The organism is Pantoea sp. SGAir0183, from assembly GCF_043545505.1.
Window position 1 is genome coordinate 1 of the sequence record NZ_CP028057.1, and the last position, 230,686, is coordinate 230,686.

General features: G+C 51.4%; 201 protein-coding genes, 9 pseudogenes and 2 riboswitches (1 of these 212 cut by a window edge). Of the genes and pseudogenes, 97 read left to right on the forward strand and 113 right to left on the reverse strand.

The window, feature by feature from the left end; all coding sequences use genetic code 11:
• The 3 genes and pseudogenes from C1N59_RS20590 to C1N59_RS20600 all read left to right on the forward strand — a co-directional run bounded on the left by C1N59_RS20590 (position 1) and on the right by C1N59_RS20600 (position 6,129).
• Positions 1-4,491 carry an AIDA repeat-containing protein gene (locus C1N59_RS20590; protein ID WP_394551147.1) on the forward strand — a complete coding sequence of 1,497 codons (4,491 nt, stop codon included), beginning with the start codon at positions 1-3 and terminating at the stop codon, positions 4,489-4,491.
• A 187-nt stretch (positions 4,492-4,678) separates the two neighbouring features.
• A pseudogene (locus tag C1N59_RS20595) lies at positions 4,679-5,420 on the forward strand (SDR family oxidoreductase).
• 25 nt (positions 5,421-5,445) lie between these two features.
• Complete coding sequence (locus C1N59_RS20600) at positions 5,446-6,129, forward strand: O-methyltransferase (protein ID WP_394551150.1); 684 nt, start codon at positions 5,446-5,448, stop codon at positions 6,127-6,129.
• A 183-nt stretch (positions 6,130-6,312) separates the two neighbouring features.
• On the opposite strand, the gene C1N59_RS20605 is transcribed toward C1N59_RS20600, so the two are convergent.
• Positions 6,313-6,723: an ASCH domain-containing protein gene (locus tag C1N59_RS20605; protein WP_394550020.1), complete on the reverse strand. Its 411-nt coding sequence runs from the start codon at positions 6,721-6,723 to the stop codon at positions 6,313-6,315.
• 310 nt (positions 6,724-7,033) lie between these two features.
• Between C1N59_RS20605 and C1N59_RS20610 the strand changes: the two genes are divergently transcribed.
• Both C1N59_RS20610 and C1N59_RS20615 read left to right on the forward strand, forming a co-directional pair.
• A complete protein-coding gene (locus tag C1N59_RS20610) occupies positions 7,034-7,396 on the forward strand; it encodes a hypothetical protein (RefSeq protein WP_394551152.1) in 363 nt (120 codons plus the stop codon).
• A gap of 48 nt (positions 7,397-7,444) precedes the next feature.
• Positions 7,445-7,711, forward strand: coding sequence for an EexN family lipoprotein (locus C1N59_RS20615; RefSeq protein WP_394550018.1), 267 nt, complete (start codon positions 7,445-7,447; stop codon positions 7,709-7,711).
• Positions 7,712-8,170: 459 nt separating this feature from the next.
• Here C1N59_RS20615 and C1N59_RS20620 read toward each other — a convergent pair whose 3' ends face one another.
• The 3 genes from C1N59_RS20620 to C1N59_RS20630 all read right to left on the reverse strand — a co-directional run bounded on the left by C1N59_RS20620 (position 8,171) and on the right by C1N59_RS20630 (position 11,962).
• Entirely contained in the window at positions 8,171-8,374 is a 204-nt protein-coding gene (locus tag C1N59_RS20620) for an EexN family lipoprotein (RefSeq protein WP_394550017.1), read from the reverse strand.
• 414 nt (positions 8,375-8,788) lie between these two features.
• The gene (locus tag C1N59_RS20625; RefSeq protein WP_394551154.1) at positions 8,789-10,441 is read right to left on the reverse strand and encodes a methyl-accepting chemotaxis protein; all 1,653 of its coding nucleotides are present in this window, start codon (positions 10,439-10,441) and stop codon (positions 8,789-8,791) included.
• 615 nt (positions 10,442-11,056) lie between these two features.
• Positions 11,057-11,962, reverse strand: a complete 906-nt coding sequence (locus tag C1N59_RS20630; RefSeq protein WP_028722792.1) for a LysR family transcriptional regulator — start codon at positions 11,960-11,962, stop codon at positions 11,057-11,059.
• 98 nt (positions 11,963-12,060) lie between these two features.
• Here C1N59_RS20630 and C1N59_RS20635 point away from each other — a divergent pair, with 98 nt between their 5' ends.
• From C1N59_RS20635 to arsH, 4 genes are read left to right on the forward strand one after another with little or no spacing between them, the layout of a single operon-like run.
• Positions 12,061-12,588: a GNAT family N-acetyltransferase gene (locus tag C1N59_RS20635; protein ID WP_058702411.1), complete on the forward strand. Its 528-nt coding sequence runs from the start codon at positions 12,061-12,063 to the stop codon at positions 12,586-12,588.
• The gene (locus C1N59_RS20640; protein ID WP_394551156.1) at positions 12,585-13,817 is read left to right on the forward strand and encodes an MFS transporter; all 1,233 of its coding nucleotides are present in this window, start codon (positions 12,585-12,587) and stop codon (positions 13,815-13,817) included. The genes C1N59_RS20635 and C1N59_RS20640 overlap by 4 nt, the downstream gene beginning before the upstream one ends.
• Before the next feature lie 42 nt (positions 13,818-13,859).
• Positions 13,860-14,192, forward strand: a complete 333-nt coding sequence (locus C1N59_RS20645) for an ArsR/SmtB family transcription factor (protein WP_375096460.1) — start codon at positions 13,860-13,862, stop codon at positions 14,190-14,192.
• 5 nt (positions 14,193-14,197) lie between these two features.
• Complete coding sequence (gene arsH / locus C1N59_RS20650; protein WP_394551159.1) at positions 14,198-14,911, forward strand: arsenical resistance protein ArsH; 714 nt, start codon at positions 14,198-14,200, stop codon at positions 14,909-14,911.
• Positions 14,912-14,977: 66 nt separating this feature from the next.
• Here arsH and arsC read toward each other — a convergent pair whose 3' ends face one another.
• The 5 genes from arsC to C1N59_RS20675 all read right to left on the reverse strand — a co-directional run bounded on the left by arsC (position 14,978) and on the right by C1N59_RS20675 (position 20,034).
• Positions 14,978-15,406: a glutaredoxin-dependent arsenate reductase gene (gene arsC, locus C1N59_RS20655; RefSeq protein WP_054634131.1), complete on the reverse strand. Its 429-nt coding sequence runs from the start codon at positions 15,404-15,406 to the stop codon at positions 14,978-14,980.
• Between the two features lie 43 nt (positions 15,407-15,449).
• Positions 15,450-16,739, reverse strand: a complete 1,290-nt coding sequence (locus tag C1N59_RS20660; RefSeq protein ID WP_394551161.1) for an arsenic transporter — start codon at positions 16,737-16,739, stop codon at positions 15,450-15,452.
• Between the two features lie 90 nt (positions 16,740-16,829).
• Positions 16,830-17,183 (reverse strand): metalloregulator ArsR/SmtB family transcription factor, encoded by a 354-nt coding sequence (locus C1N59_RS20665; protein WP_054634133.1) that lies wholly within the window; start codon positions 17,181-17,183, stop codon positions 16,830-16,832.
• Positions 17,184-17,383: 200 nt separating this feature from the next.
• Positions 17,384-18,277 carry a dihydrodipicolinate synthase family protein gene (locus C1N59_RS20670; protein ID WP_394551164.1) on the reverse strand — a complete coding sequence of 298 codons (894 nt, stop codon included), beginning with the start codon at positions 18,275-18,277 and terminating at the stop codon, positions 17,384-17,386.
• Positions 18,278-18,636: 359 nt separating this feature from the next.
• Positions 18,637-20,034: an amidohydrolase family protein gene (locus C1N59_RS20675; RefSeq protein ID WP_394551166.1), complete on the reverse strand. Its 1,398-nt coding sequence runs from the start codon at positions 20,032-20,034 to the stop codon at positions 18,637-18,639.
• Positions 20,035-20,165: 131 nt separating this feature from the next.
• On the opposite strand from C1N59_RS20675, the gene C1N59_RS20680 reads away from it, so the two are divergent.
• Positions 20,166-21,083 (forward strand): LysR family transcriptional regulator, encoded by a 918-nt coding sequence (locus tag C1N59_RS20680; protein ID WP_394551304.1) that lies wholly within the window; start codon positions 20,166-20,168, stop codon positions 21,081-21,083.
• Between the two features lie 229 nt (positions 21,084-21,312).
• Here C1N59_RS20680 and C1N59_RS20685 read toward each other — a convergent pair whose 3' ends face one another.
• On the reverse strand, positions 21,313-23,046 hold the full coding sequence (locus C1N59_RS20685; protein WP_394551168.1) for an SgrR family transcriptional regulator: 1,734 nt from the start codon (positions 23,044-23,046) through the stop codon (positions 21,313-21,315).
• Between the two features lie 70 nt (positions 23,047-23,116).
• Between C1N59_RS20685 and C1N59_RS20690 the strand changes: the two genes are divergently transcribed.
• Positions 23,117-24,139, forward strand: coding sequence for a Gfo/Idh/MocA family protein (locus C1N59_RS20690; RefSeq protein WP_394551170.1), 1,023 nt, complete (start codon positions 23,117-23,119; stop codon positions 24,137-24,139).
• A 19-nt stretch (positions 24,140-24,158) separates the two neighbouring features.
• Positions 24,159-25,121 (forward strand): Gfo/Idh/MocA family protein, encoded by a 963-nt coding sequence (locus tag C1N59_RS20695; protein WP_394551172.1) that lies wholly within the window; start codon positions 24,159-24,161, stop codon positions 25,119-25,121.
• Between the two features lie 28 nt (positions 25,122-25,149).
• On the opposite strand, the gene C1N59_RS20700 is transcribed toward C1N59_RS20695, so the two are convergent.
• On the reverse strand, positions 25,150-25,368 hold the full coding sequence (locus C1N59_RS20700; protein WP_394551174.1) for a hypothetical protein: 219 nt from the start codon (positions 25,366-25,368) through the stop codon (positions 25,150-25,152).
• A gap of 289 nt (positions 25,369-25,657) precedes the next feature.
• On the opposite strand from C1N59_RS20700, the gene C1N59_RS20705 reads away from it, so the two are divergent.
• A complete protein-coding gene (locus C1N59_RS20705) occupies positions 25,658-25,900 on the forward strand; it encodes a hypothetical protein (protein ID WP_164482846.1) in 243 nt (80 codons plus the stop codon).
• Positions 25,901-26,134: 234 nt separating this feature from the next.
• On the opposite strand, the gene C1N59_RS20710 is transcribed toward C1N59_RS20705, so the two are convergent.
• Both C1N59_RS20710 and C1N59_RS20715 read right to left on the reverse strand, forming a co-directional pair.
• Complete coding sequence (locus C1N59_RS20710; RefSeq protein WP_394551177.1) at positions 26,135-27,481, reverse strand: hypothetical protein; 1,347 nt, start codon at positions 27,479-27,481, stop codon at positions 26,135-26,137.
• Between the two features lie 60 nt (positions 27,482-27,541).
• Positions 27,542-28,858 carry a hypothetical protein gene (locus tag C1N59_RS20715; protein WP_394551179.1) on the reverse strand — a complete coding sequence of 439 codons (1,317 nt, stop codon included), beginning with the start codon at positions 28,856-28,858 and terminating at the stop codon, positions 27,542-27,544.
• An 847-nt stretch (positions 28,859-29,705) separates the two neighbouring features.
• Here C1N59_RS20715 and C1N59_RS20720 point away from each other — a divergent pair.
• The 5 genes and pseudogenes from C1N59_RS20720 to C1N59_RS20740 form a co-directional block, all read left to right on the forward strand.
• A pseudogene (locus tag C1N59_RS20720) lies at positions 29,706-29,880 on the forward strand (transposase); the annotation flags it as partial.
• 12 nt (positions 29,881-29,892) lie between these two features.
• Positions 29,893-30,083, forward strand: a pseudogene (locus tag C1N59_RS20725) (IS5/IS1182 family transposase); the annotation flags it as partial.
• A 110-nt stretch (positions 30,084-30,193) separates the two neighbouring features.
• On the forward strand, positions 30,194-30,631 hold the full coding sequence (locus C1N59_RS20730; protein WP_394551181.1) for a DcrB-related protein: 438 nt from the start codon (positions 30,194-30,196) through the stop codon (positions 30,629-30,631).
• A 17-nt stretch (positions 30,632-30,648) separates the two neighbouring features.
• The gene (locus tag C1N59_RS20735; RefSeq protein ID WP_394551183.1) at positions 30,649-34,848 is read left to right on the forward strand and encodes an RHS repeat-associated core domain-containing protein; all 4,200 of its coding nucleotides are present in this window, start codon (positions 30,649-30,651) and stop codon (positions 34,846-34,848) included.
• A gap of 19 nt (positions 34,849-34,867) precedes the next feature.
• Positions 34,868-35,389, forward strand: a complete 522-nt coding sequence (locus C1N59_RS20740; protein ID WP_394551185.1) for an SMI1/KNR4 family protein — start codon at positions 34,868-34,870, stop codon at positions 35,387-35,389.
• Between the two features lie 270 nt (positions 35,390-35,659).
• Here C1N59_RS20740 and C1N59_RS20745 read toward each other — a convergent pair whose 3' ends face one another.
• A complete protein-coding gene (locus tag C1N59_RS20745; RefSeq protein ID WP_394551187.1) occupies positions 35,660-36,100 on the reverse strand; it encodes a cell envelope integrity TolA C-terminal domain-containing protein in 441 nt (146 codons plus the stop codon).
• A 200-nt stretch (positions 36,101-36,300) separates the two neighbouring features.
• Positions 36,301-36,483 carry a hypothetical protein gene (locus C1N59_RS20750; RefSeq protein ID WP_394551189.1) on the reverse strand — a complete coding sequence of 61 codons (183 nt, stop codon included), beginning with the start codon at positions 36,481-36,483 and terminating at the stop codon, positions 36,301-36,303.
• 368 nt (positions 36,484-36,851) lie between these two features.
• Here C1N59_RS20750 and C1N59_RS20755 point away from each other — a divergent pair, with 368 nt between their 5' ends.
• Positions 36,852-37,055, forward strand: coding sequence for a hypothetical protein (locus C1N59_RS20755; RefSeq protein ID WP_394551306.1), 204 nt, complete (start codon positions 36,852-36,854; stop codon positions 37,053-37,055).
• 22 nt (positions 37,056-37,077) lie between these two features.
• Here the strand turns inward: C1N59_RS20755 and C1N59_RS20760 are convergent.
• Positions 37,078-37,179: pseudogene (locus tag C1N59_RS20760) on the reverse strand (transposase); the annotation flags it as partial.
• Positions 37,180-37,479: 300 nt separating this feature from the next.
• Between C1N59_RS20760 and C1N59_RS20765 the strand changes: the two are divergent.
• Complete coding sequence (locus C1N59_RS20765; protein ID WP_394551191.1) at positions 37,480-37,887, forward strand: hypothetical protein; 408 nt, start codon at positions 37,480-37,482, stop codon at positions 37,885-37,887.
• Between the two features lie 139 nt (positions 37,888-38,026).
• Here the strand turns inward: C1N59_RS20765 and C1N59_RS20770 are convergent, their stop codons facing one another.
• The 7 genes from C1N59_RS20770 to C1N59_RS20800 all read right to left on the reverse strand — a co-directional run bounded on the left by C1N59_RS20770 (position 38,027) and on the right by C1N59_RS20800 (position 46,238).
• On the reverse strand, positions 38,027-38,365 hold the full coding sequence (locus C1N59_RS20770; protein WP_394551193.1) for a type II toxin-antitoxin system RelE/ParE family toxin: 339 nt from the start codon (positions 38,363-38,365) through the stop codon (positions 38,027-38,029).
• Positions 38,366-38,379: 14 nt separating this feature from the next.
• Complete coding sequence (locus C1N59_RS20775; protein ID WP_104933866.1) at positions 38,380-38,649, reverse strand: hypothetical protein; 270 nt, start codon at positions 38,647-38,649, stop codon at positions 38,380-38,382.
• A gap of 586 nt (positions 38,650-39,235) precedes the next feature.
• On the reverse strand, positions 39,236-40,273 hold the full coding sequence (locus tag C1N59_RS20780) for a tyrosine-type recombinase/integrase (RefSeq protein ID WP_394551195.1): 1,038 nt from the start codon (positions 40,271-40,273) through the stop codon (positions 39,236-39,238).
• 455 nt (positions 40,274-40,728) lie between these two features.
• Positions 40,729-41,343, reverse strand: a complete 615-nt coding sequence (locus C1N59_RS20785; protein ID WP_394551197.1) for a Shedu anti-phage system protein SduA domain-containing protein — start codon at positions 41,341-41,343, stop codon at positions 40,729-40,731.
• Positions 41,344-41,733: 390 nt separating this feature from the next.
• The gene (locus C1N59_RS20790; protein ID WP_394551199.1) at positions 41,734-42,894 is read right to left on the reverse strand and encodes a phosphorylase family protein; all 1,161 of its coding nucleotides are present in this window, start codon (positions 42,892-42,894) and stop codon (positions 41,734-41,736) included.
• A gap of 1 nt (position 42,895) precedes the next feature.
• On the reverse strand, positions 42,896-43,336 hold the full coding sequence (locus tag C1N59_RS20795) for a response regulator (protein ID WP_394551201.1): 441 nt from the start codon (positions 43,334-43,336) through the stop codon (positions 42,896-42,898).
• A gap of 1 nt (position 43,337) precedes the next feature.
• A complete protein-coding gene (locus tag C1N59_RS20800; RefSeq protein WP_394551203.1) occupies positions 43,338-46,238 on the reverse strand; it encodes a hypothetical protein in 2,901 nt (966 codons plus the stop codon).
• 1,055 nt (positions 46,239-47,293) lie between these two features.
• Here C1N59_RS20800 and C1N59_RS20805 point away from each other — a divergent pair.
• On the forward strand, positions 47,294-47,494 hold the full coding sequence (locus C1N59_RS20805; RefSeq protein WP_394551205.1) for a hypothetical protein: 201 nt from the start codon (positions 47,294-47,296) through the stop codon (positions 47,492-47,494).
• 1,452 nt (positions 47,495-48,946) lie between these two features.
• Here the strand turns inward: C1N59_RS20805 and C1N59_RS20810 are convergent.
• From C1N59_RS20810 to C1N59_RS20825, 4 genes are all read right to left on the reverse strand, one after another.
• Positions 48,947-49,285 carry a TOPRIM nucleotidyl transferase/hydrolase domain-containing protein gene (locus C1N59_RS20810; RefSeq protein WP_394551207.1) on the reverse strand — a complete coding sequence of 113 codons (339 nt, stop codon included), beginning with the start codon at positions 49,283-49,285 and terminating at the stop codon, positions 48,947-48,949.
• Between the two features lie 1,346 nt (positions 49,286-50,631).
• The gene (locus C1N59_RS20815; RefSeq protein ID WP_394551209.1) at positions 50,632-51,618 is read right to left on the reverse strand and encodes a ParB/RepB/Spo0J family partition protein; all 987 of its coding nucleotides are present in this window, start codon (positions 51,616-51,618) and stop codon (positions 50,632-50,634) included.
• Positions 51,615-52,859 carry a ParA family protein gene (locus tag C1N59_RS20820; RefSeq protein WP_394551211.1) on the reverse strand — a complete coding sequence of 415 codons (1,245 nt, stop codon included), beginning with the start codon at positions 52,857-52,859 and terminating at the stop codon, positions 51,615-51,617. Before C1N59_RS20820 ends, C1N59_RS20815 begins: the two co-directional genes overlap by 4 nt.
• Positions 52,860-52,883: 24 nt before the next feature.
• A complete protein-coding gene (locus C1N59_RS20825) occupies positions 52,884-53,573 on the reverse strand; it encodes a hypothetical protein (RefSeq protein WP_394551213.1) in 690 nt (229 codons plus the stop codon).
• 645 nt (positions 53,574-54,218) lie between these two features.
• Between C1N59_RS20825 and C1N59_RS20830 the strand changes: the two genes are divergently transcribed.
• Positions 54,219-55,361: a lactonase family protein gene (locus C1N59_RS20830; protein WP_394551215.1), complete on the forward strand. Its 1,143-nt coding sequence runs from the start codon at positions 54,219-54,221 to the stop codon at positions 55,359-55,361.
• 22 nt (positions 55,362-55,383) lie between these two features.
• Here the strand turns inward: C1N59_RS20830 and C1N59_RS20835 are convergent, their stop codons facing one another.
• Both C1N59_RS20835 and C1N59_RS20840 read right to left on the reverse strand, forming a co-directional pair.
• Positions 55,384-55,647, reverse strand: a complete 264-nt coding sequence (locus C1N59_RS20835; protein WP_253274980.1) for a helix-turn-helix transcriptional regulator — start codon at positions 55,645-55,647, stop codon at positions 55,384-55,386.
• Between the two features lie 22 nt (positions 55,648-55,669).
• Complete coding sequence (locus C1N59_RS20840; RefSeq protein WP_394551218.1) at positions 55,670-56,302, reverse strand: AraC family transcriptional regulator; 633 nt, start codon at positions 56,300-56,302, stop codon at positions 55,670-55,672.
• A gap of 147 nt (positions 56,303-56,449) precedes the next feature.
• On the opposite strand from C1N59_RS20840, the gene C1N59_RS20845 reads away from it, so the two are divergent.
• Positions 56,450-57,160: an SDR family oxidoreductase gene (locus C1N59_RS20845; RefSeq protein ID WP_253274979.1), complete on the forward strand. Its 711-nt coding sequence runs from the start codon at positions 56,450-56,452 to the stop codon at positions 57,158-57,160.
• A 197-nt stretch (positions 57,161-57,357) separates the two neighbouring features.
• Here the strand turns inward: C1N59_RS20845 and uca are convergent, their stop codons facing one another.
• The 6 genes from uca to C1N59_RS20875 form a co-directional block, all read right to left on the reverse strand.
• The gene (gene uca / locus C1N59_RS20850; protein ID WP_394551220.1) at positions 57,358-60,960 is read right to left on the reverse strand and encodes an urea carboxylase; all 3,603 of its coding nucleotides are present in this window, start codon (positions 60,958-60,960) and stop codon (positions 57,358-57,360) included.
• A 111-nt stretch (positions 60,961-61,071) separates the two neighbouring features.
• Complete coding sequence (locus C1N59_RS20855; protein WP_039339340.1) at positions 61,072-61,707, reverse strand: urea amidolyase associated protein UAAP2; 636 nt, start codon at positions 61,705-61,707, stop codon at positions 61,072-61,074.
• A 10-nt stretch (positions 61,708-61,717) separates the two neighbouring features.
• Positions 61,718-62,446: an urea amidolyase associated protein UAAP1 gene (locus tag C1N59_RS20860; RefSeq protein ID WP_054634100.1), complete on the reverse strand. Its 729-nt coding sequence runs from the start codon at positions 62,444-62,446 to the stop codon at positions 61,718-61,720.
• A complete protein-coding gene (locus C1N59_RS20865; protein ID WP_054634099.1) occupies positions 62,443-63,225 on the reverse strand; it encodes an ABC transporter ATP-binding protein in 783 nt (260 codons plus the stop codon). The genes C1N59_RS20860 and C1N59_RS20865 overlap by 4 nt, the downstream gene beginning before the upstream one ends.
• Entirely contained in the window at positions 63,222-64,037 is an 816-nt protein-coding gene (locus C1N59_RS20870; RefSeq protein WP_394551223.1) for an ABC transporter permease, read from the reverse strand. The genes C1N59_RS20865 and C1N59_RS20870 overlap by 4 nt, the downstream gene beginning before the upstream one ends.
• 24 nt (positions 64,038-64,061) lie before the next feature.
• A complete protein-coding gene (locus tag C1N59_RS20875; RefSeq protein WP_033742261.1) occupies positions 64,062-65,120 on the reverse strand; it encodes a putative urea ABC transporter substrate-binding protein in 1,059 nt (352 codons plus the stop codon).
• A 55-nt stretch (positions 65,121-65,175) separates the two neighbouring features.
• A riboswitch (guanidine-I (ykkC/yxkD leader) is annotated at positions 65,176-65,274 on the reverse strand.
• A gap of 365 nt (positions 65,275-65,639) precedes the next feature.
• On the opposite strand from C1N59_RS20875, the gene C1N59_RS20880 reads away from it, so the two are divergent.
• Positions 65,640-66,299 carry a DUF1345 domain-containing protein gene (locus C1N59_RS20880; RefSeq protein WP_039339618.1) on the forward strand — a complete coding sequence of 220 codons (660 nt, stop codon included), beginning with the start codon at positions 65,640-65,642 and terminating at the stop codon, positions 66,297-66,299.
• 95 nt (positions 66,300-66,394) lie between these two features.
• On the opposite strand, the gene C1N59_RS20885 is transcribed toward C1N59_RS20880, so the two are convergent.
• A complete protein-coding gene (locus C1N59_RS20885; RefSeq protein WP_039339335.1) occupies positions 66,395-66,616 on the reverse strand; it encodes a hypothetical protein in 222 nt (73 codons plus the stop codon).
• 954 nt (positions 66,617-67,570) lie between these two features.
• On the opposite strand from C1N59_RS20885, the gene C1N59_RS20890 reads away from it, so the two are divergent.
• Entirely contained in the window at positions 67,571-67,927 is a 357-nt protein-coding gene (locus tag C1N59_RS20890; protein ID WP_164483355.1) for a cupin domain-containing protein, read from the forward strand.
• Positions 67,928-67,971: 44 nt separating this feature from the next.
• Here the strand turns inward: C1N59_RS20890 and C1N59_RS20895 are convergent, their stop codons facing one another.
• The 6 genes from C1N59_RS20895 to C1N59_RS20920 all read right to left on the reverse strand — a co-directional run bounded on the left by C1N59_RS20895 (position 67,972) and on the right by C1N59_RS20920 (position 72,072).
• Entirely contained in the window at positions 67,972-68,664 is a 693-nt protein-coding gene (locus C1N59_RS20895; RefSeq protein ID WP_006122091.1) for an aspartate/glutamate racemase, read from the reverse strand.
• Between the two features lie 95 nt (positions 68,665-68,759).
• Positions 68,760-69,995 carry a protein-disulfide reductase DsbD family protein gene (locus C1N59_RS20900; protein WP_394551226.1) on the reverse strand — a complete coding sequence of 412 codons (1,236 nt, stop codon included), beginning with the start codon at positions 69,993-69,995 and terminating at the stop codon, positions 68,760-68,762.
• A 23-nt stretch (positions 69,996-70,018) separates the two neighbouring features.
• Complete coding sequence (locus C1N59_RS20905; RefSeq protein ID WP_033742266.1) at positions 70,019-70,582, reverse strand: peroxiredoxin; 564 nt, start codon at positions 70,580-70,582, stop codon at positions 70,019-70,021.
• Between the two features lie 213 nt (positions 70,583-70,795).
• Positions 70,796-71,329, reverse strand: a complete 534-nt coding sequence (locus C1N59_RS20910) for a DUF4865 family protein (protein ID WP_033742267.1) — start codon at positions 71,327-71,329, stop codon at positions 70,796-70,798.
• An 11-nt stretch (positions 71,330-71,340) separates the two neighbouring features.
• Positions 71,341-71,748 (reverse strand): tautomerase family protein, encoded by a 408-nt coding sequence (locus C1N59_RS20915; RefSeq protein WP_277284808.1) that lies wholly within the window; start codon positions 71,746-71,748, stop codon positions 71,341-71,343.
• Positions 71,749-71,757: 9 nt separating this feature from the next.
• Positions 71,758-72,072: a carboxymuconolactone decarboxylase family protein gene (locus tag C1N59_RS20920; RefSeq protein ID WP_394551229.1), complete on the reverse strand. Its 315-nt coding sequence runs from the start codon at positions 72,070-72,072 to the stop codon at positions 71,758-71,760.
• A 103-nt stretch (positions 72,073-72,175) separates the two neighbouring features.
• Between C1N59_RS20920 and C1N59_RS20925 the strand changes: the two genes are divergently transcribed.
• Positions 72,176-73,051 (forward strand): LysR substrate-binding domain-containing protein, encoded by an 876-nt coding sequence (locus tag C1N59_RS20925; RefSeq protein WP_394551231.1) that lies wholly within the window; start codon positions 72,176-72,178, stop codon positions 73,049-73,051.
• A 388-nt stretch (positions 73,052-73,439) separates the two neighbouring features.
• Here C1N59_RS20925 and C1N59_RS20930 read toward each other — a convergent pair whose 3' ends face one another.
• The 5 genes from C1N59_RS20930 to C1N59_RS20950 are packed head-to-tail and all read right to left on the reverse strand — an operon-like array spanning position 73,440 to position 78,497.
• Positions 73,440-74,348, reverse strand: a complete 909-nt coding sequence (locus tag C1N59_RS20930) for a metallophosphoesterase (RefSeq protein WP_033742271.1) — start codon at positions 74,346-74,348, stop codon at positions 73,440-73,442.
• A 10-nt stretch (positions 74,349-74,358) separates the two neighbouring features.
• On the reverse strand, positions 74,359-75,177 hold the full coding sequence (locus C1N59_RS20935) for a carbohydrate ABC transporter permease (RefSeq protein WP_394551233.1): 819 nt from the start codon (positions 75,175-75,177) through the stop codon (positions 74,359-74,361).
• Entirely contained in the window at positions 75,174-76,091 is a 918-nt protein-coding gene (locus tag C1N59_RS20940) for a carbohydrate ABC transporter permease (RefSeq protein WP_394551235.1), read from the reverse strand. The genes C1N59_RS20935 and C1N59_RS20940 overlap by 4 nt, the downstream gene beginning before the upstream one ends.
• Positions 76,092-76,095: 4 nt before the next feature.
• On the reverse strand, positions 76,096-77,373 hold the full coding sequence (locus C1N59_RS20945; protein ID WP_394551237.1) for an ABC transporter substrate-binding protein: 1,278 nt from the start codon (positions 77,371-77,373) through the stop codon (positions 76,096-76,098).
• Positions 77,374-77,393: 20 nt separating this feature from the next.
• Positions 77,394-78,497 (reverse strand): ABC transporter ATP-binding protein, encoded by a 1,104-nt coding sequence (locus C1N59_RS20950; RefSeq protein ID WP_394551239.1) that lies wholly within the window; start codon positions 78,495-78,497, stop codon positions 77,394-77,396.
• A 320-nt stretch (positions 78,498-78,817) separates the two neighbouring features.
• On the opposite strand from C1N59_RS20950, the gene C1N59_RS20955 reads away from it, so the two are divergent.
• A complete protein-coding gene (locus C1N59_RS20955; RefSeq protein ID WP_054687887.1) occupies positions 78,818-79,558 on the forward strand; it encodes a nitroreductase family protein in 741 nt (246 codons plus the stop codon).
• Between the two features lie 50 nt (positions 79,559-79,608).
• Here C1N59_RS20955 and C1N59_RS20960 read toward each other — a convergent pair whose 3' ends face one another.
• The 5 genes and pseudogenes from C1N59_RS20960 to C1N59_RS20980 form a co-directional block, all read right to left on the reverse strand.
• Positions 79,609-81,153: a sensor domain-containing diguanylate cyclase gene (locus C1N59_RS20960; protein ID WP_394551241.1), complete on the reverse strand. Its 1,545-nt coding sequence runs from the start codon at positions 81,151-81,153 to the stop codon at positions 79,609-79,611.
• A gap of 249 nt (positions 81,154-81,402) precedes the next feature.
• The gene (locus tag C1N59_RS20965) at positions 81,403-82,761 is read right to left on the reverse strand and encodes a c-type cytochrome (RefSeq protein WP_394551243.1); all 1,359 of its coding nucleotides are present in this window, start codon (positions 82,759-82,761) and stop codon (positions 81,403-81,405) included.
• A complete protein-coding gene (locus C1N59_RS20970) occupies positions 82,754-84,358 on the reverse strand; it encodes a GMC family oxidoreductase (protein WP_394551245.1) in 1,605 nt (534 codons plus the stop codon). The genes C1N59_RS20965 and C1N59_RS20970 overlap by 8 nt, the downstream gene beginning before the upstream one ends.
• Before the next feature lie 24 nt (positions 84,359-84,382).
• The gene (locus tag C1N59_RS20975; RefSeq protein ID WP_394551293.1) at positions 84,383-84,886 is read right to left on the reverse strand and encodes a sugar dehydrogenase complex small subunit; all 504 of its coding nucleotides are present in this window, start codon (positions 84,884-84,886) and stop codon (positions 84,383-84,385) included.
• 429 nt (positions 84,887-85,315) lie between these two features.
• Positions 85,316-85,899 (reverse strand): annotated as a pseudogene (locus C1N59_RS20980) (ABC transporter six-transmembrane domain-containing protein); the annotation flags it as partial.
• 94 nt (positions 85,900-85,993) lie between these two features.
• Between C1N59_RS20980 and C1N59_RS20985 the strand changes: the two are divergent.
• The 4 genes from C1N59_RS20985 to C1N59_RS21000 all read left to right on the forward strand — a co-directional run bounded on the left by C1N59_RS20985 (position 85,994) and on the right by C1N59_RS21000 (position 90,378).
• Complete coding sequence (locus tag C1N59_RS20985; RefSeq protein ID WP_394551247.1) at positions 85,994-86,578, forward strand: TetR/AcrR family transcriptional regulator; 585 nt, start codon at positions 85,994-85,996, stop codon at positions 86,576-86,578.
• A gap of 463 nt (positions 86,579-87,041) precedes the next feature.
• Positions 87,042-88,424, forward strand: coding sequence for a diaminobutyrate--2-oxoglutarate transaminase (locus tag C1N59_RS20990; protein WP_039339318.1), 1,383 nt, complete (start codon positions 87,042-87,044; stop codon positions 88,422-88,424).
• 14 nt (positions 88,425-88,438) lie between these two features.
• Positions 88,439-89,905, forward strand: a complete 1,467-nt coding sequence (locus tag C1N59_RS20995) for a pyridoxal phosphate-dependent decarboxylase family protein (RefSeq protein ID WP_205952995.1) — start codon at positions 88,439-88,441, stop codon at positions 89,903-89,905.
• Positions 89,906-90,090: 185 nt separating this feature from the next.
• The gene (locus C1N59_RS21000) at positions 90,091-90,378 is read left to right on the forward strand and encodes a VF530 family protein (RefSeq protein WP_205951454.1); all 288 of its coding nucleotides are present in this window, start codon (positions 90,091-90,093) and stop codon (positions 90,376-90,378) included.
• A 74-nt stretch (positions 90,379-90,452) separates the two neighbouring features.
• Here the strand turns inward: C1N59_RS21000 and mqo are convergent, their stop codons facing one another.
• Positions 90,453-92,102 carry a malate dehydrogenase (quinone) gene (gene mqo, locus C1N59_RS21005; RefSeq protein WP_006122074.1) on the reverse strand — a complete coding sequence of 550 codons (1,650 nt, stop codon included), beginning with the start codon at positions 92,100-92,102 and terminating at the stop codon, positions 90,453-90,455.
• A 371-nt stretch (positions 92,103-92,473) separates the two neighbouring features.
• Positions 92,474-93,430 (reverse strand): Rpn family recombination-promoting nuclease/putative transposase, encoded by a 957-nt coding sequence (locus C1N59_RS21010; RefSeq protein WP_394551250.1) that lies wholly within the window; start codon positions 93,428-93,430, stop codon positions 92,474-92,476.
• Positions 93,431-93,717: 287 nt separating this feature from the next.
• Here C1N59_RS21010 and C1N59_RS21015 point away from each other — a divergent pair, with 287 nt between their 5' ends.
• The gene (locus C1N59_RS21015; RefSeq protein WP_394551252.1) at positions 93,718-95,307 is read left to right on the forward strand and encodes a sensor histidine kinase; all 1,590 of its coding nucleotides are present in this window, start codon (positions 93,718-93,720) and stop codon (positions 95,305-95,307) included.
• Positions 95,304-96,023 carry a two-component system response regulator DcuR gene (dcuR, locus tag C1N59_RS21020; protein WP_394551254.1) on the forward strand — a complete coding sequence of 240 codons (720 nt, stop codon included), beginning with the start codon at positions 95,304-95,306 and terminating at the stop codon, positions 96,021-96,023. The genes C1N59_RS21015 and dcuR overlap by 4 nt, the downstream gene beginning before the upstream one ends.
• Here the strand turns inward: dcuR and C1N59_RS21025 are convergent.
• Both C1N59_RS21025 and C1N59_RS21030 read right to left on the reverse strand, forming a co-directional pair.
• Complete coding sequence (locus C1N59_RS21025) at positions 95,929-96,984, reverse strand: FAD:protein FMN transferase (protein WP_394551256.1); 1,056 nt, start codon at positions 96,982-96,984, stop codon at positions 95,929-95,931. The two genes, dcuR and C1N59_RS21025, sit on opposite strands and share 95 nt — an antisense overlap.
• Before the next feature lie 67 nt (positions 96,985-97,051).
• Positions 97,052-99,829 carry a flavocytochrome c gene (locus C1N59_RS21030; RefSeq protein WP_394551258.1) on the reverse strand — a complete coding sequence of 926 codons (2,778 nt, stop codon included), beginning with the start codon at positions 99,827-99,829 and terminating at the stop codon, positions 97,052-97,054.
• Positions 99,830-100,414: 585 nt separating this feature from the next.
• Between C1N59_RS21030 and C1N59_RS21035 the strand changes: the two genes are divergently transcribed.
• Together C1N59_RS21035 and fumA are read left to right on the forward strand one after the other, a co-directional pair.
• Positions 100,415-101,926: a DASS family sodium-coupled anion symporter gene (locus tag C1N59_RS21035; RefSeq protein WP_039339314.1), complete on the forward strand. Its 1,512-nt coding sequence runs from the start codon at positions 100,415-100,417 to the stop codon at positions 101,924-101,926.
• 157 nt (positions 101,927-102,083) lie between these two features.
• On the forward strand, positions 102,084-103,730 hold the full coding sequence (gene fumA / locus C1N59_RS21040; protein WP_394551261.1) for a class I fumarate hydratase FumA: 1,647 nt from the start codon (positions 102,084-102,086) through the stop codon (positions 103,728-103,730).
• Positions 103,731-103,773: 43 nt separating this feature from the next.
• Here fumA and C1N59_RS21045 read toward each other — a convergent pair whose 3' ends face one another.
• Entirely contained in the window at positions 103,774-104,427 is a 654-nt protein-coding gene (locus C1N59_RS21045) for an SDR family oxidoreductase (RefSeq protein WP_006122066.1), read from the reverse strand.
• Between the two features lie 89 nt (positions 104,428-104,516).
• Entirely contained in the window at positions 104,517-105,584 is a 1,068-nt protein-coding gene (locus C1N59_RS21050) for an SDR family oxidoreductase (RefSeq protein ID WP_394551263.1), read from the reverse strand.
• 99 nt (positions 105,585-105,683) lie between these two features.
• On the opposite strand from C1N59_RS21050, the gene C1N59_RS21055 reads away from it, so the two are divergent.
• The 4 genes from C1N59_RS21055 (at position 105,684) to proP (ending at position 110,885) form a co-directional block, all read left to right on the forward strand.
• A complete protein-coding gene (locus C1N59_RS21055) occupies positions 105,684-106,586 on the forward strand; it encodes a LysR family transcriptional regulator (protein WP_006122064.1) in 903 nt (300 codons plus the stop codon).
• A gap of 245 nt (positions 106,587-106,831) precedes the next feature.
• Positions 106,832-107,656, forward strand: coding sequence for a CDP-diacylglycerol diphosphatase (locus C1N59_RS21060; protein ID WP_394551265.1), 825 nt, complete (start codon positions 106,832-106,834; stop codon positions 107,654-107,656).
• Positions 107,657-107,874: 218 nt separating this feature from the next.
• Positions 107,875-109,077 carry an MFS transporter gene (locus C1N59_RS21065; RefSeq protein WP_054687878.1) on the forward strand — a complete coding sequence of 401 codons (1,203 nt, stop codon included), beginning with the start codon at positions 107,875-107,877 and terminating at the stop codon, positions 109,075-109,077.
• A 332-nt stretch (positions 109,078-109,409) separates the two neighbouring features.
• Positions 109,410-110,885, forward strand: coding sequence for a glycine betaine/L-proline transporter ProP (gene proP, locus C1N59_RS21070; RefSeq protein WP_054687877.1), 1,476 nt, complete (start codon positions 109,410-109,412; stop codon positions 110,883-110,885).
• Between the two features lie 58 nt (positions 110,886-110,943).
• Here proP and C1N59_RS21075 read toward each other — a convergent pair whose 3' ends face one another.
• Positions 110,944-111,480 carry a YbhB/YbcL family Raf kinase inhibitor-like protein gene (locus tag C1N59_RS21075; protein WP_054687876.1) on the reverse strand — a complete coding sequence of 179 codons (537 nt, stop codon included), beginning with the start codon at positions 111,478-111,480 and terminating at the stop codon, positions 110,944-110,946.
• Between the two features lie 342 nt (positions 111,481-111,822).
• On the opposite strand from C1N59_RS21075, the gene C1N59_RS21080 reads away from it, so the two are divergent.
• Positions 111,823-111,996 (forward strand): GhoT/OrtT family toxin, encoded by a 174-nt coding sequence (locus C1N59_RS21080; RefSeq protein WP_006122059.1) that lies wholly within the window; start codon positions 111,823-111,825, stop codon positions 111,994-111,996.
• Between the two features lie 172 nt (positions 111,997-112,168).
• Here C1N59_RS21080 and clcA read toward each other — a convergent pair whose 3' ends face one another.
• Positions 112,169-113,563: a H(+)/Cl(-) exchange transporter ClcA gene (gene clcA / locus C1N59_RS21085; protein WP_394551268.1), complete on the reverse strand. Its 1,395-nt coding sequence runs from the start codon at positions 113,561-113,563 to the stop codon at positions 112,169-112,171.
• A gap of 246 nt (positions 113,564-113,809) precedes the next feature.
• Here clcA and glsB point away from each other — a divergent pair, with 246 nt between their 5' ends.
• On the forward strand, positions 113,810-114,730 hold the full coding sequence (gene glsB, locus C1N59_RS21090; RefSeq protein WP_054687875.1) for a glutaminase B: 921 nt from the start codon (positions 113,810-113,812) through the stop codon (positions 114,728-114,730).
• 1 nt (position 114,731) lies between these two features.
• Here glsB and C1N59_RS21095 read toward each other — a convergent pair.
• A pseudogene (locus C1N59_RS21095) lies at positions 114,732-115,672 on the reverse strand (D-2-hydroxyacid dehydrogenase).
• Positions 115,673-115,878: 206 nt separating this feature from the next.
• Between C1N59_RS21095 and C1N59_RS21100 the strand changes: the two are divergent.
• Both C1N59_RS21100 and C1N59_RS21105 read left to right on the forward strand, forming a co-directional pair.
• Complete coding sequence (locus tag C1N59_RS21100) at positions 115,879-116,304, forward strand: DUF2946 domain-containing protein (RefSeq protein WP_394551295.1); 426 nt, start codon at positions 115,879-115,881, stop codon at positions 116,302-116,304.
• A gap of 67 nt (positions 116,305-116,371) precedes the next feature.
• Entirely contained in the window at positions 116,372-118,099 is a 1,728-nt protein-coding gene (locus tag C1N59_RS21105; protein ID WP_394551270.1) for a DUF2534 family protein, read from the forward strand.
• Between the two features lie 60 nt (positions 118,100-118,159).
• Here the strand turns inward: C1N59_RS21105 and C1N59_RS21110 are convergent, their stop codons facing one another.
• Complete coding sequence (locus tag C1N59_RS21110) at positions 118,160-118,378, reverse strand: MerR family transcriptional regulator (RefSeq protein ID WP_033742609.1); 219 nt, start codon at positions 118,376-118,378, stop codon at positions 118,160-118,162.
• A 168-nt stretch (positions 118,379-118,546) separates the two neighbouring features.
• Here C1N59_RS21110 and C1N59_RS21115 point away from each other — a divergent pair, with 168 nt between their 5' ends.
• From C1N59_RS21115 to crtB, 6 genes are all read left to right on the forward strand, one after another.
• Positions 118,547-119,077 (forward strand): YtfJ family protein, encoded by a 531-nt coding sequence (locus C1N59_RS21115; protein WP_394551297.1) that lies wholly within the window; start codon positions 118,547-118,549, stop codon positions 119,075-119,077.
• Positions 119,078-119,323: 246 nt separating this feature from the next.
• Positions 119,324-120,235 (forward strand): polyprenyl synthetase family protein, encoded by a 912-nt coding sequence (locus tag C1N59_RS21120; RefSeq protein WP_394551272.1) that lies wholly within the window; start codon positions 119,324-119,326, stop codon positions 120,233-120,235.
• A 9-nt stretch (positions 120,236-120,244) separates the two neighbouring features.
• Positions 120,245-121,540, forward strand: a complete 1,296-nt coding sequence (locus C1N59_RS21125) for a glycosyltransferase (protein WP_394551275.1) — start codon at positions 120,245-120,247, stop codon at positions 121,538-121,540.
• Entirely contained in the window at positions 121,524-122,672 is a 1,149-nt protein-coding gene (gene crtY / locus C1N59_RS21130; protein ID WP_006122049.1) for a lycopene beta-cyclase CrtY, read from the forward strand. Before C1N59_RS21125 ends, crtY begins: the two co-directional genes overlap by 17 nt.
• 11 nt (positions 122,673-122,683) lie before the next feature.
• A complete protein-coding gene (locus tag C1N59_RS21135) occupies positions 122,684-124,162 on the forward strand; it encodes a phytoene desaturase (protein WP_006122048.1) in 1,479 nt (492 codons plus the stop codon).
• Positions 124,159-125,088: a 15-cis-phytoene synthase CrtB gene (crtB, locus tag C1N59_RS21140; protein ID WP_006122047.1), complete on the forward strand. Its 930-nt coding sequence runs from the start codon at positions 124,159-124,161 to the stop codon at positions 125,086-125,088. The genes C1N59_RS21135 and crtB overlap by 4 nt, the downstream gene beginning before the upstream one ends.
• On the opposite strand, the gene C1N59_RS21145 is transcribed toward crtB, so the two are convergent.
• The 3 genes from C1N59_RS21145 to C1N59_RS21155 all read right to left on the reverse strand — a co-directional run bounded on the left by C1N59_RS21145 (position 125,027) and on the right by C1N59_RS21155 (position 127,280).
• Positions 125,027-125,554, reverse strand: coding sequence for a sterol desaturase family protein (locus C1N59_RS21145; RefSeq protein ID WP_394551278.1), 528 nt, complete (start codon positions 125,552-125,554; stop codon positions 125,027-125,029). The two genes, crtB and C1N59_RS21145, sit on opposite strands and share 62 nt — an antisense overlap.
• A gap of 112 nt (positions 125,555-125,666) precedes the next feature.
• Positions 125,667-126,683, reverse strand: a complete 1,017-nt coding sequence (locus tag C1N59_RS21150; protein WP_006122045.1) for an NADPH-dependent aldehyde reductase Ahr — start codon at positions 126,681-126,683, stop codon at positions 125,667-125,669.
• A 12-nt stretch (positions 126,684-126,695) separates the two neighbouring features.
• Positions 126,696-127,280, reverse strand: coding sequence for a flavin reductase family protein (locus C1N59_RS21155; protein ID WP_058702484.1), 585 nt, complete (start codon positions 127,278-127,280; stop codon positions 126,696-126,698).
• A gap of 343 nt (positions 127,281-127,623) precedes the next feature.
• Between C1N59_RS21155 and C1N59_RS21160 the strand changes: the two genes are divergently transcribed.
• Both C1N59_RS21160 and C1N59_RS21165 read left to right on the forward strand, forming a co-directional pair.
• Entirely contained in the window at positions 127,624-128,175 is a 552-nt protein-coding gene (locus tag C1N59_RS21160; protein WP_054634072.1) for a DsbA family protein, read from the forward strand.
• A gap of 59 nt (positions 128,176-128,234) precedes the next feature.
• The gene (locus tag C1N59_RS21165) at positions 128,235-128,648 is read left to right on the forward strand and encodes an ASCH domain-containing protein (RefSeq protein ID WP_006122042.1); all 414 of its coding nucleotides are present in this window, start codon (positions 128,235-128,237) and stop codon (positions 128,646-128,648) included.
• A gap of 17 nt (positions 128,649-128,665) precedes the next feature.
• Here the strand turns inward: C1N59_RS21165 and C1N59_RS21170 are convergent.
• Positions 128,666-129,059, reverse strand: a pseudogene (locus C1N59_RS21170) (YybH family protein).
• Between the two features lie 65 nt (positions 129,060-129,124).
• Between C1N59_RS21170 and C1N59_RS21175 the strand changes: the two are divergent.
• The 3 genes from C1N59_RS21175 to C1N59_RS21185 are packed head-to-tail and all read left to right on the forward strand — an operon-like array spanning position 129,125 to position 130,678.
• A complete protein-coding gene (locus C1N59_RS21175; RefSeq protein ID WP_006122041.1) occupies positions 129,125-129,499 on the forward strand; it encodes a VOC family protein in 375 nt (124 codons plus the stop codon).
• Between the two features lie 52 nt (positions 129,500-129,551).
• Positions 129,552-130,154, forward strand: a complete 603-nt coding sequence (locus C1N59_RS21180; RefSeq protein ID WP_054634070.1) for a LysE family translocator — start codon at positions 129,552-129,554, stop codon at positions 130,152-130,154.
• A gap of 59 nt (positions 130,155-130,213) precedes the next feature.
• The gene (locus C1N59_RS21185) at positions 130,214-130,678 is read left to right on the forward strand and encodes a GNAT family N-acetyltransferase (RefSeq protein WP_006122039.1); all 465 of its coding nucleotides are present in this window, start codon (positions 130,214-130,216) and stop codon (positions 130,676-130,678) included.
• A gap of 22 nt (positions 130,679-130,700) precedes the next feature.
• Here C1N59_RS21185 and C1N59_RS21190 read toward each other — a convergent pair whose 3' ends face one another.
• From C1N59_RS21190 to C1N59_RS21215, 6 genes are all read right to left on the reverse strand, one after another.
• On the reverse strand, positions 130,701-131,663 hold the full coding sequence (locus tag C1N59_RS21190; RefSeq protein WP_394551281.1) for a HesA/MoeB/ThiF family protein: 963 nt from the start codon (positions 131,661-131,663) through the stop codon (positions 130,701-130,703).
• Positions 131,664-131,672: 9 nt separating this feature from the next.
• A complete protein-coding gene (locus C1N59_RS21195) occupies positions 131,673-132,431 on the reverse strand; it encodes a thiazole synthase (protein WP_054634068.1) in 759 nt (252 codons plus the stop codon).
• 2 nt (positions 132,432-132,433) lie between these two features.
• Positions 132,434-132,631, reverse strand: coding sequence for a sulfur carrier protein ThiS (thiS, locus tag C1N59_RS21200; RefSeq protein WP_006122036.1), 198 nt, complete (start codon positions 132,629-132,631; stop codon positions 132,434-132,436).
• On the reverse strand, positions 132,616-133,560 hold the full coding sequence (locus C1N59_RS21205) for an FAD-dependent oxidoreductase (RefSeq protein ID WP_054687864.1): 945 nt from the start codon (positions 133,558-133,560) through the stop codon (positions 132,616-132,618). The genes thiS and C1N59_RS21205 overlap by 16 nt, the downstream gene beginning before the upstream one ends.
• Positions 133,561-133,698: 138 nt before the next feature.
• A riboswitch (TPP riboswitch) is annotated at positions 133,699-133,818 on the reverse strand.
• Positions 133,819-133,895: 77 nt separating this feature from the next.
• Positions 133,896-134,216, reverse strand: a complete 321-nt coding sequence (locus tag C1N59_RS21210; protein ID WP_054634066.1) for an AzlD domain-containing protein — start codon at positions 134,214-134,216, stop codon at positions 133,896-133,898.
• Positions 134,213-134,878: an AzlC family ABC transporter permease gene (locus C1N59_RS21215; RefSeq protein WP_039339577.1), complete on the reverse strand. Its 666-nt coding sequence runs from the start codon at positions 134,876-134,878 to the stop codon at positions 134,213-134,215. Before C1N59_RS21215 ends, C1N59_RS21210 begins: the two co-directional genes overlap by 4 nt.
• 102 nt (positions 134,879-134,980) lie before the next feature.
• Here C1N59_RS21215 and C1N59_RS21220 point away from each other — a divergent pair, with 102 nt between their 5' ends.
• Positions 134,981-135,529, forward strand: coding sequence for a helix-turn-helix domain-containing protein (locus C1N59_RS21220; protein ID WP_033742317.1), 549 nt, complete (start codon positions 134,981-134,983; stop codon positions 135,527-135,529).
• A 12-nt stretch (positions 135,530-135,541) separates the two neighbouring features.
• Here C1N59_RS21220 and C1N59_RS21225 read toward each other — a convergent pair whose 3' ends face one another.
• The 4 genes from C1N59_RS21225 to C1N59_RS21240 are packed head-to-tail and all read right to left on the reverse strand — an operon-like array spanning position 135,542 to position 140,188.
• On the reverse strand, positions 135,542-136,954 hold the full coding sequence (locus tag C1N59_RS21225; RefSeq protein ID WP_394551284.1) for an ABC transporter ATP-binding protein: 1,413 nt from the start codon (positions 136,952-136,954) through the stop codon (positions 135,542-135,544).
• Positions 136,939-137,730, reverse strand: a complete 792-nt coding sequence (locus C1N59_RS21230; RefSeq protein WP_394551285.1) for an ABC transporter permease — start codon at positions 137,728-137,730, stop codon at positions 136,939-136,941. Before C1N59_RS21230 ends, C1N59_RS21225 begins: the two co-directional genes overlap by 16 nt.
• Positions 137,727-138,662, reverse strand: a complete 936-nt coding sequence (locus C1N59_RS21235; RefSeq protein WP_367144088.1) for an ABC transporter permease — start codon at positions 138,660-138,662, stop codon at positions 137,727-137,729. The genes C1N59_RS21230 and C1N59_RS21235 overlap by 4 nt, the downstream gene beginning before the upstream one ends.
• Positions 138,662-140,188 (reverse strand): ABC transporter substrate-binding protein, encoded by a 1,527-nt coding sequence (locus C1N59_RS21240; protein ID WP_394551288.1) that lies wholly within the window; start codon positions 140,186-140,188, stop codon positions 138,662-138,664. The genes C1N59_RS21235 and C1N59_RS21240 overlap by 1 nt, the downstream gene beginning before the upstream one ends.
• A gap of 220 nt (positions 140,189-140,408) precedes the next feature.
• On the opposite strand from C1N59_RS21240, the gene zigA reads away from it, so the two are divergent.
• Positions 140,409-141,641 carry a zinc metallochaperone GTPase ZigA gene (zigA, locus tag C1N59_RS21245; protein WP_054634061.1) on the forward strand — a complete coding sequence of 411 codons (1,233 nt, stop codon included), beginning with the start codon at positions 140,409-140,411 and terminating at the stop codon, positions 141,639-141,641.
• 127 nt (positions 141,642-141,768) lie between these two features.
• Here the strand turns inward: zigA and C1N59_RS21250 are convergent, their stop codons facing one another.
• The gene (locus C1N59_RS21250) at positions 141,769-143,139 is read right to left on the reverse strand and encodes an aldehyde dehydrogenase family protein (protein ID WP_394551290.1); all 1,371 of its coding nucleotides are present in this window, start codon (positions 143,137-143,139) and stop codon (positions 141,769-141,771) included.
• 460 nt (positions 143,140-143,599) lie between these two features.
• Between C1N59_RS21250 and C1N59_RS21255 the strand changes: the two genes are divergently transcribed.
• From C1N59_RS21255 to C1N59_RS21265, 3 genes are all read left to right on the forward strand, one after another.
• Complete coding sequence (locus tag C1N59_RS21255) at positions 143,600-144,529, forward strand: RepB family plasmid replication initiator protein (RefSeq protein ID WP_006122024.1); 930 nt, start codon at positions 143,600-143,602, stop codon at positions 144,527-144,529.
• A gap of 1,876 nt (positions 144,530-146,405) precedes the next feature.
• Positions 146,406-147,605 (forward strand): AAA family ATPase, encoded by a 1,200-nt coding sequence (locus tag C1N59_RS21260; protein ID WP_394551024.1) that lies wholly within the window; start codon positions 146,406-146,408, stop codon positions 147,603-147,605.
• Between the two features lie 7 nt (positions 147,606-147,612).
• Complete coding sequence (locus C1N59_RS21265) at positions 147,613-148,584, forward strand: ParB family protein (RefSeq protein WP_058702499.1); 972 nt, start codon at positions 147,613-147,615, stop codon at positions 148,582-148,584.
• A 2,486-nt stretch (positions 148,585-151,070) separates the two neighbouring features.
• On the opposite strand, the pseudogene C1N59_RS21270 reads toward C1N59_RS21265, so the two are convergent.
• Positions 151,071-151,442 (reverse strand): annotated as a pseudogene (locus tag C1N59_RS21270) (RidA family protein).
• Positions 151,443-151,464: 22 nt separating this feature from the next.
• Positions 151,465-151,797 carry a hypothetical protein gene (locus C1N59_RS21275; protein WP_394551026.1) on the reverse strand — a complete coding sequence of 111 codons (333 nt, stop codon included), beginning with the start codon at positions 151,795-151,797 and terminating at the stop codon, positions 151,465-151,467.
• A gap of 321 nt (positions 151,798-152,118) precedes the next feature.
• Between C1N59_RS21275 and C1N59_RS21280 the strand changes: the two genes are divergently transcribed.
• A complete protein-coding gene (locus C1N59_RS21280; protein WP_394551028.1) occupies positions 152,119-152,844 on the forward strand; it encodes a YoaK family protein in 726 nt (241 codons plus the stop codon).
• A gap of 598 nt (positions 152,845-153,442) precedes the next feature.
• On the opposite strand, the gene C1N59_RS21285 is transcribed toward C1N59_RS21280, so the two are convergent.
• The 4 genes from C1N59_RS21285 to C1N59_RS21300 form a co-directional block, all read right to left on the reverse strand.
• A complete protein-coding gene (locus C1N59_RS21285) occupies positions 153,443-153,697 on the reverse strand; it encodes a biofilm/acid-resistance regulator YmgB/AriR (protein ID WP_054634055.1) in 255 nt (84 codons plus the stop codon).
• 142 nt (positions 153,698-153,839) lie between these two features.
• A complete protein-coding gene (locus C1N59_RS21290; RefSeq protein WP_394551030.1) occupies positions 153,840-154,127 on the reverse strand; it encodes a hypothetical protein in 288 nt (95 codons plus the stop codon).
• 164 nt (positions 154,128-154,291) lie between these two features.
• The gene (gene ycgZ / locus C1N59_RS21295; RefSeq protein ID WP_033742343.1) at positions 154,292-154,537 is read right to left on the reverse strand and encodes a regulatory protein YcgZ; all 246 of its coding nucleotides are present in this window, start codon (positions 154,535-154,537) and stop codon (positions 154,292-154,294) included.
• Positions 154,538-154,764: 227 nt separating this feature from the next.
• Positions 154,765-155,073: a hypothetical protein gene (locus tag C1N59_RS21300; protein ID WP_240156271.1), complete on the reverse strand. Its 309-nt coding sequence runs from the start codon at positions 155,071-155,073 to the stop codon at positions 154,765-154,767.
• 352 nt (positions 155,074-155,425) lie between these two features.
• Between C1N59_RS21300 and C1N59_RS21305 the strand changes: the two genes are divergently transcribed.
• The 9 genes from C1N59_RS21305 to C1N59_RS21345 all read left to right on the forward strand — a co-directional run bounded on the left by C1N59_RS21305 (position 155,426) and on the right by C1N59_RS21345 (position 164,364).
• A complete protein-coding gene (locus C1N59_RS21305) occupies positions 155,426-156,283 on the forward strand; it encodes a metal ABC transporter substrate-binding protein (protein WP_269751013.1) in 858 nt (285 codons plus the stop codon).
• The gene (locus C1N59_RS21310) at positions 156,280-157,098 is read left to right on the forward strand and encodes a manganese/iron ABC transporter ATP-binding protein (protein WP_058708871.1); all 819 of its coding nucleotides are present in this window, start codon (positions 156,280-156,282) and stop codon (positions 157,096-157,098) included. Before C1N59_RS21305 ends, C1N59_RS21310 begins: the two co-directional genes overlap by 4 nt.
• On the forward strand, positions 157,095-157,943 hold the full coding sequence (gene sitC / locus C1N59_RS21315; RefSeq protein ID WP_054687852.1) for an iron/manganese ABC transporter permease subunit SitC: 849 nt from the start codon (positions 157,095-157,097) through the stop codon (positions 157,941-157,943). Before C1N59_RS21310 ends, sitC begins: the two co-directional genes overlap by 4 nt.
• 2 nt (positions 157,944-157,945) lie before the next feature.
• Complete coding sequence (locus tag C1N59_RS21320; protein ID WP_058702585.1) at positions 157,946-158,767, forward strand: metal ABC transporter permease; 822 nt, start codon at positions 157,946-157,948, stop codon at positions 158,765-158,767.
• Between the two features lie 223 nt (positions 158,768-158,990).
• Positions 158,991-159,479: a (2Fe-2S)-binding protein gene (locus C1N59_RS21325; protein ID WP_033742349.1), complete on the forward strand. Its 489-nt coding sequence runs from the start codon at positions 158,991-158,993 to the stop codon at positions 159,477-159,479.
• Positions 159,476-160,468: an FAD binding domain-containing protein gene (locus C1N59_RS21330; RefSeq protein WP_394551033.1), complete on the forward strand. Its 993-nt coding sequence runs from the start codon at positions 159,476-159,478 to the stop codon at positions 160,466-160,468. The genes C1N59_RS21325 and C1N59_RS21330 overlap by 4 nt, the downstream gene beginning before the upstream one ends.
• Entirely contained in the window at positions 160,465-162,804 is a 2,340-nt protein-coding gene (locus C1N59_RS21335) for a xanthine dehydrogenase family protein molybdopterin-binding subunit (RefSeq protein ID WP_394551035.1), read from the forward strand. The genes C1N59_RS21330 and C1N59_RS21335 overlap by 4 nt, the downstream gene beginning before the upstream one ends.
• Before the next feature lie 22 nt (positions 162,805-162,826).
• On the forward strand, positions 162,827-163,396 hold the full coding sequence (locus tag C1N59_RS21340) for a nucleotidyltransferase family protein (protein ID WP_289368371.1): 570 nt from the start codon (positions 162,827-162,829) through the stop codon (positions 163,394-163,396).
• Positions 163,393-164,364: an XdhC family protein gene (locus C1N59_RS21345; RefSeq protein ID WP_054634046.1), complete on the forward strand. Its 972-nt coding sequence runs from the start codon at positions 163,393-163,395 to the stop codon at positions 164,362-164,364. Before C1N59_RS21340 ends, C1N59_RS21345 begins: the two co-directional genes overlap by 4 nt.
• Before the next feature lie 48 nt (positions 164,365-164,412).
• On the opposite strand, the gene C1N59_RS21350 is transcribed toward C1N59_RS21345, so the two are convergent.
• Both C1N59_RS21350 and C1N59_RS21355 read right to left on the reverse strand, forming a co-directional pair.
• The gene (locus C1N59_RS21350; RefSeq protein WP_394551038.1) at positions 164,413-165,546 is read right to left on the reverse strand and encodes an ABC transporter substrate-binding protein; all 1,134 of its coding nucleotides are present in this window, start codon (positions 165,544-165,546) and stop codon (positions 164,413-164,415) included.
• Entirely contained in the window at positions 165,533-167,662 is a 2,130-nt protein-coding gene (locus tag C1N59_RS21355) for a TonB-dependent siderophore receptor (RefSeq protein ID WP_394551040.1), read from the reverse strand. The genes C1N59_RS21350 and C1N59_RS21355 overlap by 14 nt, the downstream gene beginning before the upstream one ends.
• A gap of 490 nt (positions 167,663-168,152) precedes the next feature.
• Between C1N59_RS21355 and C1N59_RS21360 the strand changes: the two genes are divergently transcribed.
• From C1N59_RS21360 to C1N59_RS21380, 5 genes are all read left to right on the forward strand, one after another.
• On the forward strand, positions 168,153-169,031 hold the full coding sequence (locus tag C1N59_RS21360) for a MurR/RpiR family transcriptional regulator (protein ID WP_394551042.1): 879 nt from the start codon (positions 168,153-168,155) through the stop codon (positions 169,029-169,031).
• A 297-nt stretch (positions 169,032-169,328) separates the two neighbouring features.
• Positions 169,329-171,302 carry an autotransporter outer membrane beta-barrel domain-containing protein gene (locus C1N59_RS21365; RefSeq protein ID WP_394551044.1) on the forward strand — a complete coding sequence of 658 codons (1,974 nt, stop codon included), beginning with the start codon at positions 169,329-169,331 and terminating at the stop codon, positions 171,300-171,302.
• 228 nt (positions 171,303-171,530) lie between these two features.
• Entirely contained in the window at positions 171,531-172,403 is an 873-nt protein-coding gene (gene rluF / locus C1N59_RS21370; protein WP_394551046.1) for a 23S rRNA pseudouridine(2604) synthase RluF, read from the forward strand.
• An 8-nt stretch (positions 172,404-172,411) separates the two neighbouring features.
• A complete protein-coding gene (locus C1N59_RS21375; RefSeq protein WP_394551048.1) occupies positions 172,412-172,933 on the forward strand; it encodes a GrpB family protein in 522 nt (173 codons plus the stop codon).
• Between the two features lie 226 nt (positions 172,934-173,159).
• On the forward strand, positions 173,160-173,831 hold the full coding sequence (locus tag C1N59_RS21380) for a hypothetical protein (RefSeq protein WP_394551050.1): 672 nt from the start codon (positions 173,160-173,162) through the stop codon (positions 173,829-173,831).
• A gap of 44 nt (positions 173,832-173,875) precedes the next feature.
• On the opposite strand, the gene C1N59_RS21385 is transcribed toward C1N59_RS21380, so the two are convergent.
• A complete protein-coding gene (locus tag C1N59_RS21385) occupies positions 173,876-175,648 on the reverse strand; it encodes an EAL domain-containing protein (protein ID WP_394551052.1) in 1,773 nt (590 codons plus the stop codon).
• Between the two features lie 670 nt (positions 175,649-176,318).
• Here C1N59_RS21385 and C1N59_RS21390 point away from each other — a divergent pair.
• A complete protein-coding gene (locus tag C1N59_RS21390; protein WP_054634040.1) occupies positions 176,319-177,512 on the forward strand; it encodes a diguanylate phosphodiesterase in 1,194 nt (397 codons plus the stop codon).
• A gap of 438 nt (positions 177,513-177,950) precedes the next feature.
• Entirely contained in the window at positions 177,951-178,721 is a 771-nt protein-coding gene (locus tag C1N59_RS21395; protein ID WP_033742616.1) for a DeoR/GlpR family DNA-binding transcription regulator, read from the forward strand.
• Between the two features lie 513 nt (positions 178,722-179,234).
• Here the strand turns inward: C1N59_RS21395 and C1N59_RS21400 are convergent.
• Positions 179,235-179,474, reverse strand: a complete 240-nt coding sequence (locus tag C1N59_RS21400) for a hypothetical protein (protein ID WP_394551054.1) — start codon at positions 179,472-179,474, stop codon at positions 179,235-179,237.
• Positions 179,475-180,296: 822 nt separating this feature from the next.
• Here C1N59_RS21400 and C1N59_RS21405 point away from each other — a divergent pair.
• Positions 180,297-182,063 carry a sensor domain-containing phosphodiesterase gene (locus tag C1N59_RS21405; protein ID WP_394551056.1) on the forward strand — a complete coding sequence of 589 codons (1,767 nt, stop codon included), beginning with the start codon at positions 180,297-180,299 and terminating at the stop codon, positions 182,061-182,063.
• A 94-nt stretch (positions 182,064-182,157) separates the two neighbouring features.
• On the opposite strand, the gene C1N59_RS21410 is transcribed toward C1N59_RS21405, so the two are convergent.
• Together C1N59_RS21410 and ascF are read right to left on the reverse strand one after the other, a co-directional pair.
• Positions 182,158-183,588, reverse strand: coding sequence for a 6-phospho-beta-glucosidase (locus C1N59_RS21410; RefSeq protein WP_394551058.1), 1,431 nt, complete (start codon positions 183,586-183,588; stop codon positions 182,158-182,160).
• Positions 183,589-183,617: 29 nt separating this feature from the next.
• The gene (gene ascF / locus C1N59_RS21415; protein ID WP_058702514.1) at positions 183,618-185,066 is read right to left on the reverse strand and encodes a PTS cellobiose/arbutin/salicin transporter subunit IIBC; all 1,449 of its coding nucleotides are present in this window, start codon (positions 185,064-185,066) and stop codon (positions 183,618-183,620) included.
• 315 nt (positions 185,067-185,381) lie between these two features.
• Here ascF and C1N59_RS21420 point away from each other — a divergent pair, with 315 nt between their 5' ends.
• On the forward strand, positions 185,382-186,389 hold the full coding sequence (locus tag C1N59_RS21420) for a LacI family DNA-binding transcriptional regulator (protein WP_394551060.1): 1,008 nt from the start codon (positions 185,382-185,384) through the stop codon (positions 186,387-186,389).
• A 15-nt stretch (positions 186,390-186,404) separates the two neighbouring features.
• On the opposite strand, the gene C1N59_RS21425 is transcribed toward C1N59_RS21420, so the two are convergent.
• Together C1N59_RS21425 and C1N59_RS21430 are read right to left on the reverse strand one after the other, a co-directional pair.
• Entirely contained in the window at positions 186,405-187,154 is a 750-nt protein-coding gene (locus C1N59_RS21425) for a DeoR family transcriptional regulator (protein ID WP_394551062.1), read from the reverse strand.
• Positions 187,155-187,212: 58 nt separating this feature from the next.
• Positions 187,213-188,475, reverse strand: a complete 1,263-nt coding sequence (locus C1N59_RS21430; RefSeq protein ID WP_394551064.1) for a YbiU family protein — start codon at positions 188,473-188,475, stop codon at positions 187,213-187,215.
• Between the two features lie 225 nt (positions 188,476-188,700).
• On the opposite strand from C1N59_RS21430, the gene C1N59_RS21435 reads away from it, so the two are divergent.
• Positions 188,701-189,522 carry a Cof-type HAD-IIB family hydrolase gene (locus C1N59_RS21435; RefSeq protein ID WP_033742381.1) on the forward strand — a complete coding sequence of 274 codons (822 nt, stop codon included), beginning with the start codon at positions 188,701-188,703 and terminating at the stop codon, positions 189,520-189,522.
• Between the two features lie 262 nt (positions 189,523-189,784).
• Here C1N59_RS21435 and C1N59_RS21440 read toward each other — a convergent pair whose 3' ends face one another.
• Positions 189,785-190,468 (reverse strand): RipA family octameric membrane protein, encoded by a 684-nt coding sequence (locus C1N59_RS21440; RefSeq protein ID WP_006121996.1) that lies wholly within the window; start codon positions 190,466-190,468, stop codon positions 189,785-189,787.
• A gap of 158 nt (positions 190,469-190,626) precedes the next feature.
• On the opposite strand from C1N59_RS21440, the gene C1N59_RS21445 reads away from it, so the two are divergent.
• Both C1N59_RS21445 and C1N59_RS21450 read left to right on the forward strand, forming a co-directional pair.
• Positions 190,627-190,938, forward strand: a complete 312-nt coding sequence (locus tag C1N59_RS21445; protein ID WP_367144106.1) for a hypothetical protein — start codon at positions 190,627-190,629, stop codon at positions 190,936-190,938.
• Between the two features lie 211 nt (positions 190,939-191,149).
• Complete coding sequence (locus tag C1N59_RS21450) at positions 191,150-192,211, forward strand: diguanylate cyclase (protein ID WP_367144107.1); 1,062 nt, start codon at positions 191,150-191,152, stop codon at positions 192,209-192,211.
• A gap of 63 nt (positions 192,212-192,274) precedes the next feature.
• Here the strand turns inward: C1N59_RS21450 and map are convergent, their stop codons facing one another.
• The 3 genes from map to C1N59_RS21465 all read right to left on the reverse strand — a co-directional run bounded on the left by map (position 192,275) and on the right by C1N59_RS21465 (position 194,426).
• Positions 192,275-193,060, reverse strand: coding sequence for a type I methionyl aminopeptidase (gene map, locus C1N59_RS21455; protein WP_006121994.1), 786 nt, complete (start codon positions 193,058-193,060; stop codon positions 192,275-192,277).
• Complete coding sequence (locus C1N59_RS21460; protein WP_367144108.1) at positions 193,060-193,302, reverse strand: ParD-like family protein; 243 nt, start codon at positions 193,300-193,302, stop codon at positions 193,060-193,062. The genes map and C1N59_RS21460 overlap by 1 nt, the downstream gene beginning before the upstream one ends.
• Positions 193,303-193,523: 221 nt before the next feature.
• Positions 193,524-194,426: a LysR family transcriptional regulator gene (locus C1N59_RS21465; protein WP_006121992.1), complete on the reverse strand. Its 903-nt coding sequence runs from the start codon at positions 194,424-194,426 to the stop codon at positions 193,524-193,526.
• A gap of 98 nt (positions 194,427-194,524) precedes the next feature.
• Here C1N59_RS21465 and C1N59_RS21470 point away from each other — a divergent pair, with 98 nt between their 5' ends.
• Positions 194,525-196,090, forward strand: coding sequence for an NADH-quinone oxidoreductase subunit L (locus C1N59_RS21470; RefSeq protein ID WP_394551067.1), 1,566 nt, complete (start codon positions 194,525-194,527; stop codon positions 196,088-196,090).
• Between the two features lie 29 nt (positions 196,091-196,119).
• Positions 196,120-198,660, forward strand: a complete 2,541-nt coding sequence (locus C1N59_RS21475; protein ID WP_394551069.1) for a YbcC family protein — start codon at positions 196,120-196,122, stop codon at positions 198,658-198,660.
• Positions 198,661-198,991: 331 nt separating this feature from the next.
• On the opposite strand, the gene C1N59_RS21480 is transcribed toward C1N59_RS21475, so the two are convergent.
• Entirely contained in the window at positions 198,992-199,192 is a 201-nt protein-coding gene (locus C1N59_RS21480; protein WP_367144111.1) for a hypothetical protein, read from the reverse strand.
• Positions 199,193-199,309: 117 nt separating this feature from the next.
• Here C1N59_RS21480 and C1N59_RS21485 point away from each other — a divergent pair, with 117 nt between their 5' ends.
• Positions 199,310-199,603, forward strand: a complete 294-nt coding sequence (locus C1N59_RS21485; RefSeq protein ID WP_033742399.1) for a hypothetical protein — start codon at positions 199,310-199,312, stop codon at positions 199,601-199,603.
• 655 nt (positions 199,604-200,258) lie between these two features.
• Positions 200,259-201,338: pseudogene (locus tag C1N59_RS21490) on the forward strand (tyrosine-type recombinase/integrase).
• Between the two features lie 60 nt (positions 201,339-201,398).
• Here C1N59_RS21490 and C1N59_RS21495 read toward each other — a convergent pair.
• On the reverse strand, positions 201,399-201,794 hold the full coding sequence (locus tag C1N59_RS21495; RefSeq protein ID WP_006121986.1) for an H-NS family histone-like protein: 396 nt from the start codon (positions 201,792-201,794) through the stop codon (positions 201,399-201,401).
• 1,775 nt (positions 201,795-203,569) lie between these two features.
• Between C1N59_RS21495 and C1N59_RS21500 the strand changes: the two genes are divergently transcribed.
• The 3 genes from C1N59_RS21500 to C1N59_RS21510 all read left to right on the forward strand — a co-directional run bounded on the left by C1N59_RS21500 (position 203,570) and on the right by C1N59_RS21510 (position 205,349).
• A complete protein-coding gene (locus C1N59_RS21500; RefSeq protein ID WP_033742402.1) occupies positions 203,570-204,130 on the forward strand; it encodes a non-canonical purine NTP pyrophosphatase in 561 nt (186 codons plus the stop codon).
• Positions 204,127-204,921 (forward strand): SIR2 family protein, encoded by a 795-nt coding sequence (locus C1N59_RS21505; protein ID WP_033742404.1) that lies wholly within the window; start codon positions 204,127-204,129, stop codon positions 204,919-204,921. The genes C1N59_RS21500 and C1N59_RS21505 overlap by 4 nt, the downstream gene beginning before the upstream one ends.
• Positions 204,922-205,034: 113 nt before the next feature.
• Entirely contained in the window at positions 205,035-205,349 is a 315-nt protein-coding gene (locus tag C1N59_RS21510; protein WP_205954587.1) for a YebG family protein, read from the forward strand.
• A 349-nt stretch (positions 205,350-205,698) separates the two neighbouring features.
• Here C1N59_RS21510 and C1N59_RS21515 read toward each other — a convergent pair whose 3' ends face one another.
• Positions 205,699-206,037 carry a cupin domain-containing protein gene (locus tag C1N59_RS21515; protein ID WP_058702524.1) on the reverse strand — a complete coding sequence of 113 codons (339 nt, stop codon included), beginning with the start codon at positions 206,035-206,037 and terminating at the stop codon, positions 205,699-205,701.
• Between the two features lie 156 nt (positions 206,038-206,193).
• On the opposite strand from C1N59_RS21515, the gene C1N59_RS21520 reads away from it, so the two are divergent.
• Positions 206,194-208,125: a methyl-accepting chemotaxis protein gene (locus C1N59_RS21520; protein ID WP_394551072.1), complete on the forward strand. Its 1,932-nt coding sequence runs from the start codon at positions 206,194-206,196 to the stop codon at positions 208,123-208,125.
• Positions 208,126-208,181: 56 nt separating this feature from the next.
• Here the strand turns inward: C1N59_RS21520 and C1N59_RS21525 are convergent, their stop codons facing one another.
• Both C1N59_RS21525 and C1N59_RS21530 read right to left on the reverse strand, forming a co-directional pair.
• On the reverse strand, positions 208,182-209,456 hold the full coding sequence (locus tag C1N59_RS21525; protein ID WP_054687846.1) for a Glu/Leu/Phe/Val family dehydrogenase: 1,275 nt from the start codon (positions 209,454-209,456) through the stop codon (positions 208,182-208,184).
• 495 nt (positions 209,457-209,951) lie between these two features.
• Positions 209,952-210,833, reverse strand: coding sequence for a LysR family transcriptional regulator (locus C1N59_RS21530; RefSeq protein WP_394551075.1), 882 nt, complete (start codon positions 210,831-210,833; stop codon positions 209,952-209,954).
• A gap of 104 nt (positions 210,834-210,937) precedes the next feature.
• Here C1N59_RS21530 and budA point away from each other — a divergent pair, with 104 nt between their 5' ends.
• The 4 genes from budA to C1N59_RS21550 all read left to right on the forward strand — a co-directional run bounded on the left by budA (position 210,938) and on the right by C1N59_RS21550 (position 214,809).
• Complete coding sequence (budA, locus tag C1N59_RS21535; protein WP_394551077.1) at positions 210,938-211,720, forward strand: acetolactate decarboxylase; 783 nt, start codon at positions 210,938-210,940, stop codon at positions 211,718-211,720.
• Between the two features lie 15 nt (positions 211,721-211,735).
• Entirely contained in the window at positions 211,736-213,415 is a 1,680-nt protein-coding gene (gene alsS / locus C1N59_RS21540) for an acetolactate synthase AlsS (RefSeq protein ID WP_394551079.1), read from the forward strand.
• 25 nt (positions 213,416-213,440) lie between these two features.
• The gene (locus tag C1N59_RS21545; RefSeq protein WP_033742618.1) at positions 213,441-214,214 is read left to right on the forward strand and encodes a (S)-acetoin forming diacetyl reductase; all 774 of its coding nucleotides are present in this window, start codon (positions 213,441-213,443) and stop codon (positions 214,212-214,214) included.
• Positions 214,215-214,392: 178 nt separating this feature from the next.
• Positions 214,393-214,809, forward strand: a complete 417-nt coding sequence (locus tag C1N59_RS21550; protein WP_006121976.1) for a hypothetical protein — start codon at positions 214,393-214,395, stop codon at positions 214,807-214,809.
• A gap of 215 nt (positions 214,810-215,024) precedes the next feature.
• Here the strand turns inward: C1N59_RS21550 and C1N59_RS21555 are convergent, their stop codons facing one another.
• Together C1N59_RS21555 and C1N59_RS21560 are read right to left on the reverse strand one after the other, a co-directional pair.
• Entirely contained in the window at positions 215,025-215,498 is a 474-nt protein-coding gene (locus tag C1N59_RS21555; RefSeq protein WP_394551081.1) for a nuclear transport factor 2 family protein, read from the reverse strand.
• 86 nt (positions 215,499-215,584) lie between these two features.
• On the reverse strand, positions 215,585-216,019 hold the full coding sequence (locus C1N59_RS21560; RefSeq protein ID WP_006121974.1) for a 6,7-dimethyl-8-ribityllumazine synthase: 435 nt from the start codon (positions 216,017-216,019) through the stop codon (positions 215,585-215,587).
• Between the two features lie 431 nt (positions 216,020-216,450).
• Here C1N59_RS21560 and C1N59_RS21565 point away from each other — a divergent pair, with 431 nt between their 5' ends.
• Positions 216,451-217,158 (forward strand): phage antirepressor KilAC domain-containing protein, encoded by a 708-nt coding sequence (locus C1N59_RS21565; RefSeq protein ID WP_006121973.1) that lies wholly within the window; start codon positions 216,451-216,453, stop codon positions 217,156-217,158.
• A 58-nt stretch (positions 217,159-217,216) separates the two neighbouring features.
• Here C1N59_RS21565 and C1N59_RS21570 read toward each other — a convergent pair whose 3' ends face one another.
• Positions 217,217-218,014 (reverse strand): MetQ/NlpA family ABC transporter substrate-binding protein, encoded by a 798-nt coding sequence (locus tag C1N59_RS21570; protein ID WP_033742422.1) that lies wholly within the window; start codon positions 218,012-218,014, stop codon positions 217,217-217,219.
• Between the two features lie 239 nt (positions 218,015-218,253).
• Between C1N59_RS21570 and C1N59_RS21575 the strand changes: the two genes are divergently transcribed.
• Positions 218,254-218,655, forward strand: a complete 402-nt coding sequence (locus tag C1N59_RS21575) for a cupin domain-containing protein (protein ID WP_394551083.1) — start codon at positions 218,254-218,256, stop codon at positions 218,653-218,655.
• Between the two features lie 130 nt (positions 218,656-218,785).
• Here the strand turns inward: C1N59_RS21575 and C1N59_RS21580 are convergent, their stop codons facing one another.
• The 6 genes from C1N59_RS21580 to C1N59_RS21605 all read right to left on the reverse strand — a co-directional run bounded on the left by C1N59_RS21580 (position 218,786) and on the right by C1N59_RS21605 (position 224,650).
• Positions 218,786-219,466: an SDR family NAD(P)-dependent oxidoreductase gene (locus C1N59_RS21580; protein WP_394551085.1), complete on the reverse strand. Its 681-nt coding sequence runs from the start codon at positions 219,464-219,466 to the stop codon at positions 218,786-218,788.
• 1 nt (position 219,467) lies between these two features.
• Positions 219,468-219,938, reverse strand: coding sequence for a YhcH/YjgK/YiaL family protein (locus C1N59_RS21585; protein WP_394551088.1), 471 nt, complete (start codon positions 219,936-219,938; stop codon positions 219,468-219,470).
• Positions 219,939-219,942: 4 nt separating this feature from the next.
• On the reverse strand, positions 219,943-221,100 hold the full coding sequence (locus C1N59_RS21590) for a sialidase family protein (RefSeq protein WP_394551090.1): 1,158 nt from the start codon (positions 221,098-221,100) through the stop codon (positions 219,943-219,945).
• A gap of 1 nt (position 221,101) precedes the next feature.
• Positions 221,102-222,523: a sodium:solute symporter family protein gene (locus tag C1N59_RS21595; RefSeq protein ID WP_039339478.1), complete on the reverse strand. Its 1,422-nt coding sequence runs from the start codon at positions 222,521-222,523 to the stop codon at positions 221,102-221,104.
• Between the two features lie 77 nt (positions 222,524-222,600).
• Positions 222,601-223,482, reverse strand: a complete 882-nt coding sequence (locus tag C1N59_RS21600; RefSeq protein WP_394551092.1) for a dihydrodipicolinate synthase family protein — start codon at positions 223,480-223,482, stop codon at positions 222,601-222,603.
• A gap of 22 nt (positions 223,483-223,504) precedes the next feature.
• Entirely contained in the window at positions 223,505-224,650 is a 1,146-nt protein-coding gene (locus C1N59_RS21605; RefSeq protein WP_394551094.1) for an iron-containing alcohol dehydrogenase, read from the reverse strand.
• A 501-nt stretch (positions 224,651-225,151) separates the two neighbouring features.
• On the opposite strand from C1N59_RS21605, the gene C1N59_RS21610 reads away from it, so the two are divergent.
• Both C1N59_RS21610 and C1N59_RS21615 read left to right on the forward strand, forming a co-directional pair.
• The gene (locus C1N59_RS21610; RefSeq protein WP_394551096.1) at positions 225,152-226,138 is read left to right on the forward strand and encodes a D-threonate 4-phosphate dehydrogenase; all 987 of its coding nucleotides are present in this window, start codon (positions 225,152-225,154) and stop codon (positions 226,136-226,138) included.
• 840 nt (positions 226,139-226,978) lie between these two features.
• Positions 226,979-228,451: a mannitol dehydrogenase family protein gene (locus C1N59_RS21615; protein ID WP_394551098.1), complete on the forward strand. Its 1,473-nt coding sequence runs from the start codon at positions 226,979-226,981 to the stop codon at positions 228,449-228,451.
• A 38-nt stretch (positions 228,452-228,489) separates the two neighbouring features.
• On the opposite strand, the gene C1N59_RS21620 is transcribed toward C1N59_RS21615, so the two are convergent.
• The 4 genes from C1N59_RS21620 to C1N59_RS21635 form a co-directional block, all read right to left on the reverse strand.
• Positions 228,490-229,524: an alpha/beta hydrolase fold domain-containing protein gene (locus C1N59_RS21620; RefSeq protein WP_394551100.1), complete on the reverse strand. Its 1,035-nt coding sequence runs from the start codon at positions 229,522-229,524 to the stop codon at positions 228,490-228,492.
• Positions 229,525-229,812: 288 nt separating this feature from the next.
• Positions 229,813-229,899, reverse strand: coding sequence for a magnesium transporter protection protein MgtU (gene mgtU / locus C1N59_RS21625; RefSeq protein WP_353247409.1), 87 nt, complete (start codon positions 229,897-229,899; stop codon positions 229,813-229,815).
• 9 nt (positions 229,900-229,908) lie between these two features.
• Entirely contained in the window at positions 229,909-230,004 is a 96-nt protein-coding gene (mgtR, locus tag C1N59_RS21630) for a protein MgtR (protein ID WP_110268492.1), read from the reverse strand.
• A gap of 594 nt (positions 230,005-230,598) precedes the next feature.
• Positions 230,599-230,686: the 3' end of a helix-turn-helix transcriptional regulator gene (locus C1N59_RS21635; RefSeq protein WP_394551102.1), read on the reverse strand. 797 nt of this gene lie beyond the right edge of the window; the window shows 88 of its 885 coding nt (coding positions 798-885); its start codon lies beyond the right edge, outside the window — the gene reads right to left on this strand; its stop codon occupies positions 230,599-230,601.

A 230,686-nucleotide genomic window follows, 5' to 3' on the forward strand; every position in this document is an offset into this window, starting at 1 on the left:
ATGAACAGAGCGTACCGGATAGTCTGGAGTGCAGCGCGCCAGGCGTGGATAGTGGCGTCAGAAAAGGCAGGCAGCGGCGGACGTCCGCCGCTGGCGGTGAAGAAGGTGGCGGGCGCTCTCCTGCTGCTGGGCGTGGCGGGCGCGGCGGCGGCGGCTACCTATAATGGCTCACAGGTTACCTATTATAACCCCCTCACGCTTAACTCAGGGGACACTGCCAACAGCGCCGTAGTATCAGGCGGGGGAACCCTCAATGTAAACAGCGGTGGGCTGGCGACCAGCAGTTATGTTGGTGGCTCCGCGTTTGTCGGCTATTACCTGCCAACGATCAGCGTCAACAACGGCGGTACTGTCACGGGCACAACAGTCGCATCGGGCGGTCATCTTTATGTGAGCAGCGGCGGCACGGCCACCAGTACCGCACTGAACTCTGGCGGCTTTCTCAACGTCGCCTCTGGTGGCACTGCCACCAGTATCAGCCAGGCCTCCGGCGGTGCACTTCAGGCGTATGCCGGTGCAACTCTCAGCGGCACAAATGCGCTCGGCGGATTCTCTGTCAGCAATGGCCAGGCGAACAGTCTGCTGCTGGAAAACGGCGGATTTCTGTATGTGCAAAGTGGTCAGTCTGCCGTCAGTACCACTGTACAGTCAGGCGGTGCGCTGCGGATTTATGACGGTGGCACCGCGACACAGGTGGCGCAGTCAGCTGGCGGAGCATTGCAGGCATGGACGGGCGCAACGGTAAGCGGCACCAACACGCTGGGCGGATTTTCTGTCAGCAGTGGCCTTGCCAGCAATGTCCTGCTGGAAAATGGTGGTTTTTTGTACGTGGAAAACGGCAACTCTGCGGTCAGCACAACAATCAGGACAGGCGGAACGCTGACTGTATACGACGGCGGCAGTGCGAGCAGTGTGTCGCAGTCGTCGGGCGGCGCACTGCAGGCCTACACGGGCGCGACTGTCAGCGGCACGAACGCACTCGGCAATTTCTCTGTCAGCAACGGAGTGGCCAGTAATCTGTTGCTCGAAAACGGCGGTTTTTTATATGTGCTGTCAGGTAACCATGCTTCGGGTACGACCGCTAACCAGGGCGGGATTGAGTACGTTGTCAACGGAGGCTCTGCTGTCAGCACCACTGTCAACTCTGGCGGCATTCTGGTCGTCTATGACGGCGGTTCTGCAGCTACAGTAGCGCAGTCTTCCGGTGGCGCACTCCAGACATATACGGGGGCAACCGTAAGCGGCACCAATGTTCTTGGCAGTTTCTCCGTGAGCGGCGGACAGGCAAACAGTCTGCTGCTGGAAAACGGCGGCAGACTGTTCGTGGAGACTGGCGGCAATGCCTCCGGCACCGTCATCAGGCAGAACGGCGTTCAGTACGTCAGCAGCGGGGGTTCTGCTGTAAGCACAGCCATTAACTCTGGCGGCATTCTGGTCGTCTATGACGGCGGCTCTGCCGCTGCCGTCGCGCAATCCTCCGGAGGCGCGTTGCAGACTTACACCGGCGCAACCGTAAGCGGCACCAACGTGCTCGGCGGTTTCTCGGTCAGTGGTGGTCATGCAAACAGCCTGCTGCTGGAAAACGGCGGCAGACTGTTTGTTGAAGCCGGCGGCTCCGCAGTCAGTACCACAATCAAAAGTGGTGGTTATGAACAGGTATACAGTGGCGGTACGACCAGTTCCGCTCTGGTTTCAGGAGGCCAGCAGTACATCATGTACGGCGGCACTGGTTACGGGGCAACAGTCAGCGGTTATGGTTACATTAACAACTACGGTTCAGTCATTTCTTCAGTAATCAACGGCGGAACGTTGTATGTCCAGAACGGTGGTGTCGCAAAATCGTCACTGGTGAATTCTGGCGGAACTGAATACGTCAATAATGGTGGTGTGACATCGTCGACAGCGGTAAACACAGGGGGATACCAGTATATTAATGCGGGAGGCACTGTATCTTCGACCACGCTGTCCGGAGGGGCTCAAACGGTATACGGTAATGCTACGTCAACCAGTGTCACTGCCGGCGGTACGCAGAACGTTTACAGTGGCGGAGCAGCATCCGGCACAAGTGTAAGCAGCAGCGGTATGGTTAACGTCATGAGTGGCGGTTCAGCACTGAGTACTGCGGTCAACACGGGCGGTATCATGAATGTGTTTTCAGGCAGCACGGTGACCTCCACCGTTGTTTCTGGCGGCACGCAGTATATTAATAATGGTGCCGTTGCGACGTGGACAACCGTTACCGACGCAGGATTTGCTGTGGTTAATAACGGTGGTTCGCTCACCAGTGCCAGCGTAAATTCAGGTGGTACGCTCAGTGTGAGCTCAGGCGGTTCAGCAACCGGTGCCTCAGCTAACTCAGGCGGTACTGTTGCTGTTGCTGACGGTGGTATCGTGTCAGGCCTGACTCAGGCGTCCGGTGCAGCGTTACAGGCCAGCACCCGTGCGGTAGTGAGTGGAACAAATGCGCGCGGTACCTTCTCGGTCAGTGGCGGTCAGGCAAAAAATGTGCTTCTGGAAAACGGTGGGTTGCTGACCGTGCAGTCCGGCGATTTTTCCAGCGGCACTGTTGTTAATGCCGGAGGTACTGAGAGCGTATTCGGCAAAGCGCTGGGCACGGTTGTTAATGCTGACGGAAAATTATCCGTATTAAGCGGCGGCACAGCCTTGCAGGCGACGATTAATAGCGGCGGTTCGCTGTCGGTCAGTAGCGGGGGGATTGCGTCAGGTACAACTGTTGCTACGGGAGGCCTGCTGAATATCGCCGACGGCGCCGTCCTGACCCTTGCAAATAACAGCTTTGTTAACGAAGGTGTCACTACTTATGACACCAGCACCAGTGCCATACTTAACACCAATCTCACCGGCAGCGGCCAGCTCACCAAGAACGGCACGGGCCTGCTGACGCTGGGTGGAACCCTCAGCCAGTCTCAGGTCAACCTCAACGCCGGCTCGCTGGTGATGGACGGGTTACAGGCTTTCACGAACATCATCGCCCAGGCCGGTACCACACTGTCGCTGATTAACAGCGCCACGCTGACCGGTATCATCGACCCCACAGACGTGAACATCGACAGCAGCAGTACCTGGAACATCACTGGCGACTCCCTGGTGGACACCCTGACCAACGCCGGCAGCATCGTGTTTGTGCCGTCGCAGGGGGCATTTACCCCGCATACCCTGACGGCAACCAATCTGATCGGCAACGGCGGCACCATCACCCTCAACACCGTAGCGGGCGACAGCAGTTCTCCGGTTGATAAAGTCATCATCGACGGCGGCCGGGCCTCAGGCAGAACGGGACTACGCGTGCTCAACCGCGGCGGTCTGGGGGCACAGACCACCGGCAACGGTATTGCGGTTATTCAGGCCGTTAACGGAGCCACCACGGATGCAGGCGCGTTCAGCATGACGCAGCCCCTGGCTGCCGGTGCCTACTCTTACAGTCTGTACCGCAACGCTGACCAGAGCTGGTACCTGACGTCTCAGCAGACCGCGCAGAGTGGTTCAGCCAGTAACGACACTGTTCCGGCCGGGCCGGTGAATTACCGTGACGGCATGTGGAGCTACGCGGCGATGCCGTCACTGTCGATGGACTATGACCGCCTGGTGGCGGGCTCGGCCGACACCCGCTTCCACTACGCGCCGGACAGCCGCGTCTGGGGCCGCGTGGCCGCCGGCCAGCTCCGCCATCCAGACAGCGGCAGCCTCACGGGCGGCAGCGTACCGGAAAGCAGCAGCGCCTACAGCTTCTTCCAGCTGGGCGGCGACCTGTGGCAGCTTGACGGCGCAGACGCCGACTGGCGCGCGGGCATCTTTGGTGCCACCGGCCTGATGCGCAGCGACGTGTGGCGTGACGGCGGCAGTGCGGACGCCGGCACGGACCGTGACACGGTCTACACCGGCGGCGCTTACGTGTCAGGCCGCAGCCATGCCGGTCTGCATATTGACGGCCTGCTGCAGGCGAGCCGCCACAACCTGAAGGCAGCCTCAAATGACGACACGCGCCTGTCAACCCACGGCACGGGCTGGCTGGCGTCGGCAGAAGTGGGGCAGGCCTTCTCCGTCAGTCCTGCTCTGGCACTGGAGCCGCAGTTTCAGTACACGGTGCAGGGCCTGAGCCTGAACGACGGCCAGGACGAGGCAGCCTCGCTGAGCTGGTCTGACAGCCGCCGGCAGTCGGTGCGCGCCGGTCTGAAGCTGGGCACGCCGCAGGACGCGAAGGCAACGCTGGCCTGGTGGGTGACACCGTCGGTGACACAGTCGTACGCCGGACACAGCGGATTTACGGCGTCCGCGCCGGGCGTGGCGGGCTCAGAGGCATCATTCCGGAATAACCTGTCGGGCACCAGCGTGGGCCTGAACGGAGGTGTGAACGCACGCATCCGTCAGAACGTGACGCTGGGCGTACAGGGCGGCTGGTCTGAGTCGCTGCACGGCGGCGAGGCAGGCGGCTACTACGGTCTGGTCAATCTCGGCGTGTCATTCCGGTAGGACGGCAAATAATAAGCCGGGCATCGTTGCCCGGCTTATTATCATGAGACTTAAGTTGCATGGTCCGCTCTGTGCCAGAAGCGGACCTTCAGGCAACAATGTCATCGTTGCATAATGAAACAGATGATGAATAGTATTTTTTTACGTAAGTTAAATGCTGATTCCAGAGACAAATAAGGCTGTAAGCTTGGGCAGATTTAAGGGTAAACGGATACTAATTACTGGAGGCACGAGTGGCATGGGGCTGGCAGGCGCTCAGCGTATTGTCACGGAAGGTGGCCATGTAGTCATAACCGGTCTTAATGAAGAAAGACTGGAACGTGCACGCAGTCTGCTTCCTGCAGCTTCGCTTATTCTGAAAAGCGATGCTGCAAGCGAAGCTGATATACATGGGCTTGGTGAGGCTATTAAAGACTGGGGTTCACTTGATGGATTATGGCTAAATGGCGGTTATGCTGAAGTAGGCTCCCCGGAATCTGTAACGGCAGATTCTTTTAATAGTATGATGAACGTTAATGTGCGAGGCCCAATGCTACAGCAGGCAGCCCTGTCCGAATCGCTCAATTCAGGCGCGTCCATTTTGGTAACTTCTTCCTCCTCTGTCTATGAAGGTGCGGCGATGACAAGTCTGTATGCAGCGACGAAAGGTGCCATTATCGCTATGGTCAAAAGCTGGGCATCAGCGCTGGCTGAACGCGGTATCCGCGCTAACACAATTGGTGCCGGGTCCGATTGAAACCAACTTCAGGCACTTTATGCCAGAAGAGTCACGTCAGCAGTTTGAAGATTTTGTGGTAAGACAGGTTCCTTTAGGCCGAGCCGGAACAGCAGAAGAGGCCGCTGCAGTTGCACTTTTCCTGCTGTCCGATGACGCATCCTATGTTACCGGCAGCCAGTATGCTGTAGATGGTGGGTTGGTTCATTACTGAAGTTTTTTAAGGAGAGTAAATTCATATGCGCATTCCGGATTATCCTTCACAAGATTCCGATAAATGGGCTCAGGTAGATGCCTGGTTTTCTGAAAAGCTAGCCCCTGAAGATTCAGATTTAAAATACGCTCTCGCTAATAACTCAGCTCAAGGTTTGCCGACACATGACGTATCCTCTTTGCAGGGAAAAATGCTGGCTATTTTCATGCAAATGTCACGTGCCGTTCGTGTTCTTGAAATAGGCACACTTGGGGGGTATAGCACCCTATGGATGGCCAAAGCTCTTCCACCCCATGGAAGCATAACGACAATTGAATTCAACGAGCATCATGCAGAAGTGGCCAGTCAGAACATCAATAAAGCGGGGCTGGCTGAGCGCGTCACGTTGCACAGGGGAGCTGCGCTTGAGGTCTTACCCACGCTTGATGCGCCTTTTGACCTGATTTTTATCGATGCCGATAAAGTGAATAACCCCCACTACCTTGAATGGGCTATCAGATTGTCGAAACTAGGTACTGTTATCGTAGCAGATAACACCGTGCGCGGTGGCAATGTTATCGAATCTGGTAGTGAAGATCCGAACGTTATAGGCCTGCGAAAATTTGTAGAAATGATTTCTGAGGATGAGCGCCTTGAAGCGACGGCAGTTCAGACTGTTGGTGAAAAGGGATGGGATGGTTTCGTTCTAGCTATAGTTAAAACCCAATGATGCTATTTATCATTCAGGAAAACGCACTTATCTCCAGTGTTTATTAACAATTTCTGAATGATAAACACAAAACATTCAATTCCTCACAAAGCGAACATTGTTTATTGCACATGTCCGCTTTGTGCCAGAAGCGGACATTGTAATAAATGATAAGGTTTGAAACGCCAGAGTATTAATTGAATCTTACAGCGACTCAACCACCTCAAATTCTTCTGTGATCAGTTCCATATCGTCAGAAAAATGTCCTACACCCGAGAAAAACCTCTTATGCTCTTGCTGCCAGTATTCAAGACTTAAATCGCCTTCACCTTCTTTGCGGGCAAACTCCTCAGTAACATCACAATAACGAACCAGTTTCATTGAAACCAGTCTGGTCACGCAGACCGGGACGTTCTCTCCATCAAGGATGATGTTATAGCTACCAATTTTCGGGGCAGGCTCTTCCTGCTGGTAAGAGATAAGAGAGCCGCAGGAGGCCGTTTTGATCCCTTTTTTAATCAGGTCAGCCAGATTGCTTGCCAGCTCTGGGCTGTCACCAAACTGCCAGGCAACTGCTCCTGGATACTTTGCTTTTAATACCTCAACTGTAGTCATTAACAGCCCTTTTATCGTCTATGAAAAATGTCATAAAGAGTTTTAACATATACTTTCCGGGCATTTAAAGAGATGCTATCACTCGGGTGCAGGGGTTCTCATCTGGCTCTGGGCGGACATCGGCCTACGTGTCAGTCCGCTTTGTGCTAAACGCGCACTTGTGATGGTAATTTTTTCCAGACAACATTTTTGCTACTTACGCGAATTCGGTAGCGCTCCTCTAAGACCGAACATATGACTTATCCGGAGGAGCGTTTTAGAATCGGCCAGGTACTGTATGTTGATGAGAAAATTATGAAAGCCCTGTCCATTGTACGGCCTGCCGGAACCCCAAATAGCAAACGGACTTAAAAGGCTGGAAATAAGGAAGTGGTTTCCTGACGTTCGAAGCGGGGAAAAGATATTACTGATTGAAAACGAAAACTTTCTTATGGAAGAGGGGCAGCAGGCGGTGCGGAAAGCAGTAGCCATCATCACATTGGGAGACATCAGAGAATTTAAACGTGAAGATGTCCTTGCCGCTTGCGCATCTTATTATGAAGAAGGTTGGTTAGCCCGGGAGATAAAAACCGTCCAGAAAATCGAGAACGCTTTCTCAATCCGGGCAGCCCGGAAGCTTTACGATGTGGATGATTCAGTGCTTACTTCCGCTCGCCTGATAAAGATTCGGTGAAACGCCTTTTCCACCGAACCGTGCAACCGGGCCAGTCAGAAGGCTATAATGTCTGTCGCAATCCATACGTTAAAGGAAGAAATGATGAAAACAGGACTGATTTCTATGAGCCTGCTGGCTGCCATACTGCTCACCGGCTGCGACGAGGGCGCAAAGAGCGAGGAATGGTATAAGGCTCACGACAACGAGCGTAAAGCGAAATATGAGGAATGCCGTAAAGACTCCAATCCGCGCGCCACTGAAGACTGCCGCAACGCAATTGATGCCGGTGTCCACGGAGGCCAATTTACAAAGAGCCCAGAAAAGGGCTGGTAAAACCAAATGAGCCGCCGCGAGGCGGTTTTTTTACGTCCTTTTTCAGAAATTAGGTATAAGGCCAATGTTACCGAATCACCCTGATGAAGCGTTGAATCCTATATACCGAACTATAACTGAATATACCAGATATACTGGTTAGACGGCCAAAGTCTGGACAGAGCGCGCCATTTTCCCTCGGCAACTTTCGGCAAGACTTCGGCAGCGGAGACATTAAACGAATGCGTTTTACCGCCAACAGAGTTTTTGCTTTGTAACAGACTTTAAAATGGTGACCTGTTCCCTTTGAATTAATACGCTGTTTCAGTGGCTATTCTTCATTTAGTGTTGGATAACTTCGAACGTCCGCTTTTGACAGACCTCTTTCATCATCAAAAAAATCAATGAGTGTCGATGAACCAGCCGTTCACCGCTTGCCTAAAAAGCATAAAAAAACCGCCTTGCGGCGGCTTGTGTATTTTACCATTTTTTATTGGGCCGCGCGAAGCGGGCGTTGCGGCAGTCATCGGTGTCACTCACTTTGATGTCTTTGCTGCATTCCGCCACCTTCGCGTCGCGCTCTTTTTCATGCGTTTTGTACCACTCAATGCTTTTTGCATCCGCGTCACAGCCGGTGAGCAGTATGGTAGCCAGCAGGCTCAGAGAAATCAGTCCCGTTTTCATCACATCTTCCTTTGAATGTTTGAAATGCTGATAAAATTATAGCTTACCAGCCAGTTTGCTTCACCAGACCGCACAATACTTTAGATAATTCATTAGCATAAGCGGTTTAAAATTTTAAGATTTTACTTACTCCTGAATGATCAAGTTCGTGAAATCAGTTACTAACACCATGCTATCAGATTGATAAATTTCAGGGTGTAATAGCCCTGTTTAAACCGGACACTTCACCAGTAAGACATAGTCATATAGCTATATTTCAGGAGTGTTCTGTAATGAAAATACGAATGTCCGCTTATCGCTCAAAGCGGACACTGTCTGATGAAGACCAGAAACTTGTTTCATAAACCAACACTGACGAGACTTACTGCAGGATTTTCACGTCGTACCGCGCCAGTCAGCAGCGCGGTACTCCGATCAGAAATGCTTCCAGCCTTCGTCCCTGTTCGTTACGCCAGTGCCTGTTTCCGGCGTACTGAATTTCTGCCCTACGGGTTCATAAGCCGCATTAACAGAAGACCTAATGACCTGATTACCCAGACTGAAAACGGATACGGCCTGGAGAAGCCGTTCGGCCTGATCTTTAAGGCTCGCAGCCGCTGAGGCAGATTCCTCGACCAGCGAGGCATTCTGTTGCGTGGTGCTGTCCATCTCCGTTACCGCAATGCCTACCTGTTCAATACCACGGGCCTGTTCGGCGCTTGAGGAGGTGATTTCCTCCACGGTGTCAGTCAGCTTTCCGACCGCAGAGAGGATGCCTGACATTGTTTCAGAAGCGTGTAACACCAGTTTGTTACCTTCTTCGACGCTGTGCGCATTTGCCTCAATAAGCTGACGTATTTCACCGGCAGCTGTTGCGCTGCGCTGCGCCAGAGACCTGACCTCACTGGCCACCACGGCAAAACCCCGGCCGTGTTCACCCGCCCTTGCTGCCTCAACCGCGGCGTTGAGCGCAAGGATATTCGTCTGGAATGCGATTCCGTCAATCACGGCGGTAATCTCGGCAATACGGCCGGAGCTTTCGCTGATGGTCTTCATGGTCCCGGTAATGGCGCCGGTGGCATCACTGCCTTTATTTGCCACATCGCGTACGCCCACTGCCAGTTGTCCCGCCTGCCGTGCGTTTTCCGCATTGTTCCTGACGGTCATACCCAGCTGCGTCATGGTTGCCGCTGTCTGCTCCAGCGCACTGGCCTGCTCTTCAGTTCGTTGTGAGAGGTCAGCGTTCCCCTGCGCAATCTGGTTGCTGGCCGATGCAACACTTTCCGCATTGCTTCTTACCTGGCTGACGGTGTTAATCAGCGAATCCTGCATGTCACGAATGGCTGACAGCAGTACCCCTGTCTCATCTTTATGACCAGCATGCACCGCGCCACTCAGGTCACCCAGGGCCACGCGGCGTGCAGCCTGAACAGCCTCCGTAAGCGGCCGCGTGATACTCCGGGTAATGAACAGTGCGGATATGGCAGCGAGCAGTACTGCAACAATACCTGCGGTAATGAGTATCATCAGTGCTGACGAACGGTCTGCGCGCGCCTGTGCAGCAGCGGTAATCATCCGCGCTTCCTGGTGGTCCTGCAGTTGTTTCAGGGAGGCCATGAATTCCCCCTGGCTCTGATAGCGCGGACCGAAAAGCAGCTGCGTGGCTTCGTCGTTCTTACCGTTTTTCGCGAGGGCCACAACTTCATCAAGGAAAGGTAAAAAGAGGTCTGCCCGGTCCGTGAGACGCTTAAAGATTTCCAGCCCTGTGGGTGAGCTCACCTGTTTCCGGAGCAGCTCGAGCAGGCTGTCAAGCTCATGCCTTTCGCTGCGGTAGTCGCTGATGGCTTTCTCTCTCTGAGACTCGTCCCTGAGGAGAATTGCATTGCGGGCGAGGCGACTCATGTCTGATGTGAGATAGCGCAGAGACTGGGAGGCGGAGGACTTACTGTAAAGGCTGCCTGAAATTTCATCGTTCGCACTGCCGAGCGAGTTAATCTTAAGGACGCCAATCAGCACCATGATAATCACAAGTAATGCCATAAAGCCGAAGGCCGCACTGAGTCTTATACCTATTTTTATATTATTCATAAAGGTTCCCTGATGTAGGGTATCAGCACTGATGTATTGAGGCGTCAGTGCTGATACAGAAGCTCTCCTGCGCTGCAGAAGGACGATGTAGCACATTTCCGCTTTTTATATGACGGAATTATTACTATCGGCAGCGATTAAAGAATGTTCATTCTGACTGTACCAGACCTGAAAGCCGGAGAGAGCGCATGGCTGTTTTGAGTTATCGTTAAACTGGGACGGGCTATTCACTGTGTTCAGCAACCGCCTCTGAGTTTTACGAATCCTTGGTCATCAACTTCCTGCCGTTCGCCGGGGTTGAAAGGATTACCTGAATTTCTTCTTTGCTGAAAGCCCGCATAAATACTCAGGGAATAGAGGGGGTAGGATAGGGCACGATCTATCTATGCGACGGTGACTGTATTAGGCGGGCGTACGGCGCCGTTCAACATTATTTGCGCCATCTTTTACTTTAAGCGCCGTTCACATGCTTCTTAAGCAGCATTTGAAAGTAGGAGATTGATTCAGAGCAAAAAGTCCGCTTTGTGCCAAAAGCGGACATTGGTAGCTGGTAAAAGCTGTAGTGATACTTCGCCGGAGAGAGTAGACCTGTCCGGTTTAGATATCGAAGAATATTTATCTGATTTCGTTTTTTGCAAAACTGCTGTTTAGGTTTTTCAGCACTTCATTGATACCTCTGCTTACAATCCGGTCTTCCCGCATGACTGTCCCGAGAGTCCGGTGAAGAGAGGGCGTCACAGAGTAAAGATCGAGCCCCGATCTTTCCTCAATGCATGCAACGGACATTCTGGGAACAATGCTGTAGCCAAGACCGGCACGGACCATTCTTTTAATAGCTTCGATACTGCCAAGCTCCATGACCGGGCAGGCAATATGTCCCGTCTCCCGGAACCACTGGTCAATCAGGGCGCGTGTCCCGCTTCCCGGTTCAAAGATAATCAGCGGCAGCGGCAGCAAAGCGCCCGGATTCCATATTTTCGCACTCGGCTCTGATGCATCCTTTTCCATGATGACAACAAACTCATCCGTACCCAGCGGGATGATGCTCAGGTTTTTACCTGCAGCTGGCAGAGTCACCAGGCCAATATCAATACGATTTTCCTCCACGCCCCGCACTATATCGGAAGTGTTACCTGTGCGTACGTCCACCTTCAGCAGGGGATGGGCCTGCCGCAGTTGCTGTAGTAAGGGGGGAAGTAAATGAATACAGGCCGTTGCGCCTGTGCCAACAGTAACAGTGCCGGTTATCTCATCAGAATGCTGGCACACCGATTCAACTGCTGTACTTACCACTGCATCAATTTTCATGCTGTGCTCAACGAGAGTCAGCCCGGCTGGCGTGGGCCTTACTCCCCGGCTGGTTCGCTCAATAAGCCGGACCTGAAGCGCCTGCTCCAGTTGTCTTATATGCAGGCTCACTGCCGGCTGCGACAGACCAAGTGCTTCAGCCGCTCCGGAGAAACTGCCCCGGCTGACGACCAGTCTGAAAGTAGCCAGGTGATCGAGGTTCAGGTTTGCCATGCCAAAATTTTCCTTATGCCGCTGATAAGTCCTGCTGCCTGTCTGAAATTATTCATTCCGGTTAGTCTCTGCTTATGACCGCAGAAGGAGCCGTAACGATGGAAATAACCGAAGCAGATGAACGACATATTCCTGCCATCCAGCAGATTTATGCTTATCACGTATTGCATGGCACCGCCACTTTTGAAACTGAACCGCCGGATCCGGCTGAAATGACAGCCCGCCTGAAAAAGGTGCGTGCAGCAGGACTGCCTTGGTTTGTGGCTGTTGAGGACGGCAATGTCCGCGGATACTGCTACCTGTCACTCTACCGGGAACGATGTGCCTACAGATTCACCCTGGAGAATTCTGTATATATTGCCCCCAACTTTCAGGGCCAGGGGATCGGAAAAAAGTTGTTATTGAGTGCGGTCACATGGGCAGAGGACCGTAGCTTTCGCCAGCTCGTGGCCGTAGTTGGAAACAGCGAAAATAGCGCCTCTCTTGCCCTGCATCGCGCGGCAGGCTTCAGCATTACAGGAACGCTCAGATCTGTGGGCTTCAAGCACGGACGCTGGCTTGATACGGTCATCATGCAGCGTACGCTCGGGCAGGGCGACGCCACATTTCCGGAGAGCACGGGTTGACTGACGAGCATCTGACAGGCCGCACCATTTTCTGCATTGGCATGACGCAGCTAATCAACTGGGGTATCACATTCTATATGCCGGGGGTCTTCGGGACCGCCATCATGTCGGAGACAGGCCGGTCACCAGTTGTGACATTCTCCGGGCTGACTATTGCCATGCTTGTTATGGGGCTTGTCTCGCCACTTACCGGCCCCCTTATAGCACGTACCGGCGGGCGTACGGTGATGATGGTGGGAACCTTCGTCATAGTCCTCGGTTGTTTTCTGATGGCTTTTACCCATTCAACAACATCGTGGGTTGCCGTTTGGCTCCTGATGGGAGCTGGCATGCGACTTGCCCTGTATGATGCCGCATTTGCGCTGCTTGTAGAAATTGCAGGCGCAGAGGCCCGCCGGGCAATCACCCTGGTCACACTGCTGGGTGGTCTCGCGTCAGTCGCGTTCTGGCCTGCTGGCGCTGCGCTACTGCACTTTACCGACTGGCGGCATGCCATTATCGTTTACGGCTGTGCAGGCATTGTCAGCCTGCTTTTTTTGACCACCGTTCCGGCAGGTTATCGGCGTCAACCTCCCGTTGCCGGGCAGCCCGCTCTTCAGGCGATCGGACCAGCAGAAGACCGGAAAGCCTTCATCAGCGGCCTGTGGTACGCCACGCTGATAGCGCTGATAAGCTTTGTTTCCACCGGCGTGTCCGCTCATTTTCCTCAGATACTGGCCGCTTATGGTATGCCCGCCGTAGCGGGTATGTTGTGGGGGGTGGGACAGGTGAGCGCCAGACTGCTGGACGTGGCTTCCGGTGCACGTACTTCAGCGATCCGTCTGAGCCTGTTTACCGGCATTATTCTGCCATTATGCTTTCTGGTTGGCCTTGCAGGGAATGTTACCCCGGTGGCTACAGCCATCTTTATTCTGAGTTACGGGGCTGTAAACGGACTGAGTACGGTCATTAAGGCCGTCCTGCCTCTTTTGCTGTTTGATCCGCAGCAGTATGCCCGTAAAACAGGCTTACTGCTGTCACCCGCTTTTTTGCTCGCGGCGCTCGCGCCGTCAGTTTACGCCATACTGCTGGAGCAATACGGCACACCCGGCACGCTGCTTTTATCTGCCATCCTTACCCTGTTCATCACGGCGATTTCCATAGTGATCTGGCGTCGTCATCCTTCCTCTGCTGGACCGAACCGGGATAAGGGCGAGCCATCCATTCCGGGGAAAAATATTCGACGCTGATTATATTTCTATTATTCTGGAAATATAGTTCAAGGAGGGCGTATGGATTTAAAAACAGCAGCAAATGCGCTTCGGGAGCTGGGGCACCCGACCCGTCTTAGCGTATACCGGGAGCTGGTGAGAGCGGGTCATGACGGCCTGCCAGTCGGTGTTCTGCAGAAGCGCCTCGGTATTCCGCCCTCCACGCTCAGTCATCATATTTCGGCGCTGATGTCCGCGGGCCTGATCAGCCAGGAACGGCAGAGCCGTACCTTGTTTTGCAGACCTTCCTATACGCAGCTTGAACAACTGATGGCCTTTCTTACAGAAGAATGCTGCGCAGGCAGTAGCTGCAGCCTGTCACCCGCGACGACTCACGAAGAGACCTCATTGTGAATGACATGAACGATACCCTGAAAAATGTTGATACTTCACTCCTGGACGTGCCGCTGACGGAAGATAAGCTGAGGGCTGCAGAAGTGGCGCACCCGCCCCGCATTCTGATGCTCTACGGCTCGCTGCGGGAACGATCTTATAGCCGGCTGACGACGGAAAAAGCCGCCCGGCTGCTGACGGCAATGGGTGCAGAGGTCAAAATTTTTAATCTGTCCGGTCTGCCACTGCCTGATGATGCCCCTGAAACGCATCCCAAAGTTGTGGAACTGCGTGAACTGGTTCTCTGGTCGGAAAGCATGATCTGGTGCTCCCCAGAGCGTCACGGCGCTATGACCGGCATCATGAAGGCGCAGATTGACTGGATACCGCTGACGTCAGGTGCGGTTCGCCCGTCGCAGGGAAAAACCCTGGCCGTCATGCAGGTCAGCGGCGGCTCGCAGTCTTTCAACGCAGTTAATCAGATGCGCATTCTGGGGCGCTGGATGCGTATGATTACTATCCCGAATCAGTCATCCGTGGCAAAAGCCTGGGCTGAATTTGATGAAGATGGTCGCATGAAGCCTTCGCCTTACTACGATCGCATCGTGGACGTAATGGAGGAGCTGATGAAGTTCACTCTGTTGACGCGCGGGCGCAGTGAGTACCTGACCGATCGCTACAGCGAAAGGAAAGAAAGTGCCGCGCAGCTCTCTGAGCGGGTTAATCAGCGCAGTATATGAAAAAAGCCGGCATCTGCCGGCTTCTGTTTTTGCGTCTCCCTTCCTGCCGGCAGCACACTGAAAAAATCAGTGGCTGATCCGGTTTCCGTGTTCATCAATGACTTTTTCGCCGTCCTCTTTCGTAAATGCTCCCTGCTGCGGGTCAGGCAGAATGTCCAGAACCGCTTCAGACGGACGACAGAGTCTTGTGCCGAGCGGCGTCACAACCACGGGGCGGTTGATGAGGATAGGGTGAGCCAGCATCGCATTCAGCAGTTCATCATCGTTGAACCGGTCTTCTGCCAGCTCCAGCTGCTCATACGGCTCTGTATTTTTGCGCAGCAGGGCGCGTGCGCTAATACCCATATCAGCTATCAGCTTTTTAAGCTCGTCGCGGGATGGTGGCATCTCCAGATACAAAATCACTGTTGGCTCCACGCCACTGTTACGGATAAGCGCCAGAGTATTACGGGACGTTCCGCAGGCCGGATTGTGATAAATAGTGATATCAGTCATAAACGGTACTCCGTTAAGGAGCTGCACAGACGCAGCCCCGGGGTTAAGGTTGAAAAGACAGGCGCAGGGCCAGCGCCCCCAGCGTCACAAAAAGTACCGGCAGGGTCATCACAATGCCCACGCGGAAGTAGTAGCCCCAGCTGATGGTGATGTTTTTCTGAGCCAGCACATGCAGCCACAGCAGTGTCGCCAGGCTGCCAATGGGTGTGATTTTCGGGCCGAGATCGCAGCCGATGATGTTGGCGTATACCATTGCCTCTTTAACCACGCCCAGAGCCGTGCTGCCGTCAATCGAAAGCGCGCCAATCAGCACGGTAGGCATGTTGTTCATTACGGAAGAGAGTGCCGCAGTCAGGAAGCCGGTGCCAAGTGTGGCGCCCCAGACGCCGTGCTCAGCAAAACGGTTCAAAGCAGCAGAGAGGTAATCTGTCAGGCCGGCGTTACGCAGGCCATATACCACGAGGTACATGCCCAGCGAGAAAATGACTATCTGCCAGGGCGCACCTTTCAGCACCTTGCGGGTGTCGATAACCTGTCCTTTTTGGGCAACCAGCCAGAGAACAAACGCCCCAACCGCTGCTACCAGGCTGACCGGTACTCCAAGGGGCTCAAGGCCGAAAAATCCGACCAGCAGCAGAAGTAAAATAAACCATCCAGCCCGAAAGGTGCGCATGTCGCGTATAGCTTCCGCTGGCGCTTTCAGCTTCGCCAGGTCATAGGTTGCCGGTATCTCTTTGCGGAAAAACAGATGCAGCATCACCAGGGTAGCCACCACGGAAGCAATATTCACCGGCACCATGACGGAAGCATACTCACTGAAGCCCAGCTTAAAGAAGTCCGCCGTGACGATGTTGACCAGGTTCGACACGATCAGCGGCAGGCTGGAAGTGTCCGCGATAAAGCCCGCAGCCATTACAAATGCCAGCGTGGCAGCCGGACTGAAGCCCAGCGCCAGGAGCATGGCAATAACGATTGGCGTCAGGATAAGCGCCGCGCCGTCATTGGCGAACAGCGATGCCACTGCCGCGCCCAGCAAAATAATATAGGTGAACAGCAGCCTTCCTCTGCCGCCTCCCCAGCGGGAAACATGGAGTGCTGCCCACTCAAAAAAGCCGGACTCATCTAACAGCAGGCTGATGATGATGACCGCGATAAACGTGGCCGTCGCATTCCAGACAATCTGCCATACCGCAGGAATATCACCGATATGCACCACGCCGGTCAGTAGCGCCAGAGCGGCCCCGATAACGGCACTCCAGCCAATACTCAGTCCTTTCGGCTGCCAGATAACCAGTACCAGCGTCAGAACAAAAATCGCACCCGCCAGAAACATATACTCTCCTTTGATACTGCACCTGTCAGACCTGGCGCAGAGAGCTTAAAGATACACATACGTTAAAACGCATATGAATAATTAAAAAATTTAAATGCAGATTGGCTTGCCGTTGGTGGTTACATTGTCCAGCTCAGCCTGCTGGCTGAGCTGCAGGATGTCATCCCGCTGGCACAGATAAGCCTGTTCAATTACAGCTGCCGCCCAAGCGGGCATATGAGGTGACAGCCGGTAATGAATCCACTTGCCATCACGCCTGTCGATAAGCAGACCGGCGTCCCGAAGTAATGCAAGATGACGAGAAATTTTGGGCTGAGATTCTCTGAGAGTAGATGTGAGTTCGCAGACGCAAAGTTCTCCCTTTTCCCGCAGCAACAGCACCAGACTGAGCCGTGTTTCGTCAGAAAGCGTTTTGAAAAGCTGTAGAGGATTGAGCTGAAGCATTAAAACTCCTGTTTAACAAACAGTGAGCAGTATCGCTAAGTAGGGGGTAGCGAGCAACTATACATTCGTTGAAACATATATATTTTTGGTGGTTTTTTATCTTGCAGGTCAGATATAGAGTACTTCGATAAATAAGTTGTAATCGTTCAAGGTCCGCTTTTCGCTCAAAGCGGACATCTTCCATACGTCCAAAGAAGCAATTAAGTAAGTTCAAGACTGGATATGACGTGCTTCAGCTCAGCAAACCTTTCACCCCGAATAGGCAATAGTGGACGAGGCAGGCAGTTTTCATCAGCCATTCCAAGAATACTGGCAGCAGCTGCGATGATTCTAAAACCACCACCGTACTGATGAAAAAGCTCCCAAAGTGGGCTGAGTCGTCCGTGATGTTCCCTTACTGCCGTGTGGTCACCCGCCACTGCCGCATCTGTTATTTTCTTTGCCACATCAGGGAAAAGACCACCAAATACAGAATACCAGACCTCACAGCCGGCTATAAGGCCGTTAGCAGCAGAGCTGTCACCACTGATGCCGATTGTCACGTCTGCAGGCAATATACCGCGTAGGTTCCTGACCCTGGAAGCGGCAGCTTCCATATCCGAAGGAACGGGCGGAATTTTGAGCGAATGTACGGCTGGCAGAGTTGCAATTTTACGGTGCAGGTTATCTGAGAAGGTAAAATGGGTTTTTCCAGGATTGTCATAGACGCAGAGGGGAACCGAGACATTGCGGGCTACCATTTCAAAGAGTTCGTATACTTCTTCTTCATATAGTGCCTGGTATGAAAGTGGAGGCAGGAGCAAAGCACTGGCGCCAGCTTCCTGCGCATCATCAGCCAGCCGTAACACTTCATCTGCGCTTACTGCTCCAACACACACCATTACTGGAATATTATCGGCATTGTCTACAGCCAGCCTGGCTATCTGCTCACGTTGTTCACGGGTCATATAGGCGTAACTACCTGTCGATCCAAGCACGCCGAGAGAATCGACTTTCGCATCTGTCAGTCTTCTCAGTATTCTCAGGAAGCTTTTCTCATCAGGAGAGCCTGATATAAACGGAGTGATTGGAAACGCGCTTAGACCTTTAAACATGACTTTTCCTCTTAAGTCTGACTTATAGCCTGATTGATAAACGACAAAGCTGTCACTGAGAAAGTTGCAGTAAGTCAGAGTCTACTTAAATCCCTTTTACAGTAATATTTCAGATTCATTGCGTCTGGCGAAGCAGATATTGTCTTAAGCCTCTGAATTACTTGTCGTCGATTAATACATAATTCCGCCAATAAAATCATCATACGGACCCGGACCACATTACTTGCTAAAACAGCATTAACCTGAGTTTTACGAACAGATATCAGATTACCTTAGAAGGGCTTAAGAACAACCTCAAACGTCCGTTCTTCGCTCAAAGCAGACGTTGCCTGAAACCGCAATCTTGCTGTTTGACTCTTTCAGTCAGCATTCACCAGCGGCAGGAATTTCTCAGAAAAGATGTCTGGCTCATAGCCTGCAGCTGCAAAAAGGTGTTCGCGTGATTTATCAACCGCCGTGCGAAGGCGCTTGCTGTCCACACCTAAAACCTTGCCGTTTCGCTTGACGATGCGCCCGCCAATCATGACGGTATCTATGTTGCTGCGTTCAGCAGCATGCACCACGGTCCCGAAAGCATTTCCGTTCGGATAGAGATTGAGGTCGCTGGCATTAATCAGCACCAGGTCAGCCTGCTTGCCTGGCGTCAGGCTGCCCACTTTATCCTGCATTCCGGCGCAGGCAGCACCATCGACGGTTGCCGACTTAAGCAGCTGCGCCGCCGGAAGCGTTTTAAGTGCATGTTCAGAATCACAGCATTGCTGCTGATGCATGCCCATCACGCGCTGCAGGTAAAACGCCACACGCATCTCCATAAACATGTCGGTGCTGTAGGACGTTTCATTATCAACGCTCAGGCCCGGGTTGATGCCATGACGCCGTGCAGCCTCAATGGCAAACATTCCGCTTTCAATGCCATAGTGGGAATCCGAGCGCGGGCAGACGTTTACCCGAACGCCGGCTTCCCGCAGAATTTCCCATCCCCGGTCAGACAGCGCGGTGCAGTGATTGAATATGTTGTCAGGGCCCAGCAGCCCCCGCTGATGCAGCGACTCAAGTTCAGACCCCATCTCAGCGCCGAAGAACTCAGTGACAATAGACAGCCCCAGCCTGCGGGCTTCGGCCCACAACTCCGGCTCCAGCTGGGCCATGACTGCGAGAGAGACCAGGCTTTCAGGATTGCTGGTGAAGTACTTTTCCTGCAGACGAAGCCAGTTTCCCGGCCAGTGCGCTTTATCCCATTCGCCCGCAACCGGCGCGCCGGAAGCATGAATGGCGCGAATGCCGCTATCAAGCAGTGCTTCAACGGCGGCATCGGAATGCGCTGCGGTCCGGCTGTTATGTGAGTTATCAATCATCGTGGTGATGCCCGCGTCAATAGCGCCAATCGCCGTCAGCAGGTTGCCGACATAGATATCGGCAGGACGGTAATATTTGGCGAACGAGAAGTGCGTGGCGTTACTGTAGTCTTCCAGGCAGGTAGCGTTCGGGTTAATACGGCGAAGCTGTCCTTCCCATGCGTGACGATGAGAATCGACCATTCCCGGGATGGCTATCATGTTGGTGGCATCAATGACATGTGCATCCGGCGCGTCGAGGTTCTGACCTACAGCGGTAATCGTTGAGCCGTTGATGAGAATATCACCGCGCTCAATGTTACCGACGGCTTCATCCATGCTCAGCACCATAGCGCCACAAATCAACGTAGCCTGTGAAGTGACATTCTGATTATTAATAATATTCCTGCTGTAACCGGTCATTAAATATGCCTCTTTCGTGATTATTACGGAAACACTACGACATGTCATTACCATGAAAAAGATGCTTAAAGCGTTTTCATAATTCATAATTCGCGAATAATCAGGTTAACTTTTTATCCCGGAACAGGATGATGGACAGAATTCAGGCTATGCAGGTTTTCACGCGGGTCGCTGAAGCTGGGAGTTTTGTGCGCGCGGCAGAAACACTGTCACTGCCTTCATCTACTGTCACCAGCACGATTAAAAATCTGGAAAAATATCTGCAGGTGCGCCTGTTTAACCGGACAACAAGACGGGTCAGCCTTACTCCTGAAGGCCTGCAGTATCTGGCGCAGTGCCGGGAGATCCTTTCGCTGATTGAACACAGTGAATCCAGCCTGACCGACTCTGTCAGGCGCCCTCAGGGGCGTCTGCGGGTTGATATGCCCGGAGGAATTGCCCATTTTATCCTCATGCCCAACCTGAAAGATTTTTGCCGGCTGTATCCGGATATTTATCTCATGATTGGCGTCAGCGACCGTCAGGTCGATCTTGTTAAGGAAGGCGTGGATTGCGTCATCCGGACCGGGGAATTAACTGACTCCACGCTGGTTGCCCGTCCGCTTGGCCGTTTTCGCTGGGTAACGTGCGCTTCTCCGGATTACCTGGAAGAGTACGGTATCCCTGAGACGCCAGAAGCATTGTCGCAGCATCGGGCTATCCATTACTTTCCGGGGTCAGGAAGACGCACTGATGAACTGCATTTTAAACGAGGCAAGGAAACGCTCTCTGTGCCGGTAGCGGGAAATGCAGCCGTTAACGAAACGGGACTCTATATGAGGCTGTGTCTTGAGGGTTTTGGGCTGGCGCAGCTTGCTGAGAATATCGTTTCGGAGAAGCTGCAACAGGGGACGCTGGTTGAGGTTCTTGCGGACTGGCAGCTACCGTCCGTGCCGGTGAACATACTTTACCCACATCAGCGTTTCCTCTCTCCTGCCGTGCGCGCTTTTGCTGACTTTGTCGCCGGGCTGTTCAGCGATGGTGTGAGGGGGAATGGGCCTTCACGGTAAAAGAATGCTCCGGTAGCAGTGTCAGCTCGTCCGCTTTGTGCCAGAAGCGGACGTTGCTAACTACTTCTTGTGTTGGCCGGTGAGTAGAGCCCAGAGCGGCGGCGAAAGGAAAACAAACGTTGAACAAACCGACACGCCTGCCTGACAGGCTGACCGATTTGAGGCCACGCATAGTAGCGTAATGAATTCTGCTAACTATCTTGTGGCGACTCATCAAGTCGCTATCCATTCAGGAGCAGTTACTGTCAGGGGAAATCCATGCCTCACTGAAGTCAAACCAGCCGTAAGCCGTCATGCGTAAATTGTTAACCTGACTGACCGAGCTTAGTTGGTAGCGGTAGTTGAACAACGGTGTCAGATAAGATCTCTGCATCAGCCACGAGAAGAGCTGCCGGATGATGGCATTGCGCGCCTCTGGCTCCGGCTCTGCCCGAGCATCACACAGCCTGGCCTGCGCGCAAGCCAGGTCACGTGGTGTAAGAAAGGCCTGCCAGCACGGATCCCTGTGTAGCCACATTTCGAGCGTCGCTTCCGCCGCATCGCCTATCAGGCAGTCACCCAGAAGGATGTCGGCGCTTTCCAGTTGCACCTGTCCCGTACTCTGACCAACTTCGTTAATCAGTAGCTCACACCCGTAAGAGCGGAGTTCTTCCGCCAGCTGCTCTGCCATCAGAGTCAGTTCAGGCTGTTTTCTGTAGAGCAGCTTCAGACGCGACGGAAGTGAGGCCTCACGCTCGGGGTTCATGAAATCGGGCCAGCCGGGAAGTAGCGCGCTGGTTTCCGTTATTAGATCATCCTCAACCTGCAGCCGTGAAATGATTCCGGAGCGGTGAACATACCCTTTAAGCCACTGAGCCTGCTCTTTTGTCAGCCACTTTCTTTTAAGGTTAATAGCCATGTAACAGCATCCCGCGCTGTTTTGTTTATCGACCGGCCTGTCAGGCAGCTGCTGTCTGGGCTTACCTACCATTACGTGAGATACCTGCGCCTGCATATCTGATGCCGGATCCTGCACCTGTAAATCGGCCCAGCATTCAATCTGTTCTATGTAAGGGTGACGAAGATGGTAAAACTGGTGCTTCTCAAGCCGGATAAACCGCTGGTTAAAAAATTCCACCCTGAAGGGGCCGGCACCCACATCAGCGTTATCCGGATGTGTCAGCAGACACTGTAATGTCGCCAGCCGGTAAGGCAGCCAGAAATCAGCGTCGGCCAGTCCGAAGCTGATACAAAAAGCACATGGTGACGTTATGGAGGTGACATTCCGGAAGTGAAATGCGCTGACGGGATGTTCACGGAGTTTCTGAAGTTGAGTGAGGATTTGTTCTGTTGTCACCGCACTGCCGTCATGCCAGTACAACCCGGCGTGCAACATGAAATCCCACTGACGTCCCTGATGGGAATGAGTCCAATGATGGGCCATATCCGGTCGGGGACAGTCATCACCAGTTTCAAATCGTGTGAGTCCGGCATGAATATTCCGGCAAAAATGCTCTTCCGTGCGTCCCGAGACCCTGAGCGGCTGCATCGTTGAGAGCGCCCGGTAAAAAGGGATGCGGAGAACTGGCTTACTGGCCTGCCACAGACCGCCAGCATGGGGTGCGAGCAATGCATGAAGCTGCTCTTCCTCGGGAAATGCAAGCCGCAGCGCCGCGAATGACATACCGGTTTCAAGCATGTCACGGATAATCTCTTTTTTTATTTCCCCCGGAGCCACAAGACATTGTAAGCGAGATTTATTGCCGCGCCCGGGTGAAGGTTTCCAGATGATCCAGCCTCTTTCGCGGAAGTGACTAATAAGCGTCCGCACATGCCTGTCGCTGCAGCTGAACAGCGAGGCCAACGTGTCAGCATTGACATAGCAGGGCTGTTCAAGGAGGCGTGCATATAATTTTTCATACTGCTTTAAACGATGAAGAATTCGCATTTTAAAAACCTGAACAGTCTTTTTTAAATTGTTCATGTATTTCGTCCCCTCCGCAAGCAGATACTGCGGCCAGTCCCACAGTTAACCTGCCCAATTGAGGAACAGCATGTCAAAGCTTCGCGTGGCCGTTATCGGCGTCGGCATTTATGGTTCGAATCATCTCCTGGCATACTCAGCTAACCCGAACGTGGACCTGGTAGCCGTCTGCGACTACCGGACCGACAGGCTGGACGCGGTAGCAGCCCGCTATCCGGTACAGACGTTTACCGATGTTGAAACCATGTTTCTCAGCGTTGAGATTGATGCGGTCTCGGTTGCAACGCCTGATGCATACCACCTTGACCCGGTAATGAAGGCTATTCTTCACGGGAAACACGTGCTTGTTGAAAAGCCGCTGGCGACCGTACCGGGTGATTCAGAAACTATTATTCATGCGGCTGAGCAAAACGGTGTGCGGGTTGCCGTGGATTACCATAAGCGGTGGGATCCGGCAGCCATCCATCTCAAAAATGAGCTCCACAAACAGGAAACCGGGCATCCCATCCGCGGCTATATGAGCATGGATGACGTCATTGATGTTCCCACAAAATGGTTTGACTGGGCTCACCACTCATCACCTGGTCATTTCCTGGGCACACACTGTTATGACCTCATTCGCTGGTACATGGAGTGCGAGGTAACGGAAGTTTACGCCAGAGGGTCGAAAGGCGTATTAAGCGGTCGTGGGATTGATACGTGGGACACCATTCAGGCATTTCTCACCTTTGAAAACGGCTGTCACTGGACGGTTGAAAATGCCTGGATTCTGCCGTCGGGTTTTCCTAAGGCGAACGACGGACGTACCCAAATCCTGACGGAACACGCGCTGCTGCGCGCGGATTCGCAGAATCGCGGCGTAGAATTTTTCACCTCGAGCAAGGGCATCACGCCAAACCCCTATTTCATCATTGACAATAACGGGCGCCCTTATGGTTTCGGAATCGAACCTATTAATGATTTCGTGGACTGCCTGATCCACAACAAGCCGTTCATCGCCACCGCGCAGGATGGTCTGCAAGCGGAAATTATCTCGGATGCTGTGCACCGCAGCCTTGAACTCAATCAGCCAGTGAAAATTAAACGACAGTAAACCAGGAGACAGGCATCTGATGAAAAAGAATTACGGCATTCTGAGTACGGCTTCGATTGTCCCGCGTTTCGTCAGCGCGGTTCGCGCCAGTGGTGACGGCACTGTCCTGGCAATTGCCTCCCGCTCAGCGGATAAAGCGAGAGAGAAAGCCGATCAGCTCGGCATTGAACGCGCTTGTGGTTCTTATCAGGAGCTCATGGACGATAAAGACGTGAATATCGTTTATATCGCCACCATTAACAGTGAACATTATGCTAACTGCCTGATGGCGCTCGAACACGGCAAGCATGTTATTTGCGAAAAACCTTTCGTGCTGAAAAGTCAGGAAGCGGAGCACCTCTTTGAGCTGGCCGCTGAACGTGGACTTTTCATCATGGAGGCCCAGAAGGTGGTGTTCCTTCCCGTGATGGACGCGATAAAGAACATCCTGCAGAGCGGCCGTCTTGGTCAGGTGCGTCTGGTAGACATGACCAGCTCCTGCGAGGCAACCTATAACAACTGGCTCGGTGTGCCTGAGGCCGGTGGGGGCAGCCTGTATGGAAACGCCAGCTATACCGTTCAGATGCTCACCTACCTGTTTGATGAAATGCCGCAGTACCGTGCGGGTACTGCCATTCGTTCACCGTCAGGCACAGACGCACAGTGTGTGATTAATCTGACCACTAAGGCCGGCGTCCTCATCATCAGCAAAATTTCCCAGCAGGTTAATGCCATTAACAAGGCATTCATCTATGCAGAGCAAGGTTATATTGAAATAGCAGACTACTGGAAAGCCAGACGGGCAACCGTGCATTATGCCAGCGGTGAAACAGAGGAGCTGCATTTCCCCTGCGATTACGAGCTTGTCTATGAAGTCCAGCATATTCATGACTGCCTTACAAAACACGCGCTTGTCAGCCCTGTGATGAGCCCTGCCATGACAATAAAGACGGTATCAATGCTGGAATCAATACATCAAGAGTGGTCAGATAAATTTCAATAAAAGGTCAAATATGCACTCAGTTCCGATGTCATTTTTGTAACGCAAAAATTGGAGCTGGCTGCCAGAAAGCTGCCTCGATAGGGATATAAAGATTACCGGCGGGCAGCATGCATGCTGCTGATACGGCATGTCTGACCGCCTTATTTACTGCATTTTTTGACCATAACAGCTTATCCCGAATCATGTAGTCAATTAAAAATTGTCCTGCACGCACCGCCGGGCTTTCACAGTCAGGCGGTCCAGGCATAGCTATCTTTCCAGTAACAACCGGGCATAAGGATGAGTTCGTTAAAAGGCTTCCGATAGCTTTCAGTGAACATGTCCGCTCTTCGCTCAAAGCGAACATGCATCTCAGTCAGCTTTGTGCCAGGAGCGGACGTTGGCGTGTTATGACGATTTCAGGATTACTCATAGAATGGCTTTGTAGTTGAGATTAACGTGATCGGAATATTATTCCGCTGTATCCTGACCAAATTGTTATTGATATCACTAACGCAAAATGTTTTGCGTCATTGAAAAGAAGGAATTCGTATAATATGTCTCAAATTAAATTTGAACTGAGTCTTGGAAGCGACATATTACGTGATGGCATGTTTCTGGAATTATCTGTCAGCGAGACATCTCCTTTACGGCAAATTGCTGAAGTTTTCTATTCGGATGTTACACACGAATTCTTTTTGACCTGCTACGAAGAGAATATCCCTCTGGAAGCAGTGGAAAAACTGATTTCGGAGGCGAGGATATCTCTCCCGCCAGTGAAGCAAGAACAATCCACATAGCACAGACCCCATATCAATTGTTCTTTTAAGGGCTGGAAGTACGACCTTTTGAGGTAAGTAAAGGTTGTCGAAGTAAATGCGAATTTTTAGAAATACTTGCAACTAATAGCCCGCACTGAGCGGGCTTGGTAGTGATATGCATTCAGCATGGGAGTTACGGCAAGTTACTTAGTGGCAGCTTGTGCTAAGGATGTAGTGCGGTGCCAAGACGCCTGTTCATAGGACTCATAGTTGTCACTCGAACACTGGCTCAACAGATGCGACCGCCAGCGTAACGTCCCGTCGTGAGGCATACCCGATCACACCGTCAAAAGGAAACCTCAGCATTGCTGTATAGGAATCACTGCAAATCCGCTCTACAAGCGCCTTAAATTCGGGGTGTTGCTCGGCACACGCTTGGAAGTCGAAATCGCCTGTATTGTTCTTGTAATTGAATCTCAACGCGTCACGCCATGATCTTTCCTTGTCTCCAAGCACCAGTTCTATACGTTCATCTTTGCGAATCCAGTGCCCGCTGTGAACCCTATGGAAATTTCCATCGCCTTTGAAGCGCTGGCAAAGATCGTTTCGGAGGGATCCGAAAATTCTCACCGAAAAATCCATACTGATGTCGCCCTGGAACATTATGGTGTTATTTGATCTGGTTGCTCTTGCCTCATAAGTAGTAACGGTGTGTGGCTCAGTTGCAAAGTCTTGGGTAATTGTTTGCCGAATGCCATCAGATACCGTATGCGATTGCGTATCTGAACCACCTTCCCGCATACTTTCTCCTTTCGACTGGTCAAAACTCAGTGACACAGCTGCAAACATAGCCCCTGAAGGCCCAATGTTACCAGTTTCGGAGAACCGCAAATCCCAATGTACGGTCTTATCCCAGTTCCGTGACAAAGTGGCTTCCGACGAAGTCTGTAGCGTATATTCGAGAGAAAGTGTTGTTCGCCCTGCTTGTCCTTGCTTACCTGCATCTATTTTGTAACTAGAGATAACCTCGGTGACTGGATCCGTCGACACGACCTCACGTTTTAGATCACTATTGGCACTGAACGATACGTTATCGAACGTAATCGCTGTTCTTTCGTGCCAGCGTGGATCATCTTCCTCCGATGAGTTAAATGGTGTAAAGCCCGGGCCCGTCACCTCATAAGGACCTCTTGAAGATTTGCTGCCCGTTTCGACATAAGTGTAATTCAGCCCCACATCATCCGGCCGATCTCTGTACTCCAAGTACCAGCCCCCCTCCGAGGCCTTAGATAAATCCATTGGCTCACCCTCGTTCAGATATTTGCTGGGCGGCGAACTTAACCAGGATGGTAGCCAAGATGGTTCTATGCCTATTTGGAAGTAAGAAAGGTCGTCATCGGAAGGTCCTCTGACGCTTTTAAAGCCCAGATAGTATGCGAGAAGAGCAATATCTCTAGTAACTGTTTTAAAGACAGCCAGCTTGAGATCTTCGATTGCAATAGGCTCGTGCAAACCGACTAATAGATCTGACGGCCGTTGCGAGGCTCGAGCAGCGTCATTCAATAGGCTCGAAGGAAAGGATAGTTCCGAACTCTCTTTTAACGCTATTTTTTCGCTCATATGCTAACGACGTCCGCCATATTCAATTTTAGGTCCTGGATTCCTGATGACATTATCCAATTATCGGCGTCCAGGCTTTACCGGGTCATGCAACACCGGTCCGATAGGATGTGGCTCCGTCCGACCGGGCTCGGAGGGTAAATGGGGATCGAGCCCTTTACTGTGGTCCGGCTGATGCACTCCATTCGGGTCTCTACCTGGGTCCGTGGGCCTAAAGAGAATTGGATCGGCATGCGGCCCATCTATGATGCCCTTCGGATCTAAACCGTGATCCTGACCAGCATCCCAGTCAATCTTTCGCCCCTCGTCTACAGCTGTAATCTGATCTTGGATCGATGCATAGTCTTTGTGTTCGGCCGTTCCATGCTCGTGCATTATCTGTTCCTGCTTCAGTTTCACCGCCTGCTCCAATGCCTCTTGGGACATCTGCATTCGTGTCAGTTCTTCTGCGGTCACTTGAAAATCTTGATAGCCGTACAACTGCGCAATCGCAGGTATGCGACCGAACATCTCTGACCACCCAAGCACAGACTGATTGACCAGCCGGAACCACGGCAGTCGTTTATTTAGCTCACGACTCACATCTAGACCGTGGGTTAGAAGGTACGCCTGTTCGCCGAATTGCTTCGAAAACGTTTCAAAGTTATTAATAAGAGTCACGCCGGTCGTAAACATCTGGTTAAAAAGAATGGGCCCGATGACGGAGTTCATGAGATCCCCGCCCGCCATCGGATGCTCTCCCTTATGCATCGTGACGAACGCCCCAAGCTCCGGGTGGCCGGGGACGTCCCTTTGCATCCAAGGTACAACGCCTCTAAGCACGTGCGCCCCCGTCGTAGCGGCCAACATTACCTGCCAAGTCTGGGGTTTTAGGGGCTCCTTTCCATCCATGAAACCACCTGAACCGACGTGTCCGAAATTTTCAACGATGGAATTGTGCCCAAGGATGAAGTACTTGCGGATCGGCACATTAGCCTTCACGTTGGTCCGGCATAGCCCTGGAATAAGATGAGCAAATTTAACCAGTGGATCGTCACCCGGCCCACCTTCAATATCCCTATCTACAATCAACCGAGAATCGAGAAACTCGTCCGGCACTTCACCTCGTGGACCCGGGTTCGAGTTCATGATAAACCGGAGTCCGTTCGGGCCAGCGAACATATTGCTGAGCTGCTCAGTTTTATGGAAGTAGGTTATGGTCATCAGGTTATGGCCGTTCGTCTCGCCATTAGCGTCCGTGGTGACGCCGCCCTGAAAGTAAAATACCCGTTGCTGTTCGTCGGGACTAAGACCTTTGAAATGCTCAGCATATGCGGTGACGGGGTCAGTAATCTGAGAATTAAGCACGGAACCAAAAACAATCGGATCCTTATTCATTTGCTCCCGGAAATACAGATCCTGAGAACTTCCCGAGTACAGCCCGCTACCGAATAACGCTTTATCGATGATCTCTAGGTGGGGGTTTGCATCACCACTGGCTTTAAGTGCATGTATCTCGAAACAGTTTCCGCGTATTTTTCCGGACTGGAACCACTTGCAAGAAGCTCTCGCATTACATCTTTACTCGGCAAAAGCCGCATCAGTTTCTCTAGCATCGCTTTCACTCCAATTGTGAAAAAGCCGCTTTGGCTTACTGTATCGAAATTAAGACGAATAGATAAGAAATATGTATTTATTTGATAACTCTTGGGGATCGTGCGACACATGCAATTTCGCACAAAATCGGTGTTCTTCAGTTCCTATCTACATTGCCACGTAGATTAGAATAGCTCTAGATTTTAGCCGTAGGCGCAATAGCTTACGGCTCTGCTATAGTTGGGTAAGGCGTAGCATGTAGCATAATACTCGCGGAGGATCTTCAGCGCGGCAATTATGATACTTACATCGGTCAATGTAATCGGAATCAGGACATATTAGTAACCTCTGAACCGCGAACCCGGTGACCCGAATAGTGCCCAACATGTGCCTTTTTGAATTTAATATTTTATCCAGTTCAAAAGATGTTTCCATAGCTTATCCTTTGTGCTCCCTTAAGCGCCACTAATAATTATCGGTTAAGATTTCGAGATCCTTAGGGCTCGCTGCGGAGAAATCCTTACCGCGAATAAGCGCTCTATTAAGATAACTTTTATATGAAAAAAAGGAGGTCCAGACACATCCTATTAGGCTTTGTACGAAAAATCAGAGTGAGTAAAATTGTCGCAATGACAGGCTGGATGGACGTATTGTGAAGCGTTACGAGCTTCCGGATAAACAATGGGAGCTAATCGCAGATATTCTTTAGACCGAGTAGAAGAGAGTGCAACTACGCAGTGATAAACGACTGATGCCCAATAGCATCTTCTGGTTCCTGTGCTCAGGTGCCTTCTGGCGTGACCTGCCAGAGCGGTTCGGTACCTCTGGCGCCTGAAGGGGGGCAAGGAGAGCAGGTAGATCATGCGCTCGGACGCAGCAGAGGTGTTCTGACCAACAAGATGCACATGGTTTGCGACGCCAATGGCGACCCCATGGGCTTTTTATTGTCTCCGGGTCAGGTCAGCGATGTTTCGAATGCCAAAGCACTTCTCAGGTTCGCATCCTTGGCAAGGGTGGCCGGCTACGCTAGAGCTGCCGATGGCTGTGTAATAGCCAACGTTTGAGATTTGAAGCGGTAGTCACTGACTGTGTCATGTGAGAAACTTGCCGCTTCTGAAAATGTGGTGGACCCTCTTAATGTCAGAAAAATCTTCGCTCAGCCTGTTTGCGGAAGGCGTTGTCAGCCTGCCTGACGGATATCAGGACCGTACCGTCAATGTATTCATGCGCCCGTCAGCCGGCACGCCCGCCTTTAATATTTCGCGCGACACCATGGACACCGGTGAAACCCTTCCTGGTTACGTCGACCGCCAGCTCGCATTGATGCAAAAACACCTCTCAGGGTGGAATCAGAGCGGGCGCAGCTCCGTGATGCTCGGAGAGGACCTTTTGCAGGGTGAACAGGTGAACGCCAGTTACAGACGGGAGGGTAAATCTGTCTGGCAGCAGCAGGCCGTCTTTAATACCCGGGATTCCCACATCCTGGTCTTCACGATGTCCTCGTCAGAGGAGCTGAACGACAGCGACAACAACCTCTTCAGCGAACTGCTCAGGAGTTTCCGTTTTCATAATTAACGATAAGGAATATTGTTATGTTTGAGGCTGCCCGCGTCGGTGATGACATTGGCCACTCAGGTGCTCTGGCCGGCATGATTGCCGGAACGATTGTCGGGGGGCTGATTGCTGCTGCAGGGGGGATTGCAGCAGGTGCCCTTTTTCTGGCAGGTCTGGGCGCCGCAACCCTTGGCGTGGGTGTCCTGCTGATTGGCGCCAGCCTCGCAGTCGGGTACCTTACCGGGGAACTTGCCACCGCCGCCCGCGATAAGTTTGCTGAAGACGGTGCGGCCAGCATGACAAAGAAAGGCACCATCACGACCGGCTCGGCCAACGTCTTTATCAATGGCAGACCTGCCGCCCTGGCTACCGGCAGCATGGTGATGTGTTCTGACGACGGCTCACAGCAAATGGCTGAAGGCTCATCCCGAGTCTATATCAACGGCCTGCCTGCAGCACGAACCGGCGACCACACCACCTGTGATGCCAGTGTCATGACGGGCGCGGATAACGTGATTATCGGTGGAGAAACTGAACAGACACTCCCGATTCAGCCTGAGGTACCGGAATGGCTGTATAAAGTCTCAGACCTCACCCTGTTTTTCGCCGGGTTCGTTGGCGGTGCAGGCGGCATTGCCGGCAAAGCCGGGGCCCTGGCGAAACTTTTCAGTAAGCTCCCGCGTCTTCTGAAGTTTGAGAAGGCGCTTTGCCGGGCAGAACAGGCCCTGGTTGCTTCCACAGCAGCCGGAATTATCGCCCGGCCGGTAGACATCATCAGTGGGCAGAAATTCCTGAATGGTGAGGACGAGCTCGACTTTACACTGCCGTCCCGTTTACCCGTTCGCTGGCAGCGCTACTGGCGCAGCGGTAACCCCTCAGACAGTGTGCTGGGCCGCGGCTGGAGTCTGTTCTGGGAGTCCAGTCTTCAGCGTTATGAAGACGGGCTGGTCTGGCGCGCGCCCACCGGAGACTGTGTTTCCTTTCCCCTGATACCGAAAGGCTTCCGGACGTTCTGCGGGGAAGAAAAACGCTGGCTGGAACACCACGACGATGACACCTGGTCAGTGTATGGCCTCAGCGGTGAACGCTGGTGCTATGCCGGGCTGAACGACAACGGACCGTCACTGTTAGAGCGGATAAGTGAACCCTGTGGCAACGACATTCTGTTTGAATGGAACGATAACCATACGCTTCATTCCCTGACCGACAGCGCGGGGCAGCGTATTGTCTGCCGCTATGACGGTAGCCGTCTGGCCGGCGCCTGGCTGGATGATGAGATCTGCCTGGTCAGTTACGCTTACGACGAAGAAAACCAGTTAAGCGCGGTAACAGGGCGGGGCGGCAACGTGCGCCGCCGCTTCCGCTGGCAGGACGGTCTCATGATCGCCCATGAAGACCGCAACGGCCTTCTCAGTGAATATCGCTGGCGGGAAATTAACGGCCTGCCGAGGGTTGTGGCGTTTCGCCACAGCGGTGGCGAGCAGCTGACACTGGAGTACGATTTTGAGAACGGCAGGCGCCGCGCGGTCCGGGACGACGGCGCAGAAGCCTGCTGGCTGATTGATGACGATGATAACGTTGCATCCTTTACGGACTATGACGGGCGCCAGACGGCTTTCGTTTACCGTTATGGCGAGCTCTGTGACGTCATACTGCCCGGAGGCGCTATCCGCCGCAGTAAATGGGACAGGTATGGCCGGCTTGAAGAGCAGACCGATCCGGCCGGCCGGCGGACCGGATACCACTGGTATCGCCTGACAGACAGAATAGCCCGCATTGTCTATCCTGATCAGACGTCGTCTCAGGGCATTTACGACCTGAAAAACCGGCTGTTATCCGAAACGGATGTCGCCGGAAGCACCACGACGTATGCGTATCCGGACGATGAGGAAACGCTGCCCGCGGCCATTACCGATGCAGCCGGCGGCGTGGTCCGTCTGAAATGGAACCGCCAGGGGCTTCTGACAGAGCGGACGGACTGCTCCGGAAGCATCACCCGTTTCAGCTATGACCGTTTCGGGCAACTCATCAGCAGTGAAGATGCAGAAGGCCACATCACGCGCCGTGAATGGAATGCGTGCGGGCAGCTGACTGCGGTCATCCACCCCGACGGCACTCAGGAGTCGCTGCGCTGGAACGAACACGGGCAGTTGTCAGCCTGGCGGGACCCGCTTGAAAGCGAGACGCGCTGGCAGTACAACGCGCTGGGTCTTCCGGTCAGCCTGACTGACCGGATCGGCCGTACCCGCCGCTGGCAATGGAGCCCCCGCGGTGACCTGCTGAGACTGGATAATGTCAACGGTGGGGAATACCGGTTCACCTACGACGCCGTGGGGCGCCCGCTTACTGAAACACGACCTGACGAAACCGTCTTGCGAATGGAATGGGATGCGCGGGGATTTCTTGCCGCGGTCGAGGAAAACGGAAGACCGGCTGCAGACGGAGGCATCGCGCGGCGACTGCAGAGTTACAGTTATGACGCCAGCGGCCTGCTGACCGGGCGCGCTCACCGTCATGCGGAGTACCGTTATTTACGTGACGTTAATGGCCAGCTCAGCCGCGCAATGCGCATTCCTACCGATGAAGGTACTGCGCTCGGCATTGAAAGGGATGAAATTGCGTTCACGCACAATGCTGCCGGACGCGTACTGAGTGAATCAGGCGTTAACGGTACGATCGGCTTCGAATGGGATGACCTGAATAATCTGACGGCACTGACTCTTCCCGGTGAGCAGCGCCTGTCATGGCTGCACTACGGCTCTGGCCATGTGAGTGCCGTCCGTTTCGGCCAGCAACTGGTTTCGGAGTTTACCCGCGACCGGCTGCACCGCGAAACGGCGCGGACGCAGGGAGTCCGTGAACAGGTCCGGCAGTACGACAGCCTTGGCAGGCGCACGCTGCAGCGCAGCGAACTGATAACGGGCATCACCCTGCCTGAGCAGGCTATCCTGACGCGACAGTACCGTTATACCGCGCGTGGCGACCTTGCCGGGGTCAGCGACACGCTGAGAGGGGAGGTTCATTACGGCCATGATGCCGAGGGCCGTCTGCAGAAGCACTACGAGTCGCGTCAGGGGCACAGTAGTACACATTTCAGCTACGACGCCGCAGACAATCTCACTGAAGAGGAAAGTGCCCTGCCGGTGACCAGCAACCGCCTGGAGCACTGGCAGAATCTGTTCATGAAATACGATTACTGGGGCAACCTGGTCAGCCGCCGCTCAGGTCTTTATGAGCAGCATTTCGTTTATGATGCAGAAAACCGGCTGATATCTGCGCGGGGACTCGGGCCCGAAGGGCGCTTTGAGGCGAACTATCACTACGATTCGCTGGGCAGGCGAACCCGTAAAACGGTTACGACCAGCCACGGAACCACGACTCTCCGTTTCCTGTGGCAGGGATACCGTCTGCTTCAGGAGATTGATGAAAGCGGCCAGTGCAGTACCTACATTTACGATCCCGTTGAAACCTGGAGTCCGCTGGCCCGTGTAGACCACCATCAGTATGAGGGATATGGCCAGATATACTGGTTCAGCACCGACATTAACGGTGCACCACTGGAGATGACTGACGAACGCGGGGATTTGCGTTGGAGCGGACATTACGGCAGCTTCGGTGAGGTTAATTACCAGACGGAAGGGTTTTTGCGTCAGGTGAAAAGCGCAACGCTGTCACACCAGCCAGTGCGCTACGCGGGTCAGTACTCTGACAGGGAAACAGGCCTGCACTACAACCTGTTCCGCTACTACGACCCACAGACCGGCCGGTTTACTGTACAGGATCCGATAGGGCTGAAGGGAGGATTGAATCTTTATCAGTATGCCCCGAATCCGCAGAGCTGGATAGACCCCCTGGGTCTTACCGGAAAACCGCTGAACTCACCAGATATGTCTAAATGGCTGGATAAAGGTGGCACGGTCTGGCAGGAAACAGACGGCAGGGCGTGGGTTTATCAGGACTGGGAAGGGAACGTCGTCCGTTACCCTGACGGTTACCCGGACTTTACCCCTTACGAAAGACAGAGCGTGGACGTTCCGGATTTGAAGGGCGACCACAGCAAGTCTCCGGGGGGTGACTTTGGCAAAGCGGATGCTCAGGCAAGCAAAGGCATGGCGAATTATGACGTGAATACCTGGCATCATCATGAAAATGGCGTCACAATGCAGGAAGTTCCAAAGAAAATACACCGCCGGTTCACACACAGGGGTGGTGTGTCTCATATCAAAGCTAACTGTTAACAGAGCTTAGGAGGCGCGGGTGGCTATTTTAACGGGTGCAGGGCTTGGTCAGTCAGATATCGATATGCTTGCCAAAAACTTTGCGGTTACTTTTCCTGATGATTACAGGGATTTTCTGGCGAAATATAACGGACTGAGAGTCGAGTCACCCGACTACTGTGACTTACCTTTTGATAAGGTTGATAACGGTTACGTATCGTTTGATGCTTTATTCGGTCACGATGTCAGCAACGAAAATTATGATATTTCCGTTATGAATGATGAGCTCCTTGATGAGCTTTCTTTCGTCGAGAATGCTGTCATTATCGGTATTGATCCGGGTGATAACGGTTATGTTCTGATTACGGAGGGTGAGCAATCCGGGGTTTATTACTGGGACCGGTCATGCCTGCACGTCGATGATGCAAAACAGGATTATGACATCGCAGGTGATGAGGATTCCCAGCACCTGTACTTGCTTGCCAGCACTTTCCAGCAGTTCTTTGACATATTGTCGGGGCTGACAATCCAGAAAGGAATGAGCGTTTCTACGGGCTTATAACCGCTCTTTGCCAGCACCGTCGTTCCTGTGCTAAAGGGATGCTGGCAGTGTAAGAGATGGACTATAAGAAGAGGTGAGGCAGGAAAGGCGTAAACGGTCTGTCTGGGTAAATTAAGCCAAGGGGAGTTCAAAGGCTCCATGCTTGGTGAACAGGATTTTGGTTTTACGTGGGCGGCCGCTGCCGCTGTTTGGTTTACTTTGTTCCATCGGTTCACCTCAATTTTCAGACATAAAAAACCCGCCGTAGCGGGTTGTCTTTTCTGGTTTAAATCAATTCGGCTCGAATCTCGACGCTACCTCGCCGCCGAGAACTTTTGGCATTTTGGGGAATATGCCAGCCTTGATCGTTTCTTTGATAACACCGATAACCGCTGAACAGAGTTCAGGATCGCCACCCTCAGATTTTATTAAAACAGGCATCTGCCCTTCGGGTTGCTTAATTCGTACATTGCAATACTTACCGGCGTAGGAATTGACGTCATAAAACTGAGACAAAACGGCGTTGGTATACTCACACAGCCACATATTAACTTCTTGCTTATCGCCCTCAAAATGGTTCTCGGATTCACACTTCTGTTTAATCTGCGCGATTCTCTCCGATGCGGGCGCCGAGGCTGGTAACGGTTTGTAGTTTGTTTGGCTGTGGTCTGATTGTGTCATTGCACAACCGGTCAACGCTATGACGAGAAAAACGCCAACTGATTTTTTCATTTTAATACCAGAGTAATGTTTTGCCAGTTATATCACAGCTGGTCAATAACTTACAGCCAGGAATAACGGCGGCGGTCTCATCAGATATTTTCAGGAAAACAGGTCGACTTAACATAATCTATGTTATACGCACTTTAATTATTACACCAAAGCGCTAATGTCGTACGCAGCAACTCACAGACGTCGCCTCTGAACTAATCTTAGGATCTCCTCAGGCTCAGGATGCAGACTTTATGTTGGTGACCATGACAGATAAAGATCTCTACCGGCTTGGCATCATTCAGCGCGTTCACGACCACACTCTGCTGCAGCGTGAAGCTGCGCGCCTTCTCTAACTCACCGTCCGTCAGATTCAGCTCGTTCTGCGGCGTTATCGTGAACACGGCGCGGCATCGGTGTATCAGAACGTCGCGGGCGTCCCGGCAACAACCGCATTCCTGACGATTTACGCTGCGCCGCTCTGCATCTGATCCGGCAACACTACGCCGATTTTGGTCCAACGCTGGCCACCGAGAAGCTTCTGGAACGACACGGCATTCCGGTTTCCGTTGAGACTGTCCTCAACTGGATGATTTCAGACGGACTATGGCGGCCTCACTCACGAAGACAGGTACACATCTATCAGCCGAGACACAGGCGCGACTGCCTCGGCGAACTGGTTCAGCTGGACGGCTCTCACTATGCCTAGTTTGAGGACCGCGCGCCGAAGTGCTGCCTTCTCGTGTACGTTGACGATGCGACCGGTCACCTTATGCACCTGCGCTTCTGTGACTCAGAGTCTGCGTTCGATTATATGACGGCAACGCGCGAGTACATTGATGTTCATGGTAAACCCGTCGCATTTTACAGCGACAAGGCCAGCGTGTTTCGCATTAACAACAAAAATGCGGTTGGCGGTGACGGCCAGACGCAGTTCGGGCGTGCGATGAACGAGCTCAACATCACGTGCATCTGAGCCAACACCAGTTCTGCCAAGGGTCACGAATGGCGTGCTTACGGCAGAGCTCACGGGCAGAAACCCTGGCTTCGGCCTCGCGTTGGATACTGATGATCTGTTCGTCGGAAAAACGCTTCTTCATGGAGATGTACTCATGTGGATTATAAAGACATTACTGACATCGCGATGTTTTAATCAACGGGGAGCAGGTCACGCAATCCCATAAAAAGATTAATGAATATTAATATCATGCCGATAATAAAAGAAAATTTTTTGGAGGTGGTATGTACATAAATAAAAAAAAGATGGGCTGTAAAAAAAATGAAAGCACAGCTATAATATTTTCATTGATTAGCTCCTTAATCATTTTCGCTGTAAGCAGCTCCTATAATCTTATTAATTCTTACGTAAACTCTGTTAGGAAAAAAATAATATTATTAAAATGATAGTAATCGAAGCACAAAGAAACTTAATTGCTATGGCACCATATAGCATTGAGGGAAGCAATCTATATCTTTACAAAGGAGAACGATGTAATTCCAACTTAGATATTAATAATGAGCAAATAAAGTTTATACTTCAACGAAGCAAAGATCTTCGTTATGATTTTTATAAAGCGTACATAGGTAACTTTATTAACCTAGACAGCAAGGATCTTGAATTTTTCATGATGTATTATACAAACCTTATAGCTTTTAAAAGATTCACAAGTGAAATTTCAGAAAATATCAATACTATCAAAAACTTTCAACTCTCAGAAGAGATTAAAAAAAATTTGTTGTTTGGTTATTGCTATGAAGTGTCAGACCCATTAAGTATTATAAATAATTATAAAAAAAATCTGCATTAATAATTTATTTCTTAAGCAGAGGGGTTTTGTACTGGCTGATCCGAATAACGGTGCCCTACTCGTCTAGACTTTGAAGGTGCTCCGCGAGCTTAAGCAATACAGGCTGGAAAAGCTAGCCCTAAAGTCCGGGCATTGAGTGTCACTTCAGAATGTTATATCGGTAAAGCATCTTGCCAAAATCCTGCTTCATACTGATGACAAGCAGTATGTGAATTGCGCTGCCGTCAAAATCATAAAGTACGCGGTACTCGCCATCCACATCCAGTCTTTCCCGCAACATCAGTCCCCTGTCAGACAGGTAAACGCTATAGCGGTATCTTTCCGGGTCCTGAACGATTTTTGTTACGGATTCCATCAGCAAATTATCCACCATGGTGGCCGCCTGTTGCGCCCCTACTGTCCCACTTTTATAAGACTCAATGTCTTTAAGGCACTGCTCTGCCAGAGGCGAGATTAAGACCTGATACTTCTGCGACACTTAACACCTCATATTCAGTTTCTGGCCGCACGTAATCTCCCCAGCACATCTTCAGGAGTCATGCCCTTGCCGTCAGTAATTTCTTTTTTCGCCTGCATGGCAAGCTTAAAAAGCGCGTTAATGTTTCTTTCCTGCTCCAGCTCTTTTAATTCAGCCTGTCTTTCAGCTGCGGTCTGGATGAACAGTTCAGCAACACCATTTTTGGTAACGTATACGCCGCCTTCGAACGTTCCTGCATTGCCGAGACTGTCTCGGGCAAGTTTCTGGGACATGGTTTGTGACATAGAGGGACCTCGCACACGATTAGCAGGACAAAATGTGCCCTTAAAATTTTAAAAAGCCTCAAAGAATTGCTCGGCTGAACGACACGGTGTACCACTGCTTGAAGTGGGCAACTGAGAGTATAATCTGAGTAGAACAATTGTGTACATATTTATCCACGGCTTTTGATTAAGCCCTGGGTGATGCCATGTGGAACGCCTGCAAAGCCATAAAGATGTATGCGGATTGCACGAATGGAGTAATAACAACGCAGGTAAGAAGATTAGGCAGGTTATGAAAGTTCACATCAGATTTTATCAGCTTCGGATTTGTGGCAGGTAACGGCACTGAGCTTACGGGAAATTTAATCTGCGATAAGCATGACTGGGGGAGATAATCAGAGCGCTCATTACCGGAACATTACCCACCTCCTCTCCGATTTTGCCTAAAAACAGGGGCACCAGGAGCAAGGCAGCCCTACTGACTGCGTCGCGATCGCGGGGATTTTTTGATATCAACTCAGGTGGATGCTATGTGGCGACATAAAGAATAAGCGAAAAAAAGCTTGAGGGTAAACTGTCACAGGGAAAAATTTTCCGTTTCAGCCTTTCACCTGCCCGTATGCGCATCCATAAAGTCAACCATCGCACCGGCATGAGCATCCACGTGCCGGATGTAGCGCATAACCGTTTCAGCCTTTTTCCAGGTTCCTTCCTGCATGATCTGTGCGGTACTGTATTTTTTTGTAGCCATATCGATAGCCGCTCCTACACGCGTACTGTGTCCTGACCACCCCCGGTAACGATTTTTGTTGGGCTTAACATCTCTTCCAGGCCCCCCCTCATGCCAGGCGCGGGCAAAAATATCTTCCAGAGCGCGGGTTGAAAGCGGCCTGTCGGTGTTAATCTGCGCACGGTTGGCACGGTGAACAGGAGAAAAGATAAAAGCATCAGGCTCATGGATAAGGCCCGATGCATAAAGCCATTCACTCAGCCGTTGTGAAGAAAGAGTACCCAGTCCCTTGATAAGCCCCCCGGTCATCACAATTGTTTTTGTCCAGCCGACATCCAGCACGACTCTGCCGTCTGCTGCGCGCGAAATGTCACGGACACGAAGTCGCCCCAGCTCGCTGACGCGTAACAGCGTTGCGTAAGCCACATGTAGAAAAGCGAGGTCGCGGAGTTGCTGAAGACGTGCTGAACCGGACCACACTGAATCCAGAGTAAGAAGATCAGACAGGCGAAACGGGACGGCCTGACCTGTGCGCTCACCAGACAATACAGCGGTCCGGTTAATTTTTTTCATCGCACGAAAAGCGACGGGTGAAGCACTGGGCGGAGTCAGGCCTGCGTTACGGTGTAACATACTGATAAGAGCCTGGTGCGTACCGATTGTTGAAGATGCACGTCCTTTTGCCTGCAGCCAGAAAAGGTAGTCGCGCAGGCAGCCAGGTGACATAGGCAGAAAAGTACGGCCATGCTCATTCGCCCAGGCGGAGCAGATCCGCATTACGCTGAGCAGCTGCCGCCATGTATTGTCAGAAAATGCCTCACGGTCCTGAACAAACGCCTGGAGCTGGGCCACTATGTCAGCCCGGGCTGGCAGTTGCATGTCGGATACGGGCCACTGTGGTCTGGAATTGTCCATTCTTGTCCCTGCCAGAGACAGCGCTACGTGAATTCTGAGAAAAAATGAGGGGGTAAGCCCTGCAGATTTCGCGTAGCGATGCCTGTTAATCTGCCCACCTGAGTCTGAGGGGCATGCCCTTCACGACCTCAGTTCAGGACTCAATAATACATCGATCCTCAAAAAGATCCCAGCTTCATATAAGTCCCATTATATGAAGTTATGGCTTTGGACAATTATATTTTCGGTTCAGGCATGGGTACACTGAAGCTACCTTACTTATATAAGGTAGAAACTTAACTGAAGGTGATTAAGTGATGTCTATTTTCCCGTACTGGGTTTCAGGGTTCTTAACAGGTAAAAAACCAGTATTTCTGTCGAGTACGTCCGGTTAAACCGTTTGACAAAGGCATTCGGCGTCGGGTTACCCGGATTGATAAAGCCCATTTAGTCGACCACTACATATGTAATCATAATTATTCGTCAGGAAACTCTTTCTTATGATAACTACGGTTGGAATAGTGCATAGTGGATAAATAACTTACATCACCATCCCGAGGAGGAATATGATTATCCATTTCACGAGCCCATCCGTCATAGGTTCGTACCTCTATAAATGGATTTGATAAGCCTTTTTGAGACCAACGCTCCTTTCTTCTGTTATTATCATTTAGTTCTGATTCTCTTCCGTAAATTAAAACACCTCTTGTGGCAAAAAAAGGCGGCAAAAGAAAATCAGGCCTTAAGGGCGCCAAAATATCCCGAAGAGTATTTTGATTTCTCGAAGTCCAGCCCAGCCAGTCTTCCACTTGTCCGTAGGCATGATTGAAGGCTTGTGTAAATGAATCATCTTGATTAAATATTAATTTAGAAGGTTTTTCTATCTCTATAAGGTACACATACGTAGGACCAGAACGAGGATTTACCCATGCAAAATCTGTCACGAAATCAACGCCTAATGGTAGTTTCGCGATTAATGCATTAGATAGTGCATATTTAGACCCTATGATCGAAGCTGGGTATCTTTCTAAAAAATCTTGCACAATACTTTCTTCAGGGTTAGTTTCGATTAGTTTATTCAAATTGTTCAAGATTAACTCCTTGTTTAATATGTATAAATTTTTTTGATTTTTTGCAGTCTTTCAACAGACATAAGAAGATTAAAGTTAATATCTATAAATCATATTCTGCTATCTGTCATTATTTAAAAAATTTACTCAGCTGAGGCTCTGCCGTCTTGACTTTACCCTTCTATTAGATACAAAGTCCAGTTAGTAAAGTTGGTATGCTACCCTTCAACTGATGCCGAGCCTCGCATCATTTTGTTTGCAATAAATGCTGAAAAATTGAACACCACAATAGCTTATAGAAAGCTGATACAAAACTAATCAAAAGTATTGAAATTAGCATAATTTCTAAATGCTAAATATAATTTTAGGAATGTCATTTACATGGCATACATAAAGTATGCCGTGAAATTATTAAAAGCAATGCTTGATTATTTCGTAAACAGCTTTTGCTGAAATAATGCAAGCAAGACGATGAAAGTCGTCACTTTTAAGTTCACCTCCATCATCGACAACGCATTTTGCAGAAAAGAAATCCACTTCGAACTCAGCAAGTCTTGCCGATTCATATACCGAAAAAGACTCCATTTCAAACGCTGTCATTTTTCTATGCTGTTTTTTTACTATCTCATTCATATTTTCGTCAGCAATGACGGCACTACCACTAGAAGCTGGAGCTAAAAGAGACATAGGAGAAATGCGGTCAATGCTTTCAGGAATCTCCGAGCGAGTTGGGTCTAATCCAGCCATTAATGCTTGTGAAAATGAAGCTGAGCTAATTAATTGCCTGATTTTTGCTCTCGTACTATTCTTAAGCTGAACACTATAGGGTTCAGGTTCAAATCCTTTTATACCCCATTTACCGAAATCGTGCTGATGGCATATTTCTGGAATGACAACATCATAAATATTAATCTTCTTTTCAATCCCGGCACATATGCCAGACATACAGATTAAGCTAGGTTTAAAATGTTCTAAAACTTTTGTTGAAATAATAGAAGCAGTAACCAATCCCATCCTGGGACAAGTGACAATAAGGCCTTTTTTACCATTGATTGTAAGTGTCTGGCAGTCTAAACCATGAATAAGCTCTGGGTTTCCAACGTCATACCCGGCATGTTTGAAGCCATCAGACTCCTTTGTTAAAGCACAAATGATTACAAAATCATAATTAGGAGCTGGAGTGTTTTGGATTATAAGATCAGTCAAAGCTGCTTTCCAGCCGGAAGTTTCAGTATAGGATAGTACAATGATCTTTTTAGAGTTTAAATTTTCAAATATGTCAATATTACTATACTGTGTTAGGGCGATGACAGTTGTATAAAGATTCGGGCTTTTAGGATCCATTGAGTCATCGACAAGCATCCTAGTTATATCAATTGTATCTTTTTCTCCCTTAGCCCGTGGAACAACTAAATCAGATATGATAAGATCAAACTTTCTAGAGTTAACAACCCTAAGATAGCTCTCCCAATCAATAACCTCAACAATTTGAGCATCCTTAAGTGTGCTTTCGATGCATGTTTTAATTTCTTTTAATTTTGATGGGATGTCTTCAAGAATTAATATGTTCATTTCATTTTAGCGCCATTTGTAGTTCTTTCTGCCAATTTTGAGACCCTTCATTATATTCTATGCAAGCTAAAACTTTACACCCTAATTGAATATCAATTTGTTCAACAGCCTCTTCTAGAGAGAAAAATTGACCACATAGTTCAAGATCTGGATATTGAGTGATTATTATGCAAGAATCTTTCCGGTTCATAAATTTTAATTCAAGTATAATGTCAAGTCCGCCAGTTAATAAAGATAAAGGCGAGCCACCTCCCGGTTCGATAGGGTGACTAGGAATAGCCATATCAACAAGTACATAGTTATACATAGAGTGGTTAACATAATCTATTCCTTCAGAAAGGCTTTCGCAAACATCTAATTCAGCAAAGGGATACAAGTCGATAAGGAATTTAACAATACTTTCAGATTTAAATCCATCATCTTCAATTAAAAGAATTTTCATATCAATGCTCCAATGAATACGAAACTGATATAGTAACTTGTCTATTTTCGCTTATTATCTTCTCTATTCTAAATTTAGAATCATTTCTTTGAAGATGGTATAGTTTCCTTATTCCACTTCTTTCCTCCGAAGATTGGGCATTATCAATATCAGACTCTGAAGTTATTTTTAGTCTCTCATTAACATTAATAACACTATCTTCTTCTTTCAAATCAGATGAAATGGTTACAACAACTTTAGATAACTTCTCATCGATTTCAAATTTCCTTGCTAAGTCTGATGATGGTTTTCCATGCTTAGCGGCATTATAAATCACAACATAAAATGCATCATAAAGTACGTGATAGGGACCACCAACTAACTCAATGTCATTTTCCTCATCAAATTTTGTATCTGCGTCGAATTGTGGGAATGTTTCTTTAACCTCAGCTACTACAGCTTTATAAAGCAAAGAAAGTGAGGCCTTTGGCGAAACACTTAGTGGACGTTTAAACCATCCATACATTGATGTTAATTTTTCATTAATTGTTGCTTGAACTTCACGAGCAAAATCCCGCGATATATTTTGCAATTGTGGCGTACAATACTTCATGTCTTCAAGCAAAACTGCATTTATTAGTTCACTTCTTTTTGATTTAAGGAATCTATTAACATTTTTTAAATCTACTTCTGCTAAACGCCAGCAAAATTCAAGTATTATTAGTATGGTATTATTAGTGTCCCTACTTTCCATAAAATCTTTAGCAATATAATTAGCACATGCGTAAACAATATCGTGCTTATTTAAATTTTTGAGATTTGGTTTTAATAAACCATCCCTCTTATTAACTGATTCAACGTGTAAGTTATCCTTTATGATTTTATCAATGCAGGATTCGTAACTTACTTTCCATTGATTCCATTTGGATTGTATCAACTGATCTCTCATTAAAGCTGGATATTCTTTCTCAATATTAACAACATTGTTAAATAAATGTCCACGAAAGGTCCCATGCCTTATCCTTCTTCCTAAATAAGAAGAAATACCAAAAATATTGTTATTGCAAAATGCAAAATAGCACTTCTCAATTATCATTATTAATTGTGGATCCTCTGCAACATCAGAAATTTCTACGTGCGTTATATTTGTCAACACAATATTTAGATTTTGAGCCTGTTCGTCTTTAACCCACTCTATAAATCTTGCACTATCAACATAAATTCTGTTGTCGTCTATTTCATTTCGAACACGATTAATTTGATGGTCTATTAAAAGCGTTCTTGCTCTATCTAGAAACGCTTTTCTACCAGTTTTTTCACCCATCCATTGATGTAATGCAGCACGTGTCTCTGTAATTTGAGGTGTTCGTTTAATTACATGCGATAGGCGAGCCAAGAAATCTTCAGAAAAGACTTCATAAGTGTATTCTGCTACTTCTTTAGATTTAGTATAAATTTGCTCAATAAAATTAACTATATTTGATGAAAACTTTTCAACGATAATTTTTTGAACAATTCTGCGCAAGTAAAAACCATCACCTTCATTTTTGCTTTTTTTAGCTATCAATAAATAATATATAATTTTTGATTCGTCACTATCGGTAAATTGCGCTGTTCTTATTAAATTTTGAATGTGAATTGTTTTGTCTAAATCTTTAGTTTGTCCCATCAGGAGATAAAGATTTTCTTCACTAAGATAGCAAAAACCTTCTTTACAGTGTACGAGGAAATTGAAAGCAGCTGTCCTAGTGACCATTCCCAAGATTTCAAGTTTCTTTAGATAGCTGTATTTATGTAACGTAAGGTTATCAGTTAGTAATTCATTGACTTCTTTGACGCTTATCCATTTCTTACATTTCTCAATATTTTTAGCATTATGCAAACACAATTTAGATTCGGGATCTTCATAAAAAAGATCTAAGAAAAATCGATATTCATTGAATGTATCTCCTTCCAGCCATGCACTTGAGTGTTTGTAGAATAAATATTCAAGATCCATTTCGGAAGAGTTATATTCTGTATAAAACTTTGCTACCATATTTATATCAATTGCATGAGTTTCAATTTCTTCGAATAATAATGTTAGAAAAGGATATTTTTTTTCTTTGACGTAATTCTTATTTATTTTTAAGAAAACAATAGCGTCTATTAGAGAAGACTGTAAACAACTTTGAAGCATGGAATTGAAATCGTAAGAATCAATTGAATGCGGGTGAAAAATAAACCTCGTTATATCCCTTGTGTATCTGTTATATTTTCCTTTATCAGTAATGTTCAGTACTGATTTTTTAAGTGCTAAATAATCCTGTTTTTCTTGATAACACTGAACTATTGAGTTAACAATTACATTGTTCGTTGTAATTCCTTTACCTCTCAAGAGGGAAGAAGAAGCTTCAAGCATTTCATTAGCAATATCTAAAGACTGAAGTAAAGCGCACTTTCTAATTAATAAATGACTACATCCAAATTCTTTTTTTATTTCAGATATGCACTCATCAGCCTTAATGTAATCTCGCTTTAAAATTCTAACATTTAATTCTTCAATTTTTTTCACCAAGCACACAAGCTTACGGTGGTTATTTCTAATGTTAATTTCTATAAGTTCAAGGCTTTTATTTATATCTATACTTTTCAGCCTAAAATATTCTTCTTTTACTTGCGGCAATGTTGGAAATAATCCTGGTATAATGCATTCATTACTAAAAGAAATTGCTCTTAAGGCATTTTCTATTCTTATTATTTCATTAGCCGAAGTGTGTTCTCTTATCTTCTCAAGAGATTGAATACTTTCTTTAGCCTCCATGCTAACTATTGATCTTACTTTATTTCTCATTTCAATTTTTAAGAACTTTAATTCTTTACTAATTGGATTTTTATTGTTATTCACATTAAGAGTGAAGTAGTTAGATAAATTATAAGCCACTGAATAACTCCCCATTAGAATTTGTAATTTTTATTAAACTTTGGATAGAAGTGTACTTAAAAGCGCTCAGTATTTTTAAATTGGACGTCTCTGTCGCTGCCATAACTCCTGACGACCCTGTCAGTAAACATAGTCATTCTTCTCTCTTTGCCGATGATTAGTGGCCTGCTTATAGTAGCGTAAATTTTTCTCATTTCGTAGTAGATTGTTAAGATTTATTTGAGTGAACGCATAAAAATTATTTCTCAGATTCAACTTTTCCGCTTTCTGCTATCATCAAAACCCGCGTCAAGGTACTGTTTAGGCCCGGACCACAAGTATGATATTCGATCACTATCTGCAGTCGCTTATACAAATAACAAAGCTCCTTTCAGGATCCACCCTCCTCGTCACCCAGTTGCTGATTTGTTCCGTTTTATGCAATTTCTCCTGAAATCAGAAAATTAAGTACCACCTCTTAGCGGATTTTACGGTAGCTTTCACCTTCTAGATTTTCGTCGAATACCAGCAAATTCTTTTCTCTGATTGAAATCATCACTTTATCAAGATATACAGCCCAGAGTGCTTGGACGCTCCACCCTGCCCACATTTTCAGTTTCTACATTCAAGACAGTGTGTTAGCGTCGCTGACTGCGGGCAAAACTGCGCCGGAGGCCTGCTGCCAACCAGGATATTCAGCATATACAGTAGAAAAGTCGTAAAATCTGCCTACTCTGAATCTACCACGGATCGATTTATTCTCGTCGAAAACACTTTACAAATGCGCGAAATACATTCCACTTATGCAGATAACGGAGATTAAAAATTTGGGCACTTTACCCCGCTAAATGACGCAGATTTCATACAGGGACGCCAGTGACCATAATATGAACAATCAGGTGCTTTACGCTATTTTGACTGCGAAAATGCTGTCGCGTTGCGAATTTGGCAGCCGCCTACGACCCTAACATGCCACGCTACCTCCTCGCTCCCAAGTTGCCGTGCTGCTGTTAAAGGGGACCGCTCTCCGCAAACTCCTGTTCATCGATACGCTATGAAACAAGTTGGCTCGCTCAATGAAATACTTCGCTGAGCAGGGGGATTTTGTGCTGGACGATCCGCTAAGCGCGACTCTGCCCGTCTCGCCGTTTGTGGTGCTCTGCACGCTTAAGCAGCGCAGGCTGGAGAATCTCCGGCAGGCGGAAGCGGAGATACGCGATAACACGCCGCGCCACTCACCGACCCGGTCTTCGTCCAACGACTCAGGGAATGGTTAGCGACCGCGCAGCCCGACACTGGTGCACGGATCTGGGATATCCTTAGCGAAGACACAGCCTGCAGTTGGATAAGTCAGGCAGTTGATGCAGCAATGCGTGACGGCGTCACGTTATCCATTCTACTGGTCACGCCCAATACATTTTGGGATTCGTTTGTGATACACCTTATTCAGCACCAGGTATCGCAGAAGGTAATTCAATCCCTTATGGCATAAGGATGCGATGTCGATCGAATTGTATACGCGGGTATTTGCGCTGTATGTGACGCCCCAGCGCAGCGTGCGATACACTATGAATGCCGATGAAGCTGGCCGGCTTTTAATGCGGTTATGATCAGTTGCGGGCGATTCCTACTGCCTGAATGACCTGAGAAGCTTTTCCGGCACAAACCAGACATTGCCGTAGTCGCGCGAGCAGGCGACATACAGCTTTTTTCTTATTGACGGCGGCAGGTCACTCAGACGGCTGCGGTTGATAAACGTCCAGTGCGTGCTGCCCAGCACAATGTAAACATCATTAAAGTTGTCGAGGCCTTTACTAGCCCCCAGTCCATTGAAAAACAGCCGTAGTAGCTGATGATGTTTACGTGTGATGTGGCGTTCGTAGTCCCGTCCCGCCTGAAATCGAATGTATGCTGAAACTAATCACCGACTCACAATAAGAAAATACCGGCGCTCCATATTTCAATTAAAAAATTGAAATTTTGACCTGCTAAGTCCTGTACTTCATCGATCAACAACACTTCAAAGAACCGTTCTAGCCGTGCGAGAATATCTGCCATCATTTTCCTTTACATTAGTAGTAGAGACAGACGCAGCGATAGACTCGCCCCGCCGCATCCTAAAAAAAGTAGTCGGTGCGAACGCGGTACCATGAGTATAGAAGCTGCAAAGCTGAGACCTCGAATCTGCATCTGCTGCAACAGGGGTGGCAGTAGAAACCATGAAGAAACTCGGACCATGTCATCACACGTATCCCGTCCGTGATGAAACCAAACGTTGAACGCCCCTATCATGCGTAATTCTTTATTTCGTGTGTGTGTCAGGAGCAAAGCCCGGCTGTATTCACGCAAACTGTCTGTGAGAAGAGTGGTTTTACCCGAACCCGCAACCGCAAAGACTACGCGTTTATCCTAGCAATCGCCTCTGATATATATGCAGGTGCAGCCATTCGAGTTTCCTCCTCCAGCAGCCGAAAAGCGGCCTCGGCTTTATTGGCAAGTATATATTCCTGGAAACTCAGACCACGCCGGGTACCGGCGAAAATCCGTTTAAACAGGTCAGTATTATCGAATTAAACACGAATCTCAAAGGTGGATCGTGAAGCATCTTCATCCCTTTGTACCCACCTATCCGGACTAGTCATGTCAGCAAAGCGCTCAACACAGTTCAGTTGACAGTCGCCATCATTGCCCCTCAGCGCAGCAACGCGATTGCCCAAAAGACGCGCCAGCTAAAGGTAACGGCGGAAACTTGTACCACAGATAGAGATGATGTGCACTCCAGCGTCTTCTGTCGTTCTGCCTGTAAGATCTCGGTAAAACGCGTCGGTTAGAATGAATTCGGTATCACTTTCAACCAGCATGATCCGCGGTGCCAGCTCGAATTCCAGCACATTATCATCCGGGGACTTCATGAAAAAACGTGCCGTATCTTCGAAGAGGTCCCGCAGGGCCATTGGCCGACTCTCTCCCAGCAAAATGGCTCTTCGAAGATCGAGACGCGATGAAATATGGCTGCTGTGCGTGGTCACAAAAAGCTGCATCTGCAGCTCGGGGGCCAACGTGTTCACGAGCTTTCTCATGTTCGTATGACTGAGGTGATTCTCAGATTCCTCTAACAAAAGGGCTTCAAGCTCTCTTTACTGTTCGCGCCAGCGCAGGGCAAACCCCCTTTTAATGAAGCACTGCCTGCCTTTGCCACGATTGTGAAAAGAAATACCGTGTTCCGTAATATCCAAATTGGCTTGGAGACACGAATGCGGGCCCGAACGGATAGCGTACTGGCAGGTTTCGAGACCCTCAATAATGGATAGTTGCTCTTCACGAAAAAGCTTTTCTGCTGATGCTGGGTATTCTTCAGCCTCTATCTTTCAGCCACCGGAACGTTAACGCTGAAGAGCGTGCGGGTATACCCCTGAGCGTAATGCATGCTTTCGATTCGGGCGCTGTCAAGCATCATATGATAAACGTACCGGCTGAAGCTGGCATAGGAGCGACCTGATAATGTTATGCATTTCAAAGAATAACATTCAAACGGGAAATTTGTAGAATCCTGTTTTAGAATGTACATTATGTCCTCACCATACTCATCCAGAATTGACGCAATATGCTTTCTCAGCCCGTCTTCCTTTCTCTGCATAAGATTAAGCCGTTCGTCAGATCAGGATTATTTGTATCGCTGAGGAAAACGTCTGCGATGAGTTCGGGCAGTAAATCGGTGCAACGTACATCGGCCTGAAACGCCAGTACAGCCTGACGGTAAATCAGTGATTCCACGCTTAGTGATTCGGCCCAGTGTCGGCTTCCACTCAGGGCAAGCCCCAGCGCAAGCAGAACAGAGCTTTTAACCGACTCATTGTCATCAATCAGCAGGTTTTTGCCATGCTGGAAACTTAGCTGGAGAAAGTGAAATTTCCTGAATTTCCTTTATAAAGTATGGGTAAACACGGGTACCCTTTCTAATGCAGATCAGTCAGAACGTTATTGTCAGGAACCAATTTCAATAGTGTGATGGTCAGCCAGATTTGATATCAACAGAAAGGGCGGAAGGAAATAAAGGAATAAATGAGACGCGCGCTTATATTCTGTTGTGAGGGAGATACATCCTGAACCGTATGATCCAGCCTGTATGCCTTAATTCAGCGAGAATACAAGCTTCTACAGCAACTCGGACGAGCTGGAATAGTATCCACATTCTAATGAACTTTTGCCTGATGATATTCCCGGTTCTGAACACTGACAGAAAGCCAACTAAATGTCGGCGTTAGTACACGAAAGACAAGAGGGAATTTCAAGCTGAAATAAAAAAAATTTAACCTTAAAATTCAGTTATTTAAAATAAAAAAACCCTGGGAACACTCAGTTCTTTTTATTACTGTTACTCACTTACAGGCGTATCTCCGTTAGGGACGTTTCACTAGTCGTTCACGGGTTTAGTAACCATGCGATCAATGACGCTCCGGACGGCGGCATCAAGCTCAGCCTGACAGGCAGCAGATAGACGGGAGAACTCGTATGTGACAAGACGTTTTTCAGCGTCCGTTTTTTTTCGGGCAAACTGCTTTTTATCAGTAAACTCCGCCAGCTTCTCCGTCACGATTTTTTTGGTGCCCGTTGTTTTACGAGGACCTTCACTTTCAGTACGAAAATAGCTGATTATCCGGTTTTTATAAGCGGGATCGGCAATATCATGAGAAACTTCCTCTTCCATCCGGCTGCGGACGCAACTAACTAAGGTGTCAGTTGTGATATGTCTTGCCCGTGCTTTATCCCTCACTTCCAGCAGTGCCCGGTAGTCACTGATGGAAAGCTCGCTGACAGAGGGAAAAACCGCAATAATTTCATCAGGCACAGCGGCAGCCTGAAAAGCCCGGGTCACCTTGGCGGCAGACAGTCCTTCTGCAGCGGCTATCTCTGACTGATTCATGTCTTCCGGATACATGAGTCTGAGACGTTTTCCGAGTTCACGCAGCGTATGCTCTTTTGCTGTCTGAATGTCCACGGCCAGTTGTCTGGCATCTGAGAGAGACAAGGCATCACGCGTCACCAGCACTTCAAATGCGGTGCCGTTGTAAATGCAGGCAGCACGACGTCGTGAACCATCCAGTATCTCTGTTCGACCATTGACCTCACGTCCGATGGCAGGAAAGAACTGCTGGAGCCGGATGGTCCGGGAAATATCACTGACCGATTCGCGCGTCAGAAATGCCTGGTCACGGCCGTTTACCGTGGCATCAACGAACGTCTGTGTTTCGATTTCGTCATGCAGTATCTTGGTCAGGACAAACCGGGCCTGAGCACCGGACTTGAGGGTAAACACACGCTCGCTGTCTGACTCGTTCATCATTTTTGAAAAACTGGAATTACCCAGTTGCCGGCCCAGCTTGACCATTTCCTTTTTCATTTCACACCTCTGATAAATTCAATCCTTTTAAATACGGCCTGAGTGAAACGCTCCGCCTCACGCTTCGCTTTTTTGAGCGCCTCGGCACTTCCCGGATAAGAACTGGGATCAGCACTCACAATGGTGTCGAAGCTTTCGCCGCAGCGTTCAAACCCGTCAAGCCTGGGCAATGTCGCGTCAAGAATGTAAGAGGTAAAAACATCACGGGCAAGGCCGTGTGTCATTTCATGATCCCGCTTCGAAGTCATTTTCGACATAAAGCCAATATTTCCCTTTATCCGCGGCGTGATGCCCTCTTCCTCAAGCTGCTCAATCATTTCAGGCAGCCGCGTGAGGTACTTAAGGGTAGAGTGAAAATCGACCTGTGCGGGCGGTGTGGGCGTCAGCAGCAGGTCACTCGCGGCGAGTGCATTCAGCATGAAGGCATCGAGGTGAGGACCCGTATCAATAAAGATGAAATCGTAATCAGCACCGACACGATCAATAATCGTCCGGCGCAACACTTCAGAGGGAAGCCTGTCAGGCAAATGTTCTCTGACGAGATCATTCCACTGACTTGCAATAAAACCATCGTCAATAGAAGCAGGAATGACATCAACACCGGGGATAATGGTGGGTTTAATGATGTCCTCTCTGAGCTGGCCCGCATCCAGAGCGTTAAGCATTGCCTGTGCAGCTGTTTCCATTATGGAACCAATGCTGTTTTCCTGGCTGAGAAACATGGTACTCGAGGCCTGAGGATCGAGATCCACAACCAGAATACGAAGATCGTGCTGAAGAAGATCCTGATGAACCCGCAGGCCATGCGCCAGAGTCACCGTACTGACGGTTTTTGATACCCCGCCTTTCAGGTTCACAACAAAAATAACAAAAGGCCCATCTCCCGCGCCGGCGTCTGCCTGTTCGTTATAGCGAGTCTGGGCCGCTGGCAATGGCGAACCGCCGCCGGGGTTATATGTATAATTAGCAGGCCCTAATAACCAATTATTAGGATTCGCTTCAACACCACTCAGAACCGTACCATCGGCTAAATGTATATTGCAACTTTGAGACCCGCCAGGAACCGGATCAACAATAGGATTACCATCCATATTCAATATGAAATGTGCCTCTACGACTGGATAACCTACACCGTGTTCATCGAAGCCTGAAACCGTAAAATTTGATGTAATACCTAATTTTTCCATATCCATATCCATATCCATATCCATATCCATATCCATATCCATATCCATATCCATATCCATATTCTTAAATTTTAATTTTTATTTTATGCCGCAGTAAGAGACAGGATAATAATTAAAGTCCCTATCAAATAAATCATATTCCACAGCGTAAAAAGAATGACCAATGCTAGATGTTTTCATGAGTATTGAAGGCATGCTAATTTCTCTAGCAATACCATAGAGCATGCTGTCATTCTTTTTTCTAGCAATCGAATACCAAGCTGTATACCATGAGCAAGAACGACTATTTTCTGTTAACATCGCCTCCCCACCTGAATCATAAAAAATATCATAATTACCCCCTTCGATTTCAGGATATGTTCTAAAACAATAGGCGAGTATTTGCTCCTGGTTTTTACCATAATGTTGTGCAGTACAATGTGATAGATTTTTATAAAATTTACCTCTAAGGGTATGGAATCCTTTATCGATGATTAAATTATCCCAACCTGAATATTGGTAAATCACGAGAATAGTAAATGAAAGGAAAATAAAAAATAAATAATTCCATCTTCTTTTTATTAAGATAAGAAATGAAATGAGTATATATACAGCAACACAAATAATTTTTAGGGGTGAGCTTAAATGGCCAAGAGCGCTGTATTTTGTAAAATCAGAATATATAAAAAGCACAGGAAGCATAGCGCATAAAAAAAATGAAAAAAAGGCTGACCGTGCTTTCAATCTTAATCCAAAATTACTGCTATCTTTTTCTTTAAAGATTACCATTTTAATCCTAAATGTTTACTTTATGATAGATTCTGACACTGGCATACTTGATGGAATGTTAGCGTCATTTGCGGTGCGCCAACAGACCAGAGAGACCTTTTTTATTTGCGGCCGGCAAGGTTATTCTATGTATACGGGAGAAAAGCCGGAAAACCGACCTAAAGCGAACTCGGATCGATTGATTCTCACCGAATACCTATACATATGCGCGGAAATACGTTCAACCACCGCGGGGACAGAGATTAAAAATTTGGGTACTTCCCCCCTCCTGTGACATCCCCCATCCCCAGCCAAAACATTTCCGCTTACTACCGGAAAAACACTCTCTGTATCCCATCAGAGCTTGCTGATAATTTATCCAGACTCTGGCTTTACATTCCCAATACAAACGCTTAACGGACACCTTCAGAAAACCGCAGCCAGGCATGCGTGCCACGCAGAGGCGCTTCTGACAGGCCGAAAAGCGACACGACAAAGTGGATGGATATTCTCCGCCACACTTTTCTGGCAATCGTTTCGACGTGAAGGCAAAGCGCGCATCACTGAAACGCTGCGTTCTGCCCTTTTACTCACGGCGCAGTCACTGCATTGACGAACGGGCAACCGTTATATTCGCTTAATGACACTGGTAAATAGGGAAAAATTATGAATAAAACGATTCTGACAGCAGCCGCCGTTGCAAGCGTTACGGCCTTTGTGCCGTTTATGGCTCAGGCATCTTACGCGTATGTGGGAACCTATAATCCTGATGGCGAAGGGGTTTATCGATTCACGATCAATGCGCAGGGTGAACTGTCGGGAAAAACGTTGGTGAGTCAACTGCCCAATCAGGCGCAGATGGTCGCGTCAGCCGATGGTAAACATCTCTATGTGGCCAGTGAGACCGAAAAAGGCAGCGTTACCGCTTATCAGATTGACCCGGACGGCTCGCTCACGGCATTAAATCAGGTTGACACCCAAGGTAAGGGGCCGGTTTATCTGTCTCTGACACCCGATCAGCGTTACCTGATGGTCGCCAATTATGTCAGCGGCAGTATCACAGTGTTTGCGGTGACGTCAGAGGGCAAGCTGAGTGAGGCTGTCGATCATCATCAGGACAGTGGCCCGGCAGGCGCAGGAAAACCCGCGGCGGCGCCCGAGGGCAGCTTTGCTATTAGCGATCACAACGGTCCGCATGCACATATGGTTGCCAGCGATCCTACGGGCCAGTTTGTGTACTCGACAGATCTGGGACTGGATCGCATTTACCAGTATCACCTGAATAAAGACGGTACGCTCACGCCCGGTAAACCCGCATGGATAAACGCCTCGTCAGCAGGAGCAGGCCCGCGCCATTTCGTCTTTAGCGCCGACGGTCGTGCGCTCTGGTTAGTCAATGAAGAAGCCTCGACGCTCACGCATTACCTTATTAATCCGCATACCGGTGCCTTGCAGGAAAAGGCCACGGTTTCTACGCTGCCTGCCGGTTATAAAGGCACCAGTTTTGCAGCCGGGTTAGTTATTGATAAGGCTGGGAAAAATCTTTACGTGGCCAACCGTCTGCATGACAGCATTGCGCACTTTGCGGTCAATGCTAACGGCACACTGACGCATAAGGATGATGTGTGGACGCGCGGTGATTACCCACGAACGCTGACGTTATCCCCCGATGGCAGCATGATTTACGTGATGAATCAGCGTAGCGATAACATCACCAGCTTCAGAGTGGACAAAGCGAGCGGTGCCATCACCTTTACCGGAAACTACGTTGCCGTAGGCGCGCCCTCTCAAATGGTTATTGTACCCTGATGCATTATTCGGGTGCGGTTCATCAAAGCGACCTCACCTGCTGAAACGCGCCTACCCCACGATGATCTCTGGCGTCCCGCGCGGGCGGGATGCCAAACAGACGACTATATTCACGGGTAAACTGCGTCAAACTGTCATAACCCACCGTCGACGCAACGGCAGCGACGTTACCGGGCTGACGAAAGAGCAGATTACGCGCCGCATAAAGCCGCAGATGCTTTTGATACTGCAACGGAGAAAATCCGGTGCTGGCTTTAAAACGACGATGAAATACCGAGATACTCATGTTGGTCATATGCGCAAGTTGTTCAATGCGCAAGTTGTTCAATGCGCACCGGCGAAGCATAGTGCGTTTTCAACCAGCTCACCGCACTGCGGATGGATGAAAAATAACCGCTTGTGTCAGCAGCCTGACGCAACAGCGCCCCCTGGGGGCCACGCAACAGGCGGTAAACAATTTCACGCTCCGTTAAGGGTGCCATCACAGCAATATCTTCGGGATGATGAATCAGACGCACCAGCCGCAACCAGGCATCCAGTAATGTTGCATCTGCATCCTCAACAGCAAACCCCGGTCCGTCCGGTGGTTCACTCACTGCGGGTGACACATGCAGTAATGCTCTTATCACGGCAAGATCGAATGTCAGGCGCACTGCCAGATAAGGCGCTGCGTCGCTGGCACCCACAATCTTACCGCTTGCTGGCAAATCGACAGACGAGATAAAGGCCTGCCCGGCAGTATAGCGAAAGAGACGCGATCCAATCTGCAGCTGCTTCTCACCCTGCAGGATCAGGCTAATAAAGGGCGGATAAATCTCAGGCGGAAGAGTAAAAGGTTGCGTGACCCGGTAGATGTCCAGTCGTGGGATGGCCGAACGCGCGTTTGCATCCACAGGCCAGTCCTGCACACTCTCGCGCAGGGCGTCTAATGCCGTTGTCATAAGCTCAGCCTTACGCAGAATTAAGCAGAAACAGGCAAATAATAAGCAGAATTCAGGCCGCGCGGCAATGATGTGCGCACTAAAATCAGTGCGGAGAGTGCCGCAACCGGAGCGAGAAAAGCGATGAATATTAAAGGGGCAGTAATCATGATAACCGGCGCATCGTCGGGCATTGGTGCAGCAACCGCCCGGGCGGCTGCACAATCTGGCGCGCAGGTGGTACTTATCGCGCGGCGTAAAGAACGCATTAGCGCGCTGGCGCAAACGTTGGGAAACGCCATAGCGATAGCCTGTGATGTGACGCGTCATGATGAGATTGCCAACGCCGTTCAGACCACGCTTAGCCATTTTGGGCGCGTTGACGCGTTAATCAACAATGCGGGGCAAGGGCTGCATGGTGCCATTGACACGATCGGCAGTGAGGACTTCATGGCACTGCTGGACGTAAATCTGGTTGCGCCACTCAGGATGATGCAGGCGGTCCTACCCGCGATGCGTCAGCAAGGACGCGGCAGCATTATTAATGTCAGCTCAGGTGCAACGCTGGCAACCTATCCAGGCTCTGCGGCCTATACCAGCGCGAAAGCCGGACTGAACATGCTTTCACGTGTTGCCCGTCTGGAGCTGGCTTCTGAGGGGATCACGGTATCGACTTTCTATCCCTTTGTGACCGCGACAGAATTTTACCAGTCCGTTAAATCAGGCCGTGAGCAGGCCAGCGCGCAGGAAAAAGAGATTGCCGCCTTCGCGCATTCACCTGAAAAAGTCGCTGAAAGTCTGTTAATGCTGCTTGAGAGCGGGGATGCCGAACAGGATCTGGTGCCGGAAGCTTATGGTGGCAGCGTCCGCGACGCGTAAAAGGCCGGGAATACGCATCACCTTTACAGCCGCTTTTGTTTAGCAAACAGCGCGCCGATAACATGCCAGAGCGCATGGCTTTCGGCGCGCAGGTGCACGAGCCATACCTGCTTCGCGCCTCTGCCAGACGGAGATCACCAACGAGCGTGATCAGCCCCGGCGGTAATCGCTATCCGGGGCCCGAAACCGCTCCCGCTTCAGACGTTCTCTTCCCTTATCACCGCAACCCGCTGTCCCGCGCGCACAGCACTGCCTGGCTGCACGTTTATCTGCTGAATGATGCCGTCGCACGGCGCCAGCAGCGGAATCTCCATTTTCATGGATTCCAGCACGACCAGCACATCCCCCGCACGCACGCGACTTCCCGCCGTGGTTTGCACCTGCCAGAGATTGCCGGAAACCGGGCTTTCGACGCCCTGTTCGCCCTGCTGTAATGACCTATCGCCGCCCTCTTCCACCACGCTTTCCTGGCTGTCGAAATGAGCCTGACCGCTGGCGATCCAGCGATCGCGTTCCGCATTAAACGCCTTTTGCTGATGGTCACGAAACGCCGCGATGCTCTGCGCCTCCTGAGCAAGAAACTGCTGATAATCGCTTAACCGCAGCGTGCTGTGCTCAATGCGCAGCGGATAGCGTCCCAGTGGAAAATCGCGGCGGATTTGCATCAGTTCCCCGGCGGATACGGGGTAAAAACGCAGTTGATCGAAGAAGCGCAGTAGCCAGGGTTTTCCGGCAAAATCGGTGACGTCGCGATAGCGGTTCCACATCTGGAGCGTGCGGCCCACAAACTGATAGCCACCGGGCCCTTCCATACCGTAAACGCACAGGTAAGCCCCACCGATACCGACCGAATTTTCTGCCGTCCAGGTGCGCGCCGGATTATATTTTGTGGTGACAAGACGATGGCGCGGATCCAGCGGTGTCGCTACCGGCGCGCCAAGATAGACATCACCCAGCCCCATAACCAGGTAGCTTGCTTCAAATACCGTTTTCCAGACCGCCTGCTCATCAGGCAGATCGTTAATCCGACGAATAAACTCCAGGTTGCTGGGGCACCACGGCGCATCAGGACGTACCGTGGTCATGTATTTTTCAATCGCCTGACGACAGGCGGGATCGTCCCAGGAAAGCGGCAGATGCACCACGCGGGTCGGCACCTGCAGATCATCATGCATACAAACTGTGAGCCACTCGCTGCGCACCCATGCCAGCAGCGCGTCATGGGTGAGAATTTCAGGCTGAAAATGGATTTGCAGCGAACGGATCCCCGGCGTGATATCAATCACCCCGTCTTTTGCATGCGCTTCCAGCGCCTGCATCAGGGCATGAATGCGAAAACGCAGAACCAGATCCAGTTCCGGCTCCCCGGCTTCGAGGAGCAGACGCGTATCGCCCGAAAGCCGCGCAACCAGGCGCTTATCGGCCTCGCCGCAGGTCATAACAATCGGCGAGGTCAGCGGCGCAGGTTGCCAGGCCGTCTCCTGCGCGCAGAGCGTTGCCAGCGCCTGGCGTTGCTCCCGGGCCAGCTGACGCGCGGTGGGCAAATCCACTGCGGTAAAGCGCACGTTATCACCGGCTTTCAGTTGCCCCAGTTGCCAGAGGTCGGCTTCTATAACCGTGACCGGACAAACGAAGCCTCCCAGACTGGGTCCATCCGGGCCCAGAATTACCGGCATATCGCCGGTAAAATCAACCGCGCCAATAGCGTAGGGGTTATCGTGAATATTCGACGGGTGCAGTCCGGCTTCGCCGCCGCTGTCACGGCTCCAGTCAGGCTTGGGTCCAATCAGACGAACGCCCGTGCGACTGGAGTTGAAATGTACTTCCCAGTCCGTGGCAAAAAAGGTGGCGATATAGTCCGGCGTAAAAAACTCCGGCGCGCCATGGGGGCCATAAATCACCCGCAAGGTGCGGACCTGCGGAAGATTCGTACGCAACGCCAGAGGAAGTTTCGTGCCCGCCTGCGCCGTCTGCGGTGCCAGGTGCAGGATATCACCGCTGCGCAGGGCGCGTCCGGCATGACCACCAAACTGGCCGAGCGTAAAGGTGCTTTTGCTGCCTAAATATGTTGGCACCTGAATACCGCCGCTCAGGCAGAGATAGCTTCGCACGCCCGCACCGTTTACGGCACCCAGCTTTAGCGTTGCTCCGGCGGATATCGTAAACACACATTCCATCGGCACGGGCTGGCCATCCAGGGTAGCGCTCAGCGATGCACCGCAAATCACCGCCTCAATGGCGGTGTTAAATTTCAGGGTGGGTCCGGTGAGGGTGATTTCCAGCGCGGCTTCGCCCTCCTCATTCCCCAGCAGCCGGTTGCCTGAACGCAGGGCGCGATCATCCATCGGCCCGGATGGCGGTACGCCGACTGCCCAGTACCCCAGACGGCCCGGGTAATCCTGAACGCTGGTTTGCGTACCGGCACTCAGCACCTCAACTGTCGCCGCCTGATAACACAGTTGCTCCAGACAACGGGTCCAGGGTTCTCCGTGGACAAAGGGCGCAAACGCCAGGATTTGCTGCAGATAGAGGCGATTGGTTTCAACACCGTACAAACGCGTCTCCCCCAGCGCCTGCGAAAGCGTGGCAATGGCCTCATCGCGGCTGGGCCGCCAGGCGAGCATTTTTGCCAGTAGCGGATCAAAAAACGGCGGCACTTCACAACCGGCTTCAACCCAGTGATCAATGCGCAGGCTGGCATTCTCGGTTTCGGGAAAGGCCACCTCCGTGAGCAGTCCGGGGGAGGGCTGAAACTGCCGTCCCGGATCTTCCGCATAAATCCGTGCCTGAACAGCATGGCCCTGTGGCTGAAGCCCCGCGGCCAGCTCGCGCAGCGGCGGCAAGGTGCCCGCCGCCAGTTCAATCATCCATTTCACCAGGTCAACGCCCCAGACCTGTTCCGTTACGCCATGCTCTACCTGAAGGCGGGTATTGACCTCCAGGAAGTAAAACTGGCGGGCGACGCTGTCATAAACAAACTCCACCGTGCCCGCACTGCGATAGTTTACCGCTTTACCCAGCGCAACCGCCGCCTCGCACAGCGCCTGCGCCATTCCTTCGGGCAGATTGGGCGCGGGGGTTTCTTCGATGACCTTTTGATTACGCCGCTGCACCGAGCAGTCACGCACGCCCAGCGCGATAACCTCACCCTGCCCGTCGCCGAAAATCTGCACCTCAAGGTGGCGCGCCCGTTCGATATAGTTTTCGAGAAACACGCCGGCGTCGCTGAAGTTGTTTTGCCCCAGCCGCTGTACCGTATCGAACGCGTCGGCCAGCTCGTGCGCATCGCGGCAAACGCGCATGCCAATTCCGCCGCCGCCCGCGGTGCTTTTCAGCATCACCGGATAACCGACTGTCCCGGCGACACGGCAGGCTTCGGCGGCATCGGCCAGTAATTCGCTGCCTTCCAGTAAGGGCACACCTTCGGCTTTCGCCAGGGCCCGGGCCGTGTGCTTCAGGCCAAAGGTTCGCAACTGCTGCGGCGTTGGGCCGACAAAAATCAGTCCTGCGGCCTCACAGGCTTCCGCGAACGCGGCATTTTCAGAGAGAAAACCGTAGCCCGGATGAATGGCCTGTGCGCCACTTTGCTGCGCTGCGGCGATAATTTTTTCGGCGACCAGATAGGTTTGCGCCGCCGGGCCGTCGCCAAGGCTTAACGCTTCATCCGCGTCGCGGATATGCAGGCTACCGAGATCGGCTTCGGCGTACACAGCCACGCCCTTCACCTGCATGGCACGCAGGGTGCGCAAAATGCGGCAGGCAATCGCGCCACGGTTGGCAATCAGTAAGGTATCAAACATAAGCGGAACTCTCAGGGAAGCGGGCCGTCCCGCACAAAGTCGATATGTCCCCTGGGGCCGTCCCCGGGGCTGATGTTGTTCAGGCGCGCGTAACGCTCAGCCGCGCCGGACTCAGTTCCACACCAGTACCTCGGCGGGTGTAGGGTTCCAGCCGTTGCAGGGGTTGTTTAACTGCGGACAGTTAGAGATCAAAACCACCGCATTACACTCAGCACGCAGTTCAACGTATTTACCGGCCGCAGAAATGCCGTCCTCAAAGGTCAGTCCCCCTTGCGGGGTAACAGGGACATTCATAAAAAAGTTGATGTTGGCACCGATATCGCGTTTATGCAGACGGCCATCGTGCAGACAGGCACAGAGAAAATTATCCCGGCAGCTGTGCATATAGCGCTTGTCATGGGCATAGCGCACAGTATTACTTTCCTGCGCACAAGCCCCACCCAACGTATCGTGACGGCCGCAGGTATCGGCGACAATAGTCAGCAACGGATTGCCCAGATTGGAATAGAGTACGCTGCCGGTGGTCAGGTAAGCCTTACCCTGACGGCGTAGTGTACGTTGAGGATCGTAACGTTCACGCGGGTTATCCGCGTTGTAAAACAGCGTATCGATCGCCTGATTCCCTTCCAAATCGAGCAGACGCAGTGTTTGCCCTTTTTTAACCTCAAACAGCCAGGGCTCTCCCGCCGGGATCACGTGACGGTACACGGCATCTTCAGGGCGGCGGTCGCTGGAAATCATGGTCATCACTGCCTCCTTACAGGGCAAAAAGTTGGGTATTGCGAATCGCGCGCTGGTTTTCATCGCGGATAAACAACGCTTCGGTAGCGGCCTCTTCGTCATCCGCCTGATACCAGCTCAGCTGAATGGGGCGCGGGGCATAGTCCGGGGCAGGATCCATCGGATGTGGCAGCGCGGTCAAAACGATCAGAACGTCCATAGGGGCAAACAACTCAACAAAATCCCCTGCGCGACTGTTCGCTGTGATGAAGTGGAAGTAGCCATCTTCATCTACAGTGACTTTGCTGAAGAAGTTAACGACCATGAGCAGATCTTCCAGACCCAAATCCCATTTGCCCATTTCGACCAACAGATTATCGACGCCGTTACGATGGAAGCCATTCCGCAGCTCCTGATAGCGCCCCGTGCCATATTTTTCGTGCGTTTCTGCCGCGTTCAGTACGCCACCAAACGGGTCGTGCCAGCCACAGCTGTCCGCCACGATTCCGGCGAGTACGCGGCCCATATCGGAGTAGAAACAGTGCCCGATGGTGAGCCGGGCAGTATGCTGACCCTTTAGCGTATCCGGCAGATTCAGGCGTTCACTTTTTTCGTAGGGATTGAGCATCATCATGCTGACGTTAGCGCCGCCGTCGAGATCGGTCAGGCGCAGGATCTGTCCTTTACGCAGAATGAGTGAGGTATGCGCCCCGCCGGGAAGCCGCTCTTCGCGCAGGCTGGGAGCCGAGTGAAAACGTGCGGTCATTGCTGTCTCCTTAATGCATAAACGTTGTCTTTACTGTCTGCCATTATCTGTGCCATTCGCGCCTCATTAAGCGGAATATCGTAAGTAATACTTGCGCCCCAGGCATCAGGGGCCTGGGGATCGTGACGGACTTTGTCGAATACCAGTAGCCGGGTACCCAGGTTGAAGCCTTCGGCAAGATCGTGGGTGACCATAAACACCGTCATACGGGTTTCACTCCATAGTTGAAGCAACAGCGCATGCATATCTTTGCGAATGCCGGGATCCAGTGCGCCAAAAGGTTCATCAAGCAACAGCACGCGCGGTTGCATAATGAATGCCTGGGCAATCGCCAGCCTTTGCTGCATGCCGCCGGAGAGCTGCGCCGGATATTTATCCAGCGCATTTCCCAGCCCCACCTTCTCCAGCATCGCGCGCGCCTGCTGGCGGGCCTCGCGTTTCCGGGCACCAAACAGGCGGCCAAACAGCGGGGAAGCAGGTAACTCAAGTCCCGTCGCGACGTTATCCAGGACGTTGAGATGGGGAAACACGGAGTAGCGCTGAAACACGACGCCGCGGCTACGGTCTGGTTCTGTTGCCAGAGCCTGGCCATCCAGCGTGATCTCTCCCCGGGTAGGTTTCTCCTGACCCAGCAGCAAGCGTAAAAATGTCGACTTTCCGCAGCCCGATGCACCGACCAGGGAGCAGAATTCACCCTCTTTAACCTGCAAACTGATACGCTCCAGCACTACATGATCGCCGTACTCCTGCCAGATATTCCTGATGCTGATAAAACTCATTTCCGGCCTCCTTCCGCCCAGGGGAAACAGGCGTTGTGCAACCTGCGCAGGCCCAGATCCATCAGCCATGCCAGCAGCGTGATCCAGATGACATAAGGAATAATCACATCCATCGCCATGTAACGCCGTACGAGGAAAATGCGATAGCCGAGCCCGGCGGTCGCCGAAATCGCTTCAGAAGAGATTAAAAACAGCCAGGCCGATCCCAGCAGCAGACGTAGCGAGGTAATAAGCCGCGGTAACAGCTGCGGCAGGACAACCCGCAGCACAACCGTCCAGCTATTCGCCCCCAGGGTTTGCGCTTTGATAAAGAGTTCTGCCGGGATTTCCCGCGCCCGGTGTTCAAGATCGCGCGCGAGCATCGGCGTAATGCCAATGACGATAAGCATCACTTTTGACAACTCATCCAGACCGAAAACAATAAACAGCACGGGCAGAATCGCCAGCGGCGGAATCATCGAGACAACCGTCAGCAGGGGTGACAGGGCGGCGCGGGACAGCGGGAACACCCCTGCGGCGATACCCAGACACAGGCCGATCAACGAGGAGAGCGCCAGCCCCAGCAGCAGGCGGCTCAGGCTGGTAAACGTATCGGTCCACAGCAGGTATTCACCACTGCGCTTATCCGGCGTGAAAGCCATCCGGTCAATGGCATCAATCATTTGCGACAGGCCGGGCAGCAGTTTGTCCTGCGGATTGGCTTCGAGCCGCACCGCCGACCCGATAAACCAGGCGGCGATAATCAGCACGAAGGGCAACAGCATTAGCGTCAGGCGCATGCCCTGGCGGGGATAGCGGTTGATGAGGCGCATGGCACGAACTCCCGTGGTCAGTGGTTACAACTTGCCCGCGGCGGCCAGCTTCAGATAGCTGTCGTCGAATCGCAGCTTGCTGTTAGCCCTGTCGCCAATGGTGACGTTGCCCGGAAACGTCATGCCGATAAAGTCAGCGCTCTGTGCGCCCTGGCCCAGCAGCCCTTTATCAAAGGAGAATGTCGCCACGCGCTGCATGGTTTTTGGCAATTCCGGGGAAGAAATAAAGGCCAGCGTTTCGGCAGGTGTCCAGAACAGGTGGGTCGTTTTCAGCTGGGCCTGATAGCCCGCAAGGTCGGTACCGGAATCAGCAGCCATCTCACTCAGCACTTTCGTATCGCCTGCGTGCATTTTTGCCATCATTTCAAACCAGGCTCCGGTCAGCGCTTTGCCGAGAGCCGGGTTATCTTTCAGCGTCTGGGTGTTCACCACCATCATGTCGATAAGTTCACCGGGGACCTGGGAGGAGCTAAACACTTCAGTGGTTTGTGGCGTCTTTTTAATGACGGACAGTTGCGGGTTCCAGGCGACCACCGCCCGCACGTTGCTGGTGCCAAAGGCCGAGACGATATCCGCATCCGAGGTATTGACGACCTTCACGTCTTTTTCCTGCAGTCCGGCTTTTTCCAGTCCGCGAACCAGAAGATAGTGCGATACCGACAGCTCAGGTAAATAGACCGACATGCCCTTCAGGTCGCTGAGTTTTTTATTCACCCCTTTCAGGACTATACCGTCGTTGCCATCGGAATAGCTGCCGGTGATCAGCGCAGTCGAATCCACGCCGCCTGCCGCCGGGATAGTCAGCGCATCCATATTAGTCATGGTGCAGCCGTCAAACTGCCCCGCTGTATACTGGTTAATGGATTCGATGTAGTCGTTGAGTTGAACGATATTGATTTTGATGCCGTATTTGCTGGCCCATTTATCAATAATTTTTTCATTACTGATGGTGCCCCAGGGCATCCAGCCCGCATAGATCGTCCAGCAGATGTTGAATTCTTTTTTGACCGCGGCGAAGGAAGGAAAGCTGATCAGCAAGACCAGTGACAGCAAAAGCGTGCGGATGAACGACGTTGTTTTCATGGTTAACCTCTGGTTGGCACAAAAAAGGAGCAGCGCGACACCTCACGGTGCTGCTGTCTCCCGGGCTTTTGTCCCGCCGTGTAACCTCGCAGAGGTCGCCAGCTCTCGGACCAGACATTCACCTGCGTGAACCGGAACCCTAGCCAGCTATTGCTATCAGATTATGTGTTGCGCTGCGTACTGTTCACAGTTTTGCAATTGACGTGCCAGAAATTATGTTGCCAGAAATCAGGCAATTACCCGATTTTCAGGCCGTTAAGCACCAGAATGATGAGTAATGAATGTGCGTTGCACACTCTCGGTGCCGGTACAGAACAGAAAGACGAAATGGGGTGACATCGCACGTAACCGCATCTGTTTGCCTGACTTAAGGTGTGGTGGCTGGGGCATTTGACTCAGAGCTGAATGTCATCATCATCCCATTCACAACGCAGGGTAAATCTCGTGTTTTTTTTACGGCAGGATAATCCGGAATACACTAGAGTTAACTGATTCAATTACCAGTAAAAACCCATGACCATGCACTCTTCCTTTGGCTCAAATCTTTTCGCCCGGTTGCGCCTGCTCATCTCTGTCGTTGCGGGTATCGTCTGCTATTTTTTACTGCCCGAACAGTTGGGGCAAATGCAGCGACTCTTGATAAGCTGGAACGTGCTGGCGTGGCTCTATCTTTGGTTTATCTGGTTTCGTATGTTACGCACTGCGCCTGATCAGATTAAACGAATCGCCCAGATGCAGGATCAAAGTGCCGCACTGGTACTGGGGCTGGTGATTGTAGCCTGTACGATCAGTATGGTGGCCATTATGAGTGAGCTTCCCACGCTGAAAAGCCTGACGGGCACACCGCGGGCCCTGCATTTGCTTCTGACCGCCATAACGCTCATCGCCTCCTGGGCATTACTGCCCAGCGCGTTTGCCATGCATTATGCACACCAGCACTATTTGCATCGTAGCAGCAGCGTTACCCCGATGATCTTTCCAGAAAAACCGGCGCACCCGGCTTACTGGGATTTTCTCTATTTCTCTTTTACCATCGCGGTGGCTTCTCAGACCGCCGATGTGGCAACGGGCACAACAGAAATGCGAAAACTCGCCCTGCTGCAGTCGGTCATCTCTTTTATCTTTAATCTGACGATTCTGGGGCTATCTGTAAACGTGGCCGCCAGCCTGCTGAGCTAACGTGCGTCACGAAAGGGAGAGAAGAGATTACCTGCGGTGAAAAGCCTGATCTGCCCTACACCTGTCCGCTGACGGACGGTGTAGGGAGGCGAGATTTACTGCTGCCCTTGCTGCTTAGCATCCGCCTCTTTTTGTTTTTTCTTCGCCATATGATGCCCAACCGCACAGCCAGCCGCCGCACCCGCTGCACCGTGGTTTTTCATATGCCCGGCAACACCACCGACGGCTGCACCTTTCAGGCACCCTTTCGCTTCGACCTGAGTACTCATTGCCATGAGCAGACCTGCGGTAATAACAACCATCGAAAGTTTATGCATCAATTTGACTCCGTAACGATTATGAAAATGATTTACCTATATTGAGCGTAGCGATGTTGTACGTTTTTGCCGTTCAGGTTCTGTTACGTTTATGAGACGTTTAACTTTCATTAAAAATCTTATTTCGCCGCAAGGCGAAAAAATCAACAGACGGATAAAGTCGGCGAGAACGGGCATGGTTAAGCCTGGCGGAAAAGGCGATCAACCGGGATCGAAACCCATCTCAACGCTACCTGTTGCGAAATAAGCCTGTCTGTTTTGCTTTAAAAAACAGTCAAAGCATGCTCAGAATAGGTGACTCAAATCAGGCTGCGATCCCACGGCGTCTGGCAGATGAGATGACATCGTAACTGCCTGCATTCACAAGCAAAAACGGCGGATGCGCCGCCCGCTCTGGATAGCCTGTCTTGCTGGTGTTTAATTCAGGAGAATGACATACCGCACATACTAGCGCCTTAAGCTCTCGCCTCGTGCATTGCAGGTATGCTCGATACCGTTTTCTGGTAAATCCTTAATCATCGTGATTGCGTCAAATAGAGTGATATCCGCTAAAGGGCTGTCATAACTAAAAGGGTTAATTCATCACCAGTGCCTTCTTCAAATCCATCCCGCGATTTTGTTTATTGCAGAACAGATTAACGAACCCGTTAACTATCGCCGGATACCGTTAAACGTGATCCTTCTATTTTGTTGATAGCCTTACGCCAGTTTCAGTCGGACGATGTCGTGTGGCATTAAGTCGCAAGGCGTCGGGAAAACCGCACACTGCGCCCTTAGCCTCTGTACCGAACGCGCCGTGACCTTGCCAGGCATATTCTGCTTTAAAGACGACGGTGAATGAGCAGAAGTTTCATACGCAGGAAATTAAAACGCGCTTTGTTTTTCTGGTTTTGTTTACGCTAAGGGCAACGTGCAATGCCTGCCATAACCGTGACAATCGCTCAGGAAGAAAAAATGAAAGTACAAAAACTTGAACAACCTGCTTCGATCAGCACTCTCGAACCCTGGGGTACCGTTGAGGGATTACCTGGTTCACCTGAAATCGTGATCGCCGGGCTGCAGAAAGTCATTCCGGGCCATGAGAGTATTGATATGGGCATTTTTGAATGTTCGCCGGGCAGCTATCGTCGCGGCGTAAAGCAAGCGGAGATGATGCACTTCCTTTCCGGAACGGGATCTTTTACTGCTGATGGCGAAACACCACAGCATTTCAAACCCGGCGATACGTTGTTTTTTGAAGCAAATACGGAAGGCACATGGGTTATGGACACGACCATGCGTAAGCTCTACGTGATATTTGAAACCCCTTAATGACGCCGACGAACAGACTTTTTGGTTGCCCGGATAACGGACAATCAGGACAACATAAAGTCTACGGCATCACGGGCATGAAGGCTGGTGGTATCAAAGACAGGCAGAGCGCTTTGCGCCTCGGGAACCAGCAGACCGATTTCCGTGCAGCCGAAAATCACCGCCTGCGCGCCCTGATCGCGCAGCTGCGTGATCACATCAAGATAATACTGGCGTGCGCTTTCGGTAAATTTTCCCATGCAGAGTTCATCAAAAATGATGTGATTGAGGGTGGCGCGCTGCTCCGCCTCCGGCACGATCGTATTAATCGAAAACCGTTGCTGTAACCGCCCCAGATAAAAATCCTGCTCCATCGTATAGCGGGTGCCCAGCAAGGCGACTCGCGTCATCCCTCTGGCTGTTATCGCCCTGCCCGTGGCATCGGCAATGTGTAAAAAGGGAAGGTTGCAGTGGGCTTCTATATCGTCGGCAACCTTGTGCATCGTATTGGTACACAGCACGATGGCTTCGGCCCCGGCAAGTGCCAGTCCCCGGGCGGCTTCACCCAACTGCTTGCCTGCCTGTGCCCAGTTGCCCTCACGCTGACAGACTTCAATATCGTGAAAATCGACGCTGTGTAACAGCAGTCGTGCCGAGTGTAATCCGCCCAGTCTTTCCCGAATACCTTCATTGATGAAACGGTAATAAGGCAGCGTGGATTCCCAGCTCATCCCACCGATCAGTCCGATTGTTTTCATGTTCATCCTGTGTGCATGCCGTGCAGGTTCAGGCCCGCCTTACGCGTGCGCAGGCCTGAATGCAGGTTTAATGGTCTGCCGCAGCAATAAGGCCATCAGGTTTTTTTACCTTTTTCGCTGGCCTGCTGCAGTGCCGTGATAACGATGCCCGGGGTTAACACCTGCGGCAGAACGACAGGTTTTCCGCCATCCGCAGGGTAAACGACATACAGCGGCAATCCGCCGCGACCAAAGTCGCTAAGCGCCTGTTCGACATCAGGATTGTACTTCGTGGAGTCCGCAATCATATAGATGGTGTCCGTGCGCGCCATGGCTTGCTTAACCGCCTGCGTCGACAGGGAGGTGCGCTCGTTAACCTGACAGGTAATGCACCATGAGGCCGTAAAATTTACCAGAACGGGTTTGCCCTGACCTTTTATCGCCTCAACATTTTGAGGTGTCCATGCCACCGCGGCCGCGGCAACGGTATCGGGCGAATCCGGCGTTGTCGTGGCGGTTTTCAATGTTAACAACGGCGGAATTAACAGAACGACTATGGCGGCTGTAGCGATGTGTAATGCCCAGTGCCGCCTTCCCATCATCTGTCGCTTTTGCGCCATACCATACAGCCAGACGGCAAAACTCAGCACGAGGCAGCATGTCAGAATGGCCGCCAGGGCTGTTGAACCGGCCTGACGCTCCAGTACCCAAATCAACCACCCCGCCGCCCCCAGCATGGGAAAGGCGAGCCCGTGTTTGAGCGTGATCATCCAGGCACCCGGCGCAGGTAGCAGGCGGGCAAACACAGGGAAAAAGGAAATTAGTGTGAACGGTGCTGCAAACCCCAGCGCCAGTGAAAGGAAAATAACCACACTGATAACGGGAGGTTGCGTAAAGGCATAGCCGATGGCGCTGGCCATAAACGGCGCGCTACAGGGCGTGGCGACGACGATGGCCAGCGCGCCGGTGAGTGCCGATCCGGTTAGCCCTCCCCGCTCGCCTCCGACTTCACCCGCCCGCTGAAGGGATAAGCCAACCTCAAACAGGCCGAACAGGTTGAGGGCCGATGCCACCATGATTAGCACCAGTAAGGCTATCACCAGCGGCGATTGCAACTGAAAACCCCAGCCGACGGAAGCGCCCCCCATTCTTGCCAGTAACAGCACACTGACCAGCAGCACCATCGTGACAACCACACCCACCAGAAAAGCCAGCCCTTCGGCTCGCGCATGTGCGGGTTGGGCATTGTGGCGCAGCAGACTCAGGGCCTTCAGCGAGATCACCGGGAATACACAGGGCATGAGATTAAGAATAATGCCGCCCAGAAACGCGGCGGCGATAGCAGTCAACATGATGGCGCTGTCCAGATGTGAGATTAAGCCGGGTTAGCCTGACGGTATTTTTTCACGGCATCCAGGGTCTTCTGAATATGGGCCTCTGGATTTTTATCGGTGTAACTCAGCAAAATTTTGCCATCCGGCGCAATAACATACGATGTGCGATCAGACAGAGTTTTGCCTTTCATTTCCATCGTACTTTTGTATTCGGCCGCCACTTTGGCACCCGGATCGGCGGCGACGGTGAACTTATCGCGACACTCAAGCTGAGAGAATTTCGCAATCTGATCGGTATTACCTGCGGTCACGCCAATTACCGTTGCGCCCTGCTTTTTAAACTCATCGGTTGCTTCCGCAAAAGCATGCGCTTCCAGCGTGCAGCCGGCGCTGAACGCCGCCGGGAAGAAATAAAGTACAACCGGTCCTTTTTTCAGTGCCTGCTGTAAGGAGAAGGTCGTTTCTTTACCTGCCAGAGCCGCTTCCAGTTTAAAGTCCGGTGCGGTTTCTCCTGCGGCCAGCGCAGCAAACGCAGAAGTCACAGGCAGGCTTAACGCCAGCAGCGTCGCTGCCGTCAGCATTTTCAGGCGCTTCATTTGATGCATTCTTTTTCTCTCCATCGGCAAACAGGCAACAGTGCCTTATGCACATTAATACTAGATTCACTGGCAAAAAATGGAAATATTTAGCCGCATGGCCGGGCGGACAGAAAGGTCATGCACACGTACCCGGCAGATAAAATAAGATAGTCATATAACCGTTCTAATAGATATGCGGTTAGTAATATAAATGTGTGACAGAGCGTAACGGTCCGTCGGTCACGCCCGCGCTATATATCCGACCTGATAAGCGCGAGCCGGACAAGTGACGGCCTGCGGCGTTCGCCATAAGGTGAATGTCAGGCGCCGCCAGCCGCAGGCGTCCAGTGCGGACACCCGTGCCAGCGCGTTGTCCAGCGGCCGATGGTGAGTCAGTAGCGCGAGATCGCTGTAAGGTTGTACGGGGCTGATTTCACAGACGGCCCAACTCGCCTGGCTGATAGCCGTCGATATGTCGGCAGACAGCACCGGAAAGGTATCAATACGCGGCCAGCCAAAGGCCTGCGTCAACCTTTTGAACCCCTCGCTGGCTAAAAAGCGGTGCATACTGTCCGCATCCTGCCAGAGATAAAACGGGGCATAACTGTTTTCCTGGCCGTTCATATCGGCGCCCTTCTGCCAGGCGTAAAGAAAAGCTTTAAACAGCAGGCCTGGAAAGCCATCCATTTTTTTGCCGTTGTCAGCAATCCTGCGCTGAATGATTGTCATATCGTAGTCAGCGGGAAGAACAAAACGGTACTGCATCGCCAGCATATTTTTTCTCCTCAGCGTGATGAGATATCGGCCAGACTAAACACCTTGCCGTTGCCAAATGACCAGTCCTCGGGGTCACTGAAATTCACGACAACCATGACGTCAGCAGGATTAATGCCAATCGCCTTTACCAGACGCGCATTCAAATCTGCATAAAAAGCCTGCTTTTGTGCGAGGCTACGCGCTTTCCCTGCCGTAATGTGAAACAGAAGAAAGTCATCACTTCGGCCCGTCTGCGCGCTGCACAAATAGCGCCGATCAAAAATACGTGTATGCCGGTGATAACTGTCAAAGAACTGAAAACAATCCCCGTGCGGCACAGAAAAAGAGGTCTCGAGTGCGTCCTGTAACGCTGTGGAGATAGCCTCACGCCACTGTTCAATACGGTGTTCAGATATCGCAATACGACTGACGGGCATAGATATTCCTTACTCTGAGAGCGTGTTTTTAAAAACCGTGAGGGCGGAAACAGCCGCCGGCCAGCCGCAATAAAAGGCCAGGTGGGTCATCATTTCCGTGAGCTCAGCCTCAGAGAGGCCATTCTTGCGAGCCAGTTTCAGATGCCAGCTCAGTTGTTCGGGTCGGTTTAACGCAATAAGCGCACTGACAGTAATCAGACTTCTGTCTCGCGATGAAAGCCCGTCGCGCTGCCAGATATCGCCAAATAAAATGTCTTCACTCAACTCTGCCAGCCTGGGCGCGATCTCAGCCAGATTTTCGCGCGTTAACGGTATGGGGTTCATTTCTCTTTCCTTCTGGGGGTGTGATAAAAAGATAAAAGGCGGCGATGATTTATAAAATCAGAAATATTGGGACAAACAGTCCCGTTTTATGGGATGAATAAGAATGGCGAAAAGGCCCGTGACGTTTGATGCAGAAAGCCTGCGTACGTTTGTGACCGGTATTGAACTGGGGAGCTTTGCGTCTGCCGCGCAGCGCCTGGGCCGATCAACCTCGGCGGTGAGCGCTCAGCTAAAGAAACTGGAATACCAGGCGGGAGCAGCGCTGGTGCAGAAGTCAGGACGGCATCTGACGCTTACCGCGCAGGGCGAGATTATGCTTACCTATGCGCGCAGGCTGATGAGCCTGAATGACGAAGCCTGTGCCGCCATCAAGGCCAGCGGGATTGGCGGAGAAGTGCGGCTGGGTTTGCAGGAAGATTTTGGCGAAACATTGCTGCCTGCCGTTCTGGGTCAGTTTTCACGTGCGCATCCCGACGTGCAAATTTCAGCATCCGTAAGCCGCAATCAGCCCTTACTGACCGCAATACGCCAGCACGAGATTGACGTCGCCCTCTGCTGGCAAGGCGAGGAGTCGACAGCGCACAGTCAGTCACTTGGCGCGTTGCCGCTCAACTGGATCAGCGCAAAGGGTTTTGATGTCCAGAGTCTGCTGGAGGCTAAACAACCACTACCCTTGCTGGTCTTTGACGCGCCCTGCCTTATGCGTAGCGCCGCCACTGCGGCGTTAGACAGGGCAAATATTCCCTGGCGCATTGCGTTCACCAGCCGCAGTCTGAGCGGAATATGGGCCGCCGCAGAGGCGGGGCTGGGTATTACCTTGCGGACACAGATGGGCTTACCATCTTCGCTAACGTTGCTGACATCAGCTCTGCCGGAGATGGGCACGATTGGCGTCAGCCTGCACTGTGCTGAAAAACCGTTATCCCCTGCAGCCGCATCACTCTGCGAGTCGATCAAAGCGCACTTTGCTGGCCTGTGACGGACCGGAACGCTTTACCTCAGGCGCGGCATCACTGGTGTGAGTCGCTAATCAGTGCGACGAATTCACCCCGCCAGATGAATGAACAAGGTGATAGTGGTGAAGAAACTGGGGGTTTTCCTTATTAGACTGCACGTTAATCTCTGCCCTGCTGCCGCTTCTCGTTACGCTGTCACGGATAGCACACACTTCTGGCGGGCCGATGAAAGCGGGTTTTCCGCGAAAAGGTATGTTCGCAGATTATCTGCTGCTAACGCTATTTTGCCGCGAAAGTTGATGCCGGCACCCTGGCAGGAAATCGTTAAAGTATGATGTAACTAAAATGCATAACACAGCGCTCTTCGCGTTTCCCCTGCATCAGACACGCTGAACCCGCACCCACAAAACGCTAGCCCCGGCTGATTTCTCCACCAAAACCGGACACCCTGAGTTGGTCACCCGTGATATCAACCCACGCAAAGGGCACCGCTGTGGGGCCATCCAGCATGCCTTTCAGGGTGAAAAATTCCGTCCCGTCGATACAGGCATAACCTCCACGATGATCGTGCCCGGCAAAACAGGCGCGTACGCGATAACGTGTGAATAACGCCACCAGCGCGGGGGCATTCATCAGGCGGTGCGTGGTTACGGGTGCCAGCGGATAGTGGCCAAAAACAATCACGCTTTCCCGTGACTGTTGGGCAGCCTGTAGCTGCTGTTCAATCCAGTTGAATTGTTGCCTGCCAACGGCACCGTTCCAGGGCTGCGCCTGAGGCTGTTGGTCATGTTGCAGTTGCGCTAACAAGGCTGCGGCCTCTTCACGATCGCGGCCGTTGAGGGTATTACAGTACAGGCTCATATCGTTGCCATCGTAAACAACAAAGCGCCAACCGTTAAAACGAAAAGCGTAATAGCCTTTGGGTAAGGGAGCCTGATTATCTAGTCGTTCAGCGATGGTCTGCGCATCATGGTTGCCCAGTACCACGGCATGCGGATGCTGTAACCGGGCAAACACCGGCAGTATGGCGGCATAGCTTTGCCAGTGGCGATCCACCAGATCGCCCAGCGTCACCACAAAATCCAGCGGCTCCGCGTTGAATGCCTTGATGGCCTGGCTGAGTTTATTAAGGCCATTGCGGTAGTAAAGATTATTGCTGATATCCGGGTCCACATCAGCATACTGAGGATCGGCAAGCAGACCAAAACGGATGCCATTATCTCTGACGGGCAACGCACGTAACGATGGCGGCTGATACAGCGACGCAATATCCGCCAGCAAGGTACGTTGTGACGGGCTGAGAGTGTGCGGCGTTAACATGTTATTTTCCTTACCGAATGCCTGCGCGCATAAATGACTGGATAAACTGGCGCTGGAACACCAGAAACAACAGCAACAGCGGCAGCGTTGTCATGATCGTTGCCGCCCCAATCAGTGCCCATTGCACGCCCTGCTCCGGTGCCGAAAATAACTGCAGTCCTACCGTCAACGGACGGACTTTTACAGAATCCGTAATAACCAGCGGCCACAGAAAATCATTCCAGTGGAAACTAATGGAGACCAGTGCAAAAGCGATATAGATTGGCCTGGCCAGCGGAATATAGATTTCGCGCAGGATATAAAACCGACTGGCGCCCTCTACAATGGCCGCTTCTTCCAGCACCACAGGGATGCTTTTAAAGGTCTGGCGCAGCAAGAAAATCGCAAATGCTGAAGCAAAATACGGCAAGGCAATGCCGGTCAACGTATCGCGCAAGCCCAGCGCACCAATGGTTTTGTAATTATTCAGGATCAGGACATCCGGGCTTATCATCAGCTGTAACAGGATAAGCGCGAACAGAAAACCCGAATATTTCAGGCGAAACCTGACCAGCGCGTACGCCGCCATCGTGGCCAGGATAAGCTGACACAACACAATCATGACCACCAGCAATATGGTATTCAGGAAATAGCGGCCAAAGGGCGCGGCGTGCCAGGCATCCGTGAAATTTTGTAGCGTCAGGGGTGCCCACAGCGAGAAGCTTCCCTGATCGGCCGCCGGGTGAACCGCTACCCACAACGCCACCAGTATCGGTAACAACCACAGCAGCGCCGCCAGCCAGATAACCATATTCAGGCACAGTCGGCCCGCAGAGAATTCAGGCTTCATTGATAGTGCGCTCGCTTATCCAACAGGGAAAATTTCAGCACCGCAATCAGGGCTAAAATCAGCAGCAATACGACGGTCATCGCCGCTGCCGCAGGGAGATCCCAGTAGCTGAATGCCGTACGGTAGATATAAAACAGCAACAGACTGCTGCTGTTGTCCGGGCCACCGTTGGTCATCGCAATCACCTGATCGACGATACGAAATGCATTCATTGAGGCATTAATCAGCACGAACAACGTCGTCGGCATCAGTAACGGCCACTGGACGCGGCGAAAAAAATACCCCTTTGACGCCCCTTCGATTTGTGCTGCTTCGCTGAGGCGCGGATCGAGCTGCTGTAACGCAGCCAGATAAAAAATCATAAAAAAACCAGCCTCGCGCCAGACAGAAACGGCCATAAGGCACCCGAGCGTCGTGCCGGGTTCGCCGAGCCAGTTAACCGGTGCGACAGAAAACAGCGCAAGCAGCTTATTCAGAAGTCCCAGCTGTGGTGTGTAGAAAAACAGCCACAGATTGGCGATGGCTATCATCGGCAGCAGAGAGGGAATAAAGAAGGCTGCACGCACAGCGGCGTTACCCGCCAGCCGTCGGTTAACGGCCAGGGCCATCAGTAACGCCAGGGAAACCGCAAGCGGTATAGTGATCAAGGCATACAACAGGTTATTCCACAGCGACCGGATAAACACATCATCATCCAGCAGCGCAGCGTAGTTATCCAGCCCAACAAAGTAGGCCGGATGACCTGCACGGGCAGCGCTGAACAGGCTTTCCCACACCGTTGCCAGCGCAGGATAATGGGTAAACAGCAGCAGAAAACCCAGCGCCGGTAAAATCAGCAAATAGCCACACAGCTGAAGTGAACCGCGCCGCACACGCGGTGCGGGCGTTGCTGTTGCCGCCATGTTCATCGCCATCCCCTTACTGATAGGCCTTCAGTAAACGATCGGCCTGCTTCTGTGCCGCTTCCAGTGCCTCAGCCGGGGTTTTAGACTGCGTCACCGCCGCCTCAATGGCATGGTTCAGGGCTTCCTGTATCTGCACACTGTTGTAGGTAGAGAGTTCAGGCTGGGCATATTTCAGTTGTTCACGAGCGACCAGCGCCTGAGGAACCTGCTTCACATAGTCTTGCATCGCTGGCGTTTCCCATGCTGCCGGGGAGGTAGCGACATAGCCTGTCGCAATACTCCAGCGCGCCGCCTGCTCTGGCGCGGTGACCCAACGGATAAATTCCATGGCGGCTTTTTGCTGTTCTGGTGAAGCACTTTTGAAAACGTAGAGATTACCGCCGCCCGTTGGGCTGCCGCGCTGTGTTTTTTCAGGCAACATGGCAACACCAAACGGGAATTTGGCATTTTTGCGCACCACACTCAGGTTGCCGGTGGTGGTAACCATCATGGCCGTTTTGCCACTGAGGAAATCCTGTGGCGTCGTGCCCCAGGCAATCGCGCCTTTCGGGGAAACGCCCGCCTTCTGGCCTAAATCGGTCAGCCATTGCAGCGTTTCGACATTGTTGGGCGTATTAAAATAGACCGCCGTGCCCTTGCCGTTATCCAGATGCGCGCCGTTCGTGGCCGCAAAGCCCTGGAAAACCCAGTAACCATTGGGCGTCGTCGGGATTTCGATGCCCCACTGACTGACGTTATCGCCGTCTTTCACGACCAGTTTTTTACCGAAATCCACCACCTGCTGCCAGTTCGCAGGCGCTGTATCAGCAGCCAGACCCGCTTTTTCAAACGCCTGTTTATTCCAGTACAGCACCACCGTCGAGCGCTGAAAAGGCACGCCCCAGACTTTGCCGTTGATGTGGCGCAAAAAAGCGGGGTAAAAGCTGTCGATCCATTTTTTACTGGCGTCATCCTGAGCCAGATCGCTGGCCGCCACAATAGCCCCTGCATCCATCAGAGAGTAGGCTTCGATATCACCAATGACCGCCATTTGCGGCGCATTCCCGCCACGAAAGGCGGTTAAGGCTTTCGTAACCGTTGTGGCGTAGTCACCGGTATAAACAGGCTGAATGCTGATCTCAGGATGAATTTTTTCGAAATCGGCCACCAGCGCTTCCACGGTATGGCTGATCGCCCCTCCGACCGCGATAGGGTAATACATTTGCAGTTTGACCGGCTCGGCGGCAAAGACTGCCGTGCTCGTCGCGATAAGTAAGGCTGAAAGCAAACGTGACAGACGAATGGCTGGCATGATTTTCCCTTAGGTAAAAGTTAAACGGCGTATTGTTTGAAAGAGGCAGACATCTGCTGTTCAGCGTGTAAACAGCGTTTACCGCTCGCAGTGGAAAACAGGTATTGCTTATCGACAGGCCATTGCAGCCCGGTCAGATGACCTTCGTTAAAACGTTTCATGCCCGGCACGGTAACGGTTAAAACGGCCTGGCTGCCTGTTAGCTGACAGACTACTAACGTATCTGCGCCCATGTATTCGTAGTTCACGACGTTGGCAGTCAACCCCGCACTGTGAGGATCAATGAACTGGATATCTTCCGCCCTGATCCCCAGACTGAGCGCCGTCTCAGACGACTCGCTGACCACAGGCTGAGTGGGCTGGCTCAAAAAGTGCCTGCCGTTGACAGAGGTCAGCGGCAGAATATTCATGGGCGGCGCACCGATAAACTGCGCCGCAAAAATACTGGCCGGATTGTTATACAGGTTGTCTGGCGTATCATGCTGCTCAATCCGGCCATCATTCAGCAGAATGATGCGGTCAGCCATGCTCATCGCTTCCGTCTGATCGTGGGTGACATAGAGCATCGTCAGGCCCAGCGCTCTCTGCAGCGCACGAATTTCGCGACGCATACTTTGGCGCAGTTTCGCGTCCAGGTTAGAAAGGGGTTCATCCATCAGGCATAAGGTGTTGTTGGCAATCACGGCACGTCCGAGTGCAACGCGCTGTTGTTGGCCGCCCGAAAGCTGTGCAGGTAACCGATCCAGCAACGTCTCCAGTTCCATTAATTTGCTGACGCGGCTCAGGCGGCCAGCAAATGTCTGCCTGTTCTCGCCGCGCGCTTTTAAACCAAACAGCAAATTTTCGCGAACGCTGAGATGCGGAAACAGCGCATACGACTGAAAAACCATCGAAAGTTTGCGCTCTGATGGCGGCAGGTGCGTGATATCGCGATGACTGAAACTGACCGTTCCCTCATCCGCGGTTTCCAGTCCGGCGATCGTCCGAAGCAGCGTCGACTTACCGCAGCCTGACGGACCTAACAGCGCTACAAAGGTTCCTTCTTCCGCTTCGAAACAAATGTTATCCAGAGCAGTTTTTTCGCCCCAGCGTTTAGTGATGTTGTGAAGCGCCAAATGGCTCATAGCTTCGCCGCTCTGCCAATGAGAATGGCAGTAAGCTAGCGGAGCAAAATGAAAGATTTATGGCTGAAAAGTGTCAGCAGAATGACAGAACGTGATGTGATTATGGCGGCTAACGGTTCTGCAAGGTGCAGAGACGGTTAAGCGTTGTGCCGACAGGCTATCGACGCCCTTCGTGTCGTGCTGCTGACAGGACCTGATCTGATTCGTTTGAAGGCAGTTAACCTGTTTTGGCGGGTGAAAGCCAGTACGGTTAAAGAGCACAGCGCACTCTTTTGTTATCCTCACGACACGATTTTTAAAGGATGATGTCAGGAGAGATGATGAGCGAGATAATTAACCTGTTTACCCGTCACAAAAGCGAACGCAGCTTCACCGATCAGCCGGTCGATGATGCCATTCTGGATCGCATAATCAGCACTGCTTATCGCGCGCCTACCTCCGTAAACTCACAGCAGGTTTCTCTGGTGGTGACACGCGATCCGGCTAAACGCCAGGCTATCTCGCAAATCGCGGGCGGCCAACCGTGGATCGCTAAAGCCCCTGTCTTTATCACTGTGGTGCTGGATATGCATAAATCACGGATGGCGATGGCCGCCGTAGGCAAAGAGCAAATTGCCCAGCAGAGCATTGAAAGTATTGTTTCTGGCTCGACGGATGTGGGTATTGCCCTGGGAAGCATCATGGCTGCAGCCCGTTCAGAAGGGCTGGGCATTGTGCCGATTGGTGGTATCCGCCGCGATCCTGACGCCATGATCGAACTGCTTAACCTGCCAGAATATACCTTCCCGGTCGCAGGTGTGGTTATCGGCTATGTTGATCAACCCGCGTTTCAGAAGCCACGCCTGCCAATGCAGACTTTCCGTCATGAGGAAAGCTACCATACCGAAGGCCTGGAACAACAGATTGCCCACTATAACGCCGAGATGGTGCAGCACTGGAAAGATACAGGCCGCGCCGACGGCGAAAGCTGGAGTGACAGCGTGAGTGGCTATTACCAACACATCTATTTCCCCAAAGTCCTGCCCGCACTGCATAAGCAAGGCTTCGGTAGCGACAAGTAAGACACCACTGCCCGGAGCTAATCCGGGCAGCGGCACTGAATGGCGCGACGTTACAGACTAGCACCGTTTCGCCCTTCGTGTTTTGTCCGGTACAAGGCATCATCCGCACGCTTGATCAGTGATTCTGCATGCTCTGGCCCTTCGCCAGCCTCCGTAGCCGCCACCCCCGCACTGAGCGTAACGCAACCCGTTGTGAGCCCCGTTGAGACATGAGGTATGGCCCGTTGTCTGACGGTCTCGACCACACTTAAGGCAACGGTCAGCGCATCCCGGGCCGACGTATCGGCCAACACAATCGCAAATTCTTCGCCGCCATAACGGGCCGCGATATCCGTGCGACGTTGGGCAAACGTTTTCAGTATCTGGGCGACCTGCTGTAAGCATTCGTCACCTGACACATGGCCATAAGTATCGTTGTAGCGTTTAAAATAGTCGATATCGAAAAGGATCAGCGACACCGGCCCGCCGCTGCTGCGCGCATGGAGCAGGCTTTTTTTCAGGAATTGATCGAAATAGCGACGATTTGCCAGCCCTGTAAGCCCGTCCGCATTTGCCAGACTCTTCAGCGACAGATTCGCGGCGGTGAGCTCATCGCGAAGATGCGTCAGTTCAAGTTGATAACGCAGGCTGCGCCTGGCTTCATTCCGGATAAATATCCAGAGCAGAATAATGCCCACCAGCAATACAAGGCTCAGTAAAACCCCCTGCACGCGGCTTTGCATCCACTCTAAAAAAAGCCGTTTGGTATCAAATCCCGCGGTCACAACTACCGGATAACGGCTGGAGCTGACAAAACCAAATATTCGCTTTTCGCCATCCAGTTCGGCTTTCCACTGGCCGCTTCCGCGCTCGGCATTGGCTAATAACTGATGGAAAAGTGGACTGGAGGAGAGGTTTTTGCCGATATAGCTGTCTGGCAACGGGCGCGCATACAGCACCGTACTGTCTGCCAGCATAAGCACCAGTAAATCCTGCGGGCCGATAACAAAGTAATCGTAATAATGGCGGAAATAATCAATGCTAATCGTGGCGAGCAGCACACCTTTGAAGCCGCCATAGTCGTCATTAATCCGTAAGGATACCGGGATGACATAGCGTCCCGAGCTGCGGCTGCGGAGCGCCGGACCGACATGCACGCTGCTACGAAGATTATGTTGATGGAAAATAAAATACTCCCGGTCAGCATTGTTATTTCCTTTGGGCATCTCAGTAAGCGAACTGGCTATCCATCGCCCTTGTGAGTCAAAGTAAAACATGTCCTCCAGTTGAGGAAGACGACTTTGTAAGGTGCGCATGATGTTATTGACTTCCGCCACGTCAATATCCGTTCCGGGCTGGGACTGAATAACGCGCTGTACCTCGCGCAGAGAAAGTTCGATTTGCAAAAAGGTATCTTCTGCCTGACGGGCCTGTGCGACAGAGAGATCAATCGCACGCTCCTCGGTTGACCGGACGGTTCTCTGCCAGTCCATGTGCAGCGTCCAGGCATTAACCACAATCACGCCCAGCGTCAGTAAACTACAGGCCAGCGTTATGCTTCTGAGCAGCGGGGAAAGGCGCATCATTGCAGCATCTTTTTTACGACGTAATTCCATGCCGGTTTACCGTTTTTTCGCTATGGGATACCGCAACATATCAGAAATGACATGTTAACAATGACAACCACACAGGCCATTTCTGCCAACTGTGTTTAGTGTAGATGACGGTTACGCTTTCACGCGCATGCTGTGCATGTCAGCGAGAGGAAAGAGAATCTTCTCCGGCGGTGGAAGCATAATGCGGCAGGGCGAGTGAGCTGATTATCAGGTTTCCCCTCTGCCATCAGAGACAGAGGGGAAGATGCCTTAACGTCGACGACGCCACCACCAAAACAGCCCCCCAATGACCACCAGCACGCCTGCGACCATCGCCCCCCGGACCAGCGGCAGCAGCAGTGAAGGCTCACCGCCCTGACGCAATGCTTTCACGCGCGCCGGAGTGATGCGCACTGCACTGTTGCCGATGTCCTGCATCACGTAGTTCGTGACATCGGCAATTTGTGTGTCATTTAAGGTCTTGGCAAAACTGAGCATGCCCTGCCCTTTTGCAGGCCAGACACCGTCCAGTATGACCATCGCCACGTTATCCGCATTGGGTTTCTCCAGTACCGGATGTTTGGTTAAGGCAGGCAGGCCGTTAAGTCCCTGTCCTTCCAAGTTATGGCAGGATGCGCAGTTATTACGGTAAATCTGCTCGCCGTCCGTCATATCCGATAACATATCAGGTGTATCGTCCCCGGTGACGGGCGTCAGACCGACAGTGGGCTCCTCGCTGTCGGCATCGGCATCCGTGCTGTCGTCTTCGTGATCGACAGCAGGCAACAGGTAGGTCGCGATAGCGGCCCGATCGTCCGGCGTCATCCGCGAAAAACTTTTGTCGATGGCTTCCAGCATCGGACCGGCCGCCGTTGCACCATTATCGGCGTGACCGCTGGCGAGATAGGCTGCCAGCGACTCGCGTGACCACTGATCGTCACTTTGTAACGCAGCAGACGTAATCGCTGGCGCATACCAGGTCCCGAGAGAAGCGCCCTGTAACGATTTATCCGACTCCTCCGCCATCAGGAAATTACGTGGCGTATGGCAGGTGCTGCAGTGGGTTAACCCTTCCACCAGATACGCGCCGCGATTCCATTCAGCAGACTGGCTGGGAACGGGAGTAAAAGGCTTGCCGTCAAGGAACAGAAGATTCCACGCCGCCATGCTGAAGCGGAGATTAAACGGAAACGGCAACGCCGTTTTTTCTGGCTGTGTATCATCTGCTTTTACACCGTACATAAAATAGGCATAAAGCGCGGAGATATCGCTGTCGTTAATCCGGGCATAGGCGGTATACGGCATGGCCGGATAAAGATAGCTGCCATCCGCGCGAATGCCCTTGCGTAAGGCATCGGCAAACTGCTTCTCACTGTAGTGACCAATGCCTGCCGTTTTTGAAGGCGTAATGTTGGTACTGAAGATGATCCCTAACGGGCTGCCAATCGCATGGCCACCGGTAAACGGTGCTTTGCCCTCTTCTGTATGGCAGGCCGCGCAGTCCCCGGCTACGGCAAGGTATTCTCCCCGCTTAATAAGATCGCCCTGGCTTTCGGCATGCGCAGTGGTCTGCATGAGGCTGAGCATAAGGGCAATCGGCGGCACCAGGCGCCTCAGTAACTTATCCATGCTGCGTCTCCTGCAAAATTTTATCAGCCGTGCGCAACGCAAGCGCCATGGCGGTCAGTGTGACATTACAGGTTCCGACCGTGGGCATCACGCCAGTGCCCACCATAAACAGGTTTTCATGATCGTGCGCCCGTCCCCAGGCATCCGTGACGCTGATAGCGGGATCCAGGCCCATCGACAACGTGCCAGTAATATGTTGGCGATTAGAAAATTTGCCGCTTTTACTGTGGCGAATATTGGTCGCGCCCAGCTTTGCGGCAATCGCGTCATAACATTCACGGGTTTTCGCCGTGCCCTTTTGCACATACTCGTCCACATTCCAGTACAGTGCCGGGGTAGGCAGCCCCAGAGCATCTTTGTTACTGCTTAACGTGACGCGGTTGGTGGGATCCGGGAGCTGTTCCAGGGCATTCTTTATGCTGAGACGACGTGCCGCACGGAAGCGAATCTGTTCCTGAAGTTTTTTGCCAAAATAGCCTTCCTCCAGCACTTCTTTCGTCACCGCGGCGACCTGCGAGGCATTGGAAATATCCAGACGGAATGGCGCGTGTTCACGACGGAACTTACCGTCCCTGAACTGCCCGATTGAGCACGGGCTGACGGGGCCGCGTCCGGGCCAGATTTCTTCATCCACATCAAACGTCACGCCAATCGCGGGGTGATCGCAGAGGTTACGGCCCACAGTGTCCCGGGCATTGCCGATGCCCTGTGGGAATCTCTCGCTGGTGGACATCAGCAGCAGCTTAGGCGTTTCAATCGCATTGGCCGCCAGAACAAATGTCTGCGCCGTCACGCGATGGCGGGTTTTATTCCAGTCATAATAGTTTGCGGCCACAATCCGCCCCTGCGCATCGTGCTCAAGTTGATAAACGACAGCTTCAGTGATTACCTGTACGCCGCTGTCTTCCGCCTGCTGAGCGGCCAGGCCACCGTGATACTGCGCGTCAATGGGGCACACGGGCATGCAGTTATTGTTTCCACAGCAGGCCGGTCGGCCATCGTAACTTCGGCTGTTGCGACCGGTACTGTCATCCAGTACGGTGAAGTCTGGCGCGAGTCGGGCTGTGACACGTTGCTGCAACCAGGAGGCTGGCACCCGTTCCATCGGAAACGGCTTACTGCGAGGCGAGCCGTTGTCCGGCGATCCGCCGACGCCAGCGATGACTTCGGCTTCATAGTAATAAGGTTCCAGATCCTGATAGCTAATCGGCCAGTCTTTTCCCACGCCATACAGCGAATGTTGCTGAAAATCATTCGGGACAAAGCGCCACAACTGAGCCGCCCAGTGCCAGCTGGTGCCGCCAAAAATACGAATATATTGCGCATTAAATGCCTGAGGACCCAGTTGCTGCAGATAATCATTGGGTTCTGGGGTATAGCGCGGTTGGGGTGCCATCGGTGAAAAGGGGTACGGTGACATAAAGTCAGACTTAAAGGCAGAACTGCGGAAGCGCTCCACCAGTTCTCCACGGCTGACCTTAGGTCCGGATTCAAGCAGGATAACGGACTTTCCGGCTTTCGCCAGACGCGTCGCCAGCAACGCGCCATTCACGCCTGCACCGATAACGACCACATCAGCCGAATTATTCTTCTTCATGGATAACATTACTCTTGAAAAGGGTCACGGTTGGCTCGCCCAACTGCCACAGACGCCATAGGAGAAGCTCGGTGGAACCAGTTTGTCGTTAACGACCCGATTCGCAAGCGTGTTGATATAGGTGATATAGCGCGCATTTTTGCCTTTGCCGACAATGCCGGTATACCAGCTGCTCAGAATCGCCCCGGCCAGTCTGGCGCTCGCCGCCTCAGTTTCAGCAAACTGCAGGCGTGCCTGTTGTAACAGGTCGGGCTGATGCGTTAACAGGTTGCTGAGATGAAAAAGTGCCGCGCTGAAGTTTTTCTGCGTCTGACTGAACGCATCAAACAGCGCACTGCCTACCGTGTCATTGAGCTCGTTCTGTTGTGTCAGTTGCTGTGAAACCAGCATAAACACATCAAGGGCATCTGCCTGCATGTTCGGTTGCGCGGCGTTGAGAGGCGCCAAAGGGAACAGATGGCCGGTCGCGCTGGCCACAACGACAAGCCCAACCATCTTCAGCACGCGTCGGCGTGAATAGTGATTCATCATATTATCCAGTCAAAAAGCTGCCTTTCTCTGGCAGCAAATCCTTCTTTGGCATACGAATAGTGTGTTGCCAGAATGCAATGCGTCCTGGATGCTTTGCCTTACGTCATCGCTAAACTTGACGAAGTGATGACTGCGACGACCTGCTCTGATTAACTCTATCGACAAGCCAGCCACTGTCCTTTACGTTACGCATGCAAGAAATCTTTTTCCTGTTAGCGGCAAACCCAGCATGATGCTTTGTGATCCTTCAACAGCGCCTGGACAGCGTTATCCTGTTGGCAGTAGTTAAACCAGATGGTTATTTGGGTTATGAATATATTAAATGGATAGTAAACAAATTTGATACGAAGCGGTACTGACCGTTGAGACGGGTGAGGTGTGTGAACCTGTTACGTCAGGCTGTCCTGCGCGTTGTGCCGGCGGCAAGCTGATCTCTTTTTCCAGTCGGTTATTTAGCCGGCCAGACAAGGCTTTATTTTTGTGTGAGAATCCCGGCAGGAAACATGCCAGGCTTAGCAAAATGATCGGGCAACCGACGCCCGTCCAGAACGCAATTGCCAGCAACACGATGGCGGCACCGCTGATGGGACGACGGATGTTATTAAGACAGGCAAATGCAGCTCAAAAAAGTCGACAAACTCACGTGACAGCGTCACACGGATAGCAATCGTTGAGGCATTACGCTTCGCGTTGCGCCACGACCACCGGCACCGCCAACTCTACATAGATCCGTGCAAAAATTCGGGTTTCCACGCTACGCCTTGCCGCACCGTTTCCCACATTGTAAAGGCCATTACCGCATGAAGCATGGCCTGGAGCGCATGTCCGGTGATAATGGCACTAATCGCGAACCCGGCTAACAGCGGGTAAAGCAAACAGGAGACATTTTCCGCCATGACCCGCAACAGGGTGAGAGTCAACTTTTTACTGTGACGTCGCCCCAGCGTTTTCAGGGTTGCAATGGCGGTATGTGGCGCGGTATTCGGTAGTGTCGCTCTGGAAGAACACATGATTTTCTTTTCGTAAACTGTTAAAACTGAGCGGTCGCTCAAGTACCAGCGCATCATAATTGCGTGATTGCTCAAAGTTAATTCAGGAGTCAGGATGCACGCATCAACACAAACCGCCGGGGAAACACTGAAAGAAAAAATTCTGGCGGGCGCCGTCGCGCTTTTTCTTGAAAAGGGGCTCGAAAAGGCCACCACACGCGAGCTCACCGCGACGCTGGGCATTTCACGCAGTCATATCTATCACTATTTTCCTGACTGGCACACGCTGACCTTAACGGCGCTGGAGCGCTTTATGCAGGGCGAACTCGACGACTTCGCCCGTGAACTGACCGCGCTGGATCCTGAGCAGCAACTATACTGTTTAATCGAAGGACATATTCCTGATGCGGCGGATTCCGGCTGGCAACTTTATGCTTCAGTGTGGCAGATGGCTGGGCATCACGATGATTATGCCGGACTGGCCGAAAAAATTACGGCCGGCTGGGATGCCCTGCTGTGTCGCATTCTTGAGGCTGGCGTCGCACAGGGATACTTTCGGATTGAGGATGTTGCGCGCAGCGCGCGTCAGCTCAACGCCATGCTGAATGGCTATGCCGATCTGCTCAGTATTAAGTCTTCGCCTGAGAGAGTCGAGCAGGTGATGTCTGATATTCATCACTTTGTAAAACTGCTGCGTTAACCGCATCCGCAACAACAGCGTGGCGTTGACGCCCACCGACATTAAAGGAATGTTAAATAGAAGTTATAATTATATTTACTCTTATCCTTATATTGTTTCATCTCTATGGCGCACGTTTTACATTTTGATGGTTGATTAATCTCAAATTTTATCGCTTATCCGCACCGAAACGGTTGCTAACACACTTTATTTTTACTTAGTAAAACGCATGCGTGATCCGATAAGCGCGTGTTTTTTGGCACTTTATTGATTATCTGTTTTAAGAAAAGTTGCTTACTTAGTGACGAAATTAACGGTAAGCAACTGTTTTATATAACAAATGAATTAATAAAAAGACATAAAATTAATCATTGAGTCCTGTGTTAAAAAACAATATATTGGCCGCGTTTTTAACATGAGTTCTAAATTTTATTCACTTATCCAACTGCAGCGTGATGCCACGCCCGGTTGTAGGAGAGATATGATGACGGATAAAGTCCGTATTGATAGTTTGAATGCGAATACATTAAACGGTAACAATGAGTCTTATCTGGCCCGCCAGGCCGAGTTTGAATCAAATGTTCGAAGTTATCCGCGTAAATTGCCGTTAGCGATCGCAAAAGCTAATGGTGTCTGGATCACAGACGTTGAGAACAAACAGTATCTTGACTGTCTTGCCGGTGCCGGAACGCTTGCGTTGGGTCATAATCATCCTGACGTACTGCAAAGCATCCAAAATGTCATTACCAGCGGCTTGCCGTTACATACTCTCGATCTGACCACGCCATTAAAAGACGCGTTCTCAGAATATTTGCTCTCTCTGTTACCGGGTCAGGGCAAAGAGTACTGCCTGCAGTTCACTGGTCCTTCTGGTGCGGACGCAGTTGAAGCCGCGCTGAAACTGGCGAAAAAACACACGGGCCGTTCAGGCGTGATCAGCTTCTCCGGCGGTTATCATGGCATGACCCACGGTGCGCTTTCAGTGACAGGTAATCTGTCACCGAAAGAAGCCGTGGACGGCATGATGCCGGAAGTGCAGTTCATGCCTTATCCGCACCTTTACCGTTGCCCGCTGGGCATTGGCGGCGAAGCCGGTGTTAAAGCGCTGACCTACTACTTCGAAAACCTGATCAACGACGTTGAAAGTGGCGTACGTAAACCGGCTGCGGTCATCCTGGAAGCCGTTCAGGGTGAAGGCGGCGTCAATCCTGCGCCAGCAGAGTGGCTGCAACGTATCCGTAAAGTCACCCAGGAGCACGGCATTCTGCTGATCCTGGATGAGGTTCAGGCCGGATTTGCCCGTACCGGTAAATTCTTTGCCTTTGAACACGCCGGCATTGAACCCGACATTATCGTTATGTCAAAAGCCGTCGGTGGCGGTTTGCCATTAGCCGTACTGGGTATTAAAAAGCAATTTGATGCCTGGTCGCCTGGCCACCATACCGGTACATTCCGTGGCAACCAACTGGCCATGGCAACCGGTCTGACAACGTTGAAATTGCTGAAAGAAAACAACATCGCTGACAGCGTGGCAGAAAAAGGTGAGTGGCTGAAAGGCAAACTGGCCGAGCTGCAAAAACGTTATCCGGCGATTGGCAACGTCCGTGGTCTGGGTTTGATGATCGGTATCGAAATGGTCAAACCAAACGAAGCACAGGATCACATGGGCTGCTACCCGGCTGACGGCGATCTGTCTGCGCTGGTGCAGAAAAAATGCTTCGAAAATGGTCTGATTCTGGAGCGTGGCGGCCGCCACGGCAGCGTATTACGTCTGCTGCCTTCTCTGCTGATCAACCATGATGAGCTTCAGGTTTTCCTGGATAAGTTTGAAAACGCCCTGCTTGCCGCAGGCGTCGAAGCAGTTTAAGTGGAGTAAGTTCGATGTCACGGTCAAATCCTATTCTGGCGTCCTCGGTGCAAAGCACCGAGGCTTATCAGCAGGCTATCGCTCAAAGCAGCGCGGCCGTTGTTAAGTGGCTGGAACAGCCTGAAATGTATCAGGGCAAAACGGTTGCAGAACTCCGCGAACGCATCAAGCTGGACTTTAATCCAGAAGGCCTGGGTAACCAGGCCGCCATTGAGCGCGCGATTGAGTATTTCCTGAAAGACAGCCTGTCTGTTCATCATCCACAGTGTGTTGCGCATTTACATTGCCCAAGTCTGGTTATCAGCCAGGCCGCTGAAGTACTGATCAACGCCACGAACCAGAGTATGGACTCGTGGGATCAGGCACCTTCTGCCACGCTTATCGAAATGAAGCTGATCGAGTGGTTGCGCGAGCAGGTTGGTTATCAGGCGGGTGATGCAGGCGTCTTTACCAGTGGCGGCACGCAGAGCAATCTGATGGGGCTGATGCTGGCACGCGATGCCTTCTTTGCCCGTCAGGGTCATTCCGTGCAGCAGGACGGCCTGACTGGCGATCTGAAAAAAATCAAAGTTTTCTGTTCGGAAAACGCGCACTTCTCAGTGCAGAAAAATATGGCCCTGCTCGGCTTAGGCTACCAGTCGGTCACGTTGGTGAAATGCGACGAGTTTGCGCGCATGGATATGACGGACCTGGCTCAGAAACTGGCACAGGCCAAAGCCAACAACGAGCAGGTGCTGGCGATTGTCGCGACGGCGGGCACAACGGATGCGGGTGCTATCGATCCGTTACGTGAGATCGTCAGGCTGGCGGCTGAGCAGCACATCTGGGTTCACGTTGATGCGGCCTGGGGCGGCGCGCTGCTGCTGTCCGAGAAATATCGTCATTACCTGGATGGTCTGGATCTGGTGGATTCCGTTACGCTGGATTTCCATAAACAATTCTTCCAGACAATCAGCTGTGGCGCTTTCCTGTTAAAAGAAGCCCGTCACTATGAGCTGATGCGCTATCAGGCCGCTTACCTGAACTCTGAATTTGATGAGGCACAGGGCGTACCAAACCTGGTATCAAAATCTCTGCAAACCACGCGTCGTTTCGATGCGCTGAAGCTGTGGATGGGACTGGAAGCGCTGGGCCAGAAACAGTATGCCGAAATTATCGATCACGGCGTCACGCTGGCACAGCAGGTTGCGCAGTTTATTGAACAGCAGGATGCGCTGGAGCTGGTAATGAAACCTCAGCTGGCGAGCGTCCTGTTCCGTTATCGCCCACATCAGTCCGCGGGCTGGAGCGATGCTGACATTGCGCTGTTCAACCAGCGCATCGGCGATACATTGCTGGAATCCGGCCGGGCCAATGTCGGCGTGACCGAGCATAACGGTATGACCTGCCTGAAAATGACGTTGTTGAACCCAACGGTGACCCTGGAGGACATTACTGTCCTGCTGGCACTCCTGGAGAAAACAGCACAGTCATTGCTGTAAGCCTTTCTTATTCTGCCTGACTCAGGCCGGTAATTTTTACCGGCCTTATTTATTTGTGAAGACTGTCCGCAAGGCTTAGCGTGCCGGTGGACAATGTCGCCCCACAGCGCCCCTGACTGAACTGACTTGCGCCACGCAGCATCGTGCTGCAGGATAAGACTTTTACAGCATTTACCGGAAAGACTATGACCGCTCACGTCTCTAACGATCCCCTGCACGGTATTACACTTGAAATGCAGGTCAACAGCCTGGTGGCACGATATGGCTGGGCTGAACTGAGCAAGCGTATCAATATTAACTGTTTTAAAAACGATCCCAGTGTGAAGTCCAGCCTGAAGTTTCTTCGCCGGACGCCCTGGGCGCGTGCTGAAGTGGAAGCCCTGTACCTGGCTTCACGGGATGACGCGCAACTGGATTCCGCACCGTCATCCGATGAAGATCCGTGGTCCAGTTGGCGCCGTGATAAAACCTGATAAAGATTGCGCGCATGCTTCAGACGTAAAAAAGCCCGCGTCATCACTGACGCGGGCTTTTTCAGATTATGGCATTACAGCGCCATATCGTGCTTCGCTGGTTCAGGTGTTTTATCACTTTTCGCCGCGGGAGCTTCAGCAGGCTTAGTGCCCATGTTAATAACCGGTGGCTTCGTCAGCTGCAGCGTTGCAGCCGTTTCATCCCACACCTGCTGTGTCAGTGCAGGATTGTCGTTCAGTTTCTGACCGTAAGCAGGAACAATTTTACGGATTTTTTCCTGCCATTCCGCAGACTTGAATTGCTCCGGGAACAGTTTCTGCATAACGTTAATCGCAATAGGTGCAGCGGTTGATGCGCCTGGCGATGCGCCCAGCAGTGCAGCAACGGTTTTCTGCTGATCGGTCACGATTTCTGTACCGAGTTTCAGCACGCCACCTTTCTCTGCATCTTTCTTGATGATCTGTACACGTTGACCGGCCTGGATCAGCGTCCAGTCTTCTTTCTTCGCATCAGGATAGTATTCTCTCAGCGCAGCAAAGCGGTCATCATCGCTCAACATGACCTGACCAATCAGGTATTTCACCAGATCGAAGTTATCCAGGCCCACATGGGTCATTGGCATAAAGTTGTGAGTCGTCGTCGAGCTCAGCAAGTCAAACAGCGAACCGTTTTTCAGGAACTTGGTTGAGAACGTGGCAAAAGGTCCAAACAACACGACACGTTTGCCATCGAAGTAGCGTGTATCAAGATGTGGAACGGACATCGGTGGCGCACCCACAGAAGCCTGACCGTAAACTTTGGCTAAATGACGCTCAGCAATCTGCGGGTTTTTGGTGACCAGGAATGAGCCGCCAACCGGGAAACCTGCATAATTATCCGCTTCGGGAATGCCGGTTTTTTGCAGTAACTTCAGCGCACCGCCGCCCGCGCCGATGAACACATATTTTGCGTCTACCGTGCGTTCGCCGCCATTTTTGGCATCTTTGATGGTCACGTGCCAGGAGTTATCGCTGTTACGTTTGAAGTCAGTGACTTCAGAAGACGTTTCCAGACGGAAATTATCATGTTTCTTCAGGCTACCAATCAACTGACGGGTAATTTCACCGTAGTTAACGTCGGTCCCGACAGGCGTCCAGGTTGCCGCCACTTTTTGTTGAGGGTCGCGACCTTCCATCACCAGAGGTGCCCACTGCGCAATCTGTTTGTGATCGGTAGAGAACTGCATACCCTGGAACAGGACGGTTTTCTGCAATGCCGCGTAGCGCTTAGTCAGATAATCCACATTATCGCCCCATACAAAACTCATATGCGGCGTAGAGTTGATAAATGAACGCGGGTTATTTAACACGCCGTCTTTCACCTGAGAACTCCAGAACTGGCGGGAGATCATAAAGGCTTCGTTAATTTCCAGCGCTTTGGTCACGTCAATAGAACCATCAGCACGCTCAGGCGTGTAGTTCAGTTCCATATTGGCGGAGTGGCCGGTACCGGCATTATTCCAGCCATTCGAGGATTCAAGTGCCACACCATCAAGCTTCTCAACCATGATCTGTTTCCAGCCCGGTTGTAGCTCTTCCAGCAGGGTGCCCAGAGAAGCACTCATGATACCGCCGCCGATCAGCAGAACGTCTGTTTTTTCTGGTGAATTTTCAGCATGGGTGACTGAAGAAACGAGTAACGCTGCAAGCGAAAGTGCAGGTACGAATTTAGTTGATTTAATCATTCGGAATCTACAATTAACGTGGAGAAGTAGTTAAAAAAAGTCCCGAAAGTTTAAAATATTGTTATTGCGTAGTTAATGTGAAAATAGTTAAAAAATTAAAAGCTTCATTATTTCGATTAATTTAGTTACAAAAGGTTAACTTCATTATCGATATATTTTAACCACACAATAAAGGGGCGTTTTGCAATATACAATGCCCTAAGGCAAATATTTTCAGCGCGCGGTGATGAGAAATGATGCGACAGCTTTTACTCGCAGGAAGGCTAAAACACAAAGAGGAAAGCGCGCCGTTCCAGATAAGATATTACGGATAGTGAGTCTCTCAATGGTGATAAAAGCGGCTCTTTATCACTGACCGGTCAAGGGGATTCTCAGTGACGGATCTGCGCCAGATCATCCGCATTAAGACCCGTCATTTTCATTACCGTCTCGTTATCCAGGCCGTTTTGCAGCATAGTACGGGCAATTTTCAGGGTAGCTTCACGTTCCCCTTCAGAACGACCCGCTTCACGTCCCAACTGAATGCCCTTTTCGATACCTTTCTCCATGCCCTTTTCGATGCCTTTTTGTTCGAGCTGCTGCGCGATGGTCATTAGTTCGTCTCCATGTTGCGGCACACGTTGTGCCAGTTCTCTGACCAGGGCTTCGGCATCCGAAGTTTCCCCTGTCTGCACAATGTAGTGTATCAATGATATGACTTGTGATGAAGAAAGATAGCCTGCCAGCAATACCGGGACAAGCGTATCCATCAGCTCCGCAAAATCACGCTGATGGATATGCTTCTGGAGCAGTGTCAGCGCGGCCATACTGCGATGACCCGCAATTTCTTCATCAGGAATCACGGTGACATCCACCAGCGGGAAGGGTTCGGCATAGAGTCGGGCAGCCAGTACGGGATCGCTGAATGCATCGAGCCAACGGGTCGAGTAGGGATAGGGACTACGTTTCCCGGTATAGAAGAGGACAGGAATCACCAGCGGCAGACTTTTGTGGCCGGCTTCAAGGTGACGTTGCATGGCCGCCACCGCGTACCGCAGTAATCTGAAAGCCATCAGTTTATCCGGGGAGGACTGATGTTCGATCAGTACATGGATATAGCCCTCCTCGTCTCGTGTCGTTTTCAGACTGTAGAGAACATCACTGAAATACTGGCGAAGGTCGTCTTCCACAAAAGAGCCGGATTCCAGTTTCAATGTATTCAGATCACAAATAGCGCGTAATTCGGCGGGAAGATGCAATTCCATAAAGTCACGTGCAATCTCGGGCTGCGAGAGAAATTGTCGAAACGTTGCATCGTGAGGCATTAGCGTGCCGTTCTTCTTCTTCATCAACCCTGACTCCAGAATAACAAGCTGACATTTCATTGTGGCAATAAGATGCCTCTGGGGGATAAGCACGGAAAACACGCGCAATGACGCACGATAGCTTTACTTTTGGGTAGCAGCATTGACCTGAATCAGTCCTGCCTGTGTGGTGAGTTTTTTTAAACAGATGATCGCTGGCCATGAAACTGTACTGGTGGTACGACTTCGCGTATGTTGCATCGCGAACCTTACTATTGCTGATACTCACTATGAATGACTCCCGGCCCCACCGTTCGTCTAAAAAACGCCCCATGAAACTCAGCACGCTCTCGTCTCTGATGATGGCTGCTGTGTTGATGACCGTCTTGTTAAGCGTACATCTGCTTTACTATGTGCAGATTGATAACTTCACACGTGCGCATGTGAAAGATAAGGCCCTGGCCGTGGCGCGAACGCTGGCTGACAGCCCGGAAATCCAGCAGGCGCTGACCCAGCCTAATGGCAGCAAAATCATTCAGCCTATCGCCCAGGCAACGCGTAAACGTAATGATTTGCTGTTTGTCGTGGTAACAGATATGCGCGGTATTCGGTTTTCGCATCCGAATCCTGATGTGGTTAACCAACATTTTGTCGGTGAGGATATTAACCCTGCTTTACAGGGTCATGAGAACGTTGCGGTTAATCATGGCGTTCTGGTCGAAGCACTCCGAGTGTTTACACCCGTGTTTAATGCCAGACACCAGCAAATCGGCGTTGTGGCTATTGGCATCTCAGTGAATGACGTTGCCGCACAAGTCACAAAAAGCCGCTGGAATATCTTCTGGACGGTATTATTAGGCGCGTTGGTCGGCATGCTGGGCATTTTCATTTTAGTAAAACGCCTGAAGCACATTTTGCTGGGGTTAGAGCCGTACGAAATCTCCAGTTTGTTTGAAGAGCGTCAGGCTATCCTGGATTCGATTAAGGAAGGCGTCATTGCCGTCGACGATCAGTCCCGCGTCAGCCTGATCAATCAGGCAGCGTCACAATTATTGAAAGAGACAACGCGTGAAGCCTTTCTGAGTGGCGATCGCGTACCGGAAAATGCGCAAATGCTGACCCATCTGCGTGATGCGTTGCATGAAGGCAAAGCCGCATATGATGAAGAACTTAATGTGCGCGGCAAAATACTGATCAGCAACACCGTACCCGTGCGTAGTCGCAGCAGTATCATTGGCGCAGTGAGCACCTTCAGGGACAAGACAGAGATCAGTCAGCTAATGCAGCGTCTCGACGGCATGGTAAACTATGTGGATGCGCTGCGTGAACGTTCCCATGAATTCATGAACAAACTGCACGTGATTCTTGGGCTGCTGCACATGAAAAACTATGCGCAGATGGAAGAGTACATCCTTAAAACGGCCAATAACTACCAGACCGAAATCGGTTCGCTGTTGCAGAAGATTAAATCACCGGTCATTGCGGGTTTCCTGTTAAGCAAAATTAATCGTGTGACGGATGAAGGCCATCAGCTAATCCTGAGCGAAGCCAGCTACCTGCCAGACAGCGGCAGTGAACAGCAAATTGCCGCATTAATAACGGTGCTGGGTAACCTGATCGAAAACGCCCTTGAGGCGCTTGACCCGGATATGGACGGTGAAATTCACGTCATGCTGCACTACCAAAACGGCTGGTTGTCATGTGAGGTCAGCGACGATGGTCCCGGCATTCCTGCCGATCAGCTGGCAACCATTTTCGAACGTGGCGTTTCCACCAAAGGTGAAGATCGTGGCGTTGGACTGTTTTTACTCAAGCAACAAACGGAAAGTCTGGGCGGTAACGTCAGCGTCGAATCCGAGCCAGGCGTGTACACGCAGTTTTTAGTACAGCTTCCGTGGGAAAGAGGAAATATTAACGAATGATCAATGTGTTAGTTGTAGACGATGATGCCATGGTGGCCGAGCTGAACCGATGCTACATCGGTCAGATAGACGGTTTTACCTGTTGTGGCACTGCGTCCACGTTACTGCAAGCCAAAGAACGCCTGTTGCAGACCGATCCGGCCGTTGATCTTATTTTGCTGGATATCTATATGCAGCAGGAAAACGGACTGGATTTGCTGCCGGAGCTGCGCAGCGCCGGTCGTCCGATTGACGTGATTATCATCTCGTCAGCAGCGGATGCGGCAACCATCAAAACCTCGCTGAATTATGGTGTTGTGGATTACCTGATTAAACCGTTTCAGTTTTCGCGCTTTGAAGAAGCATTGACCGGCTGGCGACAAAAAAAACTGCTCATGGATAATCATCAGTTTTATCAACAATCTGATGTCGACCAGTTGCTGCACGGCAACCCGGCGAACGCCAACGAGACAAAACGTCTGCCTAAAGGACTGACACCGCAAACACTGCGTACGCTTTGCCTGTGGATTGATGCGCATCCCGGAACGGAATTTTCCACCGATGAGCTGGCAACGGAGGTCAATATTTCTCGTGTATCTTGCCGCAAATACCTGATTTGGCTGGCACAAAGCAATATTTTATTTACGAGCATTCATTACGGTGTGACAGGTCGTCCGGTTTATCGTTACCGTCTCCAGCCTGAGTATCACGCACTTTTACGTCAGTACTGCCAGTGATGTAGCGGAAGCTGTGATCCAGCAATGTAAAATCAAAGTGACGTTGTGACGAGCAGATGATGCGTTTGTCGCGCGTCACGAAGATAGCCTCTATGCCGGGATAGGCTTTCAGATAGTCGCTCCCCTTTTCAATGCCCATGCCATAGATCAGCGTGGTAAAAATATCCCCATCAATTGAGTGATCTGAAACGATGGTTACGCTGAGTAGCGCGTTATCCAGCGGATAGCCGGTATGCCTGTCCAGGATATGGTGGTAGCAGACCCCTTCCTGTTCAAAGTAACGTTCGTAAATCCCGGAAGTCACTACGGATTTATTCGTTACGTTAATCACCCCAAGCAGCGCGTCCGAAGCGGCAAAGGGTTTTTTTAAACCAATTGCCCAGCCTTCCTGCGGTGCATCAGGCGGCGCGCCGAGCGTTTGCACATTGCCGCCAAGATTGATGAGCGCGCTGTCCACACCCTGCTCATGTAAAAATGCCTGCACCCGATCGGCAATATAGCCCTTGGCAATCGCACCCAGATCAATCTCCATGCCCGCTTGCTTCAGAAAGACCGAACGGTTCGCCGCATCAAGTTCAATGTTCTCAGGATGGGTTAAAGTGAGTTTTGCCTGTATCTCTGCCCGCGCCGGCACGCTTTTCCCCTGAAAGCCGATCTTCCAGCATTTGACCAGCGGTCCGATGGCCAGATTAAAACTACTTTCAGGCAGCAGGCTGACCGCAAGTGCACGCTCGATTAACCTAAACACGGGCTGGCTGACGCTGACGGGATGCTGACCGGCCGCATGATTAATCGCCATCACTTCGGAGTGCTCGCGATTGACGGTAAGCACATTCTCATACTGTTTGATCAAGCGAAAAACCTGACCTGCCAGCGCCTCATTATGCTCATACAGCTTAAGCAGAATGGGCGAGCCCATCAGGACGGCGGAATAGGCGTACACGTGCGAATCAGTTTGCATAAGCGACAGGACTCGGTGAGAAAGAAGAACCGGCATCCGATGTTATACGGATGCCGGATATCACGACTTAGCGTTTGGCAAAAGCCGCTGCGTTTGCGCCAGCAAGAATACCAAAGATGATGATATCGGCAACCGCGTTTCCACCGATACGGTTTGCACCGTGGATACCACCGACGACCTCACCACAAGCCCAGGCACCGTTAATAACCTGCTTATTGGTGTCCAGTACTGCAGTCGCCGTGTTGATAGTCACGCCGCCCATTGTGTGATGGACGCCGGGCGCGATGCGAATGGCATAGAAAGGCCCTTCGCTTAACGGATGACGCAGCGCGGTTTGACGGCCAAAATCCTCGTCTTTCTGTTTAATCACAAAACCGTTGTAGCGTTGCAGTGTCTCTTCCAGCGTACGGTGTTCCATATTCAGCTTAACCGCCAGCTCCGCTACGCTCGGGGCGCTGATCACAAAGCCTTTCGCAATATATTCATCAGCGGCCTTGTTGTTCATACGGACCTGCTCGTCAAAGATAATCCAGGCACTTTTTTCTGGCAGCGCAATAATCTGTGCCGAAACTTTATCGCGAGTTTCCATTTCGTTGTAGAAGCGCTGGCCTGCCTGGCTGACCAGGATCGCCCCGCCACCGCGAATTGATTCTGAGACCAGGTAAGATGTCGTCTGCTCGACGGTCGGGTGAATCTGAATCTCGCCCATATCGACTGTATCCGCCCCAATTTTTTGCAGCATTGCGATGCCTGCACCGGTAGCGCCTTTATGGTTGGTGGTGACAAAACCATCCAGTTCCGGGCGATATTTCACCACCATTTCCCGGTTAGCACTGAAACCGCCTGTCGCCACAATCACGCTTTTTGCGTTCAGAATACGGCTGTCATTGTATTCATCCACCACCTTCACGCCGCTGACCGCGCCGTTTTCAAACAGGATCTCTTCAACTGCGGTTTCAAGCAGCACGTCGATATTACGGCTGTTGATATTTTTCACCAGACCACTAATCAGGAAGCCGCCGACAGCGGAGCGGTCTGCAGGGCGATGCGTACGGTCGATACTCATACCGCCTGTGATAGTGATATCGTTAAGCTCAATGCCGTGATCTGCCAGCCAGTCGATGGCTTCCGGCGCTAAGTCAACAAACTCACGCAACAGCGCGGGATTATTTTTAAATTTACCGCCTTTGAGGGTTTCTTCATAAAACAGCTCCTTGCTGTCCTGAATCCCTTTCAGCTTCTGAAAACGCGTTTCTGCGGCGTTCATCCCGACAGAGGCTTTGATGGTGTTGCCGCCAATGGTCGGCATCTTCTCAATGACCACCACTTTAGCGCCTTCATCGTGGGCCTGAATGGCGGCGGCCAGCCCTGCACCACCACTGCCAACAACCACAACGTCATACTGCTGTGGCGCGTTGGGATTGCCGCCCTCTTCAATGACGTGTGCTTTGTTCGATGTGGTCATTGCGCGTGAGACCGCTTTTTTCAGCGCTTCACTCTGTGTCGTCGCACCGGTAATCGCGTCAACATGTGGGCTGTTTGCCACCAGAATACGATTACGCAGACTTTCAAACGTGGTGGTGAAGTCCACATCCAGCGTGTCATCAGGAACCAGGGAAATATCGGTAATACGATCGGTATCCAGCGTAACGTTGATTTTCAGCTTCAGCGCTTCAGCCTCAACTTTCTCCTGATAAACGCCCGCTTTGTATTTACGACCGGTTTCGCTCATGTCACGAATCATGGCGTCAACCAGTGAGAAACGCCACAGAGGCTCGGGGATGAGTAAAGCTTCACGTTTGTTGCTGTCGATATAGAGTTCAAGGTGCTCGTTATTGATGATGCGGTCAGTCCAGTCTGGATAAGCGATGCAGGCTTTACCGACGGCGACCAGGTCATAGCCTTTTTCCAGTGCCTTTTCTGCATCCTCTTTGTTAACCACGCCGCCGACACCTATTACCGGGACCTTCGCCAGGGTTTCTGACCGCATGGCAATAAACTTCTCAATAAGCGGTGTAGGATCGGTGGTATCCACGATGGATGGGCGCATCAACTGCCCGACAGAGAAGTGCACATAATCCAGGCCCCGTGCTGCAAGTTTCTCCAGTAAGTACATTGTGTCGTCAAAGTGGATGCCGGGCACTTCGAGTTCTTCAGGCGAAAAACGATAACCGATGATGAACGAGCTATGCGCAAAGCGCTCGGCCATCTTATGCGTGATATCCAGCACTTCCAGCGGGAAGCGGGCGCGGTTATCACGACTGCCGCCCCATTTGTCTTCACGCTGATTTGAGTTAGGTGAGTAGAATTGCTGAATAAGATAGGTGTTAGCGCCATGGATTTCTACGCCATCGAAACCCGCTTTGATGGCGCGGTTAACGGCATCACCAAATTTGGTGATCATTGTATCCACTTCTTCTGCCGTTAAGGCGCGGGGCGTCGTTGCCCCTTCACGGGGTGCCGCAATTGCGCTGGGCGCGACAGGGGTTTTACCGCCAATCAGTTCAGGCTCAACCATGCGTCCGCCGTGATAGATTTGAAGAATCGCGGTGGATCCTTTTTCCTTGATGGCGTCAGCGATGCGTTTTAAGCCGGGTATTTTGTTGTCGCTGTCGATGGCGATCGCACCCGGAAAAGCCGGGCCTTTTGGATCGATAAAGCAGCACTCAACAATCACTGTTCCGATACTGCCCGCACGTGCACGGTAATATTCAACCAACTCGCTGGTCACCGTACCATCATAAAATCCGGTACAGGTTGTCATTGGTGCCATGATCAGACGATTTTTTAAAACTGCACCACGCGGCAAAGTGAGGGGATTAAGAATTGGGGTGAGTGTATTCATTGCGATTAACTCCAAAATATCAAAAACCGGGAATTCTTTCTGGACGTTTTTAATTTAATTTAAGTGGTCCGATGTCATGCTTCTAATATATCAGTTAATTTAGTTTCATAAGATATAATTTTAATTATTTAACTTTTAAATATCTTTAGACTTTTTGTTTGATTGGAGTGGTTTCGTGATGTATGGTTATTGTTAATCAATAGTTACCAAAAAGCAATAGTGAAACAGCAGTAAAATAAACCCACTAAAAACAATAATTTAAAATTAACGCTCTGTGTTTTTTCTTCCTGATGTGGTTGCAAAAAGTATTCAATGCTATCTTACTCACCTGTTCCTCATTGATTATTGTTTAATTTGTTAAAACATAAAAAATACAATTTAACTTGTTTGATCCAGATCAAAATTTTATTTTCCAGAAGTCGCATCATATTCACATGGTTTCTTAAGTTTTCTGCATCGCACGAGTAGAAACGTTAAAAGAATATAAAACACCACGGGTTATTCTTATAATGTAGAATAAATAAAATGTCTTGAAGAATTCGCCGGGGCGTTAATCGTATTATCCTTAACTCGTAGAAAAACACTATGAAAACACTCTCAAACATGAAAGAGCCCCCTAAAGCAGCCCCTGCAGCTGCGGGCAAAAAAAATAAAGCACTGATGCTAGCCCTGCCTGTCATCGTCGCAGTGCTTTTATTACTCGTCCCCGTACCGTCCGGTCTTGAACCCTATGCATGGCATTTCTTCGCCATCTTTGTTGGGGTGATTGTAGGCTTGATTTTTGAGCCGCTGCCCGGTGCCGTAATTGGTCTGACAGGCGTCGTAGTCATCGCCCTCTTCAGTCAGTTTTTGCTGTTTAGTCCGACAGAACTGGCCAATCCGACATTTAAACTCGCAACGGAGTCCTTTAAATGGGCCGTCAGCGGCTTTGGTAATTCAACCGTGTGGCTGATCTTTGGCGCATTCATGTTTGCTGCTGGCTACGATAAAACGCAGTTTGGTCGTCGTCTGGCCCTGATTCTGGTGAAATATCTGGGCCGCCGCAGCTTAACATTAGGTTATGCCATCACTTTTGCTGACCTGCTTTTAGCACCCTTTACTCCGTCTAACACCGCGCGCAGTGGCGGTACCATCTACCCGATTATCGCCAACCTGCCACCGCTGTATGGCTCTAAACCCAACGATCCCAGCGCGCGCAAAATCGGATCCTACTTAATGTGGGTTGCCATCACGGCGGCCTGTATTACCAGCTCCATGTTCCTGTCTGCACTGGCGCCGAATCTGTTAGCCCTTGCTTTAGTCAAAAGCGTCATTGGCTTCGATATTTCCTGGGGAATGTGGTTTCTTGCCTTTATTCCTTTAGGTCTGCTGCTGATTCTGACCATGCCGCTGCTGGCTTACTGGTTCTATCCACCTGAAGTCAAAGTGAATGATGAGGTGCCACGCTGGGCGATGGCAGAGCTTGAAAAACTGGGTAAACTGACCCGCAATGAAATCCTGTTACTGGTGTTTGTGGTCTGTGCGCTGTTGATGTGGATTTTTGCTACTGCCTGGATCGAACCGGCCATGGCGGCACTGTTAGTCATCATCCTGATGCTGTGGACTGGTGTGCTTAACTGGAATGATATCACCAGCAACAAAGCGGCCTGGAACACTTTTGCCTGGTTTGCCACGCTGGTAGCCCTGGCTGACGGTCTGGCCAGAGTGGGCTTTATCGCCTGGCTGGGTAAAGAAGGAGGAATATTACTTCAAGGCTATGATCCACAGATCTCGGCGGTCGTGTTGTTAATTGCCTTTTTCCTGCTGCATTACCTGTTCGCCAGTACCACCGCGCACACAACGGCGTTACTGCCTGCCATGTTGACGATTGCCGCCTCGATTCCTGGCATCAATATGCCCGTGTTCTGTCTGATGCTGTGTACCTCTCTGGGCGTGATGGGCATCATCACACCTTACGGTACAGGTCCGAGCCCTATTTATTACGGCAGCGGCTACTTACCTACTAAGGATTACTGGCGACTGGGAACTATCTTCGGCGCTATCTTCCTGATTGCAATGATGCTGATTGCTTATCCCTGGATGGTGTGGATGTTCTGACCGCGCCCTGTGCAATCCAGCGCGTCATACGATAACATGCCACTACTTGCCAGCCTGCGCTTACGGCTGGCAAGCATAATAAACAACGAATTCGCCTGTGATGTTGCTCCTGTCAGCCTGTCTCAAAAGGAGCCAGCACGTCATTAAGTGAGATACCATGTCGAACAAACCTTTTTATTATCAGAACCCCTTCCCTCTTACCCACGAGGATACCGAATACTACCTGCTCAGCCCTGACTATGTTTCCGTTGCTGAATTTGACGGGCAGGAGGTGCTGAAAGTAGAGCCTCAGGCGTTAACCCTACTGGCACAACAGGCTTTTCATGATGCTTCCTTTATGTTGCGCCCGGCCCACCAGCAGCAGGTGGCCTCTATTCTTGATGATCCTGAAGCCAGCGATAACGACAAATATGTGGCACTCCAGTTCCTGCGCAATTCAGAAATCGCGGCCAAAGGTGTACTGCCAACCTGCCAGGACACCGGTACAGCCATCATTATGGGGAAAAAAGGTCAGCGCGTGTGGACAGGTGGAGGTGATGAGGCCGCCCTGTCAAAGGGGATCTACAATACCTATATCGAAGACAATCTGCGTTACTCACAGAACGCGGCGCTGGACATGTATAAAGAGGTCAACACCGGGAATAACCTGCCCGCCCAGATCGATCTCTACAGCGTGGATGGTGACGAATACAAGTTTCTCTGCATCGCCAAAGGGGGCGGTTCAGCCAACAAAACCTATCTGTACCAGGAAACCAAAGCCCTGCTCAGCCCGGGTAAGCTGAAGAATTATCTTGTCGATAAAATGCGCACCCTGGGCACCGCCGCCTGTCCGCCTTACCATATCGCCTTTGTCATTGGCGGTACCTCTGCTGAAAGCACGCTGAAAACCGTGAAGCTGGCGTCAACGCACTACTACGATGGCTTGCCAACAGAAGGCAACGAGCATGGCCAGGCATTCCGCGATGTTCAGCTGGAACAGGAATTACTGGAAGCCGCACAGCAGTTAGGGCTGGGCGCACAGTTTGGCGGAAAATATTTCGCCCACGATATCCGCGTTATCCGTCTGCCACGCCACGGCGCATCCTGCCCCGTCGGTATGGGCGTCTCCTGCTCCGCTGACCGCAATATCAAAGCCAAAATCAACCGCGACGGTATCTGGATTGAGAAGCTGGAAGCCAATCCTGGACGCTATATTCCTGAAGCGCTGCGCAAACAGGGTGAAGGCGAGGTGGTGCATATTGACCTGAATCGCCCAATGAATGAGATTCTTGCACAGCTTTCTGAGTATCCGGTGTCCACCCGTCTGTCCCTGACCGGCACCATTATCGTGGCCCGCGATATTGCGCATGCGAAATTGAAAGAACGTATTGATAACGGCGAAGGCCTGCCGCAGTACATCAAGGATCACCCGGTATACTATGCCGGACCGGCAAAAACGCCTGAAGGCTATGCATCGGGTTCACTGGGCCCGACAACAGCAGGACGTATGGATTCCTATGTTGACCTTCTGCAGGCAAATGGCGGCAGCAAAGTGATGCTGGCAAAAGGCAACCGCAGCCAGCAGGTTACTGATGCCTGTCATAAACACGGCGGGTTTTACCTGGGCAGTATTGGCGGACCCGCGGCGGTTCTGGCGCAACAGAGCATCAAGAGCCTGGAGTGTGTGGAATACGCTGAGTTAGGAATGGAAGCAATCTGGAAAATCGAAGTAGAAAATTTCCCGGCCTTCATTCTGGTCGATGACAAAGGAAATGACTTTTTCCAGCATATCGAACGTGAACACTGCTCGCGCTGTGTAAAATAAGCTGGCAGTAACAGAAAACGGCCCCCTGACAGGGGCCGTTTATTTAGCGCTGCAAACGTTGCAGAGCGTGACTGATGCTTTCATCACCTGCGGTCAGTTCAATGATTTTGTGATTCAGTTGCGGTGTTTCAACGAGCGCCACCAGCGTGGCGGCAACGTCTTCACGTGGAACCGCTCCGTAGGGGATGGCGTAACCGGCTCGTACGGTGCCACTGCCCGCCGTATCCGTTAACGTCCCGGGACGCAGGATTACCCAGTCAAGCTGACTTTCCACCAGGCGAACATCCGCCAGCCGCTTCACATGCATGTAGTTCTCGAAGCCTTCAGACGTTTTTTCGCCCCGCGCCGCATCCGGAAAAACCGACACCAGCAAAAAACGGTTAACCCCCGCCTTCTCTGCTGCAGCAACCGCCAGCGCCAGACCCTGACCATCAATAGCATTGGTGAGTTCAATGCCAGCACCACCCGCCCCTGCGCTGAAAATCACCACCTCATGACCGGTCATTTTCTGCGCCAGCGTCTCAACACTGAGTTTCTGAAGATCGCCCATGATCGGTGTCGCGCCCACAACGGTGATGGCTTCGGCCTGCTCCGGTTTACGGTGCAGCGCCGAGACCGCATGCTGTCTGGCGCAAAGCTGTTTCGTCAGGTGGGTACCTACTTTTCCCGCCGCGCCAATGATAAAACACGTTGCCATCGTCCTGGTCCTTATATCACGTCAGTCAGACTACAAGTATAACCCTTAGCGCAGCGACGATGGCCTTCCGCTGACAGGGCCGAATCCCGTTACTGCGGGATGATTTTTTCCTGCTTCAGCTTATCGAACAGCTGGATGAATGAATCCAGCGTGCTGCGGTAGCCGGTAAACCCCGCTTTACGGCTTTTACTCATATCGGTAAAGGCTTCCATTGGACGGCCCAGATCGGCGTCAGTGTGCCACCATGACGCCAGTCGGGTGACGTCGCTCTCGCGAAGGTTTTCGCGCCCGGCAATGGCCTGCCATACGCTGGCAGCGTCCTGCATACGGCCATCGAGCGGCATCATTTTTGCCGGATAAGCAGCGGCTTCAATACCAAAATATTCAGCCAGTTTCTGCCACATCCAGTCCCAGCGGAACACATCACCATTGACAGCGTTAAAATCCTGATTGGCCGCGTCTGGACTGGTTGCCGCCCACTCAAGTTGTTCAGCCAGGAGGTCCGCATCGGTCATATCCACAACGCCGTTCCACTGTTCAGGTGAGCCCGGGAAGATAAACGGCCAGCCTTTTTCTTTACACAAGGTCGCGTAAACGGCCAGCGTCTGCCCCATGTTCATGGCATTGCCGAGCGCATAGCCAATAATGGTATGGGGACGATGGACACTCCAGCGGTAGCCGTACTTGTCAGCGCCTGCAAAAACCTCATCTTCCTGCGCGTAATAAAAGTTATCAACGGGCTGACGACCTTGTTCTTCACGGAAAGGCGTAACCGGCACCGCACCTTTACCGTAAGCCTCGAACGGCCCCAGATAGTGCTTCAGTCCGGTGACAAGGGCAACATGCGCCCCCTGTAAGCGCTCGCCGAGTGCCTCAATGACATTACGGATCATCCCGCCATTGACGCGGATATTCTCTTTTTCGCTGTCCTGACGTGCCCACACGCTGAAGAATACCGCATCGGGTTTGGTATCTTTCAGGGTAGCGCGCACCGCATCGGGATCGGTCAAATCGGCCGTCAGACTGTGGCAGCCTGGCGGAACAGCGCCGCGACCGCGGGATAATCCGCTGACCTGCCATCCGTCTTTCATTAACCTTTCAGCCAGCGCTCGCCCGATAACCCCGCTGATTCCGACAATCAAAGCCTGTTTTTGCATGTTAATTCTCCTCGTTTTGCGTAATGCTAAGCGTAATAGAGAATTTAATTCCTATTATTGGTAATTATTCACAGCATTCTCAACCTGAGTTCATCAATCATGCACGATCAACGTCTTAAGGATATTGTTCCCTTTGTTGCCAGTGTTGAAAGCGGCAGTTTTACTGCTGCGGCAGCACGTCTGCATGTCACCGGCTCCGCCGTCAGTAAAAGCGTCAGTCGGCTGGAAGCGCGGCTGGGCTCGCGCTTGCTGGAGCGCACAACACGCAGGCTGCAGCTCACCGATGCCGGTAACGCCTATTACCAAACCTGCATACGCATCATGGAGGAGCTTGCTGAAGCTGAGTCAGTTCTGGCAGCACAACGTATTATTCCGTCAGGACGCCTGCGACTCGCTGTGCCGCATACGTATGGTCGCCTGAATGTGATGCCGTTGCTGATTCCGTTTTGCCAGCAGCATCCCGAGCTTGAGCTCAGAGTGAGCTTTTCAGATCGTTTTATTGATCTCTTCGACGAAGGTATTGATGTCGCGGTCAGGATTGGCGGATCCGCCGATTTACCAGCCTCAATGGGCAGTCGCTACCTGGGACGAGAGAGAATGGTGTTTTGTGCATCGCCAGCCTGGCTGGATCGCGAAGGCCGGCCACAGGACGAACAGGCGCTGATGCAACATCGGGCCATTCTTTACGAACGCGCGGATAACACGCCCAAACCCTGGTTATTCCCCCGTGAAGAAGGACATGTCCAGTGGCGAGATATGCCGTTTCGGATGGCATTGGGTGATGTAGATGCGCAACTCCAGGCGGTCATAGCCGGACTTGGCATAGCGCAAATGCCCTCCTGGCTGGTAAACAGTGCCGTAGCTAAAGGCGAACTGGAGATTATCCTGCCACAATTACAGCCTGATGGTCTGGCCCTGAGCGTCATCTGGCCACGCCGTAAGCAACTGCTGCCGAAGGTAGATGCCTTGTTATCCGCACTGACACAGCTGGTGATTCGCTAAGTGATCAAAGATCTCACCTCTGCGGCCGACGGGCGTTCGGCACGGCCAGCGCAGAAACACGCGCGGGATGATCTTCTGTCACACACGCTGTGGCCTTTATTGTGGCATGTCGCTAATTTATTGTGTAGCCGGTGGAACGGATAAGCCAGTAAGGACAAATAAGGTATGGCATTTCAGAGCGCGAACACTTCGGATTATGCACATAGCACGGCGCCACGCGGCACGTTAACACCGGCGGCAGTCTGATGCCTCTCCTGCCCCTTCTGTGCCGCCTGAGTATTCTGGCAGGGATAGCTTTTGCGCTGTCAGGCTGTGCGCGCCAGGATGCGTTGTGGATGGTGACGAACGACGTTTGCAGGGTGAACTACGCGTACACTGGCTATCCTGCCCCCTGCCAGCAAGTCTATCTTGCAAAAGGGGAACAGCAGGGCTTCAGCGTTATTCAAAATCCACGTTATCCGTATCATTTTATTCTGGTGCCCACACTTTCGTTATCTGGTATCGAAAGCCCCTTATTGTCGTATACGACCCGCACAGACTATTTCGGTTATGCGTGGCTGATGCGTTATCGCGTAATGGCGGCGTATGGCGGAACGGTGCCGGAAGACAGGCTGGGCATGGCTGTCAATTCCGCCTGGGGGCGCAGCCAGAATCAACTGCATATTCATCTCACCTGCCTGCGGGAAGATGTCTATCACCAGTTACAGGCTGAACGCCCTTATATTCAGGATGACTGGCATCCCCTGCCAGACACATTGTTGACGCACACTTATTATGCGCGACGCGTCCTGCAGCCCAGTGTGATGGGCATTTATCCTGTTGCATCCGTTGCCCGCGATTTTCATCTGTCTCCGCCTCAGTTGGCGGAATACGGGATTGCCGTTGTTCCTGCCACGTTTTCAGGAAAAAACGGCTTTATCCTGCTGGTGACGCGACGAGGCTGGGATAAAGGGAACCGGGCATCCGTCGAATCGCTTCTGGATAAAAATTGTGAAATTCTGCACGACCCAACACTGCTCCCTCCGCAGGCCTCCTCAGTGGCAACGATGAAGACAGTGCCGCATCAATAAGGGGATGGCACGCTATGGCATAAAGCCTGACCGCTGGCAGCCTCAGTGCCCCTCACACAGTCAGCCAGTCATTAGACTAAATTACACAAAACGTGAATTTTTTCATTTTGTAACTTTAACGTTATGTTACTGAGTATTTTTACTGCCATGATGCATTGCGTTACGCATTGAAATGTGGTCGTTACCCACACCTTCTTATCAGCTACAGGGAAAAGCACATGTCACAACGGTCACTTCAGGCGCTGTGCCTGATGAGTTTTTTTCTGGCCGACGTCAGAGACGGCCTTGGGCCCTTTTTAGGCATTTTTTTGACAGAACGCCACTGGAGCCCGGATGAAATAGGCCTGGTGATGACCTCAGGCGGTATCGCCGGACTGCTCTCAACGTTACCGGCGGGTGTGGTTGCCGACGCCACACGTTACAAACGCTTTATTATCCTGGCGGGTTGTGTCGTGATCACGGTCGCTACCTTACTGCTCTGGTACAGCAATCAGTCATGGACGGCGATTATTTCGCAAATCGTCGCGGGTATCGCTGCCGCCTTCATCGGTCCGACGGTGGCAGGTATAACGCTGGGCCTGACCGGGCAAAAAGGGTTCAACCGTCAGATGGGACGCAACGAAGCCTATAACCATGCGGGTAATACGCTGGCGGCTGTCCTTGCAGGTTTTGCCGCCTGGAAATGGGGGCTGGGTGCGGTGTTCATCCTGATGATGGTCATGGCGGTATTTGCGGCTATCGCCACCCTGGCTATTCGTGCAGACGATATTGACCATGATGTGGCGCGCGGCCTGGACGATAAATCGTCGGATAAACCTACGCTCAGCCTGTGGATACTGGCGCGCAAACCGGCGTTGCTGGTGGCCGGATTGACGCTGCTGCTGTTCCATCTGGCTAACGCTGCGCTGTTGCCCATGCTGAGCATGCGTGTGGCCTCCTCAACCGGACCTGATACGGTGGATCCCGGCCTGTATGCTGCCGCAACGGTCGTAATTTCCCAGTTAGTGATGATCCCTGTCGCGATCTTTGTCTCTAAACGTGTCGATCAGATTGGCTATCGCCGTTTAATCATGACCGCACTGTTAATGATGCCGCTGCGCGCGGTTATTGCAGCAGAATTTCCGGAGACCTTTTTCGTGGTTCCCGTACAAATCCTGGACGGTATTGCGGCCGGGATACTGGGCGTCGCCGTGCCGGGCTATATCGTGTCGCTGTTGCGCGGCAGTGGGCACGTGAACGCTGGCCAGAGTGTGGTAATGCTGATGCAAGGCGTTGGGGCGTCCATGAGCCCGGCCATGACAGGCCTGATTGTGGCCCGTTACTCTTACAGTATTGCCTTCAGCGCATTAGGCTGCATTGCCCTGGTAGCCTTGATGTTGTGGTGGTTCTCGGGCCGGACGCCCGAGGCGAAGCCTGCCTGATGTGCCCTTCTCTGCCAGCCCTGGCTGGCAGAGAGTCTTCGCGCACCACTTTTAACGGGCTCCCGGGTCACTCTCAGTGCCTTTTCGAAAACATGGCAAAATGTAAATAAAAGTAAAAACTCATTTTCTGCTATCTCACTTATAAGACAGTCTTTTTTCCCAGAGACTTGCAAAAAATGACATTCATCGACTATGTTTCTACGCTGCGGTTAAGAACGCTCTATCATTAAAGTTACTGGCCTCTTATAGCTTTCACTTCCTTCTCTTCCGTTAACCTCGCTGACTGGCTGCGAAAGCTATAGGTCGTCCCATTTAAGTCGTATGAGGAAAATATGGATACTAACCATTCATCGTCAACCAGGCCAAAAAAGCATTTCTGGAATAAAAGGCCAAAAAAACTCACTGTTGATGATATTACCGTTATTGATAATGACATGCTGAAGCGGGCAGTAGGGGCCGCGGCATTAGGCAATGCCATGGAGTGGTTCGACTTCGGGGTTTACAGCTATCTGGCGGTGATCATCGGTAAGGTTTTCTTTCCCGATGCCAATAACGCGATTCAGCTTATCGCCACCTTTGGTACTTTTGCGGCCGCCTTTTTAGTGCGTCCACTGGGTGGGATGGTCTTTGGTCCACTTGGCGATCGGATTGGACGCCAGAAGGTGTTGGCGATAACGATGATCATGATGTCGATTGGCACATTTTGTATCGGCATTATCCCTTCTTATGCCTCTATCGGGATCATGGCCCCTATCCTCTTGTTGGTCGCCCGCCTGGTGCAGGGGTTCTCAACGGGCGGTGAATATGGCGGTGCAGCCACCTTCATCGCAGAATATTCAACAGACAAACGTCGCGGTTTCATGGGCAGCTTCCTGGAGTTTGGAACGCTTGGCGGTTACCTGCTGGGCGCGTGTCTGGTGACGGTCATGACTTCGGTAATCTCGTCCGAGGCGATGATGTCGTGGGGCTGGCGCGTGCCCTTTTTTATCGCCGCACCGTTGGGCTTGTTCGGCCTGTATGTGCGTCTGAAACTGGAAGAAACGCCGGCCTTCAAACAGCATATGCAAAAACAGGAGGAACTGGAGCAAAGCAAACCGCGCCTGAGCCTGTTTAAGATGCTAAGTAAGCATCGTGTCCCGATGATGAAATGTATCGGCCTGGTCCTGTTATTTAACGTGTCGAACTATATGCTGACGTCGTATATGCCCAGCTATCTGACCGGCGTGCTGGGTTTACCTGAACTGAGCGGTCTGTTACTGGTCATGGTTGTCATGTTTGTGATGATGCCGCTCACGCTGATGTGGGGCCGCTGGACCGATCGCATTGGGCGCCGCCCGGTGATTGGTTTCGGTGCGGTAGGGCTGATTTTGCTCTCAATCCCCTGCTTTATGTTGATCGGGACACATAATATGTGGGCCGTCTTTGCGGGACTGTTGATTCTGGGCGTGCTCCATACCTGCTTCAGCGGCACAATGCCCTCGACATTACCGGCACTGTTTACCACGGATATTCGTTACAGTGCGCTCGCCATCGGCTTTAATCTGTCTGTATCGTTGTTTGGCGGGACAACCCCGTTACTGACAGCATGGCTGGTCGATACCACGCAGAATACCATGATGCCAGCGTACTATATGATGGTGGCGGGTGTGATTGGATTACTGACGATTCTGACGGTCAGGGAAACCGCCCGTAAGCCGTTAAGCGGTTCATCCCCCGCTGTGGCAACTGAAGCTGAAGCGCATAGCCTGATTAGAAAACTGGATAAAAGCGCAGAACCAGTGCCACCCTCACCAGCCGACGCGAAATAAAGCAAACTCACGAAAAACACCCTGCACATGCAGGGTGTTTTTTTGATCGCATAGCACGTTAGTCATTGCCGAAACGGGCGACGGTGCTTGCAGCAGCCAGCGCATGCCCTTTAAGTTTACTCAGCAGTTGATCATGCGTTAAACCGGCTTTGAGCGCAGACGGCGGCAGGTCTGTGGCAATAAGCACAAAGTTGTAGTGATGAAGCCCAGATCCCACAGGGGGACAAGGACCATAATAGTGCGCCGTACCCGGTGAATTCTTACCGCCGGTATAGCCTTTCCCCTGCGTCAGTTCGCCCTGAGCAAATGCGCTGCGTTCAGCGGCAATGTTGTACGCCACCATATGCGTAACCCCGAGCCCTTTTGCGCCAACAGGATCGGTCATCAGCAAGGCAAAGCTTTTTGTGCCCGCCGGTGTTTCGGACCAGTTGAGTTCAGGAGAAACATTCTGCCCGGTACAGGCTGGTTTACTTTTATCTGCGCCCGCGAACTTCTTATCCAGCACGCCATTATCACTAAAATCTTTTGACTGCAGCGTCAAAGCCAATGCCGCAGGACTCAAACAAATTAATAGAAGAGAAATCAGTTTATTCACCGGGTACTCCTGTGCGAAACCGTATTAAGAGGGGGTAAGCGTGAGGCACGTTGCCGTAAACAGTATATGTCGCAAAGCCTGGCTGTGCAGACGCATGAGGGGCTATGAAAGCGAGGGCTGTCGTCAGCCTGAAGGCTTACGGTAAGCGCGAGCATGCTGTTACATAATCGCCTGAACTTTCGACGATTTCAGCATGAAATCGCCAGCTCACCTTGGCTGCTCTACGGTTTACCTTCTTAGAAAGGCATTGTTTTTTTATTTACACAAAAGGTCTGATACTTGATCTAAGTCACAAAAAACCGCATGATCGTAACAAATCATGAATCAGGGATAAGGGCTCAAATGACACTTTATCAACACATGTTGGTTTTCTACGGCGTGGTTGCTTTTGTTGCCGCGCTCATTACGTTTTTTATCGCCCGCGACAAACTCAGCATTAAATTACTGAGTGCCTTTCTGGTGGGTGCAACCTGGCCGATGAGTTTCCCCGTCGCCCTTATGTTCGCGTTGTTTTAAGGCCTTTCTCCTGCCCGTGCCGGCTGGCTTTTCCTGATCGCTTTTCTCTCTGCCAGACGTTTCCCTGCACAAGCCTGCGTGATATCGCACCTGTTCCGCGCAGTCTGCTTTACATACGGACGCCATCCTTTTACAGATGGCGCGCGCCCTGCCTGCCGTAATCGGGATGCTTTTACCGCGCCGTTGCCCCCTCCTCCTGAGGTTGTTGTTTTGCCAGCGTACGTGCCAGTATCGTTGAATACAGCGGTGTACCGCCGAAATACTGTGCAGAGAGTGTCGCACCGAGACAGGTAATAATCATCGGCAGGATCAACTGATAATTGTTGGTCATCTCCAGTACCAGAATAATTCCGGTGAGCGGTGCCCGAACAGAAGCGGCAAACAAGGCGCCCATGCCTGCTACGGCAAACGTCGCGGCTTCAAGATGATAGGCTGGGAAGAGGTTAACGCACAGTTGCCCCACGCAGGTACCCAGTAAGGTGCCCAGCGTCAGCATGGGGGCGAAAATGCCCCCTGGGGCGCCAGAGGCAAAACACAGTAGCGTGACGACCGCCCGCAATAAAAATAAGGACAGTAAGGCAATCGACGTATAGTTTCCTGCGGTAAAGTCGGGGATGAGCGTAATCCCGCCGGTTACGCCCTGGGGCAATATCAGCCCCAGTAAGCCACATAAGCCGCCCAATAACGCCCCACCCAGGACCCAGCGTGATGTCCGTCCCTGATGCAGCCTTTGAAACAGATCCTGAAGGGTAAATATCAGGCGATTAAAAGCGACGCCACAACCGCCAAATAAAATCCCCAGCAGTAAATATAACCAGAGCGTCTGGATCGGAGCATCTTTTAACTGACCGATATTGATAATGGGCTGATTACCGTTCAGCGCAAGAAAAACGATGCTTGAGGTACTGACGCCTACAAACACCGCTTTAATGGAGATAAGGCTAAAGCGGAACTGCAGACGCATTTCTTCAATGATAAACAGAATGCCCGCCAGCGGTGCATTAAAGGCTGCGGCCAGACCTGATGCGGCCCCGGTAGCCAAAATAGTGTGGCGGGATTCAGAGGAGCGCATGCGAAAGATATCGAGGCACATACGCCCGATGTTACCACCAATCTGAACCGTCGGGCCTTCACGACCCAGCACCATGCCAGAACCAATTGCGCCAAGTCCGCCAAAGAATTTAACCGGCAACACGCGCCACCAGCGCACCGGCCTCAGTTCTTCCAGCGCACCTTCGATTTCAGGAATGCCCGAACCGCCTGCTTCCGGCGCAAAGCGCCTGACAAGAAAATAGCCTGTCGCGGCCAGCACGGCGGAAAAAATAAAAGCGTAGCAGCCAAGAAGAAAGACATTATTTTCATGCTGGCTCAGCCAGTTGATCCGCGAATGAATCACCCAGCCAACGGCTTTATCAAACGCCACCGCGGTCAGGCCAGTCAGCACACCCACCAGCGCGGCCATCAGCAGCAACGCGGCCGGTGTTTTGTCTCGACGTATAATATATTGCAACAGACGGAGCCGACGAGGCCGAAAAATCCCGTGTCGGTTTGAAACAGAAGCGCGCATGCCTGACCTCAAATATCCTGCTGAAAACTGACCACCCAAATTAAATCGAGAGGTTAGCGTATTTGCAGCATTATTCCTCGCTTTTATTTATCTCTGGATTTTACTACGTCTGCTGTTCTGCCACTCGCCACCCGCGAAGAACATGATTTCAGGATGTGCACGGCAATTTTATCCATAAACCATTGATTTGCGCCTGAAGGGCGCTCATCATCCTGCGCCATCATCACTTATTCTGGAGTGAAACGTGTGACCACGCTGAGTAATGCCTTGCTGGAAAAGGTTCTTGAACAGGTTCGTCCCTTAATTCATCGCGGTAAGGTAGCCGATTATATTCCGGCACTGGCCGACGTCGCTGCCGATCATTTAGGTATTGCCGTCTGTCTGCGTGACGGCACAGTCTTTCAGGCGGGTGATGCTGAAACGCGCTTTTCCATCCAGTCGATTTCTAAAGTCCTCTCCTTAACTGTTGCACTGACGCGCTATGAGGATGCGGAGATCTGGCAACGCGTGGGTAAAGAGCCCTCAGGTCAGCCGTTCAATTCACTGGTTCAGCTTGAACTTGAGCAGGGAAAACCGCGTAATCCTTTTATTAACGCCGGCGCGCTGGTGATCTGTGATTTGCTTGAAACGCGTCTTACAGCACCGCGCCAGCGTATGCTTGAGATTATCCGTCAACTGAGCCAGCAACCTGATATTCAGTACGATCGTCATGTCGCGCGTTCAGAGTTTGAACACTCAGCCCGCAACGCGGCTATCGCCTGGTTAATGAAGTCATTTGGCAATTTTGACAACGACGTGACCAACGTGATGCAGACCTACTTTCACTACTGCTCATTGTCCATGAACTGTATTGAACTGGCCCGCAGTTTTATTTACCTGGCAAACCAGGGAAAAACGCTTGACGGCTCGGTGCTCATCACCTCCCGTCAGGCCCGGCAAATCAATGCCTTGATGATCACCAGTGGCATGTACGATGGGGCGGGTGAATTTGCCTGGCGCGTCGGCATGCCCGCAAAATCGGGCGTTGGTGGCGGTATTATTGCCGTGGTCCCGGGCGAAATGAGTATAGCGGTATGGTCACCCGGGCTGGACAGTGCAGGCAACTCGCTGGCAGGCACTGCCGCGCTGGAGTGCCTGACTGACAGGCTGGGCCGCTCAATATTCTGACTCAGCTGACAACATTTACAGGCCGGTTTTGCTCAAAGCCAGCCAGATTGACCATGATGCCTTGCAACAAATTTTGCATACCACTTTTGCTTGCCCAGGCAATATGCGGCGTGACAAGCAGATTCGGCACATCGGCCTGAAGCAGAGGATGATCGGCTGGCGGCGGCTCACTGCTCAGCACATCCAGTGCCGCTCCGGCTATCGTGCCCTGTTGCAATGCCTCCGCCAAATCAGCTTCATGAATCAGACCGCCACGCGCTGTGTTGATCAACAGCGCATGGGGTTGCATCTTATTCAGGGTTTCACTGTTAATCAGATGCCGGGTTTGTTCGCTCAGGGGACAATGCAGCGAAATCACATCGCTTGCGGCCAGCATCTCGTCAAAACTTACATAGCCCTCACGCACCCTGGTGCTGCCCCTGCGTTCGGCAAAGCACACCTTCATGCCGAGCGCCTGTGCCAGCCTGCCCAAGGCGATACCAATGTCTCCTTTTCCCACAATGCCTAATGTTGCCCCGCAATATCCTGAATCGGTGAACGGTGAAAACAAAAATGAGAAGACGCAGGCCATACTTCACGCGTGAGCGTCGCGTATTCCACTATCTGGCGACGCAACGCAAAAATAAAGGCAATCACGCATTCTGAAACGCTTTGCGTTGAATAGCCGGGGATATTACTCACGACGATTCCACGTTCCCGACACGCCGGAATATCAATGCAATCAAAGCCCGTGGCGGTGACGCAGATATAGCGCAGGTCAGGAAGCTGTGCCAGAGTCGCCGCACGCAGCGGGACTTTATTGGTGATGGCAATCGTTGCGCCCTTTAACGCCTCAATAATCTCATTGTCGTGCGTTTCCTCACGAAAACACCAGTCGCTGCACCAGTCAGGTTGAGGAGGAGGGACGGGCAGCGTGCCGCCATCAAGCGTTACGATTTTCATGACGTATCCTTTATCACGTTTTGCGGATGAATAATGTTGCTCAAATGTATGGCAGCAGTAACAGATAAGTTATTCTTAATATCTAATTAAGTGAAGGTGTTCAAAAGGTGCTAATTTTTTGGGGCAAAAAGGCATTTCTTTTAACCCTAAACTCTCTGACGCGTTACACTGCCGCCTCTATCGTGTACCCGACTATCGCCGTTCAGATGATTAACGCCACCCATTATAATCGACAACGTTTTACCGCCTGTCTTGCGATACTGGCGGTACTGCTGATGTTCATTGCACCGATGGTATCCAAAAATCTGGCTGAACGTCGTGACGCGATGGCGATGTCCGACATGTCGATGCTGGATCAGCATAACGATATGATCATGGCCGACATGCCGATGGGGGATCACCATAGCGATATGGCCATGGGCGATCACAGCATGATGATGAGTGCCTGTGGTTATTGCGATCTGCTGGTCCATATCCCCTTTATGCTATGGGTGTTTATTCCGTTCATCTGGTTAATGTGTTTAATTAGCCGGGCCCCACCGACTCCCGATACGTTTTGCCCCCTGTTACCGCGCCACAAGCGGGTTTACCGGCAGCGCGCCCCACCACTGCAAATGCGCGCCTCAGCTTAATGTGATCTTTTCTTCTTCGTCATCCACGAAGAAGAAAAGCCCGGTATTCTCGAAATATGGAATCGCTATGAGTGTTTCACAAGAAATAACATCGCCGCCGCGCGGCACGGTACTGAATGTTTTGCGCCGTTTGCATTTTTACATTGGCCTGTTTATTGCGCCGTTTATTTTTATTGCGGCATTAACCGGCACGCTTTATGTCCTGACGCCACAGATAGAAAACGTAATTTATAAAGATGCGTTAACCGCGGAACCTGTGGGTGCCGCTCAGCCGCTGTCCGCTCAGATTGCTGCGGCGCGGCGATATGTTGGTGATGCGCGGATTTATGCGGTACGGCCTGCGCCCGGCGCTCATAACACCACTCGCGTGCAATTTACGGATGCACAGTCAGGCCCATCAGAGTCACGCTCTGTTTTCATCGATCCTTATACGCTTCGCGTCAAAGGTGATATGACCGTATACGGCACCAGCGGCGTGTTACCTCTGCGGATGTGGCTTGACCAGATGCATCGTGGACTGCTGCTGGGGGATGTTGGCCGCAACTACAGTGAACTCGCGGCGTCGTGGTTGTGGGTGGCGGCGCTGGGCGGGATCGTGTTGTGGTCTGGTACCCTGCCCCGGCGTAAGGTAAAAACGCGCAAGACAGGTTTTGCACTGACACGATACTGGCATATTACGCTGGGCCTGGTGTTATCTCTGGGGTTGATCTTTTTCTCCGTTACGGGATTGACCTGGTCGCAGTGGGCCGGGAGCAATATTGATAAAATGCGTAGCGATCTTGGCTGGCTGACACCGCAGGTCAGAACGGCGTTAAACGGGGCTGCACCGTCTGCGCCTGCCGATCCCCACGCCGATCATCATCCCGACATGGACGGCATGGTGATGGAGACTTCAATGCCGGGTCATCATGCCAGTATGGCCGCCGTATTCAATCAGCCGGACGCGGACTGGGACAGCGTTGAACACGCCGCGCGCCTGGCCGGTTTACACGCTGCTAAAATTGAACTGCGCCAGCCCAAAAACCCTGACCAGGCCTGGACGGTCAGTGAGATAGAGCGTCGCTGGCCGACGCAGGTCGACTCGGTATCCGTAAATCCGCATGACTTCAGCATTGTTGATCACGTTGAGTTTGCCCGTTTCCCGCTGGTCGCAAAACTTACGCGCTGGGGCGTGGATGCGCATATGGGCGTGCTGTTTGGCTTACCCAATCAGTTGCTTCTCGCGTTCTTTGGTTTTGGTTTATGCGCCATGATCGTGCTCGGCTACCGCATGTGGTGGATTCGACGCCCGGCACTACCGCAGGCCAATCCAGTGCAAACGCTGCTCGCGGCCTGGCTCGCGTTACCCCGCTATCTTCAGGGCTCAAGCCTGATTCTCGCCCTGGCTCTGGGTTATGCGTTGCCGCTGATGGGCGTCAGTTTAGTGGTCTTTGTGCTGCTGGATCTGCAACGCTGGCGTAAAGCGCAGCGTGCGGTACGTCAGGTGGTCGCTACGCCGGAAGATCAACAATCGCCGCTGGCGATTGTGCAGTCCCGTTTTGCAGTAAAGCGTAAAGAGATGCGCTATTTCCTGCGCAGTGTCGCTATTCTCGCCATCATTGTCGGAACGGTGATGGCTCGCGCCATGGTGAGTGGTGTGATTGAGCAATACAATATTCCGTTCAGCGACTGGACCACGATGATGTATATCACGCAGGCCTTGATGATTTTGCTTTATACAACAGTGTTTACAGGCTTAATGTCCATTCCACTCTGGTACTTCTTCCTGGGTGAAAGCGACGAGCAAGGTAAATAAACAATGTCGCCCGCTTTTAGCGGGCGACATTGCTGTCAGGCATAATAACGTTTTGTCCGTTCAGTGATGATGGATAACATGGGCACGTTGTAGCGCATGTTTAAACTGCCGCACATCCTCGCGTAACCAGTGACGCTGCGTCAACGGCAGATGCTCCAGCCCCTCAGGCAACGGTACCCCATATAACGCCCCACGATTGCAAAGCGCTCTGACCAGGCTTGTTTGCGAAATACCCAGATAGGTCGCCATTTCGGGTAATGTCATAAACTCTGCATGCATGTTCACCTCCCAACCTGTCGTTAATGCTGCATTTTTGTTCAATTCAGGGCGGTTCTTATTGATCTGCGTCATATACACGCATTAAACAGACGAAAGAGGGAGAAAGTTGCTAAGCTGGAAGTTCTGCTTAAGACAACATGAGAAGACCACGTGCAACGTTATGGATTGATGGTGCTTTTTCTTTTTTCCTGTTGGTCTCATGCTCACACATTTACGATGGGCAAACCTGTTCCGGCCGTTTCTGTCGCAGATAAAGGTGAAATGCAGTTACGCAACGGTCAAATTCACTACCAAACCTGGAACAGTCAGTCACTTACAGGAAAAGCCCGTTTACTTATTCATGTGGCTGGCCGGTTATCGGCTAAAGAGCAGTCCGCAGGCCTCATCAGCGCCATTCAGCAGGCCAGTCTGCCGGAAAAGACCTTTCAGACAACCACCATCGTTAATACCGACGATGCGCTGCCGGGCAGCAGTATTTTTGTGATTAACAGCATTCGCGCCAGTAAAAAAGCGTCGCCGTGGCAGCAGTTCATCATTGACAGCAGTGGCCTTGCCCGCCATCGCTGGCAGCTTAAACCGGGCGAGGCGGCGGCAATTGTTCTTGACGCACAAGGCAATGTGCAATTTGCCAAAGACACTCCTCTGAGCGCGGATGACATTTCGCAGATTATTTCGCTATTGCGGACGCTGACGCGCTGAAGAACGATCCAGGTGATTAAGAGCTGTCCGGCAGAGGGCAGTGACGGAGGTTGATGAATTTCCCCTCTTTTCTTAAAGCTCAACTAGTATTAATTATATGGGTTTAGCCCCAAAAAAACTGAAAACCCGAACGGTAAAAAAACGGGTAGCCCTGCCAACGATGCTCTGGCAGTTAAAGTGTCTTTTAAAATGGCATCGCACGTTTTAGCGTTGTCGTAAATGTATCCGTTAATAAGGACAGCCCGAATGACGGTCTGCGCAAAAAAACACGTTCACCTTACTGGCATTTCGGCTGAGCAGTTGCTGGCTGATATCGATAGCCGCCTTGATCAGTTACTGCCGGTTCAGGGTGAGCGGGATTGTGTGGGTGCCGCGATGCGTGAAGGCACGCTGGCACCGGGCAAACGTATTCGTCCGATGCTGCTGTTATTAACAGCGCGCGATCTTGGCTGTGCGATCAGTCACGGGGGATTACTGGATTTAGCCTGCGCGGTTGAAATGGTGCATGCTGCCTCGCTGATTCTGGATGATATGCCCTGCATGGACGATGCGCAGATGCGTCGGGGGCGTCCCACCATTCACATGCAGTACGGTGAACATGTGGCGATTCTGGCGGCGGTCGCTTTACTCAGCAAAGCGTTTGGGGTGATTGCCGAGGCTGAAGGTCTGACGCCGATAGCCAAAACTCGCGCGGTATCGGAGCTGTCCACTGCGATTGGCATGCAGGGTCTGGTTCAGGGCCAGTTTAAGGACCTCTCGGAGGGCGATACCCCCCGTAGCGCCGATGCCATACTGCTAACCAATCAGTTTAAAACCAGCACGCTGTTTTGCGCGTCAACGCAAATGGCGTCCATTGCGGCCAACGCGTCCTGCGAAGCGCGTGAGAACCTGCATCGTTTCTCGCTCGATCTCGGTCAGGCCTTTCAGTTGCTTGACGATCTTACCGATGGCATGACCGATACCGGCAAAGACATCAATCAGGACGCAGGTAAATCAACGCTGGTCAATTTATTAGGCTCAAGCGCGGTCGAAGAACGCCTGCGACAGCATTTGCGCCTGGCCAGTGAACACCTTTCCGCGGCATGCCAAAACGGCCATTCCACCACCCAACTTTTTATTCAGGCCTGGTTTGACAAAAAACTCGCTGCCGTCAGTTAAGGATGCTGCATGAGCCATTTTGCGGTGATCGCACCGCCCTTTTTCAGCCATGTTCGCGCTCTGCAAAACCTTGCTAAGGAATTAGTGGCCCGCGGTCATCGTGTTACGTTTTTTCAGCAACATGACTGCAAAGCGCTGGTAACGGCCAGCGATATCGGATTCCAGACCGTCGGACTGCAAACGCATTCTCCCGGTTCCTTATCGCACCTGCTGCATCTGGCCGCGCACCCACTCGGACCCTCGATGTTACGACTGATCAATGAAATGGCACGTACCAGCGATATGCTTTGCCGGGAACTGCCCGCCGCTTTTCATGCGTTGCAGATAGAGGGCGTGATCGTTGATCAAATGGAGCCGGCAGGTGCAGTAGTCGCAGAAGCGTCAGGCCTGCCGTTTGTTTCGGTGGCCTGCGCGCTGCCGCTCAACCGCGAACCGGGTTTGCCTCTGGCGGTGATGCCTTTCGAATACGGCACCAGCGATGCGGCTCGGGAACGCTATACCACCAGCGAAAAAATTTATGACTGGCTGATGCGACGTCACGATCGTGTGATCGCGCATCATGCATGCAGAATGGGTTTAGCCCCGCGTGAAAAACTGCATCACTGCTTTTCTCCACTGGCACAAATCAGCCAGTTGATCCCCGAACTGGATTTTCCCCGCAAAGCGCTGCCCGACTGCTTTCATGCGGTTGGACCGTTACGGCAACCCCAGGGGACGCCGGGGTCAGCAACTTCTTATTTTCCGTCCCCGGACAAACCCCGTATTTTTGCCTCGCTGGGCACCCTGCAGGGGCATCGTTATGGCCTGTTCAGGACCATCGCCAAAGCCTGCGAAGAAGTGGATGCGCAGTTACTGTTGGCACACTGTGGCGGCCTCTCAGCCACGCAGGCAGGTGAACTGGCCCGGGGCGGGGACATTCAGGTTGTGGATTTTGCCGATCAATCCGCAGCACTTTCACAGGCACAGTTGGCAATCACACATGGTGGGATGAATACGGTACTGGACGCTATTGCTTCCCGCACACCGCTACTGGCGCTGCCGCTGGCATTTGATCAACCTGGCGTGGCATCACGAATTGTTTATCATGGCATCGGCAAGCGTGCGTCTCGGTTTACCACCAGCCATGCGCTGGCGCGGCAGATTCGATCGCTACTGACTAACACCGATTACCCGCAGCGTATAACAAAAATTCAGGCCGCATTGCGTCTGGCAGGCGGCACACCAGCCGCCGCCGATATTGTTGAACAGGCGATGCGGACCTGTCAGCCAGTACTCAGTGGGCAGGATTATGCAACCGCACTATGATCTAATTCTGGTCGGTGCCGGTCTGGCTAATGGCCTTATCGCGCTCCGGCTTCAGCAACAGCATCCGGATATGCGGATCTTGCTTATTGAGGCGGGTCCTGAGGCGGGAGGGAACCATACCTGGTCCTTTCACGAAGAGGATTTAACGCTGAATCAGCATCGCTGGATAGCGCCGCTTGTGGTCCATCACTGGCCCGACTACCAGGTTCGTTTCCCCCAACGCCGTCGCCATGTGAACAGTGGCTACTACTGCGTGACCTCCCGGCATTTCGCCGGGATACTCCGGCAACAGTTTGGACAACATTTATGGCTGCATACCGCGGTTTCAGCCGTTCATGCTGAATCGGTCCAGTTAGCGGATGGCCGGATTATTCATGCCAGTACAGTGATCGATGGACGGGGTTACACACCTGATTCTGCACTACGCGTAGGATTCCAGGCATTTATCGGTCAGGAGTGGCAACTGAGCGCGCCGCATGGTTTATCGTCACCGATTATCATGGATGCGACGGTCGATCAGCAAAATGGCTACCGCTTTGTTTATACCCTGCCGCTTTCCGCAACCGCACTGCTGATCGAAGACACACACTACATTGACAAGGCTAATCTTCAGGCCGAACGGGCGCGTCAGAACATTCGCGATTATGCTGCGCGACAGGGTTGGCCGTTACAGACGTTGCTGCGGGAAGAACAGGGTGCATTGCCCATTACGTTAACGGGCGATAATCGTCAGTTTTGGCAACAGCAACCGCAAGCCTGTAGCGGATTACGCGCCGGGCTGTTTCATCCGACAACCGGCTACTCCCTACCGCTCGCGGTGGCGCTGGCCGATCGTCTCAGCGCGCTGGATGTGTTTACCTCTTCCTCTGTTCACCAGACGATTGCTCACTTTGCCCAGCAACGTTGGCAGCAACAGGGGTTTTTCCGCATGCTGAATCGCATGTTGTTTTTAGCCGGACCGGCCGAGTCACGCTGGCGTGTGATGCAGCGTTTCTATGGCTTACCCGAGGATTTGATTGCCCGCTTTTATGCGGGAAAACTCACCGTGACCGATCGGCTACGCATTCTGAGCGGCAAGCCGCCCGTTCCCGTTTTCGCGGCATTGCAGGCAATTATGACGACTCATCGTTGAAGAGCGACTACATGAAACCAACTACGGTAATTGGTGCGGGCTTTGGTGGCCTGGCACTGGCAATTCGTTTACAGGCCGCAGGTATTCCTGTTTTGCTGCTTGAGCAGCGCGACAAGCCGGGTGGCCGGGCTTATGTTTATCAGGAGCAGGGCTTTACTTTTGATGCAGGCCCTACCGTTATCACCGATCCCAGCGCGATTGAAGAACTGTTTGCTCTGGCCGGTAAACAGCTTAAGGATTACGTCGAGCTGTTGCCGGTCACGCCGTTTTATCGCCTGTGCTGGGAGTCCGGCAAGGTCTTCAATTACGATAACGACCAGGCCCAGTTAGAAGCGCAGATACAGCAGTTTAATCCGCGCGATGTTGCGGGTTATCGAGCGTTCCTTGACTATTCGCGTGCCGTATTCAATGAGGGCTATCTGAAGCTCGGCACTGTGCCTTTTTTATCGTTCAAAGACATGCTTCGGGCCGCGCCCCAGTTGGCAAAGCTGCAGGCGTGGCGCAGCGTTTACAGTAAAGTTGCCGGCTACATTGAGGATGAGCATCTTCGGCAGGCGTTTTCTTTTCACTCGCTCTTAGTGGGGGGGAATCCGTTTGCAACCTCGTCCATTTATACGCTGATTCACGCGTTAGAACGGGAATGGGGCGTCTGGTTTCCACGCGGTGGAACCGGTGCGCTGGTCAATGGCATGATCAAGCTGTTTCAGGATCTGGGCGGCGAAGTCGTGCTTAACGCCCGGGTCAGTCATATGGAAACCGTTGGGGACAAGATTCAGGCCGTGCAGTTGGAAGACGGCAGACGGTTTGAAACCTGCGCGGTGGCGTCGAACGCTGATGTTGTACATACCTATCGCGATCTGCTGTCTCAGCATCCCGCAGCCGCTAAGCAGGCGAAAAAACTGCAATCCAAGCGTATGAGTAACTCACTGTTTGTACTCTATTTTGGTCTCAACCATCATCACGATCAACTCGCCCATCATACCGTCTGTTTTGGGCCACGCTACCGTGAACTGATTCACGAAATTTTTAACCATGATGGTCTGGCTGAGGATTTTTCGCTTTATTTACACGCACCTTGTGTCACGGATCCGTCACTGGCACCGGAAGGGTGCGGCAGCTATTATGTGCTGGCGCCTGTTCCACACTTAGGCACGGCGAACCTCGACTGGGCGGTAGAAGGACCCCGACTGCGCGATCGTATTTTTGACTACCTTGAGCAACATTACATGCCTGGCTTGCGAAGCCAGTTGGTGACGCACCGTATGTTTACGCCGTTCGATTTCCGCGACGAGCTCAATGCCTGGCAAGGTTCGGCCTTCTCGGTTGAACCTATTCTGACCCAGAGCGCCTGGTTCCGACCACATAACCGCGATAAGCACATTGATAATCTTTATCTGGTTGGCGCAGGCACCCATCCTGGCGCGGGCATTCCCGGCGTAATCGGCTCGGCGAAGGCGACGGCAGGCTTAATGCTGGAGGACCTGATTTGACGAATACGTCATTACTGAATCATGCCGTCGAAACCATGGCGGTTGGCTCGAAAAGCTTTGCGACTGCATCGACGCTTTTCGACGCCAAAACCCGTCGCAGCGTGCTGATGCTTTACGCATGGTGCCGCCACTGCGACGACGTCATTGACGATCAAACACTGGGCTTTCATGCCGACCAGCCCTCTTCGCAGATGCCTGAGCAGCGCCTGCAGCAGCTTGAAATGAAAACGCGTCAGGCCTACGCCGGTTCGCAAATGCACGAGCCCGCTTTTGCCGCGTTTCAGGAGGTCGCGATGGCGCATGATATCGCTCCCGCCTACGCGTTCGACCATCTGGAAGGTTTTGCCATGGATGTGCGCGAAACGCGCTACCTGACACTGGACGATACGCTGCGTTATTGCTATCACGTCGCCGGTGTTGTGGGCCTGATGATGGCGCAAATTATGGGCGTTCGCGATAACGCCACGCTCGATCGCGCCTGCGATCTCGGGCTGGCTTTCCAGCTGACCAACATTGCGCGTGATATTGTCGACGATGCTCAGGTGGGCCGCTGTTATCTGCCTGAAAGCTGGCTGGAAGAGGAAGGACTGACGAAAGCGAATTATGCTGCGCCAGAAAACCGGCAGGCATTAAGCCGTATCGCCGGGCGACTGGTACGGGAAGCGGAACCCTATTACGTATCATCAATGGCCGGTCTGGCACAATTACCCTTACGCTCGGCCTGGGCCATCGCGACAGCGAAGCAGGTGTACCGTAAAATTGGCGTGAAAGTTGAACAGGCCGGTAAGCAGGCCTGGGATCATCGCCAGTCCACGTCCACCGCCGAAAAATTAACGCTTTTGCTGACGGCATCCGGTCAGGCAGTTACTTCCCGGATGAAGACGTATCCACCCCGTCCTGCTCATCTCTGGCAGCGCCCGATCTAACCGCATGCCTTTCTCTCAGCGTCGCCTGAAGTTTAGATAACGGTGGCGCGTACAGAAAACCAAAGGACACGCAGCCCTCTTTTCCCCTTACAGCATGATGCATACGGTGGGCCATGTATAACCGTTTCAGGTAGCCTTTGCGCGGTATGTAGCGGAACGGCCAGCGCTGGTGTACCAGTCCGTCGTGGACCATAAAATACAGTAAACCATAAGCGGTCATGCCTGCACCAATCCACTGGAGCGGCCAGATTCCTGTACTGCCGAAGTAAATCAGGGCAATCGACACAATGGCGAATACCACGGCATAGAGATCGTTAACTTCAAATGCGCCTTTACGCGGTTCATGATGTGAAAGATGCCAGCCCCAACCCCAGCCGTGCATGATGTATTTATGTGCCAGTGCAGCAACCACTTCCATGCCGACCACGGTGATAAACACGATCAGGGCATTCCAAATCCACAACATAATCTCTCCAGTACAGACGTCCGGCATCAAGCGTGAGGAGTTAATTTTAACAGAGATTAGCCCGTCTACTTACGGGAAAGAGAAAAGGCGCGCCAGAAAGGCGCGCCTGGCATCAGAAATCCGCCTTCAGAACCACGCGGTAATTGGCTTTACCCGCGCGTACGTGCGCCAGCGCATCGTTAATTTTGGACATTGGGAAGTACTCTACCGTCGGGGCGATATCTGCACGACCAGCCAGCTTCAGCAGTGAACGTAACTGAGCCGGAGAGCCTGTTGACGAGCCAGTAACGGCACGGTCGCCCAGAATCAGACTAAAAGCCGGGACATCGAAAGGTTTCAGCACCGCGCCGACTGTATGGAACTTGCCGCGAGGAGCCAGTGCCGCAAAGTAAGGCTGCCAGTCAAGATCGACCGCGACAGTGCTGATAATCAGATCGAACTGACCGGCCAGCGCTTTCAGCGCCTCGGGATCGCGACTGTTCACCACATGGTCTGCCCCCATGTCGAGGATAGCCTGCTTTTTGCTTTCAGATGAACTGAACGCCGTTACTTCCGCCCCCATGGCATGCAGGATTTTAATGGCGATATGACCCAGTCCACCAATCCCGATCACACCAACCCGGCTCATCGCCGTGATGTTGTGCATCAGCAGAGGCTTAAATACCGTGATACCGCCGCAGAGCAGTGGGCCTGCCGTGGCAGGATCCAGTTTTTCCGGCAGCGGAATGACCCATTGCCAGTTAGCACGCAGCTTCTCAGCGAAACCGCCGTGGTTGCCGATGGTCGTCGTCGTACCCTGTGCACAGTTAACGTGATCTCCACTGATGCAGGGATCGCAGTGCTGGCAGCTCTTGGCCGTCCAGCCAATGCCCACGCGCTGACCAACTTTCAGCCCTTTATTTTTTGCACTGTCGCCCAGTGCGGCTACGCGTCCGATGACCTCATGACCAGCAACCACGGGATAAGCCGAAATTCCCCACTCGTTATCGATCATCGACAGGTCGGAGTGACAGACACCACAATACTCAACCTCGACTTCAACATCTTCAGCGTCCAACGGGCCGGGATCATAGTCGTAACGCTCCAGCGCTTGTCCCGCCTGCATGGCTGCGTAACTCTTAATTGTCATTCTGTACCTCTTTTAACGCGTTGATTTGGCAGTCAGCGTATTCGCAACGGTCACGAACTGACCACCGCCAAGATGATGTAATGTATGGAGCGCGGGATCCACGGCCTCGAAATGCCAGCGGCCGTCATAAAATACCCGGCTGTCAGCCGCCGCAGTGATCACCTCACCAAACAGCGTGTCATAGGCCTGTTGCGCTTCCGTTTCAGGCAGCAGACGGCACTCCATCCACGCGACACAGCTCTCTTCCAGCAACGGCACGCCATAGTGCGGACTTTCGTGTGCCTGAATAGCGAAGTCGGCAAACTTGTCCTGGTCGCGCCCGGACGTGCTGCCCACCGCATAAGCCATATCCACAAAACCCGCCGCCGGTACACAAATGCCAAATGCCCCGCTGGCTTCAATGATCTCACGTGACAATGTGGATTTATCCACAACGATAGCCATTCTTGCTGGTGTGAACTCAACGGGTACCGACCAGGCTGCGGCCATGATGTTGCGGCGCTTTGACTGACTGTCGCGACTGGTAATTAACACCGTGGGACCGTGATTAAGCAGACGGCTTGCGTGTTCCAGCGCTACCGGACGAAAATGCGACATGCAGTGTTCCTCAGACCTGAACCAGGCATAAATGACGCGACTGAACCCCAATATCAGGGAATAAAGCGCGTTACCTTAGCGGCTTTTATTTCGCTTCAGTTTGCCGCTTTGTGCCTTAACGTTAAAAATAATGTTTAATATCATGATTTAACATTGATGAAATCTGATAGTGCTGGCCTTTAAAGCGAAACCGCCGGATAGCTAATTCTAGTTTGGTTTGGTTTGATGTGGGAGAAATGAGATTAATCCTTATCGGTTAAAAATAAGGTCTGCGCTGGCAGAACCTGGCTAAGTTTGTCACAGTCATTGAAGCCAACTTTTATGCTTTACAACAGGAGCCGCTATGAACACTGAAACACTACGGGCAGAACCGCTTACCTGGGGTCATGGGCCTCATCTTTTTGAAGTTTTTATCGAGCCCACCTGCCCTTTCTCCGTTCGGGCTTTCAATAAGCTGGATGCGCTCCTTAGCCTGGTCGGAGAAAATAAGATGACGCTTAAAGTCCATCTTCAGTCCCAGCCCTGGCATATGTATTCCGGGGTTATTGTGCGCTATATTCTTGCCGCCTCAGTACAAGGTAAAGCGGCGGCTAAAGCCGTCCTCCAGGCGGTGGCCGATCACCGCGAAGCGTTTGAGTTCACTGACCACTGCCGTGGTCCTAACATGGACACCACGCCGAACCAACTCCTGGCACGGCTCAGGGATTACAGCGGCGTTGATGCTTATGCGGCTTTCGATCGCCCTGACTTACAAAATCTGGTGAAATGGCACTGTAAGTATGCCCGTCAGAACGGTATTCATGTTTCGCCAACCTTCATGATTAATGGTCTGGTCCAGCCCGATATCGGCAGCGGCGATTCGGTTGAACAGTGGGCAGAACGCCTTCTGGCCTGATATTCCCCTGCGATGCACACAAACTGAGTGGATAACCCATAAACGGACGTAATATTCCCATGACAATGAATGTGGAACAAATAAAGGCTAAATATCCTGGCGCACTGTCGTGGTCATTTGGCGATTCACCTGAGCTGGCGAATGAACTGGCGACCCTGGTCCTGACCGGGAAGAAAATCGCCACCTGCAGCTCGCTGCAGGGCTGGTACGATGACGACGTCAGGCCGCTGCCTGGCGGTTACAACATTATTTTAGATGGCGAGAAAAAACCGCTGTGCGTCGTCAGAACGACCGGGCTTTTTCTGACGCGCTTTGATCGCGTCACGCCGGAAATGGCCATGATGGAAGGAGAAGGCGACCTGAGTCTTGAGTACTGGCAGCGTGAACATCAACGCTTCTTCCAGCGCAACGGCGGATTCAGTCCCGAAATGGAGCTGATCTTTGAAACCTTCCAGCTGGTGGAAGTCATCTGACTAACCGCCCGTTCGTATTACATCCGAACGGGCGGTTTCATTCCGCGGCAGCAGGCCGAATCAACGGTGCAGCGCCATTGACCATCACGGTCCCGGCGAAACACATAGGTGGCGCGCCGGGTCGTTTCAACATGGTTTTCCTGCTGACAGGGATCACGCAGCACGGTTTCCATGATCACCAGCGCCGTTTCCCCCCTCAATGACCGCCATTCTGCCCTGCTCAACCACACGCTTATCCTGAACAATGGCCTTAAAAGCACGACGCATGGCGGCTTTGCGCGTTACCGTCATTCCCGGCTTTATCATCAGGCAGGCATCCTATGAATAGTGCTGCATCAATGCATCGTAACCACGGGAAGTCATCGCCCTGTCGCATCGTCTGATAACCTGTAAAACAGGTAGCTCATTCATCAGCTCTTCCGCACACATTGCGGGTATGTTAAGTATATGCTTACCGATGTTAAAAGGAGTTAATCATGTTTAGTCATATGGTTGTTGGTACAGACGATATTGAACAGGCTAAAAAATTCTATGACGCCATTTTTGCCGTAATAGCGTGTGAAGAGCAGGGAATTGATGCCATAGGCCGCCCTTTTTATTCGAAAAATAACCAGCGTTTTATTGTCACTAAGCCCATTAATGGTCAACCCGCCACCTTTGCCAATGGCGGAACCATCGGCTTTGCGATGCCCTCATCTGACGCCGTCTTCCGCTGGCATCAGCAGGGTCTCGAAAACGGCGGAACCTCGGCTGAATCCCCACCGCATATCAGAGAAACCGATGGTCGCTGTGTCGCTTATCTCAGAGATCCCACCGGTAACAAGCTGTGTGCTTTTTACAATCCGTCATAGTGTATGACCGGTTCTGTACACGCAGCGAAAAAGCCTTGTAAACGGAGAGCCGTTGGATATTAATCTCGCTGGCTTTCTGCCTGCACTGTTGCCGATTGCGCTGTCACCTGGGGCGAGTTTCACTCTGGCGATGAACAGTGCACTTACATCAGGCTACAGAGGCTTGTTTAAAACACTGTTCGGCACTGCGCTGGGTATTTACACGCACGCGCTGCTGATTGGACTGGGGCTGTCGACGGCGCTGGTGGCGTCATCCACACTGTTCACCTGGTTAAAAATCGTGGGGGGCGTTTATTTACTGTGGCTTGGCGGACTGCTGTTTATCACCGGGATAAAGACAAAAACCTTTACGCTGAACGCTATGGACAGCGCGGTGACGATAAAAGGCGCCTGGCTGGCCAACGTCATTAACCCTAAAGCTATCCTGTTTTATCTGACGGTGGTTTCCCAGTTTACAGGCGACAGAACCGATTTGGCTGCCTTCCTGAGCCTGGCCACCGTGCACATTGTAGTGATGTGTCTCTGGCTCACGCTTATCAGCCAGCTACTGGTTTTTTCAGCGCAAAGCGTGAATCCCGTTGTTCTGAAACGCTATGTAAACATGGCAGGGGGCCTTTTGCTGATAGTGATTGCCGTACACAACCTGGTATCCTGATCGTGCGTTCAACGCGGTCATCATAACTTTCATTCATATCGGAAGGCAGGGGGAAACAGATGGTAGCCGTTCAGCAATGGTATAAAGACGATTATCTGATCACGACAGATCGCGCAAGGATGGATATTGAGGCGATTCATCGCTATCTCACCCGCTCAACATGGGCAGCCGGTATTGATGGAGAAACCGTGGCCCTGTCGGTAGAGAACAGCTTAAATTTTGGCCTTTTTCATCATCAACAGCAGATCGGATTTGCACGCTTTGTTACTGATTACGCCACCTTTGCCTATTTATGTGATGTCTACGTGCTGGAAGAGTATCAGGGCGCAGGTCTGGGAGGTTGGCTGATTACCTGCTGTCAGTCCCATCCCATCGTGGATAAACTTCGCAGGATGCTACTGTTCACCTCAACCGCGCCATGGCTATATAAAAAGTTCGGTTACGAGCCCGTCAACCGGCCCGATTACGCCTGGACGATTACCCGACCCGATATCTATCAGGCCCGTCGTTCAGACCGGGCCTGATAAGCCTGCTTTTCCGTCAGATTTAGCGGTCGGCGATGATGGCCAGCCGCTCACAGCCACGCGCTTCCAGTGCCTGCGCGGCCTGAGCGGCACGCATGCCGCTGGCGCAGACCAGAACAATGCGCTTATCCGCGGGCGGCTGCCAGCAGGCAATATCCTGTGGCAGTAGCCTCTCAGCATTCGTGCTGACGCTCACGGGGGCTTCATCCATCCCACGTAGCTCCACCACGCAGTCGTCTGGCGTCAACAAGGCAGGATCAATAAACGGAATCCCGGGTTTTTCCGGTTCCGGTGCCGCGTCAAAGCGGAACTGACGCAGTTGCCATGACACAAAATCACAGTTGATCATGCCCCCTAACGGTGACGGCGACAGCGTTAGCAGTATGCTGAGCGACATCTGAGCCTGCATGGCGCCTAAGGTGGCGACCGCCGGGCCTAAAACCCCCGCAGTGTTGCAGTTGCCTGATGCTTTGGGTAAACGGGGAAACAGCGCGCGATAGCTGGGCGCTCCGCCGCAGAATCCGCCAACATAGCCTTGTCTTCCCAGCACTGAGGCACTCACCAGGGGAATTCGTCGGGCATAGCAGTTGTCGGAGAGCAGATAGGTCACTGCAAAATTGTCTGCGGCGTCAATGACCAAATCAATCCCTGTCATTGCCGTATCGATAATGCTGGCACGAAGGGCATCAACATGCGGCTCGATGAGTATGTCAGGATTGCGTTGCGCCAGCGCACGCTGCGCGCAGAAAACCTTGTGCTCGCCAATGTCGGCAACGGTAAACAACGTCTGGCGATGCAAATTATGCAGCGTCACGACATCATGATCATACAGCCGAATATAGCCCACGCCGGCACCTGCGAGCAGGGGCAACAGGGTTGACGCGAGTCCACCCGCGCCCACGACCAGAACGCGGGCTGCAGCCAGCGCCTGCTGCCCCTCATCCCCGACTTCGGGCAACATAGTCTGTCTTTGATATCGCGACATTTTCGCTCCTTAACTGAACTGCGCCAGACCAAAAACGGGCGTGGAGGCGACCGCCATATCCCGACGTTCCATCATGCCGGCCAACCGCGCCTGATGTCCTGACTGAATGGCACTGGCAAACGCTCCCGCCATGCGTACCGGATCGTGGGATTTCGCGACGGCGGTATTCAGCAACACGGCATCAAAGCCCAGCTCCATCGCCTGCGCCGCCTGGCTGGGAGCACCGATACCCGCGTCAATGATCAGCGGAACGTCTTTAAACCAGGCACGCATGGTGCGTAAACCGTCAATATTGCGTAGCCCCTGCCCCGAGCCAATGGGCGCGCCCCAGGGCATCAGCACCTGACAGCCCGCTTCCAGCAGTTTTTCGCCCACAATCAGATCTTCTGTGGTGTAAGGAAAAACATGAAAACCTTCGGCACATAAAATACGGGCGGCCTCCACCAGGGCGAAAGGATCCGGTTGCAGGGTATCCGCGTGCCCGATCACTTCCAGTTTGATCCATGGCGTGGCAAACAGTTCGCGCGCCATATGCGCCGTCGTGACGGCTTCCCTGACGGTATGGCAACCCGCTGTATTGGGTAACACGCGCTTATTCAGCGTTTTCAGTAAATCGCGAAAGGCCCCACCCTGATTCCCTTCCCGACGCAGACTGACCGTGATGATATCCGCACCGGAGGCCACAACAGCCTGCTGAAGAATATCCGGTGAGGGATAACCGGCCGTACCCAGTAAAAAACGGGAGTCGCCCTTGTAGTCGTAAAACATGATCAACCTCCCTGCATTGGCGACAGCACTTCCAGACGGCAGTTGGCCTCAAGCAACTGCGAGGCATAGCGCTCTCTGGGAACAAAGGTTCCATCGAGGGCACTGGCCACACAGCCAGCGTCAATACCCTGCTCTTCTAACAACTCCGCAAGCGTCCCGGCTTTCGTCTCGATAGCACGACCATTTAGTTCGATTCGCATAGTAGTCTCTCTGTTGCAAGTTGATGCATGAGCTTTTCGGCCATAACCGGTGCCAGCAAAAAGCCATGGCGATACATACCGTTAATGGAAAAGACACCGTTTTCATAACGCACGTCGGGGAGGTTGTCGTGATAAGCAGGACGTAACCCCGTCCCGCTTTCGATAATGCGCGCTTCGGCAAGCGCAGGATGAATGCTGTAAGCAGCGCTCAGCAGCTCCATCATGGCGCGCGCGCTGATGGGGCTGGTATCCTGACTCTCAACCATGGTGGCCCCGAGCATAAAGTGCCCCTGCGCCCGGGGAACCAGATAGCAAGGAAAACGGGGATGCAGCAGGCGTAAAGGTCGGGAAAACGTGATCTCATCCGTTTGCAGTATTAGCATTTCGCCCCGCACCGCACGCAAGGCTGGCTGTGCCTCACGCGCATGAATACCGCGGCAATCAATAATGCGTCCGCTGGGCTTGCCAGCGTGAATACTGACGCCCGCGCTGACCAGACGTGCACGTAACTGTTGCATTGCCTGACGCGGATCGAGATGCGCTTCAGCCGGGAAAAATAATCCCCGGGCGAAGCGGTTTTCCAGCGCGGGTTCGATGTCACCTGGCGCAACCCACTGATGCGCTAGGGTCATGCTGGCAAACCGGGTAAGTTCGGCGCTGTCACGCGGTGGCGTGAGTACGAGTGTGCCCTGCTGTTCAACGCCACTTACGCGGGCTGCCCACCACGCTGCAGCGTGCTGTCCCCATTCAACGACCTGCTGAGGCGCACTTTCTGCCTCACACCAGGGTGCCAGCATGCCGCCAGCCCAGTGGGACGCCGCCTGACAATTCGGTCGTGTAATGACTTCAACCTTCTCGCCGTGTTCGGCCAGTAACGTCGCGATACAGAGTCCGGATACACCGCTGCCCAGCACTGACCAGCGGCTCATTGTCCGCCATCCTGATGGGGTAAAAACGGAATAAGGATAGTCACATTGGCCTCTCTGTTAGCTCTCAGAGACCCGCGATACAAGAAGGGAAAAAGCACAAGCCTGACAGAAACAGGCTCTGCGGCAAGCATCTACGCGATGCGCAGATGCCCGTCTTCCTACGCCAGTATCAACTGGGTCAGGTTCTAAGGGTCGCTAAGCCGCGCATGGCGCTATTAGCCTCTCAGTCTCTCTGGCGAGACTCCCCTGACGGGTTCTAGTTGTATTTTAAGCGACGCTGTTCGTCAAGGCTGACACGCAATTTATCGCCGGGTCCGGCAAGATAAATAGCGCATTCAGGGTACACCCATATAGCGCAACAACGCCGTCATGCAGGCCGCGCCCAGAATAATGAAAATCAGCGGAGCTCTACGCCAGGCAAGGAACAGGGCAAACCCGACGCCCAGCACTCTGGCCATCCCTGCAAAATGCTGGCCTTCAAACAGCGTGGTGGTTGCCGCAACCGCAAGCAGCAGTATAGTGGCAGCATCGGATAACATGTTTTGGGTTCGTTCACTGACGGGCAGACGATTGCCGAGTTTAACACCCGCGAAACGGATGGCGTAGGTGCCAGCAGCCAGCAACGCAATACCTGCAATAATCATGGCGTGATTCATTTGCGCGATCTCCATGTAAAGAGGCCCAGCAAGGAAAACAATACGGGCATACCGGCAGGTACGAAAGGCGTGACCACCAGCGACAAAAACGCACCAGTCATAGCAGGAATGCGGGTGCGCGCTTTGCGTAAGGCAGGAAAGATCAGCGCAATCAGGATCGCGGGAAAGACCGCATCCAGGCCGATAGCAGACACATTCGGAATAAACTGCCCTATCGCCGCGCCAGCCATTACGGTCACAGGCCAGATCACGCCAATACTGATGCCGCATATCCAGAATGCCTGGCGACGTTGCGCCAGCGTAGGCTGGGAAATGCCAAACACGACACTTTCGTCATTCATGATGTGGCATCCTAGCAGACCCCGTCTGCCCTGACCGACCAAATCCTTGACAGTGATACCAAAAGGAAGATGACGCGCATTGACCAACAGCCCCGCCGCTGCCGCCGTGAGAGGACTGCCACCGCCCGCCACGATACCGATAAACAGGAATTCAGACGCCCCCGCCAGCACCAACGTCGATAACGCCAGCGGCACCCAAAACGGAAAACCCTCTGCAAGAGCGAGCGAACCATATGACAGGCCAACAATGCCATCGGCAAGACAGACAAGGAAAATGGCTTTTATCACGCCCTTGTCCAGCGTCTCTTTTTTATCCAGCATCACGATTAGATCCCATAACGAACGATATACCCATTATAATGAACGGACCGCAGCAGCATTACAAGATGAACGATATGTTCGCCATAACGAACAGGATGCAGGATGAGTACACCCATTGATATTATCGCCAGCAGTTTAGTCAGAGAGCGCCAGCGGGCAGGACTGACACTTGCAGAAGTCGCGCGTCGGGCCGGCATAGCAAAATCGACCCTCTCTCAACTTGAGGCGGGGAACGGTAATCCTGGCATTGAGACGTTGTGGTCACTTTGCGTTGCCCTGAATATTCCGTTTGCCCGCCTGATGGAGCCGGAAGCGAACCGCCTGCAGGTTATTCGTCGCGGTGAAGGCCCTGCCGTTGCCGCCGAGCAGGCGGATTATAAAGCCGTCCTGCTGGCAACCTGTCCGCCCGGCGCGCGACGGGATATCTATCTGCTAAACATCCAGCCCGGCAGCGAGCGCCGCTCGCAACCGCATTCGCCGAACACCATTGAGCATCTCATCTTGACTCAGGGACGCGCGCTGGTCGGGCCCACAGACTCGCCCGTCGAACTGGCACCGGGCGACTACATCAGCTATCCCGGCGACACTGAACATATTTTTCGTGCGCTGGAGCCGGATACGCTGGCCGTGCTGGTCATGGAGCACATCTGAGGGTGCTCTGCCTCAGTCATCAGGCAGGCTAATCGCATCAAGGGAAATGACCCGATGTGCACTCCTCTCAAGTAGCGTGAGATCATGACTGACCAGCAGAATGGCGCAGCGTTGCTGCATGGCCAGATCAGTCAGTAAGGCCAGCGTCTGTTGCTGAACCACAGGATCGAGACGCGACGTGGGTTCATCGGCAAACAGGAACACGGGATTCAGCAACATCGCCCGAAGCAGCGAAAACCGCTGAAGCTCACCGCCTGACAATCCTGAAGCCGGACGGTGTAACAACGCCTGTCCGAGCCCCAATTGGCGCATCCGCTCATCACGTCGCCTCACCGGAATTGTGTGGCGCTGCAGCAGATCGTCGATGATCTGGGCCATAGTGATATCCGGTGGAAAAACCGCAGAAGGATCCTGGTACAGTTTTTGATAACGCAACGGATGAAACCTGCCCGGTCGGGTTATCGTTCCCTTATCGGGCTTAATCAAGCCCGATAGCGTATCTCCCAGGCTGCTTTTGCCACTGCCGCTCTCACCATAAAGCCCAACGATTTCACCGGCGCGAAAGCATAAATTTACATTGCGGAACAACGTTTTCCCGGCGCGTTTCAGAGTAAGCCCTTCGGCCCGTAATACGAGGGTGTCATCACAGGGCAACAACGTGGCTGGTGGCCAGGCATGGGGTTCGGCGGCCAGCAACTGTTTCGTATAAGCCTTCTGCGGCGCATTCAGGACTTGCGTGGCATTGCCCTGCTCAATCACCTTTCCCTTATGCATCACGACAATGTCACCGCCTAACTGCCTGGCCAGCGCGATATCATGGGTGATGGTCAGCAAGGCTTCGCCGCGGGCTACGGCCAGGTTGAGCATGTCACCAATTTCGTCCCGTCGCGCCACATCCAGTCCTTTCGTCGGTTCATCCGCGATAAGCAGAGTGGCACCGCCCGCCCGCGCAGCGGCAAAGCACACCCGTTGGGCCATTCCACCGGAAAGCTGCCAGGGGAAACGCTCTGCCGCGTGGGCCAGCCCCAGCGAGTCCAGCGCCAAACCTGCCGCCTGCTGTGCGCCCTGACGCGTGTACCCCTGTATGTACCGATAACCCTCTTCTGTCTGGCCTTTCACACGCATCGTCGGATCAAGCGCCAGCAAGGGCTCCTGAGGTAACGCGGCAATACGGTGTCCCCACAGCGCACGGAGTGCTGTCAGATCGGTTTGCAGATTATATTGCTGCCCGTCAATGACTACTGTTCCTTCAGCCCTCAGTCCGTCGGGTAAGGTGCCGAAAATCGCCTGCGCAAACAAACTTTTTCCCGATCCTGTCTCACCAATGAAGGTGACGGGCCTGCCGGGATGGATGCTCAGACTTACAGGCTCAACAATGCAGGTATCCGCGAAGACGGCGACCTGTTTGATTACGATACTTGCCATTTGCGCTCCTTGTTGACCAACAAATTCAGCCCCACCAGCAGGATAAACAGCACAACCACAGGCTGCAGTAATAGCCAGGGCGCTTCCCAGGTATAGGGGAACAGCTCCGTCATCATCAGGCCCAGCTCAGGTGTGGGTGGACGAACGCCAACACTGATAAATCCCAGCGCCGATACGGCCATAATGGCATTGCTGAATGCATAGACGGTCAGTGTCAGCAATAACGGAGACAGGGCCGGCCAAAGATGTCGGCGAAAGAGATAAACAATGGAGAAGCCAAGCAGTGAAGATGACTGAACGGCTGGCGACATGACCACAGGCCGCAGCGTGGCGCGCGTCACACGGAAAAATTCCACCCACAGTACCAGTGAAAGTCCCAGCCATAACATGAGCGGCGCGTCAGGTGCGATTGCGGCGAGCAGCAGGACTAACAGCAGGCCCGGCAGCGCCAGACACATGTCGGCCAGCATACCGAAAAGTCGATCGACCCATCCGCCGTACCAGGCGCTGGCTATTCCCGCCAGCAGCCCCATGAGCATTGCTGTAATCACACACAGGGCCGCCAGCCCCAGCGACAATCTCAGCGCCGCACTCAGGCGCGCCAGCATCGAACGCCCTAAATGGTCATAACCCAGCCACGCGTTACCCGATGGCGGCGTTAACATCTGTAACAAATCCTGCTGCAGGGGATCGTTCTGATTCAACAACGGCATCAGCCATGCAAAGGCCAGCAAGGTTAAAATTATCAGCAGCCCCGTTTTTTGGCGGTACGTCATACGCGTTTACCTCGGGGATCCAGGACATAACACACGCCATCGACAACCATATTTAAGGTGACAAAGGTCAATCCCAGTACCACCGCACTGGCCTGAATCACCGGAACATCCCGGGCAAAAATCGCATGTACCAGCGCGTGTCCGACACCTGGCCAGGCAAAAAGAGTTTCGATCACCACCACACCTTCCACTAACCAGACGAACTGCATGCCTATCCAGGTGACGACAGGGACACTGAGATTGCGCAAACCATGTCGCAAAAACAGGTACGGCGCGGAAAGGCCCTTTTGCGCTCCCCATCGATACCAGCCTGCTTTCACAGCCTGACAGGTTGCCTCACGGACAACACGCGCCCCTACCGCGCTCAGCGTTAATGCCAGCGTCAGCGCCGGCAGGATGACATGTTGCCCTTCCCCATGCCCCGCACTGGGTAGCCAGTTCAGGCGCAGCGAAAACAACATAATCAGAAGTAAACCCAGGGCAAAATGTGGAATCGATTTAAACGTGGGTGCCAGCACGTTAATGAGCCGATCAATAACACCGCCCGGCCGACATCCTGCCCAGACCCCCGCAGGAATAATGAGAATCAACATCATCAGCAGTGCTACACCGGCCAGAGCAAGGGTTTGTGTTAACTGCCAGCCCAGCTCACTGCTGACCGGCTCGCCTGAGACGAGAGATCGCCCGAAATCGAAGCGCAGCAGATCCCACATCCAGTGCCATAGTGCATTTCCCTGAGCGGAAAAGTCCGTCAGCTGTTGCTGCACGCGGGTAACCGCCGCCAGGTCGACCCGGTCATAACCATATCGTCCCGACGCAATGCGCCATGCCATATCGCCCGGTAACGCCTGTACTAAAACGAACGTTAAAATACCGACGGCAAAAATCACAAAGGCAGCCTGACCCAGGCGCCAGACGAGTTGTTTAAGCATTATTCCGTCCATTTCATTTCACGCAGGCCAAAATGGCGTTCAAAGGGATCCAGTTTTATGGCGGCGAGCTTCGCGTTTACTGCTGCTGACTGCTGGTACCAGGCAACCGGAATAACCGGTAAATCACGCTGTAATGCGGCGGTGATGACCGCTCTTGCCTGCTGTCGTTGATCAGGATCGTTGCTACGTGAAAGCGTGCTGAGCGCCTTATCAAACGCGTTGTCGTGCCAGTTCATTGCGCCCCAGTCACCTCCCTGCGAACCGTAATCCTGAAGTAGCGTGCCGCCAGGATCCGGCGTCAGGGCGAAATTACGGGCATAGAGCGCCATTTGCAGGCTGCCATCATGATGACGCGCGGGTATCTCACTGGAATTGGTTGAATTGATGATGACCTCGATTCCGACCTCTCGCAGTTGTTGCTGAATGACCATGGCGATTAAGGGCAGCTCGGGGCGATCGGGATATGTCAGCAGCGTGAGGGTAAAGCGCTGGCCAGCGCGGGTTAACATGCCGTCCCGGCCGGACATCCATCCGGACTGTGCCAGTAAGGCGGCGGCACGCTGAGGAGCATAATCCAGAGGCTGTAAAGACGCGTTGTGCCACCCGGCCATAGAGGGCGGGAACATCTGTGTTGCCGCACTGGGATAGCGTAATATGGCCGCAGACAGCGCATTCCGATTGATCGCCAGGCTGAGCGCTTCGCGCGTGGTTTGTTCCTTCAGGAACGGATGAGCGACGTTCAGCTTCAGCATCACCGTACGGGGTACGGAAACGGTAAGCACCTGTAGTGAACTTTTGTGTGACAAGCGCTGACGGCTGGCGGCGTCCAGATTAAAGACGTAATCCGCATCACCACTTTCTGCAAGTAATGCGCGCGTTTCGGCCCGACCCGCGGACAAATAACGGGCACGTTCAATGCTGGGTTTCTCTCCCCAGTATCCTTCAAACCGTTTTACACTCAGTGACTGAGGTGGCTGAAAACTGACGAGCTGGAAAGGACCACTGCCGATGACGCGCGTAATGGTATTGGTATCGTCCCAGGAACTCAGCGCGAGGATTTGCGAACGGCTTTCAGCCAGCACTGCCAGCAGCGGCGTGAAAGGCTCGCTCAGCGTGACCGTCACACGCCGATCTTCTCCGCTGACCGACGTAATGGGTGCTTTGTCGAGTAAACCTGGCTTACTGCGGGCGGTATTCAGCGATTTTACGACGCTCTCAGCAGTAACAGGCGATCCATCATGAAAATGGGCGTTGCTCCGTAGCGTAAAATGCCATTGCAGCCCATCAGGCGAAATGTCCCAGCTTTCGGCTAACGCGGGTACCGCCTTGCCTTTCTCATCCGTTTCCACCAGCGTTTCGACCACATCCATACGAAGCAGAATGTCGCCTGAAAGGGCGGGATCGGGACCTTTAATCTCGAAAGGTGCGGCAATGCGAACGGGCTGATTGCGATCGGCGTAAGCACTTAATGACGCAAACAGCAGGCCAGTAAGCGTACCGAAAAACCAGTATTTGAATTGTGTCATGATATGTCTGTTTACCACATAATGTTTCCCAGAATTAATTATGTTATAACATAACAATTAAAATATGAACCCGTTTAACGCTCAGCCAGTCGCATCAGCCTGCTCGCTTTCAGTCTTAACAGCAAAGAAATGGAAACCCTGAATCCAACAAAGCATATTGAAAATGGCCGCTTTTTTGTTATGTTATAACATAATATATTCGCCATTTAAGGATCACTTCATGTCAGGCCACTCTCTTTCATCGCCCACAGACAAACGTTTGCCCGTTTCCGTGCTGTCCGGCTTTCTCGGGGCAGGCAAAACCACCCTTCTCAACCATATCCTCAATAACCGTGAAGGAAGGCGCATCGCCGTGATTGTCAATGACATGTCGGAAGTCAACATTGATGCAGCCTTAGTACGTAATGGCGGTGCGGCACTGTCTCGTACGGATGAAAAGCTGGTGGAAATGAGCAACGGCTGCATCTGTTGCACACTACGTGAGGATCTTTTGCTGGAGGTGAAACGGCTGGCGTCGGAAGGTCGTTTCGACCATCTGGTCATTGAATCAACCGGCATTTCCGAACCGCTGCCCGTTGCCGAAACGTTTACCTTTGCCGATGAAGAAGGTGAAAGCCTGTCGACGGTGGCAAGGCTGGATACCATGATCACTGTTGTGGATGGTTATAACTTTCTTCGTGACTACCGTTCACTGGACTCCTTACAGGCGCGTGGCGAATCACTGGGCGAAGAGGATGAGCGCTCGGTTGTGGATTTGCTGATCGATCAGATTGAATTTTGCGATGTTTTGATTGTGAACAAAACCGATCTTATCAGCCATGAGGATCAACGCACGCTCAAAGCGATGCTGCACAGGTTGAATCCACGGGCGCGCATTATCACCAGCCATTTTGGTAATGTTCCGCTCGATCAGGTACTGGATACCGGCCTGTTTGACTTTGACCAGGCCGCTCAGGCACCAGGCTGGCTAAAAGAACTTCGCGGCGAGCATCAGCCAGAAACAGAAGAGTACGGTATTCGTAGCTTTGTCTATCGCGCAAGGCGTCCGTTTCATCCTGAACGATTCTGGCATGCGGTTAATCATCAGCTTGAGGGGGTGATTCGTTCGAAAGGTTATTTCTGGCTGGCCAGCCGTCCTGAATATGCAGCGTCGTGGTCTCAGGCGGGTGCGATAGCCCGGCATGGCTATGCAGGCAGCTGGTGGGCCAGTATCCCGCGTGATAAATGGCCACAGGACAGTGAATCCCTCGCGTTTATTGCCGACAACTGGATAGACGGGACAGGCGATGCACGACAGGAACTGGTTTTTATCGGCATCGATATGGATGAAACGGCAGTGCGTGCTGCGCTTGATCACGCCTTGTTAACCCCTCAGGAAATGGCGGCGGGGCCGGGATACTGGGTGACGCTTTCCGATCCCCTGCCCGGCTGGTTCGATGACGCAGAATCGTAACGGATCTTTTTCTGCAAAGGATCCTGTTTTGTGTCAGGCAGAAATCAATGTTGTTATCCGATGGGAAAAGACAGTAAGCCGGCGCACTGCTGCGCCGGTGTAGACTCAGGGGATAATAAAATACTGGTTAGCGCCGGTTTTTCCAGACTGTCTGAATATTACAGAACTCATGGACGCCAAAGTGCGATAACTCACGACCATAGCCGCTCTTCTTCACGCCACCGATAGTCACGCGTGGATCTGATGCACCATTGCCATTGATAAATACAGCACCCACTTCAAGGTTTGCCGTCATCTGCTCAGCACGATCGGTGTTGTTCGTCCATACCGTTGCACTGAGTCCGAATTCGCTGTTATTAGCGATTTCCAGCGCATGATCCGCATCACGGGCGACTGCGATAGCGGCGACAGGCCCAAAAAGCTCTTGCCTGAAGGCTGTCATGTCACTTGTTACATCAGACAGGATCGTCGGTGCATAATAATTGCCCTGCCCTGCTATTTTTTCGCCACCTAACACCAGACGTGCACCTTCACGCAGACTCGCTTTGACCTGTTCATCCAGTTCATCGCGGAGATCGTAACGGGCCATTGGGCCAATGTACGTTTGTTCATCTAGCGGATCGCCGATTTTAAGCGCCTTAACGGCTTCAACAAAACGCATTTCAAACGCTTCCACAATCGGCGCTTCAACGATAAAGCGTTTCGCTGCCATACAAACCTGCCCGGTGTTCTGGAAACGGCCTGTAACTGCGGATTTAACGGCTTCATCAAGATCAGCATCAGCCAGCACGATGAAAGGATCTGAACCACCTAACTCCAGCACGGTTTTTTTCAGCGCCGCACCCGCCTGTGCAGCAATAGCGGCACCCGCCCGGACGCTGCCTGTTACTGCGACCGCTGCGATGCTATCATCCCGGATTGCGGTTGAAACGCCCTCGTTATCGACGTTTATCAGGTTAAAACCGCCTCCAGGCAAATCTGTAGCATCGAACAGCTCTGCCATCAGCATTGCGCTTCCCATGACATTAGGGGCGTGTTTCAGCAGATAAGTGTTACCCGCCAGCAGCATCCCTACAGCACCACGCAGAACCTGCCAGAAGGGGAAATTCCAGGGCATTACCGCCAGGATAGTCCCGATTGGACGGAATGACTGCCACGCATCGGGAATCTGTGAGGGTTGGTCTTGCAGCATGGCAGGGCCAAACTCAGCGTACCAGTCACACAAACTGGCACATTTCAGGATCTCTGCTCTAGCCTGTGCAACAGGTTTACCCATTTCCAGGGTTATCATTCGCGTCAGTTCTGGCTCACGCTGGCGAAGTTGTTCACTCAGTTGACGAAGTACGTTGACACGCATGTCCATGCTGCTTTGCCGCCACGCTTTATTGGCCTTGGCACTTGAGTCTAACGTCTGCTCCAGTTCAGAAGCGGTTTGCATTGGATATTTTGCAAGAATTTCACCCGTTGTTGGATTACGGGAAATGGCAAAGTCAGTCATGATCGTGATCCTTATTAATGACGAAATTCTGTCACCATACGCCGTCGTAATGCTGATGAAAAATGAATAATAGTGATGAACTTGTTTCTGAAAAATGAAGGTGCGAGTGAGTGCGTTTGTCCGGGGCTGGTGGCAGTTACCTTATCGTTTTTAAAAAAAAACGCTATTCAGATAAACATCACTATGATCTGTTATTGCTGAGTTATCCACTTATACAGTGAATAGTTCCTATATAACGATCATAGAGAGATCCATAATAGATCCAAAGAGATCCCCGATCGCTGCAGGCCGCACCACACAAGGGCTGAGAGGGGGTTGGTGTTCACTGTAATCAGCAAACTATTCACTGTAATCAGTACTTTATTCACTACACACTGTAGAAAGTTCACTATAATCAGTGCTAATGTTCACTGTAATCAGAAAACGATCCTTTTCATCCACAGAATGAAGATCTTATCCCATGGCAGATAAAGATAGTGAAAACAAAGCGTTACTAGAGCCTTTTCTGTCTGTGACCAAAAACAGCGGTGAAGTTATTCAGCTTCATCCCAATAAAAATAACACTGTTCAGCCTGTTGCCTTGATGCGACTGGGACTGTTTGTACCAACGCTTAAATCCACCGCGCGCGGGATTTCAGGCGCGATGGCGTCCACCGATGCGACGAAAGAACTTAAAAATCTCTCGCTGGTGAAAGCGGAAGGGTATGAAAAGATTACCATCACCGGTGCCAGGCTGGATATGGATAATGATTTCAAGACATGGGCAGGCATCATCCAGTCTTTTTCGCGTTATCCTACTCAGGGCGATACGGTCACGCTGCCCTTTATCGATTTCGTTAAAATGTGTGGGATACCTTCAGCAAACTCTTCTGCTGCCTTACGTAAGCGGCTTGATGCATCCCTACGGCGAATTGCGACCAATACGCTGTCCTTTGAAGGAAACGGTAAGGCCTATCACACGCACCTTGTTCAGTCTGCCTACTATGATCGTGAAAAAGATATTGTTCGCATACAAGCTGATCCCAAGCTTTTTGAGCTTTATAACTTCGATCACAAGGTTTTACTTCAGCTACGCGCCATCTCCCGTCTGAAACGTAAAGAATCGGCTCAGGCGCTCTATACGTTCCTTGAGAGCCTTCCCACCAACCCTGCGCCTATATCACTGGCACGCCTGCGTATGCGCCTGAATTTAGGATCTAAAATTACGACGCAGAACCACGTTGTGCGACGCGCAATGGAGCAGCTTAAAGAGATTGGCTATCTCGACTATTCTGAAGTCAAACGCGGACGCTCTGTGTTTTTCATTATCCACAGCAGAACGCCTAAACTGGATGGTATCGGCAATCTTGAAGGCATTGATACCCTCGAAGACATTGAGTTTGAAGAATAGCGCGCGCATTTACTGTAATCAGTAAGTTTTGCGTTGCAGTGTCACTTTTAACGAAAAAGTGACACTGCACGCCAGTTCATATACTTCTTTCACTCCTTACCTACAATCATTCACTGTAATCAGCGGCATTCACTATAGTCAGTAACGCGCCGGAAGTTATGCTGCTGAAACGCCTGTCATCTTGTCTTGTTTTACTATCTTTTCAATAACTTATAAGTAAGTGTGTGCTTACTATTATTTTATTGATTTTCTGCTTATCCTTTTTTGCCTCGTCTTACTGATTACAGTGAATACTGGCTGCGTTTACTAGCGTCCTGTCTTCCACTGATTACAGTGTACGTTTGTGAAGAATGATATAACTGATTATAGTGAATATTGTTATTAATTAATTGATTTTATTTGTATTTTTTGGGGTTAGACAACGCAGGGTTGAACACGTTGGCATTAATGAACAATCACAGAAAAAAAGTGACAGGGTTAGTGGTACGCTGATTACAGTGAATGTTATGACGGGTTAAGCCGACAAAATGCACTTACTGATTCCAGTGAATCTGTCTTTTGTTCGTCGCGAGGTTCCTGCTGATTACAGTGAACGTTCAGGAGTTAGATCCAGATTACTGACGGTGGCAGCTACGTTTACTGATTACAGTGAATGCTATCGACGTGTCATGGATGGACCAGAATGTCAGGCAGAGGCTGATTCAGATCAGGGCGTTTACTGATTACAGTGAATGTTACTGGGAAGTGTATCATTCTTATAGCCTTTCTAGCCTTTCTAGCCTTTCTAGCCTTTCTAGCCTTTCTAGCCTGATGCCATGAGTATTTTCTCCTTCTGAAGGCTGCATGTGTTACTGATTACAGTGAATATTCAGGGGGCCGGGCTGATGAAGCCTCTCCGGACTTCTTTACCCGACAACAAAGACTGCCACGCTGGTATGGGTTTCTGCTACTGATTACAGTGAATGTTTACGTCATTCCCTTTCCCTGTTTATTTTTCGCTAAAGGCTCGTTACGGTCTGTATCGCTACGTCTTTATCGCCAGGCACGGCCTTGAAGCTGGCCCAGCATCGCTTACTGATTACAGTGAATGTTTTAGTCGATGCCTTTCCACATCTGTTGCGACAGAAGCAAGTCGTGTGGCAAACAGCGGCATCTCTGTGGTCAGGCTTTTCATCTGCAGGCAGCTGGAAGGGATACTGATTATAGTGAACATTGCGGATGTATATGTTCGTTCTGTCAGATTTTTAGAGAGTTAGCATTGAGACACAGCTTGCTTCAGTGAACACAGGATGGGTCCAGAACACCCCGCTGAGCCTGAGTAACAGATATTGATGCTGAATCACCTGCTGTGCTGTTTTGGCTGTCTGTCATCCTGATTCTGGCCACACGATCGGTGCTCATCCTCTACTGAATACAGTGAATCTTTTACTGATTACAGTGAACGAATGCAGGTTAAAAGGCACCTGCTGGTCAGATGCCAGTTAAATACATTCGCCAGCAGTGACGCCACAAGCACGGTAGCTGCTGACCCTCTGCTACGCAGTTTTGCGCTCATGTGATCGGCGGGCTTTACTGATTACAGTGAATGTTCGCTTCTCGTTGTACGTACTGACGTTCTACTTTTACTGTATAAACCGAGCGAAGATAGCCTCACGGTATCTTTGTCCAGTTTTATGGGCGAGACGGATTAAGTTCATCCACCTGTATAGTCCACTCCTGAACGCATCGCAGATGCTTATTACAGTAAATTATGTGTATAGCGTCACATAAATCATAAGTTCAGCATTAAACACAGGATAGCGTTTATAAGATAAATTGTTGCCCGATGTGCAGGATTTAGGTATAAAGTCGTAAATCCTACATATCTGGAGTAAGTATGGCTAACGATGACAGTCAGGTCATGAAAGTTGCTCAGCGTTCTGAACGGATGCTATTGAGCCTTACTGAACAAATTCAGGCGCAAAAGCTTGAGTTACAGGAAAACAGTTATTACCAGATTTATGCGAAGGCTGCGCTGGCTAAACTGCCAAAATTAACCCGCGCCAGTGTGGATTATGCTGTCAATGAGATGGAAGAAAGTGGCTACCAGTTTGATAAGCGCGCTGCGGGAAGTTCGGTCAAGTACGCCATGTCCATACAGAATATCATTGATATTTATCACCATCGCGGCGTACCGAAATACCGTGATCGCCATCCTGAAGCCTTTACTTTGTTTGTCGGAAATTTAAAAGGCGGCGTATCTAAAACCGTTTCGACAGTTTCTCTGGCGCATGCGCTTCGCGCTCACCCTCACCTGCTCTATGAAGACCTGCGCATTCTGGTTATCGATCTTGACCCACAATCCTCAGCAACCATGTTTTTAAATCATGAACGCTCAGTCGGTTTAGTTGAGGCTACGGCCGCGCAGGCCATGCTACAGAACGTAAGTCGTGACGAGCTGGTGAATGAGTTTATCGTATCGTCCATCATACCAGGCGTGGATGTGCTGCCCGCCTCCATCGATGATGCGTTTATTGCATCTAGCTGGGATGAGCTCTGTGCCACGCATCTTTCTGGACAGAATGTTCATTCAGTGCTTTATGACAATGTTGTCTCAAAACTCAAAAAAGATTACGACTTTATCTTCATCGACAGTGGTCCCCATCTGGATGCCTTTTTAAAGAACGCGATTGCTGCTTCTGATCTTCTGATGACGCCGGTGCCGCCTGCACAGGTGGATTTTCATTCCACTCTCAAATATCTGACGCGTTTACCTGAGTTGATTGGCATCATTGAAGAATCGGGGGCAGAGTGTCGCCTTCAGGGAAATATCGGCTTTATGTCGAAACTCTCGAATAAAGCTGACCATAAGCTGTGTCACAGTCTTGCTAAAGAAATTTTTGGCGGCGATATGTTAGATGCAACGCTTCCGCGACTGGATGGTTTTGAACGCTGTGGAGAGTCATTTGACACCGTTATATCTGCCAATCCATCCACCTATGTGGGCAGCAGCGAAGCGTTAAAAAATGCGCGTTCTGCCGCTGAAGATTTTGCAAAAGCGGTTTTTGACCGCATCGAATTTATTCGCCTGAACTGAGGTTTTTATGAGTGCAAAAAGAATAACGATTGGTCGAACCTTCAGCCAGACGCCGTTAACTACCGAAAAATCCTCTGAACTCCCCTCACAAACCTTTGTGCTTTCGACGGGGAAACGCGCCGTGTTCAGGTTTAATCATATACCTGCCAGCGAAGTGGCTGCTAAAACCTTCGTAAATATGGAAACCAATGGTCGCGACCAGTCTGGTCTCACACCCGATTCATTACGCGACATTATTCGTACCATCAAACTCCAGCAGTTTTTTCCTGCCATTGGCATCATGCATGACGAACGTATCGAGATACTGGATGGTTCAAGGCGACGGGCCGCAGCGTTGCACTGTAAAACCGGTCTTGATGTGTTGGTTACCGATGCTGCAATCACGCCCGATGAGGCACGCAAGCTTGCACAGGATATACAGACGGCGCGCGAACATAATTTACGTGAAGTCGGCATGCGTTTGCTTGCGCTTAAAGAAGGCGGACTTTCACAAAAGGAAATTGCTGAAAATCAGGGTCTGTCTCAGGCTAAAGTGACCCGTGCATTACAGGCGGCTAGTGTGCCTGCCGATCTGATTTCGCTTTTCCCCAATCAATCTGAACTGACTTATCCTGATTATAAAGCTCTGCTCCAGGCTTCAGACAAGCTCAGTGAAACAGGGCAGTCAGTTGACGCATTGATTAATGCGATTTCTGCTGAAATCGATGTGGTCAGAGCGCGTGAAAATTTAGCTGAAGATGAGCTAAAGAATAATATTCTTCGCTTAATCCGTCAGGGCAGCCAGACGTTGATTAAAGAGCCCGAAAAAGACAAAACCACTGCCATTGCGTTGTGGTCTTTCGCAGATAAAGATCGTTTTGCGCGTAAAAAAACGCGAGGAAGGATGTTCAGTTATGAATTTAATCGCCAGTCTAAAGAGCTGCAGGATGAGCTGGATAAAGTGATATCAGAAACCCTGAAAAAATTCATGACACGATGAGCGTCTAACCCTGACCAGGCAAATAGCCTTTGCCTGGTTTCTTTCCTCCCTTCCTGCCTTGTTTATGCTGCTATTTACACTCGCAATTTCAGGCTGAAATCGCCATCTAATAATCTTCCTTGTCGATATTAATATATTGAAAAATAAGTTTTTTTATCTCAGTGCCGTAAAATTTCGCCCGAAATTCGGTTTCGGGTCTTGGCTGTGCTGGTCGAAATTGTGCACGATCTGTGAGACTGTAATGAAAGCCTGACGCTTACAAATCAGGTCTCAAACCCATCTTATGGGTGATATTTGTTCAACCGCTTCCGCATTTATCAGCTCTACAGGCTTTCTCTCGACTGTTCGTACTAAAAGGAAAGTTTGAAGGAATGATGGAATGCTTTAATGTAGCACCATGACGGCGATAAATTTGCGATTTTCTCTTATATCTACTTGTATTATATAGCTTTTTTTTGGCGATTTCACCCTGAAATTTTTCTGAATCTGCCAGCAATGTAAACCTCATTGATATGAGCTGACACCATATCATGACTAAACTTATTTGCCGCGAGAAAATCTGATAAACAATAAAATTATCAATAATGACGATATACAGAAAATATCCCTTAGTTATCCACAGAAAAAGTGGATAACTATGGCTGTGATGGATAAATCACTCTGAATGATGATGTACTAACGGGAAAGTGTTTGGTAATGAGTAAGCCAAAGTTGTCGATGCATGGCACCATCAAGACTTTGCCCGCATCTCTCTCACACACTGATTAACGCCCTCATCCCTTCTTCCTTTAAAAGTGAAGCCTGTAGTCGACCGCACACTGTAGGACTGGCGCCAGCGAGTGAGGAAAGGTGAGACAAATGATATCACCCCGTTTTCTGTAAGGCGCTGTGACTTATGATGCAAATTCGGGGTGTGTCAATAAAAACCGCTTAAGTCTGCGGGTTGCGTCAGTATCATTGCTGTTGAATCGGCCGCAAAACGTTTCAGGCACTTGAATACAGGTGACACATTCATTGGCTTGAATCTCACTTTTTGAAAACGAAGAAAGGCTCATTACATCTGCTCCGACTAATCATGTTCAAAAGGACAACGCGATGAGAGCTCAGGTTTTAATATTGAATTCACTGTAATCAGTATTCTGGTGCCATGAGCATGTTGCTCAGGCTTTAACGCTTGCCAATGCTTCACACTACAGATTACAGTGAATCACTTGCCACGCATTGATACCGCTGTTAGTCAGGAATATGTCGTTTACTGATGGCGCGATGCGCAGCCTGGGATGAGTATGGCACTGACATGAAATCTCTCGCTTAGCCTGAAGGGGCTGTGTGTAAAAATGCAGTTGATTACTGATTACAGTGGACGCCTGCTACATGTTCACTGTAATCAGTGTGCAAGATGAGTTTGGCGATTTCAGGCTGAAATTTGGTCATCAACCTTTCCGGGCGGACGCTAAAAGCTAAGCTGTGAATGCGGTTACGCGCCTGAGTCAATGTTTTACAACTCACCACGCTGAAACTGACTCGCATCGTTATTAAAGAAATTCAGAATTAATATAATCCGGAAGGCCGCAAAGCGAAATCGGGTAAAAGTTAAAATTAATAAATCACGGCACTATAAAATGCGCGTCCAGCTAAGATGACCGTGACATTTTAGCGGCTTGCTGCATATCGCAAGCCTGCGGTACCCGTATTGCTGTCCGAGATTCATGTTCAGCGCGCTTGTCTTTCAGGCCGGCTCAATGACCTTAATATCAAGCGGTCTAGAGCTGCCACTAGCTTCGATCTTAACATCGCCGCAGCATCGCTGTTAGCCGTCCTTTTTATCTGTTTCTAGAATAAGCGTGCCAATAACGCAGTCATCTGTTCACGCGAACTGACTACAGTGAATACTCAAACATTCACTGTAGTCAGTGCTTCTCTTTGGCGATTTCAGGCTGAAATTCACATGTCATGGGTTTCTGAATGAATCCCTTTTACCAAGGCCCACGCGAAATACGAATTAATTAATCAGGTTCCTTTTGACAGGCACAGCCAGTTTGTCTGAATGAGAAAGCCTTATGCAGATAAACCGCAATTCTGGTTATGACAGGTATGCGAAAGGCTGATAAGTGAGCTGCGAAACGTCAGCCACTCGGTTTGTTATTCGTATCGCAACGACAATGTGGCATATCTGTATGGCATGTCAAAAAGCTTTCATAAGTATGAATACAAGCGCGATCGCTGCAATATTAATAGCCAGCCAGCATCTTTCGCGTTGAGCATGCCTGAAAACCAGATAGGCAAGAGGGGAAAGTATAAAAGCCGGCGTCATAAGAGGAATACCATGTCAACGTGCAGAGCAAACATGTACTGCACTTATCTGAAATGATGTGAAGTCAGAAAAGGATAGGTGATGGAAAATACATTAAGAACATGCTGTGCGAAAAGCATGTTCTTACCCGTTGGTGACATTACACGTATGAAAAGGGCAGGGCGAACTTTTCTTAAAGTGCAATGATCGCCTCAATCTCAATTAACAATTCAGGTGCAAAGAGGGCGTTAACCTGAACCAGTGAACTGGCTGGGAGAGCGGTGCCATAGCGTTTAAACAATACCTTACGAAGTGCATCAATATCAGTGAATGAAGTAATGAACAGGGTCACCTTTATCAAATTCTCTAACGACGTTTGCTCAGCGCTGGCGATAACCTCAAGCTGATCGAATATCGCTTCTGCCTGAGCTGCTATGTCACGCTGGCTTGCTGTCGTGCCGTGGGCGGTAAGGCCTGAAACTTACAGTGTTCCGTTATGGCTGACGGCGTGGACATATGGCGCTGTTATTTGGCCCAGCGCAGCGTAGTTTTTGCGTTGCAGCATGATTAAGTGACCCTTTGCGCAGTTATTTATTGTGGGTGAGCAAGTGCTGGCACTGCGTGTTATTACTGGCGGCGAGTTGCTGCTGGTCGGGCGTCAGATTTTTCCAGACAGTGATGACACGTTTAGCCAGTCCCGGGATAAAATGGATTTTTTGCAATGCATAGTCAGAATTACTGCCTTCAATGACAGTGCGCATTGCTTTGTATAACTGTTGTTCATTTTGCTGGGGCACCGCGCAAAGCACTGAAACATAATAAGCCTCGTGTTCAGCATCATAATGTGGGATGAGCCACCAGGCCAGACAAACAAATATAATAACCACAGGAATAATAAATTTACGGTGACTTCTTTTCATGACCTGACCTTGAAAATCTTACATATGGCTTGTGATGGATTAATTCAGGGGGCGTATCCTGCCATAAATTGGCAGCAGTGTTAAATACATCAGAGAAAGGGGTACAAAAAAAATTTTTGCTGATGCGTAAAAAAATCTTAAAAGTCTTTTGAATTTTTTACATGTAACCACTATTCCCATAAAGCACATAAATATCAATACAATTAACCGCTTACCCATGCAGACTTGTCCGTATTTAGCGCTGCGTTTTTTAAACTCTACTATGATAAAAATGTATAAAAGTAAAATCATCAATGGTGTAAAAAACAGTAGGGGAATCGGGTGCTGATAAAAAAGAAGAAGTTGCGTTCACATACAGAAGACCGTTATCTTGCTCTGGCATTAGCCACAACCGCCGGGATACTGAATGCGATGGCGCTTGGCGCATTTGGTTTTTTCCCGTCACATATGAGCGGAAACACCTCTCAAATTTCTACTGAAGTTTTTACGTCAGATTTTGACAGTTTGACATTCCTTGCCGGGTTAATCGCGGCGTTTGTTATTGGATGTACAGCGGCAAGATTATTTATCATAGCTGGAGAAAGGCGAAAAATCAGAACGGTTTTTTGTCTGATCATTCTGGCTGAAGGGATAGCGCTCACGCTTGCTTCGGTTTTTGAAAAACTTTTCTATTCTCCCAGCTATAATGATGAGGTCTTATTGATACTGGCATTCCTGATGGGAGTGCATAATGCGACGTCAACCCAACTCTCGAACGGCCGTGTCAGATCAACCCATATCACAGGGACGCTTACAGATGCCGGTATTGCACTCGGAACGTACGTGTCATCGTTTGTTTCTCGTGCCGAGCCCTGCGACAGACGTTTTGCTCAAAAGCAGTTACACACGCACCTGACTACCGTTTTTTCATTTTTGTCGGGCTGTATTATCGGGTTAATTCTTTTTAAAGCTTATGCATTCAATGCGATGATTGCATTAGGTATTTTTCTGATCATCCTGGCAACAATTGCAATCCTCATCGCCTTAAATAATGCAAGGAAGTTTTAAAATCTCATTTCATTGGGCAGCGATTAAGCTGCCCTGTCTTTGATATCACCCGAAAGCTAACCCTCAGCACTAACGTAGGCATCACTAAATTTTCTTCTTATTCTGCCGTGTCATGAAATATAAATTTACTTAATGTCGTATTTTGTCAACTTATTCGGGGAAGGAAATTTTGCCGGATATATTAATTCAAAAAGATATAACCCGGAATGAAATCAAGATCATAACGCAATACTACCGCTTCGCTTACATTATATTTCGGTAATCTTCTTTGTTTTTAACATTATAAAAATGTTAGTCTGTATATATATACACCAGTTGGAGGTTATGTGAATAACCATGAAGACAACGATATTCGTGCGTCGATTGGAGAAGTAGTCAGTAAGCTTTTAAAGATGGGCGAGCCCGTGCAGTTTCATCAAATTACAGATGCACTATTTCGTATGAGTCAGGACAGCGGTGATAAGAGAGTTAAACTTCTTTGCAAGCGCGCCATCCATTTTTTTGCGCATAAAATGCATTAATGTTTATGGCTATATCAAGGTGTTGCAGGGTAGGGGGAGCCAGGAAATGCTAATGATTTCATTTCCTGGCATGAACATTAAATGCCTGCGTCGTCCGGAGTACGGCCTACGACAATCTCCAGTGTGTTGCGTAACAGTTCTGTCTGAGTTGCATCGTCAGTGCACTCAAGTTCAGCAATTAAGTAAAGAATGATAGCTTTATTTGTCACGCGTTTTTCATCGCTGACAATATTTCTGATTACCCGACCAAGCAATTCAGTTTCTTTGGCGAGGTGATCGCCCTCACTGCGGAAAAATTCGATGATGGCTAAATCTGATGTGCTCTGTTGCATAGTCTCAATTCTCTAAGAAAATTGTCAGTTGAATAGCAGGAAGTCAGCCGACAGTATTATTATTTATCAGGGTTAATCAGGTAACTTACCTGTCTGCAATCACACCGCATCATTGCCTGATGACCAGCCACAAACATTAAGCTCAGTGCTTTTTAGAACCTTCAGGCGGACCATCATTGTTTAAACGGTGCTTATCACGTTCGGAAAGATCCACTCTTCGACGACTGTTTGCAGAAGCCATTCCTTTTTGCACTTCAATGATGGCAACTTTAATCGCATGCAGTCGTGTTGCATCTTCCGTTTCGCCCGCCATCACCTCAAGCTGGGCAATTAATGCATTGCTGGAAATCGGACTTTCGGACTTGAGTAAGGTCAGCACGGCCTCACCTATCATCACATCCGTTATTTTTTCTTCTTCACTTCTGTACATACTGGCTTCTCTGATTACGAATGTGTGGCCATAGTCCGGTCACGATGACGGGGACAGCTAACCTTCCCGCGTCAGCTGTGGACAGTACACTCCCTGTGACTAAACGCAGTACTGTCCGATCAGAATTTACTTTAAAAACGAATTAACGATTAATGCAAAATTTATCAGCCTTCACGGCTAAACAGCAAACCAATCAGGGCCTGATAATGCTGCTGTTGTTCTGATGAAGCGCACCCATCAAGACGATGGAGAAGTTTACTGCAGATAGCTTTACGAGAGAGCGTTTGACCAGCGCGCAGGAGTTCCACAACAATTTCGCCCAATGTTTCCTGCTGAGAGGGCTGGCTGGCCTGGTTAAAATAACGGGCAATGTCGCTGGTATTATCCGGTGCATGTCCGTTCTGACGCATGCTCATATCCTCAAGTGGTTAAAATATACTTCGCCGCTAAGCGAAAGTTATACATGTTTTAAAAACTTGTACAGAATTTTGATGATCTTGAAGGAATGTTTTTGTGCAAAAAGTGCTAATTGAGGTAAAACAGAGGGTTATAGAGGTTGGCGTTTAAACTTTTTTAACAATTATGGCGTGCGGTTAAGCTTGTTTCCCACCAACAGGGATGAAAAACAAGCTTATTACTATTTAAAGAAAATATCATCATAGTCATTGTCAGAAGACGCTGAAAAAGGGTGCTTGCGTGCAGACCAGCCTGTGCCGGCAGATGACCGTGCACCGATTTTTCTGAATCCCATGAGCCACTTTGTTGCATCGGCCAGTTGTAGAAGTCGTTTTTCATCAACTTCAGATTCTTTCATTACCCTGAGCTCATCCACCAGGGACTCAACACTTACGTCCTGATTAATTGCTATCAGGTTCAGAGCGGCCTCGCCAATGATAGTGTTAGTCAGATACTGTTGTGAAAGTAGCAAAATAACCTCCTTTGGCATGTGTTCCACATTCGTAATTTTAGCAAAGAATACAATCCGCCTTACCGTACAGCGCTGTTTGTACGCTTACACGAACTCAGTGCACCTGTTTAGGCAGAAAATCTGCATTAGCTGGAGAGGGGTGGATCTATTTTTTACTCTTTAAAATAACGAATTACATACCTCCTGTCAGAAAAAATGAAACTTCCATTCATTTCATTAAAAAACTTCACAAAGTGTTTCTGTCCCTGATTTATAGCTTGTGCTATACAAGTTAGCACGAGCTATATTTGCGCATTAAGCTGAGGACAGTACGATGAACAGGTTTAAAAGGTATTGGATAACCGCGCTGAGTGTCATGCTCGGTGTTGCAATGACAACAAACAGCCATGCCGCTGAAAAATTTAAAGTTGTAACGACATTTACCGTTATTGCCGATATGGCAAAAAATGTCGCGGGGGAGGCGGCTGAAGTAACATCCATCACTAAGCCCGGAGCAGAAATTCATGATTATCAGCCGACGCCCGGAGACATAAAGCGGGCTCAGGGGGCGCAACTGGTGATGGCTAACGGCCTGAATCTTGAGCTATGGTTCCAGCGCTTTTATCAGCACCTGAAAGGCGTACCTGACGTTGTAGTTTCTGCCGGAATCGAGCCCATGGGGATAGGGGAGGGGCCTTACAATGGCAAACCCAATCCTCATGCGTGGATGTCGCCCGATAATGCACTTATCTATGTCGACAATATTCGTGACGCGCTGAGTAAATATGATCCGACCAATGCCCAGATCTATGCGCAGAACGCCTCTGCCTATAAGCAGAAAATCATCGCATCGCTTGAGCCTTTCCGAAAACAAATCGCCGACATCCCTGAGAACAAACGCTGGCTCGTGACCAGCGAGGGGGCATTTTCCTACCTTGCGCGCGATTTGGGGCTTAAGGAACGTTATCTCTGGCCTGTCAATGCCGATCAGCAGGGGACGCCTCAACAGGTACGCCAGGTTATTGACCAGATGAAGAAACATGCCATTCCCGTTATTTTCAGTGAAAGCACCGTATCGGATAAACCGGCTCGTCAGGTAGCACGTGAAACACAGGCGCACTATGGCGGCGTTCTGTATGTCGATTCTCTCAGTACCGCCAGTGGACCCGTACCAACGTATCTGGACTTACTTAAGGTCACCACTCAGACATTGGTGAAAGGCATTAATGATGGGATGAAAAAACAATGACGCCGACAATTGATGTTTCTGACCTCTCGGTAATCTACCGCAATGGCCATATTGCCCTCGACAAGGCCAGTTTTTGCGTGCCAGCCGGTTCCATTGCCGCATTGCTTGGCGTCAATGGCTCGGGGAAATCAACGCTTTTTAAAGCGCTGATGGGGTTTGTTCCTGTCCGTGCAGGTACGGTCAGTATCCTCGGTATGACAACGCGACAGGCCTTACGCCGTAGTCTGGTGGCTTATGTGCCGCAGGCAGAAGAGGTCGACTGGTCTTTTCCTGTCCGGGTTGAGGATGTTGTCATGATGGGGCGTTATGGTCACATGGGTCTGATGCGCAGGCCCAGACAACAGGATCGTGACAAAGTCATGGCTGCGCTCGGACGGGTAGATATGCTCGAATACCGGGAGCGGCAAATCGGCGAGCTCTCAGGCGGTCAGAAAAAACGTGTCTTTCTCGCCCGGGCCATTGCTCAGCAGGGAGAGGTAATTTTACTGGACGAACCTTTTACAGGCGTCGATGTAAAAACCGAAGCCAAAATCATTAGTCTGTTGCGTGAACTGCGCGATGAAGGGAAAACCCTGCTGGTCTCAACGCACAACCTCAGTTCGGTGATGGCATTTTGTGACTACACCGTGATGGTCAAAGGTACCGTTCTGGCCAGTGGGCCGACGCGCACCACCTTTACACAGGCAAATCTCGAACGGGCATTTAGCGGTGTACTTCGCCATGCGATGGTTGAGGGTGAGCTGCGTGAGGTCATGGATGATAAGCCTCTTTTACCCGCATCGCCTGACAGGCGTTCAGTACGAGGTCAGCCATGACGCTATTATTTGAACCCTTCAGTTATCAATACATGTTGAATGCCATGTGGATTGCCGCAATGGTGGGTGGATTGTGTGCCTTCCTTTCATGCTACCTGATGCTAAAAGGCTGGTCGCTTATCGGTGATGCGCTGTCGCACGCTATCGTGCCGGGCGTGGCAGGCGCGTACATGCTGGGGCTTCCGTTTGCCTTTGGTGCATTCCTGTCGGGGGGATTAGCGGCGGGGAGCATGCTAGTGCTGAATCAGCGTACACGTTTAAAAGAAGATGCCATTATTGGTCTGGTATTTTCTTCGTTTTTTGGGTTAGGGCTGTTTATGGTTTCACTGAATCCCCTGTCGGTGAATATTCAAACCATCATACTGGGCAATATTCTGGCTATCGCCCCCGCAGATATTGTTCAGTTGGCCGTTATCGGGATCACGTCTGCCACGATTTTATTTTTCAAATGGAAAGATTTAATGGTGGCTTTCTTCGATGAGAACCATGCTCGCGCTGTAGGGTTACAGCCGGGACGGCTCAAAATACTGTTTTTCACCTTACTTGCAGTTTCAACCGTTGCGGCATTACAAACGGTTGGGGCTTTTTTAGTAATCAGTCTGGTGGTAACACCGGGCGCAACCGCATGGCTGCTGACCGATCGCTTTCCACGTTTACTGGCTATTGCTGTCGCCATCGGCAGCCTGACCAGCTTTGCGGGTGCCTGGGCAAGTTATTATCTCGATGGTGCGACAGGAGGAATCATTGTGGTGGCCCAGACGTTGCTGTTTCTGCTGGCTTTTGTGTTTGCACCTAAGCACGGTTTACTCGCGAACCATCGGCGTCGCCGGATGCAGGAGATATGATGATGTGGCTTGAACCTTTTCAGTTTGGTTTTATGAACCACGCCCTGTTAATTGCCTGTATCGTTGCTATTCCCTGTGCGCTGTTGTCTGTCTTTCTGGTTCTGAAAGGGTGGGCGCTGATGGGGGATGCCATGAGCCATGCCGTGTTTCCCGGTGTTGTGCTGGCATGGATGCTGTCATTACCACTTGCCACAGGCGCTTTCAGCGCGGGTTTTTTCTGCGCGATTGCCAGCGGCTATCTTAAAGATAACAGCAGAATCAAACAGGATACGGTACTGGGGATTGTTTTTTCGGGCATGTTTGCCACCGGCCTGATTATGTTTGTTGCGTTAAAACCCGCGATTCATCTCGACCATATTCTCTTTGGCGATATGCTGGGAATCAGCCGTGATGACATTATTCAGACAGGGGCGATGGCTGCGACAGTGGTAATACTTGTTATCCTGAAATGGCGTGACCTGATGGTATTCAGTTTCGATGTCCAGCAGGCGCGGGCTTGTGGCCTGGCGGTGCGCTGGCTGCATTATGGCTTGTTAGCCATGGTTTCTCTGACGATTGTGGCGACGTTAAAAGCGGTGGGCATCATTCTTTCCATTTCTTTGTTGATTGCGCCCGGCGCGATTGCTGTCTTACTGACACGTCGTTTTTCACATGCGTTGATTCTGGCCGCTCTCATTTCCGTAATGGTATCGCTCAGCGGTGTATATTTGTCATTTTTTATCGACAGTGCCCCAGCACCGACCATCGTTGTCTTATTCGCTTTCGTTTTTATGATCAGTTTGTTGATCACGCACGTTAAAGGCCCACGTTTACCTGCCCATTAATCTTCGCTGTTTCGCTGACCGTCACCCTTGTCTGGACGGTCAGCGTCAAGCACAGCAGACATTCTTCTCGTTTTTATCTCCGACCCAAAAAATAAGTGCTAAACCTAATGACGGACATACGCATGTAAACATCAGGGTTATCCGCGCTTCACGTTTTTAATTTCGCCCGTTAGCGATAAGCCTCATATCACGTAACCGGCCCTGCAACCATGGGAAACAGATAATGTCAGAAAAAATACCACTCACGATGCAGGTCAATGGTGAGACCCGGCAGTTAACGGTCGATCCTCGCGTCACATTATTAGATGCACTGCGCGATCATCTTGATCTGACCGGCACTAAAAAAGGATGCGATCAGGGCCAGTGCGGCGCCTGTACAGTGCTGGTGAACGGTCAGCGTGTCCTGAGTTGCCTGACGCTGGCTGTTCAGACGCAAGAAAAAGCCGTCACCACGATTGAAGGTCTGGAACAGGCATCGGGTGAGCTGCACCCGGTACAGCGCTGTTTTATTGAACATGACGGTTTTCAGTGCGGCTACTGCACGCCCGGGCAGATTATGTCTGCGGTCGCCTGTATTAAAGAAGGTCATACAGGCTCAGACGACGAGATTCGTGAATACATGAGCGGTAATCTCTGCCGCTGTGGCGCGTATCCTTTTATCATTGATGCGATAAAGCAGGCTGCAGCTGAAATGGCGGAGGACGTACGATGAACGAATTTCGCTGGCAGGTTGCCCGGTCAGTAACGGATGCAGCAGGCGCTAAACAGCACGCTGACAATCAGCTTATCGCGGGCGGAACGACGCAACTTGATTTGATGAAATGTGGCGTACTGACTCCCTCACTCCTCACCGATATTGCCGGCTTGTCGGATCTGTCAACGCTCGAATTCCGCGACGATAAAATCACCATTGGGGCGCTGGTCACCATGAGTGAACTGGCCAGTCATCCTGATTGTGAGGCCCTGGCCCCCGCGCTGTATAGCAGTCTGTGGCAGGCGGCGTCGCCTCAAATCCGCAATATGGCAACCATCGGCGGCAATCTCTGCCAGCGTACCCGTTGCGCCTATTACCGCGATCCGGCCACCTTTTCCGCCTGCAATAAACGCACGCCGGGCTCAGGATGTGCAGCGCTGCACGGCATCAATGCGAGTCACGCTATTCTGGGCGGCAGTGAACAATGTGTGGCGGTCTATCCTGGTGATCTGGCCGTCGCGCTGACGGCCTTTGACGCGACGATTATTGTCCAAAACAGCCATCAGGATACGCGGCGCATTCCGGTTGACGACTTTTTTCTGTTGCCCGGCGAGACGCCGCAGCATGAGCACGCCTTACAACCCGATGAAATTATCGTCGCCATCGAGATTCCCCGTTCCTTAGCATTAAAACAGTCCCATTACCTGAAAGTACGCGATCGGACTTCTTACGAATTCGCCAGCGCGAGTGCGGCCGTGGGATTAACACTTGCGCAGGGACGGATAGAGACCGTTCATATCGCCTTAGGTGGTGTCGCAACCAAGCCCTGGCGTGCCCGTCATGTGGAGCATGCGTTAACCGGACAACGGTTTGAGGAACAAAGCCTGTATAAGGCCGCAGAATTAATCACTCAGGAAACGCGCGCGCTGGCGCACAACGCTTACAAAATAACGTTAACGCCGCGCGTGATTGCCCGCGCGCTGCTGGCTGCGGGGGGGCAGGCATGACAAAACATAACAACGGCCTGGCGCGGTCCGACAACGATGTGCTGTCCGCGGATAAGCAAAGCGTCAATCCTCACCGTCGCGCCTCTGCCAGCCCTTCCGGTCTTGGCACACCGCGAACCCGCGGTGAGGGCAAGGTCAAAGTCACGGGAAAAGCCCGTTATGCTGTAGAGCATAAGCCCGACCGCGTGCTGCATGGCGTCGTCCTGCAATCGACAATTGCCAGTGGCCGCATCTCAAATATCGATACGGCCAAAGCGGAACGTGCGACAGGTGTGATTGCCGTTTATACGCATCTTAATTCACTTAGAATCAATAAGCCGACGGCTATCGCTGATGGCGGTGCGGCGCAGACAACCTATACGCCCATTCAGGACGATGTGATTATTCACAATGGTCAGAACATTGGCCTGGTCGTAGCAGAGACATTTGAACAGGCAACTTATGCCGCTTCCCTTGTCGATATCCACTATGAGACGACGCCTGCTCTGATCTCGGCGACGGATGAAGGGGTGGAGCCTAAGCCGACTACAAAGCAGGACATCGATTTAGGTGAGGCTCAGGCCGCCATGGAACGTGCGGACGTGCGGATTAATCAGCGTTATACCACGCCACGCGAATATAACATGCCGATGGAGCCCCATGCCTGTATTGCACACTGGGAGCAGGGCCGCATAACCGTCTGGGAACCCAGCCAGTGGGTGGCAGGGGCGCAGGTTGAAATCGCCGAATGGATGGGGATCTCGCCAAAAGATGTTCACGTCATCTCGCCCTATGTGGGTGGAGGTTTTGGCTCTAAGCCAGTGCCTTATACGCACGTAGCGCTGGCCTGCGTGGCCTCGCGCGCGCTTAATCGTCCGGTTCGCGTGTCACTGACGCGGCCACAAACCTTCACGGGTTTAGGGGGGCGTCCTGCCACCTCACAGCAGCTGGAGATGGGAGCGACACGCGACGGGAAAATTCAGTCGGTGATTTTGCGCAGCTTCAGTGAAACGTCACTGATTGATGTCTTCGCTGAAAACTGCAGTAAGGTGACGGGGCGCATGTACGCCATTGAAAATCTCTCGGCGCAGCACCAGGTCAGGCCCATCAATACCGTCACGCCAGGCTGGATGCGCGCACCGGGTGAGAATCCCAGTGCATTCGGGCTTGAGGTGGCGATGGATGAAATGGCTTATGCGCTAAATCTCGATCCGCTGGCCTTTCGCTTACGCAACTGGGCAGATCACGATTATCAGTTGGGGTTGCCCTGGAGTTCACGTCGTCTGAAAGAAGCCTATGAAAAAGGGGCGGAAGCCTTCGGTTGGGATAAACGCATTATGGCGCCCCGTTCGATGCGCGAAGGGCGTGAATTAATTGGGTGGGGCATGGCATCGGGCACGTATCCGGTTAATACCATGCCGGCTGAGGCAAAAATCCTGCTTTCCTTTCAGGGGCAGATTGTTGTGCAGTGCGCGGGAGCTGACATCGGCACCGGGACGTACACGATTCTGGCGCAAACCGCCGCTGATATCTTAGGGGTGGATTCACACTGCATTGAAGTTGAACTGGGCGATACGCAACTGCCACGAGCCGGCGTTGCGGGGGGCTCTCAGCTGGCAGGAAACCTGACGGCTGCGGTTGATGACACCGCCAAAAAAATGCGCGCGCGCTTAGTCACGCTCGCAAGCGAATTAACGGGCTCGCCTCTGAAAGGCATCCCTCCGCATGAACTCAGCCTGGCGAACGGGGCGATTTGTGTTACCGCTAACCCTTCTCAGACTGTTTCTTTTGGTGCACTGGTCAGCCTGACGAATGCATCCGTGCTGTGCGTCGAAGGCGGCACGTTCTCAGCGGATATGTCTGCCGAGGAACGGGACAGTGTGACCGGTAGCCTGGGTGAAATGAGCCGCCCGGAAGACGTCTCCGCACACAGCTGGAGTGCACAGTTTGTCGAAGTGAGAGTGGACGAGGACTTTGGCACCATCCGGATTAAACGTATGGTCGCGGCGTTTGACAGCGGCCGGCTTTATAACCCCAAACTGGCCCGCAGTCAGTGGGTTGGCGGCATGATTATGGGCGTGGGACAGGCCTTGCTTGAGGAAGGCATTATCGATCCGCGCAACGGCAGAGTGCTGAACAACAATCTTGCCGATTATCTGATTCCCGTGAACGCGGATATCCCGGCGATTACCACGATTGATGTTGGCCTGCCGGATTATAAAGCGACCCGGATGGGCGGCAAAACGGTGGGTGAACTGGGCATCGTGGGCGTGGCGGCCGCGATCAGTAACGCGGTTTACCATGCTACGGGCAAGCGGGTCCGCGATCTGCCCATCACGCTGGATAAGATTCTCTAAACATGCGAAGGAACGCGCTGAGATGAAAACGGCCATTGTATTAACGGCGGCAGGGATGGGCCGCCGGTTTCGGCATGCCAGTGGCGAACATAAGCTACTGACGGCGTTGAATGGCAAAGCCGTGCTGAAACATACGCTTGATCAGGCGAGGGCGAGCGGAATGGAGGTGGTCGTGGTATCGCGTCCCGAAGACGTGGCCATTCATTCTCTGCTAGGTGATGCGGTGCGGGTGTTGTGTGCCAGCGCCGGGCTGGGCGAGTCGATAGCGGCGGGCGTCAGTGCCTGCACGGATTATGATGGCGTGATCGTGGCGCTGGGCGATATGCCGTGGCTTACCGCTGCAAGCTACAGGGCGGTAAACAGGGCGTTAAGCACGTATCCGCTGGTGCGTCCCTGGGTTGACGACCGTGCTGGTCATCCTGTGGGTTTTTCGGCCGCTTTTTTCCCCGCGCTGCGCCAGCTGACCGGTGATACTGGTGCGCAGCAACTGTTACAACATCATCCTGTACATTACGTGCCACTTCGGGATCGCGGTTGCCTGGAGGATGTTGATTATCCGGATGATTTACGGCGAATGAGGTGCAGCCCATGATGACGTTAGATCAACGAGTGATTGAAACGGCATTAGGCTGGCATCATGCGGGACGGGCCGTCTGGCTGTGCACTGTGTTGCAGACCTGGGGCTCTTCACCGCGCGCACCTGGCACGATGATGGTGATCAGTGACAGTGGAGAAGGATGCGGCTCGCTTTCCGGCGGCTGTATAGAAGAAGACTTTCTGGCACGGCTGGCTGAGGGGCATTACCGCATCCACAGTCAGGTTGTCCGTTATGGTGAAGGCGGAAGGCAAACGCAGGTGCAGTTGCCCTGTGGCGGTAGCCTCGACGTGCTGGTGGAATATTTGGTTGCCGATAACGACAGCGGCCAGATGTTACAAGCGATGCATCAGGCGTTGCGTGGCAAAACACGACTGCTCAAAACGGTCACTGTGAGCAAACGTGCCACCTGGCAAACTATGGCGATGACGGCGGCGCTGCCGGTGCTTCGTTATCAGCATCCAGAGGTCGTGTTACCGGTTGGTGCCGTCCCGGAATTGCTGGTGGCAGGTTACTCTACCGTGGCCTTTGAGTGCATCCGGCTGGCACAAATCCTGGGCTTTCATGTTCGAGTATGTGAGCATCGCTCAGAGATGTTAAGTGAGCTGGAAGGTCATTTTACGGGCCAGGATACGATTACGATCGTCCCTCAGCATCCCGCGCGCTGGCTGGAGCTCAACGGTGCGCATGCTGCGGTAGCCATCGTCTCATTAACCCACGATCCGCGCATAGATGAGCTAACCATGATGGAAGCGGTCAACACTCATGCGTTTTACATTGGCATTATGGGGTCCGCTAAAAATACGGCCAGGCGCAAGTCGCGTTTACAGACCATTGCAGGGTTGGATAACGATGAGCTCGCACGGATCATTGCGCCTGTTGGTCTGGCTATCGGAAGTAAAACCCCCGCGGAAATCGCGCTGTCTGTCATGGCCGACATCGTACGGGTAAAAAATCACTGTTAAGACGTTGCGTTGTCCGGCGTCACCATTACGCCGCCGGACAATCCGTGATCAGGTATTGGGTGTCAGCTGACAGAAATAGGTGCCGGAATACGGAACCGGCAGAAAATCAGTAAACAGCTGGCGCAGCGTTTTTTCAGGATCAATATCGTTAAAGAGCGCGGGATGAAGCGTTTTGGCAAAAAATTCTGCCGCGACAACGTGCCAGGGGCTGAGGTAAAAATTATGCCACAGGGCCGCCGCGTGGCCGTCCTGCAACGCACGCAACGACTTCAGGCCCGTTTGTTGCGCGGTCAGTTGCCGCAGCGAGGCGCGCGTTTCAGCCTGCGTGATGGCAGGGCCAATACGCAAATCGGACGTATCATTACGATCGCCGCTGCCCGTTGCAAAATAGAAGTCCGGATGTGACGCAATCACCGTTTCTTCATTCAACCGGCCGAAAACGCCGGAAACCGTTTTGCTGGCAATGTTTTCGCCGCCGGCAAACGCCAGTATCTCACCAAGGCTGCCGTTTACCGACGTCACACAGCATTCATTTCGACGTCCCAGATGCAACTGCAGAAGTACGGTGGGCTTCTTCCCGCGAAACTGAGCGAGGCGCTGCGCAAGGGTCTGCATATGTTGCTGATAAAACCCATTAAAAGCCGAGGCTCGCTCACCCTGATCGAGCACCTCTCCCAGAATGGCTACGCTGCGGGTCGTATTTTCAAGGAGATGCACCCGAAGGTCGATTTTCACGACCGGGATATGCGCGGATTTCAGGACGCGCTCCAGCCGTTGTCCGGCCTCACTGCTGCGCGCCAGTGCCGGCAAAATTACCACATCGGGTTGTAATGCGATCACCTTCTCAGGGTTGATGTCATTTGATCCCTCCTGACCTAATGACGCGATATGCTGCATCTCAGGAAACTGACGCGCGAAAATATCCCATGTCTGACGATCGTACTTTTTCAGATCCTCGGGCCAGCCGACCAGCCTTTTGAAAGGGTTGCCGGGCTCCAGCAGTGCGTAGGTGTAAAGCATCCGGCTTTCGCCCAGCACAATACGCACAGGATGGTCGGGAACGGTGACCTTATCGCCGTTGATATCGGTGATGGTTTTGCCCCAGACCAGGCTACTGAAGGTCAAAGCCAACAGCAGGAGCGTTCGTAGCAGGCTGCGCTTACAGAAATCAGAATTCAACACGGGCTTGTACCATCAGGTTGCGGGTTTCACCTTCACGTACGCGCAGGTTTCCGCCGCTCGACGTGTAATAGTGTTTATTAAACAGGTTATTCAGATTCAGTCGTATCTGTGTTTTCTTGCCCAGCAACGCGTTGTTCCAGGCAATAAAGCTGTCCGCTACGACATAATCCGGTAAGGTGAAACTGTTGTCAGAATCGCCAGCACGACTGCCAACATAGCGGGCGCCGCCGCCGACACGAAAATCACCGGGCACGTTGCTGACGATCAGATTATGGCTCAGGTAAAGCGCACCGGACTGCTCTGGTGCGTTCTGTAAGCGATTGCCATTATTCGCCGGGTTAATCCGGTCATCGACAATTTCAGCGTTGTCATAGCTGTAACTGGCACTGACATCCCAGTCCTGGACCACTTCACCATTAAGCTCAACCTCAACGCCCTGCGAGTGCGCCTTGTTGATCGGACGGTTAGTACCGTTGATGTTCAGTGTCATCCGCTTTTCATCGATTCTGTACAGCGCCAGCGAGGCGAAGAGGCGCGGAGAAAGTTGCCATTTGCTGCCAACCTCCCAGGTGGTGCCCTGCTCAGGCTTACTGACGTTTCCTTCATCGTCGACATCCGTCGATGGGGTGAACGATTTACTCATGCTGGCATAGAGCGAAACATCCGGTGTAATTTTGTAAATCAGTCCGGTTTGTGGCAGGAAGGTATTTCCCTCATCATTCAGCGTTTCAACGACCGGATTAAATCCTTTTGACGCGCGTTGTTCGTAATGTTGATAACGTCCGCCAATGACCGCAATCCAGTCTGGAGTAAGCGAAATACTGTCTTTCAAATAGACCGAACGGCTGTGGATACGGTTAAGGTTGTTAGCATTTGCCGTATTTTCGGTTGTGCTGTCGGTTACCGGTGACAGCAGGTCATAAGTGGGGTTGAGGTAGTTAAAGCGGCGGTCATTTTTGCCCTGATACTGGTGCGCCCGGTACGTCTGGTTCATTTCATAATCCGTACCGAAGACCAGCGCATGCGCCATGCCGAATATCTCCGGATTCCCCAGGACGTCCCATGACAGATATTTGGTTTGCTGATTAAATCCGCGATTGGCATCGGCGCGCCGGGTAACCACGCCGGTAGCAGGATTAATCGCCGTGACCCGAACTTCGTTATTGTCATAACGGCGCTGATTCCAGCCAAGCGTCAGGCGCGTGCTCCAGCTGTCGTTGAACTGCCAGTCGTAATGCGCGTTCAGTGCCTGATTACGTCCCCAGGCATGATTCGCTTTGTCATCCAGTCGCTGTTTGTAACCGACATCGAGTGGTGCGCCATTAATAAAAGCGGTACCGCGATCGTAAGGAATGTCATAACGATAGTCGCTGTAGCTGACCAACAGGCTGGCTTTCTCACCGTACCATTGCAATGACGGCGCGAGCAGAGAATGCGCATCACTGCCAAAATTGCGCCAGTAATCCTGACGCTGCTTCTCTGCGATGAGCCTGAAAGCAAAACCATTACCCAGCGGGCCGGTGACATCGAGCGTACCGGCTCCACCGCCTTCACTTGCGTAGCGCCCACTGACGGAAGACTGCCATGAATAGCGTGGTTTTTTGCTGATGACGTTGATGATACCGCCCGGATTTTGAATGCCATAGAGCAGAGATGCCGATCCCTTGAGTACCTCAACCCGCTCCGTGGTCGCATCCAGATTTAACCCCTGGCTGCTTCGTATACCATCGCGATATATCGAGCCATCAGAATTGCTACCGAAGCCACGGCGAACGAAACCGTCCTCTGTTCCTGCCAACGTGTTGGCTTCCGCAACACCACTGACGAAGCGCATCGCATCGCTCAGATTGCTGACCTGATAATCATCAAGCTGCTGTTGTGTCACGGTACTGACAGACTGGGCCTCGTCGAGACGCGCTGTCGGCATTTTACTGCCAACGCTGCTGGTGGTGGCTGCATAGCCCTCTTCACGGTCAGCATCGCTGGTGACAGTGACGGTATCATCCCCGGTGGCGGCAAGGCTGTTACCGGCCGGAAGCCAGGCGCTGGAACAGATCGCCACTATTAAAGCCTGCTGAAATCTGAGGTTCTTACTCTCGCCTGGACGTGTTTTCATTATATTTTTTCGCTGATCATCAAAAACAAAATAAACGTAAAAGGCCACGTTAAACGTGGGGGGGGGCGCCTTCAGGTGGAGGTTTTTGCGTCCGTCCTGGTAGGCTGTTTTGTAATTGAGAATCATTCAATCATTGAGTAATGTAGTAGTAAATATAAAAACATTTATTTTTACTACATTTCCAGGAGAGTGTATTAACGATGATTTAACTGTTTTTATATTGTTAAGTCATTAATTTTCATGAATTAAAAAACTTATTCTGGCAAAGTGTATCCAGGGGAAGAAGCATAACCTTGCTGTTCGTGAGGGAGAAAAGGCTTGCTGACTACAGCCGGGCGAGACATGCTTAGCGCAGGCGAAGCAAGAACAGTATCGTCGAAGGGGCTTACCCTGTCAGGTTCACACATTATCGTTCAGGATTTAACGGGGGCGTGAGAGTGTTTCATCTCATCGGTGTTTTTAACAGTAATCAGCGTGACAGGCTTCCTTGATGCAGGCCAGAAGTCGTACAGATATATTGGGCGAGCGTTTGCGTTCGCGGGAACAGCAACTCTCACCCCGCCTGCTGGCTGTTGCACATTATCTTCACACCAACCGGGAAACGGTTCTGGACAGCACTGCCATGGATATCGCCCGCGCGAATAACACATCGGATGCGACTGTGATTCGCGCCATTCAGGCGCTGGGTTTTTCAGGACTGCGCGATTTGAAAAACGTCCTTCAGGCCTGGTTTGGTCCCGGCCTCTCTTCAGAAGAGAAAATGCTGAGCACCGTCAATGCTATGACGCGGGATGTTTCGTCGTCGATAGACTTCGTATTGCAGGGGCATCTCCATGCGTGTCAGGTACTGGCCTCTGAGCAAAACCGCCAGGCGCTGGCCGAAGCGACGGGGTTACTGAGTGAAGCCCGCCAGGTGGCCGTTTTCGGGATTAACGCCTCGGGTATTCTGGCTGACTACACCGTCCGCCTGTTAAATCGCATCGGTTTGCCAGCCTTCTCACTTAACCGTTCAGGTATTGCGCTGGCGGAACAGATGCTGGCGCTGCAACGGGGCGATGTGCTGATCATGATGGCGCAAAAGTCGGCACATCGCGAAGGAGCAACAGTGGTGCGTGAGGCCAAAAGGCTGGGCATTCCGATAATTCTTCTCACCCATGCGACCGACGCCTTCTTTGCCCGGGAAGCGGATGTGGTTATTGACGTGCCACGCGGCGGGGAAAAAGGGCGCATCCCGTTACACGGCACAGTGATGGTTTGCCTTGAAATGTTGATTCTCTCGGTGGCCGCTTCCCTGCCAGATCGTACGACTAAGACCATGAAACGGCTACAGGATTTCTACCGTGGTCTTAAGCCTGCCATAAAAAAATAAATCTTTCGTTCAGATGTCACACGACAAGAGGAGAGTTGAGCCAGTACATGGCTGGCGCAGCTTAACGCTTTCGCTCACCCTGCATCGCCTGGATGTGTTTCCTCAATACCTGGCGTGATCGGGTTTGCAAAAGTGGCTGACACTTTTCGGAATGGCTTAAAAATTTTTCGTTTTTGCGAACTCACGTCAGCTTTCGTCTGGAGCGTTCTTCAATCTGCGGCTATTACTCAGCCGTGATGTTTATTTGCTGTTCTTTTGATTTATCCATCCTTGTTATTTCCCTGAACGGAGCTGGTCATGAAGAAAAATCGTGCATGGTTTCCTGTGTCGTTCGTCGCGCTTGCCATCCTGGTAAGCCCACAAGCGGTGATGGCCTGGGACAGTCTTACCGTATTTGGCGACAGCCTGAGTGATACAGGCAACGTCGGCCGTTTTACCTACGATTCTGCCAGTCATCCACTCTATGATGAAATCATCGCCCGTGACGCGGGACTGATGCTGCAGCCGTCCTCTCAGGGCGGGAGTAATTACGCGGCAGGCGGTGCTGTGGCGGTGCCTGCTCTCAATCCGCAGTTTAATACCCAGGATCAGGTTGCCCGCTATCTGTCGTCAACGAATGGCCGGGCCGATTCCAACGGGCTCTATATTCACTGGATCGGCGGGAATGACCTGGCCGCTGCCACGCTCATTCCCAGCCCCTCGTTGGCGCTTTCTCTGGTTGACAACAGCGCCGGTGCGGCCGCCAGCCAGGTCAGCGCGTTACTGAATGCGGGCGCTGGTACGGTGATAGTGCCAACCGTGCCGAATGTCGGTGCGACGCCTGCCCTGATAGAAGGAATACTTCAGGGGGCCGGTTCCGCAGCGGTGGCGGCGGCGTTTCAGTCACTGAACGCGGCGACCACGTTCACTACGGCGGAACGGCAGCAGGCTATCCAGACGGCTTTCGGTCAGGCCGCTGCGCAGCTCTCTGCCATACCGGCGGTTCGTGACCTGATCGCACAACAGCTGTTCGCCGCCTGGCAGCAGTTAAGCGATCAGGCGGCTTCTCTGACGGCCCGTTACAATCAGCAGGAAGAAAACGCGCTGGCGGCTGCACAGGGGAATATTGTTCGGGTCGATATAAATGGGCTTTTTAATGAAGTGATCGCCAGTCCGGCGCTTTATGGTCTTACTAACACCGCAGGCATGGCCTGTCCACCGGGCATCTCTTCCGCCGTCTGTACTTCGTCGACAGCGGGTTTCTCGTCGCAACAGACTTTTTTGTTTGCCGATCGTCTTCATCCCAGCCCTGCGGTACATGCCCTGATTGCTGACTACATTCAGTCAATCCTGGATGCACCAGCCCAGGTCGCGGTACTGACGCAGGCACCGCTGACGATGCTGCAGGATGTGCATAACACGCTGGACAGTCATCTCCAGCAGCAGCGCAGGCAACCCGCTGAAGCCGGAGAATTCACCGTGTTTGGCGGTTACGCCGGTCAGCACGCGCGCAACAAAAGTGATGTTTTTAATGATGGCGACACAGATACTGCAAACCTGTCAGCCGGCATGGGTTATCAGCTGACCGACAACCTGCAGGCAGGGGCGTTGCTGTCAACGGCCAGCCAACGACAGCATCCCTCTGAACGTTATGATTACCGGCTGCACGGCAACATGGTGGCACTCTGGAGCCAGCTACAACTGATGGACAGACTGTGGGTCAACGCCGATATCCATTATGCGGATCTGGATTACGACAGCATTGAACGTCAGATAAAACTTGGCCCTGCGGTCCGCACTGAACAGGGCAGCAGTAGTGGAAAGCTGATGGGCACGCGGGTTCAAACCGGTTGGGATTTTCCCTTAAACGAGACGATTACCACGGGGCCTGTTGTCAGCTATGCGCTGGATTATGTGCGGGCCGACGGTTATCAGGAACGCGGCGACAGCAGCAGTGCGATGCGTTTCTCCGATCAAACACGGCATTCACAAACTGGCGCAGTGGGGTGGCGCATTGATACCCAGGGATTAGGAATCAATCCCTGGGCACAGGTCAGTTATAACCATCAGTTTGGCGACACGGATACATCGGTGAGTGCAGGTCTGAAATCGACACGAACGGCTTTCCGACAAAGCCGTTCGAATCAGGATAAAGACTGGGCGGATATAGCTGTAGGGGCCAATGTCCCCATCGGCGACGCGGTTAGCGCTTTTGCCGCTGTGTCGACGGTGGCGGGCGCACGTGATTATCATGAGGTCACCTGGAACCTTGGCATGAGCGCGCGGTTTTAGTACCTGCCCGGTGCAGAGCTATGGGCGTCGCATCGATCAGGCCCGGGTCAGCGCCATCGAAAAGGCGCGGGACGAGACTGATGTGTCACGTCGTCTGCCTGCACTTTCAGGTTCAAAACGCAGAGGATATGGCCTGATTTTACTGGCCGATGAAGGGGCCAAAAGTTTAATGCCTTCTGCTTCGCAAGCGAGAGCGGGTAAGGTATAGTGCGCGTTTTTGGAGGAACCATGCTGACGCATTCATCAACACGACTCAATAAATACATCAGTGAGAGCGGAATCTGCTCCCGCCGCGATGCTGATCGCTTTATCGAACAGGGCAACGTTTCTATCAATGGTAAACGCGCAGCCGTTGGTGCCCAGGTTTTTGCTGGCGATGTCGTAAAAGTGAATGGTCAGCTGATTGAGCCTCGTGATGAAGATGATTTGGTGCTGATTGCGCTGAATAAACCCACAGGCATTATCACCACAATGGAAGAGGGCGAACGCGATAACATCAGTGATTTTGTTAATCACAGTAAACGCGTTTTTCCCATCGGTCGTCTCGATAAGGATTCGCAGGGACTTATTTTCCTGACCAATCATGGCGATCTGGTCAATAAAATTTTGCGTGCAGGCAATAACCACGAAAAAGAATATGTCGTCACTGTTGATAAGCCCGTTACCGATGAATTTATTGCCGGTATGGCAGCCGGCGTTCCCATGTTGGGCACGGTAACCAAAAAGTGCAAAGTGAAGAAAGAAGCACCCTACGTGTTTCGTATTACGCTGGTACAGGGGCTTAATCGGCAGATCCGTCGTATGTGCAAACACTTTGGGTATGAAGTCACCAAACTGGAACGCACGCGCATTATGAATGTAAATCTCAAAGGTATTCCTTTGGGTGAATGGCGCGATCTGACGGATGATGAATTAATCGAACTGTTTAAGCTGCTCGAAAATTCCACTTCTGATGACAAATCGGCAAAAAAGACGCCGCAGAAAAAATCTCCTGCAAAAAAACCAGGGAATAGCCAACCTAAATCGGGCGTAAAAGCTGATGATAAGCCCGCTTCACGCAAGCGATTTACGCAGCCGGGTCGCAAGAAAAAAGGGCGCTAAAAAGCGAAATGATAAACGGGCGTCAGATAATCGTGAGTGAGTATTGCCCTGAATGGGCGAATCATTTCTCTGCTGAGGCGGCTGTGTTAGCGGCGAGATTGGGTAAACACCTTGTCGCTATTCATCATATTGGTAGCACTGCGGTGCCAGAATTAGCGGCCAAACCGATCATCGATATTTTGCTGGAAGTGATTACTCATGATTCGTCTGACATTACGTCAGCGTTGTGCGCCTCTGGCTATCAGGCGCGTGGCGAAAACGGTATGCCAGGAAGACGCTATTATACCAAGGGCCTTCAGGGCCGCCGTACGCATCACGTCCATGCTTTTATCCAGGGCAGTCCAGATATCATCCGGCATCTGGCGTTTCGGGATTATTTGCGAAAATATCCAGACATCCGCGACAGCTATGCGGCAGTGAAATACGCCGCGCAACGTGACTGCCGGGGGGAGAGTAACGTTTACTGTGAATTAAAAAATGCGTTTGTTCAGACCCATCAGCAACGCGCACTAGCCCTCTATCCCTTCTGAATTATCTCTCTGAACGCGTTTTTATTTTCCTTTTGCAAAATTTAGCCTTGCCTTGTCTGCACATTCAATGATGCAGCCTGATGCTTATGGCTACAGACGGCATCACAGAACGATAAGTAAGACGGTGCCCAAAAGGAAAGCGCAACGTCGCATAATCAGATGACGGCACCTTTTCAGTAGTAAAATGGCATGGCAGGATACGCTAAATTACAAAGGAGTGGGCCTGATGTTACTGAAAGGTATGAATGATCCGTTGTTCAAAGCGTATCAGCATCCCAAAGCAAGGCTAATGATAAGTCGTTTCAGAGGATTAGCCGGTGACCGGCGGCTTAGCGACTGGCAGGTATTTTGTATTCTGGTCAACGGTTTTACTAACTACTGGTATGTGCATTCAGGCAATTTCACCATCAATGTCACCTTAACCAAGACGCGTCAGTTCGATTTTATGCAGGATTTTTTGCATTTCACGGTGACGCTGGATGGTCTGTTAAGCGACGAGAATTTCCGCTGTCCCGACTTTATTTTGCCCCATTATGATGTGCCCTATGAATTTTGCCGTTGGCGGAGTAAACGTGGCTACGATTCGCAAACCACCTATGTGGGCAAACATGGTGTGAAGTCCCACAAAGGCCTGTTCATTGCAACTCATGATCCGATCAGGGATGAATATCAGATGAAATGGGAAGGCATTATTACGGTTTTTGATAAAGCCTTTTTTAAAATGGGAAACTTCAACACCACCTGCGATTTTTTAATCAACGATATTACCAAGACTATCCATGAGGGCGTGGTGAAACATCTGAGCCTGTATCGCGATCTGTACCATTATCTGTTTCCCTCACGCACAGAAGCGCGTATCCAGGCCCGTGATACGAAACGCCATCTGGCCAGAAAATAAATACCAGCAGGATGGTCCACGAGTACAGAACGGGGAGAAAACGCTTACCCCGGTAACTTCCATTTCAGCCAGGGATCGAGTTCCGTTTCTGTCATGGGTTTAATGTTGAAATATTCATAGGTAGCCTCACTGTTATCTGAGGTGACCACAGAGGCGGGACGATCGCTGTAGGCTAAAACAAGGAGATTGAGCTCTTTAAGCGTCGTAAAAATACTGTGTGCGATAAGTCGGGAAGTAATATTTGTATGGATTTCGTTGGCCAGTGTTTTATCCAGTTTTATAACATCAGGCGGCGTCCCGCGCAGGTAGCGTATCTTGCGATAGCCTTTCGCGATATATTCCCATGTCATTGTGAATCCCATACGTCTTAGCATTTCCAGGCCCAGCATGGCTGAGGGGCTGTCAATGATATGCTCTTTTTGAACGATTTTGATGACCAGCATTGACACAGGTAAGGTTGCCTTAAGCATTTTTTCCGCCAGCTTTTCTGCAAACGCCCGATCTGTCACATCCCGCTCATGAATACTGATCGTGACAGGTAACTGAATAGGATGATTACGTAGACGTTTAAGCCGGGCAATGGTGTTGTCAATCAGCCAGGTCGTGAGTGTTGTGCCCAGCTCAGTCCCAACGGCCAGTGAAGTAAAGTTATCGGCTGCCAACTCTCCACGTTGGGGATGATGCCAACGGATCTGCGCTTCGAGGCCAACCGGTTTACCACTGAGCAAGCACACGTTGGGCTGGAAAACCAGATATAGTCCCTGGTTGCGCCGCAGCGCTTCTGCCAGATCACGCATTAAGGTGAAATCAGCGGGGGAACTCGCGTCTTTAATTCCATCACTAACAGCATCACACAGACGAACGGACGGACCGCTCACGCGTTCCAGCGCATTGACTGCCTGTCTGAGAGCGTCCTGGGGGAAGGTCTGGCCGGCGATAAAGTCGATCTGCGCGGTACAGGTCGCCAACGCCATAGTGAGGCCGTCGCCCATATCGGCATGAATCCCGTTTAACCGTTCCTCAACCCATTTTGCGCTAACGTGGCTTTCTGCACGGGTCAAAATCGCAAAGCGGCCAGTCGCGATCGTGTAAATCGACTCACCACTGGCAGGCCGAACACGTAACCTTAACAGGGTGGCGACATCCTTAAGCAAGGACTCCAGCGACGCCATGCCCAGTGACCGGGACAGGTCGTAGGCGCGTGACATATCAATACAGTCGATAAGCACCAGACGGCGCAGTGCCGTGTCATTCAGCGTGGCAAGATGCAGAATGTCGCGAAAAAGACGTTCCCGATTGGCCATGCCGGTAACAGGTTCGATAAAGGCCGCCGAATGCCAGGCTTCAAGAAAGGCAACAACCAATCCAGCCAGTGACTCAATGATCTGTTTCTGCTGGTGGCTAAAAGTCCGTGGCACCGTATCCGTCAGGCATAGCGTTCCCAGTATCTGTCCATGAGCGTTTTTCAGCGGCGTACCGACATAAAAGCGAATATAAGGGGCATGGACAATCAAAGGGTGATGGGCATAACGCGGATCAAGTCGGGTATCGGGTGCAATGACCGTCGTATCACTTTCGACAACATGCCGGCATAAGGCCTGTTCGCGCGTCGTGTCACTCAGCTCGATATTGTAATTGGCACGCACACTATGCTTATCGTCATTTAAGACAGCGATATAACTTCCATTAATACCAACTAACTGACAGGCCAGACGTAAAAACTTTTTCAGCACCTCATCCCGGCCTCTGTCTGAGAAGCGCAGTGACTGTGTTGTTCTGGTGCGGTGATATTCCTTGTCGCCAGGTTCCTGAGCCATTGCCGCTCCTGCCCATATGCTGAATGATATTGCAAAAAATAATTGTACGTTGATTTTAAAAAATAAAAGCCAATCACTATAAAAGGCGAAAGCAATTAATGCGTTGCGATGTTAAACCGTCATGGAATAACCATTTTACGTCCTGGGTGAAGGCCGTTCATTTTTTTGAGTTAATGCGTATTGATTAATACGGCAGGTGAGGAAAGAACAGAAACCCTGGAGCCTCGGACGAAGATTTTATTTTCGCTTACGCTTTTTTATAAGGCAAATTTCTGGCTGCGATACATTTCCCGACGTGCTCCGTGCGGCATGTCGGGCCGGCTTCAGGTGGATAAATCTGCAAGCCCAGAAGTGCGAGTCACCGGCAGGTGGGTTAAAACCTTTTAAAACATAGAGTTAAAAATAAGTAAAAGCGCACTCATTCGCAGTTAAAAAATATCTCTTTTAAAAGAGGTCAGGGTAGCAATCGTTCCCCGCTGAAAAAGTAACGATAATTAATGAGAAGTTTTTCCGGGTTTACCTTGTGTTATTTTGTCTCGCGCGCCATCACCGTTCCTCCCTGATGCAATTTAATGTAAATTATTGCGTCAGTCCGCGCACCGAGACCTGCATGTTAAAGGAATAACTGATAAGCTGACGACTACAATCACGTTGATGTTGGAGATGCCCTTTGCTGACCACAATAATTTATCGCAGCCATATCTCGGATGACGTTCCTGTTAAGACGCTACCCGGAATGGTGGATGATGCCAGCATACTGAATGCGTCTCATGATGTGACAGGTATTCTGTTGTTCAATGGCACGCATTTTTTCCAGTTACTGGAAGGCCCGGAAGAGGGCGTGCTTGCCATTTATCAGCGCATTTGTGCTGATCGACGTCACCATAACCTGGTCGAGTTGATGCGTGATTATGCGCCCTCGCGTCGGTTCGGTAATGCCGGCATGGAATTATTTGATTTACGTGAGCATGATCGTTCCACTGTGCTTCAGGCGGTGCTCGATAAAGGCACGTCGAAGTACCAGTTAACTTATGCTGACCGCGCGTTGCAGTTCCTGCGTACGTTTGTTGAGGCGCGTGAGAAAGAGAATTACTTCGAGGTATTGCCCTCCGAATACTGGGAATTCATTCCGGAAAGCACCACTGCCAGCAAGGTGACGCCTTCGGTATCGGGTATTACCTTCCGTCCCGTCGTCGATCCGCTTGCCCGTCAAGTAACGGCGATTGAGGCGATAGCGGACGCACGGCTTCGTCGTACTGAACAGCGCGATTCGTCAAAGCAGTTACATGATGCCGATCTTGACGCGGTGATTACAGCGTTCAGGATGGCCGGGCGGGCCTGCCCGGACGAGATGACGCTGTATGTCAGTCTGCTGCCTATGACGCTGGTTGTCGTACCTGATGCGGTTCAGACCATTGTTGCGGCCATAAATGCTGCAGGGCTGGTCCCTGAGCAGGTGGTGATTGGTGTCAGCGAAACGGAAGTTATTTCACGCGTGGAAGCTTTTTCGGTTGCCGTCAGGGAGCTTAAGGCTGCGGGCATCAGTCTGTCCGTCGATAATTTTGGTGCCGGTTCCGCCGGGCTCTCGTTATTGACACATATTCAGCCCGACCGGATTCGCATTGACTCAAGTATCACTTCCGATGTTCACCGCAGTGGTCCGAAACAAGCCGTGGTTCAGGCCATTATAAAATGTTGCTCTGCCTTAGAGATTACGGTCATTGCTGCCGGCATCGTGAAAGCGGAGGAGTGGATGTGGCTGGAAGCGGCGGGCGTGATTAATTTCCAGGGCAGTTTATTTGCTCCTTCAGGTGCGCTTCATTCAGACGCGGTGGCCTGGCCGGAATATCGAAGCGCGATGTAAGGTCCGGTTAATATTATATGTCACGATAAAGACATCGTATCACTCGCAGCAGGGACCGCTGCCGTTTTGATTGCGTCAGCAGTGCTCCAGATACCGCATTCAACCTGTCCCGACTTCACGCCTGCATCAGTCATCTCGCCTTTCACATCAAATTTTTACCGTGCTCGGTTCAGACGAAGTGTGACTTTATCTAAGAGCATCAACACGCCATCGCTCGCTGAGAAGTCATGCTTAAGAGAATGCTTTCGCGATGAGAGTAAGCATGGCGCAGGAAAGTGGATCACCGTCACTTCAGTCGTGCAGTGAGGAATCCAAAGGTATTTACTCACCCATGAGCTGAGTCAATCATCTCTTTAGATATTACCTGGACAGAAAAATCGCACTTTGCGATCATATCTGCATGATCTAAAAAAAGAAAACGTCCTGGTCAATGTGAAGATGAAAGAAAACAGTCGCTTAGAATCGATAATGAATTACCTGAAAGGAAATAATCTGGTAACGGTTGAACAGCTTGTTTCGGTCACAGGCGCTTCTCCTGCCACTATCAGGCGTGATCTGATTAAACTCGATCAGGAAGGAGTGGTCAGCCGCACGCACGGGGGCGTAACGCTTAACCGCTTTATTCCATCGCAGCCGACCACGCTGGAAAAATCGTCACGGAATCAGCCTGAAAAACATGCTATTGCGCGCGTTGCAGCCACCTTCATTAAAGCAGGCGATGCTGTAATCCTTGATGCAGGGACGACGATGTTTGAGCTGGCCCGGCAAATTACCCATATGCCGCTACGTGTGATCACCAATGACTTACATATTGCGCTGTTCCTCTCCGAGTTTAAGCAGATTGAAGTAACCATCATTGGTGGGCGAATCGATGAAAGCAGCCAGTCCTGCATTGGCGATCACGGTCGAAAGATGCTGAACAATATCAATCCTGACATTGCTTTCCTGAGTGGTAATGGATGGGATATGACGAAAGGCGTGACATCGCCCACGGAAGAAAAAGCGGCTCTGAAACACGATTTGATCATCAATGCGAGGCGACGTGTTTTGCTGGCAGACAGTTCAAAATACGGTGCCTGGTCTCTTTTCAATGTGGTTCATCTGGATGCGCTGACGGATATTGTCACTGACGCTAATCTGGACGCAGACGTCAGGAAAGCGCTCCTGTCCAGCAGCGTGCCTGCGTTGACTATCGCTCATCCTGCCTGAGTTGCCTGCATTATTTTGCCAGTAACAACTTACAAAAACTGATGGGCGCAGAAGCCGCAACGATGTGGCCCAGAGAAATGCGGTCAACCCGCGTTTTCTGACTCGCCCGGTGGCGGCTGAAAACGGTGATCGCGTGTTGTGATGATTAGGGTCTCGCTTAAAACACGCGCTTGTCGCATCACATCAGTGATTCAGTAAGTGCAGAGCCGGGACAGATGCTAACAACCACAATGGACGGCATCGGTATGCGTTGACGATGAAAAGTGACCGAATCGCTTATCTTTCTGCAGAGCGGGTGGTCACGTCACTCTCATCATGGCTGCGCCAGTCAGTGTCTCGAATCAAACTAAACATGGATAGATGAAGTGTTGATGCTACGGGGTGAAGAGCAGGGCTGACGAAGGGATGATCAGTGCGTAACATGAGTCTCGCAGCGTTGACATGAATGAAGGTGAACGGGGGCGTGCCAGGACGGGGATTTACAGATGTGTAAGTATGAATGCGTCACAACGGTTATTCTTCCATTGATGGTCTGAGGTAGAGCGGCGTATCGCCTTCTTCGTAGTGTTTCGGATGCCACACCATCGCGCCATTTTCATCGCCAATAAACGTCATACCTAATGGTTCAATGATCGCATAGGGCTGTGCGAACGCAGCACGGTAAACCCGTATCTCTTTCGCCATTGCCACAACCTGTTCTGAAAATTCGTCGGGGTGGCTGAGAATGTAATTCAGTTGATCGTCAGTCAGCATACTTCATTTCCTGAGCAACCCAGACCTGCTGGCGCCAACTGGCAGGGTTGTTTAACCTGTTAATCGAGTTCAGCACTGGCATTGTTCCGCCAAGGCAATAAGTGTACCAATTATCAGCGTGTCAGCCCATCATTACCGTCAGGACGTCGTTTAATAAGCGAAAAGAAAAGCTGTTCAGCATACCGTAGCCGGCGATAGCGGGCTAACGTCCATTTCCTTATGCTTTCAGCCAGAAGTCTGCTGACATTTATCGTGTCTGCCGACACTAAGATGCCTGAACTGTTCTGTATTCCTCGCGCCATCACGAAGCCCCGACCGTGTTTGTTAATCTTTGCTTCCATAACTTTACATTTTGCATTTAATTAACGCCTGTGCCGTCGGGATGTTTTGCCATTATTAAGTTCTTATCTCTGACAAAAAAGCTTAAGTAATATTTCATAAAGGCAGTCTTACAGGCGCGCAACAGGTAATAACTGAATGCGCATTCATTACTGCGAGAGGCAGCCTGTGACAAGATGAAGCGTTGGGAGAAAAAATCGCTTAATGTGGACCAATACCCTTAATGGGTTAAGCGGATCGATTATTGTGCCTGAACATTGACAGCGATGTCGTCTCCGCACCAAAAGTGACGCCTGCGTGTCGGGCATAATGCAGAACGTTGTGACATTTACGGTTAAAAATGACTTAAAACCTTTTCTTGCATGTTATACAGTCTCGCATGGCCTCTTGTTTGCTATAAATTGTCGGTCAATGTGGCGCTAAATATTTAAAATTAGGCTAAATTGTTTTCTGCGTTTTGCACCCGCACATGGGGAGGCTGTTGTGCACGATAATCAAAGTGGCAATGAAGAAAATCGTCTTAAAGCGGTTAAAGCACTTTTGTCACCTGATGTAACCAGGGATGAGGTGCTGGAAAAATTTGTACAGCTTGCCGCGCAGGCACTCGGCATTTCGGGCAGTTTTATCTCAATTATTGACGACAAAAATCAATACATTAAAGTTTCCCGCAACTTCAATCTTAAAGCGTCGTCACGTGATGTTTCCTTATGTCGACATGTTATTGATGGCGACGGCCAACTGGTCATTCAGGATACACTGCAAGACAATCGGTTCTCTTTCCATCCGTTAGTGGAAGGCGAGCCGCATATCCGCTTCTATGCGGGCGTGTCATTATGTAATGTTGAAGGGTTGGTTCTGGGCACGTTATGCGTCACAGATACGCAACCCCATACCTTTAACGATGCGCAACTCGAAACCTTAAAGTCGTTAGCGAGGCTGGTCACCTCATTTCTGGATGCCTGGAATCTGGCCAGTTTTACTGACCTGATTACGCATCTTCCTAATCGCCCGCGGTTGTTGCGTGATATGCAGCAGCTGGCCGTGAGCAATCCTGATCGACGCTTCCGCCTTATTCTTATCGACTGCATTGATATTCCGCATGCTTATGAACTCTCGCGCACCTTTGGTATTGCACCGGTAGAAAACCTGCTCCGGCGAATCGCCGGCCTGGTTAGTGCGCGCCTCGAACTTGAGTCCGATGATATGCTTTATTCATTTGCACCGGGTCGGTTTGCCCTCATCCAGCCCCATCTTGAAAGGTACACGGCACAAAGCACGATTGATGTTCTCAGGGATTTGAAGGCGGATTTAGCGGACAATATCACGATTGATATCGACGTTTATGCAGGTGAAACAGAATTTGTTTCCCGAGAGATAGATGCCAATGAAATCGTTCGTCAGGCGGTAAGCGCACTGCATGAATGCATCTATCAGAACTGCGGTGCCATGACCTTCGATCATGCTTATGATTCGCGCCGCACGGATGATTTTCTCATCATGAATGATTTGGCACAGGCGCTGAAAAAAGACGAAGGTCTTTATCTGGCTTATCAGCCCAAAGTGTGTTTAAAAACCGGCAAAACCGTGGGGCTGGAAGCGTTGATCCGGTGGCATCATCCGGAACGAGGCGAGCTGTTCCCTGCCGATTTCGTTCCCCTGGCTGTAAAAACAAACCTGATCTCGGTGCTGACGGACTGGGTCATCGATCGTGTCATCGTTCAACTCAAAACGTGGAAACAGGAATATCAGTTAATTCCTGTCTCAGTTAACGTCAGTGAACGTGACTTTTCACGCCCCGGCTTTGCGGCAGATTTGGCCAGTAAAATGCAGGCTGCTGATTTGCCTACGTCCTTTATGGGCGTGGAGTGCCTTGAAAATGAACTCATTACAGAAAGCCATGTTGCTATAAACGGCCTGGAAGCGCTGAGAACCGAGGGGTTTGTTATCTCTCTGGATGATTTTGGCACAGGCTACAGCAACATCAGCTATCTACAGGAAATTCCCTTAGACGTTATCAAAGTTGATATGTCTCTGATTAACCGCATGGACAACGATCAGGCGTCCAGAGTGATTGTCAGAAGCATTATTCAGATGTTGAAGGAGCTGAATTATACGGTTCTGGCGGAAGGGGTCGAAACCGAAGCGACGCTGAGTCTGCTGAAGCAATATGGTTGCGACCAGATTCAGGGCTACTTTTTTTCTAAACCGCTGCCAGCCAGCGAGATTGAACACTGGCTGCTGCAAAAATAACCGGACCAAAAGGCGACAGTATTATCTGTCGCCTTATCCCTTTAAATGCTTCACCGCCGTCGCGTCTGGTCACGTCTCGTGGCTGCACACCGACTCAATTCAGATCGCGCCCATTGCTGGCAATGACTTTCTTGTACCACCAGAACGATTTTTTCCGTCGTCTTTCCAGCGTCCCGTTACCGTGGTCGTCCCGATCAACATAGACAAAACCATAGCGCTTGCTCATTTCACCGGTTGAAGCCGCCACCAAATCAATGCAGCCCCATGTGGTATAACCCAGTACGGGAATACCGTCGCCAATCGCATCAGCCATGGCGCGAATATGCTCACGCAGGTAGCTGATACGATAATCGTCTATGATTTCGCCTTCTGGTGTTAACTCGTCACGTGCACCCAGACCGTTCTCGACTAAAAACAGCGGCTTCTGATAGCGGTCGTACATCATATTCATGGTGATGCGAAGTCCAAGCGGATCAATGCCCCAACCCCATTCACTGCGTGCGATGTGTGGATTAGTCAGCGATTTGACGACATTGGCTGCGCTGCTGTTCTGGTCATGCATATCAGCAGATGCGCAGCGAGAGGCGTAATAACTGAATGAAACAAAATCGACAGTGTTTTTAAGGATCTCCGCATCGTCTTCCGCCATAACGATCTTAATGCCTTTCTCACGAAACAGACGCGCGGAATACGCTGGGTAGGTGCCCCGTGCCTGCACATCGATAAAAAACAGATTTTCACGATCCTTTTGCAGTGCCGCCCAGACATCGTCGGGTTTACTTGACCAGGGATAAAAATTGCCGCCGGCCAGCATGCAGCCTACCTGGTTGGCCGGGTTGACCTCATGAGCAATTTTCGTTACCAGCGCACTGGCAACCAGTTCATGATGGGCGGCCTGATATTTAACCTGCTCGGTGTTTTCACCCGGTTCAAACACCAGCCCAGCGCCTGAAAACGGACTATGCAGCATGATGTTAATTTCATTGAAGGTAAGCCAGTATTTCACAAGGCCGTCGAATGCCTCAAAACAGCTTCGTGCATAGCGTGCGAAAAACGCGATCATTTTACGATGACGCCACGATCCATATTCCGTTACCAGATGCATCGGCACATCAAAATGGCACAGCGTCACCAATGGCTCAATGCCATAGCGACGACATTCGGCAAACAGATCACGGTAAAACGCCAGCCCCTGCTCGTTAGGCGTTAATTCATCCCCACGAGGGAAAAGTCGGCTCCAGGCGATAGAGGTGCGAAAGACGGTGAATCCCATTTCTGCCATCAGCGCAATATCTTCACGATAGCGATGATAAAAGTCGATAGCGGTATGGCTGGGATAAAATTCATCATCGCGCAGTGTGACGCGTTTTTCCTGCCCCAGTTTCACCGGCATGCGTGCCGGGCCAAGCGGTAACATGTCAACGGTCGTTAATCCTTTCCCGCCTTCAAGAAAGGCGCCCTCTGACTGGTTTGCGGACAGGGCACCGCCCCATAAAAATCCTTCCGGGAATACTGACTCAGACATGACATCCTCTTTGATACTGTAATCATTAATTAACTGGCGTTAACCGCGTTCGCTTTTTCTGCGGTGACGACGGACGAGGGCGCAGACGGCTGGGTCGTTTCAGGGATATCTTCAAACCCCAGAATGAGAGTAAGAATGAACGACAGCACGACAGAAAGCACCATTACCGCCACGACCCAGACAATCGACAAGGGGTTGGACGGATCAAAAAACTGCACGCTGGTAAATAATCCTGGCGAAGCCATTGAATGGCTGGCAAGCCCGCCGATTCCGGCAACGGCACCGCAGATAAAGCCACTCATCAGGCTGGCGATTAATGGGCGTTTCAGGCGCACGGCGACACCGTAAAGAGCAGGCTCAGAAATACCGGCCACAATAGCGGAGGCCGCGGCTGCAAGCGCCGTTTGGCGTAATTCGCGGTTTTTCGTTTTGAAGGCGACGGCCAGCGACGAACCGCCAAGTGATAAGTTGGCCCCAATTTCTGAAGGCATCACCATGCCTTCTTTACCTGTTTCTGCAATCGTCTGGATGATGGTAGGGGTAAAAACCCGGTGCATGCCGGTCATTACCAGTAGCGGCCACAGCCCGCCCATGATGGCCACGGAAAGCCAGCCCAGATAGCCGTGAATGGTGTAGACCAGCGCAGAGATACCGCTGCCGATCCAGATGCCAATGGGACCTATTAATACAATCGCAATCGGTGCCGCAATCAGCACAATCAGCATCGGCTTGAGGAAGTTTTTGGTGACGGCAGGCGTAATCCGATCCACGCCACGTTCGATATGGGACAGAATCCACGTCATCACGAGGGCGGGGATTACCGTATAGGTATATTTCACCGCTGTCACCGGAACAGAAGCAAACTCGACATGCTGGCCTTGAGCTGCTTTGGCCATTAAATCGATGAAAGTGGGGTGCACCAGGACGCCGGCAATAGCAATCGCCAGTGACATATTGGTTTTAAATTTCAGTGCGGCAGAAGCCGCTACCATGACCGGTAAAAAGAAGAATGCCCCATCCCCGATAACGTTCAGGATGATCAGCGTGGACGAGCCTTTGTCAAAAACGCCCGCCATATCCAGAATCATGGCCAGCAGTTTGACCATCGATCCGCCAATGATCGCCGGAATCAGTGGTGACATGGTACCGACAAGCGCATCGAGAATACCGGCACCAATGCTTTTCAGCGTGATACGACGTTTAACTGGCGCAGCGCTTTCAGCCTGCGGTTGACCGAGCGCCAGAACGGCCTGATAGGCTTTGGCAACATTATTCCCGATGATCACCTGATACTGTGTATCGGTATGCACGACGCCCATGATGCCGTTGACGGCCTTCAGGGCCGCCAGATCGACACTGTCGTCGTCTTTCACGACAAAACGCAGGCGCGTCATACAATGCGTAATGGCGCTAATGTTGTTCAGGCCACCTAAGGCGGTAACGATAGCCTGTGAAATCCCGGCATAATTTCCTGACATGATGTTTCTCTCGTAGGGTAGAGGGAAGTGCGTTCTGGTTTCCGCTCATGACGGCTGTCTTATTGTTTTACGTCTTTCGCCAGGGGAACGTTGCGTGACCACTGACGATCGGCACGGCAAAATAGGAAACCGGTTTCACAAAATCATGAGGCTGTTTTGGGGCTGACACAAGCGCCAATAATCACCCTGTGTTATTTCTGTGATTAAGGTCACTGTCAATGATCTGGCGCGCCCTGTGGGCTGGCGTGTAAATATTTTAAATAATGAAAGACTTAGGTAGACTGCTTTCAGGCTGAGAATTCTGGCGATCCTCATATGACAACGATTTCAGAAGTGGCAAAACGCGCTGGTGTCTCAAAAGCAACGGTTTCCCGGGTGTTGTCGGGCAACGGTTACGTCGGCAAAGAGAAACGTGAACACGTTTTGCAGGCTATCGCTGAGACAGGCTATCGGCCCAATTTACTGGCCCGTAATCTGGCAAATAAAAGTACACAAACCATAGGGCTGGTGGTGACTAACACACTGTACAGCGGCAATATTTTCAGCGAGTTAATGTCGCATTCCGCCAGGATTATGGAGCAGCAGAATCGTCAGTTAATTCTGGCTGACGGGAAGCACACCGCCGCTGAGGAGCGCGCGGCGATTCAGTTTTTGCTCGATCTACGCTGCGATGGCATCATCATCTATCCGCGCTTTCTGAGTATTGATGAACTGGATGCTATTATTTCCGACCACAAACAACCCATTCTGGTAATCAATCGCCGCCTGCGCATTCATGAAAGTTTTTGTGTATTCAGCGACCAGCAGGCAGCAGGGCGGCTGGCTGTCAATCATCTGCTTGAACAGGGGCATCGTGATATCGCGTTTATCACCGGCTCGCTGGATTCTCCTACCAGTCAGGAACGACTTTCCGGTTATCAGGCTGCATTAAGCGCGGCGGGCATTGCGCCTAATCACCAGCTGATTGTGCAGGGTAAGTGGACTGCACAAAGCGGCATGCTGGCGGTCAAATCCCTGCTCGCCGGCGGCGAGTCTTTCAGCGCTATCGTAGCCAGCAACGATGAAATGGCAATTGGCGCCATTAAACAACTCACGGAAAACAACATTGCCGTACCGGCCAGAGTTTCGGTGATAGGTTTTGATGACATCCCGCTGGCTCCGTATGTGATTCCCTCGCTCTCCAGCATGAAGTTTCCGGTTACCGACATGATCAATGAAACTATCAACCGGCTGGTCGCCATGCTTGATGGCGGCGAGTTAATGCAGCGTAAGCCTTTTATCGCCAGTCTGGTTTCGCGCGATTCTGTCAGCGTCGCACCCTGAAACCGTCAGCCACCTTTAAGCGATCGTCACTGGTATCACCTCGGTGCCTTGCTCTGTAAGCCGGTTCACGGTATCCGCGGGCAACCCGTGTTCCGTGATGACATGACGCGGCGCATAACCGGGCGATAAAGGATAGGGATAAAGCTGTCCGAATTTACTGCTGTCTGTCAGGACATAGCTCTCAGCGTCTTTTGCTAGGACAGCGTCCACCACGTCACACCGTAGCATGTCGCGACCGGTAAAACCGGTTTCCGGGTGCCAGCCATCAACACCAATAAACGCTTTATGAAAGTGGGTCTGCTGAATGCAGTAACGCGTCAGTGGCCCGGTCATCGATTCACTGCTCTTTTGTAACCGGCCTCCCAGCACAATGACCTCACAATCGGCTTCTTTCAACAGATGAGCGATATAGTGACTGACGGTGATAAGCGTCAGATTTTTTCGACCGGCAAGCGCAAGTGCCAGTAAGGCATTCGTACTGCCGCCCTCGATAAAAACTGATTCGCCCTCATTGACGCGTCCGGCGGCATAACGGGCCAGAGCCTGTTTGATGCTGAAACGTGTGTTCATCCGTGTGCTCACATTATCACTGTCCAGCGCGACGGCTGCACCGTGAACGCGACGTAACACGCGCTGCTGTTCAAGTTGTGTTAAATCCTGCCGTATCGTCACCTCAGACACACTGACAACGCGAGCCAGTTCACTGACGGTGATGCTGCCACGCGCATTGACCAGTTCGATAATTTTTTCCTGGCGCGTATTCATACCGGCTCCCTTTATCCTACTGAACCAAAGCGGGCATTAACCCGCTTACTCTTTTTTATCAGGACTGGCACAGGCTGCGTTTCCCGAGTGGGTTAAGGTCGGCCAGGGTAAAGCGATTCTTCCAGTCAGCTTCGTAATGCTCCGGTGGGAAGTCCGCAGGGGAATGACCTTGCTTCAGCGCATGCGCCACATGATGCGCATACGCGTGGTTTTTATCGCACATCGGCGCAGCAGGAATATACATCACATTTCCCGAGCCTTGTTGGTTTTCGACCGGCGCGACTGCGTGAATAAGGTCACAATGCCACCAAACGGAATCGCCGGCGGTAATAGCCGGTACCGGGCATAAGCCCTTCATCAAATGGGGATGCCATTTTTCATTAACAGGCAGGACGCGGCCGGGTGCGACACCGCACAGTTCATCTTCCGGCACATCGGAGAGCAGTGGACGTAACAGAAGATAGGCCATTGCCATGGGGACGGGCACAACGTGAAGTAAACCCTGACCCGGGATCATATCGGACAGCGCGGTCCAGCCCTGGAAAGTGCGGAAGACAGAACATTTTGTGGTGTCCGGTACATCGTATTCATCGACGTCGCTGCGGTGAGCGGCGTTCCAGGGATCGTAGCGATCAATATCCCCGTTAAAAACGGCGTGAAAGACGCGTTGATAAGCAGGCAACAGCCACCGTTCCAGCGCGCCTGAATCGGTATGCGCACCCAGTCCCTTTGACGTGGTGCCCGGTAGCCGTCGACGAATTCGGTCTGGATAGAGGATATTCACGTCAGGATCAAACCATCGCTGCCCCTCCGCTTCATAGGTCCATAACCGGTTCAGAAACGACTGTACCTGATGCATTTCCGGGCGTTGACGGGCCTGCATTTGAGCCTGAGACCAGTAAATGGGGTAAATCTCTGGACGGGATGCCTCAAGACTGCCAAAAAAATTGTCTCCTGGCCCGCGGTACTGTGCATCAAACTGGTTTTCATCCAGATAACGCAACATGTCGGCGTCCCAGGCCAGTGCCTGCTCACGGGGGAAATGCTGCCTGACGACGACACAGCCGCGCCGCTTGATTCGCGCCCGCGTTTCCGGTGAAACCGTGCCTGAGGCTATCGCCTCGCCCGTGACGATGGGCCAGGCGCTCCCGGTTTGAGCCTCTTCCTGCCTCGCTTCGGCAATGGCCTCTTCTGTTTTCTGACAGACTTGCCGAAATACGCGCTCAACGTCACCGATCTGCTCACGTGCGCGCTGCTTAAAGTCACGGATAGAGGCAGAGATGTCCTCAGGAAGTGGGGTGTAGTGAAGTCCTTCGCGCATAGATTAACCTCTCAACAGATGATGTCATTTCGAATGAAATTTATATAACCTTCATTCGAAGGTGGTAGTCATTATTAACAGAGCTTTAACTTTCAATCTGGGCGCGACGGCACAATTTGCCATAACAGGCGGAAATTCAGCGTTTGTAACTTTCAATAATCCTTACAGCGAGTAAGCTTAACCACACAGTTAGCCTGTTAAGGCCGGGAGCAAAGGGGGAGTAAAATGGCAGTAAGGATGATTGCAGTGGATATGGACGGTACCTTTCTTGATGAAAACAAGCAGTACAATGTCCAGCGCTTTTCACGCCAGTATGCTCTGCTCAAAGAAAAAGGTATTCATTTTGTGGTCGCCAGCGGCAATCAGTATTACCAGTTACAGCGATATTTTCCTGACATCAAAAATGAAATTGCCTTCGTGGCAGAAAACGGTGCGTGGGTGTCGCATGGCGATGAAGTGATATTTTGTGGCGAGCTGGCAAAAGAAAGGGTACACAGCGTACTCGATATTCTGGCCAGAGAACCGGATATCAGCGTCGTTGTTTGTGGCCGCAAAAGCGCTTATGTTCACGCGTCCATGCCGGATAGCGTGATCGGCATGCTAAAAAATCATTATTACCGACTCGAGAAGCGCGACAACCTTTACGATATTGATGACACTGTCTTTAAGTTCTCGCTCAATCTGGCGCACGAAGGGATTGAAAGCCTGATGACGCGTTTGCATACCCAATTGGGCGAAATCGATCACATCATGCATCCCGTTTCCAGCGGTTATGGCTTTATTGACCTGATTATTCCGGGTTGCCATAAAGCGCACGGTATCGCTTTGCTTCAGCAAAAATGGGGCATTAGCGATTGTGAAGTGGTGGCTGTCGGCGACAGCGCGAATGATATCGAGATGTTACGTCAGGCCTGCTTTAGTTTTGCAATGGCCAATGCGGGTGAGGCTGTCTCGGCTGTCGCGCGTTTTAAAACCGAGAGTAATACGGACGAGGGCGCGCTGAATGTGATTGCCCGCGTTCTGGCTCGTGAATTTCCATTCGACTGATTTCACTAATCAGATATCAACCAACCCAAATCACGTCTTGCGGAAACCACAGGTGACGTTGTCACTTGTAGCGATGTTTTCAGGGGCTGCTCACTCATCGTGAGCAGCCCCTGACGAGCCTGAACGTAAGCTGAGCATCAACGAGGCATAATATAGTTACAACATACTTTAAGCGTTTTAGGTTATCCCCGGGATTAACCTATGTGCCTGTTTCGCCTGCCAGATGCAAGGGCTGGCCCGATGCATATCGGGCCATGGAAGGTTAGCGATCGGCTTTATTTTCATCAACACCGGAGGGATCGTTTTCAGCCTCTGACTGCCAAGGCTTCAGGAGCTGAATATCCAAAATGACATAAACCATCGTACTGATAAACAGTGAAATGACGCTACCAAACACACCGCTGGTAGTGAAGGTAAGGTAGTTATAGATGATTAACCATGTGAGGCAAATGAACATCGCGAGCGCCAGCATGATGGATGAAAGCGAGTAGTTGCTGGTACCCGCGCCTTGCTGATGCGTCAGTTTAAATACATGACCTGTGGTATACCTTTCCAGAATCAAAAGTGTTCGTTGCCAGTTACGGCGTTGACGTGAACCCGCGCGCACAAGAAACAGGTAAAGCACAGAAATAAAAAAGCCGGAAAAGGCGATAAGCACCGGCACGGCTTCTAACGCGTATTCAATACTTTTGTGACTCGCCCCGGCGGGACTCAGGTCCAGCGTCAGCGATGCACCCAGCGCCGCATAGAGAAAAACGAACAGGGCCAGAAACGTGATCGTCCGTTTCCAGTCTGCCTCAGCCTCATGATTTTTTTGCTGTAGCGCGACAGTATAAGCGCGATCAATGTGTTCAGCGTGGGGAGAGTGCATCTCAATGACGTCAACGGGTTCGTCCAGAAGTGCGGTGATAAATGCTTTGTGATCGTCAGGCAGGGGGATTTTCATTATCCAGATTCTCGTTGTTAATTTTCGCTTATTTTAGCTGTCCTGAGACGAAATGATACTCACGTTCCCGGTTAAAATGCGTTAAAAGGCAAGCAAATGCCTTTTGTTCATCCGGCTTGTTGTACACTGCCGATGATCCCACGACGAGGAAAGCGACGATGAATGACAAGAAAATGATTTCCATCGATCAGTTCAGTGATGAAGAGCGACTTGCCGTCAATGAAATGCTTCATCATTTGATTGAAAAATACCGCCAGCGTACGGGTAAAGAACCGGACGTCAAAAAAGAGAAAGCGCTTAACCTTGAAGCGCGTCAGCAGGTGATGGCGGATAAATTGCTTAAAGAAAAGTTAAAAGCAGAAAAGGAAAACAAAAAACCTGTCCGAAAAAAGAAACCGTCCTCACTGACTGCCAGTGAAGTCAGCGATTTTAACTGGTCTGCGTCGGTCGCGAAGGGCCGCAGGAGATAGCGGCAATGTATTGCTAAATTGACAGCCTGATGCATGACAATGAGATGATGTTGCGCGTTAGGCTTAAACGTATTTTTTTAAATGCTGGCAGCTAACATTTTTTTCTCACCAGAAAAAATAATAAATAAAGCGGAAAGAATCTTAAAAAGTCATGCTGCCTGCTCTTTTTGTAGATAAACTGCGTTATATAGACTGCTAATTACGCCTTCGAATGACCTATTACTCACCCGATGATAATCATCTCAAAATGCGATCGACGCGATTTGTTCGTCGCATGTTCGCAATGCGCCAATTAGGGACGATTTTATGTGCCATGCCAATCGCTTCTGTATTAGTCGAACAGGGTCACGGCATCTCTATTTTTGCGTTACTGATCGGTAATGTCATCGTCTGGCCGTCTCTGGCCTATCGCCTTGCGGCTTCCGCGCGTGATTCAACCGCGAGGGAAAGAATAAATCTGACGCTTGATGCGGCGTTTGGCGGTATCTGGGTCGCGTTGCTGGCGCTGAGTCCCATGCCGTGTTTTGTGATCATGGCAGTATTAATTTCCGACCGTTACGCAGCAGGCGGCTGGCCACAGCTCCTGTCCGCCTTTCAGTCATTTCTGTTTGCCTTTCTTCTGGTCTGGACGCTTGAAGGCGCGCCGGTATCAATGACATTCAGCCTGCGTACAGTCTGGCTGACATTACCGCTGGCGACCTTTTATATGCTGGCGTTAAGCGTCGTATCCCATAATCTGACGTATATGCTGCGTCAAAAAAATCGCGAGCTTGAACGCATTGCATTAATGGATCCGGGTCTGCAAATTCCTAATCGACGTCTTTTTGAACGTCGACTCGAAAGCGAATTTCTGCGTACCCGCCGTGGAGACAGTAAAGCCTACCTGATCATGATCGATGTTGACCATTTCAAACATGTTAACGATACCTATGGTCACGAAGCAGGGGATTTTCTTCTGGCGGAAATTTCGGGTTTATTACGTGACAGTGTGGGAATGAAAGACACACCGGCGCGGTTCGGTGGCGATGAACTGGGCGTCATTGTCCGTGATGCTGATGACGCTGGTATTGTCAGACTCGCTGAGCATATTCAGTGGCGCATTGCGCAGTTACGGTTGCCTGCTTCGCCCGATTTTACCTGTTCAGTCAGTATTGGTATTGCCTGTGCAGAAAAAGCCAGTTCGATACACGAATGGTTGCGCCGTGCCGATGAAGCGTTATATGACGTTAAGCGTTCGGGACGTAATGGTTTGAAGTTATGGCGAGGTCTTTAAGCACAGGGCGCGATATCTTATACCGCAAAAATAAAGCCGCCTGTTAAAAGCGGCTTTATTGACTCAGATAGCGGGATAATCGCCCGTTCCCTCGGGCCAGGGCGTGAGCAGGTCAAAACCCGTGTCGGTAACGGCAACGGTATGCTCCCACTGTGCGGAGAGTGATCGATCCTTCGTGACTACCGTCCAGCCATCGGAAAGCACGCTGGTGCCCGCTTTTCCGGCATTGATCATCGGCTCGATAGTAAAAATCATACCAGCTTTCAAGGGCATCCCTTCACCGGGCGTACCGTAATGCAAAATTTGTGGGTCGGTATGATAAATCTCGCCGACGCCATGACCGCAATATTCTCTGACAACCGAAAAGCCGGCATTTTCAGCAATGCGCTGAATGGCTGCCCCGATATCGCCTAAGGTCGCGCCAGGACGGACAGTTTTAATACCGGCAACCAGCGACTGATAAGTGATATCGACCAGGCGTTTGGCGCGCACGGACGGTGTGCCAACAAAATACATGCGGCTTGTGTCGCCATACCAGCCATCTTTAATAATGGCGACATCGATATTCACGATATCACCGTCTTTCAGTTTTTTTGCCGCAGGGATGCCGTGACAGACAACGTGGTTTACAGAGGTGCAGGTGGTTCGCGTATAACCGTGATAACCGATATTAGCCGGCGTCACGTTGAGTTCATTGACAATAAAATCGTGGCAAATATCGTCCAGCTCTTCCGTCGTAATGCCTGGACGAACGTGCGGTGTGATCATGGCCAGCACCTGTGCTGCAGCATGACCTGCCGCGCGAGCTTTTTCGATTTCTTCGGCGGAATGTATTTTCACTGTTCCCATTACACTTCTCCCTGTGAGGCCAGGTCACTCTTAGGCAGCACCTGGCGAATATCGGCACCGCCGTTCATTTCTATACGAATGAGCGTTTGCGCCAGTTCATTTTGCGTTAACTGCGGATAGAGCTCGGCCAGCATGCCCAGTTTTAACCAGTGCTCAGCCTGCGAGTTGATCGAGCGGCTCATTGCCTGACTGGCAATACGAAGATTCTCATGCATCACGTCGGATATTTTTACGATGCCCATATTCATCCTGTATATAAAGTGTATGCGTTTTATATACAGGGTAATGCCTGCAGTGGAAATTGCAATGAAAATTCCTGGGCATCTTAAAATGTGTGAAATTTACACGACGTTCATCTGTATTTTTCACACCAACTCAAATTTATATTTTAGTGTGAAAGCTCATAATTCTAGCTATTGGACGATTCAATACATTGCCAGGCAACCTGCAATCGGCGTGATACTCAGTTGGGCACCTGTAATTTTTGCGCCCCTGCCAGCAGTTGCTCCAGCACGTCAATACGATGCCGGTGTGGTGTTGTGATGGCAAAGAAGCGCTCCTGCAGTTCGTCTGACTGGCCCACGGAGACAAGAATGCCGGCGCGTAGCTCATCCTGAACCACAACCTCGGGCAACACGGTGAGCCAGCCGCTGTCGCGGGCGATCAGACGCAGCATCGCCATGTCGTCCACCTCGGCTCGCAGTCTTGGCGTCACGCCGGCCTTAGAACATAAAGCATCAAATTGCGCACGCAGGGCATGGCGCGGGCCGGGCAGGGCAATCTCCACGCCATCCAGGTCTTCCGGGATGCGCAGGCTTTGTGACGCCCATTTGCTCGCGGGGCCGACGACGGAGATAGACTGGCTGCCCAGGAACACGCAGCGCAACGGACGATCGGGATCGGCAGGTACTGTCTCATTAGCCAGCACCACATCCAGCTTATGCTGCGTCAGCCTGACCAGCAGGCCCTCCAGTAATCCGGACTCCAGTGTCAGTACTATGGCAGGGTCGGTAAGCGCGGGCCGAATCCAGTTTTCCTGATAATTTCGCGACAGCGTTGCCACGCTGCCCACGCGTAACCGTGTAACACCGGCTGACGTGCCTTTTAACCGTCCCAACATCTCCTGGCTCAGACCAAAGATGTTGTCGGCATAGGCCATAACCAGCTGACCTGTGTCTGTCAGCATCAGACGGCGACCTTTACGGATTAACAAACTTTCTCCAAGTCGATCCTCCAGTTGCCGAATTTGCACCGAAACGGCCGATTGCGAGGTGGCCAACTCTTCGGCAGCCCGCGTCAGATGCCCAAGCCTGGCCACGCGCCAGAAATAATAAAGGTGATGAAAATTCAACTGGTTGAGGTTCATTGTTCGTTTTTTAATATTTAAATGTGCAAATAAATATATTTTACAGAATAGTTCAGGTCAATGATCATACGGCTAATTAAGCGTATGAGGGAAATACAATGAATATCCTTGATGTTCTGCATCTGGTCTGTTTTTTGGCGCCAGCATTTCTAATGGCCGCATTAGCGGGACTGACGCGGTTTAGTTGGATTACCACGCCGATGCTTTGGCGTGTATTACAGGGAGTCTCGTTGAGTACCATTGCCTTAACCGGACTGTGTCTTGCCGCGGGCATCAGTGGTGCGCAATGGACGGGCGTAATAATGGCAACCTCTTTTGGCCTGGTTTTGGCTTTACTGGTGCAAGTGCTGGGTAAGGTTATCGCTTCATTTTCTGCGCGTTACCTTGAAGGGGAAGCCAACCAGCGAGGCTATATTGGCGCACTGGCCGTTGTGCTGTGCAGCGTGCATCTGCTCGTGATCGCCGATAACTGGCTGCTGCTCATCGCGGCCTGGGCCGCAGTCGGTGTGGCACTTCAGCACTTGCTTTGCTTTTATCCCGATCGGCCTTTTGCGCGACTTGCGGCACACAAAAAGCACATTGCGGATCGCATGGCTGACGTGATGTTGCTTGGCGCTGCCGCGCTCGCCTGGTGGGATGTAGGTAGTTTCTCGCTGTCAGCTCTGGGGATGCATATCGCTCAGCATGGCATGTCGCTGTCCTTACAGGCGAGCGCCGTTCTGCTCGTAATGGCGGTCATCTTTCGTACGGCCTTGCTACCCGTGCATGGCTGGCTGATACAGGTGATGGAGGCGCCAACACCTGTATCGGCGCTCTTACATGCTGGCGTCGTCAATCTGGGGGGCTTTGTGCTTATTCGCTTCGCACCCATGTTAGATCAGGCAAACGCTGCGCGCATCCTGTTGCTGATTTTCGCGCTGGCGACCGCTGTGCTGGCAGGCATTGTCATGTTGACTCGCATCAGTATTAAAGTGCGGTTGGCCTGGTCAACCGTTGCGCAGATGGGCTTCATGCTGCTCGAATGCGCGCTTGGCCTTTATACGCTGGCGGCACTGCATCTGATTGGCCATTCACTCTATAAAGCCCATGCTTTCCTGTCGGCCTCGGAAGGTGTAAGGGACACTCGCCTGCAGGCTTTGCACCGGGCCGCTTTGCCCAGCACCCTTAGCGTGTTTTTTGCCCCCGTGCTGACAATTACCGCCGTGTTTCTGGTGCTGATGCTCTCAGGTCTTGCCGCCTGGCCCTGGTGGTGGAGTGTGGTGCTTGGTATGGCCTGGGCACCGTTACTGTGGTTACCCGAGGCTTCAGAGGGCAGGTCTGGAAAGTCGGCGCAGCTTCTTTTCGGGTGCGTCACGGTGATCGCTCTGACGACAGTTGCGCTGTCAGCACATGCGCTGCCGCTTGGCCTGCAGGATATGCCGGATGACAGTCTGGGTCTGATCGCGCTGGCAGGCATGGCGGCCCTGTATCTCTGTCAGGTGTTATTGCAAAAGCAGCCGCAACACCTGTCGCGCTTGCGTCAATGGAGCTATGCGGGTTTTTACCTTGACGAAGCCTTCACACGTCTGGCGCTGCGCTTATGGCCAGTTAACCTCACATCCCGGGTTTCTATGCACGTTGAACCTGAAGTACCAACCGCGCCTGTTGCTGACAGGCTGAGCTGAACCACACGAATAAACTGGAGAGCCTACTGATGGATACCTTAGTCAATAACGAAAAAACCGGTTCGGCGAGCCTGACGCAATCGACACAAAACGCCTGTTCCCGGCATGCTGCAATTGAGCAGGCTTGCAGCCAGGCCTGCCAGGCGATTGCACCAACATGGCCGCTGGATCGCGCCATTGCTGTCAACCCTCACTGGTCGCGTATTGGCATGCCGGTACGCAGGGTGGCCGCCCGGATGGCGGTACTCGGCGGTATCCAGGTATTCCCATCGCGCGATCAGCAGTTCCTGGCCTGGCGCGAGGGCCGTATCAGCCTTGCCGATCTCAATCTGGCGCTACATCAGCTGCCCGAAGCACAAGCGACCGGTCTGACGGCTGAACAGTGCCTGGATGCGTTACAGGCAAGAACCTCACCAGTGCAATTGCCGCTGCTAATCGATGTGCTCGACAACGATCCTGATCGGCACCAGAGATTATCCTGGCGGCAGGCTATCACGCACCAGGTTGGTCAAACCTGCGCCGCCTACTTCGATGAAGATCAGGCGAACTGGCAACCTCAGCGACAGGGCTTATATGCCTTCTGGCGGGATACGCTGGGACACGATCAGGGTATCGGTTTTTTAATGGGTCTGCCCCATATCACAAACGCTATCAATGCTTTACCCGATAATGCTACCGATGCGGAGCGTTGGCTTATCGCACGTCTGGGCCTGCCTGAGGCTGTATGGGCGGATTATCTGGAATCGGTACTGCTTACCGTGAATGGGTGGGCTTCCTGGTGTGCCTGTCTGAGCTGGCAGGCGGGACTGGCGGGGGGTAAGGACCCACACCTGCGCGAGTTGCTGACGATTCGCTTAGCCTGGGGCGTAATCCTGTTGGAATGCAAAGATGATGCAGCAACCCGGCACGCGCTTGCTTCGCTTCAGCACGCCTGGAAACAGGCTCACCAGGTGCTGGATGCGGCGGAACAGGCGATGCTGGTTGACGAAGTATGGCAACTGGCGCTGGAGATTGGCTATCAGCGTGAATTGGCGCATCGGCTGGCCTTGGCAAAAGGTCATGGTACGGAACATCAGGCAATCGAAGCTCAGGCTGCTTTCTGCATTGATGTGCGCAGTGAACCGTTGCGCCGTGCGCTTGAGACCGTGAATGCTGGTATACAGACCATCGGTTGTGCAGGATTCTTTGGCCTTCCCGTTGCCTACACACCGCTGGGCACGCAAGCCCGCCGTCCCCAGTTACCCGGCTTACTTGCGCCTTCCCTGGAGGTCGCTGACCGTATCGTGGAGGCGGGTTCGCAATATAAAGCCGATGCGGCACTGCAAAGCCAGGCCAGTCGTTCGCGTCACGCCCGATTTGCCATGGCCGATCAATGGAATGCGATTAGCCGCTGGCCGGGGGCTGCCTTCTCGTTTGTGGAAGCGGTTGGACTGGGCTACTCGGTCAAGCTGGTAAACTGGTTACGCCCGGGCAATAAAGCACGTGCCAGAGATGATCTTGCTGGCTTACCTGCGCGGTTTCGGGAGACGTGCCGCCCACAACTGGTTGGGCTGGATACTGAGGCTAAAGTTAAGCTCGCTGCCGGGGTTCTTCACGCCATGGGCCTGGAACAGCATCTGGCACCTATAGTGCTCCTCGTGGGACATGGCAGCCAGTCAGCTAACAATGCCCACGCAGCGGCACTGGACTGTGGTGCCTGTTGTGGCCAGACCGGTGAAGTGAATGCACGCAGCCTGGCGCAATTGCTTAACGAACCACAGGTTCGCCAGGGGCTGCAAGCGCAAGGAACAGTGATTCCGGACTCTACGGCGTTTGTGGCCGCCCTGCATAACACCACTACCGATGAAATCGAGTGGTTTGATCTCGATTTGTTGCCGCAAAGTGCGCGCGCCCGCTGTGAGCGATTGCAACCGATTTTTAATCAAGCCAGTGATCAGGTCCGCCGCGAGCGGGCACCCGCCCTTAAGCTGGACCCGCGTGCGCCCGAAGATGTGTTGCTCGGACAACTACGCCGTCGCGCTAATGACGGGGCACAAACCCGTCCCGAATGGGGTCTTTCGGGCAACGCAGCCTTTCTTATTGCCCCTCGTCACAGAAGTCGTGGCGTAGTCCTGGGCGGGCGCAGCTTTCTGCATGACTACGATGCGAGTCAGGATAGTGATGGTAGTTTACTGGAAGGCCTGATGACCGCACCCATGCTGGTCACACACTGGATTAACTGGCAGTACCACGCGTCAACATGCGATCCGCAAAGGATGGGGAGCGGTAATAAGGTGCTGCACAACGTAGTGGGCGGGCGTATCGGTGTCTTTGAGGGCAATGGCGGCGATCTGCGGATCGGTTTATCACGTCAGTCGCTCCATGACGGCGAGCACTGGATGCACGAGCCGTTGCGCCTGACCGTTGTTATCGACGCGCCGCAAAGCGCCATTGACACAGTGATTAGTAAGCATGAGGTTATCCGGAAACTGCTCGATAACGGCTGGCTCCATCTCTGGCGCTTTGAAGAGGCCGGTCTGGCACGCTATGCACAGGGTAACTGGCTTTCACTGAATCTGGAGAGTCTATAAGAACGCCTGTGTGCTAAGGCCTTCGCTGAAAAAATGAAGCGACTGTCTGCCAGACCAAAAAAGTTACAGTGTAACTAATAAGTGATTTTTTTATTCTGTACAAAGGGGCAGTTGTCCCTTTTTTACAGACATAAAAATCGTTCCAGCCATTTTCAGGATAACGCGAGCAGGCCAGTTAACGGCCTGCATTTTTTTTCCGGTAAGCTGGCGTTCAGCATGACGTGGCGATCAATCCTATATTGCACACGAAATTGAATGGGTGTTTTAAAGGGTGATTTCTGGCTAACCACCTGAAAAATAGGGATTTATCGATGTCATTCAGGCGGCAGAATTAACGACTGTCGTCAGGGTGAACAAGCGAGTCGTCCACATGCAGCACGGCCATATCCGTCACCTTCAGCCTTTGTCTTGCGGTGGCGAAAGAGGAAATCGTATTGACAGAGAGCAGCGGTAATTCATCACGCAACGTTTTTAATAATGTCGACATGCCAGTACGGAATTTTAGTACGCCATCGGGCGGTATGTAGGCCATAATACGCATTCGGACATTTATTGCAGTGAATGCTTATTTTGCCGATATCATAATAGTACAACCCTTGTAACACAGCGCGATGCAACGCATGTCAACCTCATCTCCCGGAACAACGTAATGCGATCACTAATTATCATGGGCCTGGTGTGGGTTCTTGCTGCATGTTCTAACTCTGTGGGACACAATTTCGATACGGCGACTATTCAGAAGATTAAACCCGGTCAGACGACACGTGCAGAGCTCATTCGTATGTTTGGACCGCCTGATACAGAATCACCTTATCCCAACGGGCAGCAGGTCATGATGTGGAAATACAGTCAGGCCAGGGCTCTGGATACATCGGCGGGAAAGACGCTGACTGTGCAAACTCAAAATGGACGAGTTTTTAACTATACGTTTAGCAAGAGCTGAAGCGGCTGGTGTTACGCGCAATTGTCTCATTTTCAATGTTAGAGTGCAGTGCCGCTGTATCAAATGCATTCTGACCACATGGTCAACCCGAGAGTGCCTTCTTATCGATAATCTCTCCCGTAGCCCGAGCCAGGTATTGCAGAGATCTTGCTGGCGGTGCGCCTCATAATTTATGGCAGGGGGCGTACTCATGAAGCGGTAGCACGACGATCAGAATCCCGTAATTTATCTGCGCCTCCTGATATTGGTGAAGCTGTCTCACTTGCTATTACAGCGCCTGTTCATCTGAACGTGCGCAGAGGTTTCCTGCCCGGATCTCCGTACAGCGAATAGCTGTCAAATGCACAAAACGCATCGCGGAATTTTTGACCGCATACTTTTCAGTTAGCTGACGTATCCCATTCATCGTCTTTATCTCCTGAGAAAGCGCCGTTGTGGAAATAATCCATCATTTATCGCGTTGTTCTCTGCGGGTTTATTAACCAATCCTTTTAAAAATAATGAGAGTCTTTTCCTTAATGACTTTCTTAAAAAGCGTACAGCGCTACCATTGTGACTCCAGACTTAACAGGTCTGGAGTCACAGGCTGTTGGAAGGTAGAATCTGGCCGACAGTTTTACGATCAGGAGAGGCAGTGGCAGAAATTTTGACAGAAATGACATCGCCGCATGTGGGCCGTCACGTCATGTGTTGGCTCAATCAGATCAGACATGCTTCCTTGTCTGATCTGGATAATTTTGGCGACGAAGGAACAGTGGAGCAGGTTATCCGCGTGTGGGTAAAACTGTCGTTGCTTGTCACCCGACGTCGTCCCGAAATTGCCATATCATCACTACTCAGGCATGTGTTGCCGAATATTGGCACTTTACCGCTAAAAAACCTGACGCGTTTACGATTAAACAGGCTCTATAACGTCCTGATTTCTGAAGGTAAAAAAGAGGAAGCCCGGCGCGTTTTTGCTCTGACTAAACAGTTTTTGTCCTGGGCCGAAATGCAGGGTTACCTGGCGCATTCGCCCGTGGCTTCACTGAGGAAACGTGATATTGCGGGCCGTGCGTCACCTCCACGAAGCCGGCAACTGTCAGACGCGGAGATTTGGGTTTTCTGGCATGGTCTGGATAACTGGTCGCTGTCAGAACAGGTACGCTGGGCCTTACGTCTGTGTCTGGTCAGTGCCCGTCGGCCTGACGAAGTTGTTCAGGCGCGGAAATCAGAATTTAATCTGCAATCCGGATTATAGAAGCAGGGAACACGTAACAAGTCCCAGCGCGAACATACTTTACCCATTTCAGCGTTAATGCGCCGTTGTATTGAGGCCTTAATTGCTGCCAGCGATCCGGCTTCTCCCTGGCTCGTACCTGCGCCGCGTGATGTCATGCAGCCGCTTTCGAAAGGTGCGCTGAATCAGGCACTACGCCGGATGTTGCGTGCGCCTCGGGGATTAGGGCTGGAACCTTTCACGCCGCGTGATTTACGTCGAACGGCACGTTCGAAACTCGCCGCGCTGGACACGCCAAACGATGTGGCAAGAAAAATTATGAATCATGCATTAGAGGGAATCGATCGGGTTTACGATACGCATGATTATGTTGTGCAAATGCGGACTGCGCTGGAGCGGTATTCAGAAACGGTTGAGCGTATTACTGAAAGCGACAGCTACCATCATCTCCCTCATCGGTATGAGAATGAGACGCTACAATTAGCCAGTTCATCAATAATGATGATGAGCAGATAATCTCTTAAAACAATGTTTCCAATAAAATGCGCGGTATCGAAATCAATACCGCGCATTTTGTCAGATCAGGAAATCGTCAAGCGAACCGCCAGCGTCCAGCGCCTTTTTAATTGGCGATGGTGTACGGCCCTGGCCTGTCCACGATTTAGTTTCACCGTTTTCATCGGTATAGCGATATTTAGCAGGGCGAGGTGCGCGCTTAGCTTTTGTTTTTGTCTCTGTGGGCAAATCAACCAGTTCAGAAATATCAATGCCGTCATTCATCAGCATTTCTTTATACTTAGCTAACTTATCTGCTTTCTCGCGCAGCATAGCTTGCTCAGCTTCTTCTTCTTCACGGCGTTCAGCGACAACGACAGAAAGCTTTTCGAGCATTTCATTTAACACATCAAGCTCAATTTCCCGGGCTTGTGCGCGTAGAATACGAAGGTTATTTAATGCTTTGAGCGCATCCATTGGTTAATCCTTAAATTACAGCGAATATTTAAACAGGGTCATTCTACGAAAAATAATCAAGGAAAGAAATATCTCTTCTGTCTGAAATGTACAAATTTGTTACCGCTTAGGATTATTACGGCATTTTAAACGCATTAAACATACATAAAATTTAAATGCCAGACGCATTGTCAGCGCCTTTTTCGTTGAGGTCCAGGTGATAAACGGTAGCATATTACGGTGACGTATTGAAAATAACGCCCATTTATTTACTTAAAAAAGCAATAAAAATCAGTATGTAATGTATTTCCTCCTTACCAGTTACAGGGATATTACGGCATAATAAAGTCGCTTCATTCCAGCGCAGGTAAATGATAACGTCAGGTTAATAATTCCCCATGATAAATTGTCCTTATCTTCATTCTGCCCCAAAATGGTTGTGTCTTAATCGCCGGATAATGCGTTAACCGTCTTGTTCATTCCTGTTCACGGGATTAGTTTTTGTGAAGCCAGACGATTACTGAAGTCTGCAACTTTTCTTACAGGACAAATCCTTCTTTTAACACGGTTAGTCAGCGCAATATAGATTGCTATGATGGATAACATTGTGGGTACGCGCGCCTGTCTGCCTTAAGGTTTAATCACACATTTCGTGCTGTAAAGCAGAGCTATAAGCGGAGCGTTGACAACTGACGGCAAGAATAAAAACGGGTAGCTAATATCATCCTGATGGCCTCTCTCCGTCACTGTACTTAAAGCCAGTCGGGAGGTTATCGTCGCTATAAGAATTTATCCGATCTACAACATTTATATGGCCGCGGACGTGATGCCATTTGCTCATGAAAACACAACGTATTGCTGCCATTAGATTCTTGCACTTTTCGCTAAGGCAGATATTGTCATCTTTTCCGCTATGGGATGCTTTTCATTCCACGTCTGAAAAGTGAGTCGCTCTGTCTGACAGAATAACGTGCAGGGGGTTTCTGGAACCATTCAAAACCGCTTTTCACAAAAACATGCGTAGTGCGGCGTCTTTATCATTTTCCTCAGGATGAATTTTGAAATGCCGGAAGGGTGAACAGTCGGTGTGAAGGGCGGCACTGGTCTGCACATGCCGTACATTAGCAATAAAAGATATAAACGTTCATCGCTGCCGTTTGCAAAACCGCTTTGCCACCGATAAATACACAGGTCCTTGTCAGGGCGTCACGTCCCACTTTCTTCCCGATTCTTTTATACAGTCTCGCCAGAGCACTCTCTGCCAGTGAAAGACAGGTTCAGCCCCTGACGAGTGATGCGGCTTTGACGAACGGAACAGAGAGCGCAGGATAAACGGCTTATGCTATGCGTAATATTTTCGATTCATCTGTCAGGCACTGGATGGAAAATAAAACGTTAGTGACTTGATACTGTCAGTACTATGATGACGCCTGCATCAGTCTGGCTGGCGAACAGAGCCCCTGAAAGAACTTCGCGGCCGGTTTCTCTGTGGCTTACGGTATTTCCGCGCTTTGGAAAGGTGCAAAAACGCAGACGATGCGCAAAAGATTGTGTGTCTTTAAATAGCCAATGCAGCGGGTGCTTATTAAACGGAGCGGTGTTTTACATCATGCCTTATTCGGACTTATTCACGTCCTGCGTTGTTCTGTTTTATCCGCTCTACTCTGTAACCCCGCGTTTTGCGCAAATGTTCACGCCAGAAAGGCGCGAATTTGCGCTACACTCACCAGCGATAACCTCTTGTTCTGTCTCAATGATAAATTTGACTGAGGCAGCGTAATCAACGTGGAAGAAGCATGAAAATCAGATTCCTTTCGGCCAATGAGCAAAAACTGGCGGAGGTCCGCGGAATACTGGAACCTGTGGGCGTGGACGTCGTACCCATCGCGCGTCGCATTGAAGAAATTCAAACGGAAAATGAACTGGATTTAGTGCGAGATAAACTGACGAAGGCCTTCTCTATTATCGGACGTCCGCTTTTTGTTGAGCACACCGGGCTGTATCTGGATGGCCTGAATGGTTTGCCTGCGGGGCTGACGCGTATTTTCTGGAATCGCCTCGGTGCCGATCGCTTTGCATCGCTGGTACAGGGCCTCGACAGTCAGGGTGTAACCGCCAAAACCGTACTGGGTTATTGCGACGGACGCAAAATGTACCAGTTTTTCGGCGAATTGCGCGGCACTATTGCACCTGAACCTGCCGGTCCCCATGGATTCCAGTGGGACTGTATCTTTATTCCCGAAGGATACGATCAAACCTTCGCTGAGATGGGCGAGAAGAAAAACGAAATTTCCAACCGTCGCATTGCGCTGGATCGTTTTGCTGCCTTTTTAAAAACTGCACGAGGCGTGGCATGAAACCTGAGCTCAAACGCGCATACGATTCCGGCAAGCTCATTCTGTTTGCCGGAGCCGGTCTTTCCCGTAATCTCGGCCTGCCTGAATGGCATGAGCTTATCGCTCATCTGGCTAATGAACTGGGGTACGATCCGAAAATTTTTAATACTTACGGTACGCACCTCTCTCTGGCTGAGTACTACAAGCAGAAAAAAGGTTCGTTAGGACCGTTACGAAGCTGGATGGATCGCGAATGGCACCGGCCTGATATTGATGTCCGCAGCTCTGAAATTCATACCATGATCACTCAGGGCAACTTTTCACGCATCTATACCACGAATTACGATCGGTGGCTGGAAGCCGCGCATGAGGCCCATGGCGTGCCTTATTCAAAAGTGGCGAATGCAGCCGATCTGGTTTCACTCACCGAAGATAAACGTCATATCATCAAACTTCATGGCGACTTTGATGACGATACTTCTATCGTACTGGATGAAAGCAGCTACTTTGAACGCCTCTATTTTGATTCGCCGTTAGATATCAAGCTGACCCATGATGTCATGGGCAATTCGGTTTTGTTTGTTGGCTACAGCATCAGTGATTTTAATATTCGTCTGCTCTTCTATCGGCTGACAAAAATGTGGGGGCGCACAGGCCTGGCAACCGCCCGACCCAAATCTTACCTTTTTACCAATCGCAATAACCCGGTGGCAAAAGAAGTATTGGGGCAATGGGGAATCGAAATGATCGTGTCGGAAGAGGACGATCCCCGTAAAGCGCTGGCTGAGTTTATGGAAGAATTACTGGCCTGATGCACACCGAATGGCGTAAGCAGGGCAGGTTTAACCGTTGTGTCTTTTCTTCACTGGAAAACGTCGCCGACTGTGTTATACTGTATAAATAAACAGTATGTGAGGGCAATAAAATGGCTGTCGAAACCAAATTTGTAGTAGTCAGAAAGGGTGAAGAGAAGATGACATTTGCCAATAAGAAAGAGGCCGATGCCTACGACAAAATGCTGGATATGGCAGAGGCGTTCACCGACTGGTTACTGGCACACCAGGCCGATATGGACGAATCGCAGGCTGAAACCTTAGGGTTGTTGCTGGCAGAGCAAAAAGACGCGGTACAGCATATTCTTCGCACCAGCAAATTACCTGGCACGGCGCAAAATGTGTCAGAAACAGCTGACGCGACTGTGCAAAGTGAGAAAAAAGTCCGCGCCGTTAAAGCGGCCTGATGGTTCATTCCTGGCAGTTCATTACCTGTGAACTGCCTGCCTGTTATCCCGCACAACGCTCTCCCCATAACGCTTCGCGCGCACTGACTGGTTTACGCCGTGCTTGCCTGCATTACGATCAGCCAGTCAAATGTGTGATGGCAAAAGCGTAGTGATGGAGATATCTGGCAAGCCAGCCAAAACAAAGCGCAGAGCTGTGAAGCCAGCCAGTATGATTCCACATGAATAAGTCCGGTTTTAATCCCGCCAAAAAAGAGGGCACAAACTGACATATTTTTTCCGCCCGTTTATTGTTTCAGGTCAAAATCATCGCGATAAGTTACCAAAATTTCACTTTCCCGCCCGGTGTTCAGACGACATCATGACGATCGCCACGCGTTGTGGGATGAGAAATGACTAAAAAAGTGACGCTGTTATCGCTGATATTGCGAGCCTGATGTTTTGCGCCGGGGGGAATTTCAATTCCCTGTTGCGTCTGTAGATGATGCACCACACCTTCCACCTCAAGGCTGAGCTGGCCTTCCAGCACAAAAAAGAACTGCCGCGATCGCACATGATAATGCCGTATTTCATGTGTTGCAGGCGGCATCTGCTCATAAATAATGCTCAGATCGTGTCTTTTAAGCAGATGCCAACCCTCACACTGCTCACCCCAGAAATAATGTTCTGCGTTCTCTTTCGAAATCATGCGCTTTCCCCCTGATGATGAACGTTGTGATTAAGGTCTGACTTGAGTCATGAGAATTAAAGTTCGTTTATTGAGCGCCGATAGATCCTTAAGGAACATAAAAGCGTCTGTCTGGCAGGGAAGTCAATTAAGCCGATCGATTTCAGGGGAATCCGCATGACTTCTCAACCCGCAAAAAAAACACTGACCACCCGCACCCAGATGCTGCTTGCCGGTGGCCTGACTATTACGCTTGGTTTTACCGTCACTATTGGCGTCCTGAGCTGGCAATCGGCAAAAGAGCAAAAAAACTTAGCGGAAAATTATCTTCAACAGATTGCACAAAGTCGCGGCCTGCAGATTCAGCAAGAGCTGAATTACGCGCGCGATATGGCACACAGCCTTGGCCAAAGCCTGATTGCCTTACCAAAAGCGGGCGTTAATGACCGGAAAATTGCCGACAAAATTATGGAGTATTCCCTCAGGGCCAACCCTGACTATCTCTCTATGTCCGTGATTTTTGAACCTGACGCGTTTGACGGTCGCGATGCGGAGTTTGTTGGTCAGAAAGGACAGCCACCTCAGGGCCGCTATGCCTGGTTTGTTGACCGCGATCAGTCCGGCAACTATGCCATGCATCCGCTGCTCTCCTATTTGACGCCTGGCCAGGGGGATTATTATCTTGTCCCTCAACAGTCGCGTAAAGATACCCTGATAGAGCCCTACAGCTACCCGTACAACGGCGTGCCAACCTTACTGACCTCGGTTGCCTCACCCATTATCGATCAAGGCAAGCTCATGGCGGTGGTCACATCGGATATTTCGCTTGCGTCATTACAGCAAAAAGTGAACCAGATAAAACCCTGGCAGGATACGGGTTATGCGCTGTTGCTTTCGAACAGTGGCAAAGTGGTATCTTCACCTGTTAAAAATGACGCCGGTAAGGAATGGAAAGGCGACAAAGACAATTTTACCCGTCAGATCGTCGAACATGATGATCCGGTGTTGGGTGAAAGAGCCATGTACACCTGGTATCCGGTGGTGATAGGCAACAGCGATAAGCCCTGGTATGTGGGAATTGTCGCCCCTGTCAGCCAGGTCATGGCCGCCGCAAACCGCCAGCTCTATTGGGCTATCGGTTTAATGCTTGTGAGCATCCTGCTGGTAGGTGCCGTACTGGGGTTATTATTTAATCGCAAAGTAATGCGCCCGCTTGGTGGCGAACCTGCAGAAGCAGCCCGCATCGCGCTGGCCGTTGCGGAAGGCAAACTCAGCAATGATATTAAGGTCGCGCACGGTGACAACGCCAGCCTGTTTTACGCCCTGCACACCATGCAGAGCCAGTTGCAATCCATTGTGGGCCAGATTAAAGATGCCAGCGCGTCTGTCAGAGAGGGGGCCAGTGAGATAGCCAGCGGCAACCTGGATTTAGCCTCGCGCACCGAACAACAAGCGGCAGCACTGGAAGAGACAGCAGCCAGCATGGAACAAATCAGCGCCACGGTTCGCCTGAACGCGGATAACGCCCAGCAGGCTACGCACCTGACCGGAAATGCGACCACTATTGCCAGCCGGGGTGAAAACCTGGTGGGCCAGGTGGTACAGACCATGTCGCAAATCGATGACAGCTCAAAGAAAATTGGCGATATCACCACCATGATCAACAGCATTGCCTTCCAGACCAATATCCTGGCGCTCAACGCAGCCGTCGAGGCGGCCAGGGCGGGCGAGCAGGGGCGCGGATTTGCGGTAGTGGCCTCTGAGGTCAGAAACCTGGCGCAACGCAGTGCCGGTGCGGTCAAAGACATTGCCGCGCTTATTGAGGAGTCCAGTGCCCGGGTACAAAGCGGCGTCACGCTGGTCAATGAGGCAGGCAAAACGATGCATGAAATGACCCAGGCTGTCTCCTCTGTACAAAGTATCATCAACGAAATCGTTGCCGCGTCAGATGAACAGGCGCGAGGAATTAGTCAGGTGACGATTGCGGTAAATGAAATGGACGGAACAACGCAGCAAAACGCGGCTTTGGTGCAACAAATGTCGGCGGCAGCCAGTTCGCTTGAAGATCAGGCGCAACAGCTGGCCCAGACGGTGCAGCAATTCCGTTAAGCGAAAGCCGCTGAATAAAAACAACCCGCGCACATCGCGGGTTGTTTTTTACTGGCTTAGCCCGGATAGATACCGCGATCTTTACGGGCCATCAGAATACGCTCACAGGCAACGATATAGGCAGCGGTGCGCAGAGAGCAGTCTTTCTCTTTGGCTTTTTCCCAAACGTGGATCATGGCTTCAGTCATGATTTTATCAGACCGTTTATTAATCTCGTCTTCACTCCAGAAGAAACTGGCCATATCCTGCACCCATTCGAAGTAACTGACCGTCACACCGCCGGCGTTACAGATAACGTCTGGGACCACAATCACGCCACGGTTTGCCAGCACATCGTCAGCATCGGGATAGGTAGGACCGTTGGCACCTTCAAGTACCAGTTTACAGCTCAGGGTCTCAGCGCGTTCACGGGTAATCTGACCTTCAAGGGCTGCCGGAATGAGAATATCCATTTCCGTGTGCCAGAAGGCCTCTTTATCAATGCTTTGTGCGCCTTTGAAGCCAGCAATCTGTTTATTTTCGGCCTGCCATTGCGTCAGTGCATCCATATCAATACCGTCGGCATTGAACAGGGTAGCGGTATGATCCTGAATCACCACGACGCGTGCGCCAGCCTGGCTGAACAGACGTGCCGCTTCACTGCCAACGTTACCGAAACCCTGAACGGCGACGCGCGCACCTTCAATCTCAATACCGGCACGGCGCGCCACTTCGCGACCTGTAACAAAAACGCCGCGACCGGTGGCTTTTTCGCGACCCAGCGATCCACCCAGGTGAATAGGTTTACCTGTCACGACGCCCGTCACGGTGGTGCCCAGATTCATGGAGTAGGTATCCATCATCCAGGCCATAACTTTACCGTTGGTACCGACATCGGGTGCCGGAATGTCTTTTTGTGGACCGATGATGATACCAATTTCGCTGGTATAGCGGCGGGTTAAACGCTCAAGCTCACCTTCAGACAATTTGAAGGGATCTACACGAATCCCGCCTTTAGCACCACCATAAGGCAGGTTCACAGCGGCACATTTGATGGTCATCCAGGCGGAGAGTGCCATGACTTCATTCAGGTCAACATCCGGATGATAGCGGATTCCGCCTTTGCCGGGGCCGCGTGACAGATTATGTTGAACACGGTAACCCTCAAAATGACGAATCGTACCGTCATCCATTTGCAAAGGAATATCAACGATTAAGGCACGTTTAGGATGACGTAACGTATCGATCCAGCGAGAGAGATCGCCCAAATAAGGGGCAACGCGATCGATTTGTTGAAGGTAGGTAGACCAGGCGGATGTACTACTGTCAGACGCGTAAGATAACTTATCCATACAAAACCTTTCTTATCGACGTTATTTATTGTGTTGAGCCGTGGAAACAACACGCTTTCAGCGCATGTATAATTTATCACTGCCAGAAAAAATATGATGTCGGCCCGGCACGCATTATCGCTATGCTATTTCGATTAACGCTGAATAAGAGTGAATAATAGTGCAGATAAACCGGGTAAAATCCCTGCGCTGGTTGCATAAGAAATGCATAAAAGGTGCATAAACTAAAAAATCAGCCATTTATCAGTTCTTTGAGAAGGTTCAAAAAGTTAATTAAATGTTAGAAATGGCATTGACTTTTTTGCACCAATGTGGTGCATTAATTCAGCTAATGTGAAAGAAAATTTCATTTATGTGAAAACACAAAGGCAACATGAAATAGCCCCGGTGACGCATCAGGGGAATATATTCGCAGCGCTTATTTCCCCTTTTCATACTGCATCTTTTATTTTTCCCGCTTCGTTTCTGCCACCGAAAGGAGTGAACGGTGAGTGTTTAACGCGCAGGAATGAGTGCTAATAAATGGTTCACGGCCTTGGACGCATTATTACGCCGCCAGGCAAAAGCGACATCCGTAAAGAGCGTATTCTCTGCAATGTCACGAAAGCAAATGTGGGGATTCTGTACGCAAATCATGGATTCAGGGATCAGCGCAATCCCGCAGCCCGCGCTGACCATCCCCAGCGAAGAGCTGATTTGCGGGGCCTGCTGGAAAGAGGAAGACGAAAAACCTGCCCGTAAACAGGCACTGACAATGAGTTCATACAAACTGGGCGAAACTTCACGTGGAAAAATAATCAACGTTTCGTCTGCCAACTCACTTAGCGCAATGGCCGTTTTATGTTTCAGATGATGGTCGGCAGGCAGTGCCAACACCATCCGCTCGGTCGAAATAACCCGCAAATTAAATGACCGACTGCTTTCACAGGGTAAACGAATAAACGCCGCGTCCAGTAGTCCTTCCTGAAGATCCTGTATCAGTAAAGACATGTTTTCTTCGCGGGTCATTAATTCCAGTGCAGGATAGCGGGCTTTAAAGTGCCGAATGATTTCGAACACACGAGGATTAAACGCCACCGAACTCGCAAAACCTAATGACATTTTTCCGCTCATCCCACGGGCAACGCCTCTGGCTTTCTCCAGGGCATAATCGGCCAGCTGAACAATTTCAATCGCGTCTGTAAGAAAAGTCTTTCCAGCCTCTGTCAGTTCCACACCACGTGTCAGCCGCTTCAACAGCGGGGTACCAATTTCATGCTCCAGGCGCTGAATTTGTTGACTCAGCGGCGGCTGCGAAATGCCCAGTAGTTCAGCCGCTCGGGTGAAGTGTTGAGTCTGTGCGACCGCAACAAAATAACGTAGATGGCGCAGTTCCATATTAAAAACGTCTCAAAGTTAACAGGTTTTGCTATTGGATTCTGTCGGCAAACGGGACCACCATAATGTTAACACGGCTTAACAGTTAACCCATGAGGCATCCAATGAGCAATTTTGTAACTGATTGTTCCTGCGAGGATCAACTTAAAGATACGGTGAACAAACTGCAAAAAAATATGCCAGAAAGTGTTATGTATCAAACCTCTTTGATGAGTGCACTTCTGAGCGGTGTTTACGAAGGTGAAACCCGAATTGCAGATTTACTGCGTAAAGGCGACTTTGGCCTGGGCACGTTCAACCAGCTCGACGGAGAATTGATTGCATTCGACAGCAATGTTTATCAGCTACGGGCGGATGGCAGCGCCCGTCCTGCCCATCCTGAGCAGAAAACGCCCTTTGCTGTTATGACCTTCTTCCAGCCTCAGCATAAACACACTTTCGAACGTGCTGTTCCACGTCATGAGCTGCACCAGTTAATTGACAGTGAAATCACCTCGGACAATCAGTTCTGTGCCTTACGTGTCAGCGGCCACTTTTCATCGGTACAAACCCGTACCGTCCCGTGTCAGTGCCGCCCATACCGCTCGATGCCAGAAGTGCTCGGCAATCAGCCCATCTTTGAATTTTCTCATCGCAGCGGTGAGCTTATCGGGTTCCGTACGCCACAGTACATGCAGGGCATTAACGTCGCCGGGTACCACGAACATTTTATCACCGACGACAGAACCGGAGGCGGTCACATTCTCGACTACGTGCTTGAAGAGGGCACGCTGGCCTTTGGCGCCATCAGCAAGCTGGTCATTGACCTGCCGGAAAACAGTGATTTCCTGCACGCCAATTTGACGCCCGAAAACCTGGATGACGCTATCCGTTTTGTCGAAAGCTAATAACGAGGCCTGAATATGAAAACCCTCTCAGATACAACCCTCTGGACCTGCGGCGCCGACCTGGTTGTCGCACAACTGGAAGCACAGGGCGTCAGCCATGTGTTTGGTATTCCGGGTGCAAAAATCGATAAAGTCTTTGATTCATTGCTGGATTCGTCTGTTCAGACCATTCCCGTGCGGCATGAAGCCAATGCTGCGTTTATGGCCGCTGCGGTGGGCAGACTGACCGGAAAAGCAGGGGTGGCGCTGGTCACCTCCGGTCCTGGTTGCTCCAATCTGGTGACCGGTATGGCGACCGCGACCAGCGAAGGCGATCCGGTTGTGGCGCTGGGGGGCGCCGTCAAACGCTCTGACAGCGCCAAGCAGGTCCACCAAAGCCTGGATACCGTCTCTATGTTCCGCCCGGTCACAAAATATGCGGTAGAGGTGACCGATCCCTCCGCACTGGCTGAATGCGTGTCAAATTCCTTTCGCCATGCGGAGCATGGTCGCGGAGGCGGTGCGTTTGTCAGCCTGCCACAGGATATTGTCGACCAGCCGGTGACGGGCAAAGTCCTGGCCAGCAAAGGCGGTATCACCCTGGGGGCGGCACCCGACGTCATGATTGATGCGGTCAGTCGTGAAATAGCCAAAGCAAAAAATCCGGTGATTTTGCTTGGCCTGATGGCAAGCCAGCCTGAGAACAGCGAGGCCATTCACGATCTGTTAAACCGCAGCCATATCCCTGTTACCAGCACCTATCAGGCAGCAGGCGCGATACGTCAGGAGCACTTTTCCCGTTTTGCTGGCCGCGTGGGTCTTTTCAACAACCAGGCCGGTGACAAACTCCTCCAGCAGGCGGATCTGATTATCACGATTGGCTACAGCCCGGTTGAGTACGAACCGGCGATGTGGAATACCGGCAATGCGACGTTAATTCATATTGATGTCGTCCCGGCGGAAACCGACAACCGCTATTTACCTGATGCTGAGTTAGTGGGGAATATCGCGGCAACGGTGGGCAAGCTGGCGACGCGGATAACCTCACCCTTACAACTTAGTCAGCAGGCTGCCAGCATACTGGACGATCGCCAACAACAGCGACAGTTACTGGCGCTTCAGGGGGCCAGTCTGAATCAGTTTGCACTTCATCCCCTGCGTATTGTCCGGGCGATGCAGGACATCATCAACAGTGACGTCAGTCTTACCGTGGACATGGGCAGTTTTCATATCTGGATTGCCCGCTACCTCTACAGCTTCCGTGCGCGTCAAATCATGATTTCTAACGGACAACAAACCATGGGCGTTGCCCTGCCCTGGGCTATCGGTGCCTGGCTTGTCGATCCATCACGTAAAGTGGTGTCGGTATCAGGGGATGGCGGTTTTCTCCAGTCCAGTATGGAGCTGGAAACGGCGGTCAGGCTCAACGCCAATATCCTGCACATTATCTGGGTTGACAATGCCTACAACATGGTGGCGATGCAGGAAGAGAAAAAATATCAACGTGTGTCCGGTGTCAATTTTGGGCCCATTGATTTTAAAGCCTATGCCGAGGCGTTTGGCGCCGCGGGGTTTGCGGTGACCAGCGCAGCTGAACTTGAGCCGACACTGCGCAAAGCAATGGATGTGCAGGGGCCGGCGGTTGTGGCTGTACCGGTGGATTATGCGGATAACCCCCTTTTGATGGGACAACTCCATCTGAGTCAGCTTCTTTAATCACGAAGGAACGGAGGACATGATAATGAAAAATCGAGTGGCGCTGGTAACAGGTGCGGGCCAGGGCATTGGTGAGGCCATTGCGTTACGCCTGGCGAAAGATGGCTTTGCCGTTGCGGTAGCGGATTTTAATTTTGATACCGCTTCTCAGGTCGCGGAAAAAATTAAAAAAGCGCAGGGCAGTGCATTAGCCATCAAGGTTGATGTATCAAAGCGTGATCAGGTTTTTCACGCGGTTGAGCAGGCACGTGAAGTGCTGGGCGACTTTAATGTCATTGTCAATAATGCCGGGATTGCGCCGTCCACGCCTGTTCAGGACATCACGGAAGACATCATTGATAAAGTCTACAACGTCAACGTGAAAGGCGTGATTTGGGGGATGCAGGCCGCGGTTGAAGCCTTTGCTGCGGAGGGGCACGGCGGAAAGATCATTAATGCCTGCTCCCAGGCTGGCCACGTCGGAAATCCTGAACTGGCGATATACAGTTCGAGTAAGTTTGCCGTGCGCGGTCTGACCCAAACGGCAGCCCGGGATCTCGCCCCGGCGGGCATTACTGTAAACGGTTTTTGCCCGGGCATTGTCAAAACCCCCATGTGGGCAGAAATTGATCGGCAAATTTCCGAAGCCGCAGGTCAGCCTGCAGGTTATGGTACTGAGGCCTTCGCCAAAAGAATCACTCTGGGCCGTTTATCCGAGCCCGACGATGTGGCCGCCTGTGTAGCCTTCCTCGCAGGACCGGACTCGGATTATATTACCGGCCAGTCTATCCTGGTTGATGGCGGAATGGTCTTTAGCTGATCGCGATCAGGCCTGGCACGCTTGTGCCAGGCGACCTCTGTTCAGCCAGGCCGTTTCTCGTTACTCTTCGCATTGCTTACTGACAAAATTCAGAGCATGCCGAGCGCCTGCGGGCTTCCATCATGCTCTGAAATCGCTAAAATAACGTGCTCATTTGTCAGGGAGTCACACAGCCACAATGCGTTATCGTTATCTGTTTGCCGCACTCGCGGTCGCCACTGCCTTGTCAGGCTGCGCCAAAAAGCAGCCTGCCGCCAATCCTGCTGACGCCTTTGCTGAAGGACAAACGCAGATTGATGTCTCTCATGTGATTACGCGTGCTGACGACGGTTCCCATATCTACCTGACCGTGGATGGTAAAGATGCTGGTGAATTGCCGAATGGCGAAAGTAAAGTCCTGCATGTCCCGGCGGGTAAACATGAAGTCGGCGGTTACGTCCGTACCTTATTTGGTCTGGGACGCGTGACCATTGATCCCCTTGAGGTGACAACGTCACCTAACGACGTGAAAAAAGTGGCCTACACGGTGACGCGCAATAAAGCGACCTTTGTTGAGCAGCCTAAATCAAACGACGCCGCGCAGGAACAAGGTTAAGGCATTGGGCGGAATGGTCAGTTCGATGTGACTGACCTGAATTGTCGGCGTGAACAGCCTTGCCGGAACTAAAATGCCCAGGTAGTGTGAAAGTCAGGGCTGCTGTTTACAGCCTGAAGGTGAACGGTTCAGACAATATGGTGCTGTTCTTTTCTGTCTCACCCGACGCGAGAAGGTGCGTCAGGTGGATCTCAGACATGTTTCACGGAAATTGCCTACAGGCCAAGATCACTGAGTGAAGGATGGTCGTCCGGTCGGCGGCCCTGAGGCCAGTGAAACAAACGCTGACTCTCGGCAATCGCCACATCGTTTATGCTGGCGTGGCGCCTGACCATGAAGCCATTCTCGTCAAATTCCCAGTTTTCATTGCCATAAGAACGAAACCAGTTTGCCGCGCTGTCATGCCATTCATAGGCAAACCGAACCGCAATGCGGTTTGAGTAAAAACTCCACAGCTCTTTTATCAGCCGATACTCGGCTTCTTGCTGCCATTTCTCGCGCAAAAACGCCACGATTTCGCTACGTCCGCTCAGGAAGATATCGCGATTTCGCCAGACGCTGTCAGGCGAGTAAGCCAGTGAAACGCGTTCGGGGTCGCGGCTGTTCCAGGCATCTTCGGCCAGACGCACTTTCGTTATGGCCTGTTGTACATCGGTAAACGGTGGTAAAGGCTGGCGTGGGGCTTCCATACTGTCTCCTGAAATAGCGGCACTCTGGATAAGCGCGCCGCCTGGCTGTGATAAACAGACTGTTAAACAGACAAAACCACGTGCGTTTACAGTGAAATGGCGTGAATTTGACGGACTGCGCGCGCCGCTTCTTTGCCTTTTTTCACAAAATGCTCGGTGTAGAAGCGAATGAATTCATCGGCAGGCTGAAAATTATGTGGTGTCAGTGAGACGGAAAACACGGGCACGTTGGTCGCCAGTTGTGCCTGCATGAGTCCGTTCACGACGGCCTGAGCGACAAAATCGTGGCGGTAAATGCCACCATCCACGACCAGAGCCGCACAGACGATTGCATCGAACTTACCGGTTTGTGCCAGGCGTTGTGCCAGTAACGGCATTTCGAAGGCGCCAGGCACATCCCAGGTTTTAATTTCACAGGGCGTGCTGCTGTTGTCCATTTCCTGCTGAAATCCAGCCAGGGTTTGAGAAACAATCTCGCTGTGCCAGTTTGCCTTGATAAAGGCGACTCTTAACGGTTGCATAACTTACTCCAGTCAACGTGACATCCGGTTCCTGAGAGATCGGCAGACGCGCTCATCTTCCCGAATGACTATAAATTCTCTGATGCGTACCATTGCCAGTCACACATCATAAAGACATCGATCCCGCTGCCGGACAGCAGTATCCGGCTGAATTCAGTGATGAATAGCGGACAGTATAAACCGATGTAAACCCCGTGCGCTTACCTTTCACTCGCTTTTGCGGTCTTCCGCGTGTGCCCCGGGTTCCCTGGCAAGGTGAAAAGCACAGGGCCATGCTTTGCGTGCCTCCGGTATCGCGATCGCTGTTCGATTGTGTAACGCATTCCATTTATGATGTTGCTTAAAAATAATACTGGATATTTAAACAGGTAATTGTATAATTATTCCACTGCCCGCTGGGTGTTGTCTGGAATGATTAGGGGGTAAAGCCCATGATGATGTCGACAGAAACTTTCAACGCAACGGATCATGCCATCACAATGAGTAGCCGGGAAATTGCTCAAATGACCGGAAATACACATGGTGAAGTTAAACGGTTAATCAAAAGCCTTGAAACGGCACAGCGCCTGTCCCAGCCACTTTTGGTCAATCTCTATGAACACCAGGGCGAAATGCGCCAGGAATATCACCTGAATAAACGCGATTCCCTTCTGGCGGTGGCCCGGCTTTCGCCTGGCTTTACCGCGGAAGCGCTTGATCGCTGGCAGGCGCGTGAAGAACGCGTTCATCTCCCTGATTTCACGAATCCCGCCGAGGCGGCCCGCGCCTGGGCGGAGCAGTTTGAACAGCGCCGTGCTGCAGAAAAGCAACTGGCCGAATCTGCGCCAAAAGCCGCCTTTTTCGACGATTTCGTGAATGTGGACACCGCGCTCGGTTTTCGTCAGCTGTGTAAAATGCTGAAAGTGAAAGAAACGGATTTTCGTCAGTTTCTGCTCGACCGCAATATCATGTACCGTGAAAAGGGCGCATTGACACCACAGCATTACCATCTGCAGGCGGGTTACTTTACCCTGCACGCAGGAACGGCAGAAAATCAGCATACTTTCTCACAGGCGCGGTTTACCACGAAAGGGGTCCGGTGGATTGCCAGCTTATGGGCCGGGCATCTTTCCGCACAAACCAAAGGCGCTGCCGCCTGACGGCACGTTATGCCTGGAACAGGCCGCCTGCTGCGCGGCTTGCCCCAGGCTGTCGGATTTACCAACCTTTAATGGCATCGCCTTTATAAACGTCTTCTGCTTTTGCTGCGACCTCAGGAGACTGAAATGCAGCTTTCAGCTTTTGAATCTTATCGCTGTCTTTATTGTCCTGACGTGAAACCAGGGCGTTAACGTACGGCGAAGAGGCGCTTTCCATAAACAAACCATCGCGATGAGCAGATAACCCCGCCTGCGCAGAGAAGTTGGTATTAATAATGGAAAGGGTGACGTTTGGGTCGTCCAGCGTGCGGGTAAGCTGTGGTGTATCCACTTCGACCAGCTTCAGATGTTTGGGATTATCGGTAATATCCAGCGATGTTGGTAAATAACCCACACCGTCTTTTAGCTTAATCAGCCCCTGAGCCTGTAATAGCAGCAGGCTGCGTCCAAGCGTGGTGGCTTCATTTGATATCGTAATGGTATCGCCATCCTTCAGCTCACTGATATTTTTAATTTTGTGCGAATAGGCAGCGATAGGGAAAACAAACGTTTTGCCCACAACGGCAAATTTATAGCCGCGCTCCTTTGACTGCTCTTCAAGGTAAGGCAGGCTTTGAAAGGCGTTCGCATCCACTTCTTTATTATTCAGTGCTTCATTGGGCAAAACATAATCATTGAAGTTCAGCACTTCAACATCCAGCTGATACTTATCTTTGGCTACTTTCTGTACTTCTTTCCAGATAGCTTCATCAGGACCCGTATTAATAGCCACTTTCACTTTATGATCGTTATCAGGCGAGCAGGCGGACAATAATAATACGGAACTGGCGATTAGCGCCGTCAATAAACCTTTCATGTGTAGGGATTCCCATCAGTATTTGATGCCGAAAGCCTAATACAAATTCACGGTATTGCGTACTTACGCGTCGCTATAAGATATAACCATCATGCTCTGATTGGGATAAAAAAACATCAGCGCTGTTATCGCTGTCTCCGCCGCCTTTCAATTGCTGATATTAAGTGTGCTGGCGAATTATCAGCTATTTTTAAACGAGTCACTCAGCCCGGCCCGGGGCGTCATTAACAGGAGAAACGATGTCAGGTGAAAACAGCGATAACGCATCAGCATCAGAAATTAAGGCGGTAACGCTGCTCAAAAGTTGCCAGGCATGGAATGGCCAACATATTGACGCTTATCCGCAGGGACAACCCGAACTGACAGTCATACGCTTAACCCTTCCGGCGCAAACCGCCTTGCCCTGGCATACTCATCCGATGCCCAATGCAGCGTTTGTCCTTTCAGGGACGTTAGTGGTGGAGGATAAAGAAACGGGTGAGCAGCAAACTTTTCAGGCTGGTGAAGCGTTGAATGAAACCATCAACAGTGCGCATCGTGGTTTTACGCTGGAAAGTCCTGCTGAGCTGATTATCACGTACGCGGGTGTGAAAGGGCAGGCACTGACCGAACCACTACCCGGCGAGCCGGAAGAGTTTTAGATCGCTATGCGGGCAAAGCCTGTGACGTAATGTGAATGAAAAAGGGGAAGGGCTCACGCCATTTCACCGGAATAAGCGCGACAGCCGTGGTTAAACCAGCCGGTAAACGCGGGTTTAACCACGCGGCAAATCAGGCTTTAAGTGAAGCGCCTCCACATATCACCAGCTCCTGCCCTGTGATGGGAGCAGCGCGTTCACTGAGTAAATAACTCACCAGTGAAGCCACTTCTTCTGGCTGAATCAGGCGTCCCATTGGCGGCAGGATGGGGGCGGATGAGGCCCGTTCAGGTTTGGTCAGCATCGGCGTTTCGGTTGCGCCGGGAGCGACAACATTCACCGTAATCTGCCGAGGAGCCAGTTCCATTCCCCATGAGCGGACCATGCCAACCAGCGCCGCTTTGGTTGCCGCATACTGCGAGCGATTGGCGGCACCGCGCGAGGTACGACTGCCGATAACGACGATCCTGCTGCCTGGCTTAAGCGTTGGCGCAAAGTGATTGATCAGCACTTCGGCTGCGTGAACGTGCAACGACCACAAGCGTTTGCTGGCCGCTCCGTCCAGTTCGCCCAGCGGGGCGGCGACGATCATTCCTGCGGCGTGAATCAGCGCATCCGGCGTTTCAAGCCCGCTGATTGCCGACCTGAATTGATCGGCATCAGTGAGATCAACGGCGATGCCGTTCAGGTTGGGTAAGGCTGCCTCGCCCTGCGTCCGGCTCAGCCCCGTAACTTTCCAGCCCTTTTGTAATAAATCCTGAGTAATCGCTTTGCCGATGCCAGAACTGTAGCCTGTAACGATAGCGTGACGCATCTCAACCTCCTGACATCGATTTCGGTACCTTAAAGACGGCTTTACGAACGGCTACTGGCGCGCCTGCGGCACAGAGGGCCTGATGGGGTTCACCGGGCAAAAAGACCGCAAAGTCTCCCTTACGCAAAGTGATGCTAACCGGTAATGGTTCTGGCTGCGCGATATACAAATCGGGTTTGCGCTCTTCATCTCCGGCCCTGGCAATGGAATGGGTGCCAGCATAAATGACCTCTTCACCCTCCAGCATCACCTGAATGTCAGTCCAAAGATGGTGGTATTCCGTATGACGCAGCGTGGCGTCCTGGGTGGTGGCCTGTTGGATCGTGCAAAACCACGCTGCATTTTCCGGCTGCCATCTACCGATATCCCTTGCGGCCAGCGCTTCAAGAGAACAGTCGGGTAACCGGAGCAGAGCCAGTAAGGGTTCGGGTAACCCTGCCAGTGGCAGGGCGTTCAGATTGCCGATAATCATTTGCTTACTCCTTCACCCAGTCGGGTGTGACGCGCGCATATTTAATCGCCTGGCGGAAATAGGTATACGCGATATGTAAGGTACCCTGTGCATCCTGTTTAATGCTCGGGTAGGAAAACTCACGGTTCAGTTTTTCCTGAGAATTGTTTGTCATACAGTAACCGTCACCTTCATCCAGGTTTTTCTGCCACGGCCAGGTTTTGCCGCCATCGGCGGAAATTGCGACAGTCATTGGGGCGCGTGGCGCCCCCCAGAAAGCGCTTCGTCCGGTTGCTTCTGGCTCCTTTCTGCCGTCACCGTCATCGATCTCATCATAGAGTGACGCGCGACGTTCCGTTGCCCCGGCTGCACTCATGCTATTAAACACCAGCGCCAGTTCGCCACTTTGCAGCGTCGTCACCTGAATTGACGAATTGTTGTTAGGTAACACCGTGGCTTCAGGCGCTGTCCAGCTCTCACCACCATCGGTGGATCGGCTGAGATAGATATTGTCTGCCCAACGGCTGCGGTAAAGGGCAACCAGCGAACCATCCTGCAGGGCAGTGATATTCATATGTACGCACCCCAGGCTTTCCGGCACAACCACATCCCGCCAGCTTTTACCCTGGTCGAATGAAATCTTCACCGCACTGATATCGTCGTTACCCACCCACTTTTCACCCGGCTGCGTGCGGCAGTAAAACACCGGCAGTAACCAGTTGCCGTTTTCCAGCACGGTGATGGGCTGACGAATAAAGGTGCCCGGTTTATCCAGTAACGTGTCAATGGGCCCCCAGGTTTTACCCAGATCGCCAGACTGGCGGTAGCGGACAATCGCCGTATCCTGATTACCGGACAGCTGTGCGGTCCACAACAGCCACAGCACGTTGTCGGGCGCGAGGAACAGAACGGGATTCTGCTCAGAACGGGTTGGATCGTCGGACAGTTTTATCGCCTCACTCCAGATATGGCTGCCTGCAGGTAAGCGCGAGCACCAGACAGAGATATCGGCTATGCCTTCCTGTGTGCCGCCAAACCAGACGCAGAGCAGAGAACCATCGTGCAGCGGTAAAATATTGGCGGCGTGGTTCTGTGGACATGACGAAGGCAGCATTGCGGTCAGTACGCGGTCATCTTTTTCCCATGGCGTCAGGATGCCATCACGCGTTACGGTTACAGTCATTTTATTCTCCTTTTCCTGCGGCAGCTCTGGCGTGTTCTGCCGCTGCGGTTCTGGCTTTGCTGGGGATCATATGGTCAATCGCCATGATCAATGCAGGCGTCAGTAGGGCGATATACATGTTATTAATACCGAACGGATCGCCTGCCAGATACCAGACTGAGGTCACGACACATGCACCAATCAGGCCGGCATTGGCACCGCGAGTACTTCTGTAGAACGGGGCATAGAAGGCAATGACCGCGACAACGGTGATAGACAGGCGAATCGCTCGGGTAAAGAAGGACAGTTTCAGAACTTCAGGGACAAACAGGACAAAGATCAGCGGCAGAAAGCCAATCAGCAGCGACAACCAGCGCGTGGTTTTAAATTCCTGCTCTGTCGTGGGTTTGAAATAAGGCACATAGAAATCCTTCACCACCAGCGACGCGATAGCCAGGGCAACGGTACTGACGCTGACAAATATAGAGGCAACCAGTGAGGTCGTTACCAGACCAGCCAGCCAGGGATTCATATCCTGCAGAAACACCGGCAATGCATACAGGCTGTCAATATTGGGGTGGAGATATTTGGCTGCCACACCGATAACGGCAATCGCCAACGCAATCGGCATACAGAACAGAAAGGCAATCCAGGTCGAGCGCTGCGCCGACTTCACACTTCTGGTCGACGAGATAGCCTGAATGACAAACTGGGTGCAGAAGATCGAGCCAATCGTCCCGATAAGCCAGGCGACAATGGTTGACGCGCCAATATTACCGTCCCAGGTCCAGTAATAAGCGGGCATTTCATTGATCATAGGCTTGAGGCCGCCCGTTTGTGACAATGCAAACCAAAGAATAGCCAGGATACCAAAATATTTCAGCGCGCTGTGTAGCATGGTGACCCAGGCGATTCCTTTTAAACCGCCGAAGGCAAAATAGAACGTACTGACTACAGCCGTAATAAAAGCGGCAACCGGCAATGTCACGTGTAATACAGTGGCGATTGCCGCCGCACCACTGACATAATTTCCCACATTGACCAAAAGCAGGGCATAAATCATGATCAGTGAAATAATATTCTTGGTGCTGTTACCGTACTTCTCAGCAATCGCACCCGAGATGGTAATTTTACCGGTATTATAAATGCGTTTCACCAGAATCATGCCAAAAAGGGGAAAGCCAATAGCGGCGCCAATGACTGACCAGGACGCGGCAATCCCACCTTCAAAGGCGGCCTGAGCCGTGCCGATCGTCGATTTTGCACCGATATATTCTGACATCAGCAGAATACCTACAATAAAGGCAGGCATGGCTCTTGAGCCTTCCATAAAATCGCCCGCGTTTTTACTACGTAACCGGAATGTCAGCCAGGTGGTAAAAAGAATATATGCCAATACAATGCCGATAATTATCAGGGTGTCCTGAGCGTTGAATGTTTTCATTATAGCCTCAGATAGAGCAAGATAAATTCGGGGAGCGCTTTATGCTCCCGGTATTTAAAATTTATAAATTCTTATTATCATTTCAGGTACAGGTTAGTGATTCTGCGAATTTCCTCTTTCTGCGCAGCGTCAAAATGAATGGCATAACGGCTCTCGCCCACGTTATGGCCTAAAATTTGTAGCGCTTTTTTTACTGCTGCAGGTGAAAAGGCGACCTTATAAAGATCGGTGCGCAACCCTGTGACCTGTTCCTGCGCCTGACGTGATCCGTCAATATCGCCGGCATGAAAGCGTGACCAGATCGCATTTATCTGGCGCGGTGCAACGTTAGCCAGACCTGATATACAGGCAGAGCACCCTTCAACAAAGCCTTGATGGATAAGTGAATCAGGGCCGTTAAGCACGTCAAAGTTGTCGCATTCTTTTACCGCGTCCAGATAGCCGCGCAGGCTTTCATGACTTCCGGCACTGTCTTTTACACCAATGATATTGGGATGGGCAGCAAGGGTGCGAGCGGTTTCTGGTTCAATCGTATTGCCTGTTCTGGCCGGAATGTTGTACAGAAAAACCGGTACGGAAAGGCCATCCGCAATTGCCGTGTAATGGTTAATCAGTTCGCGTTGATTTAACGGCACAAAATAGGGCGTGATTACTGAAACCGCATCCACGCCCAGCTTTTCAATTTGTTTACCCAGGCGAAGGGTGTCCCGGGTCGATATCTCACCAATATGGGCAACAACCTTTGCCCGCCCCGACACTTCGTTAACACAGGTTTCTGTAACAGTAAGCTTTTCTTTTTCGTTGAGAACAAAGAACTCACCATTTGTGCCGCCGCAAAAAATACCGTTACCGGCATTGAGTTGTCGGGTAACCTGGCGCTTCAGTTCATCAAGATAAAGATCACCTTCCTGAGTAAAAGGCGTCACAATCGCTGTAAGTACACCTTCTATTTTTTTCATCTTTACCCACTCCTTTCGGTGGTTAAATTTTAGGGAACAGGGCCCGGTAAATATCAGCCACATCCTGATGACTTACAGCGCAGGGTGAATTGTTCATTAAACGCTTCACATTGAGTGCAGATTCGCTCAGCGCATCAATATCATCTGACGGCACACCTAATGTTTCCAGGTTATCCGGCAGATTGAGCCGTTTAACTAATTTGGCGAGATAGTCGACCAGCGCGTGCGATTTTTCTTCCGGGGTCAATGTGATATCGGCGCCCGGAATGAGGTCCCAGACAGTGGCAAATTTGTCGATGGCAAACGGGCGCACCACTTTCATACAGGGTGCCAGCAGAATGGCATTGGCGACGCCGTGAGGCAGGTGATAAGTGCCTCCCAGAGGATACGAAAGCGCATGAACAAGATGGGTGCCGGCGTGCGCGATTGCCGCGCCGCCATAATAAGAAGCCCATAGCATTTCCAGCTTCGCGTTCAGGTTATGCGGTTCAGTGACGGATGTTTCCAGATTCCGGAACAGCTTATGCAGGCCCATCAGCGCAACGTTGTCACCCACAGGGTTCGAAATGGTGGCGGTGTAACATTCCAGTAAATGGCACAGTGCATCAATGCCCGTTGATGAGGCGATATGCGCAGGCATGCTGGTGGTCAGTTCTGGAATTAACGCGACATAATCCGGCAGCATCACAGGGGAAATGATGCCTGATTTGGTGTTTTTTTCAGGGATAGCCAGAATAGCATTGGGCGTTGCTTCCGAACCCGTTCCCGCCGTCGAGGGAATAAGCAGTGAGGGTAAACGGGCTGTAATTTTCCCGCCATCAAGCAGCGCTTTAAGGGAGGGTGACGCAACGTGACATAACACAGAAAGCAGCTTCGCCACATCCAGTACGCTTCCACCGCCAATGCCCACCACTAAATCAAACGTTTTACCTGCTGTACGCGACAGCACCGCTTCAACATCGTTATGCGTGGGTTCTGCCGGAACATCATCGATCAGTTTAACGTGACGGCCATCCTGACTGAGCAACGTCAGGATTTGCGTGGTCGCGGGCAAATTTACAATGTTCTTGTCTGTTAAAACCAGCAGGTGTTGTTTGTCCGTAACGACCGGCGTCAGTGCCTTTATCGCGTCGGAACCGCTCAATATTGTGCTGTTAATTAATGCCACGTCTGTCTCCCCATAAATGACTGAAATTCTTCATTCCGCTTAACTTCGCTCACTCACTGGCTAAATTTATAAATAAAATGGCGCTTTATTAAATTGATCTTGCTCACATATAATCGAATGTGATTGAATATAATCATTATAGTGAGGGGTGAAAACTGATGAGGTGCGTTGTGTCTCTGATCTTCAGGTGCTTTTGACGACAGGGCGACAAAACAAGAGGGCCAGATCTCTGACCGTTGACCGGATGAGTGAAATCGCTCAACGACGGCAATGCGGGTTTGCACGCTGGGCTGATTTTAGCGACAAGACGTCAGGGTTGGCTAAATGGACTGCTGCAACCGTCTCGGCCCGGGCGTAACGCGGCCCAGAAGGGCGGCGGTGTATGTTCCGGGTGGGCATGCATCCGGTTGTGACTGACGTCAGGCGGTATTAACGAAAGCCGGTGTTTGGGTAATGAACCTCCCCCTTTAAAAATTTTGAGCGTCGTTGAGGAGAAAATAAGTGACGAATGTTGTGGCGATTACGATGGGCGATCCGGCTGGGATCGGTCCTGAAATTATTATTAAGGCCTTAACCGAGGGCGCGTTAGCGGGTTCGCCCGTTGTGGTTATCGGTTGTGTACAAACGTTCCGCCGCATACTGGCAATGAACATAACGCCCCAGGCGGAATTAAACGTCATTAATAACGTGTCCGAAGCCCTCTTTATGCCCGGCGTTATTCATATTATCGATGAGAAAGTGGTACATCCTGAGGCACTACAGTGTGGGGTTGTGCAGCCTGAAGCGGGCGATGTGGCTTATCGATGCATCAAACGTGCAACAGAAATGGCGATGCGCGGTGATGTGAAAGCGATTGCGACGGCTCCGCTGAATAAAGAAGCGCTGCATATGGCCGGCCATCATTATCCAGGCCATACGGAATTACTGGCAAAATTAACTGACACCAAAGATTATTCGATGGTGCTCTACACCGATAAACTCAAAGTGATCCACGTCAGCACGCATATTTCTCTACGGACATTCCTGGATACGCTCAGCCAGGCGCGCGTTGAAACGGTAATCAGAATTGCCGATACGTTTTTGCGCCGTGTCGGCTTTAGCCAGCCGCGTATTGCGGTTGCGGGCGTTAACCCACACGCGGGTGAAAATGGGTTGTTCGGTGATGAGGAAATTCGCGTGCTGACACCGGCGATTGAGGCGATGAAGGCGCAGGGCATAGACGTCTATGGCCCGTGCCCGCCGGACACCGTATTTATGCAATGCAATGAGGGCATGTATGACATTGTTGTGGCTATGTATCATGATCAAGGCCATATTCCGCTCAAGTTGTTGGGCTTTTACGACGGTGTAAATATTACCGCAGGCTTACCGTTCCTGCGCACCTCAGCCGATCATGGCACGGCCTTTAACATTGCCTGGACCGGTAAAGCGAATCCCGAAAGTATGGCTATCTCGATTGATATGGCGCTGCAAATTACGCAAGCATAGTGTTGTGCGGGAAGGGAGGCTCAGGGTGACATGATTGCGTTGCCCTGCATACGGCTTCTGGGCGGCTGTGAAAACCTTCGCGATAAAACAGGCACCTGAACCTATATAACCTTAATACAGCGACGCGTCGGGAAACGGGTGTCTGTCATCGCATGCGGGTGCAATATCAATACAGCACCGTATCGGACTGGTTTAAATGCTCCGGCTCCACAGAGGCATAACTGACGGCCTTACCACGTACGCGTCGAATGACGCCAGATGAGGGAATAAAAAGCGTTCAGCGTTAATGTCCCGCCTGTCAAACACGGCGTTGAGTTTCTGCCTGATTTTCGTTTTGTCCGTAGCGAAATAGCTCACCGTGCTCTTAAACCCATTGGTGCGATTAAGTCTTTTTATACATGACGCCTGATGAGGTCGGCCGTTTTTATAAGCAATCTTTCGTATTTTTTTAAATTTTGGTTATTCACTCGCACCGCAAAACAGCGTGTTAATACGTATCAGCCTGTTTGAAAGTTAATTCTTCTGTAGTGCCAGTAATATTTATAGTTATAAAGAAGTTATGATTTTTATTTTCTTTGTTAATTAATAATACTTTGCCCAAAGACATAATTGCCATTCATCACATTTTTTATTTATAACTGGTATGGTAGTGGAACAATTCTGCCGCTGACGATAGGCTTCTCGCACCTGTTCTGTTTTAAAAACTTTCCTTTTGCCGTGGTGTTCTCAGGCGCTTGATCCAAACGGCGCCGCACAGGAAAACATCAAGGCGATCTCCAGGTGCTGCCGTTATTTAACGTCAGTGTCCACGCAGCTAATAAAAAATAAGGTGAGAAAGAAATGCAAACTACTCTACTGAATGCGAAGGCGACGGTTCCAAAATGGAACAGGAATAAGCTCGTCCCGCGTATTGTCCATCTTGGATTCGGTGCTTTTCATCGGGCTCATCAGGCGGTCTATGCCGATGTTCTTGCAGCAGAACATAACAGCGACTGGGGCTACGTCGAAGTTAATCTCATCGGCGGGGAACAACAGATTGCCGATCTGAAACGTCAGGGATTATTGTACAGCGTGGCAGAAATGTCGGCTCATGGCTGGGAAGGGCGCGTAATTGGTGTGGTGAAGCAGGCGCTTCACGCTCAGGTCGATGGAACCGAAGCCGTACTTCACGCCCTGTGTCAGCCCGAAATTGCCATCGTTTCCTTAACGATTACCGAGAAAGGCTATTGTCATTCACCGGCAACGGGCGAGCTGATGCGCGACCATCCTCAGATTGTCGCTGATCTGGCTCAGCCTCACCAGCCGCTTTCTGCGCCAGGGATCATCGTTGAAGCACTGGCGCGTCGCAAGGCTGCTGGTCTGCCTGCGTTTACTGTGTTGTCCTGCGACAATATTCCAGAAAACGGAAAAGTGATCGGTCAGGTCGTGCGTGCTTTTGCCCGACAACGTGACAACGACCTGGCAGACTGGATTGAACAGCAGGTGACGTTCCCTTCAACCATGGTGGACCGTATCGTACCGGCGATGAATCCGCAGAGTCTTGACGCGATCGCGGCGCTTATTCAGGTGGCCGATCCCGTCGCGGTAGCCTGTGAGCCCTTTCGCCAGTGGGTTATTGAGGATAATTTCGTCGCAGGGCGGCCGGCATGGGAAAAAGCCGGTGCAGAGTTAGTCAAAGACGTGCTGCCCTACGAAGAGATGAAACTGCGTATGTTGAACGGCAGCCATTCATTTCTGGCTTATCTGGGCAACCTTGCGGGTTATGAGCATATTTATGACTGTATGCAGGACCCGCACTTTCGCCTTGCGGCACGACGCTTAATGTTGACAGAACAGGCACCGACGCTAACCGTTAAGAACGTTGATTTGATCGATTATGCCGATCGGCTGATTGCACGCTATGAAAATCCCGCGCTACAGCATCGTACCTGGCAAATTGCGATGGATGGCAGCCAGAAGTTACCGCAGCGTTGGTTACATTCCGTTTGCTGGCACCTCAAGCGCGGCAGCCGTTTTGATCTGCTTGCATTAGGTATTGCCGCATGGATGCGCTATGTCAGCGGTAAGGATGACCAGGGAAAAGAGATTGAGGTCTGCGATCCTTTATTGGCGTCTATACGAACCGTCGTTGACGGCAGCGTAGAAGGGGAGGCGAGGGTAAAAGCGCTGTTAGGACTGGAAGCTATATTCGGCCACACGCTACCCGATAATCCCTGTTTTGTGCAGCAGGTGGTTAAATTCTATCTCCATCTACTGGACAAAGGGGCAAAACAGACTGTCGCGGACCTGATGGCTGACGTGTCAGCAGATTGATGATCAGGCAAACCACATAAAGTGGTTTGCCTGGTGCATTACAAATTGTCGTTTAAATTGGCTGTGCTCTTGCTGCCTGTTCGTGTATCAGGGTGCAGCACCTCTGAAAACCAGTTCACAACCAGGCGGATGACGTCAGGTTGATACCAGACCTCATCACCATGTTCTGCACCTTTCACCACGACGTACTCAACCTGATCACCTGCCTTTTTTAGCGCATCAAAGAGTTGCGCACTTTGATGCGGTGAAACGAGTGAATCTTTATCACCGTGCATAATCAGGAAAGGCGGTTTGGGGTTCGCAAGATGGCCCATGGGACTTGCCTGACGGGCTTTATCGGGATCATCCATGACAGACGCGCCTGCAAAATTGTGGAAGGCCGGTCCATGAATCAAAAGGGCTTCAGTGACGGCCGGTGAGGCGTGGACCTGTTGATTCTCTTCAGAGAAGCCTTCGCCAATATTGCGCAGATCGGAAATACCGTAAATCGTAGCGGCGGCCTGAACATCAGACGATTTATCTGTGAAATCCCCTTGATCGAACACGGTCTGGCCATTTGTCATGCCCAGCATTTGAGCCATCCAGCCACCAGCCGAGTCGCCCAGAACGCCAATACGATGAGGATCAATACCGTACGTTTCTGCATGTTGTCTCAAATAGCGCACGGCTGCTTTCCCGTCAACAACCGGCGCAGGGAAGGTATCCGGTACGACGCGATATTCGGCAGCGGCTACAACAAAACCGGCTTCTGCCAGCGCCATGCGCATTTGAATAAATTTCTCGTGGTCGGCACTGGTGAAACCGCCGCCCGGAAAATAAACAATTGCGGGTTTGACTGTATCGGTGCGGGGCACCAGTAATGACATGTGAAGCGGTCTGACCGATCGTAGCGTTGTAATCTGCGAATAAACCACGCCAGTGATCGCATCAATCTGGTTGCGCACAGGTTGGACTTCAATCACCTTTGCGCCTTCACGGTATCCGTTCAGTTCAGTATTTTTCGTTGCCATCGCGTTACTCATCGTCATGATTACGGCCAGTCCCCCAATAAAAAAAGTGTGGCATACATTCATAATTATTCCCTGAGACGTTGAAAGAAAGTGTGAATTGTTAAGGGTTTTTAAAAGGTTGCAGGGGCGTTCAGCCTTTGCCAGCAGACGGTAGCGCATAAGGCATAGCGCGGTGTTGAGCAAGATTATGAAAGCGAAGGTTTTATGGGGGTTGGTTACGTGTGTTCCGTGAAAGTGGATGTTTGACCAGAAAATTTAATGGGTTCTCAGGCACCGTCGTGGGCATTACGCTGCGCCCACCGGGTCCGGTATCTGACGGACCAGACGCAGGTAATGTCTGGTCCTGAGTGGTTAACGAATCACGATCGTCAGCAGGATGAGGATGGCCGCTATGGCAACAACCTGAATAAAAATCTGGTTAAGCGTGAACTTGCGCATTGCATTCCCTCACTGCGTCAGTATTTGCCAAATACCTGCCGACATCACGATAAAGCCGACAAAAAGAAAGATCAGGGTAATCGCGGTTTCGGATGAACGATTCATAGTATTCCTCCCTGGTTAATGATGAGCGCCTGACCCTACTGTGCAGAAAGCAACAAATCGGGGCAGGACAGGTTTGTTTCATGGCTTCAGGCAGAGCAGGGGCTCACCGGTTTCTGGTAAAGGCGTAAAGTCGCCTCACTCAAAAAGGGATTAGCGCGTCACAGGAACAGCGTAAGGTCTGCCAGTACGTCAGGGTGTGGTTCCGCTGTGCAAGGCAGGATCGCCGCATTGCCGTTTCGCGTTTAAAAACGCTTTACGGATGCCTTACAGCAAGGATGCCGTCCATCCGGGAGGCGGGAATAGCGCATTTTTGAACATAAACATGACGGTGGTCCTTATGGTCTGATTCATGATTAACCGGACAAAAGGCCAGTGATCGCGACGGGAAGTCTGTTGTCCTCCAGAGTGAGCAAAACCATCACGAAAGCGTTTTACTCACCGGAAGGGTAAAAAAAAGTTATCCCGTCACAGGGCGTCCGAATGAATCTGCACGTAGTGTAATCAGGTTACACAATGCGTCAAAGCACGAACCGCCGATGTGTGAGGATTGGTTTAGGTTAACTCGCGGGGTACTTCGTCCATGACTGAGACGATTCACAACAATTCAGGGCCGCTGGCCATGCGTAACTGCGACGGCGTCGATCCGGTCACCTGCTTAAACCGGTTACTGAAATGGCTCAGT

Coding starts and splice junctions, on each gene's coding strand:
- C1N59_RS20590 (WP_394551147.1), top strand. CDS start 1: ATGAACAGAGCGTACCGGATAGTCTGGAGTGCAGCGCGCCAGGCGTGG.
- C1N59_RS20600 (WP_394551150.1), top strand. CDS start 5,446: ATGCGCATTCCGGATTATCCTTCACAAGATTCCGATAAATGGGCTCAG.
- C1N59_RS20605 (WP_394550020.1), bottom strand. CDS start 6,723: ATGACTACAGTTGAGGTATTAAAAGCAAAGTATCCAGGAGCAGTTGCC.
- C1N59_RS20615 (WP_394550018.1), top strand. CDS start 7,445: ATGTCTGTCGCAATCCATACGTTAAAGGAAGAAATGATGAAAACAGGA.
- C1N59_RS20620 (WP_394550017.1), bottom strand. CDS start 8,374: ATGAAAACGGGACTGATTTCTCTGAGCCTGCTGGCTACCATACTGCTC.
- C1N59_RS20625 (WP_394551154.1), bottom strand. CDS start 10,441: ATGAATAATATAAAAATAGGTATAAGACTCAGTGCGGCCTTCGGCTTT.
- C1N59_RS20630 (WP_028722792.1), bottom strand. CDS start 11,962: ATGGCAAACCTGAACCTCGATCACCTGGCTACTTTCAGACTGGTCGTC.
- C1N59_RS20635 (WP_058702411.1), top strand. CDS start 12,061: ATGGAAATAACCGAAGCAGATGAACGACATATTCCTGCCATCCAGCAG.
- C1N59_RS20645 (WP_375096460.1), top strand. CDS start 13,860: ATGGATTTAAAAACAGCAGCAAATGCGCTTCGGGAGCTGGGGCACCCG.
- arsH (WP_394551159.1), top strand. CDS start 14,198: ATGAACGATACCCTGAAAAATGTTGATACTTCACTCCTGGACGTGCCG.
- arsC (WP_054634131.1), bottom strand. CDS start 15,406: ATGACTGATATCACTATTTATCACAATCCGGCCTGCGGAACGTCCCGT.
- C1N59_RS20660 (WP_394551161.1), bottom strand. CDS start 16,739: ATGTTTCTGGCGGGTGCGATTTTTGTTCTGACGCTGGTACTGGTTATC.
- C1N59_RS20665 (WP_054634133.1), bottom strand. CDS start 17,183: ATGCTTCAGCTCAATCCTCTACAGCTTTTCAAAACGCTTTCTGACGAA.
- C1N59_RS20670 (WP_394551164.1), bottom strand. CDS start 18,277: ATGTTTAAAGGTCTAAGCGCGTTTCCAATCACTCCGTTTATATCAGGC.
- C1N59_RS20675 (WP_394551166.1), bottom strand. CDS start 20,034: ATGACCGGTTACAGCAGGAATATTATTAATAATCAGAATGTCACTTCA.
- C1N59_RS20680 (WP_394551304.1), top strand. CDS start 20,166: ATGGACAGAATTCAGGCTATGCAGGTTTTCACGCGGGTCGCTGAAGCT.
- C1N59_RS20685 (WP_394551168.1), bottom strand. CDS start 23,046: ATGAACAATTTAAAAAAGACTGTTCAGGTTTTTAAAATGCGAATTCTT.
- C1N59_RS20690 (WP_394551170.1), top strand. CDS start 23,117: ATGTCAAAGCTTCGCGTGGCCGTTATCGGCGTCGGCATTTATGGTTCG.
- C1N59_RS20695 (WP_394551172.1), top strand. CDS start 24,159: ATGAAAAAGAATTACGGCATTCTGAGTACGGCTTCGATTGTCCCGCGT.
- C1N59_RS20700 (WP_394551174.1), bottom strand. CDS start 25,368: ATGCCTGGACCGCCTGACTGTGAAAGCCCGGCGGTGCGTGCAGGACAA.
- C1N59_RS20705 (WP_164482846.1), top strand. CDS start 25,658: ATGTCTCAAATTAAATTTGAACTGAGTCTTGGAAGCGACATATTACGT.
- C1N59_RS20710 (WP_394551177.1), bottom strand. CDS start 27,481: ATGAGCGAAAAAATAGCGTTAAAAGAGAGTTCGGAACTATCCTTTCCT.
- C1N59_RS20715 (WP_394551179.1), bottom strand. CDS start 28,858: ATGAATAAGGATCCGATTGTTTTTGGTTCCGTGCTTAATTCTCAGATT.
- C1N59_RS20730 (WP_394551181.1), top strand. CDS start 30,194: ATGTCAGAAAAATCTTCGCTCAGCCTGTTTGCGGAAGGCGTTGTCAGC.
- C1N59_RS20735 (WP_394551183.1), top strand. CDS start 30,649: ATGTTTGAGGCTGCCCGCGTCGGTGATGACATTGGCCACTCAGGTGCT.
- C1N59_RS20745 (WP_394551187.1), bottom strand. CDS start 36,100: ATGAAAAAATCAGTTGGCGTTTTTCTCGTCATAGCGTTGACCGGTTGT.
- C1N59_RS20755 (WP_394551306.1), top strand. CDS start 36,852: ATGCACCTGCGCTTCTGTGACTCAGAGTCTGCGTTCGATTATATGACG.
- C1N59_RS20765 (WP_394551191.1), top strand. CDS start 37,480: ATGATAGTAATCGAAGCACAAAGAAACTTAATTGCTATGGCACCATAT.
- C1N59_RS20775 (WP_104933866.1), bottom strand. CDS start 38,649: ATGTCACAAACCATGTCCCAGAAACTTGCCCGAGACAGTCTCGGCAAT.
- C1N59_RS20780 (WP_394551195.1), bottom strand. CDS start 40,273: ATGGACAATTCCAGACCACAGTGGCCCGTATCCGACATGCAACTGCCA.
- C1N59_RS20790 (WP_394551199.1), bottom strand. CDS start 42,894: ATGAACATATTAATTCTTGAAGACATCCCATCAAAATTAAAAGAAATT.
- C1N59_RS20795 (WP_394551201.1), bottom strand. CDS start 43,336: ATGAAAATTCTTTTAATTGAAGATGATGGATTTAAATCTGAAAGTATT.
- C1N59_RS20805 (WP_394551205.1), top strand. CDS start 47,294: ATGAAATACTTCGCTGAGCAGGGGGATTTTGTGCTGGACGATCCGCTA.
- C1N59_RS20815 (WP_394551209.1), bottom strand. CDS start 51,618: ATGAAAAAGGAAATGGTCAAGCTGGGCCGGCAACTGGGTAATTCCAGT.
- C1N59_RS20820 (WP_394551211.1), bottom strand. CDS start 52,859: ATGGATATGGATATGGATATGGATATGGATATGGATATGGATATGGAT.
- C1N59_RS20825 (WP_394551213.1), bottom strand. CDS start 53,573: ATGGTAATCTTTAAAGAAAAAGATAGCAGTAATTTTGGATTAAGATTG.
- C1N59_RS20830 (WP_394551215.1), top strand. CDS start 54,219: ATGAATAAAACGATTCTGACAGCAGCCGCCGTTGCAAGCGTTACGGCC.
- C1N59_RS20835 (WP_253274980.1), bottom strand. CDS start 55,647: ATGAGTATCTCGGTATTTCATCGTCGTTTTAAAGCCAGCACCGGATTT.
- C1N59_RS20840 (WP_394551218.1), bottom strand. CDS start 56,302: ATGACAACGGCATTAGACGCCCTGCGCGAGAGTGTGCAGGACTGGCCT.
- C1N59_RS20845 (WP_253274979.1), top strand. CDS start 56,450: ATGATAACCGGCGCATCGTCGGGCATTGGTGCAGCAACCGCCCGGGCG.
- uca (WP_394551220.1), bottom strand. CDS start 60,960: ATGTTTGATACCTTACTGATTGCCAACCGTGGCGCGATTGCCTGCCGC.
- C1N59_RS20855 (WP_039339340.1), bottom strand. CDS start 61,707: ATGACCATGATTTCCAGCGACCGCCGCCCTGAAGATGCCGTGTACCGT.
- C1N59_RS20860 (WP_054634100.1), bottom strand. CDS start 62,446: ATGACCGCACGTTTTCACTCGGCTCCCAGCCTGCGCGAAGAGCGGCTT.
- C1N59_RS20865 (WP_054634099.1), bottom strand. CDS start 63,225: ATGAGTTTTATCAGCATCAGGAATATCTGGCAGGAGTACGGCGATCAT.
- C1N59_RS20870 (WP_394551223.1), bottom strand. CDS start 64,037: ATGCGCCTCATCAACCGCTATCCCCGCCAGGGCATGCGCCTGACGCTA.
- C1N59_RS20875 (WP_033742261.1), bottom strand. CDS start 65,120: ATGAAAACAACGTCGTTCATCCGCACGCTTTTGCTGTCACTGGTCTTG.
- C1N59_RS20880 (WP_039339618.1), top strand. CDS start 65,640: ATGCACTCTTCCTTTGGCTCAAATCTTTTCGCCCGGTTGCGCCTGCTC.
- C1N59_RS20885 (WP_039339335.1), bottom strand. CDS start 66,616: ATGCATAAACTTTCGATGGTTGTTATTACCGCAGGTCTGCTCATGGCA.
- C1N59_RS20890 (WP_164483355.1), top strand. CDS start 67,571: ATGAAAGTACAAAAACTTGAACAACCTGCTTCGATCAGCACTCTCGAA.
- C1N59_RS20895 (WP_006122091.1), bottom strand. CDS start 68,664: ATGAAAACAATCGGACTGATCGGTGGGATGAGCTGGGAATCCACGCTG.
- C1N59_RS20900 (WP_394551226.1), bottom strand. CDS start 69,995: ATGTTGACTGCTATCGCCGCCGCGTTTCTGGGCGGCATTATTCTTAAT.
- C1N59_RS20905 (WP_033742266.1), bottom strand. CDS start 70,582: ATGCATCAAATGAAGCGCCTGAAAATGCTGACGGCAGCGACGCTGCTG.
- C1N59_RS20910 (WP_033742267.1), bottom strand. CDS start 71,329: ATGCTGGCGATGCAGTACCGTTTTGTTCTTCCCGCTGACTACGATATG.
- C1N59_RS20915 (WP_277284808.1), bottom strand. CDS start 71,748: ATGCCCGTCAGTCGTATTGCGATATCTGAACACCGTATTGAACAGTGG.
- C1N59_RS20920 (WP_394551229.1), bottom strand. CDS start 72,072: ATGAACCCCATACCGTTAACGCGCGAAAATCTGGCTGAGATCGCGCCC.
- C1N59_RS20925 (WP_394551231.1), top strand. CDS start 72,176: ATGGCGAAAAGGCCCGTGACGTTTGATGCAGAAAGCCTGCGTACGTTT.
- C1N59_RS20930 (WP_033742271.1), bottom strand. CDS start 74,348: ATGTTAACGCCGCACACTCTCAGCCCGTCACAACGTACCTTGCTGGCG.
- C1N59_RS20935 (WP_394551233.1), bottom strand. CDS start 75,177: ATGAAGCCTGAATTCTCTGCGGGCCGACTGTGCCTGAATATGGTTATC.
- C1N59_RS20940 (WP_394551235.1), bottom strand. CDS start 76,091: ATGGCGATGAACATGGCGGCAACAGCAACGCCCGCACCGCGTGTGCGG.
- C1N59_RS20945 (WP_394551237.1), bottom strand. CDS start 77,373: ATGCCAGCCATTCGTCTGTCACGTTTGCTTTCAGCCTTACTTATCGCG.
- C1N59_RS20950 (WP_394551239.1), bottom strand. CDS start 78,497: ATGAGCCATTTGGCGCTTCACAACATCACTAAACGCTGGGGCGAAAAA.
- C1N59_RS20955 (WP_054687887.1), top strand. CDS start 78,818: ATGAGCGAGATAATTAACCTGTTTACCCGTCACAAAAGCGAACGCAGC.
- C1N59_RS20960 (WP_394551241.1), bottom strand. CDS start 81,153: ATGGAATTACGTCGTAAAAAAGATGCTGCAATGATGCGCCTTTCCCCG.
- C1N59_RS20965 (WP_394551243.1), bottom strand. CDS start 82,761: ATGGATAAGTTACTGAGGCGCCTGGTGCCGCCGATTGCCCTTATGCTC.
- C1N59_RS20970 (WP_394551245.1), bottom strand. CDS start 84,358: ATGAAGAAGAATAATTCGGCTGATGTGGTCGTTATCGGTGCAGGCGTG.
- C1N59_RS20975 (WP_394551293.1), bottom strand. CDS start 84,886: ATGAATCACTATTCACGCCGACGCGTGCTGAAGATGGTTGGGCTTGTC.
- C1N59_RS20985 (WP_394551247.1), top strand. CDS start 85,994: ATGCACGCATCAACACAAACCGCCGGGGAAACACTGAAAGAAAAAATT.
- C1N59_RS20990 (WP_039339318.1), top strand. CDS start 87,042: ATGACGGATAAAGTCCGTATTGATAGTTTGAATGCGAATACATTAAAC.
- C1N59_RS20995 (WP_205952995.1), top strand. CDS start 88,439: ATGTCACGGTCAAATCCTATTCTGGCGTCCTCGGTGCAAAGCACCGAG.
- C1N59_RS21000 (WP_205951454.1), top strand. CDS start 90,091: ATGACCGCTCACGTCTCTAACGATCCCCTGCACGGTATTACACTTGAA.
- mqo (WP_006122074.1), bottom strand. CDS start 92,102: ATGATTAAATCAACTAAATTCGTACCTGCACTTTCGCTTGCAGCGTTA.
- C1N59_RS21010 (WP_394551250.1), bottom strand. CDS start 93,430: ATGAAGAAGAAGAACGGCACGCTAATGCCTCACGATGCAACGTTTCGA.
- C1N59_RS21015 (WP_394551252.1), top strand. CDS start 93,718: ATGAAACTCAGCACGCTCTCGTCTCTGATGATGGCTGCTGTGTTGATG.
- dcuR (WP_394551254.1), top strand. CDS start 95,304: ATGATCAATGTGTTAGTTGTAGACGATGATGCCATGGTGGCCGAGCTG.
- C1N59_RS21025 (WP_394551256.1), bottom strand. CDS start 96,984: ATGCAAACTGATTCGCACGTGTACGCCTATTCCGCCGTCCTGATGGGC.
- C1N59_RS21030 (WP_394551258.1), bottom strand. CDS start 99,829: ATGAATACACTCACCCCAATTCTTAATCCCCTCACTTTGCCGCGTGGT.
- C1N59_RS21035 (WP_039339314.1), top strand. CDS start 100,415: ATGAAAACACTCTCAAACATGAAAGAGCCCCCTAAAGCAGCCCCTGCA.
- fumA (WP_394551261.1), top strand. CDS start 102,084: ATGTCGAACAAACCTTTTTATTATCAGAACCCCTTCCCTCTTACCCAC.
- C1N59_RS21045 (WP_006122066.1), bottom strand. CDS start 104,427: ATGGCAACGTGTTTTATCATTGGCGCGGCGGGAAAAGTAGGTACCCAC.
- C1N59_RS21050 (WP_394551263.1), bottom strand. CDS start 105,584: ATGCAAAAACAGGCTTTGATTGTCGGAATCAGCGGGGTTATCGGGCGA.
- C1N59_RS21055 (WP_006122064.1), top strand. CDS start 105,684: ATGCACGATCAACGTCTTAAGGATATTGTTCCCTTTGTTGCCAGTGTT.
- C1N59_RS21060 (WP_394551265.1), top strand. CDS start 106,832: ATGCCTCTCCTGCCCCTTCTGTGCCGCCTGAGTATTCTGGCAGGGATA.
- C1N59_RS21065 (WP_054687878.1), top strand. CDS start 107,875: ATGTCACAACGGTCACTTCAGGCGCTGTGCCTGATGAGTTTTTTTCTG.
- proP (WP_054687877.1), top strand. CDS start 109,410: ATGGATACTAACCATTCATCGTCAACCAGGCCAAAAAAGCATTTCTGG.
- C1N59_RS21080 (WP_006122059.1), top strand. CDS start 111,823: ATGACACTTTATCAACACATGTTGGTTTTCTACGGCGTGGTTGCTTTT.
- clcA (WP_394551268.1), bottom strand. CDS start 113,563: ATGCGCGCTTCTGTTTCAAACCGACACGGGATTTTTCGGCCTCGTCGG.
- C1N59_RS21100 (WP_394551295.1), top strand. CDS start 115,879: ATGATTAACGCCACCCATTATAATCGACAACGTTTTACCGCCTGTCTT.
- C1N59_RS21105 (WP_394551270.1), top strand. CDS start 116,372: ATGAGTGTTTCACAAGAAATAACATCGCCGCCGCGCGGCACGGTACTG.
- C1N59_RS21110 (WP_033742609.1), bottom strand. CDS start 118,378: ATGCATGCAGAGTTTATGACATTACCCGAAATGGCGACCTATCTGGGT.
- C1N59_RS21115 (WP_394551297.1), top strand. CDS start 118,547: ATGGTGCTTTTTCTTTTTTCCTGTTGGTCTCATGCTCACACATTTACG.
- C1N59_RS21120 (WP_394551272.1), top strand. CDS start 119,324: ATGACGGTCTGCGCAAAAAAACACGTTCACCTTACTGGCATTTCGGCT.
- C1N59_RS21125 (WP_394551275.1), top strand. CDS start 120,245: ATGAGCCATTTTGCGGTGATCGCACCGCCCTTTTTCAGCCATGTTCGC.
- crtY (WP_006122049.1), top strand. CDS start 121,524: ATGCAACCGCACTATGATCTAATTCTGGTCGGTGCCGGTCTGGCTAAT.
- C1N59_RS21135 (WP_006122048.1), top strand. CDS start 122,684: ATGAAACCAACTACGGTAATTGGTGCGGGCTTTGGTGGCCTGGCACTG.
- C1N59_RS21145 (WP_394551278.1), bottom strand. CDS start 125,554: ATGTTGTGGATTTGGAATGCCCTGATCGTGTTTATCACCGTGGTCGGC.
- C1N59_RS21150 (WP_006122045.1), bottom strand. CDS start 126,683: ATGACAATTAAGAGTTACGCAGCCATGCAGGCGGGACAAGCGCTGGAG.
- C1N59_RS21155 (WP_058702484.1), bottom strand. CDS start 127,280: ATGTCGCATTTTCGTCCGGTAGCGCTGGAACACGCAAGCCGTCTGCTT.
- C1N59_RS21160 (WP_054634072.1), top strand. CDS start 127,624: ATGAACACTGAAACACTACGGGCAGAACCGCTTACCTGGGGTCATGGG.
- C1N59_RS21165 (WP_006122042.1), top strand. CDS start 128,235: ATGACAATGAATGTGGAACAAATAAAGGCTAAATATCCTGGCGCACTG.
- C1N59_RS21175 (WP_006122041.1), top strand. CDS start 129,125: ATGTTTAGTCATATGGTTGTTGGTACAGACGATATTGAACAGGCTAAA.
- C1N59_RS21185 (WP_006122039.1), top strand. CDS start 130,214: ATGGTAGCCGTTCAGCAATGGTATAAAGACGATTATCTGATCACGACA.
- C1N59_RS21190 (WP_394551281.1), bottom strand. CDS start 131,663: ATGTCGCGATATCAAAGACAGACTATGTTGCCCGAAGTCGGGGATGAG.
- C1N59_RS21195 (WP_054634068.1), bottom strand. CDS start 132,431: ATGTTTTACGACTACAAGGGCGACTCCCGTTTTTTACTGGGTACGGCC.
- thiS (WP_006122036.1), bottom strand. CDS start 132,631: ATGCGAATCGAACTAAATGGTCGTGCTATCGAGACGAAAGCCGGGACG.
- C1N59_RS21205 (WP_054687864.1), bottom strand. CDS start 133,560: ATGAGCCGCTGGTCAGTGCTGGGCAGCGGTGTATCCGGACTCTGTATC.
- C1N59_RS21210 (WP_054634066.1), bottom strand. CDS start 134,216: ATGAATCACGCCATGATTATTGCAGGTATTGCGTTGCTGGCTGCTGGC.
- C1N59_RS21215 (WP_039339577.1), bottom strand. CDS start 134,878: ATGCTGGATAAAAAAGAGACGCTGGACAAGGGCGTGATAAAAGCCATT.
- C1N59_RS21220 (WP_033742317.1), top strand. CDS start 134,981: ATGAGTACACCCATTGATATTATCGCCAGCAGTTTAGTCAGAGAGCGC.
- C1N59_RS21225 (WP_394551284.1), bottom strand. CDS start 136,954: ATGGCAAGTATCGTAATCAAACAGGTCGCCGTCTTCGCGGATACCTGC.
- C1N59_RS21230 (WP_394551285.1), bottom strand. CDS start 137,730: ATGACGTACCGCCAAAAAACGGGGCTGCTGATAATTTTAACCTTGCTG.
- C1N59_RS21235 (WP_367144088.1), bottom strand. CDS start 138,662: ATGCTTAAACAACTCGTCTGGCGCCTGGGTCAGGCTGCCTTTGTGATT.
- C1N59_RS21240 (WP_394551288.1), bottom strand. CDS start 140,188: ATGACACAATTCAAATACTGGTTTTTCGGTACGCTTACTGGCCTGCTG.
- zigA (WP_054634061.1), top strand. CDS start 140,409: ATGTCAGGCCACTCTCTTTCATCGCCCACAGACAAACGTTTGCCCGTT.
- C1N59_RS21250 (WP_394551290.1), bottom strand. CDS start 143,139: ATGACTGACTTTGCCATTTCCCGTAATCCAACAACGGGTGAAATTCTT.
- C1N59_RS21255 (WP_006122024.1), top strand. CDS start 143,600: ATGGCAGATAAAGATAGTGAAAACAAAGCGTTACTAGAGCCTTTTCTG.
- C1N59_RS21260 (WP_394551024.1), top strand. CDS start 146,406: ATGGCTAACGATGACAGTCAGGTCATGAAAGTTGCTCAGCGTTCTGAA.
- C1N59_RS21265 (WP_058702499.1), top strand. CDS start 147,613: ATGAGTGCAAAAAGAATAACGATTGGTCGAACCTTCAGCCAGACGCCG.
- C1N59_RS21275 (WP_394551026.1), bottom strand. CDS start 151,797: ATGAAAAGAAGTCACCGTAAATTTATTATTCCTGTGGTTATTATATTT.
- C1N59_RS21285 (WP_054634055.1), bottom strand. CDS start 153,697: ATGCAACAGAGCACATCAGATTTAGCCATCATCGAATTTTTCCGCAGT.
- C1N59_RS21290 (WP_394551030.1), bottom strand. CDS start 154,127: ATGTACAGAAGTGAAGAAGAAAAAATAACGGATGTGATGATAGGTGAG.
- ycgZ (WP_033742343.1), bottom strand. CDS start 154,537: ATGCGTCAGAACGGACATGCACCGGATAATACCAGCGACATTGCCCGT.
- C1N59_RS21300 (WP_240156271.1), bottom strand. CDS start 155,073: ATGCCAAAGGAGGTTATTTTGCTACTTTCACAACAGTATCTGACTAAC.
- C1N59_RS21305 (WP_269751013.1), top strand. CDS start 155,426: ATGACAACAAACAGCCATGCCGCTGAAAAATTTAAAGTTGTAACGACA.
- C1N59_RS21310 (WP_058708871.1), top strand. CDS start 156,280: ATGACGCCGACAATTGATGTTTCTGACCTCTCGGTAATCTACCGCAAT.
- sitC (WP_054687852.1), top strand. CDS start 157,095: ATGACGCTATTATTTGAACCCTTCAGTTATCAATACATGTTGAATGCC.
- C1N59_RS21320 (WP_058702585.1), top strand. CDS start 157,946: ATGTGGCTTGAACCTTTTCAGTTTGGTTTTATGAACCACGCCCTGTTA.
- C1N59_RS21325 (WP_033742349.1), top strand. CDS start 158,991: ATGTCAGAAAAAATACCACTCACGATGCAGGTCAATGGTGAGACCCGG.
- C1N59_RS21330 (WP_394551033.1), top strand. CDS start 159,476: ATGAACGAATTTCGCTGGCAGGTTGCCCGGTCAGTAACGGATGCAGCA.
- C1N59_RS21335 (WP_394551035.1), top strand. CDS start 160,465: ATGACAAAACATAACAACGGCCTGGCGCGGTCCGACAACGATGTGCTG.
- C1N59_RS21340 (WP_289368371.1), top strand. CDS start 162,827: ATGAAAACGGCCATTGTATTAACGGCGGCAGGGATGGGCCGCCGGTTT.
- C1N59_RS21345 (WP_054634046.1), top strand. CDS start 163,393: ATGATGACGTTAGATCAACGAGTGATTGAAACGGCATTAGGCTGGCAT.
- C1N59_RS21355 (WP_394551040.1), bottom strand. CDS start 167,662: ATGAAAACACGTCCAGGCGAGAGTAAGAACCTCAGATTTCAGCAGGCT.
- C1N59_RS21360 (WP_394551042.1), top strand. CDS start 168,153: ATGCAGGCCAGAAGTCGTACAGATATATTGGGCGAGCGTTTGCGTTCG.
- C1N59_RS21365 (WP_394551044.1), top strand. CDS start 169,329: ATGAAGAAAAATCGTGCATGGTTTCCTGTGTCGTTCGTCGCGCTTGCC.
- rluF (WP_394551046.1), top strand. CDS start 171,531: ATGCTGACGCATTCATCAACACGACTCAATAAATACATCAGTGAGAGC.
- C1N59_RS21375 (WP_394551048.1), top strand. CDS start 172,412: ATGATAAACGGGCGTCAGATAATCGTGAGTGAGTATTGCCCTGAATGG.
- C1N59_RS21380 (WP_394551050.1), top strand. CDS start 173,160: ATGTTACTGAAAGGTATGAATGATCCGTTGTTCAAAGCGTATCAGCAT.
- C1N59_RS21385 (WP_394551052.1), bottom strand. CDS start 175,648: ATGGCTCAGGAACCTGGCGACAAGGAATATCACCGCACCAGAACAACA.
- C1N59_RS21395 (WP_033742616.1), top strand. CDS start 177,951: ATGAAAGAAAACAGTCGCTTAGAATCGATAATGAATTACCTGAAAGGA.
- C1N59_RS21400 (WP_394551054.1), bottom strand. CDS start 179,474: ATGCTGACTGACGATCAACTGAATTACATTCTCAGCCACCCCGACGAA.
- C1N59_RS21410 (WP_394551058.1), bottom strand. CDS start 183,588: ATGTCTGAGTCAGTATTCCCGGAAGGATTTTTATGGGGCGGTGCCCTG.
- ascF (WP_058702514.1), bottom strand. CDS start 185,066: ATGTCAGGAAATTATGCCGGGATTTCACAGGCTATCGTTACCGCCTTA.
- C1N59_RS21420 (WP_394551060.1), top strand. CDS start 185,382: ATGACAACGATTTCAGAAGTGGCAAAACGCGCTGGTGTCTCAAAAGCA.
- C1N59_RS21425 (WP_394551062.1), bottom strand. CDS start 187,154: ATGAATACGCGCCAGGAAAAAATTATCGAACTGGTCAATGCGCGTGGC.
- C1N59_RS21430 (WP_394551064.1), bottom strand. CDS start 188,475: ATGCGCGAAGGACTTCACTACACCCCACTTCCTGAGGACATCTCTGCC.
- C1N59_RS21435 (WP_033742381.1), top strand. CDS start 188,701: ATGGCAGTAAGGATGATTGCAGTGGATATGGACGGTACCTTTCTTGAT.
- C1N59_RS21440 (WP_006121996.1), bottom strand. CDS start 190,468: ATGAAAATCCCCCTGCCTGACGATCACAAAGCATTTATCACCGCACTT.
- C1N59_RS21445 (WP_367144106.1), top strand. CDS start 190,627: ATGAATGACAAGAAAATGATTTCCATCGATCAGTTCAGTGATGAAGAG.
- C1N59_RS21450 (WP_367144107.1), top strand. CDS start 191,150: ATGACCTATTACTCACCCGATGATAATCATCTCAAAATGCGATCGACG.
- map (WP_006121994.1), bottom strand. CDS start 193,060: ATGGGAACAGTGAAAATACATTCCGCCGAAGAAATCGAAAAAGCTCGC.
- C1N59_RS21460 (WP_367144108.1), bottom strand. CDS start 193,302: ATGGGCATCGTAAAAATATCCGACGTGATGCATGAGAATCTTCGTATT.
- C1N59_RS21465 (WP_006121992.1), bottom strand. CDS start 194,426: ATGAACCTCAACCAGTTGAATTTTCATCACCTTTATTATTTCTGGCGC.
- C1N59_RS21470 (WP_394551067.1), top strand. CDS start 194,525: ATGAATATCCTTGATGTTCTGCATCTGGTCTGTTTTTTGGCGCCAGCA.
- C1N59_RS21475 (WP_394551069.1), top strand. CDS start 196,120: ATGGATACCTTAGTCAATAACGAAAAAACCGGTTCGGCGAGCCTGACG.
- C1N59_RS21480 (WP_367144111.1), bottom strand. CDS start 199,192: ATGGCCTACATACCGCCCGATGGCGTACTAAAATTCCGTACTGGCATG.
- C1N59_RS21485 (WP_033742399.1), top strand. CDS start 199,310: ATGCGATCACTAATTATCATGGGCCTGGTGTGGGTTCTTGCTGCATGT.
- C1N59_RS21495 (WP_006121986.1), bottom strand. CDS start 201,794: ATGGATGCGCTCAAAGCATTAAATAACCTTCGTATTCTACGCGCACAA.
- C1N59_RS21500 (WP_033742402.1), top strand. CDS start 203,570: ATGAAAATCAGATTCCTTTCGGCCAATGAGCAAAAACTGGCGGAGGTC.
- C1N59_RS21505 (WP_033742404.1), top strand. CDS start 204,127: ATGAAACCTGAGCTCAAACGCGCATACGATTCCGGCAAGCTCATTCTG.
- C1N59_RS21510 (WP_205954587.1), top strand. CDS start 205,035: ATGGCTGTCGAAACCAAATTTGTAGTAGTCAGAAAGGGTGAAGAGAAG.
- C1N59_RS21515 (WP_058702524.1), bottom strand. CDS start 206,037: ATGATTTCGAAAGAGAACGCAGAACATTATTTCTGGGGTGAGCAGTGT.
- C1N59_RS21520 (WP_394551072.1), top strand. CDS start 206,194: ATGACTTCTCAACCCGCAAAAAAAACACTGACCACCCGCACCCAGATG.
- C1N59_RS21525 (WP_054687846.1), bottom strand. CDS start 209,456: ATGGATAAGTTATCTTACGCGTCTGACAGTAGTACATCCGCCTGGTCT.
- C1N59_RS21530 (WP_394551075.1), bottom strand. CDS start 210,833: ATGGAACTGCGCCATCTACGTTATTTTGTTGCGGTCGCACAGACTCAA.
- budA (WP_394551077.1), top strand. CDS start 210,938: ATGAGCAATTTTGTAACTGATTGTTCCTGCGAGGATCAACTTAAAGAT.
- alsS (WP_394551079.1), top strand. CDS start 211,736: ATGAAAACCCTCTCAGATACAACCCTCTGGACCTGCGGCGCCGACCTG.
- C1N59_RS21545 (WP_033742618.1), top strand. CDS start 213,441: ATGAAAAATCGAGTGGCGCTGGTAACAGGTGCGGGCCAGGGCATTGGT.
- C1N59_RS21550 (WP_006121976.1), top strand. CDS start 214,393: ATGCGTTATCGTTATCTGTTTGCCGCACTCGCGGTCGCCACTGCCTTG.
- C1N59_RS21555 (WP_394551081.1), bottom strand. CDS start 215,498: ATGGAAGCCCCACGCCAGCCTTTACCACCGTTTACCGATGTACAACAG.
- C1N59_RS21560 (WP_006121974.1), bottom strand. CDS start 216,019: ATGCAACCGTTAAGAGTCGCCTTTATCAAGGCAAACTGGCACAGCGAG.
- C1N59_RS21565 (WP_006121973.1), top strand. CDS start 216,451: ATGATGATGTCGACAGAAACTTTCAACGCAACGGATCATGCCATCACA.
- C1N59_RS21570 (WP_033742422.1), bottom strand. CDS start 218,014: ATGAAAGGTTTATTGACGGCGCTAATCGCCAGTTCCGTATTATTATTG.
- C1N59_RS21575 (WP_394551083.1), top strand. CDS start 218,254: ATGTCAGGTGAAAACAGCGATAACGCATCAGCATCAGAAATTAAGGCG.
- C1N59_RS21580 (WP_394551085.1), bottom strand. CDS start 219,466: ATGCGTCACGCTATCGTTACAGGCTACAGTTCTGGCATCGGCAAAGCG.
- C1N59_RS21585 (WP_394551088.1), bottom strand. CDS start 219,938: ATGATTATCGGCAATCTGAACGCCCTGCCACTGGCAGGGTTACCCGAA.
- C1N59_RS21590 (WP_394551090.1), bottom strand. CDS start 221,100: ATGACTGTAACCGTAACGCGTGATGGCATCCTGACGCCATGGGAAAAA.
- C1N59_RS21595 (WP_039339478.1), bottom strand. CDS start 222,523: ATGAAAACATTCAACGCTCAGGACACCCTGATAATTATCGGCATTGTA.
- C1N59_RS21600 (WP_394551092.1), bottom strand. CDS start 223,482: ATGAAAAAAATAGAAGGTGTACTTACAGCGATTGTGACGCCTTTTACT.
- C1N59_RS21615 (WP_394551098.1), top strand. CDS start 226,979: ATGCAAACTACTCTACTGAATGCGAAGGCGACGGTTCCAAAATGGAAC.
- C1N59_RS21620 (WP_394551100.1), bottom strand. CDS start 229,524: ATGAATGTATGCCACACTTTTTTTATTGGGGGACTGGCCGTAATCATG.
- mgtU (WP_353247409.1), bottom strand. CDS start 229,899: ATGCGCAAGTTCACGCTTAACCAGATTTTTATTCAGGTTGTTGCCATA.
- mgtR (WP_110268492.1), bottom strand. CDS start 230,004: ATGAATCGTTCATCCGAAACCGCGATTACCCTGATCTTTCTTTTTGTC.